Raw genomic sequence first — 230,686 nt, forward strand, 5'->3', positions numbered from 1 at the left:
CGGCGAGCTCGCTGGGGGCGGAGCCGGATGTGTCGCCTGGGGTGTGGGCGCTGCTGGCGCAGAATGGGGCTGCGGGTGCTACGGGACCGGCGGGTGTTGCGGCGAATGTGAGTGTGGGGACGGTGACGACGGGGGCTGCGGGGTCGTCGGCTTCGGTGACCAACAGCGGGACGGCGGGGGCGGCAGTGTTGAATTTTGTGATTCCGCAGGGCGCGGCTGGGGCGAGTGGGACGGGCGGTGGTGGCGGCGGGGGAGGGGGGACGAGTGGGATTCCGTTTGCTTCGATGTATCACGGGGTGTCGTTCAATGCGGAGTTCTATTCGGTGAATAGTTCGACGGGAGCCGCGACGGAGACGCAGCCGGTGCTGACGTGGGTGCCTGCGGGATGCACGGCGACGACGCTGAGCGTGTTTTCGGACCAGTCGAATACGGTGAAGGTGGCGCTGCGGCAGGGAACTCCGGGGAGTATGGCGGATACGACGCTGAGCTGCTCGGTGGCTAGCGGGACGTCGTGTACGGTGACGGGGAGTGTGACGGTGCCGGCGGGAAACTTTGTGGACTTCGATGTGACGGGGTCGAGCGGAACGGTGGCGGGCGTGTGGACTGTGCTTGGGTGCAACTGAGGCGCTCAATGGCTGCGGAGTCGCTACACTGTTAAACAGACCGCAGACACTCTGGAGCAGGGACGACGATGATCGACGTATTCAGTAAGGCGCAATCGGCGGCAAGCTTTATTCGCGGCAAGAGTTCGGTTCAGCCTGCGGTGGGAATTATTCTCGGGTCGGGGCTGGGGAACTTTGCCACGCATGTGGAGGGTGCGGTGCGGATTCCGTACGGCGATATTCCGCACTTTCCGCAGTCGACTGTGGTGGGGCACTCGGGTCACCTGGTGCTGGGTCATATTGGTGGGGTGGCGGTTGCGGTGATGCAGGGGCGCGTCCATGCGTATGAGGGCTACGATATGAACCAGGTGACGTTTCCTACGCGTGTTCTCGGGCTGCTGGGCTGCCGGACGCTGGTGGTGACGAATGCTGCGGGAGGTATACGCAGCTCGCTGGCGCAGGGTTCGATTGTGGCGATCTCGGATCACATCAACTTGACTGGGACTAACGCTGCGCTTGGTCCGAACGAGCCTCGCTTTAGCGTGGTCGCAGGTGGGGGGCAGCGGTTCTTCGATATGTCGGACGCTTACTCGCTTCGTCTGCGGACGCTGGCGATAGAGGAGGCGGTGCGGCAGGAGTTTCTGCTTACCGAGGGTGTCTATCTTGCGGTGCTCGGGCCGAGCTTTGAGACACCTGCGGAGATTCGCGCCTTCCGGACGCTGGGCGCTGATCTGGTGGGCATGTCGACCGTGCATGAGGTCATCGTTGCACGGCATATGGGGCTTGAGGTGCTGGGTCTGTCGCTGGTGACGAACATGGCTGCCGGGGTTCCGGCGTTTGGGCGGGATACGGCCGATCAGATCGATCATGAAGAGGTGATGGAGATCGGACGCAGGGTGGAAAAACAGTTCACCTGCCTGCTGACGGCGTTGGTGCCACAGATTGTCTTTCGGGGTAGTGCTGAGTCTGCGAAAGGCGCTGAGAACAAATCGTAACTGTGACTGAAACAATTCCTCAACAGCTCTCTTTGCCGCGGCGGCCCTTTATTCTGGGGATTGCCGGGTGCTCCGGTTCAGGTAAGACTACGCTGGCTCGCGAGCTTGCAGCGCAGTTTCATGCGACGCTTCTGCCGCTGGATTTTTACTATCGCGATCTCGGCCATCTGGCGGCGGCCGACCGGGCGCTTGAAAACTTCGACGATCCGGATTCGATTGAGCACACGCTGCTGGTGGAGCACGTTGCCGCGCTTGCTGAATGCCAGACGATCGAATGTCCGATCTACGACTTTGCTTCACATACTCGGGTTGTTGGCCGGACGGAGACGATGACTGCGGCTGACGTCGTTATTGTGGAAGGGATTCTTGCGCTTCACTATGAGCCGTTGCGGGCGCTCTATGACTTCAGCGTTTATGTTAATGCTCCCAATCAGATTTGTCTGAATCGGCGTATCTATCGGGATATGCGGGAGCGCGGCAGAACAGAAGAGAGTGTGCGTGCGCAGTTTGAGGCTACGGCAAGGCCGATGGCTGAGCTGTATGTGCTGCCGTCGGCGGTGCATGCTTCTGTAACCGTTGAGGGCACAGATGCTCTGGACTGGTCGGTAGAGCAGGTGCTACAGCGCCTCCGCCAGGCTGGCGTCGCTCTCCAGCGGAACGGTCGCGAGGGAGGTTCGGCTTAGTTCTTCGTACATCTGCGCGACGGTGGCGTGGGCGGTCTCGGAGAGGATGAAGCGATCTGCGCGGGCGGTGGTCTCTTCGCCGAAGTGAATGCTGGCGTGAAGTTTGCTCAGTCCGAGAAGGCGGAAGATGTGAGGGGTGAACTGGGCATCGCCCCACCAGCAGACGTCGTTTGCTACAGTGGCTTCGCGGTTGGTGAAACAGTCGGGCAGGGTGTATTGGAGTGCGGCGACTCTGAGCGGGACTTGGTTGTTCAGGATGGAGTGGAAGAGGCCGCGGCGAAAGGGCAGGACGGATGCGCCGTCTGTTGTGGTGCCTTCGGGGAAGAAGAGGACGGGCAGGCCGCTGTGGTATGCCTCCGCCATGGCTGCATTTACGGCTGGATGGGTCTTTGGGCCGCCGCCGCGCTCCACGTAGACGGTTCCGGCTTGCGCGGTGAGCCAGCCGAGGATAGGCCAGCTTCGGACTTCTGTTTTGGCGATCATGACAAATGGTTGAATGGAGCTGTAGAGCAGGATGTCGAGATAGCTTAGGTGGTTGGAGACGACGGCGCCGGCTGTGGGGATGCGGCCTTCGACGTTGCAGACGAAGCCGAGTGCTTTGACGATGCGCCTGCACCAGCCGTGAATCCAGATTGCGCCCTCTGCGCCGACACGTGGACGACGGATCTTGCAATCTACTGCGGCTGCGAGCAACAGTGCGACGAACAGCGTGCTGCGCAGAATCGACCGCACAAAAGACCAGGCCGCGTTCACGCTTACGATCCCTCGAGAAATCTCTTTGCCATGCGAGGGTGCAGAGCTTGGAGATCGAGCAGGGTGAGGAAGTCGATGGTTCTAAAGTCGCGGTCAATCGCGGGCTGGCTGCAGATCTTCGCGCCGATGGTGAGGTAGGCGCGCAGTAGTTTTGGAGCGCGAACCTCCGGCATTTTCTGTGTTGGGGCTGGCAGTACGAAGGCCGGGGTTGCTATGGTCAGCAGCGCGTCTTCTACCATGCAGTTGCGAAGGGATTCGTAGACGGCGTGGCCTTCGTCGATGTCCTGCGAGGTGAGCGAGCAGCATCCCATCATGTAGCGGCCGCCGTTGACCAGCGCATAGCGGGCGATGCCGCGCCATAGCAGATGCAGGACCTCGGGGGAGCGGTGTTCGCGATGGATGCAGGCGCGGCCGAGTTCGACGATCTGGCTGCGCATGGCTTCGTAGGGGGCGAAGCAGAACTCCTGCTCGCTGTAGTAGCCGAAGTAGCTTGCGGCGACATCGCCCATCTGCATGCGGTAGGTGCCGACGATTGCGCCAGTGGCTCGATCTTCCACGATGAGGTGGTCGCAGACGTCGTCGAAGTGGTCCTTGTCGAAGCCGTCTACATAGGCTGACTCCAGACCTTCGTTCATCTCGAGGTTGAAGACGATGAAGCGCAACCGATAGGCCAGGGCGCGTTCACTCTCGGTCAATGCAAGGCGTGCCACGTAGTTTCCAGCTTCCAGTCGAATATCTTTCTTCGACGGTAACTGCGGTGAAAGCGCTCGATTGGGCAGAAGTGCGACAGACGGCGACTCGCTTGCTGTGAGCATCGACTCTCCTTGCAGCGCTCTAAGTTTCGAGCGTTGGTCAGTTGCTTTCGATGTCAGTCTGCGTGGTCTTCTGTTACTGGGTGTTCACGTTACGTGAACATTTGTTGAACAAAAAAAGGTGCACCAATGTGTTTACCCTACCCTTGCGGCTACGCGGTGGCCGAGAGCTTCTACTTCGGCGTGGGCCTCGGTTGCAGCTTGTTTCCTGTGAAGCACATCGCTGGAGAAGACGATGGGACGCTCGGCGAATCTAACTTCGGCGCGAACTCCGCGCAGGCCGAGGAATGTGAAGATGTGGCTGAGCATGTTGCGGTCGCCCCAGTAGCAGACGTCGTCCGAGACGGTCTTTCCGGCATTTTCTTTTGGGTCCATCGTGTAGTGCAGGTAGGCTGCGGTCACGGTTGCGCCACCTTCCATGACCTGACCCAGAAGGCCGCTGTGGAATTTTAGAAGGCCGGTTCCGTTGCTGGTTGTTCCTTCGGGAAAGAAGACTACGGGCAGGCCTGCGTTTAGAGCTTCCTGCATACCTTTTCGTGCTTTCAGCGCTGAGCCGCCGTGCCCGCGCGCGACGTATACGGTGCCCGACATGGTTGTCATCCAGCCCACGACGGGCCAGGAGCGAATCTCTTCTTTCGAAACAAAGACGCAGGGATGGAGGGCGGCGTAAACGACGATATCGAGGTAGCTGAGGTGGTTTGAGATGAGAGCTCCGCGCTCCGGATAGGTTCCTTCTACGGTGATCTGGATGCCCATGCCTCGCAGGGCGCGCGCGCAGAATCGATGGAGCCAATCGGCTCGCTGCTCGCGTGTGGCCGGTCTGGTTATGGCCAGCTCTGTGCCGGCGACGATAAACATTCCTACCAGTTGAATGCTGCGTCCCACCGCCCGAAAAAAGTTCACCAGATTGAAACCTCGTCTATCTTTCGCATGATTGCGCCGCACAGTCCTTCGATGCGCAGTCTATCCTGTTCTCTGTGCAGCCGAGCGAATCAAATCCAGACGCCATTCTTCCGGGTGCCCATGGTGTCCACCACAACTGGCTCTATCGCCGGGTCGCACTTCCTGTTCTGGCGCTTCTGCGGATGGGGGCTTCGCCGGAGAAGCTGGCGTGGAGTATCGCCGTGGGGCTGCTTATTGGGATCAATCCTATTCTCGGGAGTACGACGGTTCTGTGCCTTGCGGTCGCGTTCGTGCTGAGGCTCAATATTGCGGCGTCGCAGCTTGGGAATCATGTGGTGTATCCGCTGGAGATTATTCTGGTCATCCCGTTTATACGCGTGGCCAGCCGGGTCTTTCACACGGCGCCGATGCCGCTCTCGGCGCAGCAACTGCTTCGTGCTGCACGCGAGAGTCCTGTTGCGCTGACACGCCAACTGTGGCTGTGGGAGTGGCACGCTTTTCTGCTGTGGGCCATCGTCGCCGTGGTGGCTGTTCCGGTGATTGCGCTGGGACTGACGCCGTTCCTCCGCAGGCTGCTCAAGCGGGTGGAACGGCATCAGTATCCGGTGCTGTCTTCGACGACGCAGCCGCTGAAGTAGAGTTGGCTAGTCTGCCCACTTCGATGGCGGAAGCGGTTCGGCGCTCTTGATCCATGCGGTGTAGATCATGTCGCGTAGCTCGGTCGCTCCGGCGGCGAGACGCTCATCGACGAATGCCTTGCCGTCCGGCGTTCCGGTACCGGCGAAGGCTCCGGTCTTCTCCAGTTGGTAGGTCTTTTCGACCAGCGAGTTGGAGTGGCGAAGGTAGGCCATATAGTCGGTGAATATGTCGCCAAGGATGGTTGGCCGGGGAGCGATGAGTGGCGCCACATCGGACGGCTTCACATTTGCTGATACGAAGGTCGACTCGAATTGAGCGTGGATCTTGTGCTCCGTCGTGTATCCGTTGGGGTTGGGGCCGGTCCATCCGTTGTACTGGATGGTGGTGTGCAGAGGCTGCGATCCGTCAGCGACATAGTGGCCTAGCCACCCGGCGAGAAAGACGATCTCGCACTCGGAGGGCTTGGTGTCTTTGTGGTCTTCTTTTAGCTTTCGGTAGTCGCGCATTGCGCTCTTCAGGCGCTGCCAGACCTCGACGGTGACGTAGGGCTGGAGTCCAACTTTTTCCGGTGTGAGCGCGAGGTCGGGGTGGGACTTTTGCGCGAAGGCGAGGGCGCGCACGTAGTCGTATCGCTTTCTGGGGAGTTCGCCTATGAGATCGGCGTACTCCATGTCGATGAAGTGCTCCGGTGAGCCTGCGGCTCCGAGTTCCGGCTCAAGGGGGGACTTCCACCGATCCGGCTCGGGGCCGTAGTATTCCAGGGCATCCAAGGCCTCGTGCGACCGCAGAAACTCCGGCACATCGGCGGGCAGGGCAGCGCCGGCGAGGCGGTTGATCATCGCGTGTCCGTCTCTACCCCAGGCCGCGCCCTGCTGAACCAGCATCACCGGCAGGAGAGTCACCGCTGCCGCAATTCGTACCGCACCCATCCATCTGTTCGTGCTCTTTAGGCTCTTCGTGCTCATCATGCAAAAGTATAACGTTCAGGTGATTGTCATACGGTTACAAGCGAGCCTTGTACGGCGACGCTTCCGAAGACTCTGCGATAGCGTGCGATCTCTTCTAATGGGCCGGTTGCTTTGCGGGCGTTGTCCGATAGCTTCACGGCTGGGCGACCCTCGACGGTCATCAGCTTGCATACGAGGCTGATCGGTTCGAGGCTGGTCTCGCCGCGCGGATGGCAGCCACGAAAGTCATTGGTCAACAGGGTTCCCCAGCCTGCGCTGAAGCGGATGCGTCCGTGGAAGTATTCGTGCAGGCGAAGGATGTCGTCGACGTCGAGGCCGTCGGAGGCGATAAGGCGCTTCTTTGCGGCGTCGCGGCCTCTGGACTGAAGCCACGCGATGTACTCGTCTCCGGCTACGAAGGGGTCTTTGCTGTCGCAGCGCTGCCCGGTCCAGTCCGCTACCCAGTCCGGTGCGCCCTGCAGAAACTGCGTGGTGCCGAATGTATCGGGGAGCATGATGAGAAGCTCTCCACCGTAGCTCTTCTGCCAGAGCTCGAGCACACGATACTGCGACTGGTGGAGGTCCTCGTCGCCGTTGGCCAGAGCGGCCATCGCCATGGGCAGCTCGTGGGCGTTGGTGCCCATGGCCTCGAGGTCGTGCTTGTAGGCGAGGGAGGTGTTTGAGGTTCCGGAGAGGCTGGCGCCGAGGGCTACGCGCATGACCTGGACGACGTACTCCTGCCAGAGGAAGCTGTGGCGGCGACGGGTTCCGAACTCGGAGATTCTGACGTCGGGAACTTCGCGGAGGCGCTCGACCTTCTCCCATAGCTTGGTCTTGGCGCGGGCGTAGAGGACATCGAGCTCCAGCTCGTTCAACGTGCTTAGCGCGGCTCGGGTCTTCATCTCGCTGACGAGCGCGAGGCCGTAGACCTCCCACATGGTCACCTCGGTCCAGAGGCCGGAGAAGCGCACGATGAGCTGTCCGTCGTGTTCGGTGACGGTGTAGTCCGAGAGGCGGAAGTCTTTCTCCAGCCACTCGAGGAAGCCGGGCTCGAAGATGCTTCGCGTGCCGTAGAAGGTATTTCCGGCCAGCCAGATGAGCTCCGACCGGCGAAAGCGCAGACCGCGGACGTGCTCCATCTGGTCGATGAGCATGGCTGCGGAGATCTGCTCGGCGAGCCTGACGGAGACGGTTCGGTTGGTGACCTCGGAGGTGACGTGGATTTTGGGGAAGTTCTTCCAGATGAACTGCAGCATGAGCAGCTTGTAGAAGTCGGTATCCAGCAGGGAGCGAACGATGGGATCGAGCTTCCAGTTATGGTTGTGCGCGCGTTCGGCAAAGTTCACGTTCACGTTGGTTACGCCTCGTGTTTTCTTCTTTTTTCTTTTATAAGGTGTTGCTGGCCTGGGGAAGCGGAGTTGCGAAGGCTCATCTTCAAGAGAGTATGACAAGTGGGTCTGGCATCGGGACATATTTTTTATGCAAAGCTCCTGTTGCCTTTGGCTTTTAGCTTTGTTTCTTCTGGATCGTTTGGGGTGAGGGAGCAGGTGGCCGTCCTCATTTCCTTGCAAAATTCATCATTCCCGCGCCATTCCAGCTCCGAACATTGATATCCTGTAAAGGATATGCCTACGAAAAAAGAACTCCTCGACCGCCCTATTCAGCACCTCGACATCAAGCAGCACAACGTCGTTCCCCTGGTCGACGCGATGGCGCAGATGGCTTACTCTGCGCGTGATACTGCCCGCGCCGCCAACATCTACGACATGATGCTTCGCGACACGGAGTGCGGCGTGATCCTGTGCCTGGCCGGATCTCTTATTTCGGCAGGTCTGCAGAAGATCTTCGTCGACCTGATCCGCAACAACATGGTGGACGCTGTGGTTTCGACCGGCGCAAACATCGTCGATCAGGACTTCTTTGAGGCGCTTGGGTTTAACCACTATGTGGCGGGCGACGAGTACAAGTATGGTGCGGGTGACGCGGATCTTCGCGAACTGATGATCGACCGCATCTACGACACGTTCATCGATGAGGAAGAGCTTCGCATCTGCGACGAGACGACGCACCAGATCACGAACTCGCTGGAGCCGCGTCCCCATAGCTCGCGTGAGTTCATCCGCGAGATGGGCGCTTACCTGAGCAAGAACGGCAAGACGCCGGCGGCTGGCGGACGCGATTCGATCGTGCTTGCGGCGTATGAAAAGAACGTGCCGATCTTCTGCCCGGCGTTCTCGGATTGCTCGGCTGGGTTCGGCCTGGTTGCGCACCAGCATGCTCGGCAGGGCAAGCCGATGGTGTCGATCGATTCCGCGAAGGACTTCTACGAGATTACGCAGCTGAAGATTGCCAACCCGACTACAGGCTTGCTGATGATCGGTGGCGGCGTTCCTAAGAACTTCGCGCAGGATATCGTTGTGGCGGCGGACATCCTTGGGGTTGAGGCGTCGATGCATAAGTATGCGATTCAGATCACGGTGGCGGACGCTCGCGATGGTGCGCTCTCCGGTTCTACTCTTAAAGAGGCGAGCAGCTGGGGGAAGGTCGATCTGACCTACGAGCAGATGGTGTACTCCGAGGCTACGCTCGCCCTCCCGCTGGTTACCGGATATGCCTTCCACAAGAAAGCGCATGCAGCGCGTACAGGAAAAAAGTGGGCCACGATTCTCGATCGGGTCGCCGTTACGGCATAGGTGCTATTTGCAGGAAAGGGCCGTCTTTCCTATGGAAAGGCGGCCTTTTTGCTGAATCAGGTCTGCTAAGTGCTTTTACTGCAATGTTGTCATCGGGGATAACCCACATAGGTGTTATTGCCGCTGCAACTTATTTTCTGTCATTCTCACGGTGATAAGAGAAATTCGGCTTAGTACCAAGTAATGGTATGGCGGACAGTTGATCCGATAGTAGTACCTGCGTCCAAGATTAAATGGGTTACCATCAGACAGACGAGAAGTTACCATAGGATTACCGGCAAATAATGCATATTCTTTCTATACTTGGTTTTCTTTCTCTGTTCACTACCTCGGCCGTTCTACTCTTCGCTTTTCTGCGCGCGCAGCGAACTACGCGAGAGCTAACGGAGCAGTTGACGCTTGCGCGCGAGCAGCATCAACAGCACACTCTCCAGCTTACACATCGTTCTGAACTCGACACCCTGAAGGACGAGTTCATCTCTACGGTCTCGCATGAGCTGCGTACACCGCTCACGAGCATTCGGGGAGCGTTGGGTCTTCTCTCCTCGGGCATCATCGGCGATGTGGACGCGAAGGCGCTTAACTTGCTGCGCATCGCTGTTACGAACACGGATCGCCTGATTCGCCTTATCAATGACATTCTCGACCTGGAGCGTATGGAGTCCGGCCGGGCTCCGCTGCAGATCCGCCGCTGCTCTCTGCGCGATCTTGCCCAGCAGGCGATTGAGACGATGACGCCGATGGCTGATGCGAATACGGTTCATCTTGCGCTTGAAGCTTCTACTGTGGCGCAGGCGGCCTATCCGGAGTCTCTTTTCTTTGACGGTGACGCCGACCGCATGCTGCAGGTGCTTACCAATCTCATCTCGAATGCGGTCAAGTTTTCGCCGGTTGCTTCGACGGTTCGCATTCACACGGAGGCGACCTCCGACTCTATTTTGCTTAAGGTTGTCGACGAGGGGCGCGGGATTCCGTCGGACAAGCTCGACAGCATCTTCGACCGCTTCCAACAGGTGGAACCGTCGGATGCGCGACAGAAGGGTGGCACCGGGCTTGGGCTGGCGATCTGCCGCAGCATCGTGCAGCAACACAGCGGATCGATCTGGGCGCAGCGCAATCTTGGACCTGGCACCACGATCTACGTCATGCTTCCACGCACGACGCGTTCGACCGACGTCTCGCTTCCGACTACGCTTCCTCCGCGCGGCGAAGGGGCGATCATGGTCTGCGATGACGATGCCGGGATTCGCACGGTAGTGAGCGAGCACCTGACACGTCAGGGATACACGGTCATCGAGGCCAACTCCGGCGAACAGGCTCTCATACTTGCCTCGGAGCACCAGGTTGAGGCGATCCTGCTGGACCTGTATATGCCGGGACTGAGCGGATGGGAGACGTTGCAGCGGCTTCGGAACAATCCGGTTACGGCGAATATTCCTGTGGTTGTGCTTAGCGTGCTCTCTTCCACGCTGCGCCCGCAGCTTACCGGCGATGCGCAGGGGTGGGTGCAGAAGCCGTTCAATGAAAATCTGCTCTTTGCCGAACTGGGCCGCGTGCTGCATCACGGCGATGGACCGGCTTACGTTCTGCTTGTCGAGGACGACGAAGATCTGGCCGCGGTATTGACCGCCAGCTTCCAGGATGCGGCGGTGCACATCGACCATGCCTCGAGCCGTCAGCAGGCGATCCGGCAGTGCATTACGCGGCCTCCCGATCTGCTGATCCTCGATCTCACGCTTCCCGATGGCGATGGATTCTCGCTGGTTGAGTGGCTTCGCCAGCAGCCTACGCTGCGCACCCTGCCATTGGTTGTCTACTCTGGGCGAGAGATCTCGGAGAGCGAGATGGCCAAGCTTCGTCTTGGGCCGACCGAGTTCCTAACCAAGGCGAAGGTGCAGCCGCAGGAGGTCGAGGAGCTGGTTCTCTCGATGGTCCAACGGATCCGGAGCAAGTTTTCGGACCTCGCCACGGCTGGCCCTACCGCCTGAACCTGGTTATCTCTTTTGAAACAAAGCTAACAGGCAAATTTTCCCTTCTTCTCATCGCGTGAGAGAATAGCTTCGCTTATGCGATCTGTTCTTATCATCGACGACGAAGACGATATTCGCGAGGTTGCTGCTCTTTCTCTGGAGGCGACGGCGGGTTGGAAGATCCTCACTGCTAGCTCTGGAGCTGAGGGTATGACGGTTGCGGCAGCTGAGCAGCCTGACGCGATCCTGATGGACGTGATGATGCCTGGAGTCGATGGCCCCACCACCTTTCGCAGTATGCAACAGATGCCGGAGATCGCTCATATTCCTGTGTTGCTGCTGACTGCCAAGGTGCAGGGGGTCGACCAGCGCCGATTTGCGGGACTCGGCCTGGCGGGAATACTCTTCAAACCATTTGATCCACTGACACTCTCCCAGCAGATCGCGGACGTCCTGGGCTGGAAGGATTAGCCCTGTCGCGTTCGATACCCCGGGTCGCGCAGACGCAGTTAGACTACATTTTCATGCAGCGCACGCTTCCCGCGTTTTAGATCATCGCAAGAGGTTCCGCTGGGAGTTTTGTGCCGATGAACAAAGCCGACAACGCTAAAAACGCTAAGATCGATGACCTGCTCGTCAAACTCTGGCGAAAGAATCTTCCTACGCTGCATGAGCGCCTCGATCTTCTCGATCGGGCTGCGGGTGAAGCGGCGTCTGGCAGGCTGGACGAGGCTAAGCGGGAGGAGGCGAGGGATATTGCGCATAAGCTCTCGGGCTCTCTGGGGATGTTTGGCTACGAGCAGGGGACGCAGATTGCCAGGGAGATCGAGCAGATCCTCAAGGATGCTGACCGTGTGGGGCTTGGTCGTTTCTCCAGCCTTACGGTTGCACTTCGCCGAGCCCTGGCCTCAGCCCTGTAGATAGATGGTTCAGTCCGAGGATCTGATTCGGAGGGCTGTTACTGCTTATTTGATGAGCATGGAGACGATGCTGGCGGACATGAGGTTGGCCATGGTTCCGGCGAGCATAGCGCGGAGGCCCAGCTGGGCGAGGTCGTTGCGGCGGTTGGGGACGAGGGCTCCGATGCCGCCGATCTGCATACCGATGGAGCCGACGTTTGCGAATCCGCAGAGAGCAAATGTGGCGATGGAGAAGGTGCTGGCCGGGAGCTGATTTTTGATGGCGCCTAGCTGGGTGAAGGCGACGAACTCGTTAATCATGGTGCGGGTGCCGAGGAGATTGCCGATGGTGCGGGCGTCGTGCCAGGGGATGCCGATAAGCCAAGCGACAGGGGCTCCGATGACGCCGAGGATGGCGTTGAGGGAGTGGGGGAAGGGGATGTGGCCGTGTGCCCAGACGAAGTTGGAGATGCCGAGCATGATGGCGTTGGCGAGGCCGACGAGGGCGACGAAGCTGATGAGCATGATGGCGACGTTGAAGGCGAGCTGACCGCCGTCGATGGTGCCGCGGGCGATAGCGGCGACGAAGTTTTCGTTCTTGTGCTCCTCGTTGGGCGGCATGTGGACGGTGCCGGCGGTGGCGGGAACTTCGGTCTCGGGGACGAGCATCTTTGCGATGAGGATGGTGCCGGGTGCGGTCATGATGACGGCGGAGAGCAGGTCTTGCGCGTTGATGCCGAAGCTGATGTAGGCGGCCATAATGCCGCCGGAGACGTGGGCCATGCCGGAGGTCATGATGACCATGAGCTCGGAGCGGGTGGCTCCGGCGAGGAAGGGGCGGATGGTGAGGGGGGCTTCGGTCTGGCCCATGAAGATGCTGGCGGCGACGTTGGTGGACTCGGCCCCGCTGGTGCCCATGGTGCGCTGCATGATCCAGGCGACGATGCGGATGATGTGCTGCATGAGACCGATGTGATACATGATGGCGAAGAAGGCGCTGACGAAGATGATGGTGGGGAGGACGGCGAAGGCGAGGACGGCGAGGGGGCTGCCGGGGGTGCCGAGGGGGCCGAAGACGAGCGAGGAGCCGTCGACGGAGTGGCCGAGGAGCGAGGTGATGACCGAGGAGATGCTGTGGAGGATGCGCTGGCCGGCGTTCCACTTGATAACGAGAAAGGCGAAGAGGATCTGGAGCCCGAGGCCCCAAAGAACGGTGCGCCAGCGGATGGCGCGGCGGTCGGTGGAGAAGGCGTAGGCGAGGCCGAGAAAGGTGATGAGTCCGAGAAGACCGGTGAAACGTGCCAAAGACTTTCTCCTGCTGATGGGTGCGATGTGAAGGCTTGGGTTTGAGTGTAATGGTTGGAGCTGAAGGAGCCTAGGCTTGCTTCCGTCTGTGACGTCGAGTGAGTTGAGTTTGAGAGGTCGGAGTTGGATTTATTCGCTTGCAAATTGCAAGTTAGATTGATATTGTGGCGTGCGTGACGGAGAAGACGAAGTTGGTGAGGCGATCACTTTGTCCGGTAAGCATCTCGCTGGAGGTGTTCGGGGATCGCTGGTCGCTGCTGATCGTACGCGATTTGATGGTGCGGGGATATCGACGGTTCAAGGAGTTTCAGGAGTCGGGCGAGGGCATTGCCACGAATATTCTCTCCGACCGGCTGCAGAGGCTGGAGGCGAGCGGAATTATCACGGCGGAGGCGGAGGAGACGGACGGGCGGAGGGTCAACTACAGGTTGACGGAGAAGGGAATCGACCTTGCGCCGGTGTTGCTGGAACTGCTGCTGTGGGGAGCGCGGAACGAGAAGACGGCTGCTCCGTGCGCTGTGATGGAGAATATGGCGAAGAATCGGGATGAGGTGCTGGCGGAGGTGAGGCGGCGATGGAGGGATCGCGATCCGACGCCGGTGCTGCCGAAGTTTGAAAGCGACGGTCGTATGGAGACGAAGAGGAGAGCGGGCTAGGTTTGTTCGGGAGAGAGATGGAATAAAAAAGAGGGAGGAACTGTATATGAGTCGAGTTCGAGTGCTGGTTGGAACGCGGAAGGGCGCGTTTGTACTGACGTCGGATGGGAAGAGGGACGCGTGGGAGGTGAGTGAGCCTCACTTTGCGGGTTGGGAGATTTACCACATTAAGGGGTCGCCGGTGGACCCCGATCGGGTGTATGCGTCGCAGTCGAGTGGGTGGTTTGGGCAGGTCATTCCGCGGTCGAACGATGGTGGGAAGACGTGGGAGACGGCGGGAAACAAGTTTCTGTATGACGGCGTGCCGGGGACGCACCAGTGGTATGACGGCACAGCGCATCCGTGGGAGTTCAAACGGGTGTGGCATCTGGAGCCTTCGCTGACGGATGTGGATGAGGTGTATGCGGGAGTGGAGGATGCAGCTCTGTTCCGATCCAGTGATGGGGGGCAGAGTTGGACTGAGCTTTCAGGACTGCGAGGGCATGGTTCGGGACCGCACTGGCAGCCGGGCGCGGGCGGGATGTGTCTGCATACGATCCTGCTCGATCCGAGCGATCCGGAGAGGATGTTTATCGCGATCTCGGCGGCGGGTGCGTTTCGAACCGATGACGGCGGAAAGACGTGGCGGCCTATCAACAAGGGGCTGAGATCGGAGTTTATTCCGGATCCTGCGGCGGAGGTGGGACACTGCGTGCATCACATCGCGATGCATCCTTCGCGGCCAGGCGTTCTGTTTATGCAGAAGCACTGGGACGTGATGCGGAGCGACGATGCGGGAGATTCATGGCGGGAGGTGAGCGGGAATCTTCCGACGGACTTCGGCTTCGCGATCGACGTGCATGCGCATGAGCCGGAGACTATCTTCGTGGTGCCGATCAAGAGCGACTCGGAGCACTTTCCGCTGGATGGGCAGTTGAGGGTGTATCGCAGTAAGACCGGCGGCAACGAGTGGGAGCCGTTGACCAAGGGGTTGCCACAGCGGAACTGCTATGTGAATGTGCTGCGCGATGCCATGGCGGTGGATTCGCTGGATGCGTGCGGAGTTTATTTTGGCACGACGGGTGGGCAGGTGTATGTGTCGGCGGATGCGGGTGAGAGCTGGAAGGCGATAGTGCAAGACCTGCCGGGCGTCCTGTCGGTGGAGGTGCAGACGCTGCCATGATTCGTGTGGAGTTGCCGGCGCACCTGCGTACGCTTGCGTGCGTGAGTGGAGAGGTGAAGGTTGAGGTTGGCGAGCAGGCTACTGTGCGGGCTGTTCTTGATGCACTCGAGGTTGATTTTCCTATGCTGTGTGGAACGATCCGCGATCATGTTACGAAGCAGCGTAGGCCGTTTTTGAGATTCTTTGCGTGTGGGAGTGATGTATCGCATGAGTCCATGGATGCTTTGCTGCCGGAGGCGGTGGTGAGGGGCGAGGAGCCTCTGCTGGTGATCGGAGCTGTGGCGGGCGGGTAGCCGGTATACGTCGCTAGTGGGCTCGGCGCTGACTATCAGCAAGTGCTGACGGACGCGGCTATGGATCGCGGTACTCGCGGCGCTTGAGTTCGCGGATCGCCTGCTCGTGGCCCTGCAGGGCGGCCTGACGAGTCCAGTGGCGGGATTGGGTGTAGTCGTGCTCGACGCCCTGGCCGATGGCGTAGAGGTGGCCGAGATGAAACTGGGCGTCGGCGTTGCCGTGCTCGGCGGCCTTGCGATACCACGCGGCGGCTTGCGTGTAGTCGAGCGGGACGCCCTGGCCGGTGTAGTAGAGGTCGGCGAGCTTCTGCTGGGCTTCGGGGAAGTCCTGGGCGGCGGCGAGGCGATACCAGTAGGCAGCTTCGGCGTTGCTTTGCGGAATTCCTTCTCCTTTGCGATACATGAGGCCGAGGTTGTACTGCGCCCAGGGTAGGTTACTGTAGGCGGCTCGCTGGCACCATGCGAAGGCTTCAGGAAAGTTGTTTGCCGCGTAGAAGCGGAAGCTGAGATTAGCCTGCGCGTAGGCGTGGCCCTGCTCGGCGGCTTTGCGCTCCCAGTGGGTGGCCTGGGTGTCGTCCTGCGGCAGGCCCTGGCCAGCGTCGTACATGGTGCTGAGGAGGTACTGCGACTCGGCGTGGCCTTGCTCGGCGGCGAGTTGGAAGTTGGCTGCGGCTGCGGAGAAATTGCTGGCGTTGTAGTCGGTGACGGCTTGCCGGTAGTGGGGGTTCGAGGCTGCGTTGGCGGCGTCTCGGCGGCCGCGGGCGATGATGCTGGAGCGCGTGGAGGAGTGGAGAGACAGCGCGCTGCAGGTTGGGATGTGCTGGAGGCCTTGTTTGGCCAGCTTATCTTCCATGGGCACCGATCTGACGGTCGATGAGCTCGAAGCGGCGCTTGGCATCGGCGATCTGCTCGCGGAGGCCGGTGGCGAGTTCGGTGAGGAGGTCGCGATGTTCACGGGCGGCGGCTTCGGCGTCGAGGTGCAGTTGCGCGATGTCGCCGTCGAGCAGCGTGTGCCGCTCGGCGTCGAGGGTGGCGATGTCGCGCTCGGCGTGCTGGATCTGGCGCGTGATACGGAGAAGTTCGGCGGCGGCGCCTTCGCCGGCGATGGAGGCGTTGATCTCGTGGTGATCGTCGAGGAGGCGCTGCAAGGTCTCGGTGTCGCCGCAGCTGTAGGCGTGATTGGCGCGGGCCATCAGGAGGGTGAAGTGCTTCTGTTCGGCGTCGTCGCGCGCGAAATCGGGGTGAATGCGCTTGGCGACCTCGCGGAAGAGGGTTTTGAGGCTGGGGGGTGGATCGAACTCTTCGGCTTCGTGGGCCTCGCCAAATGCGGCGTCGTGGGTCTCCTGCGCACGCTGGCGGGTCTCTTCGGCTCGGCGGCGGGCGGAGTCGGAGTCGTAGAGATCGACTTCGCGCTCGGCGATGCGGGCTTCGAGAGCGTCGAGCTCGGCGTAGAGGATGCCAACCTGGCGTAGGTAACGGCCTTCGAAGGTCTTGAGCTGGGCGCGGATCTGGGCGAGTTCCGATTCGCGCTCGGCGAGTATGGTGCGGACGGCGGCAAGTTGCTCACGCTTGTCGAGCAGAGCGGCGTCGTCCGGGGTTTGCTGGAGGATGATTTCGGCTGGCATGTGCTTTCCGTGTAGCAAGTTCTAGTTTATCGGAGCGGAGTTTCGCTTCCCGCAGGTAGTGCGGCTCTTGCGCGAAATCAACCTCCGTGGGCACTTCTTATAGCCGCCTCGAAGAGTGCACACCTGGAATCTGGAGTCGCGACTTCTCATCTGTCCGGTCATTCATCCCTGGACGACTCAGTAACTGATACTCTTAATTAGCCACCGCGGAAAGCCTTACGTCTCAATGCAGCGCGACCCTAAGTTCCTAGCACGTATCTTCAGAGCCTTCCGCTATCGCGACTTTCGCTTGATGTGGACCGGAGCCTGCGTCTCCACCATTGGTACTTTTGTCCAGCAGTTTGCGCAAAGCTGGCTCGTATACGACCTTACCAAGGACGCCTTCTACCTCGGCCTCGACCTCTTCCTCGGCCAGCTTCCCATCATGATGTTCTCGCTCTTCGGTGGAGTCTTCGCCGATCGCTTGGATCGCCGCAAGATGCTGCTTGCCTCGCAGTACATCCAGATGGTCTGCGCTTTCTTACTCGCGCTGCTCTTCGTAACACATACTGTCAAGGTCTGGCATATCCTCGGCCTCTCGTTCTTCGTTGGAGTCGGCCAGTCCTTTGGCGGCCCCGCCTACTCTGCTCTTCTACCGACACTGGTGGACGCTGAAGATCTCTCGAACGCTATTGCGATGAACTCCATTCAGTTCAACCTCGCGCGCATCATCGGCCCTACCATTGGCGGCCTGGCCTACACCACGCTCGGCGCTACGTGGTGCTTCACTCTTAACGGCATATCCTATATCGCCGTCATTATCTCGCTCTTCATGATTCATGTGAAGTTCGTTCCCGCGAAGTCCACCGAGTCTGTTCTTCACAGCATGAAGGAAGGCATCCAGTTCATACGATGTCGCGACGGCATGAGCGCCCTCGTCATCCTCGCCTTCTGCACCACCCTCTTCGGCTTCTCCATCAACAGCTTCCTTCCCGTGTTCGTTCGCACCATCTTCCACAAAGGCCCGGAGACCTATACCCTTCTGCTTGTCTGCTCGGGTGCAGGATCGATCGTCGGAGCGCTCTCTGTAGCTGCCGTCGAGAAGATGAAGGGACAGGGCCGCCTGACACTCATGATTCTCGTCCTATTGGGTTTCATCATCTCGGCCTTTGCGCTCTCCCACTGGCTCCCTCTCTCTTGCATGCTGATGTTCATGGCTGGCGCAGCCATCATGGCTTCAGCCTCGTTCATGCTCTCGCTCGCCCAACTCATCTCTACCGATGCCATGCGCGGTCGGGTCATGAGCGTCTATAACCTTGCCTTTCGCGCAGGAATTCCCTTGGGCGCACTCGTGATCGGCAAGATGATTCCTATCTTCGGCGTCTCAAAGGTTCTGACAGCAGCAGGCCTGTCCCTGGTGGCGATCTCGCTCTATTTTCTTTTGGTCAAACAGGATGCCACTTTCCGTCCTGCGCCTGAGAAGGCATAGCCTCAGAGAGTTGTCAGGCTATCGGGAACCGTCTTCTGGAGCTTTCGCACGCGTAAGAGATAGACCTTCCCCGAATGACAACCATCCACCAGGTTGGCTAGAGTTCGGCATACAGGCGACGGCTGGGAACATTCTCAGCCGTCGCCTTGTAACCTCATAACTTCATGCTGCGCATTACACGATTTTTGTAAGTGAAAGCCTCACCCTTTGACTTCGAGTACGACCTCAAGCTCTACCGGCATTCCGAGCGGCAGGCTCGCGACGCCAAGTACTATGCGAACTGGAAGCTTGTCGGCTCCAAATACATCGCGAAGCAGCTCCGACGCAGCATCTGCTACTTTCGGATGTGCGCGGAAATCTCCTTCCGTCGCAAGGTAAACCGCCAGCTTCACCACCTTGGTCACCTTGTCGAGGGACCCCAGGTGTTTTCTTACGGTGGAGAGCACGTTGAGCGTTGCGATATGAGCGGCCTCGCGGCCCTGTTCGACATCGAACTCCTTCCCCAGCCGGCCCACGAACTTTGGTTCGTGTCCGACCGCGGGAAGCATGCCGCTGAGGTATAGCAGGTTGCCTGTCTGGACGCTTTCTACATAAGCACCGAATGGAGTGGGCGCGGGTGTGAGATCGATGCCGAGTTCCAGCAGCCGGTGCTCCGCGCCTCCCGGCTGTGAAGCCCGTTGGCTTACCATTTGCCGGAGTGCGCACCGCCGTCCACGTGCAGCACCTCCCCCGTGATGTTGCGAGCTTCTGTCAGATAGACGACTGCGTCCACAATGTCCTCCACGCTCGAAATCGTGCCCATCGGCGAGAGGGTCTTGAGGAAGTCCTTTGGATTAGTAGCGTGCATCGGTGTATCGACGACGCCAGGCGCGACGGCGTTGAAACGGATGTGCTCCTTCGCGTATTCGCTTGCCAGACTGCGCGTAATTGCCTCAATACCGCCCTTGGTGATCATCGGGACCGAAGCCGTGATGCCCGCGATCGGATTCACTACCATCGAAGTCGTAATGCTCACCACGCTGCCTCCAGACTTCTGCGCAAGCATCTGCTTCACCGCACCCTGCGTTACGTAGAGGAAGCCTTCGAGGTTGACCGAAGAAAGTGCCTTGAAGTCTTCAGCGGTGTACTCCGTGAATGGCTTCGTGAAGAAGATGCCGGCGTTATTCACCAGCCCGTCGATCGAGCCGAACTTCGTGATAGCAGTCTCGACAATTTTAGTGGCCACCGCACTCTCGCCGATATTGCCGTCCACGAGCGCGAGTTTGTCCGACGCTTTGAACGCTTCGGACTTGCTGATGTTGCGCGAGTTCGCGACCACGTTATATCCGCGATCGAGAAAGGATTGCACTATGCCTGCGCCGATACCTTGCGAAGCACCCGTTACGATGATTGTTTTCTGTTTGCTTACCATTTCCAGCCTCCTTGGCTGCGACGGACATGCCGTCGTACACAGAAGAGATGTTGGCATTAATGATAGTGATTCGTAGTAAATTTCTATCGTGTGATAGGTATGAAGTATCGCTAAGTAAATTTCATTACCTGGCGAATCGTAGGCAACTCCTCATTCAGCAACTCTAAAAACGATTTCAGGGCGACCGATGGCTCTTTTTTTTGCCATGCTGCGACAAAGTCGATCCGAACCTTATCAGGCCGTAGACGAAAGAAGGAGATATTGTCCGCGCGCAAATTGCTGGCCGTGGCTGTAACGATGGCAACTCCTTCACCTGCCTCAACCGTAGCGAGCACCGAGTTCATATTGTTCAGCTCATGACGCAAACGCGGGGAGAACCCGTTGTCGTTGCATACGCGGACAATGGTGTCGAAGACCTCAGGCGAACTCGTACGCTGAAAGACAACGAAACGCTCACCCGCGAGATCGGCGATACGAACGCGCTTTGTTGTCACCTTGCGACTCTTGGGAAGAGCGACTACTAATGGCTCGCGAAAAAGCAGGCAGGACTGATACAACGGACTCCGGTCTGCGGAGGGCGGACGCGTGAAACCAATATCAATCTCTCCGCGATCGAACGCAGCATCCTGCCCGTAAGGCACATCTTCGAGGAGACGCAGCGCGACCCCCGGATAGCGAGCCTTATATTTTCGCAGAAGGCCCGGAAGAAACGGAGAGCTGGAAAATCCCATAAAGCCGATACCGAGTCTGCCGATCTCTCCCTTGGCCGCCCGCTGCGCAGTTGCAATGGATCTTGCCGCCTGTGCCAGAGTCTTGATCGCTTCCTCGTAGAATGCCTCGCCTTCGGGTGTGAGCCGCGCGGCTCTGCCTTCGCGTGAGAAGAGCTTGATGCCCAATTCGCTTTCCAGGTCCGAGACCGCCTGACTAATGGAAGGCTGAGCGATGTATAGATGTCGCGAAGCCTCCCGATACCCTTTCCACTGCACCACTGCAGCGAAATACCGGAGATGCCGCAGTTCCATCTGATAGTCACTCCCTATCGATCGATTAGAACATACGACCACTACTTATATGAATAAAGTCGAATCCTATTAGTGTACGAGAGGAAGGCGGATGACTATCAACACTAACAATCAAATGACACTTTGGAGAGCGACGGCCTATCTAAAAACAGCAATGCAAAGCGTAGTTCGACTCGCAATTCTGCTGACCTTGCCAATGACACTACCGGCACAACGAAAGGATCAAGCCATGCCGCAGAATCCCGTGTACTGCCGCACCGTCAAGGTAGATGGTCTGAACATCTTCTACCGTGAAGCTGGCACCAAAGATGCGCCAGTGATTCTTCTTCTTCACGGGCTCCCCTCTTCGTCGCGAATGTTCGAACCGCTCTTCGCACGCCTGGGTGAGCGATACCATCTCATCGCACCGGATTATCCTGGCTTCGGCCACAGCGACTGGCCGGATCCGGCGCAGTACAGCTATATCTTCGACCATATTGCGACGACCATGACGCACTTCACCGAAGCGCTTGGAGTCACGAAGTACACGCTGTACATGCAGGACTATGGCGGCCCGGTCGGATTCCGCATGGTGCTGTCACATCCCGAACGCGTTCAGTCCCTTATCGTGCAGGATGCAGTCGCACACAACGAAGGGCTGGGAGCGAAGTGGGCAACACGGCGCGCGTTCTGGGCTGATCGCCCCGCGCATGAGGAAGCTTTGCGCGAGAATCTGCTGGCACTTGCGGCTACGAAGACTCGTCACGTAGGCGACGACCCAAACACTGAGCTCTACGATCCTGATCTCTGGACAGATGAGTTCAACTTCCTCAACTCTCCGGGCCAGGCGCAGATACAAAGCGATCTCTTCTATGACTACCGCACCAATGTGGACGCCTATCCAACATGGCAAGCATGGATGCAGAAGAATCAGCCAAGGCTTCTCGTGATCTGGGGCAAGCACGATCTGTCCTTCGATCTTGGCGAGCCAGAGCGCTACCGCAAGGATGTGCCGAAGGCTGAAGTGCATGTCCTAGATGCTGGACACTTCGCGTTGGATACGAAAGCGGACGAGATTGCAGAACTCGTGAACAAGTTTATGCAGGGACAGAGATAGTCCTTGTAGCCGATCAAACCGCAGAACAGCCCGAGAAAGACTTCCTCGGACAATAAGGAGACGCTATAAGCAAGAACATTGAAGGGAAGTTGTTGTCATGACTGTGCAAGCAGTGGTCTCGGTGACCCGCAAGGACAATATGCGCGTTGCGATTCTATCCCCGGGTTCGATCGACATGAGCTGAAGCTTCGCAGAGCGCCAAGGAGTTTTACCTGATCGCTATTCCGGCCGATTTCATCGCACGAGCGATTGCATACGCGATGGAGAAAGCGAATGAATGTTGAGATTGAAGAGATCGTGGCGCGACCAGCCGTCCAGGATTTCTAACGCTGAGAAAGTAGTCGGCCCGGATGCATTGGTTCATTGACGCCTGTCCGAAGTGAAGACAGATGAGCAGCATCGCCAATGAGGCGATGTTACTTATCTACCTCTGATCAGAATGTAAAGATACCTTGAATCAATTGAAGTGGTGGAGGCGGTGGGAGTCGAACCCACGTCCGAAAAAACTTCCAACAGAGAGCATTCATGCTTTTTCACGTTCATCTTTGTCTCGTCATCGACGCTTAGAACGGACGAAGACGCGGCGACGACCAGTCTGATCGATCTCATCATTGCCGTCCAGACGGAACAGCTTTGACCAGCCTACTGTGCGACGATCGGTACAGGCCCGTAGGCGAAGCTTGAGCGATCGGCTACTTATTTAATTAAGCAGCAAGAGCGAACTGAGGTTCGGCACTTATAGTTTTGTGAGCGATTACGGGTGTCCACACCCCGGCATGCCTCTCTGCCACAAGCAATCCCGTCGAAGCCGTGACGCCCCCATCTGGAGCTGGCACCAACATTGCATTGGGCGCTGCAAAGAACTGAATCGATTATAACTCTTCTCGAATTCTTGAAGATCGGATACTCACGCAAAGGCCAGGATGACAGCGCCAATGGTGATCAGTGACGCTCCGCCGATCTTTAGAGGAGTCAGGTGCTCTCCTAAAAATAACCAGGCGCCCAGAATCACAAGAACGACGCTCAGTTTATCGACCGGCGCGACGCTAGAAGCAGGTCCCATCTGAAGAGCCCGAAAGTAGCAAAGCCACGAAAGTCCTGTGCAGATGCCTGATAGCACCAGGAAAAGCCAGCTCCGTCGACCAATCTGGGAGAGTGCGTGATGCTTTTCGAAGCCAATCGCGATTGCCCACGTGAATACTAGGATTACTGTCGTCCGAATGGCCGTGGCAAGATTCGAGTCAATACCCGTGACTCCAACCTTGGCCAAAAGCGCAGTTGCCGCCGCAAATATAGCAGAGAGAATTGCCCAGAAGAGCCAGGTCATAGTTCCTAGGATACGCCGCTCCAAGCTTCCTGTTGTGGGCTGGCAAACGCAGCCTTGCGGATTGGAGTGTGGCTCAGACTGAATCGAAAGAAGCTATAGTGTCGCCTTCTCGAGATCGACATCTTGCCAATCGCCGTGTTCGATGGCTGCGCGGATCTGTGCTGGCGTCTTCCCCTTCTTCGTCTGTTCGTACGCGAAGATCGCTTCCTTCATGCACGTGGAGCAGGTTGCGCCATGAGTTCCCTCAAAGCAGCTATGAAGACTGTTGTGTCGCATCAGGCGGTCACAGTGGCAGTAGCAGGGCTGCTGGTGGAGAACTGACGGGAGCGCCGCTGCCATCTTATAGGCGACAACCTGGTATGGATGGGTGAAGTAGATCCCGGTCAGTTGATCGCCGCTAAGCACCGGAGGCAGAGGTTTTATCGGAGCTTTCGCGTTGTAGGCCGGTATATCCTCCGAGGGGTTGGTCCACTGTGCGGAGGCCACCATTGTTACGAGCCCTAATGCGATGCATCCAATCAGTCGCTTCATGGTCCTTATGATAAATCCTGCCAACAGGCTGCAGGCCTGAAGAGGGTACATAAATGAGGTTTTTGTCTGAGGGCGGAGATGCGCTGCACCGGACAAAAAAAAGGCGGCACGAACGATGATTTGTCCGTGCCGGGAGGCCAGTGACGCAACTTATATCAGCCGATGCCGGTATTGCGGCTGAAAAACTTTACGGGCGAAGACTCACGCTGCCGATGAATGAAATATACCACAATGTGGATGCGAAAAAGAGAAAATATGTCCAATCATAGAAACTAGACATTTGAGGAGCTTGGATGCGGTGCTTTTTTATTTGCAAAAGCGTTTATTATCAATAGATTGTAGAGATATTCCGCATTTTGAGGCGGTGGAAAAATAAATATTGAATTCAGTTTTCTAAATTGCTGCTTGTTCTAAATATCAGAATCCGGCGTCCAGAAACCCTTAAACAGGAGCTATTTGAACCCCTGATTGATCTGGGCGGCCATGGCAGCATCTCGCTTTGTGATCCCACCGGCGTCGTGCGACTCTAATCCGAGGAGAACGTGGTTGTACCTGATGTCGATGTCAGGGTGGTGTCCGGCGGCCTCTGCCATCTCTGCAATTCGATTCACAAATGCCATTGCCTGAACGAAATCCTTGAATGTCCACTCCCGGACGAGCTTGCCATCCTGCAGTCTCCACTCCGGGAGTGTCGGTAGAAGCTCCTTGAGTTCGGTGTCGTTCAACTTTGTCTTCACGTCAATTACCTCGCGTCTGCGATCCTAGTTGGGCTGTCCTCTCCGCGCAACCTGTTCGGCGGCTCGGCGTACTCCTTCAGACGGCGGAGGGTCAGCAAGGATGCTGTTGGGGGTAGCTTTTCGGACTCGGCGCGAAGGTTGGACCATGTCTCCTCGGGCATGGCGGAGAAGACCTCGACGATCCGGGGGTCGAACTGCCTTCCTGCGCAGCGTACGATCTCTGCCACTGCGGCGGCGAAGCTCGTTCCTCTGCGGTAGGGGCGGTCGGAGGTGATCGCGTCCAGGGTGTCGGCGATGGCGAAGATGCGGGCTCCAAGCGGGATCTCTTCGCCTTGCAGGCCTCTTGGGTAACCATTGCCGTCGAACTGCTCCTGGTGGCTGTAGACGATCTCGGCGGCCTCGCGGAGGAAGGGAATCTTGCTGACCATCTCGTAGCCGCGCTGGCAATGTTCCCGCATGATCGCCATCTCCTCTGTGTCTAATCTGCCTGGTTTGAGGAGGATGTTGTCCGGCGTGGCGATCTTGCCGATGTCGTGGAGGAAGGCTCCGCGAGCGATGACGCGAAGCTCTTCGTCCTCCAGACCCATGGCCTGGGCGAGGACGATGGTGTAGGCGGTGACGCGTCTGGAGTGGCCTTCAGTCTCTTCATCGCGTAGGTCGAGGGCTGCGCCCATGGCTTCGAGCGTGATGTCGTAGCTGCGTTCGAGGTCCTGCATGGTGGAGCGTAGACGCCCGGTTCTGGCGGAGACGATGGCTTCGAGGTTGTGGCGGTAGATGGTGTTTTGTTTGCGGAGGCGTCCGTGTTCGAGGGCACGCATGACGATGCTTTGCAGCTCGGAGTACACGAATGGCTTGAGGAGGTAGTCGATTGCGCCGCGGCGGAAGGCATTGGTGACGACGTGGATGTCGTTAATTGCGGAGAAGATGACGACAGGCATGCCGGGGTGGTCGAGGCAGATCTGATCGAGTAGCGTGAGGCCGTCGGTGCCGGGCATCATGACGTCGGAGAGGATGAGGTCGTAGTCGGGATCTTGCTGGAGCTGGGTGATGGCGTCTTCTGCGCTGGCGACGATGGTTGCGGTGTAGCCGCTGCGTTCGAGCATGGCTGCTACGACGGTTCGTACGGTCTCTTCGTCGTCGACGACGAGGATGCGTTCCTTTTGCCCGCGTTGGTGTGGGCTGGGTTCGTGTGGCATGGGTTTCGCCGTCTCTGGTGACTCTATCGGCGGTTTGGAGGATTGGGTGAGGGTTCGGCGGGGGGAGTTTTTTGCGAAAAAAGTTGGGCGTGGTGGAGGGTGAGGAATTGGTGAGTTTGTGGGTGTTTTTGGAGGGTGTTTTGGAAAAGTGGGAGTTTTGGGATGGTTTTTTGCTGGTGAGTTGTGGTGGTTAGCGTGGTGGATGTGGTTGGCTGCGGGTTGGTTTTGGGGAGGCGAAAAGTACGCCATGGATTTTGGGTTTATTTTTCGAGGTCGCTTTTTAAGCGGGGAGATATCGCGGTGGAGCTTGTTCAGGAGGAAAGGAGTACAGGCAACGGCAAAAGCGACGGCAATATTTAGTCGCTTCGGCTTCGCCTTTCGTTCCGGCATTCGGCAGAGTGGATGCCGCTTTGCGGCGGGGGGAGACGCGAGGCTGAAGCCTCGCTGTACCTAGCTGCAAGGCAAAAGCAAAGGCAAAAGCAGATCCCTACGGGATGACAACCAAAAGGGCAAACAACAGCAGCGGCAACAACAGCAACAGCGGCAACAACAGCAGATCTCTACGGGATGACAAAACACTGTGGGAGGGATTGCCGCGCAAACGTCAAAAACACTTCACTAAACGTTGAGAATAGTACGCGAGCGTTGAAGGTTGAATTGATTCGCCCAGGTTCAGCTCAGATGGTTATGGGCGGAGGAACCTGGATTTCAACGTCATTGAGGTCGCGATCTCCGACGGTTATCTCTACGGATGCAAACTGCTTGATTCTCCGCGTGCGACCGTCTGGTTGGCGTGAGGCCATCTCGCAGACGACAAGTCTGTGGCGGCCTGGCTGCGCGTGACCTTCAAAGGTGCCATCGGCATTCACCTTAGCTCCTGCGCTGCCGAAGTCGTCTAACATTCCCACGAGCCGAGTGAAAAAGACATAGCTGGTGGTTAAGTCTTCAGGCAGAGCGCCGGTTAATCTTCCTCTAACGATTCGCCAGATTGGGCGGGGAATGCGTACTTCGAGGTTGTTCAGGGTTTGCGCGGTCTGGAGATCGAAGGGGTGAGCGCAGTTTATGTGCGGGGCATTGGGATAGAGAAAATCGAAGGTTCGTTGTTGCATCTCCCGGGGAGTTGCTCGAGAGGGGGCGCTGGCTGAAGGTCTTTGCAGGATGCCGGCAAAACGCAGGAAGTAGCGGCCAGCATGAAGCGGCGGGGAGGAGAAGTTTCCGTCCTGAGCTACGTCGTGGTCGCCGGAGTCGCTGATAAAGCCTGATCTTTCTCTTCGGGTGCCTTCGCGCATTAAAGTCATATGGCTGCGGTGTGGAGGACGTCCCTCTTCGTCAAGGATCAGTCCTTTGATGAAGGCGCCGGGTGTTACAGCGATCTCCAGGTTCTCGATCGTCTGTCCCTCGGCCAAGATGAGATTGCGATAGAGAGGGGCATAACGTTTGTCGTAGACGCCCAGGTTGTACTCACCCGTTGGCAGGGAGATGAAGGCGAAGCGTCCGCTGTCGTCTGTTTGGGTGAGGCTCTCTCCGAGTACTCCATGGCGGGTCAGGCCGAGTTCTGAAGATGGGACGATTTCGCGTGTGATGGTATCTATCAGGTCGCCGCTGATCTTTCCATTCCTTAGGCCATCCATCGCGCCATTCATCACGAGTCTCCGATCTGATTCGGTCGATTTAGATTGAGAGCCTCGGTTGAGCTTTGATTATCGGCTCTGGTTGGTGGGTTCGGTTTCGTTGGAGGTGGGTTTGTTTTGGGTGGCGGACTTTCGGGCGGCGACCCAGCCGGGTTTGGTGGTTTGGCGTGCGCGGCCGAGTGCGAGGGCGCCTTCGGGGACGTCTTCGGTGATGCTGCTGCCGGCGGCGATGTATGCTCCGGCACCGATGGTGACGGGGGCGACGAGGGTGGAGTCGGAGCCGATGAAGGCACCGTCGCCGATGGTGGTGAGGTGCTTGTGGACGCCGTCGTAGTTGCAGGTGATGGCTCCGGCGCCGATGTTGACGCCTGCGCCGATGATGGTGTCGCCGAGATAGTTGAGGTGGTTGGCCTTGGAACCTTTGCCGAGGGTGGCTTTTTTGGTCTCGACGAAGTTGCCGACGTGCGCGCCTTCGCCGATGTTGCTCTCGGGACGCAGGTGAGCGTAGGGGCCGAGGATGGCGTTGCCGGCGACGGTGGAGCTGTCGAGGATGCAGCCGTTGCGGACGAGGACGTTGTCGCCGAGGTGTGAGTTCTGGATGACGGAGTAGGAGCGGATGCGGGAGTCGGAACCGATGGTGGTGGCGCCGAGGAGCTGGACGTAGGGCTCGATGACGGTGTCGGGGCCGATGGAGACTTCGGCGTCGATGACGCAGGTTTCGGGGCGGAAGATGGTGACGCCCTGGGCCATGAGGCGGTGGGCGGTGGCGAGGCGCATGGCAGCGTCGAGGTGCATCATCTCGGCGATGGTGTTGGCTCCGAGGACTTCGTCTACGGAGTCGGCTTTGACTGCGACGACGCGGCGGCCGTCGGCTACGAGCATGGCGGCGACGTCGGTGAGGTAGAACTCGCAGTGGGCGTTGTTGGTGGTGAGGGCGTCGAGTTTGGCGAAGAGGGCGGCGGTGTCGAAGCAGTAGATGCCGGAGTTGATCTCGGGTGCGCTGAGCTGGTCGGGGCTGAGAGATTTTTGTTCGACGATGGCGGTGACTTCGGGCTGGCCTTCGGCCTTGCGAATGACGCGGCCGTAGCCGGTGGGGTTGGGCGGGACGGCGGTGAGGATGGTCATGGCGGCGTGTTCGCGGAGGTGGGTGTCGCGAAGGGAGGCGATGGTCTCGGGGCGGATGAGGGGGACGTCGCCGGAGAGGACGATGAGGTGGGCGGGGAGGGTGGTGCCGGAGAGCTCGAAGAAGGCTTTGAGCATCTGGATGGCGTGGCCGGTGCCGCGCTGCTCGGGCTGGGGGACGAACTGGACGCCGGTGGAGGCTACGGCGGCGCGTACGCGGTCGGCTTCGTGGCCGATGATGCAGAAGATGTGGTCCGCGGGGACGGCGGTGCGGGCGGCGGCGATGACGTGGAGCAGGAGGGCGCGTCCGCCGATCTCGTGGAGGACTTTGGGGCGTTTGCTTTTGAGCCGGGTGCCTTTGCCTGCGGCCATGATGGCGATGGCGAGTTGGTTAGAGTCCATAGATCCATATCGTCTCATGGGTGGTTTTGGATCGGTAGGGTAGGGTGCAAGAGTGTGCGAGTTTTCATCTTCGATCGGGGCTGCGGCTTCGCTTGGTGGGTTTGGCTGAGGGTGTGTCGTGGGCATGCGTGTCGGCGCCTCGGAGGATGAGGTCGAGGCCTTCTTTGAAGCGGCGGTCGAAGTGGTCGAAGAGGATGGGGCCGCTTTGGCTGTGGATAGGGAACTTCTTTGGGTCGAAGAGGGCTTGGCGTTTTTTGAGATCGTACTTTGGCTCACGCTCTCCGGGTTTTGGATAGACGGCTTGTTCTTCGGTGGTGAAGCTGATGGTGTAGCTGTAGACGGTGCTGAGAAGAACGACGGTCTCGCGGATGGTGAAGCCTTCTTCGCGGAGATGGGCTCCGATGGTTTCGGTGATCTCTATGAAAAGGGCGTTGGTCAGGCGAGTTCCTGCGACCATGCGCGCGCCGTCTCGATAGGAGAGGAGGATCTTTCGCAGACCATGGCCGAAGGTCGCGGCCCAGATGCGCCAGGGCGAGGACTTTCGGGTGGGCATGAGGGAGGCGGGATCGATGGTGAGGAGGGTGGTGGCCATCTCGTCGATCAGCTCTTCTTTGCTCTTGAAGTGCCAGTAGAGGGTGGGTGCCTGGATCTTCAGTTCGGTGGCGAGCCGTCGGAGGGTGAGTTGCTCTAGTCCAACGTCGTCGAGGAGCGCGAGGGCTGCGAGGACGACCTTCTGGCGATCCACTTTCATGTGTCCAGCATAGCAACTTGCAAATCAAAATCTAACATTGTTAGATTTATTTAAGAAGTGACAGGAGGTAGGCGATGAAGGCAGCGATGGTGAGTGGAGCGAATCAGACACCGGTGTATGGCGACTTTAGAGAGCCTGTCGTTGAAGCGGGACAAGAATTGATTACCGTGCGTGCTTCGGCGCTCACGCATGCGACGCGGGGCTGGCGTCGGGATCGCACTATAGCGCTTCGGGTGCGTTTCCTATGATTGTCGGGATGGATGGCGTGGGCACAACCGAGAGTGGGCGGCGTGTGTTTTTTGTGATGTCTCAGGCTCCGTTTGGCGGTATGGCGGAGAAGACGGTGGTCGCGGCGCAGAGGTGTGTTCCTCTGCCGGATGAGGTGGATGATGTGACGGCGGCGGCGATTGCGAATCCGGGATTGTCATCGGTGGCGGCTCTGAAGTTGCGGGCGGGATTCAAGGCGGGGGAGACGGTCTTTGTAAATGGAGCGACAGGGACTGCGGGCAAGCTTGCGGTGCAGATGGCGCGGTTTATGGGGGCGAAGAAGGTGATTGCGACGGGGCGCGATGCGGCGGTGCTTCGGCAGGTTGCGGGCTTTGGGGCTGACGTCACGATTGATCTGACGGGTGAGCCGAAGGAGTTGGAGGAGGCGGTGGCGGAGCAGTTCAGGGGAGATGGCGTCGATGTGGTGCTCGACTATCTGTATGGGGAGAGGGCTGAGATGCTGCTTACGACGATTGCAAAGAACTACAAGAGTCCTAAGCCGCTTCGGTATGTGGTGATCGGCGGTGGGAGTGGTCAGGAGATTACGTTGCCGTCGGCTGTGCTGCGGGCTGTGCCGGTGATGTTGATGGGGAGTGGTTTGGGTAGCGTGCCGTTCAGGGATCTCGTTGGTGCGGTGAATGATGTGATGCAGGCGGTTGTTCCTGCAAAGTTGCAGATCGAGACGAGGGTTGTTCCGCTTGCCGATGTTGAGAAGACTTGGAACGCAGACGTTGGTAAAGCGCGGGTGGTCTTCGTCGTTCGGTGATGGCGAAGGCAGACGTACGCGTTGGGAGTTTTTCTAGTTCATGTTTCTGGATGCTGGTTATCAGGCTTCTGGTTCGTGGAGCCATTGCAGGGGGCGCGGGCGGAAGTTGAGGGTCTTCCTGGCTTTTTCGTTGGAGGCTCCGCGAAGTTTTGTGGAGTAGTACACGGCGTCCGGGCCTGCGACCATGCGGGCCATGACTTCGGGGACAGTTGATGGCGGTGGGGCGCCTACCCATTTGGCGAATGGGGGTAGCCAGCGGCTGACGGGTGAGGGGTCGTCGTCCACGATGTTGTAGATGCCGGGTTCGGCGGTGAGTGCGGCGACGGTGGCGATGGCGGCGTCTTCGATGTGGACGAACGACCATACTCCCTGGGCCTGACCGACGAGCGGGAACTGCTTTTTGCGAACCTGGTCGGCGGCGCCGCCTTCCGGGTGATACCAGGTGTTTGGGCCGTAGAAGAAGCCGTAGCGAAGGGAGACGCCTTCCATGGGGTTGGAGTTGAGGATTCTGGCTTCCAGGTCGGCGTAGGTTTGTGCGCTTGCGGCGACGCCTGGGGTGGCGTCGGTTGCGAGACCTACGGATTCGTCTGCGAGGCCTTCGCCAGGGTGGAGGAAGAAGCCGCTGGATTGCTGGATGTAGCGACGGACTCCGCAGGCCTGGGCGGCGCGGTGGAGGTTGCCGCCTCCTTCTAGGCGAAGTTTGCGGTCGCCGGGGGCGTACTTGGGGAGATCTGCCGGGTGTTTTGGAAGGGCGGTAAGTTCGTCGATGATGATCTCGGGCTCCGATCGGCGGAGGGCCTGTTCTACCGCGGAGGCGTCGAATGCGTCGGCGATCTGGGCGGCTGCGCCCTGGTCGGTAAGTCTGCGGGCTCCTGCTTCGGACTGGGTCATGCCGGTGACGGTGTGGCCGTGGCGGATTAGTTCGGCGATCAGAGGCTGGCCGATCGCTCCGCTTGCTCCTGCGACAAAGATCTTCATGGGTTTGCTCCTGATTGCGGCGTTGCTGAGGTGACGCGGGTTGCTGTTCCTTTTATCTTGCGGTGCTTCTTCGATCTACGCGACGGATGTTCGAATCATCGACTGAACGATGTCGAGACTTATTGTCGGCGTTTGCAGGTGTCAATGCCAAGAGGCAAGCTGAGTCCTGACAACGATACGAGAGTTTACGTTGTCAGAACCCAGCTTTGAGTTTTGTTTGCTTTATTCGGTGGGCTTGCCGGGAGGGGGCGGGATGGTGATGTCAACGTTGGTGACCTTGCCGAGGCCGTCGAGTTTCGGTGTGATCTCGGACTCGTTGCCGACGATGACGGTGGCGAGTTTGCTGGTGTCGATGTACTTGTTGGCTACGCGGGAGACGTCGGCGGAGGTGACTTTTTCGATGCCGGACTTATACTTCTCGAGTGTGTCGGCGGGGTAGCCGTAGAAGGCGAGGGTGACCTGCTCGTTGAGGGTCTTGTCGGGCGAGTCGTAGTGGAAGATGAAGGAGTTGAGGACTTGGTCTTTGGCTTTGCTGAGTTCGGCGGGGGTGGGAGGCTCGGTTTTGAGGCGGTCGATTTCGGCGAGCAGGGCCTGGGTGGCGGCGACGGTGGTGGCGCTCTTGGTGGCGGCCTGGACGTAGAAGATGCCGGGGTGGTCGTAGGAGGCGCTGAAGCTGCCGCCGACCTCGTAGGCGAGGCCGAGTTTGGTGCGGACGTTCTGAACGACGCGGGAGCCGAAGCCGCCGGAGAAGATCTCGTTCATGACGGAGAGGGCGTAGTAGTCGGGGTTGCTGCGTTCGGTGCCAAGGCCGACGATGAGGACGTTGGACTGATCGACGTCGGACTTTTCGACGAAGTTGACGCCGGGTTTGGGATTGGTGAATGTAACTTTTTCGGATACAAACTTTTTGCCGGCGGGAAGAGACTCGAAGGCGGCGCGGAGTTTGCGCTCCATGTCGGCGGCGTTGAAGTCGCCGGAGATGGAGACGATGAGGTTGGCAGGGACGACGGTGCGGTCGTGCCATGCTTTGAGATCGTCGAGGGTGACGGAGGCGATGGTGGCGTATTCGGACTGGCGCGCGTAGGGGTTGTGGGGGCCGTAGGCGATCTGGATGGCCTCGCGGATGGAGATGGCGGAGGCGTCGTCGTTGCGGCGGGAGATGCTGGTGTAGCTCTGCTCTTTGGCCAGCGTGAGCTTGTCGGCTTTGAAGGTGGGATGGAGGAGGAGGTCGACGGCGGAGGCGAAGACGGTGTCGAAGTCGCCTTTGAGGCTGGACCAGGTGAGGGTGGTGGAGGCGATGCCGCCGCCGGTTTCGATGGAAGCGGCTTTGGCTTCGAGGACGTCGTCGAGCTTGTCGCCGTCGATGGTGGCGGTGCCGCTGGTGCGCCAGGTTTCGCCGTAGAGGGAGACGAGGCCGACCTTGTTGTCGGGGACGTCGCGGCTGCCGCCTCGGATGAGGATGCTGCCGTTGATGAAGGGAAGCTCGTGGTCTTCCTGGAGGAAGATGATGAGGCCGTTGGGAAGTTCGACGCGGCGCGGCTGCGCGGGTTTGAAGGCGTTGAGCGGTGGGATGGGGATCTTGGTCCACGGCTGCGCGGCGGTGGTGGCTGGCGCGGTGGTCTGCGCGGGGAGTTGGATAGAGGTGAAGAGGATGGGCAGGGCAACGATTGCTACTGCTGTGAGCGATGCGCGATGGAGTCTGGAGCCTGTGATCGAACGGATGGAGGAGAGAGTCTTCATTTCGCACCTCCGGCGCTCTGCTTGGTCTGTGGGGCGGTCATGTTTGCGGCGGAGGCCTTTCGCTGTGGCGGAACGAAGTCGATCTGGGCGCTGGTGCGGTTGCTGTCGGTGAAGATCTTGTTGGCGACGCGGCGGACGTCGGCTTTGTTGACGGAGTCGATCTTGTCGAGCTGGCGGAAGAGTTCGCGCCAGTCGCCGAAGCGGGTTTGATACTCGGCTAGCTGGTGGGCTAGACCTTCATTGTCGCCGAGTCCGCGCAGGAGGTCGGCGCGGGCGCGGGTCTTGAAGCGTTCGAGCTCGGCGTCGGAGATGTCTTCGTTCTTCAGGCGGTCGAGCTCCTTATGGATGGCGGTGCGCATCTCGGCGGGGGTGTGGCCGGGCAGGGGGACGGCGTAGACGGCGAAGAGGCCGGGATATTTTTCGCCGGGAAATCCGCTGAAGCCCTGAGCCTCGGCGGCGATGGACTGGTCGCGGACGAGGGAGCGATAGAGGCGGGCGGTGCGGCCGTTGGAGAAGATGTCGGTGATGGCGTCGTAGACGGAGTCGTCGGGGTCGCGGTAGTCGGGGCGGTGGTAGCCCTCGATGTAGAAGGGCTGGGTGGCTTCGCGGATGATGACGGACTTTTCGGCGACTTGTGGGGGCTCGACGGTGGTCATCGGCTCAGGCCTGGGGCCGCCGGGGATAGGAGAGAAGTAGTGCTCGAGGACGGGCATTGCGTCGGCGGCTTTGACGTCGCCTACGACGGCGATGACGATGTTTGCGGGGACGTAGTATTTTTCGTGGAAGGCGCTGGCCTCGGTGGCGGAGACCTGGCTGATCTCGCTCTCCCAGCCTACGCCGGGGCGTCGGTAGGGGTGGGAGACGTAGGCGGTGGCGAGGAATTGCTCGATCATGCGGCCGGTGGGGGACGAGTCGACACGCATGCGGCGCTCTTCCTGGACGACGTTGCGCTCCTTGTAGAACTCGCGCTCGACGGGCTGGCCGATGCGCTGGCTCTCGAGGTAGGCCCAGAGTTCGAGGCGGTTGGAGGGCATGCTCCAGAAGTACTGGGTGGAGTCTTCTTCGGTGGAGGCGTTGACGCCGACGGCTCCGTTCTCTTCGGCGATCTCGGAGAACTGGTTGGGGATGACGTACTTCTGCGCCGCGGCTTGAGCGTCTTCGAAGTCCTTGTGGAGTTCGGCGAGTTTGGCTGTGCTTTGGCCGACGCGCTTGCGGTACTCGGCGTCGTAGGCGGCGTAGGTGGACTCGACTTTGGCGAGGGCTACTTTTTCGGCGGCGTAGTCGGTGGTGCCGATCTCGGTGGAGCCTTTGAAGGCCATGTGCTCGAACATGTGGGCGAGGCCGCTGGCGCCCTGGGGATCGTCGGCTGAGCCGGCGTCGACGAGGGTGTAGAAGCTGAAGACGGGAGCTTCGGGCCGTTCGCAGACGATCAGGGTGAGGCCGTTGGGAAGGACTTTGATGGTGGTGCGTTTCTCAAAGCTTGCAAGATCCTGCGCGTTCGCTATCCAGCTCAACGCCATCGCGCATAGTGCGACGGCGGCCACTCGACTTTTTACTCGAACCAAAGCTTTCCTCCATAATCTCTGCCAGAGATTCCAACTATACCGAAACCCGGGGGTGGCCACTATTTGCTGCGGCCGAACAGAGTGCTGACTATATGACGTATGCCTCTGGCGATTGGTGAGAACCAGTTCTCAATTTCAGCTTTAATAGTTCCGACGACGGCGTCGAGAAACTGCTGTTGCGTCCAGGCGTTTCGCGCCTCGCCGGGTCCGCGCCGGGTACAGTGTGCGGCGGCCTGGGTCCAGGCTCCGGTTTGGACGGCGGCGACGAGGTGGGGGAATCCTTTGAAGAGGCCGGCGGGGCCGAGGTTGTAGATCATGTCGAGGAGGGCGAGTTTGACGGCGTCGGGGAACTGGTCGTAGTGGGGGAACTCGGTGCGCAGGTCGGCCTCGAAGTTTGTGAGGACTGCGGTTAGTTTGTCGTCGATGGTCTGCTGGGCGAGTTCGAGTGAGGCGGGGGATTTGTAGAAGGCGGAGGCGTGGCCGGGAGGAAGTGCGTCCACGCGGGCGAACTCGGCGGCGATCTCCTGGGGTGTGGCTGCGCGTATGCCTACGAGGAAGGGAAGGGCTGCGGCGGCGCTTGCGTCCGGGAGCATGAGGCCGACGCCTACGGTGATCTTGCCTGCCGTGTCGCGATACATCCACGGGACACAGCCTTCAAACTGCTTTAGCTTGGTGAGCGATTGCTCTAGATAGTTCGCCACGATAGCGTCAGCCTAGCATGGCTGGTGGCGGTCTCAAATACCGCTTGTGGTGTGTAATGGTGAACTACTTGAGGCTGTAGTCGTCGAGGCCGGGAGATAATTCAAAGTATCTACAAATGTAGAGTTCAGGTGTTATAAAGTTTCGTCATCAAAAATGCCAGGTAGCCGTCAGTCCACTTGCGAACTGTAGATTGCCATAACAAAGCGCACGTAGAGAAGTATTTCATTCATTCACAGACGCATCATTTTTAGCCTAACGGAAGCTCATTCATGCCTACCAGTTCCTCGTCACGGTTCACATTCACCCGGCGCCAGAGTGCTTCGAACAAGACGCCGCGCATGATCAATCGGAATCTTGTGTTCAACCTGATCCGAACGCGGCAGCCGCTCTCGCGTGCCGATCTTGCGAGGGTGTCGGGGCTGCAGCGGAGCACGGTCTCGCTGATTGTTGAGGACCTGATCAAGGACAGGTGGATTCTGGAGGGCTCGACGGGGAGGCTGCCGCGTGGACGGAGGCCGACGTTTCTTGAACTGAACCACCAGCGGGCTGTGATTGCGTTGGATATTCATCCGTCACAGACTACGGTGGCGGTAACGGATCTTGGCGGCAAGATCGTTGCGCAAAACGTGGTGCAGCTGCCGGTGGATGAGAATAAGGCGATTCAGGCGATCGTCGCGGCGATTAATAAGATGATCGCGGCGCATAGTGATAAGTCGTTCGATGGTATTGGGATCAGTCTTCCGGGTCGTGCGGATCCGAGGCTGGAGAAGTTGATCTTCGCTCCGAATCTGAACTGGCCGGCGGCGAGTATCAAGTCGCGGATTCAGAAGGCCACGGGACTGCGGGTGGAGATGGACAATGTGGCGAATGCGTGCGCGTTGTCCGAGGTGTGGTTTGGCGACAGCGATGGGCTGCACGATCTGGTGGTGGTGAACGTTTCTGAGGGGATTGGGACGGGGATCTTCGCGAATGGACAGCTGCTGCGTGGCTCGAATGGTATGGCGGGGGAGTTTGGACATGTGCAGATGGATACCGGAGGGCCGCTGTGTGGATGCGGCAGCCGAGGCTGCTGGGAGACGGTGGGGTCGAACCGGGCGGGGCTTCGCTACTACGAGGAGATCAGCGGGGGGGCGGCTCCGTCGAGCTTTGCGGCGCTGGTGAAGATGGCGCAGGCGGACGATGCGAGTGCGGTGAAGGCGGTGGATAAGATGTCGTCGTTTCTGGGGCGTGGACTGCGGATGATTGCGTCGGCACTGGCGCCTAGCGAGATTGTGATCGTCGGCGATATTACGACGGCGTGGTACATGTTCGGGCCTGTGGTTGAGGGGGAGCTGAGGCAGAATGCGCTCTCGAAGGAGCCGAGGCTGAGGCCGTCGTTTGAAGGCAATACGGCGCGGCTGCGGAGCGCAGTGGCGCTGGTGATGAACGGCAGCCTGGTCTGAGAGAGTACGGTCTGGATTCCAACTAAAGCTACTTTGGTCGGTGGCGTTCGCTTTTCTAAGTGAGGCGAGTGACCTCGAGCGGTGCTGTGTCCGGGGCTTCGTGTTCAGGTATGGATGTGAAGGTGATCGTCTATTAAATCAATTGCTTGGAGAATTGACGGAGAGTTGACTTGACCAAATGAATGGTCATTCAGTATGCTTCGCTTCGTTCGGGTATATTGCCCGCCGGAGCCTGCATCATGCCGCCCATCACCACCGTTTCCACGTCGATTCACAAGAGACAGATCAATAAGGTCGCCGTTCTTGGAGCGGGAACCATGGGCTCGCGGATCGCCGCACACATCGCAAATGCCGGGCTGCCGGTGGTACTTTTGGACATTGTTCCGCCGGGTACAAGCGCCGATGCGCCGAAGCAGGAGCGCAACAAATTTTTGCTGTCCGCAATGGATGGATTGAAGAAGTCGAAGCCTGCGGCGTTTTATACGCCAGAGAGTGCGCGACTGATTACGATCGGCAACTTCGACGATGATCTTGCGCTGATCGCTGATTGCGACTGGATCATCGAAGTGGTCGCGGAGAACCTTGATATCAAGCGTGCGCTGCTGGAGAAGGTGCAGCAGCATCGCCGTCCGGACTCGATTATTACGAGCAACACCAGCGGTCTTCCGATTCACAGGATCGTGGAAGGCATGCCGATGGAGCTGCGACGTCGCTGGTTTGGCACACACTTCTTCAATCCGCCACGGTACATGCGGCTGCTGGAGGTGATTGCTACGCCGGACTCCGATGTGGCCGATATGGCTGCGGTGGAGCACTTCTGCGATGTGCGTCTGGGTAAGGCGATTGTGCATGCGCATGACACGCCGAATTTTATTGCGAACCGCATCGGCACGTTTTCGATGGGGAATGCGATCCGGCTGATGCAGGAGCAGGGGCTGACGATTGAAGAGGTGGATACGCTGACGGGCTCTCCGCTGGGCTGGCCGAAGACGGGGACGTTTCGGCTGGGAGATATGGTGGGGGTCGATGTGCTCGCGCATGTGGCGATGAACTTTGCAGCGCAGGCGGCGAAGATCAACGACGAGCGGGCGGAGGTGACGCTGGCTCCGTTCATCGGCAAGATGCTGGAGAAGAAGTGGCTGGGCGACAAGACGGGCCAGGGGTTCTACAAGAAGGAGGGCAAGGACGCGGAGGGTCGCGATCTGCGCCACGTTCTAGACTGGCAGACGCTGGATTACAAGCAGAGCATGCGTCCTAAATTCCCGGCGATTGAGATGGCGAAGAATGTGGAGTCGACGGCGGTACGCATTCCTCAGCTTCTCCATGCCGATGCCAGTAAGGATAAGGCTGCGGGGTTCTACTGGCCTCTGCTGACGGAGCTCTTTACCTACAGTGCGAATCGCTTGCCCGAGATTGCGGACAATATTGTTGAGATCGATCAGGCGATGAAGACCGGTTTCAACTGGGAGCTTGGGCCGTTCGAGATGTTCGATGCTGCGGGCGTTCGTGCGACGACGGAGAAGGTTCGTGCGGGTGGGGGTTCAGTCTCGGCAAATGTGGAGAAGCTTCTGGCTTATGCGGATGCGCATGGCGAGGCCAATCCTAGCTGGTATAAGGATGATGCTTCGGTGCCGTCGGGGCGCCTCTTCTTCGATCCGGTGACGAGCACGTACAAGTCGGTGGTTACGGCGGAGGGAGTGACATCGCTTGCGGTCATCAAGAAGGCGAAGGGTGTGGTGAAGAAAAATCCTGGTGCTTCGGTGGTCGATTTAGGCGACGGCGTGGCGGCGATTGAGCTTCACTCCAAGATGAATGCGCTGGGAGACGATATCGTCCGATTGATTACGCAGACGCTGAAGCCTTCGAGCGATACGGTCGGTAACTTTGAGGCGTTTGTCATCACTGGCGACTCTGCGAACTTCTCGGTCGGCGCAAATTTGATGCAGCTTCTGCTCGGTATCCAGGAGGAGGAGTGGGACGAGGTGGAGATGGCTGTTCGCGCGTTCCAGAATATGACGCAGGCGATCAAGTTTTGTCCGCGTCCGGTGGTGGTTGCGCCGTATGGCATGTGTCTTGGCGGAGGTGTCGAGATCTCGCTTCATGCTGCTGCGCGGCAGCCTCATGCAGAGTTGTATATGGGATTGGTGGAGGCTGGCGTTGGACTGATTCCGGGCGGGGGCGGTTGCAAGGAGATGACCATTCGGAGCGTTGAGGCGGGATCGAGTATTCGTCCGGACGCGCGCGGCGAGGGAGTGGAGATCTTTGAGGCGTTGAAGAAGAACTTCGAGACGATTGCGATGGCGAAGGTTTCGACCTCTGCTGCGGAGGCTCGTTCGATGGGATTTTTTAGAGCGTCGGACACCGTCACGATGAACCGTGAACGTCTTTTGATCGATGCGAAGTTGAAGGCGCGAGCCATCGCGGATGCTGGATATAGCGCGCCTGTACCGCGCATGGATATTGCTGCTCCGGGAGAGAATGCGCTGGCGACGTTGAAGCTGGCTGTGTGGACGATGCGCGAGGGGCAGTACATCTCCGAGCACGACGCCAAGATTGCGAACTGGGTGGCGTATGCGCTCTGCGGGGGGAAGGTGACACCGGGTACGGCGGTTACGGAACAGTATCTGCTTGATCTCGAACGTGAGGCGTTCTTGAGCCTATGCGGAGAGAAGAAGACGCAGGAACGAATCGCCTTCACGTTAAAGACAGGGAAGCCGTTGAGGAATTAGTGACTGGCATTTCGTCTGGTCTTACTGCATGTGTCTAACCGTTACGTCTTCGGGCGAAGAGCCTGGAGTTAGATTTGAGGAGTTAGTTATGAGAGAAGTCATCATCGCATCTGCTGTACGTACTGCCGTAGGAAAGGCGCCACGCGGCACACTTCGGACAACCCGGCCGGACGATCTTGCTGCCTTTGCGATCAACGGTGCGCTGGATCGTGTTCCGCAGCTTGATAAGTCTGAGATTGAGGATGTGATCCTTGGCTGCGCCATGCCCGAAGCTGAGCAAGGAATGAACGTCGCGCGGGTTGCGAGCTTTCGCGCGGGTCTTCCGATCACGACTGCCGGGATGACTATCAATCGCTACTGCGCATCGGGTCTGCAGTCGATTGCACTGGCTGCGGATCGTATTCGGAGCGGCGGGGCGGATGTCATCGTTGCAGGCGGGACCGAAAGCATGTCCTATGTTCCCTTTGGCGGTAACAAGATCTCAGTCAATCCGTGGCTGGTGGATAACTATCCGGGATCGTACATGTCCATGGGGTTGACTGCAGAACGAGTTGCGAGCCACTACGGCATTACGCGGGAACAGATGGATCAGTTTTCGTATGAGAGCCATCAGAAGGCGCTCGCCGCGATTGCCTCAAACAAGTTTGAAGATGAGATTGTTCCGATTACCGTTACAAGCTCTACACCGAATGGAAAAGGTAAGACGAAGTCGGTCGATACGACGTTTAAACAGGATGAAGGACCCCGCGCAGATACCTCATTAGAGGCTTTGGCGAAACTTAAGCCTGTCTTTCATGCGAAGGGAACGGTGACGGCGGGAAATTCGAGTCAGACCTCGGATGGAGCGGCTGCGGCTGTGGTGATGTCGGCAGAGAGGGCTGCACAACTTGGTATCAAGCCGATGGCGAAGTTCGTTGCGTTTGCTTACGCTGGCTGCGATCCAGAAGAGATGGGCATCGGACCGATTCATGCTATCCCGAAGGTGCTCAAGATGGCTGGCCTGTCGTTGGAGGATATCGATTTGTTTGAGCTGAACGAGGCGTTTGCAGCGCAGTCGCTTGCGGTGTTGAAGGTGCTTGGCATCGACGGGGCGAAGGTAAATGTGAATGGTGGAGCTATCGCTTTGGGGCATCCGCTTGGGTGCACCGGCGCTAAGCTGACGGCGACTCTTCTGCGTGAGATGCCTCGACGGAATGCTAAGTACGGCATTGTGACGATGTGCGTTGGTGGTGGCATGGGCGCTGCGGGGATCTATGAGGCTCTGTAATACGGTGGAGCAGCTACACGTTATGAATTTAGCTTCGAGAATGTTGAGGTAGACCAATGGCAACGATGACGACACCAGTCACAGACACGAGAAGAATCTCCGGCGGAGGTTTCCTGATCGAAGAGATTACGCCGTCGGACTGTTTTTTTCCGGAAGACTTTACCGATGAGCAAAAGCAAATTGCAGAGATAACAGCGAACTTCGCCATCAAGGAGATCATGCCTGCCTCGGATCAGATCGAGGCAAAGGACTTTTCCGTGACTCGTCGACTGCTGAAAGAAGCTGCAGATCTTGGCCTCACGGCGATAGACATCCCGGAGGAGTACGGTGGCCTCGAGATGGATAAGGTGACCTCGGCGTTGGTTGCGGAGAATATCTCGAAGCAGGCGAGCTTCTCGGTTGCGTTTTCGGCACATGTGGGAATCGGGACGCTTCCGTTGGTTTGGTATGGCACCGATGCGCAGAAGAGGAAGTATCTGCCGAAGATTGCATCAGGTGAGATCGTGTCGGCGTATGCATTGTCGGAGTCTACGAGCGGCTCGGATGCTGTGAATGCGCGGACGCGGGCGGTGTTGTCCACCGATGGAAAGACCTATACGTTAAACGGCGAAAAGATGTGGATCTCGAACGCGGGGTTTGCGGATCTTTTTACTGTCTTCGCGAAGTGCGCTATTCCGGATGGGCCGGATGCGGGTAAAGAGAAGCTGACGGCATTTCTGATCGAGCGTGGAACGCCCGGTTTCACGAACGGCAAAGAGGAGCACAAGCTTGGTATTCGCGGAAGCTCGACCTGTCCGCTGATTCTGACGGATTGCGTAATCCCGGTTGAGAACCTTCTCGGCGAAGTTGGCAAGGGGCATCACATTGCGTTCAATATCCTGAACGTCGGACGTTACAAGCTTGGGAATGCTGCGATTGGTGGCGGTCGTATGGCACTCAACAATGGGATTCGCTATGCCATCGATCGCAAGGCGTTCGGCAAGTCGATCTCGGAGTTTGGGCTGATCCAGGAGAAGATCGCGAACTGTGCGACCGGCATCTTTGTTGGGGAATCGGTTTGCTATCGCACTGTGGGCTTGATCGATAAGGCGCTGGCCGGTGTCGACAAGAACGATACGAAGGAGATTCAGAAGAGGATTGAGAACTATGCTGTCGAGTGTTCCATCGTCAAAGTATGGGCGAGCGAGATGCTCGACATGGTGGTGGACGAGGTGCTGCAGATCTTCGCGGGCTATGGCTATGTTGAAGAGTATCCGGCAGAGCGCGCTTATCGCGATGCTCGTATTAACAGGATCTTCGAGGGCACTAATGAGATCAATCGGCTTATCATCACAGGCTGGCTGATGAAGTCGGCGATGAGCGGCAAGCTTGCGCTGATGCCGGCGATCAAGAAGCTGATGGAAGAGGTGATATCGGGGCCGAGCGAGAAAATTGAGCGTGAGGGTGCATTGGCGGATGAGCTCAACCTACTGGCTAACGCGAAGAAGCTGACACTGTTCGTTGCAGGGGCCGCGACGCAGAAGTACATGGCACAGATCGCCGAGGAGCAAGAGGTCATGGGAGCGATCGCCGACATGATCATCGAGGTCTTCGCTATGGAGAGCGCTATCCTGCGTGCGGAGAAGATTGCCGATGGACAGCCCGCTGTGGCGTCTGCAGTTCCTGTCGCGATGGCTCGTATCTATGCCGATAAAGCGATGTCTACTATCGAGCTTGCTGCGCGCAAGGTTATCGCGGCTGTGGCGGAGGGTGATGCGCTGCGAACGCAACTGACGATTCTGCGCAGACTGGCTAAGCATGATTCAGCCGATACGATTAGCTTGCGGCGTGTAGTGGCGCGGCACGTGATCAAAGCAGGGAAGTACAGTATGTAAGTGAAAATGTTACATAATTTGGTTGTTACAAAGTTTGCGGCTTATACTAGCAGCTTCAACTCACCGAAGACCGTTGGTATGAGCTCGGCGACCGTGGGGTGGATGTGTACGGAGCGTTGTAGCAAGGATGCCGGTTGCTTCGCATACATCGCGGTGAGAATGCAGTGGATGGCCTCGTCTCCGCCGGTGCCGAGAATCGTGGCTCCTAAGATTTGCTTCGACTCTGCATCGACCAGGACTTTCATGAAGCCCTGCGATTCACCCTTCTCGACCGCGCGTCCCACTTTGGTCATGGGGCGGGTTCCGATCAACGCGGCGCGACCGCTTTTGCGCACTTGCGCCTCTGTCATGCCGACATGGGCCAGCGGAGGGTCGATGAAGAGTGCATGTACCGGGATGCGATCGGTGACGCGTCGCGACTCTCCATCGAGCAGATTGGCAGCGACTATTTCAAAGTCGTTGTACGAGGTGTGGGTGAACACACCTCTTCCATTGCAGTCTCCGAGCGCCCAGACGCCGGGAACGCTGGTGCGCAGTTGATCATCGACTTTGATGAAGCCGCTCTCATCTATCTCTAGTCCGGCCGCTGCAATGCCGAGGTCCTGTGTGTTCGGTTGCCGTCCGATTGCAAGAAGAATATGCGAGCCGACCACCCTATTCTCTTCCTCTTCGCAGTCGAGTCCAACCGCGACATCGTTTCCTTCGCGCTCGAGATGGATGCAGGTTGCGTTGAGCCGTATGTGGACTCCTTCTGCCTCCAATATTTCGCGCACAGTTTTAGAAGAGTCTTCGTCCTCGTGCGAGACCAGCCGGTTGTTGCGCTCCACAACAGTTACTTCGCTTCCGAAGCGGCGGTACATCTGGGCAAACTCAAGTCCGACGTAGCTTCCTCCGACGACGATCAGGTGTTTAGGCAGATCTTCCAGATCCAGTATGGACGTGCTGTTGAGATAGGGAACTGTGTCTATTCCGGGCATCTTTGGGATTGATGGACGTGCCCCGACGTTGAGGAAGATGTGCTCCGCCTGCAGAAGGTCTTCTCCTATGCGAACCTCGTGCGCGGAGTCGAAGCTCGCGGTCCCGGTGAAGACCGTGCAGCGTTCCATGCCGCGCAGCCAACTCTCGATGCCGTTGCGGGATTTCATCACGATTGCATCTTTGCGGGTCTTCGCATGTTTGAGATCAACCGTGATTGGTCCCTGGATGGAGACGCCGAAGTCGCTTCCGCGCCGTGCCAGATGAGCCGCGTGCGCGCTTGCGACGAGCGCTTTGGTAGGGGTACATCCGACGTTGACGCAGGTTCCGCCGAACAGTTTGCGCTCTACAAAGGCCACGCTCCAGCCCGCCTGCGTGAGTTTTCCTGCGAGCGACGGACCGGCCTGGCCCGCTCCTATAACAATTGCGTCGAAGCTCTTCTTCATCCGAGCCTCGTCACCGCGACGATGGCGAGGACGATCGCCACTACATCTTCAATTAGGGCAGCGGGAAGATCTTTTCCGAAGGCTGCGGCCAGTTTGCCACGGACTGCTGAACCGCCGAGGGTGCCAAGAACAGCGCCAATCGCGCCCGCAAGCAGTCCGATGATGAGTGAGTTCGCCGAGAGCCCGATGGCTGCGCCTACAAAAGCGCCGCTGACGATTCTGGTAATGAACTGCGGCGGGATGGTGCGGCTTGGTGTCTTGGGAAGCTTATCGTTGATCAGTTCTCCGAGCGCGAGCACCGTAAAGATGTAGGGTGTGAAGGCGTAGCCCAGAAACGCGAGAGGTGTTCCTTCGAGCTTGAGAAGGCCCAGACGCGCTGCCCAGCTAACCACAGCGATAGGTGCCAAGGCTCGGAGGCCTGATACGACTCCAAGCAAGAATGCAATCAGAATGATCATAGAAGCTCCTATGAGACGAAAGTTCGCGACGCTGAGGTGTGCATTCGGAGTTTTGAAGCACGCGTGAATAAAACGTTGTCTGAGATGCGGCGCTTTGTATCGTCAAATTACGCCTACATATATTTGAAAGATAGCACCATCGGATGCTGCGTGACCCCCACTTTTAGGTTGGAGTCAGAATCCGGCTCATCTCAGGTCGCTTTCGTTCGGCGGGCCAACTGGTGTAGCGCCGTTTGCGCTGCGTGATAGCCGGCCATACCGTGAACTCCGCCACCTGGAGGCGTAGACGCTCCGCAGAGATAAAGACCCGGTAGAGGCGTTTGATAGAGTGACGGCGTTGGCCGAAAGAGGAGCTGGCGTGGATTCATGGCGCCAGCCGAGAGATCGCCTCCGACGAGATTGGGATTCCATCGTTCCAGCGCCGCTGGGCCGGAGACGGAACGGGCGAGAACGCAGTCGCGGAACTCCGGTGCGAAGCGCGTGATCTGCCGCTCGATCGCTTCAAGATGGTCCAGCGTGCTTCCGTTAGGCACATGGCAGTAGGCCCACGCTGTGTGTTTATCAGTCGGCGCTCGCGTTGGATCGAACAGCGACGGCTGTCCGAGAAGGACGAAGGGGCTGTCGGAGTTGAAACTGCGCTCGGATGCGGCGATCTCATCGAGCGTTCCTCCGAGGTGAACTGTGGCAGCACGTGCGCACTCGTTTGCGGTCCACGGGATCGGACAGCTGAGCGCGTAGTCGACTTTGAAGGCGCCTGCGCTGTAGCGGAAACGTTCTAGTTGGGTACTGTAGCTCTTCGGCAACTCACTACCCGCGATGCGAAGTAACTGGCGCGGTGTGATGTCCGCGAGAATCAGGTCTTCGTCACCTTGTCGCGTGGGAAGAGTCGTTACTTCGTGGCCAGTCTCGATGCGGCCTCCGAGAGATTCGAGGTGTGCGGCCAATGCGTCGGTGAGAGTCTGGGCGCCACCGCGTAAGATCGGCCAGCCCCCTGCGTGGCCGGCAGCCATCAGGACCAGAGCCACAGCAGCGGAAGTGGGAGATTCGAGCGGCTGGACCGAGTGCGCCGCCATCCCCGCGAAGAGCGCCTGTGCTCGAACGCCAACGAAGCGCGAGCGGGCAAGAGACGCGGCAGGAAGAAGCGCCGACAGTCCGAAGCGCGCAAGCAGAAGCGGATGGTGAGGGAGGTGCTGGATTGGCCCAAGGATGTCGGTGACCAACTCGTGGAAGCGGTCTGCGATGGGCTCGATCAGCGAACGATATTTGCGGCGGTCGAAGTTATCGAGATTGGCGACGGTGTCTTCGATCGAGTGTTCGAGGAGCACGGCGGTGCCGTCGTCGAGCGGATGAGCGCAGGGTGCGGAGGGCTCGATCCAGAGGATGTCGATGGGGAGCGAACGAAAGAACGGACTCGAAACTCCCAAGGGGTAGACCGAGGATCCGAGATCGTGGCGGAAGCCTGGTAGAGTTATCTCCGCGGTAGAGCAGCCGCCGCCGATCTGGACGTTACGCTCGAAGACCGTGGTAGAAAATCCGTTCGAAGCAAGCATGATGGCAGCCGCAAGGCCGTTCGGTCCAGAACCGATGATCGATGCGGATCGCACAGCAGAAGGATACCGTGGCGCAAGGATCTCCGCGCACCCGTGCGTATAGCAGCAGAGTGCACGCTATTTGAGATCTCCCTGTAGCTCCTTGAAGAGCCAGATTCTCGCCAGTGCCCAGTCGCGCTTCACTGATCGCGGGGCGATCGCCAGGATGACGGCGATCTGTTCCGTCGACAAGCCACCGAAGTATCGCAGTTCTACCACCTTGGCTTGGCGTGGGCTTACCAGAGTCAGCTTATTGAGCGCTTCATCGAGTGCAAGCATCTCGTCGGTGCGCTCCACCGAGATCGCCAGCCCATCTTCCAGCTCGACGCGCTTCAGGTCGCCTCCTCTGATCTGGGCTTTATGGGCTCTCGCATAGTCCACGAGCACTCTCCGCATCACGTTCGCAGCCATTCCGATAAAGTGCTCCCGGTTCTGCCAATCCAGATCCGCTCCAGCCAGACGCATGTAGGCTTCGTTGATCAAGGCAGTAGGCTGTAGGGTGTGGTCCTGTCGCTCCCTCCTCATATAGGAGGCTGCGAGTCGATGCAGTTCGGCGTACACCATCGGAAGCAGGCGATCCGCGGCGGAGATATCTCCACCATTGATCGCCTTCAGAAGCTGCGTCACCTCGCCGCCGTTGATGGTCATGGAAATTGGCTCAACGCTACACCAAATCGAACCTGTATTGCTATGCAAAAAATTGCCACATGAAGGATGTGCTTTTCGGGTGAGATACTTGCGGTCCTACTCCCCAGCTGCAAAGTAAGACGATTCATGTGGCACTTTATGATCATGACCTGCGCTTTAATGGGTGGAAGGAAGAGTAAGTCACGGTCGGCGGAACTTACTTACTACTGGAAATTAGTTGTTCATTGTGTAATTATTGGCGCCGAGACGAGAGAATACCTATATCTCTTTCCTGTGCAGGCATGGTCCGCGCTAATTCTCTCTTCGTCCTTCGGCCCCGGCGCGCTTATCTGCCACGTATACGCGGACGCACAGAAGATAAGCACCAATATGTTACTTCTTACTGCTTCGGATGGGATCATGGCCAGCCAGGAACAATCCGTCGAGCAACTGTTTGGCGCAGCTCTTGATCGCCGACCAGAGGACCGCCGCGCCTTCCTCGATCGCGCCTGCGCCGGAGCTCCAGAACTTCGGCAACGCGTCGAGGAACTCCTACGCGCAGACGAGCAGGCTGGAAGCTTCCTTGAGGGGCCGCATCTTCTTGCAGACCAGTCCGATTCCGAAAGCTCCACAGTAGATATCAGCGACGGCTACAGGAATCCGTATGCATTCCAACTTGTTCCAACAGGACGCTTCGAGCCAGGTCAGGTCATCGCCGAGCGTTTCCTCGTAGTTCGCTTCATCGCTCGCGGCGGAATGGGAGAGGTCTACGAGGTAGAAGACCGATTTCTTCAGGGCGTTCATATCGCTCTCAAAGTCATCCTCCCGCAGATCGCCGGGGATGCAGGATCATCTCGCCGCTTTGAGCAGGAGGTACTTCTCGCCCGCAAGGTAACCCACCCTAATCTCTGCCCCATCTACGATATCTCGCGCTGTCAGGAGCCCACGCCGTCCTTCCTCTTTCTGACGATGAAGCTACTCTTCGGCGAGACTCTTGGTGCACGCCTTCAACGGCCGCCGGCCATCCCTCGTGACGAAGTTATCTTAATCTTCCGCCAGATGATCGCTGGTCTCTCAGCCATACACGCTGCCGGTATCGTTCATCGGGATATTAAGCCGAACAATGTGATGCTCGATCACTCCGGCTCCCGTCTTTGCATTTCCATCATGGACTTTGGCCTGGCTCGCCTTTACGCATCCGAAACCACGTTGATTACGCGTGGATTCGTTGCAGGGACCCCGGGCTACATCGCGCCGGAGCTTCTGCAGGGAGGCAGCCCCTCGCAGGCTACAGATATCTTTGCTCTCGGCGTCCTCTTCCAGAAGATCCTTACCAGCAAGCATCCAAATGCAGCGGCGCATGGCTTGTCTGCGAGTCCATCCCCGGCGCTCGATGATGCCGATGCTCCTTCTGTCTTTATCCAGGCCGTCAAAGAGTTTCTATCAGAAGATCCAAAACGCCGTTGCGATGCCTTCCAAAGGATCCAATCTACCTTCGACTCTGGAGGCTTTGCCGACACGCGTATGTCAGGGGATATTTTTAGCGGCGGATACCGTCGCATTCTGACGCGCCGAAACTTCGTCATAGGCTCCGCAGTTACGGCGTGTGCGGCTGCGGGCGGCGTCGCCTGGAAGTGGGACAGCTTCAGCGATCTCGTCCATCCAATTCCTGCCAAGCGATTTGTAGCTCTTCTCAACTGGCCACAAAATTCGAGCTCACAGATTAAACCCATGCTGAATGGAGTCATTGACGCTATCGCGAGCGAACTAGCACGCGCGGAAGCATTCGATCGCAACTTATACGTCACTCCTGACATGACGAATAAAGAGGTAAGTACTCCATCCGAACTCAATGCTGTTCGCGACTCTCTAGGCGCTAATCTTGTTCTGGCAACCTCTGGGACCACTCGAGACGACAGATTCCACGTCTTTCTCCGATTATTAGATCCATCTTCCACTCGGGTTTTACGAGAGACACAGATCAGCTCTACTTTGGATGAACAGATCTCTCTCCCACAGAAGGCTGTTTACGCTGCCGAGCGTCTATTGGACATACACGATTACAAGCGGGACAGGAGAGGTTTAGGTCGGGGCACGCAATCTGCAACGGCCTTTGCTGCATTTCAGACGGCCGAGGCATTCGCAAAGCAAGAAAATAATACAGGCCTTGATGCATCTATTGAGAAATATAGAGAGGCGATTGAACTAGATCCTCACTATGCGCTTGCGCATGCACGTCTTGCTCTCGCGTTTCTGCGGTGGTACGCCATACATTTCGACCCATCCGCCATAGAACTTGCTCGAGGAAACGCCGAGACGGCAGTGAATCTCGAGCCAGATCTCGTGGATGGTCATCGAGCTCTCGGTTCAGTGCATGAAGTAACTGGTGATGAATCGGGAGCACTGCGCGAGATGGGGCGAGCACTCTCCCTTGATCCATCGAATCCGAAAACTTTGATCTACCAAGCGCAGACTTATACCACCTTGAACAGATGGGATGACGCGGAGAGAGCTTTTCGAAGGGTTCTTAGAGAACGTCCAAATTATTGGCTGGCGTATCAAGAGTTGGGAATGAATTTTTTTGCACAGGGCAAATATCCCGAGGCTCTCGATTCATTTCGTACCGCAAGCTTAGCAAATCCAAAGAACGCGTTGGCGCTAAGTAACGCCGGTACGCTCTATCTGCTCCTGGGCGGCTTCGATGAAGCGAGAGATGCTTTAAATAGAAGTCTGGCACTGGAGCCGACAGATGCCGCGTTTGCAAGTTTGGCAGCGGTGCTGAGAGCCGAAGGGAAGTATTCGGAAGCTATCCAGATGGCTCATAAAGCCGTGGATTTGAAGCCCAGCTATCCGCCGAATTGGTTAGAGTTAGGGGACTGCTATTCGTTGTCTCCTGGTCATTCTAGTGATGCGAAGAGTGCCTATTCGCGTGCTGCGCACGAGCAGGAGAAGCAGCTTGAGGTGGATGCCACGGATGGCGCGGGTTGGATGCATCTTGCGCTCTATAGGGCAAAGTCAGGAGATTCAAGCTCGGCGGGTTTGTTGGTTAAGAAGGCAGAGACGTACAAGGCTGGCGATATCGACTCGCAACTTACGAAGGCACGTGTTCTCGCGCTCCTCGGCGATCGCGATGCAGCTCTCGCTACCATTCGTCACTGTAGAAAGATGGGCGCCACAAAATCTCAGATCGAATTGACACCCGACTTGGAATTCCTTCGAAAGGACTCTCGATACAAGGAGATTGAGAGCTAACCTTTCCTCAGACCGAAGTGAACTAGTTTGAACCGATCTATGGAGCTAAATGATGAATAGAAAATTGACTATTTTAATCACTGTCTGTGTTTCTCCTTTAGCGACTGGCGGCTGTCAAGACAAGCAAGCTGTCGCACCGAAAGCAGTGGTACAAACGCCGTCGGTCGTGCAATCGGTTGCGGTAGATCCATCCTTAGGCGCGTATCACTACTTTCACACAGGAGATACTCTTCAATTCACAAAAGTGAACCCGAGTGCTGCGGACTTTTGGGTAGTCTTCGATTCCACTAACGTATGTAGCCCATCACCACTTCAGGTCACCAGCAGTGGCCCAGCGAGCTGTGTTATCTCTCCATCCGCTAAACCTGGCACCTATCACTACACGCTGTCGCCTACGCAGCCCACTTCTCCCATATCAGGTTCTGTGCCTGTAAAACCAGCGCCAGGACCAGCTCCAGCTGTTGCTCCACGGAAGTGTCCGCAATGCGAATTCATTCTGGTCCCCCCGCCTCCGCCGCCAGGTAGCGGTGCGCCGGCGCCTCAATCCTCCAGTGGCGCAAGTACGAGTCCGATGTCAGGTCTTAGTGCCTATCCAAATGCCGAACCCGTCCCTGTGACGTGCGACCCTACCACGGGGATCGCTACGGCACCCGAGATCGTTCAATATCCGAAAGACACAATCTATTGGTATCCGGTCGATGGGAGCGATCCTGGTCTTCTTACGGTGACTGTGCCTAAGAAGGTTTGTCACGACGAAAATGGTCAACCTCAGACGGTATTCAATGGTTATCAGCCATGCCGTTTGGTTGGGAAAACTCAAAGCGAAACCCCGTATCTTATCCAGACACAGAGCTGTACGAAAGCCGGTACCGGCTCCGTTGTCCCTCATCTAACCATATCGTCGCCTCTGCCGACACTGACTCCGTAGTAATGAACTCGATGGTGCATGAACTAAACTTCATGCTCCATCAATCCGCCTTAAATTTACAACGGTGAAGTTTGCTATGCGGATGAGGAACGCTAACGAAAGAGTTTCTGGCCGGCAGTGGGGGCTCGATATACTCTGGGTCAGACCAAAACATTAGTGCTGCTCCAGATAGGCCCAATCCAGTGTTGCCAGTGCGACTGCGAACAAGATTTTCACCCCACGTACTGGATCTCCACCAGGGTGCAATCATCCTGTGCCTGATTTGGCGCGTGAAACCTTGCGATCTGGTCGAGCATGGATTTCAGATCTTTGTGGTGTGCGACGGTATTCAGCCCGGCATCGCCGAACTGCATGCCGGGTACTGTCTTCGGCTTCGGTGATTCCGTCGGTCGGCAGAAGAAGACGTTCGCCCGGTCGCAATACGCAGTGAGCTGAGGTGTAGCTCGCGCCTGAGATAAGGCCGACGATGAGATTGCCCTCTTCGAGCCGCCGTATCTCATTATTCAAAATCGTAAGTGGCTGGACATGGCCGCAGTTCACGTATTCGATACGGCCGTCTGGAAAGAGCTTGAGCAGGATCATTGTGGCGTATTTGCCAACGTCGCGGGTACATAGAAATTGATTGACCAGCGATGCGATCTCCGACAGGCTCTGCCCCGCGAGCAGTTGAGCGTGAATGATTCCCTAGAGCGTAGCAGCTACAATGGCGGCTGAAACTCCCTTACCGGATACGTCGGCGATCGCAACGCATACCCCGTCATCGAGCGCCACAGCATCGTAGAAATCTCCACCGATCGCAAGACATGGAACGCTCTTCGCTTGTAGGGCCGCACAGGGAAGTCTCGGCAGAGCAATGGACATCAGGCTATTGTGAATTTTTGCCGCGATAGCAAGCTCTTCCCGCGCCTGGCGCGCCTTGGCTTCTGCTTCAGCGAGTAGCGCGTTGTGTAGTAGTGCGGAGGCCTCCGTTGCAATCGTATCGAGTAGTTGGTGATCGACCTCGGTGAGTTCTCCAAGTCTAATCTGGCTATCGAGATAGAGCAGCCCGAGCAGCTCACTCGACTCGTGCGAAGAGACCCGCTTGCGCAGTGGAATACAGTAGAGCTACGAATCCTGTTTGCCAGAACGCTCGACCATCCTGCTGCCTTCTCATCCGATAAAGTGTCGCTGATTGAAAACTTCGCCTCGCTTTCAATCGCCTTCTGCATGGCTCTGCGTGAAAGAGTGGAGTCTTCTTCCGTGATCTTTCCATCAGCACCGAGGCCTTGCGCTAGACACATCTCGCCATCTTCTCGAAGGAAGACGAAACCTCGCTCCAGGCCGGTAAGCTGTAGGGTTAGATGAAGAAATGCGCTGAGGATGTCCTCGATCGCACCGCCCTCGCTGAGTTGACGAGCTGCACGAAGAAGCCAGCTCAGCTTCTCCATCTCGCGAGCGGCAGGCCGAAGCTTTCCCGCGGGAGTTCGAAGCTCGCTGAGCGAAGAAAGCAGACTGGTGACCTGAGGTTCTAAAACGCCGCTGACTGTCTCGTCGTCCCGTTCGAGATGAAATCGTAGCTGAGGACCGTTGAGCGAGCCCATCTGTAGTGCATCCTCGATCTTCAATATGGAACGCGCGATACGAACGGAGTTGAGATAGGTGCCGTGAGTACTGTTCTGGTCGATAACGGTGTAGCTATCACCGTCTCTCACGATTAAAGCGTGCTGGCGAGAGACGCAAGGATGGCGGAGCACTACATCCTGTCCTGGCGAACGGCCAATTGATGTTGTCTCGCGATCGAGGTTGATACTGTGGAGTCCATCAACGTCGGAGTAGGTAAGCACGACGATAGCCATCGAAGGGTCCTATTCTGATGAGGTGTGTGCTGACTGGTCCAGTTGATGTTTGTATTAGCGCCATTAAATATAACGTTCCTATCTTTGGATTGCGTGCAATGCGCCAATAAAAAAGCAGTTGGCTGCAAAGAGTCGCAGCCAACTGCTTTAGTAGTTACCGGGGGGCTGTGTTGAAGGCAAGCTGGATTGAGCTAGTAGGCTGTCTGTTGACCGCCTGCAGCGTCTCTTTCTCGGAGCGACTCTTCGAGCACTCGGCACCTTCCCGGTTTCCTGCGGTCCATACTTGCCGCAGATAGTATTTATCGCCGTAGCGAGCGAAGACAAGTTTTCCGCGTTCCGGCGCTTTAGAGACGAGGGTCGGATGTATCAATGCGTATCCGTTTGCCTTAGGACTGCGTAGTTGAAGAATGGTGCCGGATGGACGCTCGATTCGATACACGCCGGCGGGCATATGCTGATCCCCGTTTTGAAAAGCGAAGGGGATAGTTACGCTGGCCACAGTTCCTTGACTCTGAGCTGCGGCAGACTGTGTTGAAATGAACGACCCCATCGTGAGGGCGCAAGCAACAAGACTGAAACTGAGCATGGAGGTAAACCGTGAGTTTTTCATGACCTGATCTCCTTGTGGAGGGCAGCGTTCATAACCGCCTTCACTGGTTAAAGCGAGAAGCGCAGTTATTGGTGACATCACAGGTGAATTATTTTTATCGTCGCAGTTATAATTCCTGTTCTCGGTCCCAGAATGATCAGTAGTTTGTAATAAGACACGATTTTGAATGTAAGGCTGTAGCGCCACATCTATGCTCAGCCATGTGTTAATGGACAAGAATGATGGATAACATGGTGCAATCCACGGAGGAACTATTCGGAGTAGTCGCGGCTCGTGCCTGAGCAGAGGTCAGTGTTTTGGATCAGAGATGCCGGGAGACGCCTGAGCTTCGGCGCTTGGTCCGGAGGATGCTTTTGCAGAACGAACTCCTCGGCAGCTTCCTCAATTCACCACGGTTTCTCTTTGATGGTGGATCGTCATCGCACTCCACGACTTCTTCAGTTGGAATCGATCTCGCAGCTAGAAGGATGCTGCCCGCTCGCTGGATTATCTAGCGACACGTCCCGATATCGATAGTGGGAAACTCGCTTACCTGGGCGTCAGCATGGGTTCAGCAGAGGGCGTCATTATTACAACCTTGCTGCAGAATTAGACTAAAGACCGCCATCTTCTTCGATGGCGGCTATTTCCTTGACCAGCCATCTCCAGCCGACGATCAGGTCGACTTTGCACCACGCATGAAGGAGCCTGTCCTCATGGTAACGGGCGCTACGACTTCACATTCTCCCTTGAGAGCGCGCAGAATTCACTCTTTGCGGCGCTAGGCACATCGGCGGAAGAGAGACACCACGTAGTGCTCGAGTCGCCTCACAACGTGACAGAGCAACGCCGGCAGCTCACCAAAGTTGTCCTCGAGTGGATGGGCGATGGTCTTTAGCCGTAAAGGTTGCACGGAAGGACTTGATATAGTCGATTTACACCCACCTTCCTTTTCATTTTTCTGTGGTCTTTCCAACGATCGTTACGATGCTGTCGTCGGATGCGCTCCACGCTGCGGCACCGGTGTGCTGTAGCTTGCCAGCGGTGTCAGACCAATGCAAGTGAGTGATCTCACTCTTCCCGGACTCGTAATCGTAGGTATTTCCGTCGTCGCTGTAGAGCGTAAAGTCGCCATCGGCGCCAGGATAGACCTTTAGGTTTGCGATCGCCTGCTTCTCATTCGTGCTCTCGATCGCGGTTCCGAGAGGGAGGATCGAACCTGCGCGTACGAAGACAGGAATCGTATCGATAGACGCGGTAACGGTCACATGCTGCCCTCCATGGAGACGCTCATTCGTCCAGAAGTTGTACCAATCGGTACCTGCTGGAAGATAGACGTCGCGGCTGGTTACACCCTGCTCGGTGACAGGCGCAATCAACAATGCCGGCCCAAACATATACTCATTGCCGATGGAAGCGGTGTTTGGATCGCTGCCAAAATCCATAAACAGGCCGCGCATGAACGGCGCTCCCGTCTCATGCGAAAAATATCCAAGTGAATAGATGTAAGGCAGTAACTGATATCGCAGGCGCAGGTACTTTTCCAGGATAGGCTCTGCCTGCTTACCATAGGACCACACTTCGTTGAAATTGCGACTGCCGTGCGCTCGCATATTGGGTTGGAACGTCGCGTACTCAAACCATCGTACATAGAGCTCTGGATAGTCATCGTAGTCGCGAACGTTATCGCGCGCATCGCTGGGATCGATCAGTGGCGGCCGTTCTGGCGTATGACTATTAGGAAGATACTGCCAGCCTCCAACATCCGTGCTCCAGTACGGCATGCCCGAGGCGACAAAGTTGATCCCCGTTGGCACCTGCCGTTTCAGCGTATCCCATGTGGGATAGATGTCGGAGGACCAGAAGATCGCCCCGTTATGCTGTACTCCGAGATAAGCATCGCGCGAAAGAATCAGAGCGCGTCTGTCTGTCAGATCACGCCGAAAGCCGTTGTATATCGCCTTCGTATGAAAGTAAGGATAGACATTAAAGAACTCCGTCCCGGGGCCAACGTGCAAATAGCTTCCGTTCGGCGGCAGGTCAGGCTCGGTCTCATCCGCCCAGAACGCATCGAAGCCTTTGCTGACGAAGTTTTCGCGTATCGCATTCCAATACCAGAGCGCAGCGTCCGGATTCGTTGTGTCGATATCGGAACCGGCACGATCGTAGGGCAGTCCGTTCGTTGGCGTGCCGTCGGCGAGATGCTCAAACCATCCGTTCTTGAGTAGCATGTCGTAGTACCGGTCTTCCGGTACATAGCGCGGCCAGACACTGATCATGCTGCGAAAGCCAAGTTTATGCAGCTCGGCGTTCATGGCGGTGGGATCTGGCCAGAACTTTGGGTCAAGGTCCATCTGCCCCATCTTGGTAAAGTGGAACCAATCCACCACCATGACGTCCGCTGGCAGATGGCGTTCACGGTAGCCACGGGCCACATCTAGAACTTCCTTCTGCGAAGCGTAGCGCTGCTTACTCTGCATATAGCCATACGCAGACTTCGGCAGCATGGGAACACTACCGGTCAACAGGCGGTATCCCTCGTAGAGTTTGTCGTAGGTATCGCCGACGATGACAAAGAACGAGACGCGCTGACCGACTTGCGAGGTCCAGCGAGTCTGCTCGTTGAACGCGAAGTCCACACGAGTCTTGGACGGATTATCCCACAGTAGCGCATAGCCTTTATTCGTAACTACAAAAGGTACACATACGCTAGGCCCCGCAGCTGCGGTGTAATCATGGGCGCATTCTACGGATCGTCCGCGAAGATCCAGAACACCCTGCTGGTTTTGACCCAGCCCATAGTAGTGCTCGTCGCTCCGAGCTGCGAACGTAGCGCCAACCTCAAAAAAAGGATTATCTTCCGGACGCCGGTCATAGAGGACATCGGCGTTACCATCCTTATGGTTGGGGACAGCCATCTCCCATCCCTGCATATTCAGAATCTGCTTGCCGGATGGAGTTTCCATCATCACGCCGACATGCGGAGTGGAACCGTTGAAGTATTTGGCTATATCCGACTCTGTGCCCGAAGAACTTCTGTGAGCGTCAGGTGAGATGCGGACGACCATCTGATCGGAGCGGAAGGTATCGCCATCCGTCGTGCTCGCCTGTGTCCATCCATTTGCGGCGGCCTTCGCGGTGATGCCAACTCCGGGAAGCTTCATAGCAGAGTCCTTATCCAGGCTCATGGTTACACGCACGATGTTGGGCGCATACGCCTCGACCACCACGGTTGCCTTGCCGCGCGTGAACACAGCCTGCTGCGCGATGGCTGTACAGCAGGTGAAAAAAATCACTGCGGACAAGACCGCTGTGCGTCCTGAAATAGTGCGGCGGTTCGAAAGATACATGCAGTGTGATCTCCGGAAGCTGGTTTTCATGGTTGTACCGAAAGTGCCTTGCGAAGGCGTATATCGGACGACGAGGTACCTGCGCGGACCTCGATTCTGTCCCGCTCTACGATGAAGCGATGAGCAGTATCGTTCCAGTACGCAAGGTTTGCGACTGGAATCTCAAATAGCAAAGTCTGCTTCTCTCCGGCGCGAAGCGACACACGACGAAATGCCTTCAACTCTTCTCTAGGACGAGATACGATCGAGTTTTCATGTGACACATAGAGTTGCACGACTTCGTCTCCATCGCGATGCCCCGTGTTTTCCACCGTCAACTGCACTTGGATAGACCCTTCCTTTTGTGCAACGACAAGGCTGCTGTATGCAAAGCTCGTATAGCTGAGGCCGAAGCCGAAGGGGTACAGGGGCTCTTCTTTAGAGTAGAGATAGGTTCGGCCATGATGCAAATCATAGTCCATCATGGGTGGAAGCTGCTCCAGAGATGCGGGCCACGTCTGCGTCAGCCGTCCCGCAGGGTTGTAGTCGCCGAAGAGCACATCGGCTAGCGCGTTGCCCTGTTCTTCACTGTTATGCGTCATCTCCAGAATTGCCGGCGCGTGTTGCTGGGTCCACGTAGTCATAAATGGAAAGTTCGTCTGTAGCACCACAATCGTCCGAGGATTCGCCGTAAGCACAGCCTTCACTAGCGACTCGTCAGACAGCGTCAGGCTCTTGCGGTCGATCGCCTCCTTCCCCTCGCTGGGTAGTGCGCATTGATTCCAGCCTGCATTACACGTGGGGTGGTTTCCGACGATGACGATTGCGACCTCTGAGCGCGCCGCCAACGCCGCCGCAGCTACTTCGTCCTTGCCTCCGTCGAAGACCACAGAAGCTCCCGCAGCCCTGCGCTGAACTCCTTCGAAGGGTGTCACTGCGGAAGGAGGTGTGCCGCTGTACCAATCCAGAGCCACCGTATTGGCCCACGGACCGATGACGGCGATCGACTTAATCTGCGCAGCATTCAGCGGTAGAGTTTCCTTTTCATCTTTGAGCAATACAATCGACTCGTCGGTCACGCGTCGCGCCAGCTTCCGCGGAGCATCGTCGTTCCATGGATCGCCATGCGCCTGATCTACGACACCGATACGAGAGTATGGCGAGTTCTCTGCGGGATCCAAAAATCCTAAATGCCACATCACGCGATAGACACCGCGCAGATTGCGATCGATGTCTGCCTCAGTAATGAGCTTCTGCTCGAGCGCACCGCGCACAGGCTGTTGATAGTCGTCGAGAAACTGGTTGATCCCAGCGTGAATCGCGGCGGCGGCAGCCTCCGGAAGAGTCGCATACGCGTGGTGAAGCTTGACCATATTCGTCAACGCCCCCGCATCAGTACAGATAATGCCGTCCAGATGCCACTCTCCCATCACCACCTCGCGCAGTACAGGATTGGCCGTCATCGGAACACCGTTCCATGCGTTATAAGAGGTCATCATCGCATCGGCGTGACCATCTTCAATAGCCATGCGAAAGGGAACGGCGTAGTACTCGTGAAAGAGCCGCGTGTCGAAGTTCGAAGACGATCCGCCACGTCCGTCCTCGTTGCTGTTGGCCAGAAAATGCTTTAGCAGCGACGCTGTCATCCAGACATGCGGATCGTCTCCCTGCAGCCCGCTGGCATACGCGGTAGATAGTGTGCCGACTAGAAACGGATCTTCTCCATAACTCTCTTCACTCCGGCCCCAGCGCGGATCGCGGCTGAGATCCGCATTAGGGGCCCGCACCACCAGGCCGCCGCGATGATACTTAGCGAAGGCGAAGCGAGTTTCGTAAGCTTCCTGGGCCGCAGCCTGCTCCAGAATCGCCGGATCCCACGTCTGCCCAAGACCGCGTGACTGGGGAAACTGCGTCGTAGGAATGACCGCTTGATTGCGCCCCTCCCAATGCCCTGGACCACCCAGAGCCAGCCCATGCAAACCCTCCACGTGATTCGTGCCTGCAATGCCCAGTCGCGGCACAGACGGGTCCGTGCTCAGCGCGTGAATCTTCTCATCCAGCGTCATTCGTGCGAGCAGATCGGTGATGCGCATCTCCGGATCGGCGCGAGTATCCTGGTAGATAGAAGTTGCTGGCTTCTCTTGCGCGCCGGCCGCATAGCCAACCGGCATGAGGCACAGCAGCAGAAGGGAAGTAGACAACCGCTTTATGCGCGGTGCACGTTTGGAACTGCTGAAGAGATGAGATTTCTGGGCCGACATCGAGCAGTTCTCCTAAGGTTAGGGAAAGATCATACAAGCACCGCCCTCTGTGGAGCGTAAAACTATGGTGAAGCTAGTCTGATGCTGTAAGAAACACTAACGCTGCAGTAACCCACTGTGTGCGCAATTCAGATCAACAACAGCGCGTAGATCCGCGAATACAGTCGAACGCAGGACGATTCACGGAATACGAATTAAAGATCACCACGTATCACCCGGAGACCTTTCAAGTGAAGAACACACGGCGGTCGAATCCGCCCGCCGTGCGCCTTGGTTAGAAGCTGTACTTCAGTGATAACTCGAACACTCTCGCGCTTCCGGACTTGCTATCCATGGTGTCCCACGTATATCCCGCAGGCAACCCGGAGGCTACATTGGGAGTGAAAGACGCGCTGTTGGCAGTTGCGTATTTGAGCGTGATGTCGTTGCTTGTGCTGAATCCCCACAACGGATGATTCAGGAAGTTGAATGCCGATGCGCGGAACTGCACCTTCTGCCGCTCGGTGATGCCAAAGCTCTTGTAGATCGTCAGGTCGGAGTTGTTGTAGGAAGGGCCGCTGAGATAAGAAAACTGCCGCATTCCCTGGCTGCCCACAACAGGCGCGCTGAAGCAGTAGAGATTCAACAGCTGCTGCGCATGCAATTTGCTTCTTGGATTACAGGCCGCAATCGGTAGTATCTCGTTTACATAGGTCCCGAAGTATGTATTTGAGGTAAGAGACTCGTTGGTCGTTGTGTTAGGAATGGTCAGACCAAGGTTTTGCGTATCCTGTGCCTGCAGATTGCCGCCGGACTGCCAGGTTGTTACACCGGAGACGGTCCAGCCATTGGCAGCGCCGCCAATCACCTTATGATCGCCATGGTAGACGTTCCCTATGTCATACGCGTAGGAAGTATTGATCACCTGCGGACGATCGATGTTGAGAACGCCGTAGTTGCCATGCACCGTGAAGGCATCGACGGTGCTATTGATAATGCCGAGAGCCTTCGACCAGGTGTAATTGAGGTTGAACGACAAGCGGCCCGCCTGTTTCAACCACGCGATCTGGAGACCGTTGTAGTTGGAGTAGCCGACGTGTTCGTTCACCGTAATGGAGTTCGAACCATAAGCGGACTGATACGGATAATAATCCTGAATCTTATAGGTGGAAGCATTGTCAGGATCGGCTGGAGCAGCTGCGCCCGTCACCCTCGCCGGCGAGGATCATCTACTCCGCGAGCGTGTCATCGGCTCAGAGGTCTTCGGCCGACGCCCTGACTATGAGCCCGGCGAAGATCCGGTGGTTCGTCTTCGCGCAGCGGAGGTCCGAAAGCGTCTCGCGCAATTCCATCAATCGGCGATCGAAGCGCCGGAGATCCACATCGACATCCCACCCGGCTGCTACCGGGCTACGTTTCGAAGAAGCGACGTCTCCCACGCGTCCCCACACGAGGCCGAACCGGCAGCTCGTGCGATGGAATCAGAGCCGCAGCCATTTACCTTCACGCCCGACCAGGGCGCCAACCCTCCCGCAGCGATCTCCCCCACTGGCTTCAGGAATCGCACCCGGTTGATAGGCGCTGCAATCGCGTTCATCCTTGTCGAGGCCGTTGTCGTCCTTGCTTAGACCTCCTCGGAGGGAGCACAGGCCTCGCGATTCCGGACGTTTTGGAGCCCGTGGACAACTAGCTCCAAACCAGTCATCATCGCCATCGGAAGCAACGCCGTCTATCGGCTCTCCGATAGCATGAACGATCAGTTTGCCAAAGACCATCATCTCGAGATGGACGGCGAAGAGTTCTTCGTGCCCCTTGCTCCGGACGCCTCTATTCGGGGCAACGATCTCGTGCCTGCCGAAAATAGCTTTGTTGCCTTGGGTGACGTCGCGGCTGTATCCAACATGGTCGCTAACCTGACCCGTCAGAAGCAAAACTTTCAGGAGCGCTTTCCCAACGACATCTCGTTTGCGGAACTCCGCAACAGTCCGTCTATTCTCGTCGGCGGCTTTAATAATCCCATGACGATGGAGCTGACCAGGAACCTGCGCTTCGTGTTGCGTGTGCGTAACGAGATCGATGATCTTCAGGACGCCAACCGTCGATGGCTGCTTCACGCCTCGGCAGACTCCCACGACACGGAAGACTACGCAATCATTACCAGGCTGATTCAGAGACCTGGCGACGCTCCAGTCCTAAGCGTCGCTGGAATGGGGCAGAACGGTACGCTGGCTGCCACGGACTTCGTCTGCGTCCTGTCGCGATCTCGGAGATGACACGCCGTCTCCCGAAAGACTGGGTAAGTCGAAATCTTCAACTCGTCCTTCACGTCAAGCTCGTAGACTTCAAGCCGGCATCGACTGAAGTGATCGCAGTGCACACCGGTAGAGAGAACAGAATCCAACCCGCACATCACTGTGAGCGTCATGGAAGAGCAACAGCTTAACGAGAGCTGAGAGTCTGGTCGGGAATAAGGCAGGAATAATCATCGGGTGGATAAAAAAACTCTGGCAGCCCATCCCTTCGTCCCTCGAAATCCCGAACGACTCTGCGCAACTCAGTGACGATCTCAGTTATTACATCCTGCCAGTCTCCTGGTGTTCTCTGTCGAAACAGCCTTGCGCTGGGGTACCAGGCAGTCCGCGTGGACTCCAGGCCCCAGCGCCAATCCGGTACGTTGGGAACCAGAATCCAGACAGGTCTTCCCATCGACCCCACGAGATGCGCCACCGCGCTGTCGATCGTAATCACCATGTCGAGCCCCGAAACAATCTCTGCCGTATCGGCGAAATCTTTGACGGCCGAGCAGTCGCCGACGAACCCAAAGCATCGGCCATCCTCTGCAATCTGTGCTGCAGCAGGGCCGGTCTGCAACGCGATGAAGTCAATCCCGTCCACCTCGGCCAGTGGATGAAAAGATGCGAGCGCCAGCGAACGAAGCCGATCTCTCTGGTGCTTTGGATTCCCGGCCCACACCAGACCTACCCTGTAGCGGTCCTGCTTTGACTTCGTTCTAATCGAAGTTCCTTCCAAAGGAACAGACAGCGGAGCGGGTATAGTCTCCGTCGTCGTGTTGAAGATGCGTGGCAGACTCATTAAAGAGATGCACCTGTCGAACGGAGGCAAGGGATCATCCTGGGCGATACACTCCACCACCCCGGGAATACGTCCCAGCAGACGACGGAGATGTGGCTGGGCCTCCAGGATCACACGCCCGCCGCGCGCCTGCACAAGTGGAAGATAGCGCACAAACTGCAGCGTATCGCCGAGTCCCTGCTCCGAATACACAAGGATCGGCCTCCCATCGAGCGGCTCGCCCTCCCAATGCTCTTGAGGATGACACCGGTAGTGCGGCTTCAGTTGATCGACCTTGCGTCCCCATTCATACTCCGGCCATCCCTCGTCATACCGTCCGTGCAGCAGTAGAGCATTGGCCAGATTGAAGTGTGCCTCCGGCCACAGAGGATCTTGCCGAACCAGTTCCTGAAGCAGCACAATGCCGTTCGCGTCGCCTTGCAGCGCCATGACTCCGCCCAGGTTGAGCAGTAGATTCCGCGACGGCTCAGTAATCTCCGTTACCGCGCGATAGCACTGTATCGCCTCTTCTAGCAGCCCCCGCCTTTCGGCCAGAGCGCCAAGGTTGTGATATGCACTATAGTGCTTCGGATTGAGAACAACGACCTTGAGAAAAATCTCACGCGCCCTCGTATCATCCCAGTTCTCTTCTCCCGTGCCTTGCTCAAGTAGCGCCGCGGCCAGATGGAAGTGTGCCTCTGCCGAGTGCGGTTGCCGGCGAAGAACCTGCTCCAGCAACGCGATGCCCTCCGGATCGCCTTGGCGCGCAAGCAGTCTTCCCAAATTACTCAGCAGATTTGAAGATGGCTCGCCTGCCTCTACGCCTTGCCGGTAGAAATGGATCGCCTCCTGCGACCGTCCCATCCCGTCATAGATCGCTCCCAGGCTATGACACGCTTCGACATGCTTCGGGTTCAGCTCAATAATCTTATGCAGAAGCTCCAACGCAGTCGTGTCGTCGCCACTCTTGATCTCTTCCTTCGACAATTGGAAGTAGTCTGCTTCGAAGTCGGCATTCAGCGTGATGGCCTGTAAATACGCTGAGATCGCACTCTGTCGCTCACCCATCTCTGACAAGACCAGTCCAAGGTTGTTACACGCATCAGCGGCGGTAAGAGGCGACAGTGCAATCGCTCGCCGGTACGCGGCAGCAGCCTCTGGCAGCCGTCTTCTCGCCTGCTCTACACCGCCAAGGTTGAAGTAAGCGTCGGCATAGCCGGGATCGATCTCGATCGCCTTCCGCAGGTTGATCTCCGCCTGGTCCAGATCGCCAGCCTCGCACCACCACTTGCCTATCATCAGGTACGCCGGAGCATACTCCGGTGCAATCTCCGCAGCTCGCAAGAAACAGACGATAGCAGCTTGCCTATCTCCCGTTGCCTCCTCCAGGCGCCCCATCGACATATGTCCTTCTACTGATCGCGGGGAGATTCGAACTGCCTGCACAAAGAAACTCCTCGCATCCTCAATCTCTCCCTCGTCCTGTAGCAGTCGTCCAAGGTTCACGCAGGCATCGGCATTTTTTTCGTCCAGCTTTAGCGCACGCTGATAGCTCTTCTTTGCGCGCCTCTGCTGTCCCAGCTTCCCCAGGACATTTCCCAGATTGTTGTGGTACGAAGAGAAGTGGGAGTTATTGGCGATTGCCCTCTCTATTAAGGTCACCGCGCCGTCAAGATCGCCAAGCTGCCCCTTGAGCACTCCCAGCAGATGAAGCGCATCAGGATAATTCGCATCCATCGCCAGAAGTTCAAGGTACTGTGCTTCAGCCTGCTCCAGATCCCCCTGTCGATGAAGCTCAAGTGCTCTTCCCAGTAGTTGCGCTAAACTCCTGTCACCGTCGACCACCATAGTCCCTAACCTCAATCCCCAAGCTTGAGAAGTACTTCCGTATCTCACCATCTATCGGCACGAAAAAGAGCAATCTCCACACCACATACAACGGTGCTTCATGAGGAGAATCTAAAGCCATCCCCACTCGAAAGCCCGGCTCATCTCAATCGCACCCCGGAGACGGCTATTAGCAATCTCTTATTCTGTGGCTCGGAGAATGGCGACTCGCATGCCTCAAGGGAAGCTCATGGAGATGAGCGCCCAACCCAGTTCGAACGACCTTCCGACCCAGGTCCTCCGTCAGTCGCAGCCCTACGTCCTCGCCTTTGTTGGAGAAAATGAGAACGGCATTCTGCGATGGTGGACCGAAAAGATTCTCGCCGGTCTCGCAGGGCACGGCCTCTCGCACCGACTGATCGATCTAAGCGATGCCCAGTGGCCCGTGAAGCTCAAGGAGTGCCTGTCGGCAAGCATGCCAGAATTCTGCTTCAGCTTCCAGGGAATGGGTATGGGGCTGCTGCTCGACACAGGGGAGAATCTATGGACGCGCAACGCGATACCTTTCCTGTCCTATCTCGGAGACAGTCCCTATCATGCGCCCTCGTTGCATGCGGCTCAGGGGCCAGGCATGTATCTCCTCTACGGTTGTGCCGACTTCCTTCAACTGTATCAGGACTTTTTCAAAGGACGCGCCTACGCCAGCACCCTGCAGTATGGCTATCCGGAGAATCCGCTCGCAGACCGAACGCCGTGGGGCCAGCGCGAGCACGATATCGTCTACGTCAAGAGTGGAGTGAATCCCAGGGCGCTCAGCCAACAGTGGGACGCATCCCCAGGCAGGATCAGGGACATCCTCTACGACTGCGCCGCGCGTGTACTCAGCGGTGCCGACGAAACCGTTCAAACGTTGTGCGCCCAGGTCTTTGCAGACCGGCAGATCCACTGGGGAGATCGTCAGGAGCTCTTCCTCTCCACCTGCAGCCTGGTGGACCGCTATGCCCGCGCCGTCCGTGCCGAACGGATGGTACTTGCGCTGATGCGGCATAAGGCCCTGATCGTAGGAGACTGGTCGCATCTCGATCAGTCGAACTCACGAGCCGTCTTCTGCGGTCCCATCGCGGCAGATCGTCTCGATGCGTTATATACCTCGACGAGAATTTCGGTGAATACACTTCCAACAGTTCGCTTTGGCATACACGAGCGCGTCATGGCTGGTCTCTTCGCCAAGGCTGCCGTCGTCTCCGAAGCCACACCCTTCTTACGACACGCGCTTCGCAAGTGCCCATCCTTCCTCGGCGTGAACATCGACCAGCAGACCTTTCACGACGAACTGGACGACACCCTGACCTCATGTCTCGCCGACCCAACCAGTGCAGAGTATGTTCAGATCTCTGCCGGGGTGGCACGCGAGATCTTCTCCTTCGATAACTTCATCCAGCAACTGCTCGACTACGTCGCCATCGAAAAGCATCGCAGGAATCTCACATGGTGGTTGTTTCCACATCAAGCTAACTAGCACCCGCCTTATGACGAACCGACCAAGGAGTCGAATATGCAAGCCGTTCCTTATCCTCAGCCTCCGATCAACACGCCGCCCAACCTCCGCACCTATACGACGAATCCACTGCAGCAGAGCGGCTGGCTCGACTTCTCTGTCATCCACGACGCCAGGGGAAACCTCAGCGTCATCGAAAACTGTCGGCACATCCCATTTGAGATTGCGCGGATCTTCTTCCTCTACGATGTCCCCGCCATGGCTGAGCGTGCGGGACACGCGCACCGCGAACTGGTTCAGGTGTTCATCCCGATGTCCGGCAGCTTCGACCTCCATCTCGATGACGGAGTAGAGGAGCGAACCGTTCACCTCTCTCGTCCTAATCGCGGCTATCTCGTCCGGCCATGGACCTGGGGCAGGCTGGACAACTTCTCCGGAAGCTCAGTCTGTCTCGTGCTTGCAAACATCCTTTACGACGAGGCGGAATATATCCGTAGCTACACCGACTTTCAGCGGTTGGCAAGACAGCGGAAGGGGCTATACGAGTGATGCAGATCCCTGCCTACGATATCCTGCGTGCCAACGCTCCCTACCGCGAGGAGCTTCTCGCTGCGACAGAGTCTGTGCTGGACTCCGGCCAACTGATCATGGGTGATCGGCTGCAGCAGTTCGAGCAGGACTTCGCTCACTACTGCGGCGTCAGCTTTTGCATCGGTGTGGGCAATGGACTCGAGGCACTCACGTTATCCTTGCTAGCTCTCGGCATAGGGCCGGGAGACGAAGTTCTCGTCCCCGCATTCACCTTCGTGGCGACATGGCTTGCGGTATCGCAGGTCGGTGCGCGCCCAGTGCCCGTGGACGTGCGGCTGGACGGTCTGATCGATCCCACCCTCCTCGTCGGTGCCATCACTCCGCGTACCCGTGCCATCCTGCCGGTGCATCTCTACGGAGCGTTGGCCGACATGGACGCAATCTTTGCAGTGGCTCAACGCTTCGAACTCGAAGTCGTAGAAGACGCAGCACAGGGCCACGGCGCCAGGCGGAACGGTAAACGTGCGGGCTCGTTCGGCTCTGCGGCGGCCTTCAGCTTTTATCCAACGAAGAATCTCGGCGCTATCGGCGATGGCGGGGCCATCTGCACCAGCGATGCGAATCTCGCATCTCGTATCCGCCGTCTTCGCAACTACGGCTCCGATCAGAAGTACAGGCACGAAATCATAGGACAGAACAGCCGGCTCGATGAACTGCAAGCCGCATATCTCTCTGTCAAACTGCCTCACCTCGAGGCCGTGAACCGCAGGCGCAGAAGCATCGCGCACCGATACAGCGCAGCACTCTCCAGCGCGCGCATTCTTGACATTGCGCTGCCGCCCCCGTGCCCATCCTCCGTATGGCACCAATTCGTAGTGCGATCCTCGAACCGTCACCACTTGAAGCAGGTACTGGCACAACATGGCGTGCATACGAACATTCACTACCCCGTGGCTCCATTCGATCAACCCTGCTTTGCCGGCCAGTACGATCGCTCAAAGTTTCCAGTAGCAGTGCAATTGGCCGAGACGGTGTTGAGCCTTCCCCTCGGCGACTATATGTCGGACGACGAGGTGCAGCACGTGATTCACTCTATGCTCGCCATCGGAGGATCGCTTGTCGCTGCATAATACAACTCTTCCAGCCTTCGAGCCCGATCTGTTCAACACCGAAGCCTACGCGAGGCTGCACGCCTCTCGGTTCTTCGGCTCAGAGGTCAGGTCAGAGTACTTTCGCGCTGGTCACAACATGCCGACCGGAGTCTTCCATGCAATGCAGGTTCTTCCTGGCCTCTTCATCAGCCCAGGCCGCGGCCCCTATGGCGGCTTCGACATCAGCAGTGAACTGGACGAAGCCGAGCTCGCCGTCTTTATCGCAAAGACCGAAGCAAGATTGCGGCAGTGCGGTGCGCATCGAGTCGAACTGGTGCTGCCACCCTTCTGCTATGCCCCACACCGCGGACCACGTACACTCGCGCTTCTGTGTCGCCTCGGCTACTGCGTCATTCGCCAGGAGCTCAACCAGGCACTCAACGTCGGAGAGAAGTGCTTCGCCGTGCAGGGCAACTACGCCAATCGAAAGCGCCTGAACAAAGCAAACCGCGCTGGCATTCTAGTCCGCAGGCTGAACGGCGAAGAGTGTCGCGAAGGTTACGAAGCCATCCACGAGAATCGCATCAAGAAAGATCGTTCCTTATCGATGTCCTGGCAAGACGTGCAGCAGATGCAGGCGGCCTTCCCCGATCGTGTCTTCCACTTCGGTGCCGAACAGCACGGTCGCATCATCGCCGCCGCGATCTGCATGGCCGTCAATCGTCGAACGTTATACGTCTTCGCCTGGGGCGAACGCGTCGGAGCAGAGTCCGTCAGCCCAGTAACCAGCATCGCCGCCCATCTCTTCGAGTTCGCCCAACGCGGCGGCTTCACCCTCCTCGACCTCGGCACCTCATCGGTAGACGGCATCGTCAACCCGGGCCTTCTTCGTTTCAAGGAGAGCCTCGGTGCGACCACATCGCTCAAGCTCTCTCTAGGCAAGGCACTTGCATGACGACAGACTACTCCCACGCATACGATCCCGATCTCGACTTCGATCGCTGGTACACCATCTTATCGGCGCGCCGAATCGCAAAAAATCTTGGCTCCAATGATCATCTGCTCGAGGTAGGCTCGGCCACCGGTTTTCTAACCCGGGAGCTCGCCGGACATAATCGTCGCTTCGTCTGTGTCGAACGCTCAACCAGCTTCGTCGAACGCGCCCGTGCGCGAGCATTGCCCGGCATATGCATCGAACACTCCACCATCGAAGCCTTCCAGTCCAGTGAGACATTCGACCACGTACTCGCCATCAACGTTCTGCACGAAGTCGAAGACCAGCGCGACATCGTGGAGCGGCTGGTGCGGTTTCTAAAGCCGCAAGGCCTGCTCCACGTCACCCTGCCAAATCCACGCTCGCTGCATCGGCTCTCAGCCCTCGGCGGTAGAATGATCGCCGACCTGTGCGAACTCAGCGCGCGCGGCCAAAGATATGAGACCCGCAAACTTCAGTACGCAGATGAGTTCATCACTCTCATGACACAACATCAACTCGTCGAGATACAACGAGAGCCTATTCTCCTCAAGCCCCTGCCCAACGCTGCGATGGAATTGCTCTCAGACGAAATCATTGAGGCCTACGACACTCTAAGCCTTTCGTTACCCGACCTCGGCGCGATGACCTACTTTTTATTCCGAAGGCTTGGAGCATAGATGGCCAACTCTCTCACCGTCATTGGCGGATCAATCGCCAGTCTTTCCATGAGCCTGCTGACGGCACGTCGTGGCATTCACGTCGACCTTTATCTGGATCCGTCCAGGATTGGCGGCAGCTTTGGAGGCATCGCGGTCGGCGATCGCCGGTTCGATCTCGGAAGCCGTTTGTTCGAGCTGCAGTATGAAGATCCGCGCTCTATGCCCATCAGCGCATTCGATACGCAGCAAGACAACCATCGTCCATTCATCGCATCCGTCGCTGGGTTTATTCGAAATATTCTGAAAGAAGACCTCATACCCGCGCCCACACCAGAGATGTGGATCAACGGCCACCGTACACGTTGTGCGTTGATGACGGTGGACATTTCCGATCTTCCATCCGCTCTCTCCGCCGCCGACCGCGCGCTGGTGCTCGAGCAATCCCGACGCATCCTTGAGACATCGCCGCACCCTGCGATCACACATCAGACACTATGTGAGGCCTCGGTAGCGCAACATGGCCAAAGGCTTCACGCTCTCCTCACAGAGGCAGTCTGCGCCAAGCAATATGCGGGATGGAGAGATGTGCCGGCATCCGAACGCCGAAAGCTCTGGGCTGCTCTCTTCCATACGCAGACGGTATTCGAAGCGTTCGCCTGTCTACCGATCACATTCCGTCCCCACCGCCCCTTCTCTACCACCGTCGAGACAGCCGCACATCCCTTCGCCTGGCGGCTCTACCAGGCCGTGCAGGCAGAATCGCAGATCACGATCATTCCAGTCGGTTCACTCACCAGCCTGTCCTTCGCCCCTCGCGGTGTGGTCAATCTTCGCTTCGGGCAAGAGATCGCAATCCAGGTACAAAGCGAGAGATGCGTACTAGGCTTGCCACCCGAATCGCTGTTTGCAGCGAGCGGAGTCGAGTATGCACCCGAGAGAATCACATCTTCCATCGTCTGGATCGATGTGGCGGAGCGCCATATTAGAAGCGTTCCCTCGACACTCATGATCTGCGATCACGACCTCCGCGTCCTTCGTATCTCGAACGCCGGCCGCACGCCGGGATGGCAAACCTTCGCCGTCGAATTCGGCAGCATGGCCCCTGACTGTCTCTCCGCAGTTGCGGCTCTTCAGCAGACAGGCCTCATCGCAGAAGGAGCCGAAGTGCGGCTGGCTCATCAGATCACCGCTCCCTCTCAGATAGCACCCACCTCGGCCAATCGAAGCATCTTCGAAACAGCTCTAACCCATCTCGTGCCGTTCCGCGGCATACTACTGGGCGGTGCACGACGCTTCGGCTTCGAAAGCCTGAACGATCAACTCGCAGACGCACTCTACTATTCAAGAGCCATCTCATGCTAACGACAGAAAAGCTGGACGACTTAGCTCGGCGCTATTATCTGGCCGACGACGTCATAGATCACCGCCTCGAAAACCGCATGCAGATCGACTCTGCCGCACGCCTGATCTCACGACTGGAACCGGGATCCTCTGTCCTCGAGCTCGGCTATGGCGACGGCCTCCTAACCAACGCGCTACGGGAGGCGGGCTTCGACGCGGACCTTCTGGAAGGCTCGCCCCTACTCTGTGCCCGAGCCGCCGCCATGCACGGCCCCGACCTCCGCATACATCACGCGCTGTTCGAGCAGTTTCGTCCCACGCGTCTCTACGATGCAGTCCTGGCATTGCATGTCCTTGAGCATGTCGATCAGCCCGTGCCTCTGTTGCAGCACATCGCGCAATGGGTTCGGCCAGGCGGAGTCGTCATGTTAGTCGTTCCAAATCGTTCCTCCATTCATCGGCGCATCGCACTACAGATGGGCCTCATCACAGCTCTCGATGAACTGTCCCCCAGAGACCACCTAGTCGGACATCAGCGCGTCTATGATCTGGCCGCACTCACCCGAGACGTGATAGCGGCAGGGCTGGATCCACAATCCAAATTCGGCTCTTTCCTGAAGGTCCTGCCAAACAGCATGATGCTCAGTTACTCGAACGACCTACTGAAGGCCATCGATGCAGTATCCGCAGAGCTACCACCGGAGTTACTCGCCAATATCGGAGTAACTGCGCGCAGACCAGAGCTATCAACAGAAAACCAATCTATTTCCATCGAAAAAACTCATGAGAAATTACAGTGAATTTGAGCCATTTTTATTATGCGGCCGGCTAGTTTAAGTATCTTGATTCGCAATCACTTACCTCGCGATAGGCTATGTGACCCCACAGTGTTCTCGCTTTTTGTTTATTTAGCTTGAATATGATATTCATGGCAATAAGACAGCCAAATGTAATTAGCAGCTACCTTCTTTGCGACAACTGCATCTGACTATATATCTGCTCGAATTAGCTTGATGAGACAGATAGGTGATTATGCGGCACCACGATTCCCCCAAAGAGCAAGATATGGATCTAGTGCGCAGCGGAGATGTTTTGACAAGCTGCCGTAACCACATAGAGTCACTCCAGAACCTCAGTTATCTGACGGTTCTCGAAGCAGACTCGCCAACCCAGGTTAGGTTGAACATCAGGATGATGGAGTGGCATATCCGCAATCTTGCGGAAGTGCTTTTATCCGCAGCTTAGGTAGATACACCTCACTCTTCTCATAACATGAGGATCATCAGGGTGCCAGGGCACCATAGCCATCGTCACCAATAGAGACTCTTGTTGTCATGCGTTGTATCTAGCGTGGAGGCTATAGCCGGTGGTCTCCACACATCTACATTGGAAGACAAAGATCATGGAAGATATGGAAGTAATCCAGCACCTCACTGCGAATCGTGATGCGTGTCTCCGGAGGTTGGAGCAGCTTAGCGGTCAGACAGATTGTCACCAGATAGAGCTACTCGAACACTGTATCGAGGATGTAAACCTTGAAATCGAAGGGATGATCGGAAGTAATAGCGAGCGAGACGAGATTCGTTTGCAGATTAAGGCACTGAGCGACGCGCTCTGTCAGGCTCTAATTGCAGAAGAAAATGAGATCCGCAGCCCACACCTTGCGAGAGCCGAAAAGTTGATGCTTGAGTTGCGTGTCTTACAAAAGCATCTTGCGGAGATTAGAGATCCTCAAAGTCCAAACGCCCGTCGAACTCATCTCGCCTACACCGCCGTGAAATAGTAGTACGTTGATTCTTATTCTGAAGAACAAAAACGAGATAACTTGCTGTCAACATACAGCGGGCAGGGAACTGGCTATCTTCGCCCTGACGATCGTGACTTGATGCATGGAGACCCATGCTGTACTATTCGGCTATGAAGAAATCCTTCCAGGCGAGAAGTTGTTGTCATGACCACATCATGACATGTGCGTGTTGCTTGTAGACTTCTTCTGCCCTATCTAGATTGCGATCTCGTCTAAATTAGGTAACCGCCTGTCAGCGTTCGCTAGGCGGTTTTTTTATGCGCGTCGAGCGGTTCCCCACACAACGAGTGCCTCTCTCTTGCTCTTTTGCAAAGAGATACGGCTGCATCAAGAAAGGTCTCATGTCGCCTTTTGCACGTTCATCCGACGTGTCGGATTTTTTCAGGAGACTACTCCGACATTGCTTCTCATTGCATTTACTGCTCTCCCTAGCTGTCACGGCAGCCCTCTTCCCCCGACCGGCAATTGGGCAATTTGTGAGCGCATCCTTGCGCGGATCGATTCAGGACCCCACGGGAGCCGCAGTCTCGGGGGCGACAGTTGAAGTCTTGAACACCTCCACCGGCGTCGCCGCAAAGACGGAGACCGATGCTGGCGGAAGGTTCGTATTTGCCTCGCTAGCCCCCGGCGGACCCTACAAGGTCTCAGTGACATCGGCCGGCTTTAGGACAGAAGATCGATCTGGAATCCACCTCGCCGTAGATCAGGTCGTCGATGTAGGCATTTCGCTACAACTTGGTGCCGCAGCGCAAAAGGTAGAGGTCAATGCTGATGCCAGCCAGTTGGAGACGGATACCGCCGCAATCGGACAGGTCATTGATAATCGCAGCGTCGACAATCTGCCGCTGAACCAGCGCAACGTGTACTCCTTAATGTTTCTTGTGCCAGGAGTTACGGGTAGTGTGACCTACCAATACAACAGCCTCAACTTTTCCGTAAACGGAGGGCGACCCGGAACCACAAACGTGCTGGTGGATGGCATTCCTGCATCGCCACCGTTGATCGTTCCCATCGGAGGTTTTGCCGTGTTCCCATCGGTGGATGCAGTGCAGGAGTTCAAGGTAGAGACAAACGCGTACTCGGCTGAATTCGGACGCAGCGGGAGTGGCATCGTCAACGTTATCTTGAAGTCCGGCACCAACCGGTTCCACGGAAGCGCGTACGACTTCGTACGCAACTCTGCATTGGATGCCAACACATACTTCGCGAACCAGAGTGGAACGCCGCTGCCTGGCTTCAAACGCAATCAGTTTGGTGGAAGCCTGAATGGACCGGTCTGGTTTCCGAAGCTCTACAACGGCAGAGATAAGACATTCTTCCTCTTCTCCTATGAAGGCCTGCGGCAGGGAACTCAAAGCGAAGTGACAACCACCGTGCCCACCGCTCTCCAGCGCACCGGAGACTTTTCGCAAACGTTCAATGCAGCGGGCGCGAAGGTCGTCATATATGACCCTTCAACGACGACATCTACTGGCTCAGGATATGTACGTCAGGCATTTGCTGGAAACAAGATAATGAAGATTGATCCTGTGGCGGCAAAGATACTGAGCTATTACCCTCTGCCGAATCAACCGGGTGCTCCTCTCACCGGCACGAACAACTACTTCGCCTCCGGTGTATCGCAGTTGAACATTGATACGATTGATAGCCGCGTCGATGAGGTCTTCAATGAGCGCAATAGGATTTTCGTAAGTTACTCGCGCCGAAATCTTTCGTCCCCGCCTGCACTGCTATTCCCCGTGGCAAACCAGGTCGCCGAAGGCGGCTCCTCTCAACCCCAGACATCCAACAGCGCGGCGATCGACTACACACGAACCGTCAGTCCAACATTTATCGTCGATATTCCCTTCGGCTTCTCGCGTACGTTCATCAACTTTGTGCCGATCAGTGCGGGCTTCAATCCATCAACACAACTAGGCTTCCCCGGTTACATCGCCTCGAACGCAGATCACTTGCTCTTTCCCGGTATCGCGCCAGCCAACTACTACACGCTCGGTGACGCGGCGCAGGGCCAAACTCGGCGCGGTGGATTTAATATCTATCTGCTCGGAATCAACAACACGAAGGTACTAGGCAAACACGTTCTGAAGTTTGGCGGAGATATACGTTTGCTCCAGGCAAACGATGTGGAGTCAGGTTCCTCAACAGGCAGCTTCACCTTCACCAATGCCATCACTCAGGGCCCCAATCCAAACGTTGCTTCTTCCACCGGCGGCAACTCCATCGCCTCTTTACTCTTGGGCGTTGGCACTGGTACCTACACCATCGACTCGAAAAACGCAGCAACCCAAAGCAGGTACTACGGAGCATATATCCAGGACGATTGGAAGGCGCTAAACCACCTGACGATCAACCTGGGTCTGCGTTATGACCTGGATATCCCGAGGACCGAGCGATACAACCGAATGGAGACGTTCGATCCCTCTGCCGCATCACCACTTGCAGGGCCAAGTGGAATAGCCGGACTGACAGGCGGCGTAGTCTTCAGCGGAGTGGGTGGCAACAGCCGCCGTCAGTATGCTCCACAGTGGGCAAACTTCGGACCGCGCTTCGGGTTCGCGTATGAACTAAACAGCAATACCGCGATACGCGGAGCCTACGGGATATATTTCGGTCCGTCGCTGCGATCTGCCGCTGCCACCATCGGAAATGAAGGCTTCAGCGCCGTGACGACCTATACGGGAAGTCCGAACGGCCTCACGCCCTCTGTCTACCTTAGCAATCCTTTTCCCACTGGAATCAATCAACCTGTCGGAAGTTCGCAGGGTCTTTCGACCGGCATAGGATCGTCCTTCGAAAATCCTCTCATCGACGATAACAAGGTTGGTTACACCGAGAACTATGACTTCGATGTGCAGCGACAACTGCCATTCAACATACTCATCGACGCTTCCTATGTCGGCAGTCATGGAGTACACCTCAATAAGTCCGGCGAATCGGATTGGAATGCGAATCAACTAACCCCGGCAGCTCTTTCGCTCGGCACCCAACTCCAGCAAAGCGTGAAGAACCCGTTCTTCGGCCTCATCACGACCGGTGCGGAGGCAAGTGCGACGATTCCCAGGAGCTACCTCGCCGCGCCATTCCCGCAATTCACAGCCGTTGACCTCTCCTATCTCACCGGTGGTTACGAGGTCTATAATTCATTTCAACTCAAGCTCATTAAGCGCCTGTCGCATGGGCTGAGCGCGCTCGTCTCCTACACCGGACAGAAGCAGATCGATGACTACTCCGGCATCCAAAACGTGGGCAACATCACAGGTGGAATCCAGAATATCTACAACCCGCTCGGGGAACGCTCAGTCTCTTCCAACAACCTTTCACGCATCCTGGTCGTCAGCGGTGTATACACCTTGCCGTTCGGCCGCGGGCAGGACTTCGGCGGCAATTGGAGCAGACCATTAGACGCATTGCTCGGTGGATGGCAGATCAACGGAATCACGACACAGCAGACAGGTTTCCCTCTATCTCCTTCGACTCAGAACACCTCGAACTCAGGAAGCAACGTTCTTAGACCGAACCTGACCGGAGTAAGCCCGGTCATAAACGGCTCTGTCCGTTCGCGTCTGAATGGATATCTAAGCAGCGCGGCATTCTCGCAACCTGCGCCCTTCACCTTTGGTGATGCACCACGAACCCTTTCAAATGTGCGCGGACCTGGTACCCACAACATCGACTTCTCTTTGTTCAAAAACTTCCATCCCGTCGAACGCGTAGCTGTGGAGTTCAGAGCCGAGGCATTCAACTTACTCAACCAGGTAGTATTCGGCACTCCCAACATGACCCTCTCTTCCGGACAGTTCGGTGTAATCACCACACAGAGCAATACTCCACGACAGATTCAACTTGCATTGAAGGCAGTCTTCTAATACGTAAAGTTTTACGCTCGCAACGTTTTCCTGAGCGACCTGCCCCAAATAGAATTCAACCGAACTCGAGGAATTGATAATGACTGATAAGCACTCTGGCAGCCTCGGCGATAAAGTCGAAAAGGGCGTACAAGGCGGAACATCGCGGAGAGATTTTCTTCAGGGCACGCTAGCGATGGCAGGAACGGCTTTGGCCTCTTCCGTCGGAGCGCCTGCCATAGCTGCCCAAACAAAACCAAAGAGGCCGAACCTGGTCTTCTTCTTCGGCGAAGGCCAACGTGCGGACGCGCTATCCATCTCCGGTAACAAAATATTGAAGACACCCAATCACGATCGAATCGGTCGCGAAGGAGTTCACTTCAAAAATGCATTTTGCACGAACGCCCTCTGCGCGCCCGCCCGCGCGACGACACTGACAGGTATGTACTCGCGCTCGACAGGAGCTTTATCAAACGAACACCTGCGCGTCCCACTGCCAGCCGACATTCCAATCTTCACCGATCTCCTGCGCGAGCAAGGCTATGAGGTGGCAATCCTTGGCAAAGTACACGTGCGCAACGGTGTCGAAGAACGCAAATGGGACTACTACTTCGGACACAACAATCCCGGCAACGACTACGCGAATCCTTTCTTCAAAGAAGGAAGAAAGGGGGAGGTTGGCCCGGAAAAGCGCTACAGCAACGTCTATCCCGACGATCTGACCGTCGACCGCGCACTCGCATGGCTCGATGAGGACAGAGGCGATAAACCCTTCTGCCTTCTCGTATGGTTCGTTGCGCCGCATGAACCCTTCTTCCGTCCCCGCCGGCATCTCGATCTATACAATGGACTTCCAATTCCCAAACCTGCAACCTTCGATGACGATCTGAAGGGCTACCCAGGCAAGCCCCCGAGCTTCGGAGCAGGCACAAACAAGATAGGAACAACCAGTACCCATGTTGCGGTCGGATCGCTGGAGGGTTTGACGAAGGACTACTACGCCGGTCTGGTCGCCGTGGACGAGAACATTGGCCGAGTATTCAGCTATCTGGAGAAGAAAAATATCCTGGACGACACGGCGATCGTACAAGGCTCCGATCACGGATACTTCCTCGGCGAGTGGAGGCTCTTCGACAAGCGTCTGATGCATGAACCATCCATTCGTGTGCCGCTGCAAATTCGATATCCAAAGCGCATTCCAGCTGGGACAGTACGAGAGGAGATGGTCCTCGACATCGATCTTGCCCCTACCTTCCTTGATCTCGCCGGCATTCCCATCCCGGCGCATATGCAGGGAAAGAGTGTCATTCCATTGGCGAAGAAGGCAGATCCGAACTTTCGCCAGGAGTGGCTCTATGAGTACTACGAGTATCCCAATCCAGAGAATGTAGCCGTGCATCGAGGTATTCGGACGGACCGCTACAAGCTCATACACTATTACAAAGACGAGCCGGAAGCCTTTGAGCTCTATGATCTGCAATCCGACCCTCAGGAGACCCAAAATCTCTACGGGCGACCAGAGCATGCAGCCCTGCAACAACATCTCCAGGAGCGCCTCGCGGTGTTACAAGCGGGAGTGCCGGAGCGCAGGGAAGCCGAAGGCGCGAAGGCGTCATGACAAGAAGCTCCCGAGATCGAAACAATTGTCGACACAAAATGAAAATGGCAGCCAGTTTGGCTGCCTTCAACTTCATTGATCCCAACAATGTCTTGGTGTAAATGGCTCCTGAGGTAGGACTCGAACCTACAACCCTTCGGTTGACAGGGGCATTTTCGGGTTTGTAGCAGCTTGCAATGCGTTGCATTTTCGTTGATTCTAATAGACTTAGAAGACTTGCGACCGCAGCGTATTGCAGTGAACCGCATAGATTCTCAATTTGAACAGCCATCAAAACAGCCACCACTACCCACCTTCGGTGTCATTATTAAGGAACAGGATGTTGAAGGTGAGGGCCCCGTGGCAAACGCATCGAGCAAGAAACCGAAGCCGATTAAAGGAGTATACGAGCATCCCGTCGATAGCGGAATTTGGTGGATCAACTACTACGTAGAAGGTCGAAGACACCGCGAAAAAGTTGGCCGCCGCTCCGATGCGGTCACGCTGTATCAGAAGCGGAAAACCGATGCCCGCATGGGAGCCAAGTCGCCCGAGATACGGCCACGACGGGCCGTCCTCTTTGAGGAAATTGCCGAAGACGCTCTCGTCTACTCCAAAGAGCATAAGGCGTCGTACCCTGGCGACCGCTCCACCATCGGAAAGTTGCTTCCCGTCTTCGGGAAGACACCGGTAACGGAAATCTCCCCACAATCGATCAAAGCCTATCTTGATACGCGGGACGACCTGACCAAGACAACGATCAACCGGTATCGCGGGACGATGTCGATGATCTTTCAGGAGGCGATCCGCAACGGAAAGGTGGAGCAAAATCCAGCTCGCCTCGTTCGCCTGCACCGCGAAGACAACGTTCGGGTACGCTTCGTCACATACGAAGAAGAGGCTTTGATTCGGCGCATCGTTCGCGAGCGATGCCCTATTCACGAGTCTGAACTCACATTGGCTCTTGAAACCGGAATGCGTCGAGGCGAGCAGTATTCTTTGGAGTGGGACCGCGTGGACTTGGAGCGTCGCCAGTTGCTCCTACTAAGGACGAAGAACGGGACGGCTCGGGTCGTGATTCTCACAGCCTCTGCGGTGAAAGCTCTTGAAGAGCTGCGGACAAGGCGCAATCCTGACTCTAAGCAGGTTTGCCTCACCCGATACGGTGAGCCGATGATTTCTCCGCGAGCGTGGTTTGAACTTGTGATGGAAGAAGCCATCAAGAAGAATCCGGCTCTGCACGATGTGACCTGGCACATTTTCCGGCACACATACATCTCTCGCTTGGTGATGGCCGGAGTTGATCTGCGGACTGTACAAGAGTTGGCGGGCCATAAAGACATCAAAATGACAACCCGGTACGCTCACCTTGCTCCCTCTCACAAACTCGCCGCTGTTGATCGACTTGCTGAGTATAGGAAGATGCAAGAATCGGGCGAAACTGCTCAAGCAGAAGTCTGATGGAGCCACGATTTGGCACCTTTGGCTGTGTTCGCACGACATTGAGGTGTTTCGGCGTGGACGATGCATTTGCCCATAGCGCGACATTGCACCGGGTTACATCAAATCAATGACTGGGTTACGGTATGAATGCACGGAATGTCGATTTGCTTTCGCTCGGCCAGACCGAGAGCTTAGTGACACAGCTCTGGGTTGCTGAGCGAAGACTAGAGTTGATCAGGCAGCGGGAATGCCATGTTAACGATAGCCTGATATTTAAAGGAGCCAATGTGGACAGTGGACGTCTAAAACTCTTGGCGTTGAACATCTCGATACTTTCGTGTCTTCAGGTTGCTGCTCCAATTCTTCTTATCGCGCAGACCGCCACGATCCACGTTCGCGTCGTCGATGGGCGCACTGGGCATTCCATATCCGGAATGAACCTGGCATTCGTGGACTACCATACCGATCAAAAAGGAGGACAGCAGGACGACCTAAACGGGAGGAAGTCCGTTACAGCCTCTGCGGATGGCGACTCGTACATTTCGAATCCCGATGCTCATGGAGTCCTCGTCTTCAACGGGATGGGTAGAAATGGATTCTGACGCCTTGCTCTAAGCAAAGGTTTTACGATAGCAACACGCGGACTTACGGAAATGACTATCTCTATCCGGTTTCTACCATCGTGAACTCGGGCTTCGTGGCCAAGAACAATTGCAGCAAAGTAAGCGCTGCGGCAAAGTCTGGAGAACTCGTTATCTTTATTCGCCCTACAACTTGGTGGGAAAGGTTTGTTTCAGGTATGAAGTCATGAAACGATCGCACTGCTAATCATTAATAATGCTGATACACGCGTTTCCCAGAAGTTGAAGCTCACTGCCGAGAGACCGACCTAGCGGGGTGACAGGAGGCATTCATGACAGACGAAAAGTCACCAGACGAGGAAATCGAACAAGCCATCAAGAAGTCGGTTGAAAAAGTCGAACAGCTTGCTCTGACCATCAGGGATACACCGTCGGCGACGATGATGTCTGGTACCGCAATCTCTTGTTAGGTATTCTCAACTCGGCCTTGCTTGACTTCCGTTATCTTCAAATTGGCAACAAGCAACACTCTCCCTATCTAGCGGCTTGGAGCTGTCGCAATTTGCTTGAGTTGAAAGTCATCACAACCTACGTGCTCGCGTCAGCAGACAATGCCAAGACTTTCAAGAATGATTTTGTCGTCGATGCGAAGGAGTTTTACGAGGCCATCAGCAAGAGACACAGGGCTACGCATCCGAAACTCATTGCGGCGTGGCAGGCTGGCATGCAGGAGTTTGAAGGCGATGAGCGGCGCGCCTTGGAGGCCGGACTGCAACGAGAGATCGAGCGTGGTCCGCAGACCCAGGAAACCGATGAGGAGACCGAAGCGTACAGGAAACTGATGGACGAATTCGGAATCAGTCCGAAGTCGAAGCCCATGCGGTCTGGCGAAATCGCTAAATTGATATCCCAGAACGAGGAATTCGACCCGATGTTCAAGGTGTGCTCCAAAATGATGCACAGAACCGCTCTATCGATTGCTGCGAGCACAACGAAGGGTTCGCTGGACGAGGTCATTCCGCTGCTGGCATCGACGGGAACAGGCGAATTCCTCGCTATCTACGACTTGATCGATCAGCACTTCCGGGCTCGCGGTGTGCAACTACCGTAACTGCGTGACTGCACCTCCGCTACGCATCCTGTCTGGCCTTTGCACTTCCATTGAGATGATGCGAATAAGAGAGTCGTTCCCAACGCGGTATTTTTGCTCCGGAAGAAAGCGACAGGTGCCTCGGCATCCGGGCCTCCGAAGATAAATCCAGGAACTCGTAGAGTTGGCCCTGCGTAGAAATGGACCGGAAAGCAGGATCTGATCCGGCAAACCTAGATTGGGCATAAAGTCTTTATCCGAAGAACACGCGGGGACAGAGCGGCAGCTACTAATTGGAGTTCCGGCCCCAACCAAGGGCAGGCGCATCGGGAGGTGAGCCTAGGCGTCAGCTCACAATCCGTTCAGGATGATCGCAACGGGCGTATTTCCGCAGTTCTGCGACGGGGATCAAAACACGTCCGCCAATTCGCCTTGTTGGCAAACGTTTCGAGGCAACAAGGTAATCCAGCCCACGCTGGCTGATGGATAGAAGCTGTGCAGCCTCTTCGCGGCTCACGAGGATTTTGTCTTCGGGTGCAACCATCACCCGCTGCGGTTGCTTTCTACGGCCTGGTTCGAAGACAAGGGCATCCGATTCCTGTGTGGACCCCGGCAATCTACCTCTGGTGAATTCAACGACATTCTTTCCTGCCATGGCCAAGTTCCCCTTTGATGTTCTGACTGCTCACTACTGACCCGGCCCGCATTCGACCGCATTCATCCGTCGCCTGGCACTTCACAGGCCCAATCCAAACCCCATACTGATTTCAGGCTCCTGATGCAGAGCCGGCACACTCTTTGCCGGTATCTTCGGAATACTCTGCTCGGGCTTATAGGCGCTCTGGTGCGAAACATCATGCCCTAATGCCTGTGGCAACTTTTCCCGGTTGTCCGTAAATATCTGCGTGTCGAATTGGCCACGCGAGATCGAGACATATGCCATGCGACTATTGAGCAGATCCTTTGCAGCAAGCTCCGTATCTACGTTGACCAAAACACACTCCGCCGTCTGGCCTTGGCTTGAATAGCTCGTGACGGCATACCCATGATCGATATGCGGATGCTGTTGCGGATTGAATTCGACTTTGCGCTCATCATCCAACCGTAACCGCATCATCCCCTCCCGCCCGATGCTCTCGACAGTCCCCAAGTCACGGTTGGCAATCTTCAGTTCCTGGCTGGGCGCGGTGAACTGGATGCGATCTCCTACGGAGAACCTCTTCTCGTCCTCTCGGTATACGGAGACTCCAACCTGGCGGCGTGGATCATAGGTGGTCTGCTCTCCGTTTCGACGCACCACCGTCAAAATGTTCATCTGACCGTTCACAGCAAGGACGCGGGAGTATTCGCCTTTCTCGATGCCGGTCTCCTTGGATGTGCGCGAGTACCGTAAGATGTCATCGGCCTGGTACTGCTGGGCCCAACTGCGGTCCGCGCCGGTCATCTCCTGGCGCGGAACAAGCGTCCGTAAGGAATGCTCTTGTTTGCTCACAAGTCCACGCGATTGCAGCTCATCATGTATGCGCTGATTGATCTCCCTGCGGGAACGATTGTCCGGCGAAACGACGAGTGTGCCGCTAGGTGACTTGGCATACTCCCGCGCAATAGCCGCAATGCGTTCCTCGTGTCCCTTTACCTGATGCACACGGCCCTGCTGGTCAAGGCTTTCGACTGCGGCTCTAACCTGGCCGCTCGCCAACTGTTCGACGACCTGCTTCAACTCTGGGTCGCGCTGCCGAACGATGTCATTCAACGTCGCCGTTCGCATCCCCGCTTCCTGCAATTGTGCGAACGGACGACCTGCTTCGACGGCCTCATGCTGGCGACTATCTCCCACCAAGAGCACCCGATCATTCCGATGAAGACGTTCGATGAATTCGTGCATCTGGCGCGTGGAGGCAAGCGAGGACTCATCGAGTACATACAGGCGCTTCTCTCCAGTCTCGGGCTGCGTCCCTTTCGCAAGGTGACGCTGGAGAGTTGAGGTCTCCATGCCCGCCTCAGCCAACTTGTGTGCCGCGCGAGATGTCGGCGCGAATCCTTCGACCTTGTACCCCTGCGCTTCGGCGCCTTTACGGACGACGGCGAGGGTCGTCGTCTTACCTGCCCCGGCGACACCATCCAAGCCCACGATCTTCTCGCGACTCAGGAATATTTCATCGACCGCTTGGCGTTGTGAACGGTTCAATTCAGGATGGCGATCTTCTGTCCAGATTCGCAACTGCGGCGATACCAGTATTGGGTCGTCGTAGCCGCGCTGATTGCCGCGCTGCATGTGACCGACGGTCTCCCGCTCTATCCGCATCATCTCGGCAGTCGTATACAGCGGCGCTGCGCGGCCATCCGTCCGCTCAATCGCTCGGAACTCACCTTTCGCCACTCGCTGCTCGAACTCCTTTCGCACCTGGCTGTAGGAAGCGTGGCCCATGCTGCGGTCTATCGCCGCTTGCAGGATCGCACGCTCGTCCTGAACAGCAGAGCGTTCAAAGACGTGATTGCGTGAATACGTCACCGACTGTTGCGCCGTCTTTTCCGGTTGCACTTCATGGCGGGGCTCCCGTGCCATTGCAACGACACGATCTGCTTGATGGCCGAACCTCGCTGCAAGTTCACGGTGCTGCTTCAAGACTTCTTCGGGTGAATGAATCTCCTTGCTGTCGCGTGTGCGGTGAGCGGCTACTTGTGCCGCGCCCGCGCCCTCTCTTCCAATTTCCTGTAGGTGTTCTTTGATCTGCACACGACGTGGACTAGATGCTTCCAAATACTCCTGCGAAAAGCCCTTGATCTCAGGCTGCCCATGCTTGCCGCGTTCAATCTCGTAGCCAAGGCCCTGCAACTTCATTGCAAGCTCGGATCGGTATACGGTTGTCGCATACTGTTGCGACTGGAAGAGACTGCGCTCTTGCAATGCGCGCGTCTGTCCATTGTCTCGCTCAGTCACATTGAAGACGACTGCGTGAGTATGAAGCTGCGGCGCAGCATAGCCGTCTATAGGACGAGCAGTGTCATGCTCAAAGGTAGCAGCGATAAACTTGCCCGTCGTCTCTGGTGCATGAACATTGCCAATACGAGCCTGTGTGTACCGCTCCAACTCTTGCAACGCGACGCGAACACTTTCACGATGCGCCTCACGTAAACGATCATCGCCACCCACAAGGGCTGTTAGCGAGACAGACTTGGGTGCGGAAAACGTTGCATCCCATCCTGCACGGTGTTCTGAACTGGTGATTTGCTTGCCGTACTGATTCTCGTAGGTTCTGGCGGGCTGATGCTTAACGAGCTGCACATCGTTCGCTGGATGCCGACCTTCGCTCAAGCAAGCAAACTCCTCAGCGCCTACATTGCCACCTAAGCCCCACTCCTTCGCGAGACTCCCTTGCCACTCGCTATGCCCTTGCTGATCGCGGCTCCAGTAGTTCTGTCGTTCAGACGTGAACTCGCGCGCGTGATACGTCCTTGCTTGTCCAGCAGACAGCGATTTAGAGATCGTCAACATATCTTGGCCCGCGAGACAGCAGATAGTTACTGTCTTGATCCACATCGTAGCCGAGATTTGTGGATAAGTGGGTTGTTATTGCCGAAATAGTTTCGGCTCATGATGGACGAAACACCTATGGATATTGGTTATTCCTGTCTTAAGCAAGTCTATTAGCGGGTTAGTTGACACGAGATCTGAGTGGTACTTACTCGACCAATGCAAGAGTTATAGTTGGCACAATGGAGGCTCGATATGCTGCTTGAAAGTAGTCTCAAACAACACTTTCCTTGTAAGTTCTAATTGGTGTATTCCATGCTCACGACGCGGACATTCAGCCCCTCAAATAGCTCTCCTCAAGTAGCCCTTTGAGGCGAGTTGAAGAGAGATTAACGTGAAGGCTTTCCACGCGGCTTAGAGTTGAGCGAAGAGATGCAGGTTGCTACGCGATTCGATCTGGAATGTACAGAGACATCGGAAGTCTCTTCGTCAATCGATCCATTTCGATTCATCCCACGGTTCTGATTGCGAATGCGGAGCATCAGATGCAGACAATCCGGGGAAGATAGTACGTCGCTGAGACTTTGGTTTTGGGGAGTGCGAAGGGGGTGGAGTAGCGAGTTGCCGTGCAGTAGAAACCTCGCCGCGAACTTGAGTCGATGCAGGTCGATCACTCCCACGAAGCGTTTCTGGATTTGGTAACTTCTTAAGACCGAATCTGCGACTGATTGCAGGCCCAAAACTCGGCCACTCAAGCTCGGTCTTCTGCTTACAAGTCCAGTGGGCAATTCGCAACCGAATTCGAGCAACAATCCCATCTCGATTCTCGGTCCAATCCCTTCCATAATTCGATGACCATTCGGGCTTCGTAACCGCGCGTCGAAGCTGTCTCCATTCGTACCCGATGTCCCCTCTCATCACGAACCCCAAATAGGCGACGAGCAGCCAGGCAGCGACGGCATAGAGGAGCGGTTCATTGACGAGTCGGCGGAAACTTTCGCCGTCATAAAAATCTTCACGCAGGAGCTTTTCGACCTCGGTGGAATCGACGCTTTCCACTCCGGTTCTTTCTATGCCCGTCCATCCTTGTCCAAAAGCAAAAGACGAGAGTTCCAAAGGGAGTTCACTCTCGCTTCCCTCGGTGACATCGGGGGCGAACAGCCACTGTCTCTTACGCCCGGCAGCCGTCTCCATAAGCCATCGGATTTGAGTCTTGGCATCAGGCTCATTTGCGTGTTCGGAACTGTCCCAATATGCGATCAGATAATACCGTTGTAGTGGCGGAACTTCCCACCGCAACCAAGCCCAGAAGCCGAGTAATGGGAGGCATGGAAGGAGTGCCAGGATCAGCGCGATCCGCCAGGGAAATGCAAACCGAATGCGGGAGACTTTCATTACGGCTTGTCCGTGGCTTTGGGACTGTTCCGGCGACGCCTCTGCGCCATGTAATCCTGCGCCCTTTGCTCCTTAATGGAGTCCGAATAGGCAGACATCTTGCGTAAGTCATCGGTTGTCAGTGGACCTTCTGATGCTCTCGCAAACAGATTCAGCATGAGCGAGCGCATCCCCATAATCTCCGCCAGCAAGATCGGATCGGTCTGCCCCTCTGCACCAGCACTCGCAAGGGCGTGCGCAAGCGCCGCCTCGCGTAGCCATTCCGCCACCTTCTTACCGGCGTCGGCGGCTGCTGCCTCAACCTCACCGAACTCCGCGTCGGTAAGGCGCGTGGCAATGGATCTGGCACGGGACGTCTCGTTTATCGGGACCGGAGATGCCGACGGCGTAGCAGTTTCTCGCGGCTTGTCGTTACCGGAGGCCATTCGATTTGCCACCTAGAACGGGTAGTCCCTTGATACGCTTGGATGCTTCCACGGCGTTACCGGTTTCTGCTAACCGTCGCCGCTTATACGAATGTTGTCGACCGTCACCTACGTTTACAGCCGGAAACGCAAAAACTCAAGTAATTGAAAGCAAACACGTTATCAATCGTGAACTTTGGGTAGCTTTGCAGTTCCCTATTGGGGATGACGTGTCAGCTTATACCCGCTGCGAAGCAGCGTGATCTTATGCTGTTGGACGTTACGGGCATGCCCAACGACGGATCGGGCTACAAAGCGGGCGGGTCCGGCACAGCAAATGTGCAATTACTGGACGATACGGGCGCGGGTGCAACTCGTCGGGTGGAGCGAAAAGGCGCTCTGGAACCACGCAAGAGCACAGCACGCGGACGTGAAGAATATGCGGGAGCTTCCCTTGCACGCCGTTTTGTAGAATTGACGAGGGGAAGCGTGCGCATATTCTTACAACGCTCCGTAGATCGCTTCCAATCATGACAACTTTGCTCGTAGGATACGATTCCGCGTGGACCCCATCCAATTCTGGCGCACTTGTCGGGGTGCTCCACCTCGATTGTGGCAAGTTTCACGAACTTGGTTTACCCCAAATCGTGAACTACCAAGAGGCTGAACAGGTCATTCTCAAGTGGCAAACCGAGCATCTACTCGTGGCAACGATCATATCGCTCGATCAACCAACCATCGTAAAGACTGCTGCGGGTCAGCGGCCTGTCGAGAACATCGTTGGATCGCCGGTCGGGCTCCGGTACGGTGGGATGCAGCCAGCCAACACCTGCAGAAATGAGATGTTCGGCGCGCATGCCCCCGTATGGAAGTTTCTGACACGGTTTGGTGGAGCAGCAGATCCACTGAAGCCAATCACAGGAACTTGTGTGTTCGAGACATACCCGGCATTAACAATGATTGCGCTCGACTGGATGTTGCCGGATTCACGAGCCACGGGTCGCCTACCGAAATACAACCCCCCAGCGGAAAAGGAAATTTATTATCTCGGATTGGCGACACGTTTGCGAGTCGGCGTCGAACGTATTCCGTGACTGGGGACTCATCGACATCGTTCGGTGGATCAACCAAGCCGCCCGAAATACTTCTCCGCGCAAGCGTGATCAGGACTGCCTGGATGCTTGCCTGTGTCTGCTCGTGGCCCTTTATTTGGGAGCGCAAGGACTGTCTAATTGTAGGAGACTACGAAACCGGTTATATAGTCGTCCCATATGGTGCCGGCCTTCATGCCGAACTTCATAGAAGATGCGAGCAGACAGACCGAGTCCCGTCAAAATGGGTACGAGCTTTTAAAGCAGAATAGGCATCGAGGGCCCATCGGGTGGGCAAAAATGATCGCTTCTGCCACGCAGGAGTGACGCCCAGGGCGGGAAGACGGGCGTGCAGAAGGGGAAAGATGCAGGAAGGGGGAACGTCTTCCTGCCGCGCCACCGGCGAGCGAGGGCCGGGGCGGGATGAGGGTGGATACAGTCTAGCTGGAACCGCTCTCCGGCCGAATTCGCGTTAACAGGGAAAAATACAGGGAGTTTTGGGGCTTTGTGGTGAGGCTAATTGAACGCGCAGCGGCTGTATTGGCTTGAGTGACAGGGGCTTACTCGTTACCACGCATTAGCAGTAGTACAAATAACAGGGAATTAATTCATAGGTATCAGGGAATCAAATGTAGCGAGCTGGGAAGGTTGAGCGGTTCTCTGATACTGAAGCCAGCACCACCCTATTCTTCGTCATGGGACACCAACGGCCGCGTTACTGTCGAAACCCGCTAATTTGTGAGTCGCTTACCGAGCGTTCTTCGAGTCCGTCGGAAGGCATGTTCTCGGACAAGAGGCACCAGTGTTCTTGCGCGAAGCCTAATAGGCATCGAATGGTCGATGAGTGCGTTGGCGATTTGCACTAGAGATTTGGCACTCATCGACACGATGGAGGCGACTCGTAGTTGCTGAGAACGCCTATGGAAATCACAGTATTGGTAATAAGGAGCCAGCTTCTATCGCTGCAATTCCCCACAAGCGTCGGAAAACCTCCTTTTTCACGAACGAACAGAGTGCTAGGCTGGAGCGATGCAGGGAACGGGCGCGGACCACCCTCAAATTTCGTTAGCCTATCTGCCACCGACGACACGGCAGACGTGGATAGCACTCGCCGGGGCAGGGGTTTTGCTCCTCGGATTGGCAGTTCTGAGTCCCTTCGCGGCTAGACCGCTGCCCAAGGTTAATGGCTTCATTACAGCCTTCGATGCGGTTATCTCTGTCACCGACCTCATTACCGCTAGCCTTCTTTTGGCGCATTTCTCGATCACTCGTTCGAAAGCTCTTCAGGCGCTGGCATGCGGATACCTCTTTTCAGCGGCGATTGTCGTCGTACACGGTCTGACCTTTCCGGGCGTCATTTCGCCGACAGGAAATCTCGGCGGAAGTCTTCACACCAATTTCAGAATTTATCTGTTGTGGCATCTTGGTCTTCCCATGGCCTTGTTTGCCTATCTATGGCTCAGGGATAAAGGACACACGAAGGCAGGCGCGCCTACCCAAACAGAGATCGTTGCTACCGTTGGAGTCGTGGGATTATTGGCTCTGGTTAGTTGCATCACGTGGCTGGCCTTACTGCCGCCAATAGATCCGGTCGAAGGGAGGTGGCTCACTGCGATCATCATATTCATATGCGCTGCTGCGCTTTCCCTGTTGTGGGTCTTCAGGCGCTCGGCACTTGATCAATGGCTCATGGTTGTTATGCTCGCCATGGTCGTCGAACTGGTGATCACGGCGCTGATCGGCGGTCGCGGGCCGACCGGCGCCTCTCTTGGCTTTTACACTGGCCGCCTGTTTTCCGTCGTCACCTCAACAGTCGTTTTGATCGCTCTACTCGCAGAAACATCCAGACTATACGCCGGCGTTGCACGCGCCAATATGCTGGCAGGCCTCGTCAAGGCGTCTCGGGCTTTGTCCAGCGAGATCGCGTTGTCTACGCTAATTGAGCAGCTGATGAAGATCTCCATCGAAAACTCCGGCGCGGATCGCGGCCTTTTGATACTCCGGATAGGCGATGAATACATCGGACAGGCCGAGGCGCGAGTGACGGGCGATCAGGTTAAGGTCGTACTGCGCCAGGAGCCGCTCAGCAACATTGCATGTCCCGAATCCCTCGTCCGCCATGTCATCCGCACACAAGAACGCGTCATTCTCGACGATGCATCCCAACCCAACCTGTTCTCCGGCGATGACCATCTGCGCGATCGGAAATCGAAATCAATTCTCTGCCTTCCGCTGATTAAGCAGCGCGAATTGACCGGGATACTACTGCTCGAAAATGCGCTGTCTTCACACGTGTTTCTACCGTCTCGTATCGCGGTCTTGGAACTACTGGTGGAACAAGCAGCAATCTCGTTGGAGAATGCCGCCCGCTATACCGATCTGCAACTCCAGGTTGGGCTGCTGCAGCATCTGCCTATATCCACCTGGACGCTTAAGCCTGATGGGACACCGGATTTTGCGAATCAAGTCTGGCTTGAATTCTCTGGTCAGAGCCTTGACTTCGTCCAGTCGCATCCCGAGGCCTGGATGACCGCGGTCCACCCTGAAGATCGTGAGATGGCAGCCAGGAGCTTTTGGGAGGGCGTGCATTTGGGACAGGGTTTCGCGTTCGAAACCAGGTCTCTCCGCGCTCAGGATAGAACCTATCGCTGGCACTTCCAGCAAGCCGTAGTCTTGCGCGATGCAGAAGGAAAAGTCGTCAAATTCGTCGGTATGACGACCGATATCGACGACCAGAAGCGTACCAAAGAGGCCCTACGCCAGGCGCAGGACGATCTTGCACATATTAATCGGGTCACAACGATGGGAGAGTTAGCGGCATCACTTGCTCATGAAATCAGTCAACCGATTAGTGGCGCAATAACCAACGCCAAAGTTTGTCTGCGAAAACTCAGGAACGGCCAACCCGATCTAGATGAGGTGCTCGCGGCTGTCACCAGAATTGTAAGAGATACACAACGGGCTGCCGACATCGTTGACAGGATCCGCTCACAATTCGAAAAGGGGGTTATGGATCGAGAGGTTATTGATGTAAACGAGATCAATCGAGAAACTATCGCCCTCCTGCGCGACGAGGCCGTCCGACACAACATATCGGTCCGGACGGAACTGGCCGACGGTCTTCCTTCGATCGTCGGCGACCGCGTGCAGTTGCAGCAGGTAGTGATGAATCTGATAGTCAACAGCATCGACGCGATGAAGGATATCGATGGGGTGCGAGTGATGGTCATTAAGTCGCAGCGAACTGAAGACGAGCAGATCCTCGTTTCGGTCAGTGATACCGGCATAGGGCTTCCGCCGCAGTTCTTGGAACAGATCTTCAATCCGTTCTTTACGACGAAAGCTCATGGCACCGGCATGGGGCTTCGCATCAGCCGGTCAATCATTGAGTCTCATGGCGGGCGCTTGTGGGCGGTCGGTTCTGCAGGGCAGGGCGCGACCTTTCATTTCCATCTGCCCACCAGTTCTTCGGGTATCGATTCAAGGGTGTTCGCGACTGATTAGCAACGCCGAATTCTCTTTTTTTATTGATCAGTCCACAGAAGTTCCCTGGAAGTAGCCTTGCCTTGCCATTTGGATCGCGATAAAGCTCACAAAACAACGGAAAGAAAACGATTCACCTCAGCAGGCCGACTCGGAGTACGGCGCTCTTTGTAGATCTTGCAAAATCGAATTTTCGGCGACGACCGTTCTCAGCTATCGCCAACAGGGCAATGCGCGCATTGATTCCTGGGCCGAGAGCCTTGTGGTTTCCAGATCGATCGCGAATAGTCCGGCGCTATCTGGTTCGGGCTAATCCAAACGCCAGTTCGTCGTTCACATACGGGTTTCAGGGCCCCCAGTAGCCCCAGTAGCCCCGTTGCCCCGAACCGTGGGCCGTTGTCTCTCCTGATTCGTGCTGGTACTCCGTACTCTCTGATGGCTGCTTCGCAGATCGGTATCGAAGTATCAACATGGAATGAACTGATACCTAAGTATTATCGACATCGACACTATTCCTAGTGCATCGTATTGTCATTGTGCATTCGGAGTCTGCCTCGTTTGACATCCAGAGCGTCGCGAGGAAACACATGAACAATAAACGCTCACTCGTATCAGTGGTCGATGACGACGAATCTATACGAGAGTCGTTACCTGAGTTGCTGAGAGAATTTGGCTTTACCGCCCAGACCTTCTCGTCGGCAGAAGAGTTTTTTGAGTCCGACTGTGTCGATCAAACAGATTGCCTTATCCTGGATATTGCTATGCCCGGCATGTCCGGACCCGAGCTTTTCGGACAATTGACAATTTGCCAAAAAGAGATTCCGATCATCTTTATCACCGGTCAAATAGACGAGGCGATCCGTTCTCGAATGCTCAAACTGGGAGCTGTGGAATGCTTGTTTAAACCCTTCAGCGACTTGGATCTGCAGAAAGCCGTTAATGAAGCACTTCGGTCCAACTGATTAATGCAAGACGGGGTTCGATCCATTCTCAGCGTATCTATGATGCACATGTAAATGAGCCATCAATCGAGGTCAACCCTATGACATACCCCACGCCAATAGTGTTTGTTGTCGATGACGATATCTCTGTGCGTGAGTCGCTGGAGTCGCTAATCCGTTGCGAGGGTTGGGAGCCGGAGACATTCGCCTCTGCACGGGAGTTTCTTGCTCGCCCACGCACTCTGGTTCCGTGCTGTCTAATACTTGATGTTGGTCTTCCCGATCTTAACGGTCTCGACTTGCAGAAGTGCATCGCTTCTGACCGGAGAGACATGCCGATCATATTCATCACGGGCCACGGAGACGTGCCCATGACGGTCAAGGCCATGAAAGCAGGAGCTATCGAGTTTTTGATAAAGCCGTTCGGTGACGAAGCACTACTGAGCGCAATCCGGCAATCTATCGAGCGCAGCCAAGTTATGCTTCGTCGTGAAGCGGAAACGGGGACGCTTCGACATTGCTACACCTCGCTTTCGCCCCGCGAAAGAGAAGTCCTCGTACTGGTTGTTGCGGGACTTTCTAATAAGCAGGTCGGCGCAGAATTGGGTATCAGCGAGATCACCGTTAAGGCTCACCGAGGTAGAGTGATGCAAAAGATGGAAGCCGATTCACTCCCCGACCTGGTAAAGATAGCGACAAGACTCCGATTGACGCCTGCTTATAGAGCCTGACACCTCGCTAAGATTGATCGCCGCTCGTCCATCGCCTGACTCGGCCTTACACCGCTGAGCCGTCGCCGCACCAACTGCACTTGTGCGACCGTCGATTGGCGAAATCAGGCCGAGTCACTCATTGAACCTTCCCTCAGCCACCCGCATCAATCGGTCCCGTCACACCTGGCGTCGTTCTCTCTAGTTCGCACGGCATTCGACTAAGAAATCAAATGCCGACGATTCATATGGGTAATCGGACGCCCTTTATAAATTCCTTGACTTAGATACAAAATGAAGTCACTCGACAAACGTTCGTCTTGCTCGATTCATCAAGACCTACGAAGTCCTCTTTTCTGTTCTGTCGTAAATCTGTCGTGAATACGTCGTATCGCATCGACGACCAGTGCTGGTTCGTCGTGCTGAATCATGTGATTGCTATTCTGTGCCACGATTAGAACGCTGTCGGTTGAAAGCGAAGCAAGCTGCTTCTGTCCTTCACTCCAATTTTGCTCTAAAACGGCAAATGGCCCTGGAAACGGCAATCCGTGCGTTATTACGATGAGCGGCAATGATCCCAGGCTCCCGACTCCTTCCGAGACCCTCATTTCTGATGGGACCCGATCCAAAGATGCTAACTCGTCGCACAACGCTGCGTACTCCGAAGGCTTCTTGAGCCAGAATCCGAACTGATCTAGGGAAACCCAAACGCTCAAAAAGCGTAGCAACCCAAATTGAGCGGCCACTCCGACGAGTCGATTTAGCATTCTCGCTTTTGAATAAGAGGAAAGAACATCTTCCCGAAAGACTGAGGATGTCTCCGGCGTATCTACGAGTACAAGGCCCGCCACCTCGCTGGGATATTCTCGAAGATAGTGACGAACGATGAGCCCACCATATGAGTGTGCGACGAAGATATATGGCGCTTCAACTTCACCGTTCAAGACCGACGAGGAATTGTTACAGCTGGCTGCTGTTCAGGAGAAACGTTATAAGAAGGTGGTAAGGGATTTAACGAACACAGAATGAATCGGCAGCCGTGCTCTGGAGTTGTTGCCTCCGCCAAAAAGATAGACACGTTCCCGTTAATCTCCACCTTACCGGACCGAAGAGAGAAAAGGATGCAGGATCATTTGTAGTTGACCGATGTCAACGTCGGCAACGGATTTTCCGGAGCGACGTGCGACAACTGCAGTGTCGCCGGCAGCGGATCGAGAGCGGGATGTGCCGTGTATGCGAAAGGCGATCGAGGTAATTGAAAATCGTCACCAGACCGTTGTGCAGTCTATACACGAAAGTCTTGCGAGGACTCGATCAGTCTCCGTTCGCGCCCAACGGGAGGCCTGCGGAGCTTCTCCAAGATAGTCGATGCGTTTGATATAACCAGGCGCTGACCCTTGTATTTGTTGCAAGGAAGAGTCGGTTAGTATCAGTCTCCGAATCTTGTTTCTAAGAGAGCTATCTCGTAGTAGACCGCGCACTATCGCCCGAGAAGTTGATGTTTCACGGAGATCAGAAATTGATGAGCCATCGAGACTGCCGTTGCACCATCTCCCGCTGCTGCAGCACACCTTTTCGTAGAGTTATGGCGGACGTCTCCTGCAGCAAACAGCCCTGGAATGCTTGATTCCATGAAGAGTGGTGCTCGACCATCTGTCCACATCTCCGCTGACAGGCTCGACCGGTCGAGATCCGGGCCCGTGAGAATGTAGCCCGCCGGGTCGCAATGCAGCACCCCAGGCTTTGCCCAGTCGAGGCGAGGCTTGCCTCCAATACAAACGAAGACGCTATGCGTCTCGATGGATGCAGTGTTGCCAGCTTCATCGCGATACGTAATTCTCTCCAGCGCATCATCCCCTTCGAGCTTAGTTAACGTGGTCCTCGTCAGCACCGTAATCGACGTGGTGTTTTCAATGCGCTCCAGCAGGTACGTCGAAAGCGTGTTCTTCAGGCACTCCCCTCGGACAAGCATCGTCACCCGCGTCTGCCGCGCGAAGTTCAACGCAGCCTGCCCAGCAGAGTTCCCACCGCCCACAATCACTACATGCCCCTTGCAGATATCAGCTTCGCTCGAGCCGGCACCGTAGTAGAGACCGCGATTCAAAAAATAATCCTCTCGTTCAAGCCCAAGTCGTGAGTACTCGATGCCAGTGGCACAGATCGTGGCCTTCGAAGCGATCTGCTCGCCACTGGCGAACCAGCTATACTGCCAGCCATCCTGATGCTCTCCTGCCACTCCCTCGAGGCCTACGATGATCTCCGCTCCCAGTTTCATTGCCTGTAGACGTGCCCTGCTTGCGAGCTCCCATCCGCTGATCCCATCCGGAAACCCCATGTAGTTCTCAATCTTCGAGGTGCTGCCCGCCTGCCCACCGACGGCGATCTTCTCGACAACTATCGTTCGTAGCCCTTCAGACGCCCCATAGAGAGCGGCACTCAAACCTGCCGGGCCCGCACCGAAGATCGCCAGATCGTAGCACTCGTACTTCGGCCCTTTGAACCACTCCAGAGCCATCGCCAGTTCGCGCAGACTAGGACAATAGAGTTTCGTATTCTGGCTAAGAACGCAGACAGGAAGTCGCGGATCTGTGACTCCTGAAATTCCGGCAAGCTTCCGGGCCTCCTCATCCGTATTTAATTCAACCCAGTCATACTCACAGCAGTTACGCGTCAAAAAGTCACGTATCTTGTAACCCGCAGCCGAATTCGCGCGCCCATAGATGACGATCCGGCCGTTCAACATCTTTTCTTCTCCCTGCAACCTGGATCATTCATATCGTTACTCCTTCGACTCCTCTTTGATCCAGGAGCAAGACTAAGCATCGGGAGAACTTCATGGCGCTCTGTCTTCATTGCTCCGATTACAGACGACTCGATTACGCCATAAGCGCGATGATTAATCTATTGGACGAACGTATCGATTGATACCAAGGTGCATGTTTGACACGTTAGGCGACGACTCCGGCGCGCACACGTCATCTCTGCCTCTCTGCACCGAAGAGTCGGGCATGGAACCGTAGTTGCGGAGTGATTGAGGCACGAAACGTTACCAATCTCAGCATTCGGACGGTGATTTAGCATACTCAGCGTATATATGGAGGCAAAGTGATCCGCACTGTCCTAGCTGGCATCCCAACGCCCGTTTGATCCATATTCGCTACTGGCCGAACGATCGCGAGTCGCACTGTGCGGTGACAGTGGGGGCAACAACGCTCAGTGTGCAAGAAATCCGCATTGCGGAGGCTATGAGGGAAAGTCCTCAAACACTCTGGACACGCAACCGCGATAGTCACGATACCGTCTTCATCGACCGGCACACCAGGTATCCAGATTGGTGCTGCGACACGTAAGGAACGGCGCGTAGCGTCATCCTTGATCGCATATAGTATCTCGGCAAATCCATTTCCTTCACTTGAGCCTTTGGCATAAAAGGCGTCGGCTGCAATCCCTGAAGGAACAGCCACTCCTGAATAAGCTCCGCTCATCGCAATGACGGCAATCGAAGGAAATCGCCGACGCACAATCGATAGGAGTTCAAATCCGGACATACGAGGCATATTGAGGTCCGATATGAGAACATCCGGAACTTGCTCTCTTATCGATGTGAGTGCTGCGAACCCATCTGCGGCTGTCCGAACGGTATAACCCCCCTCATAGAGCATCGCCGAGACCACGCTGACGATTAGCGGGTCATCGTCGGCCACTAGAATATCGCTCATTCCGTTTTCCACTCTTTCCTCCCAACATCGCTCCGCGCCGTATCGCCTACTGCGGCTGGCAATAACACCATTCGTGGCACAAACCCGGTACAGTTGCGCGCGTTTATCAATCCCTTCCAGTAGAACGTCCATTTCGTAGTGATCTCACCAGAAGTTTGTGAGACCAACAATTGGACGAAAGTATCGTTCAATACCTTCGTGTCGACTCGGAGGTATGCGAAGAATGAAAGAGGCTGAGATGAGACCTTAGCGATATTTTTTTGACGTGGTGGGTGGTGAGCTTTTTGCGTTTTTGCAGGGGGTTTTGCGGATTTGCGTGTTTTTGGCGTGGTAATTCGCTGGTGAAGTTGTGGTAATTCGCATGGTAGACGTGGTGAGTTAGCAGCGTGTTTTCTGGTGGCTAAAAATACGCCAAGGATTAGAACTTTATTTTTCGACGAGAACCATTTCTTTCTGAAAACCAATACCAAAGCACAATGGCCGCAGCATTCCAGCCTGGTCTATCTTTAGACACGCCAATCATGACGGAGCAAAAGCGTAGGCATAGTCGAGTGATTGAAGAATTGGCCAGAAAGCCGGGGGGGCGAGCGAGCCGTTCGGCGACGACTGTTTCTGGGGTCCCTTGCAAAGTCGAGAAATGGGGGCTACTGCGAGGGGAGGAAAAGTGGTTTTGCGAAGGCTTGCAGTCGGTGTTCGGAAGAAGAGTTCAAGGATCCTACGTCCACTGTTATTGTTTGCGGTTTTCCTTCTTTCTTCTGCGGGTTGGATGGCTGCGCTCGATCCGTCTCACCGAATCTCGCAGTATGGGCACAGTGCGTGGAGAATCCAGGACGGATATTTCTCCGGCCAGCCCTGGTCTATTACACAGACAACAGATGGGTACCTCTGGGTAGGAACGGCAGCAGGGGTGCTTCGATTCGATGGCGTCCAGTTCGTTCCGTGGAGTTCGCTGGCTGGAGAACCGTTGCCGTCCGACGATGTCCGTGTTGTGTTTGGCGCCAAGGACGGAAGCCTCTGGATCGGAACGGCGTCTGGGTTGGTCCACTGGGTGAACCAGCGTTCGATCAGATATCTGAATGAAGAGCTCATAAACGCCGTCTTACAAGACGAGAAGGGGCAAATCTGGGTCGGGAGACACATACCCGGTGGAGGCCCGCAGCACGCACTTTGCCGCATTGTCGATACAGACGTCCGTTGTTTCGGAGAGGAAGAAGGAGTGCCCCTGACGAATGGGGACACTCTCGCGGAGGATACTTCGGGCGATCTTTGGGCAGGAAGCGATACGGCACTCCTCCGATGGCGGCCGGGATCATCCAAAGTGTATCGACCTGCGGCGTTGAGATCCAATCAGGGGATTCAAGGCGTGGAGGCCTTGACAGCCGCAGCCGATGGCTCTGTCTGGGTCGGAATAGAGGTGCCCGGGCATGAAGGTGGATTGCAGCACATGGTAGCCGGCGTTTTGAGGCCGTTTGTCATCCCAAAACTAAACGGCGAGACACTGGATGTCGATGACCTTTTGATCGATCGCCAGGGAAATCTCTGGGTCGGGACAGAGAGTCAGGGCGTCTATCGAATTCACGGTACTGACGTCGATCATTTTGGAAGTGCGGACGGCCTGTCCAGCGATCACGTAAGCCGCTTCTTTGAGGATCGAGAGGGTAACTTGTGGGTCTCTACCGCGAAGGGCATCGATATGTTCCGCGACCTCCGCGTGATCAGCGTCTCCAGGCGCGAAGGGCTTACCGAAGATGCAGTCGAGTCAGTTCTGGCTGCGCGGGACGGTACCGTCTGGATCGGATCGAACCGACTGCAGGCTCTTCGCCCGGATGGCGTGGTGACTGAGCCTGAAAAAGGCTTGCCGGGATATCAAATTACTTCCCTCCTTGAAGATCACACCGGCCGTTTGTGGGTGGGATCGGATAATTCGCTGTGGGTCTATGAGGGTGGGAAGTTCACCTCGATCAAGAGACAGGACGGCAGAGCGTTCGGGATGGTCATGGGGATGAAGGAAGACTCTGACCACAATGTCTGGGTCGAGTCTCGCGGGCCGCCCGCGACGCTGATCTGCATTCAGGATCTGAAGGTTCGTGAGGAGTTCCCGGCACCGCCGATGCCGATAGCACGCAAGGTTGCGCTCGACCCGCAGAGCGGGATCTGGCTGGGCCTGATGAGTGGTGACCTGGCGCGCTTTCGATCGGGCAAGACGGAGATATTTACCTTTGCCGACCATCCGAATACACGAGTCAAGGCGCTTTTTGCGGCGCCTGACGGATCGATACTGGGAGGGACCGAGTTCGGAGTGGTGGGATGGAAGAACGGGCGGCAACAGATTCTTAGTGTCCGTAATGGCCTGCCTTGCAACGATATCAACGGACTTATTTCGGACGATCAAGATGACCTGTGGCTTTACACGGGATGCGGCCTGATCGAGATTTCAAAGGATGAAGTGAAGCGGTGGTGGGACGAGCCTGAAGGAAAGCTGAAGATGAGAGTCTTCGATGTGCTGGACGGCGTGCAGGCGGGGATAGGCCACTTCAATACGAGTGCAAAGACGCCTGACGGCCGATTGTGGTTTGCCAGCGGTAGTGTGTTACAGACGGTCGATCCGGCACATATGGCCGGGAACACTGTGCCGCCACCGGTGCATATCGACGGCATCGTTGCGGATCGGAAGAGCTACTCGCCGCAGGAAGGGCTTAGGCTGCCTGCCTTTACCCGCGATCTTGAGATCGACTACACAGCGCTTAGCTTTACTGCGCCAAAGAAGGTGCTGTTTCGTTATCTACTTGAGGGACATGACAAAGACTGGCAGGAACCGGGAACGCGGCGCCAGGCTTTTTACAACGATCTGCGTCCAGGCCATTACCGCTTCCGTGTGATCGCGTGCAATAACGACGGAGTGTGGAACGAGACCGGGGCGTCTCTGAGTTTCTCGATCGCTCCGGCGTATTACCAGACGATGTGGTTCCGGGTTTTGTGCGGGGCAGCGTTTCTTCTTTTGCTGTGGGCTTTGTACCAGCTCCGCCTGCAGCAACTACGGCATCAAATTACGATCGGGCTGGAGGCGCGGGTCAATGAGCGAACGCGGGTCGCTCGAGAGTTGCACGACACCTTGCTTCAAAGTTTTCAGGGAGCGGTTTTCCAAATTCAGGCGGCTCGCAACATGCTGCTACGAAGAGCGGACAATGCGATGGCAGTACTGGATGAGGCAATCCATGCAGCTGAAGGGGGCATCAGCGAGGGGCGTGTAGCGATTCAGGATCTGCGCCCGGACCCGGTGGGGCAGCGCAGCCTTCCGGAGTTGCTGGAGGCCACCGGGCATGAGCTGGCGGGAGAGCATGAACTCGACGGGAACTCCCCGGAGTTCCGAGTAATTGTCGAAGGGAAGGAACAAAACCTGTCATTGACGATTCAGGAGGAGGTCTACAAGATCTCCCGCGAGGCAATTCGAAATGCGTTTCAGCATGCCGCTGCCAGCCATATCGAGGTGGAGATCCGTTACGATGAAGATCGGTTTCGACTACGTATCCGAGATGATGGCAAGGGAATCGACCCGAAGATCCTGAAGGCCGGGGGGCAAGCCGGACATTGGGGTTTACAGGGCATGCGTGAGCGCGCTCAGCGGATCGGTTCACGCATGGAGTTTTGGGGCGAGATGGGTGCGGGCACGGAGCTGGAACTGACTGTCCCCGCGATGATGGCGTACGAGAATCGTCCGAACCGACGTCGATTTCGTTTATTCCATTAGAGTAGGTAACGATGAGCAACGTTCCTGGCATGATCCGAATTCTCGCGGTGGACGATCACCCTCTTCTTCGCAAGGGCATTGCGGCCGTGGTGAATGCGGAGCCTGACCTGAAGTTGGTCGCGGAGGCCTCCAACGGCGAAGAGGCCATCGAGAAGTTTCGCGCTCATCGTCCAGATGTGACCCTGATGGATCTCCAGATGCCTGGCCTCAACGGAATTGAGGCGATGAACCGTATTCTGAGTGAGTTCCCTGACGCACGGATCATTGTTCTGACGACTTATAACGGCGACGCTCAGGTGCTGCGCGCCCTCCGCGCGGGAGCCCGGGCTTACATCTTAAAAGGGCATGATCGAGAGCTGCTCGAAACGATTCATTTGGTAATGGAGGGGCGAAAGAGGATACCTCCTGAGGTCGCCGCCGAGCTGGCTGAACACGCCACGGATGACGAGTTGAGCGATCGCGAGATCGAGGTTTTGAAGCTGATTGCAGCGGGGAATTCCAACAAGCGGATCGCCGACCTACTTTCAATCGCTGAGGCGACGGTCAAGAGCCGTGTCACGAATATTCTTTCCAAGCTCTATGCCAGCGATCGAGCGCACGCTGTCACGATTGGCCTCAAGCGCGGAATTATTGAACTCTAATCACCCAAAAGTAGGAACTTCGTTCCGACCTTCGGTCGTTCCCCGGCGTTGCAAAGAGCGATATCCTCCCTATTGGGGATAACGTGCAACGACTATTTACAACCTTCGCGAACGGGTGGCCAGGTTTCGGCATCTTTATTCAACGACTGGTTACAGGAGTCGTCCTGGTACTCCATGGAGTTGTGGCGCTTAATCATGCTTCTGAGGCTGGGCTACTTATCCCGCAAGTTGCCGGAGCTGTGCTGGGATTACTGATCATGCTGGGTTTGTGGACACCCTTGACTGGCGCGCTGATAGTAGTCATCGAAGTGTGGATTGCCTTGGCTGGCGGCGGCAGTGGGTTGTCGTTGATATTGGCGGTCCTCGGTGGGACGTTGGCGATGATTGGACCGGGCGCGTGGTCGATCGATGCCCGACTATTCGGAAGAAAGCACATCGCACCTTAGAAATGCTGTCTCCCACACCTTCTTTCCACAAAAAGTCGGACCATCGGTAGGACTATAGAACGAAAAAGAACCACTCGGATGCGGGTTCCTAGTAAACCTGCGTTGCTCCATAGTAGTTCCTGTAATCGAGCTTTTCCCCGCTGAGTAATTTCGATCAGAAAGTTCGAATTACAAAATCCCCGAACAATACCTTCAATGCAAATCGCGGGGACATTGAGGAGGCCGATATGGATTTAGTTCTGACGGGATCTCGCTTGGAAGATGGGACGAGCTCACCTACCGACCATCGACTAGTTTCTACAGAAGCATTAAGGGTCACATCGGTCATTTACGTCGTCGAGCCGGACGAAGCCGAGCGCGAATCATTGAAGCAACTAATAGAATGCAAAGGTTGGCATCCGGAGACCTTTGCGTCGGCCGAAGAGTTTCTCGCGCATCCTCTCGAAGTCGTTCCCAGTTGCTTGCTTCTGGACGTGTCTCTTCCAGGTTTAAGTGGACTCGAACTGCAAAAACGTGTCGCGATAGACCATCCTGATATTGCAATCATCTTTCTCAGCGCCAAAGGCGACATACCCATTGCTGTAGAAGCCATTAAGGCAGGAGCCGTCGAATTCCTCACCAAGCCTTTCCTACCCAGGAGACTTTTGAGTGCTTTCCGAGAAGCCCTCGATCGGAGTCGCAAAATTCTTACTAGAGAGGCGGAGAAGCGAGCACTCCGGAAATGCTATGCCTCGCTCTCATGCCGACAACAGCAGGTCATGGCGTTGGTCTCTTCCGGACTATTGAACAAGCAAGTCGGTGTGGAACTCGGTATCAGCGAAATCACGGTCAAAGCGCACCGTGGCCAAGTGATGCAGAAGATGCAGGCCAACTCTTTCACAGACCTGATAAAGATGGCCACCAAGCTTGGAGTCTCCAAGAGGAAAGAACTTCATGGGCTTCGCCATGATGTTTCTGCCACTGATCTTACTGGCGTACTTCTCGACTCTTACCGCGCTGGCATACCATAGGCAGCTTGTCCGCACTCAGGAAAAGCAGGAAGTACTCCGGCAATCCACCCACTAATAAGAGGAGTTTGTCTCAAAATTCCAAAAACACCAGGCTCGATCTCAACAAGCGTCTTGATAGGAACGAGCGCGGATATGAGGAAGACTTACGCAACAATTGTCATCGGGCCATAGCTGATTCCACAAAGACAGCCCGAAGTGTTTGGCACGAGCTAGCCATTCCGTCAAAGTCAACGTTTTCGGTTAGTTCGCATTTCTGGTCAGTGCATCAGGGCGTCCAGATGGGAGGTTTTAGGTCTAAGTGTCCAAAAACCTCGTTTTTAATTACCGAGAACCTGTGTAGTGGCAAGTACGTCTTTGGATTTTAGAGACAAAACCCTCCTCATTCGAGGCGGTCTGTTGGCAACTGCCTAATCTCCTTTAACGCGGAAGGCTTCTAATACGCTAGCGCGATACGGGTCGAGAAGTACGTCGGTAAGATCAGTAGCAGCTATTTTACTGGGGACCCGAGGAAGCTCATTCATTTTGGAGAGTCCAAGCTTGGCGGCCATCTTGATCAGATCTGCGAAAGAGTTTGCATGCATCTTCTGCATCACTTGGCCTCGATGCGCCTTTACCGTGATCTCGCTGATGCCGAGTTCTCCGCCGACCTGCTTGTTTATGAGCCCAAAAGACACCAACGCCATGACCTGCCGTTCGCGCATTGAGAGAGAGGCGTAACTCCTTTGAAGGGCTTGTCTCTGCGCCCCTTTCGCAACAACAACACGACTTCGCTCGAAAGCCTTTCTGACAGCGCTCAGAAGCTCGTTGTTTAGGAAAGGCTTCGTGAAGAATTCAACAGCTCCCGCCTTCATGGCTTCTACAGCAGTGGGTATGTGGCCTTTGCCGCTGAGAAAGATGATCGCAACGTGAGGGTGTTCTACCGCTGTAAGCTTCTGCAGTTCGAGACCGCTTAAGCCCGGAAGATACTCGTCCAGCAACAAGCAACTGGGCACAGTTTCAGACGGATGGGCGAGGAACTCTTCAGCTGATCCAAAAGCCTTCGGATGCCACCCTTCGCATCGTACTAATCGCTCGAGTGATTCGCGCTCGGCCTCGTCCGGGGCAACGATGTAAACGACCGGTGCGAGCCTTGATGTCCCTGTAAACCCTAGTCGGTGATCAATTGGCGAACTCGTTCCATTTTCCAACCGAGTTCTGCTCACAATAAAATCCATATCGGCCTCCTTAATGGTGAGATCTAGGCTAACGGGTTTCTCCCACCAACACCGTGTGCCAGCTCTTGACGAAATTTACTCGGGGTGACTCCTACTACTCTCCGAAATACTTTTGTAAAGTGTTCTTGTCTTCTAAAGCCAATAAGCCTGCTAACTTCCGCAATACTCAGCGCATTATCGTTTAGGTGAATCTTGGCGCGCTCGATTCTCACTCGCAGAACATACTGGTGCGGACTGAGTCCTGTCGTCTTCGTAAATAATGACGCAAAATGATGCGGCGTCAATTCGGCGATCTTTGCCATGTCCGCCAAACTGATGTTTCCACTGGCGTTCTCGTGGATGTATTCGATGATCCTGTCCCAGACTTCCTTAGTAATATGAGGCTCCCCTCGTTGACTTCTCTGCGGAATGAGGATGTCGACACAGTAACGCGAAAAGATTGGTCAAATGTTCCGGCGTTGGTCAATTCTTCCGATTTAATCGGTCAAAAAAACCGGCAGGCCCGAAATATCGGTATCCTCTTCCTACGATCTTCCGTGTGCCGAGGTACGACCAATGGCCAACTCCGGGGTTCTTCCTGTCGATGCAGTCGAGGTGATGAAGGGCAGCTGCACCTTGTGCCCTTTCCCAACCCGCTCGTCAATTACAAGCAAGGGTGCTGGTTGGAAAGGGATCGCCCTGGAGTCGTTCAGCGACATCCCAGGTGTGGCCATCCCAGATCATGATCACCCAACCCACTTCGTCAATCTACTTACAAAAGGTGAAATCAAGGCGCAGTGGACCACAGAGGGGAGGAGTCACAGTGCAACGAACAGTCCCGGCACAATCTATCTCTTGCCGGCAGGCACTCGCGACAGGCTTACCTGGTCAGGTCCGACAACGCGGATCGTTCTGGTCATGGAGCCGGGGTTCCTTTCACGCTCACTTGAGAACACGGCTCACCTCGATGAGATCGACCTGACGACGCACTGGAATCTTCGTGATCGCCATATCCAGTCCTTGATGCTCGCTATGCATGCCGATCTTGAAGATGGCTCGCCCGCGGGTCCCCTCTATGGGGAGTCTCTCGGATTGACACTTGGCCACTATCTCATTCGGCGCTATTCGACGCGAAGTAGAACCAACAACCTTCAACTAACCGGCGGAATGCCTACAGCTCGTCTCAACCGAGTCCTTGATTTCATCAACCAGAACTATGCTCAGGAGGTGCGGCTATGGGAGCTTGCCGAATTAGCAGGTATGAGTCCACATTACTTCTGCGAGTTGTTCAAGGCGAGTACGGGATTGACTGCCTATCAATATGTGTTGCAGTGCCGAATTGAACGTGCGAAGAGGTATCTTCGCGATCCACAACTCAGCATCGGTGATGCCGGCGCTGCGGCTGGCTTCTCGGACGCAAGTCATTTCACAAAAGTCTTTCGCCGGAAGGTTGGAGTTACACCCATGAAGTATCGTAGTCAGGCTGAATGACCCTGCACGCTCTCGCGGGGGGAGCGTTGCCTGACTTGCGACGACGGTCTCAAAACTTTGGCAGTCGGGTCGTATCCCATCCGCCACCAACAGCTTTGACGAGAAGTACGGTCGCATCCATTCGCCGGCGCTGAAGATCAATGTCATTGCGCTGATTCATTAGAAGTATGGTTTGCGCGGTGATGACCTGAAGATAGTTGTCGACACCGCCCTGATACCGATTCGTAAAGAGCTGTAGGGATTCGGAGGCGGATTCTGTGCCCTCCTGCTGTTGTTGCGCTTCGTGCTCCAAGATGCGCAGTGCGGCAAGATTGTCTTCCACCTCCTGGAACGCGGTGAGGGTTGTTTGCCGATACGCGGCCACTGTGCCGTCGTAGTTTGCTGCTGCTGTTTCAGAGACAGAGCGACGACGCCCGCCATCAAAGATCGTTTCCGACATCTGGGGCCCGACGGCCCAGAGACGACTTGACCAGTTGAACAAATTGGCAATCGTGTTTCCTTCAAATCCGGCTGCCGCGTTCAGAGTCAAAGACGGAAAATATGCAGCGCGAGCAATGCCGATCTGCTCATTCGCTTCTGCTACCCGACGCTCTGTGGCGGCAATGTCGGGCCTGCGCTCAAGCAGGCTGGTAGGTAGCCCGACCGGAATAATAGCAAGCTTTAGAGGAGTTTGCGGCGCGAAGGAGATACTGAACGTGGCTGGAGGTTTTCCGATCAAGCTCGCGATGGCATGCTCATACTGCGTCCGTGCGACGGTAACGTCGGTATCTGCGACCTGCGCTCCATCCAGTTGAGTTTGCGCCTGAGCAACATCAGATTTTGGCGCGGCGCCATTGGTGAAGCGATCCTGCGTGAGCTTCAGAGCGTTCGCATACGCCTTGACTGTATCGTCCAGAAGCTTTTTCTGAGCATCTGCGCTGCGTAGTTCGAAGTAGTCTACGGCAAGTTCAGCGTGCAGGCTCAGGTTAGCGGTCTGAAGGTCGGCGGCGCTGGCCTGCGCCTCTTCGCGAGATGCGTTCACAGCATGGCGAATCCTGCCCCACAGGTCTACTTCGTACGAGAGATCGAATGGCAACGTGTAGTTGCCGGTGCCGTTGTTCGCGAACTGTTGTGGAAAGTAGGGAGCGTTCGCAGAGGTTCGTTCATTGACGACGCTTGGCGAGGTCGAGATGGTAGGAAACTCCGCAGCACGGTTGAAGCGGATCATGGAACGCGCTTGCCGGAAATGAGCCTCCGACACCTTAAGGTTCTGGTTATTGACGGTCAATTCGTCTTCCAGTGCGTTGAGTTGCTCGTCGTTAAAGATCTCCCACCACTTGCCGCGAAGGGTCTGATCACCTGGCTGTGCCGGCTTCCAGCCATCAACCTCCTTGAAAGATTCGGGTGGCTGCTCCTTAAATGCTGGAGTAGAGGCGACGATTGGTCTGACATACTTCGGGCCGACCAGGCATCCGGCGAGAAACAGACTGAACGAACATGCACAAGCAAAGACTTGACGCTTCATTTCGAACCTCCTGCCTGCGGTGCGCTGACCTGAACCCGCGTGCCGCTGATCAGTGAGTCCGATGGATTCACAATGATGTGATCAGTAGGCTTGAGGCCGATGACCACTTCGACGGTCGATCCGAAATCGCGTCCGATTTTGATGGGAACTAACTCCGCGCGCTCATCACGAACGACACCGACTCGCAGACCCTCTGACCGAAAGAGCAAGGTGTTGGCTGGAATCGTAAGCGATTGGGTGGAGTTGTTTACAGCGTGAGGGCGGGTGAGATGCACAAAGACGTAGGCTCCCGTCTTGATGCGATCCTGCGGATTGTTCACATCTACTTCGACATTCAGCGTGCGGGAGGCAGAATCAATCGAATCGGAGTTGCGAACGATTGTTCCTTCGAAGGTCTCGCCGGGGAATTCATCGAGAGTGAGAGTTGCTTTGGCTCCAGTCTGTGCAGCCGGGGAATCGACTTCCGGCACAGCGACATAAACGCGCAGCCTGTTGATCGATGCCATATGGAACAGTTCCTGGGGTACGCCGCCGGCTCCAGCGTTGATCAGTGCGCCGATGTCCGTGTTTCGTGCAGTGATGACGCCAGAAAAGGGAGCATAGACTTTCTCAAAAGACTGCAACTGCTCCAGCCGATGGACGTTGGCAGTCATGGAATCGACCGATGCCTGCCGCGCACTGAGATCTTGGATCGCCTGGTCTGTCTCCTGCTTGGAGACAGAGTTTGTCTTGAGAAGATCTTGCCAGCGCGTCGAAGTGATTTCGGCTAGACGTTCATTCGCCTGAGCATTCTTGAGGTCGGCTCGGGCTTGCTCCAACTGTTGATCGATCTCAGGAGTGTCGATCTCCGCAAGCAACTGCCCGCGGTTGACCTTGGCACCGATATCTACATGCCACTGTTTGAGGTAGCCATTGGTGCGAGCGTAGATAGGTGTCTCGTTGAACGCCTGCGTATTACCGGGCAATACGATCTCCTGAGCTGCTGTGCCTGTCACAGGGACAACAACATTTACGGTTGGTATTGCGGCTCGCTCCGTACTGGTGCCAAGAGTTGTCTCTGCATTGGCGCGTTCGCGGATACCGGTGTAGATGAGAATTGCGAGGATTATGACCGCAAGTGTCAGGCCCGACAGGAGCCAGCGGGAAGATGATTTTGGTGGTGCGGGTGAAGGTTGTTCCGAAACAGCTGAGGGAGTTTCAGATGGTTTGTTCTCAATGTTGCTCATGGGACGTCTCCATTTTCTCGAGGCGGGACTATGCCTGCGAAAGTTCGTTGTCCGGATTGATGGTGGGCTGCTTATCCGCAGATTTCATTCCGTTGTGCAGAAGCGCAAAAACGGACGGAACAAATATCAGAGTCGCCACCGTGGCGCAGAGTAGCCCCCCGATGACCGCACGGCCCAGGGGAGCATTTTGTTCGCCACCATCGCCAACGCCGAGGGCCATGGGAATCATGCCAATGATCATGGCGAGTGCCGTCATGATGACAGGACGAAAGCGAGTGGTTCCAGATTCGATAGCGGCGGCAGTCGGATTGCCATGAAGGAGAAGCCTCTCTTTGGCGAAGGCTACGACAAGGATGCTGTTGGCGGTCGCAACGCCCATGCACATGATGGCTCCCATAAGAGCGGGAACGCTAAGTGTCGTGTGCGTGATGAAGAGGAAGAGAACGATCCCAGCCAGCGCTGCCGGAAGCGCAGTGATGATGATGAATGGGTCTAGCCAGGATTGGAAGTTGACCACGATGAGCATGTATACGAGGATGATGGCAAAGCCAAGGCCACCGATCAGGCCGATGTAGGACGTGCGCATGGTGCCGTACTGACCGCGAAGAGTTACGAAGCTTCCGCGTGGAAGGGACTTACGATTTTCATCCACAATGTGCGTTGCCTCGCGTCCCACTGCGCCGAGATCGCGGCCCTGCACTGAAGCGTAGATATCAACGACGCGACGGATGTTGTAGTGATTGATCGAGGCGAGCTCATTGGTGCGCTGAATCGTCGCCACATCAGCGAGGATGGCTGGCTTCTTCTGGTTTGGACCACTAATGGGAATATTGCGGAGATCATCTGCCGACTGAAGGTCGTATTGAGGAGTCTGCGTAACGAGACTGTAGGAGACGCCATTCTTTGGATTGAGATAAAACATGGGCGTGACCTGGAAGCTGCCGCTGGTAGAGATCAACATGCTGTCGGCGATGTCACGTTCGGTGAAGCCTCCCTGCGCGGCCCTCGTGCGATCGACCGCGATGTGTAACTTGGGATAGTCACCCTGCTGCTGAATTCGCAGATCCGTGATGCCACGAACATGGCTTAGCTCGGCCATCATCTTGTCGGCAATGCGGCTGTTGTTGTCGATGTCAGGACCATCAATCTTGATATCGATCGGTGCAGGCAAACCAAAGTTCAGGGTCTGGGTCATGATGTCGGCAGGCAGGAAGTAAAAGGTCACACCGGGAAATTGGCGAGGTAGCTTCTCGCGCAACGTGCGCACGTAGTCCCCGGTCGGGTGATGCTTTTCGTTGAGAGAGACCAGCACATCTGCATCGGCAGCTCCGGTGAGACCTGAGTTGTTATAGATGTAGTTGATGTTGCTGAACGGCAGGCCAATGTTGTCGAGGATATTATTGACTTCACTCGACGGGATGGTCTGCCGGATGCCGTTTTCAACTTGATCCGCCAGGCGCGCCGTCTCCTCGATTCGAGTTCCTGTCTTGGCGCGTACATGCAGGATGAACTGGCCGCTGTCGGTAGCAGGAAAGAAATCCTGGCCAAGAAATGGGATGAGCAAAAAGACACAAACGCAAGCGATCAGAAAGCCGGGGATAAAGACCTTTCGGATCGAAACTAGTTGCTCTAGCAAAGAAGAATACGCAAGACGCACCTTTTCGAAGAGCCGTTCGAATGCTTGCTGAAACCGCACGAGTGGATTACGCGTCTGCTTGTTGTCGTGACTCTTAATTTTCAGCAGGTACATCGCCAGAGTTGGCACCAAGGTGCGGGACAGGAGGTACGACGCGATCATGGCAAAGATGACTGCTTCGGCAAGAGGTACGAAGAGGAACTTTGCGACCCCGCTTAGGAAGAACATAGGCAGGAAGACGATGCAGATGCACAGGGTCGACACCAGAGCAGGAACGGCAATCTGCGCAGCTCCTTCGAGGATGCCTTCATGCAGTGCAGCGCCCTCTTCAAGATGACGCTCGATGTTTTCGATGGTGACGGTGGCGTCATCGACGAGAATACCGACGGCAAGCGCCAAGCCGCCGAGGGTCATGATGTTAATCGTCTGGTGCAGGAAACTCAGGGTCATCACCGAAGTCAGGATGGAGAGCGGAATTGAAATGGCGATGATGAGAGTGCTGCGCCAACTTCCAAGAAAAAGAAGAATCATCAGCCCTGTGAGTGCGGCTGCGATGATGGCTTCTCGAACAACGCCGTTGATGGAGTTCTGAACGAAGACGGATTGATCCGAGAGGGGCTGAATTCTGAGCGCTGGCGGAAGAGTCTGAGCAACACGAGGCAGAAGTTTGCGGATACCTTTGACTACATCAATCGTTGAGGCGTCCCCAGCTTTCAGAACTGTTACGAGCACGCCGCGGCTGCTGTCCTGACGGACGATGTTTGTTTGCGGCGCAAAGCCGTCGCTGACCGTCGCAACATCCCGCATATAGATGGTGGAACTACCAATTGTTTTGATGGGTAGATCGTTCAGTTCCTGGACGGTCTTCGTATCGACATTCATGTCAACGTCGTATTCAAAATTACCCATCTTGGCCGTTCCGCCAGGCCGGATCAGGTTTTCGTTGCCGAGTGCGGCCAACACATCATTTGGCGAAAGTCCCTTGGACTGCAGCAAACCCTGATTGAGATTGACCATGACCTGCCGCGTTCTTCCACCAAAAGGAAACGGAACAGCCGCACCCGGCACCGTGACCAGCTGAGTACGCAGGAAGTTCAGAGCAATATCGTTGAGCTGCGATTCCGTGAGATTCTTTCCAGAGACGCCAAGTTGAAGAATGGGAACCGTGGAAGCGCTGTAATTGAGAACGAGCGGAGGAAGGGCGCTCGGTGGCAGTTGGCGCAGAATGTACTGGGAAATAGCGGTAACCTGTGCATTCGCCCGATCGACGCTGGCACTCGGTTGCAGATAGAGTTTGACAATCGCTGTTCCGTTGATCGTCGTGGACTCAATATGCTCGATGTTGTCTACCGTCGTAGTGAGCACACGCTCGTAGACGGTAGTGATACGGCCTTCCGTTTCTTCCGGGCTCAGGCCGGTGAAGGTCCAGGCGACAGCAACGACTGGAATGTTGATGTTTGGGAAGATATCGGTCGGCGTCCCCAAGATCACAACCGGACTCAAAATGAGAATGAGCAGCGCCAGCACGATAAAAGTATAGGGACGGCTCAGAGCAACTTTGACGATCCACATTCCAGTACCCTCGAATCTTTCTACATGTGCGTACAGAGCTTCCGCGGTTCACCTCAATCGAGCTTCGATGAGATCCGACTTCCCTCTATTGGCGGCTCGAAATTCGAGCTCGATTGAATCCGCGTTCGATGAGGAGCGCCAATCCAATGAATTGCGGAAGCCACCAGTGCGAGCGCTAAACCAAAGACGGCAATGCCAGTCCAGCCGAAGCGTGTCATCAGCCAGCCGCTGATGATCACGCCAATGGCGCCGCCGGAGAACGTTGCGGTCATATAGAGGCTGTTGATGCGGCCCTGCGCCTTCGGATCGACTGCGAAGGCGCGAGTCTGATTGGACACTAGACCCGATTGCACCCCGATATCGAGTACGACGACACCGATCACAAGCAAAGTAAGCGACGACTCCGCGCCGAAGAGAAGTACGTAGGCAAGCGTGACGAAGCCAATACTTGCTGCAATGACGGTCCGGGGCCCGAGCCGATCGGAGGCGCGTCCGCTGAGTGAAGCGGCAAGCGCACCGGCCGCTCCGATGAGGCCGAAACCGCCCGCCCAGGCGCTGCTAAGGTGCCGTGGTCCGTTCGCCAGGAGCGCCGCCAGATTGACCCAAAAGGCGTTGAAGCAGGCCCACAACAGCGCCTGGACGATCATCGATTCACGAATCGGACGATTGTCCCGAGCCAGCGGCCAGAGCGATGCGAGCAGGCGCCCATAAGAAAGGTCTGTAGTCGGCGAACCCCGGGGGAGTAGCGAAGCGGCCGCGATCCAGACCGGGATCATAAACAACGCTGCCAGCCCATAGACCGCACGCCAGCCGCAGGCCGCTCCAACCACGCCGCTGATCGTACGGCCAACTAGGATCCCAACCATAATGCCGCTGACAACCGTCCCAACATTTCGCCCGCGCTCGCTGGGCAGCGACATAACGGCTGCGAACGGTACGAGCTGCTGGGGCACGCAGCTGACGACGCCAAGACCATAGGAGGCAGCGATCAGTAGCCAGATCCCGGGCGCGATTGCCGCTGCTATGGCAAAGCCGAAGGCGAGGGCAATCTGAGCGAGTACAAGCTTGCGTCGGTCGAAACGATCACCCAGCGGCAACAGAAGCGCTAGCCCACTCGCGAAGCCGAGCAGAGCAGCGCCGGCGACGAGATCGACAGTCGCTAGGTTGACCCGGAGCCCCGAAGCTATCAACGGTAGGATCGGCTGGGTGCAGTAGATATTGGTGATCACCGCGCCGGCGACGATCGCCATCATGATGATTTTGCCGCGGGAAGCTACTGCGGGTGTGTCTGGACCAGCGGTTATGATGCGAGGGTTGGTCACGGCACTCTCCTATTTGCGGCATGCAGGCATTCCACGAATCATGACAAAGTTTTTTGCCAGGTTGATGACGCTTGACAAATGCATTCACGCAGTCGCAGCGATGTAGTCGTTCTCCGTGCGCGCCATAGGGAGAATTCCACTATCCGGCGTCCTTCGATGTTACTTCTCTTAAGTCTCCTGTGGACAAATCGAAGACAAATCCACGAATCACTACGTCTGAAGGAATCCACGGGTGAGACCTGAGTTTAAGTACCTGCTTCTGTGTTGTTAAATTAACGTCGGAATAGAAATGGAATCTATCCGGGGATACTGCCCACACGCCGCACTGTGTGTGTAGATGTTTCTCGAACTCTTCTTCCGTGAACATTTCCATTCCGCAGCCCGTGTGTCCGACGAGCATGATCTCCCGCACACCAAGAACGTGGATCGAGAACATGAGAGACCGCACAACATCCTCCGTCGCTGCCGTTCCGACGTTCCGAATCACATCCGCGTCGGCAGGCTTAATGTCGAACCATTCGAGCAGTTCATTCAGCCGTGGATCCATACATGTAAGGATTGCAATTTTCGGAGCTGGCTTGTTTGCCAGTGAAGGGTCATGGTGCTCTGCACTTTTGCGATTTGCGACGATCGCGTGTTCGATCAAGCTCATTGGGATTCTCCTAGATCGCTTTGCAAGTCCGGGATTGGTTGCGACAGCGTTTCTCGATTAAGCCGGAGGCGTAAGTCGAAATCAATTGGACGATGGTATTGGTAATACTTTGGTGTATGCACGTACGAGTGGCGGCTAACACCTAGGTATTTGCGACACCATCGTCTAATGGATTCGCTTTCGTGCTTCTGGCTTAATCGCGGGAATGGAATGCATCCCGGCTCGATGCAAATGAGAACCAACTGCTAGGAGACCCGTTATGACCGCAGATGAGGCAGTGAAGCACCCTAACGCATTGTTACCGCCTACCCGGCGCGCTTTTCTTCGAACCTTAGCAGCCGCTGGTGCTTCTGGAAGTTTTCTGCTCGGTTCTGCCAGCTTCGCTGAAGCCGATCTTGGCACCAGTCTCCACTCAGAGCAGGCAGCTAAGGCCGTGGGCGATTCGATCCGTCCCTTTCACGTCAGCGTCCCAGAAGATCAACTCGGGGATCTTCGTCGACGGATTTCGGCTACCCGTTGGCCAGATAAGGAGACAGTCTCGGATAAATCGCAAGGTGTGCAACTGGCAACGATGTGCGAACTCGCACACTATTGGCAGGAGTATGACTGGCGCAAGGTCGAAGCGAGACTAAACGCGTTGCCGCAGTTCATAACGAACATCGACGGCGTCGACATTTACTTTATTCATGTTCGCTCGAAGAATCCGAATGTGCTTCCGATGATTATCACGCACGGATGGCCGGGGTCGGTGATCGAACATCTGAAAATCATTGATCCACTGACGAATCCGACCGCGCTTGATGGAAAGGCAGAAGACTCATTCGATGTCGTGATTCCATCGATACCTGGCTACGGGTTTTCGGGGAAGCCCACCACAACCGGCTGGGATCCTATACGCATCGCACGCGCCTGGATCGAACTGATGAAGCGCCTCGGATATACGCGGTACGTCGCGCAAGGCGGCGACTGGGGAAATGCAGCTACGGAGCAGATGGCTCTGCTTGCACCACCAGGGCTACTTGGCATCAACACCAACATGCCCGCCACCGTGCCTGACGACATTGCCAAGGCGCTCCAATCCGGCGGCACACCACCGACGAGCCTCTCCACGGAGGAGAGGCGGGCCTATGAACAGCTCGATTCTTTCTATAAGCGCGGTCTTGGATACGCCCAGGAGATGAGCAATCGCCCGCAGACGCTGTACGCACTAGAAGATTCACCTATCGGGCTGGCGGCATGGATCCTCGACCACGACTCAGCTAGTGAGGCACTCATCGTACGCGTCTTTAGAGGTGAGTCCGAGGGTCTTACGCGAGACGACATCCTCGAGAACATCACTCTCTACTGGTTGACGAAGACGGCGGTCTCCTCAGCTCGCCTGTATTGGGAAAATAAGCTCATCTTCTTCGCCCCGAAGCATGTCGCTATTCCGGTTGCTGTCAGCGTCTTTCCGGATGAGATCTACGCCGCTCCGAGGAGTTGGACAGAGAAAGCGTATCCGAAACTCATCCATTACAACCGGCTCCCGAAGGGTGGACACTTCGCAGCATGGGAACAGCCAGAGTTTTTCTCGGAAGAGATGCGCGCTTCTTTCAGTACGTTGCGTTAACGTTTGTCCTTCAACATTGCATGACGGTATGCCGAGTAAATACGAAGGTATCGAACAATACCTTCGTCCAATTGTTGGTTCCTCCTATCTCTGGTGAGATCGCTTTGTAAACCAAGCTTCACTCGCAAGGAACAAAGAACGCAAGCGGAGACAAACCAGATTAGGTACTTCAACTACAGACCGAAGGAGATTTTATGCAGAACAAAGAAACCGTACTTGTTACAGGAGCCTCGCAGGGGATCGGAGCAGCCACAGTGCGACTGTTCCTGGAACGCGGCTATCGAGTTGTCGCAACGTCACGCAGCGCTACGAAGGCCGGCTTCGAGCCATCGGCTGACCTCGCAATCGTCGATGGAGACATCGGCAAGGAAGAGACAGCTAAGAACGTCGCCCAGACAGCGATAGAAAGATTTGGCTCGATCAACCATGTCGTTAATAACGCTGGAATTTTCTCGGTTAAGCCTTTCACCGACTACACCGCTGACGAATTCCAAAGTTTCGTCTCCACCAATCTCGTGGGATTTATCTTCATTACCCAGCTCGCGGTGAAGCAGATGCTGGTGCAGGGTACCGGCGGTAGCATCACGACCATCAGCTCGTCCTTGGTGGACAACCCTATTGCAGGCGTTACCGCTTCGGTTCCGATGATCACCAAAGGTGGACTTGAGGCCATCACTCGCAGTCTTTCTAGTGAATATGCAAAACAAGAAATTCGCTTTAACGCTGTGGCGCCGGGTATCGTCGATACCCCCCTCCACACCAATACTCCGAGGGACTTCATGGCGAGTCTTTCGCCCATGGGCACAATCTCCGACGCAAAGGATATTGCTGAGGCCGTTGTTTTTCTGACGAAAGCTCGCCACGTAACCGGGGAGGTACTGCACGTCGACGGCGGTGCACACGTGGGCCGATGGTAGCGGATAGAGGTTCGCAGTCGCATAGTGCTGATCGACGACTGAAGGACCTTGGCATACAGCTCCCAGCCGCACCGACACCATTTGGCACTTACGTCGAGACAGTGCAGACGGGCAATCTGCTCTTTTTTAGCGGAATGCTTCCGGTTATTGACCATAAACCGAAGCATGTTGGCCGGCTCGGGAAGGAGCTCGATCTCGACGCCGGACGAGATGCAGCCTATGTAGCGGCTTTGGGTGTTCTGGCCGCAGCGAAAGAGCACTTGGGCTCACTCGATCGAGTGACTCGCGTGCTCCGTCTTGGAGTGTTCCTTGCAACTTTCGGGGATTTCTACGATCAACCCAAGGTAGCGGACGCTGCTTCGGATTTGTTTCGAGATGTCTTTGGCCTCGAAAGAACTTCGGTCCGGCTTGTGATAGGGGTCGCCAGCCTTCCCCTCGGAGTGCCAGTAGAACTCGATGTGATCTTCGAAGTTGATGCATAGCAATGAAGGTAGAAGTCACTAACCCTGATCACCTGCGGAGAGCAGCAGTGCAAAACGAATCCACCAGTCCGTCTACACCGTGGAACAAGACTCGCGTCTCTTCCATCTTGGGCATTGACTACCCGATAATTCAAGGCCCTCTGGGTGGTCTTTCGACGCAGAGATTGACAGCAACGGTCTCGAATTTTGGCGGCTTGGGCTCTTTTGGAGCGCATGGTTTAGCCGCTTCTGCAATCAAGGACGTCATTGCTGAGATTCGTGAACTTACAGTCAAACCTTTCGCAATGAACTTATGGGTCTCGACAGAAGATGAAGGAGCACGCACCTCTGGCAGGAAGGAGTTTGCACGAAGTCTCAAACACTTGGCTGGACATATAGAAGCACTGGGCGCAGCTCTGCCGGATCACAAGTCTTATACTCCAGTCCGTTTTGAAGATCAGGTGCGTGTTTTGCTCGATGCAAAGATTCCCGCCTTTAGTTTCGTCATGGGAGTACCGCCGCAGGAGATTCTGAACGAATGTCGGGCCCACGGAATCATTACCATTGGAACCGCGACGACCGTAGCCGAGGCCATAGTTCTTGGTCAGGCGGGAGTCAATGTGATTGTCGCTTCCGGCTTTGAAGCGGGCGGCCACCGCGGCTCTTTTCTGATGCCCGCTGAGGATTCGCTTATCGGAACATTTTCGCTCACGCCTCAGGTTGTGGATGCAATTTCGGTGCCGGTAGTCGCTGCAGGAGGTATCGCTGATGCACGCGGCATTATCGCGGCTTTTGCCCTTGGCGCTGAGGGCGTACAGATCGGCACGGCTTTCTTGGCAACCGAAGATGCCGGTGCAAGTGTCAACCATCGCAACGCGCTTCTCAGTCCGACAGCTCAACGAACTTCATTGACCAAAGGCTTTACTGGACGACTTGCTCGCGGAGTACACAATCAGCTGATCGAGGAACTCAATCGCCCAGGTGTAGAGATTCTTCCGTACCCGCTGCAGCGGCAGCTCGTCAAAAATCTTGCTGTCCCCGCGGAGAAGGCTGGCAGAACGGAGCTTCTCCAACTTTGGGCAGGACAGAGTGCAAGCCTGAGCAGACAGAGTGATGCGAAAACTCTACTGGAGATATTGGTGTCCGAGATTTCCGCTGTTGCCGATCCCGTTGTTGATTGTAATCGTGAACAACGTGCAAAAAGATAACGTTAAACTAGAAGTACCTCGATTGAGGTTTGGAGGAAGCTATGACGCTTTCGAGTGAATACCGCACTCCGATGGTAGTCCCTTCGCCATTGGGCAACGACATAAGTAGAGCCTTTGACAACGCTACCCGGCTGAGTCATGATCACTTGGTCGTCGCCGCGCAATCAGGCTGCGGGGCGTCGTTCAAGGAACTCTGGGATCTCTACTCACGGCGAATCTACAGAACTACTTTAAGCATTACTAAGAACGCGCAAGATGCCGAAGACGCACTCCAGGATTCCTTTCTTCGTGCATTTATAGCTCTGGAGAGCTTTCAGGGCCGGGCCAGCTTCTCGACCTGGTTGACGCGCATTGCAATTAATTCGGCATTGGGCATCCTACGCAAGCGCCGCTGTAGGCCAGAAACCTCACTCGACTCAACTTATCAACAAGAGGAGGAGAGTGCTATTGAGGAACTCAGAGACTGGGCTCCGAACCCTGAACAAATCTTCGAACAACAGCAGTCACAGGCGAAGCTGATGCAGGCGATACACAAACTCCCTGCAGGCCTAAGGGAGGCCGTTCAAATGCACATTGCGGGAGACTGTTCGGCGAGGGAAGTTGCCTATCAGCTAAACATCTCTGAGGCTGCCGCCAAGTCGAGGCTTTACCGGGCAACTACAAGGTTAGGTTTGCTGATCAATACTGGCTGCCGGTCGAGGGTCAAGACTAACCTTCACTAGTTAGGCAAAAAGAGATGCTGCGATCGCGACTCTCTAGCGTAACCACGAGCCTAAAGGGTTAAACCAGTAAATCCTGTCTCGCGATCAATTCACGCGACCTCCAAGTGCGACCAGTTGGTGCCGTGGAAGTAACCTGCATTTTTCTGTGAGGAATGCGAGCGAAGTTAGACCATAACTTCTCACTGATCTCGTGACGCAAATAAATGATCGACGAATCCGAGTACCTTGGAATTATCATGTAGACAATGGTTATAGGGGAGAGGCGTAAGTCTGTTCGAGGACGTCCGTCATGGAAGTGTTTTAACGTCGCAAGATCTCATCAAACGGCTATTAGTGCCGCATGGTTAGCAGATAATTACGTCAGTGCAACACTGAGTGTCCCTGCAACAAAGTACGATCTAGTTCAATTTGCATGTGCTTCAGCACTAAGGTCTGTCCCAGTGGTTGCCTTACCTGAGGATCTCAAGGCGTTTCCCTTGCTTCGCGGACGATCTCTGCTCGCTCCAGTCGGAAACTTGTTGGATCAAGCCATTATTGATCATGACGGCATTGATTGGTGGGTCACCGTCGCCGATAGTTAAGGGGATAGAACAGCCGCGCGAAAGAGCGAGATCTCAATGGAAGTCATGCGATCTCAGATTAACGTCTGCCGTTTTGCATCATTCGCAATCGTGGCTGGTGAATAAAATCCCATCGGCTGGTTATTGAAGAGAGCACAGGTATAAGCTGCTGCGTAATGATATCGGGTGTAGGCGCTCGAATACGCAATGGAGGCAAAGCTGTGGGCGTGCGATTCGGGGAACATAAATTCTTTCACAGTCGAGAGAACCCGCATCACTTCTTCCTGCGTCGACGCGTCAAATCCGTTAGCGGCCATGCCTTCGTGTAGTCGGGCTTTTAGTCCGGCTATGATCGACTCAGATCGTTTGCCACCCATCGCCTTACGTAGCTCCTCGGCTTCTCCACCTGACAGATTTGCGGCGACCATACCAATCTTCATCACCTGCTCCTGGAACAACGGCACACCAAGTGTTCGTTCCAGAAATGGCTTGAAGGACGAATGGAGATAGGTAATGGGTTCTCGCCCAAGCCTGTGTGCGATATAGAGATTGACGAACTTTCCTGTCACAGGTCCAGGGCGGATAATGGCAACTTGCATCGACAGATCGGCGAAGCATTTCGGCTTCGTACGCGGCAGAGCAGACATTTGGGCACGGCTTTCGATCTGAAACAGCCCCGCGGTATCGGCCTGCCCGATAGTCGCGTAGAGTGCGAGCGGTGCTGTCGATAAGTTCTTCAACGAACGGAATGTCGCTTGGGGAGATCGTTCGAACAGAAGTGGAGAGTTCCCATACGTCAGACGCTCTTGCCCTGCTGACTATATCTCCCAAAAGTCTCGGCGCACGTGAAGCCGGAAATCGGTTGACGGTTTGAGGCTGCCGGAAGTTCAGCCGCGTACAGAACGTAACCCGCTCTATCGAGCGTTCCAGACTGAAATCACAACTCCATATTCGATCAACCTCGGAATTGTCGGGTTCCTCCAGGTGCAGAGCCAACACACCGTCGCCACGGCTGAAGTCGACTCGGAACCGATCACGCGCAAAGCTGTGATTTGCTTCCTCAGATGTAATCTGAGTTTCGTACGGTGACCCAAGCAACTAGCTGCGCTTCTGCTTCATTGAAATCGTCCAAAAACAGGTTGACGCGAATGACCGTAGTGACCCGCTGCACCGGCAGGGCCATCAGTTGTTCCTGAAACGTGGGACTCATGGCATCTCCGAGAGTGAACCATTTCGACAACTAAGGTGAAGGTGAAACTGTACACAGCCACGATATAACGGAACAGCCATCAAAACAGCCACTCAGCCAAAACGAAGAAAGCCACCTCTCGGGTGGCTCCTGCAAGCTGCTGATTATGTTTACTTTATGGCTCCTGAGGTAGGACTCGAACCTACAACCCTTCGGTTAACAGCCGAATGCTCTGCCATTGAGCTACTCAGGAATATCTTGGATCCACCAGTGCAGATGTCGCCTTCATTGTTATAACAAATAAGGATAGGGCGGTCAAAGGGCAAAAACGAAGCGATCGTCCAAACCACAACACACAGTCGTGAACAAGTGTCTGCGTTGTCGAGCGAACAACGCCTAGAAAGGAAACTGACCTGGATTTAGGGGTAGAGAAGAACCGCAATATTGTAAGCCGTAAACGGACTCTTCCGATCCACCGAGCAAGCCCCTACTACTGCCTGGTGGTACTTACCCGAAGCCAGCCGTGTCTTCAACTGGTTCGGAATCTGGTCCAGGCTCGAAGCCGTATAGCGCATGATGTACCAGGGCTGTCGCGATCCTGCATAGCCTTTGCTCATCGCGCACGTCTGCCGCGCCTCATCGGTCGTCTGCGAAACGCGCAGGCCCGAGCGGCCAATCACATCCGCAATCGTGCTCTCCTGCTTATCCAGCGAGAGCGTCTCCACGGTGCTCGCAAAGTCTTCAACCGCATACAGCTGATCGCCCCGCACCACCACCGCAATCGCAATCGAATCGACATTTGGATCCAGCAGATTCGCGCGATGGCCCGGCGAGTGCATCCACAGATCGTGAATGATCACCGAGTTCGGAGCCTCGCCAACGTTTTCCGAGATCAGGCTGAAATGGACACCCGCCTCGGCGCCGCGGTCCGCCAGCTCAGGCTCTCCATCGAACTGATGCGAGATGGTCTCATGCTCAGCCATCTCCCTCGCATGCGAGGCAGAGGCCTCCATCAGCATCGGATCGAAGCGCAGCGGAGAAAGCCCCTCATGCACGCGCTCTTCATTCGCAGCCGCAAACAGATACTGTTCCGCAACCGTTAGATTCACCTCAGGCTGCCCTACACTCTGACTGCGAAGATCGCTCGCAGCAGCGGACACTGCAAATGCAGCGATCAAGGCAATCGAAGGAATACCGAGCGAGAGGTGCCGAAGTCGCAGCTGCATGAACCCGATTCTAGGTTTGCAGCAGGGCACAAGGGCATACCACTTTAGCGTCAGCACAGGAGTTCACCTCCTTCCTCTATCGGAGGAGCAGGTGAAGACTTTAGATGCCGAATCAACAGAAATAGAGATCTATACAGATCTCAGAACACGATCGCGCAGAGAACTTCAACCTACAAATCAGGAAGCTAGTGCGAACTCCAAGTCTTATCCGAAGAGTTGCAGAGCCTCTCCAGCGTGCAGTCCACGCATCTCGGCTTCCGCGCAATGCAGATCTGCCGTCCATGATGAATCAGCTCATGCGAAAACGCGATCCACCGGTCCTGCGGAAGTATCTTCATCAGATCCCGCTCCACCTTCTCTGGCGCCGTCTCTTTGGTCAACTCCAGCCTCCGCGACAGCCGCATCACATGCGTGTCCACCACCACGCCCACCGCAATCCCATACCACGACCCCAGCACCACATTCCCCGTCTTCCGAGCCACCCCCGGCAGCCGCAGAATCTCCTCCATCGTCTGCGGAACCTTCCCCCCAAACTCCTCCGTCACCAACCGCGCCGCGCCCTGAATCGACTTCGCCTTATTCCGAAAAAATCCCGTTGTCCGAATCAACTCCTCAAGCTCCGGCAGGGAAGCGCTCGCCATCGCCTTCGGATTCGGAAACGCCTTGAACAGCGCTGGCGTCACCAGGTTCACTCGTATATCCGTACACTGCGCGCTCAGAATCGTAGCCACCGTCAGCTCCCACGCATTCTTATGCGTCAAAGCACAGACCACCCCCGGATACGTCTTCCGCAGCGCATCCAGAATCGCCGCCACCCGCGCTGGATCAAGCGGCTTCTGTGTCTTGCCCGCACGCTTCTTCGCCGCAACCGGCTCACTCGCAGCAATCGCCCGAGCCTTCGCCCCAACTACCGCCTTTGCCTTCGCGCCTTTAGCCGAACTCCCAGTCCGAACCACCGTCGTCTTCGCCATCCGCTACCCCAGCCGGTTCAGCATCTCCGCCGGCGTCACCCGCACGCAGCTGAAGATCGGTGTGTCCTGCAGCGTAAACATGCTGATCTCCGTCTCCCGAAGCTGCTGCACCAGGTCCAGAAAGTCCTCCGGAAAGTTAGTCTCGAACGCCACCACAAACTCCTGGTCGTCGATCCCGAACGAGTACGTAGTATTCAGCTTCACCCGCGGATACATCAGCCCAATCCGGATATGCTCATCCATCAGCCGCTTCCGCTCTGGCGCCGGGAGCAGATACCACGGCCTCGTCTTCCAGAACGGATAGATGAAGATGTACTTCTGTCCACCCGGACGAATCGCCCCGCGTCCCTCGCCTTCACTCTCATCCGGCCGGTCAATCTGATACTGCGACCGCTTCGTCATCGCCAGAAAGTTATGCGGCGAGTTCAAATACCCACCTAGCGGCGTCCGCATCAACTCGCTCCGCATCTGGTTCAACTCGTCTACCCCATACCCGATCGACCACACGCACATATCCACATCGCCGCGCGTCCCAATCGTCGAATACGTCAGCGACACAAACTCACCCGGCTTATTCCACTTCGTCAACACCTCGACGAACGCCGCCCTGTGCGCCGCCTTCTCCTCTTCCGGCAGCCTGCGCCACTCCGGCATCACCTTATAGAAACTGAAGCAGACAATCTGCCTCTTTACCGCAGGCTTCGACGGATCATGCGGCTGCGCACCATAGCTGCTAGCCGGACGCCCCGTCGAAGCCGTCCCCGCTGCCGCAACTGGCGCCTCCAAAACCCCTGTCGCCGCCTTCAACTCCGAACCATCATGCTTCAACGCAATATTCTCTGCCATGCCCCGATTGTCTCGCGAACAGCCCCGCCATGCAAAGGGGCCTGCCATCCCCTCAAGCATTGCTGTGAGTTAGCCGCCGGACATCGTCCATCACCGGCATCGCCGCCAGCAACAGCAGCACCGCCGACAGCGGCACCGTAAAAAAGAATCCCAGGTGCCGAAAGCCCACCGCTCCAGTCACTCCGCCCACAAAGAAAAGCCCCACCAGCGAGGTCAGCAGCCGCAGCGCCGTCAGCTCGCTTGCAATCGTCTCTCGCTCAGCCCTCGACGCAATCCGTCCCATCGCAATCCCGATATCGGTCACCATCCCCGTCAGGTGTGTCGTACGAATCACCGACTTCGAGATCTTCGTAATCATCGCGTTCTGCAGCCCCATCGTGAAACACAGTAGCATCACCGTTCCCAGCACGCGTCCCCCGGCAAACTCCTCGCCCGTAAGCCCGAACACCAACAGCAGAGCCGCCTCGACGATCAACGGCAGCGCATATTCACTCTCCAGCTCCCGAGCACGCGCCCACCGGATCAGCAGCGTCGTCACGAACGCCCCACACAGAAACGAGAGCACCGCCGCCAGACCATGCATCACCAGCGGCAGACTCCACACCGCAAGCCCGTCCGCCATCGCCGACACAATGCCCGACATATGAGACGTATACTGCCTCACCGCTAGAAATCCCCCGGCATTCGCAGACCCGGCAACAAAGGCCAGATATCTGGCCAGGTGGCGATTAGCCGAATCCGTCCGTTTGCTTCCCGTCAGCCTGCGCAGATAGTGCAGCGGCATACCTCATGCTAAACCACCCTCCCGCCCCATCCGCAATCCACCCTCCTGAGTCACGCGCATTCACCGTCTCCTTAATCTCGACCCGCTATACTGCACCTGCATGTCAGAAAAAATCATCGCCCTCCTCGTCGGAGCTATCGCTGCCGGCGGCTACGCCAGCGTCATTCTCCTCATGGCCATCCAGTCCGCCTGCATTCCTATCCCATCCGAGGTCATCATGCCTCTCGCCGGATGGGCACTCGCGCACACGCAGCTCGACCTTATCCTCCTCGCGACCGTCGCATCCCTCGCCTCCAACCTCGGCTCCATCCCCGCCTACTGGGTCGGCGCGCGCGGCGGACGTCCCATGGTCGAGCGCTACGGCAGCTACCTCCTGCTCAGCCGCCACGACCTCGACCGCGTCGACAGTTTCTTCGCCCGCTTCGGCTCCATCGCCGTCCTCATCGGACGCATGCTCCCCATCGTCCGCACCTTCATCGCCTTCCCCGCCGGCGTAGCCAAGATGAACCAGCTTCGCTTCCACATCTACACCTTCATCGGCTCCTGGCCCTGGTGCTACGCCCTCGCCTACATCGGCATGAAGCTAGGCGCCCAGTGGAACACCAACCCCGAGTTCAAAGCAGTCTTCCACCGCTTCCACCTCGCCGTAGAAGCAGTCCTCCTCGGCGGCATCATCTGGTTCGTCGTCTCCCACTGGAAGAACCGCATCCGCACCGAGCCAGCCTGACATCTGGCGTGAGCCTCTCTTGCAATCATGCCTCGTCACAAAAAATCTGAGCTCAACATCACGCAGGCCAATCGGCTTGCGTGATGTTGAGCCAGTCCCTACTTGTCCTGCATCACCTGTCCGCGAATCTCCCCACCCGCATTCGCAGCCGTATGGATGTTGAAGTACCACTTCCCAGCCAGCAGATCCTTCTCCTGCTCCGGAGTCAGCGTCGCCGTCCCATCAATAGGACTCACAATCGGACTAGTCTTGACCGCAACCTGCGGTCCGGCGTTCGCTCCAGGAGCGGCAGGACCGTGAAAGTGAGCCGCCACGGCTGCTCCCGTCAGCCCATCGAATGTCACGTGATACGTAAGTTCGTTCGTCGCGGTATCCAGCGTCGCCGTCAGAACTCCTGTTCCGCTGCTGTTCTTTGGAGGAACCTCAGACGCAGCATTCAGTGTCGCCTTCAACGCAATGGTGGCTGCCTGCGCAGCGATCGATGCAAACGCAAGGGCGGACGCGATGACCGCTCCCCGAAAACGGCGATTCATGTTCATTATGTGTTTCTCCTTTTGAATTGTTCAGAAGCTTATTGTCTATTTGATGCTGGAACCCAACTCACAGCCAATCCTTTAGTCGCCAGCGAACTGCCGGCAACCTCTTTGCTGGATTGATACAGCCGACATTTGCCCCCATCCTCCACCGTGAGCGATACTAAAGAGTCCGCATCACACGGAAAAATCGCACCATAGAAGGGTACTGCCAGAATGTCTACACCCCCAGCCGCTACGCAAGACGCGGCCAGCATTAAGCCCGCAACAGGAAAACTCGGCGTCATGATTCCCGGCATGGGAGCTGTCGCCACCACCCTCATCGCAGGCGTAGAAGCCATCCGTCGCGGCTTCGCCAAACCCATCGGTTCCACCACCCAGATGGGCACCATCCGCCTCGGCAAACGCACCGACGCCCGCAGCCCCCTCATCAAAGACTTCGCCCCCATCGCCGATCTCAACGATCTCGTCTTCACCGGTTGGGACATCTTCGGCGGCAACCTCTACGACGCCGCCAAGACCGCCCAGGTCCTCGACCGCGACCAGCTCGAACAGATGCGTCCCTTCCTCGAGTCCATCGAGCCCATGCCCGCCGTCTTCGACCAGCACTACGTCAAGCGCCTCACCGGCACCAAGATCAAGACCGGCAAGAACAAGTGCGACCTCGCCAACCAGATCCGCAACGACATCGCCGAGTTCAAAACCAAGACCGACCGTCAGATCATGATCTGGTGCGGCTCCACCGAGATCTATCTCGAGCAGACCGCCGTCCACGAGACCCTCGAAGCCTTCGAAAAAGGCCTCGTCGACAACGACCCCAACATCTCCCCCTCCATGCTCTACGCCTGGGCCGCCCTCAAAGAAGGCATCCCCTTCGCCAACGGCGCACCCAACCTCACCGTCGACATCCCCGCCCTGCAGGAGCTCTCTAAAAAGATGAACGCTCCCATCTGCGGCAAGGACTTCAAGACCGGCCAGACCTTCATCAAGACCGTTCTCGCGCCCGCCTTCAAGGTCCGCAACCTCGGCGTCGCCGGCTGGTACTCCACCAACATCCTTGGCAACCGCGACGGCGAAGTCCTCGACGATCCCGACTCCTTCAAGACCAAGGAAGTCTCGAAGCTCGGCGTCCTAGAGCACATCTTCCAGCCCGAACTCCACCCCGACCTCTACAAGGATCTCTACCACAAAGTCCGCATCAACTATTACCCGCCGCGTGGTGATAACAAAGAGGGTTGGGATAACATCGACATCTTCGGTTGGCTCGGCTACCCGATGCAGCTCAAGGTAGACTTTCTCTGCCGCGACTCCATCCTCGCCGCCCCGCTTGCCCTCGACCTCATCCTCTTCATGGACCTCGCAGCCCGCACCCCAAGCCTCCGCGGTCTCGGCATCCAGGAGTGGCTCAGCTTCTACTTCAAGGACCCAGACTCCGCGCCCGGCGTCTATCCCGAGCACGACCTCTTCATCCAGAACATGAAGCTCAAAAATACCCTCCGCCACATCATGGGCGAAGGCCTCATCACCCACCTCGGCCTCGACTACTACGGCGACTAACCCGTCATCGAACCAACCCGGCGGCTGCGACCCGTCACAACTCGCAGCCGCCAGCTTTCATCAACCTACAGCCCCAGAAACTTGAACGGCTTCGCAGCCTTGAAGTCATTCGCCGCATTGCCGGAATATATGTTTTTCTGATCTTTCCCCAGATCAAGCTTCATCACCTTCCCGGTCTCCGCCGAAAAATCCACATCCTTGAAGTTGACCCAAAAAGTATTCGGCGTCAGCGCCGACTCGAAGAAGTAAATCATCCTCTTCTGGTCAGCGACTGTCCTCCATCGCGTCGAAGAAATATTCGGTTGATCCGGAGTCGTGATCCCATACGGCACGGAAACATTCCGAATCACGCTGAACACACTCGCCACCGTAATATCCGGACTATCCTCCTTGGGAATCGCATTGATATAGAACGAGGCCCGCGCAAACCGGTCCGCCGCGCGATTCGTACCCGGCAGAACCACCGTCCCTCCAATCTCTTTCCAGTAATCATCGAGCGCAAGCTGCTTATCGAACGCCGGAGAGTTCGTCATGACCTGGTACTTGCGGTCATGATGGATCACCTGCTTCCCCTCGATGTACTCAACAATCGCACTATCGCCCGTCGCATCCGACATCGCCAGATGCAGAGTCGCCAGCCTATCCTCACCCGGCACATTCGCCGTAATCATCGTAAAAGGCTCTCTCTCGAGCGTATCGACAGCTTCCTGCACCGTTGCAAAGTTGTCGAGAACATACTGCGCCCAGACGGAGATCGCAAGCCCAGGCTTGGTCGAAGCCGGAGCAGGATACTTCGACTCCACCAGCTACAAAACATTCGCAACCAGGCCCTTTTCGTTCATTCCATCCGTAGTCGAAACATCGTAGCCGGTCGCAATCACACTGCCGTACTTCGACGTCCACGTCAGCGAACTTGCACCCGTCTCTCCACTCCGACTCATCCCCCGCGGAAAGATCCAGAGATTCGTCCCGACATCGACCTTCCAATCCATGGAGCGAGCAGTAATCACGTTCCCATCGGCGCCAAGATAGACGGCCCGCGTACAAGCCTCTCCCAACGGCGGCATCACAACCAGAGAGCAAACGAACGTACGCAGAAACAGAGAAACGCAGTGTGACTTCCCTAAGCTCAACATAATCTCCATCTCCCAAAGGACTGCAGATTTTTGAAGCCCCGAAATTTTCGTCAAGTCTACACCGAGGTTATCAACTCACCGCGGCGTAAGATACGATTCTTACGAATGCCTCCCTCACCAAACTCCGCACAAGCTATAACCCTCCGCACCTTCACCCTCCTCCACACGCTCCGTCAAGACTGGGGCGGCTCCCTCATCCTCGCCTGCGGCCTCAACCTTCAAGGTTCAGCCCTCGCACTCGCCTCCAACATCGCCGGCGCCGTCTGCCTCTCCATCGAAGACAATCCCGCCACCCTCAAAGACGCCATCCGTTCCGGCTCCTGCGACTTCATCGTCAACACCCTCGACGAAGCCCTCCGCGCCATCAAGAACGAGATCCGCAAACATCTCCCCCTGTCCGCCGGTCTCCAGGGCAGCCCCACCACCATCCTTCAGGAGATCATCGAACGAGGCGTAAGCCCGCAACTCTTCGCCGATCTAACCCGCAACCCCACCCACGCCGCCGCCATCGCCGTCCTCCAATCCCAGGGCACCCTCATCGCGGATCTAGCAGATCTCGAAAGCCACGAACCCACCAGCTCCGCACCCACCCCCAACGCCCTCAACGCCGAAGCCCACCTCACCGCCATCCTGCATCAACAGAACTGGCATCTCGGCACCTTCACCTTCCCCACACCCGCCGCCCAGCGCGCCTTCGACACCCACGCCCTGTCCCTGCTTCCCGCCGGAGACCATCTCCGCCGCCGATGGCTCAACGCAGCCCCCCGAATCCTCCAGCGCGAGCGCCCCATCCAGCGCCTCCTCTGGCTCACCCCGCAGGAACAGCAGTCCCTCGTCTGACCCACCGGCTAAAGATCCTGCTGTATCTCCCTCTTAGCCGTGCGAATCTCTGCCAGAGCCGCCTCCCCACAACGATGAAGAGTTTCGAGTTCGACCACTTCACCGCGCGTCTTCCGCGTAGCAACCGTTAGGAAACATTGCGGACAAATAGAGTCGTAGGTCCCGTCCGTATTCTGCCGAAGCGGAAAGCCATTCGCTGATCGTTCCATAGCATCCACTGATTTCATATGTAAGGTATACCGGCACAGGAAACCCAACAAGTTACTGCCCAGACGACTGACCATACGCCGATGCCCGTTTGGAAACTGTCTGATAGCGAACATAACCTTGTATCTCCGAGGACCAGATGCGTGACCATATGCTCGACTACAACAAGCGCGCCCAGGCCCACGCCCGCAACAAGACCGTCCTCCCTACCCTTCAAGCCACCGGTTCATCAAGTATCCTGAATCTGACCAAGCAAAACCGGACTACCCTGAACCTAACCACACGCAACCGGACCATCCAGAACCAGACCACAAACGAGGAGTCTCCCGCACATGGCAAAACTTACGATCGGCTTCGGCATCCTGCTCATCCTGCTCGGCGTCTTCGGCTTCGTCGCCACCGGCAGCGCCCATCCCACCGCGCTCATCCCCGGCATCATTGGCCTCTTCTTCATCCTCTTCGGAGTCATGGCCAACTCCGAGAATCCCAAAAAACGCATGCTCTGGATGCACATCTCCGTCACCGTGGCCCTGCTCGTCTTCCTCGGCACCATCCCCGCGGACATCGACACCATCCGTCTCTCGCGTGGAGCCTTCTTCGCGCACCCCGCCGCCGTCGAGGAGAAGGGCGCACTCTCGCTCCTCTGCCTCATCTACGTCCTCTTCTGCGTCCGCTCCTTCATCTCCGCCCGTCGCGCCCGCCTCGCCGTCTAGCCGGGCAACGTAGCCGGGCAACAGGGAACTGCCCTCATACTGCATCGCGCCTCTGCCCGGCTTCATCTAAGTTGTTAGCCGTCTCTAGTGGGTTTGGCTATATCGTTGCTGCTCGGACAACCGAAACGAGACCTGATACCGTACGCGTCAATCAGTCTCAATGTCACGCCACATTCAACCACCGGCGTAAACTTGGTGTATCTATGGCATCTTCCTTTGGTCCATCAAGCTTTGGCGGCGGTATGAAGTCCGTAGACCGGCCCACCCGCGGCACCAACAAAGCCACCGCAGCCGACCTGACCGCCTCTCGACCCAAACCCAGTCTCAAGAAGGTAATGCCCGAGGTCTGGAACCTGGTCAAGCCGCGCCGTTGGCTCATCGCGGGTAGCTTTCTGTTGATGGTCATCAACCGTCTCTGTAGCTTCGCCCTTCCCATCTCCTCCCGCTACCTCATCAATAACGTAATGTACAAACAGCAACTGTCTCTGCGTCCCACCTCAGTTCGCTACCTGCTCAACAACTTGATGTATAGCCACCAGAGCCACCTGCTGCCATACATCATCGGCACAGTGGCTGCAGCCACTTTCCTTCAGGGCATCACCTCCTACTCGCTTACACAACTGCTCTCCACCGCAGGCCAGCGCCTTATCACCGAACTCCGCCGCAGGGTCCAAGAGCACATCGGCCGTCTTCCCGTCGCCTTCTACGACGAAAATCGCACCGGCACACTCGTCGCCCGCATCATGACCGACGTCGAAGGCGTGCGTAATCTCGTCGGCACAGGCTTGATTGAGTTCGTCGGCGGTATCCTTACCGCCATCTTCGCCTTCTGCATCCTCATCCGTATCAGCACACGGATGACTTTGCTCACATTCTGCATCCTTCTGGTCTTCGGTCTTATCCTGCAGAAGGCATTCAAGACCATTCGGCCAATCTTCCGCGAACGCGCCAAAATCAACGCTGAGGTCACAGGCCGCCTCACCGAATCGCTCGGCGGCGTCCGCGTAGTCAAGGGGTATCACGCTGAGCAGAGCGAGGCTAACGTCTTCGCCTCCGGCGTTGAACGCCTCCTAAATAACGTCATCAGCTCCATCACCGCCCAATCGCTCATGACGCTCTCTTCCACCATGGTTCTAGGAGTCGTCGGAAGCCTTGTCATGTATGTGGGAGCCATGGAGATCTCAGCCCACCGCCTGGATGTCGGCGGCTACGTCGAATACACCATGCTCCTCGCCTTCATGGTGGCGCCCATCGTCCAGCTCGTCAACATTGGTACCCAGCTAACCGAAGCCCTCGCCGGACTCGATCGCACCACCGAGATCCTCAACGAGCAGGAGGAAGATAGTGAACCCAGTCGCACTGTCCCCCTCGCCGCGATCCACGGCGACGTAGCCTTCCAGGACGTCACCTTCGCCTATGAACCCGGCAAACCCGTCCTCCACGGCATCAGCTTCGACTCCAAGCCCGGCACGGTCACCGCCCTCGTAGGCTCCTCCGGCTCCGGCAAATCCACCATCATCTCCCTTATCTGCGCCTTCCACACCGCCACCAGCGGCCAGGTCCTGATCGACGGCACCGACCTCGCCACCATCCGCCTCTCCAGCTTCCGCGAGCAGCTCGGCGTCGTCCTCCAGGAGACCTTCCTCTTCGATGGCACCATCCGCGACAACATCCTCTTCAGCCGCCCCAACGCCACCGACGAGCAGCTCATGAACGCCTGCCACATCGCCCGCGTCGACGAGTTTGCCGAGCGCTTCCCGGAGAAGTACGAGACCATCGTCGGCGAACGCGGCGTCAAGCTCTCCGGCGGTCAGCGTCAGCGTCTCTCCATCGCCCGCGCCATCCTCGCCGACCCGCGCATCCTCATCCTCGATGAGGCCACCAGCTCCCTCGACTCCGAGTCCGAGGCCATGATCCAGAACGGCCTCAACTTCCTCATGCAGGGCCGCACCACCTTCGTCATCGCCCACCGCCTCTCCACCATCCGCCGCGCCGACCAGATCCTCGTCGTCGAGCAGGGCAGGATCGTCGAGCGTGGCACCCACGAGTCCCTCTACCAGCTCCAGGGCCGCTACTACGATCTCTACACCCGCCAGCACGGCCTCGAAACCAATCTCTTCCTGGCTCCCGGCGAAGGCGACAAGATCGAAGAGACCGAGATCACAAAGGTATAGCTCCCGACCAACGGCCACCCGAAGGAGTACACCCACCACGAAGTGGTCGCCCCACACGCAGTGGGGCCGTCCGGCAGGACAAGTCTATTCAAGATAATGAGCAGTTAATAAACGGAGAATAAATGGCACTTACCGAAGCAGCGATGAACGTGCAAGAGCAGTTCGGCCAGATCGACATCTACGTCTTCGACCAGATCCTGCGCGGCAACATCGCCCCCGGCATGCGCGTCCTTGACGCCGGCTGCGGCTACGGACGCAACCTCGTCCATCTGCTCCGTGAAGGATGCGAGGTCCACGCGATCGATGCAAGCGCCGAAGGCGTAAGGCACGTCCGAGCCCTAGCAGCAGAACTCGCGCCAAACCTCAGCGCCGAAAACTTTCGCGTAGGTCTCATCGAGAAGATGGACTTCGCCGACAACTTCGCCGACGTTGTCCTATGCAACTCGGTCCTCCACTTCGCCCGCGACGACGCGCACTTCCTCGCGATGGTCTCCGAGCTCTGGCGCGTCCTGAAACCCGGCGGACTCTTCTTCTGCCGCCTCGGCTCGCGCATCGGAATGGACTTCGAGCGTCTTCGCGGAAACATCTTCCGCATCAACGACGGCTCCGAGTGGCTTCTCGTCGACGAATCCATCCTGATGAAGATGACCCACGACATGAACGCCGTCATGGTCGATCCGCTCAAGACCACCATCGTGCAGGACTACCGCTGCATGACCACTTGGGTCCTGCGCAAACGCTAACGAAAAGCGCCAACGGCGCGTCAGCCTCAATGGCAGATCGCGCCGTTCCCGTTCTACCCTTCCACACCCAACTCCCGCAGCAGAAACGCATAGTCAAACGCGATCTCCTTCAGGTAGTCATAGCGCCCGCTCGCGCCTCCATGTCCCGCATCCATGTTGACGTGCAGCAACAGCGGCGCATCGTTGGTCTTCAACGTACGTAGCTTTGCCACATACTTCGCCGGTTCCCAATACATCACCTGCGAGTCGTTCAAGCTGGTCTTCACCAGCATCGCAGGATACTCCGCAGCCTTCAGGTTGTCGTACGGAGAGTAAGACCGCATATACGCAAACGCCTCCGCCTCATTCGGATTCCCCCATTCCTCATACTCCGCGACCGTCAACGGCAGGGAAGCGTCCAGCATGGTATTCATCACATCCACGAACGGCACATGCGACAGCACCACGCGGAACAGATCCGGACGCTCGTTCACCACCGCGCCCATCAGCAGTCCACCCGCGCTCCCGCCCTCAATCGCTACGCGATCCTTCGCCCCATATCCCTTCGCCACCAACTGCTCCGCTGCCGCGATGAAGTCCGTGAACGTATTCCGCTTCACCATCATCTTGCCGGCGTCATGCCATTGGTCGCCCATCTCTCCGCCACCGCGAATGTGCGCATACGCAATCACCACACCCCGATCCAGCAGCGACAACCGCGACGCACTGAACCCGATCGGCAGCGGATACCCATACGAACCATACCCATACAGATACAGCGGACTGCTCGAGTCACGCCCAAAGCCATCGCGCCGATACACCACAGAAACCGGCACCCGAACCCCATCCACCGCCTCCACCCACACCCGCTCCGAAGCATACCGCGCCGACTCAAACCCTCCCGGCACCTCCTGCTGCTTCAACAGCGTCGATGCGCCAGACTTCGCCTCATACTCATACACCGATGCCGGAGAGACGAGCGACTGGTAGCTATATCGAAACGCATCCGTCTCGAACTCCGGATTCGCATGAGCCCCTGCCGAGTACACCGGCTCAGGAAACTCAATCTCCTTCGACTCCCCAAGCCTTCCGCCCTCTCCAAACTGCGTCACCGTCAACGTCGGCAACCCAAGCCTCCGACGCGCACTCACGCAGAACTCCGCGAACACCTCGAAGTCCTCAAGCGGAGCCTCCTTATCCTCCGGAATCAGCTCCGTCCAAGCCTCCCGGCCGCCGCCATCGACCGGAACCGTCACCACCCTGAAGTTCTTCCCCGTATCGTTCGTGCGAATGTAAAACAGTCCATCGCGATGGTCGACGTGGTACTCCTGCTCATCCACTCGCGGCGCAATCACCAGGAACATACCGCCGGGAGTCTCTGCAGAGAGATAACTGCACTCGTTCGTCGTGTGGCTGCCCGCCTCCATCAGCAGGTACTTGCCATCCCGCGTCTTGCCTACGCCGATGTTGAAGCGCTCATCCTTCTCTTCCCAGATCTCCGCATCTTCCGCCGCCGCATCGCCCAGCCGATGACGAAATAGGTGGTCGTGCCGCTTTGTCACCTCATCCTCAGTCGTGTAAAAAAGCGTTTTCGAATCCGCAGCCCACGCCATCGACCCGACCCTCTCAGCAGTATCGGCGAGATCCTTCCCCGTCTTCAGATCCCGAACATGCATCGTGTACTGCCTAAAACCCGTATTGTCGGTCGAGTAAGCCAGCAGAAATCCATCCGGGCTCACCGTCATTCCGCCCACCGCCATAAACGGCTGACCCTCCGCAAGCTGGTTCACATCCAGCAGAATCTCCTCCGGCTGCGACTCATCGAACCTCGCCCCGGTAGCCAGCCTGCGGCAGTGAATCGGATACTGACTCCCCTCCACCGTCCGCACATAGTAGAACCAGCCACGGTTGCGATAGGGAACTGACTCATCCGTCTCCTTGATGTGCGACAGCATCTCTGCATACAGCTTCGCCTGCAGCTCCTTCGTCGGCTCCATCGCCGAATCCGTATAAGCGTTCTCCGCCTCCAGATACGAGATCACCTCCGCCGAGGTCTTATCCCTCATCCAGCGGTAGTCATCTTCCAGAACATGCCCATGCAGCGTAGTCGGTGTCGATTCCTTGCGCGCACTCGGCGGCGTAATCAGATTCTGCGTCATCAATCGAAGCTCTCCAACCCACAGGATACAACCTGCGCCGTGCTCCTAAAAGCAACCCCCAACCATCTTTCAACACCAAATAACTGTAACGAAGACGGCCACGGACGTTAAGCAGACCGTCAAGGAGCAACACCCATGACTTCCAGCCTGATCATCAATCCCAGACGCCTCTACGCCGTACTCCTAAGCACCGCCATCCTCTCCTCCCCCGTCCTCCTCATCGCGCAGCCAGACCTGATGTCCATCCCCGTCTCGCAGACTCAAGCCAATCCACCCCAACAGCAACCCGCCTCCAGCACCGCCATGCAGGACTCCGGCCAGAACGCCGGCGAAGTCGGACAGGTGATGGCCGACAAGATCTTCCTCCGCAAGGCAGCCGAAGGCGGCCTGGCCGAGGTCAAGCTCAGCCAACTAGCCGTAGACAAAGCCGGCAGCGACGACGTAAAAGCCTTTGCACAAAAGATGATCGACGACCACATTAAACTCAACGCCAACCTGGCAGGCATAGCCGACTCCATGGGCGTCAAGCTGTCTCAATCACTCGACAAAGAGCATCAGGCCGACTACGACAAACTCAGCACCCTCTCCGGCAGCGACTTTGACACCCAGTACCTTACCCTCATGGTCAAGGCCCACCACAAAGACCTTCACATGTTCCGCATCGAGGCCGCCGACGCTGCGGACCCAACCCTGCGCGATGCCGTCATCAGTGCCGAGAAGACCATCCACGATCACACCGTCATGGTCGACAAGCTCGCCCGCGACAAAGGCGTCCCGATACCCGCCCGTCCCAATCACCCCACTCCGCCTCCCGCATCCTGACGCCGTTCACGAGATAAATCCGCACAACCGCGCGCCAATCCGCGAAATTAACGCAATCGGCAACATGCAATCCGTTGCGCCAAATTGCAGGGCGTAAAATGAGCATCGATGAAGCACCTCTCGCGTTGGCTGATCCTCGTCCTTATGCTGTGCGCGCCGTCAGCCCTCCTGACGGCCGAATCGGTCGCCACGCTTCCGGCCCCCACCGGCTACGTCAACGACTTCGCCGGAGTTCTCTCACCCTCCACCAAATACGATCTTGAAAACCTCTGCACCCAGGTAGACCGCCAGGCCCACGCCCAGATCGCCGTCGTCACCGTCAAGACCATCGACAACGACGAGTCCGTCGAGGAGTTCACCACCGCCCTCGAAGACAAATGGAAGGTCGGAGCCAAGGGAACCGACCGCGGCGTCATCCTGCTCTTCGTCATGACCCCCAGGCGTGGCCGTATCGAGGTCGGCTACGGCCTCGAAGGCATCCTCAACGACGCCAAGGTAGGCGACATCGGCCGTTCCATGGTCCCCGCAGCCCAGCAGGGCGACTACAACACCGCCATCCCCCTCGGCGTCCGCCAGATCGCCCAGATCATCGCCACCGACGCCGGCGTCACCCTGAACCTCGGTCCGCCCGTCCACCAGTATCGCCGCCAGCAGGTTCCCGTACAGCTCAGCCTCACTCAGATCATCTTGGGCGGCGGCGCCATCCTCCTCATCCTCTTCTTCCTGGTCAAAACTGGTAATACCGGCCTCATCTTCTTCCTCCTCGGAAACCTGATGGGCGGCGGAGGTGGAGGCTTCGGCGGAGGACGAGGACGCGATGACGACCGTGGCGGAGGCGGCTTCGGAGGCTTCGGCGGAGGCAGCTCCGGAGGCGGTGGAGCAAGCGGAGATTTTTGAGGAGATTCCAGAGATAGAACGATTTTGCCGCAAAGAAGGGCTTGGGATTTCGGGCCGGGGTGATACAGTACACCCGGATGAACCAGCCGAGGAAAGCATCGAAATGACACGAAGGGGAATCGAAAAAATATGAAATCGTTATGGGTTGTACTTGGCGTCGTGGGTCTTCTCATCGTCGTGCTGCTCTTCGTTGGAGGCAGCTACATCGGTGCGAAGAACACCCTGGTGCAGAAGAATGAGGCCGTCAATCAGGCCTTCTCGCAGGTCAACGTGGTGCAGCAGCGCCGCCTCGACCTTATCCCCAACCTCGTAGCCTCCGTCAAGGGGTACGTTGCTGAAGAGTCCACCGTCCTCACCAACATCGCCAACGCCCGTGCCGGCGTCCTTGCCGCAGGCAGCGATCACGCCAGCAGCATCAACGCCAACTCCAAGCTCGACGTAGCCCTCGGGCCGTTCTTCCGCCTTCAGGAGCAGTACCCCGACCTCAAGAGCAACCAGCAGTTCATTCGCTTGACGGACGAGCTCGCCGGGACGGAAAATCGTATCGCCGTAGAGCGTCAGCGCTACAACAAGACGCTCGAAGACTATAACGTCTACGTCCGCCAATTTCCCAACAGCATCTGGGCCAACATGGCAGGCTTCCACTACAGGGACGAGTACTTCAAGGGCAATCCAGAGAACGGTACGGCGCCGAAGGTCGACTTCTCGAAGTAACGGAAGCGAACTGACTTGGCCCAATAAAAAGGCCGTCGCATCAAGCGACGGCCTTTTTATTGTGTTTCACGTTCTAACGAACTGAAGTTTACTTGGTGAAAGAAGAGATCGCGGTAGCCTCATCGTCCTTCACATCGAAGACGGTGTAGAGCTTGGTGATCTGCAGCAGGTCGTGAACCTTCTTGGTCAGGTTCAGCAGCTTCAGCTCGCCGCCTGAGTTCTTTACCGTGGTAAAGGCGCTGACCAGCTCCCCGATCCCCGAACTGTCGATGTAACTGATGTCGCCCAGATTGAGCAGAATCTTGTTGGAACCCTTTGCCAGCACATCACGCACGGCATCGCGGATCGTGACGCTGCCTTCGCCGAGGGTGATGCGACCGCTGAGGTCCAGAATGGTAACGCCGTCTACCTGGCGAGTCTTTACTTTCATGCTCATGACTAGTTTTCTCCTTAGGTCCCCGGCTGCGCGGGTGTTCGATGCTTGATCAATGTCAGTTCTGTGCCTGGATGTAGCTGCCGAAAGTTTACCTCATCCATGAAGGCTTTGATGAGAAAGATGCCACGGCCGGAGCCGCGAAGGATATTTTCCGGCGCCAGAGGATCCGGAAGCGTATCAGGATCGAGCCCAGGGCCCTGATCCGCGATCCGGATAATCAAAGAGTCCGTCGTCGTCTCGAACGATGCCGTCACGTGTTTATTCGTGTCGTACGAGTTTCCGTGCAAAACCGCGTTCACGGCAGCCTCGCGCACCGCCATGGCAATGTGAGGAACCGTGTCTTCATCGAACCCCGCACGTGCGGCGAAGTCCTCTGCGATCTGCTCAACCTTATTGACGCTGTCGAGAGACGAGTCCAATGTGTAGCTGACGCGCATAGTCGTTGAGTCGGCCAAAGCTGTCCTTGCGATACCTGAGTGCCAGTCGTCAACGGCAGACAACAGCGATGATGGCAGTGTGCTTGTGGATCTCCGGAAAGTCAAGATGAACCCGAATCTGCCTCTCCGGAGATCCCCGTTTTTGTCCCCTCCAGGATCGCCCGGAAGCCAATAAAACCTCCGCGCTGGCTGCACCTCGGTCCACCAAAGCTGGGCTAACATGCGGTTAGGACGATACGAAAATAAGAAGATAAACACATAAGCGGATAAGAAGATAAAGTCTGAAGGAACACCTTCACCTGCCATGAGCAAGCACCCCAACTCGCGCACCACCGCCTCCGCCCTCATGGGTACGACCATCGTCGACGCCCAGGGTGCCCCCTTCGGCCACGTCCGCGAGGTCGCCGTCGCCCCCTCCATCGACTCCGCCCACATCCACGGCCTGCTCCTCCGCCGCGTCGCCTCCCGCCGCAGCGACACCCCCTCCCTCGTCCTCATCTCCGACCTCCACTTCAACCACGCCGGTGCCATGCAGCTCCTCGACACCGCCCAGCCCTCCACCCTTCCCGACGACGACAGCTTCCTCCTCCTCGAACGCGACCTCCTCGACCAGCAGATCATCGACGTCCACGGACACAAAGTCGTTCGCGTCAATGACGTCGATCTCGTCTGGGAGAACGGCCCCGAAGATGACCCCACGCTCTCCCTGCGCATAGCCGAGGTCGAAGTCGGCCTTCGCGGAGCCGTCCGCCGCCTCCTCAAAGGCTTTCCCGCCGCCACCGTCGATCGCATCGCCTGCCGCTTCGGCGCCAGCATCATCCCCTGGGACTTCGTCGACCTCATCGACCGCGACCCCTCACGCCGCGTCCGCCTCAAGGTCGAGCAGGATCGCCTCTCGAAGATGCACCCCTCCGACATCGCCGACATCCTCGAAGAGCTCGCCCCCGCCGAGCGCCACGCCCTCTTCCTCTCCCTCGACGAAGAGGTCGCCGCCGAGGCCCTCGAGGAAGTCCGTCCAAAGATGCAGCAGGCCCTCATCGAGTCCCTCGACTCCGAACAGATCGCCGGCATCGTCGAAGAGATGGACCCAGGCGCCGCCGCCGACCTCCTCTCCGAGCTCACCGACGAGCGATCCGAGGCCATCCTCGAAGAGATGGACCCCGAGGAGCGTCAGGAGGTCGAAGATCTTCTCGAGTTCTCCGGTGACTCCGCCGCCGGGCGCATGACCACCGACTACATCGCCCTCCAATCCGATGCAGACCTCGAACAGGCCATCGCCGCGCTCCGCGAGTTCGAGGGCGACATCGAGATCATCACCGACATCTACCTGCTCGACGACGAAGAGAAGATCGTCGCGCTCATCCCTCTCGTTCAACTCCTGCTCGCCGCGCCCGGCACACCGCTATCCAGCCTGCCGCACAGTCACATCGTCACCTGCAACGTCGACGCCAACGGCCGCAAGGTAGCCGAGCTCTTCGACAAGTACAACCTGCGTTCACTCCCCGTCGTCGATCACGCAAGACGTCTTACCGGAGTCATCCACGCCGAACAAGTCATAGCCCTCCTAAGAGCAAAGCACTAAAAATCCCAACCCGACCAACGGGAGGACCCGCAAAAATCGCGTCACCCCAACAAGGTATAAAAGTCACGAAGTGACCTCGCGCCGAGCAGGCGGCCCGTCCGGCAGGACAAAAGCATTTAAGCAGGCCCCAACCAAGTGATTCACGACCTCCTCACCGACACACCCGCACTCACCGCCCACGCCGACGTCTGCATCGTAGGCGCCGGAGCCGCTGGCATCTCCTTGGCCGTAGAGTTCGCCCGCAAAGGAAAGACCGTCCTCCTCCTCGAGGGCGGCGGCGACCACCGCGAAGACTCCTCCCAGTCCCTCTACGACAGCGAGATCGTCGGCCTTACCCATCGCGGCATCCACACCGGCCGCATCCGCGTCAAAGGCGGCACCACCGTCCGTTGGGGCGGCCAGATCCTCGAGCTCGATGCCTTCGACTTCACCCCTCGCCCCGGCGTCCCCAGTAGCGGCTGGCCCTTCCCAAAGTCCGAGCTCACGCCCTACTACGAGCGAGCCCTTACCCTCGAAGGCCTAGCCAACGTAGAACGCAGCGACGCCGCCGTCTGGCGCAGCCTCCATCTCCCCTTCACCCAGTTCGAAGGCCTCGAAGCCTACGTCTCCCGCTGGTGCCCCGAACCCAACTTCGCCCGCCTCCACCATCAGACCCTCGCCACCCACCCCAACATCCACCTCTGGCTCCACGCCAGCGCCGTAGAACTCCTCACCGAAGGCGACCGCACCACCGGCCTCCGCTGCCGCACCCTCACCGGCATCGAGACCACCTTCCACGCCCCCAACTTCATCTTCTGTCTCGGCGGCATCGAGTCCGCCCGCTTCTTCCTCCAGCCCCGCCCCGGTGGCCACCCCTGGAACCGCTCCAGACTCCTCGGCCAACACTTCCAAGACCACATCGACTGCAACGCCGCCACCATCGAACCTCTCAACCAGCAGATCTTCCACGACACCTTCGATCCAATCTTCATCCGAAACTTCAAATATCTCCCCAAACTCCGTCTTTTTCCGCAACTTCAAGTCGAGCACAAAACCCTCAACATAGGCTCCACCATGTCCTTCGAGGACACCGGAAAGGCCCGCTATCAGGCCAAACTCACCATCCGCAATCTCATGCGCGCCCGCTTCGGAGAGGTCACCCGCGACAACCTCCGCCACACCGCCAGACATATCCCCCTCCTCTTCCAACAACTCTGGCGCTACAAGATGGGCCACCGCGGCTTCGCCCCCTCCGACGTCCGCATCTTCCTCCGCGTCCACTGCGAACAGGAACCCACCTCCCGAAGCTCCATCACCCTCACCAACGACCGCGACCCCCTCGGCCTCCAGCGCATTCGCTTCGACTGGAAGATCTCCGAGAAGGAACTGAACACCATCCGCCAGTACACCCTCATCGCCCAGAGATCGCTCGTAAGCATCGCCCGCATCATCCCCGACCCCGACCTCATCGCTGGCAACCCCGCCTTCCTCACCCGCTGCGACGACAGCAACCACCACATGGGTGTCATGCGCATGTCCCCCTCATCCGAAACCGGCGTCGTCGACACCAATCTCCGCCTCCACGGCACCGCCAACACCTACATCTGCAGCGCCGCCGTCTTCCCCAGCTCCGGCTTCTCCAACCCAACCCACACCGTCCTCGCCCTCGCTGCCCGCCTCTGTGACCACCTCACCTGATTCCAACCAACGGGAGGACCACCCGAAGGGGTATAAAAGTCACGAAGTGACCTCCCGCCGAGCAGGCGGCCCGTCCGGCAGGACACGAACACACGCAGCTAAACTCAAAAGCAACCATGCAAACCCTCCCCCTGGCCGACACCACGCGCCGCACCACCCGCCTCGGCTTCGGCTGTTCCAGCATCATGGGCGCCATAGGCCGCCGCGACTCCCTCCGCCTCCTCGAAGCCGCCTACGACGCCGGCATCCGCCACTTCGACGTCGCCCCCGCCTACGGCTACGGCGAAGCCGAGAGCTGCCTCTGCGACCTCATCCATCGCCACCCCGCCGACATCACCGTCACCTCCAAATACGGCATCCCCCTCGCAAAAAGATCCCCCCTCATCCGCCTCGGCCGCCACGTCACCCGCCCTCTCATCCAGCTCCTCCCCGGCATCAAGCAACGCCTCGCCCAGGCCGCCAACACCGCCACCCACAACCCCGACCGCCCCACCTTCACCGTCGCCCAGGCCAAAGCCTCCCTCGAACGCAGCCTCACCGCCCTCCGCATCCAACACATCGACCTCTGGCTCCTCCACGAGGCCACCGCCGTCGACCTCACCGACGACAGCCTCCTCCACTTCCTCAACCAGCAGGTCAAGCAGGGAACCATAGGCTCCTTTGGCATCGGCAGCGACTCCTCGAAAATCCCAGCCCTCCTCGCCGAACGTCCCGCCTACTGCCGCACCCTCCAGTACGACTGGTCCGTCCTCTCCCCAGCCATCACGCCCACCAACTCCTTCCGCATCCACCACCGCGCCCTCACCACCCGCTTCCGCACCTTCCACGCCGCATTCCTCCAGCAAAAAGACCGCACGAATCGCTGGTCCAAGGCCACAAACATCGACCTGACCATCCCCGACAACCTCGCCGCCCTCATGCTCAAGGCCGCCCTCGTCATGAACCCTGCCAGCATCATCCTCTTCTCCTCAAAGAGTCCCCTGCACATCCACGAAAACGTCCGCATCGCCGAAGACCGCACCCTCGAAGCCCCAGCCATCGCCCTCTACCAGCTCATTCAGGCCGAACGAGACCAGCTCACATCGGAATAACCACTCGCCCCACCCATCACCTGCAAAAAACAATAAACAAGCTCATAGTCCAATCGGTTAACCTCACCATGCCCACAAATGGTTTAGCCTGAAACCAGGACGATCTCATCGTTCTCCAGCCCAGCACAGAAGGAAGCGGAAAAATGAACCCCTGGCGGACCTGGAGAACTCGCCTGATCCTGTTCTTTGCCGTCCTCGGCCCCGGCTTCATCACGGCCAACGTCGACAACGACGCCGGCGGCATCCTCACCTACTCCTCTGCGGGCGCCCAGTTCGGTTACACCCTACTCTGGACGATGATCCCCATCACCATCGCCCTCATCGTCGTGCAGGAGATGTGCGCCCGCATGGGCGTCGTCACCGGCAAAGGCCTCAGCGACCTCATCCGCGAAGAGTTCGGCCTGCGCATCACCTTCGTCATCATGCTTCTGCTCATCGCCGTTAACTTCACCAACGTCGTCACCGAGTTCTCCGGCATCGCCGGCAGCATGCAGCTCTTCCACGTCAGCAAGTACGCCAGCGTCCCCGTCTGCGCCTTCATCGTCTGGATCCTCGTCGTCAAAGGCGACTACAAGAGCGTCGAAAAAGTCTTCCTCATCGCCAGCGTCTTCTACATCGCCTACATCATCACCGGCGTCCTCAGCGGCCCGGACTGGCACCTCGCCCTCGTCGAGACCGTCAAGCTCCCGCCCCGCGCCATGTGGAGCAACAAGAGCTACGTCTACATGACCGTCGCCGTCATCGGCACCACCATCACCCCCTGGATGCAGTTCTACCTGCAGTCCTCCATCGTCGAGAAGGGAACCAGCGTCCGCCAGTACAAAGCCTCCCGCCTCGACGTCATCATCGGCTCCATCTTCACCGACGTTGTCGCCTGGTTCATCGTCGTCGCCTGCGCCGCCACCCTATACACCCACGGCATCCGAAATATCAGCGAAGCCTCCGACGCTGCCGGCGCCATGAAGCCCCTCGCCGGTCAATACGCCTTCATCCTCTTCGCCGCCGGCCTCTTCAACGCCTCACTCTTCGCCGCCTCGATTCTCCCCCTCTCCACCGCCTACACCGTCTGCGAGGGCCTCGGCGTCGAGAGCGGCCTGGACAAGAGCTTCGGCGAAGCCAAGTTCTTCTACTGGCTCTATAGCCTGCTCCTCTTCGCTGGCGCCGCCGTCGTCCTCATCCCCAACTTCCCGCTGGTAAAGTTCAGCATCCTCTCGCAGGTGCTCAACGGCATTCTTCTCCCCGTAGTCCTCATCTTCATGCTGAAGCTCATCAACAAGCACGAGCTGATGGGCAAGTACACCAACACCCGCTGGCTCAACGCCATCGCATGGATCACCGCCATCATCGTCATAGCCCTATCCCTCATCCTCGTCTGGAACACCCTCCACGGCGGTTGAAGATAGGGAAAGATAGAAAAGATAGGCCCTGCCAGACGAGCCGCCTGCTCGGCGAGAGGTCACTTCGTGACGCGTATACCGGTCACGCAGCCATCATCAGAAAAGGTCCTCCCGCTGGTCGGAATCATCCACCGCCGAGCAACGCGAGGCCCAAGCCATCCACTCACCCTGACAAGGTATAAAAGTCACGAAGTGACCTCCCCACGAGTAGTGGGCCCGTCCGGCAGGACAGAATTTTCGTAATCTTTTAAAGCAGTTTCCCCTCAGAAAGATCCCGAATCAGCCCCAGGTCCGCCGCCAGAAAGTCATACCCTGGCAGCTCCCCCAGCGGAGCCCACCGCATGTCATTAAATATCCGATTCTCCAGCGTCCCCTCGAACTCCCGCACCACAAAGAACTGCAGATCGATCGCCCCGCCATTCCTGTACTTATGCCGCACCCGAGCCACCTGCCGCCCGATCACCGCCGTAATCCCCAGCTCCTCGTTCAGCTCCCGCACCAGAGCATCCTCAGAGCCCTCACCCTCTTCGATCTTGCCCCCTGGAAACTCCCACTTCAGGCTCATCGGCTGGTCCGGCTTCCGCTGGCAGATGAGCACCTCCACCCCCGCCGCGCCATCCCCCGCCTCGCCCCGCAAAATCAGAGCCGCGACCACCAGCCGCAAAGGCTTTTGGACGACAGGTTCAGCGCGTTCCCCGAGCTTGCGAATAGCTTCTCTCACTTGTCTCTATAGCGTTAGACGACGCCAACCCTACAAAAGGCTCTGTCAGCCCCGCTTACGCCGGTCGAACAGAGTCCGGATAGTAGACTGGCCAGCTCTCCTGCGAGCTTCTCTCCAACAGCCCCGCCGTCGGATTCACCGGAAACGCCCGCCGCGCAATCGCCAGCATCGCCGCATCATGCACCGAGTTCCCAAAGACCGCATCCGGCGCCGTCACCCCCACCCGCGCCAGCGACCTCACCTTGCCCTCGTCCGTCGGCACATCCTCAATCACGTCCGAGACCACCCCATCCTTCACCGTCACCCGCGCCGCCAGCACCCGCTCCGCAGGAATCCCAAACCCACGCACACCCTCTTCGATCACCCAGTTATTCGTCGAACTCACCGCCCAGATCTCAACGCCTCTGCCGTGAAGCTCATCCACCAGCTGCTTCATCTCCGGAAAGATGTTCTGTCGGACTCGGCTCTCAAAGAAGACCTTCGCCGCCCGCCGCATCTCGTTCTCGCGCAGCCTCTGGTACATCTGCACCATCTCCCCGCAGATCGCCGCCTCCGACACCGTGCCACGCAGGTATGCGCGGTAGCGCTCGTCTATCCAGTCCGTAGCCTCCCGCGAGACCAGCCCCGTCTCGATCGTCCACTTCATAAACGACGAGCCCGCATCGCCCGACCACAACGTCCCGTCGCAGTCGAACACCGCGACGGATGGCGAGAGAGAATAGACCGCCTCATGGAACTCTGACGTACTCAAACGATTGACCGAAACCAGATGGCTCACGAACTGTACTCTACTTTTCTGCGCTTCAGGCGCGCATGAATTTGCATTGAAGATTGATGTCCATCTTACTACCCCACCAAAACCGATCTTCTCCACAACCCTCTCATCGCATCTCCCATCCGCATCCAAACCCGCTGGAGGAAAAACATGAGTGACTTCAAACAGCTCTCCGGCAAAGAGGGAATCGACAAGATAGGCTTCCTGATCGCAGACCACAACATCGTTATGCTCGTTACCGCAGCCAGCGACGGCACCTTCGACAGCCGCCCCATGGCCGTCCACGTCAAAGACTTCGACGGCACCGTCTGGTTCCTCACCCCGCACGCATCCGAAAAGATCAACGAGATCCAGGACGACTCCCACGTCACCCTCATCTTCTCCGACCCATCCAACGCCAAGTACGTCTCCGCCAAAGGCCGCGCCCACATTAGCAGGGACCGCGCCAAAATCCACGAGCTTTGGAACTCCATGTACAAAGCCTGGTTCCCACAAGGAGAAGACGACCCCAATATTGCCGTCCTCCGCATAGACATCGCCGAGGCCGACTACTGGGAGGCTTCCTCCAGCCGCATCGTTCGCGGCGTCAAATACCTCGCAGCAGCCGCAACCGGCGGCAAGGTAGACGTAGGCGAAGCTGGCAAAGTCGTCCTGACCTAACCATCTGGCCTGCCAAGCCTGAATCGTCTCTCATCGCTGCGGAGCGACGGCCTTCTACTAAGGAAGGCCGTCATTCTGAGCGTAGCGAAGAACCCCTGTATTGTGTCTTTGCCATTGGACTTGCTGTTGTTCTTGTTCTACTGCGAACCTGCGTTAAATCGGAGGCAGGCCGTTCACCACGCTCACCCCAGGCGGCGGAACAAACCCGAAGTCTGTATCCTTCACCGGCACATTCTCCACCATGCCGGAGAACGCAAACTCCGTCACCGCTCCATCCACCTCTTCCAGCTTCATCCGGTCAATCGCGCCCGCCGTCGTCACCCACAGCGACAGCAGCTTCACTCTCTGCTCAATCCCCTTCGGCACTCCGGTAATACGAAACCCCGTCCCATCCGGCGTCACCGCAAGGCCATCCAGCTCCTTCTTCAACTGAGTATGCCCAAGCAGAAATCGCAGAGGCGACCGCAGATCGTCCAGCTCCTTCGCTGGCACCCGTGTAGCCTGCGTGTCCCCCGGCGTATAAAACCACGCAAACTTCCCATCCAGTACAAACACCTTGCCCACCGGAGCCGCATAGCTCCACCGCATCCGCCCCGGCTTCTTCAGCAGCAGCGTGCCCTCTTCCGCACGCTGCATCCCCATCCCCGAGTAGTTCTCCGTATAGCGCGCCCGCAGCGAAGTCAGATGGTTATAGTGCTCGTCCACCCTGCGAACCAGCGCATCTCCATCCGCACCCAAACTCTTTGCCGGCTCCTGCGACACCAGCTGCCCAGCGAACAAGCCGCAGCCCACAGCACCCAGCAAAAGCGTTCGAGCCAGCCTCACTGAATCGGCTGCGTGCAGTTGTTTCCACCCGCCGGATCAAACCGAATCGTATTGTTCTCATCCGAGCAATATCCGCGATCGCCCGACCGCCCAATCGACTGTGGCACGGCAGTAATCTCGTACCCCGTATACATGTCCTGATTGTTCACCGTCACCTTCGTGCAGTTCGTAATCGCGAACGTATACCCTGCCTTCTGCCCGCTCGAAAGCGAGTTATCCAGCAGCTGAGCGGACTGTGCCGAGGGCGCACCCGATTTCGGATCACCGCCCAGCGCCGCCAGCGAGCACGAAAAGCCGTTCGCCGGATACGCCGAGTTGTACTGCAACTGCGCCTGTCCGATCGTCCGCACCGACTGCACCGCCGACGTCTCATTCGCCTGTTTCCGCAGCTTCAGCATCTGCGGCACCGCCAGCGACATCAGGATCAGCATCACCGACATCACGATCAGCAGTTCGATCAGCGTAAATCCCTCGTCGTCCCGTTGCTTCTTCAGCTCAGCGCGCATCCGGCCCAATCCGTTCATCGTCGTCATCATTCCTCGGCAGTTCAAAGTCTTCTTACACATCGAACAAAACTCTATCAGGAGTCTGTTCTAGCACGCTAAATCTTCGCGCTCGACCTTCATCGTCCCAAGATTTCCCAGCAGCGTCAACGCCATCGTCTCCGGCTGGAAAAGCTCCTGTGCCAACACCTGCACATCCTCCGAGCTCACCGCGTCCACCTCTTCGATAATCTCGTCCACGCCAAAGAAGCGCCCAAAGTACATCTGCTGCCGAGCCAGGTTCGACATCCGGCTCCCCGAACTCTCCAGCCCGATCACCATATTGCTCTTCAACTGGTCCTTGGCCCGCTTTAACTCCACCTCGCTGACCTTCTCTTCCTTCAGACGTCGCAGCTCCAGCAACGTAAGCTCCAGCACCTGCAGCGTCTTGTCCACCGACGTCCCCGCGTACACGCACAGCGACCCCGTATCCCGGAACGGATTCATCTCCGAGTAGATCGAGTACGCCAGCCCCCGGTCCTCGCGGATCGTCTGGAACAGCCTCGAACTCATCCCACCGCCCAGCATCGTGTTCAGCAGATACACCCCGTACCGCCGCGCATCGTTCACCCGCGGCGCAGGCACGCCCAGGCAGAACTGCACCTGCTCCAGCGACTTCTTCCGCTTCAGCGTAATGTGCGGCGTAGCCTTCGGAGCCGCTACCTTCTCCGCTACCCCATCCCCACTCGCCGCCAGCGAGCTGAACTCCCGCTCCACCTTGGCCACAAACTCGTCGTGCTGCAGATTGCCCGCCGCCGAAAACACCATATTCCGCGGCGTAAACTGCCCCGCATAAAAATCAAACAGCTTCTGCTGATCGAAGCTCGAAACCGTCTTCACCGTCCCCAGGATCGGCCGTCCCAGCGCATCGCCCTTCCAGAAGTTCTGCGTCCACGTCTCATGCACCAGATAGTCGGGATTATCCTCGTCCATCTTGATCTCTTCCAGAATCACACCCTGCTCACGCGCCACATCCTCCGGCGTAAACGTCGGATGCAGCACCAGGTCCGCCAGCACATCCAATGCCGGAGTCACATTCTCATCCAGCACCTTGATGTTGAAGCACACCGTCTCTTTCCCGGTAAACGCGTCCAGATTGCCGCCGATCGTATCCACCTCGCGTGCAATCTGCTGCGCCGACCGCGATGTCGTCCCCTTGAACACCATATGTTCGACAAAGTGCGAGATCCCATTCAGCTCCGGCTTCTCATCCCGAGACCCCGACCCAACCCACGCCCCCATCGACACGCTCCGCACATGCGGCATGCTCTCAGTCAGCACCATCAGACCGTTCGCCAGAACCGTCTTCCGGATATTTCGGGGGGCATTCTTCGTTACAGCGATATCTTCAATCAACGTTGCGGACATGCGACTCCTTGAACTTCCATTCTTTCACAGCAACAACCGCCGCCCCCTGCTGCACCATCGGAGTAGACTCTCTAACAGATGCTCCCGCGACAGGTAACGCTTCGCGACCGACATCTCATTCAAATCCTCATTCCGCATAAGCCAAACCGTATGAACGAAATATCCATAAAAGATAATCCAAAAGTTGATGGAAGGCCCCTCTTCGGCCAATCCCTCGTCGAGCTGACAATCCTCCTCGATCACCTGAACCAGCCCCCTTACCGCGCCCGCCAGCTCCACGAAGCCCTCTACGCCCAGCGCCTCACCTCCATCGACGACATCACCACCCTCCCCGCCACCCTCCGCGAAGCCCTCAAATCCCAAAACCACACCATCGGCCTCCCCGAGATCGTCCAGACCGCCCGCTCCATCGACGGCACCGAGCGCTACCTCATCCGCATGGCCGACGGCGAGACCGTCGAGACCGTCTGGATGCCCGGCGGCGACGGCGGCGAGCGCGGAGACGGCACCCAGGCAGCCGAAGAAGAAGAACACCCCACCCACGATGACGACGACTACAAGCGCGCTACCATCTGCATCTCCAGCCAGGTAGGCTGCGCCGTCAACTGCCAATTCTGCCTCACCGCCAAACTCGGCATCCGCCGCAATCTCACCCCCGGAGAGATCGCCGGCCAGGTCGCCGCCGTCCTCAACCGCCACAACGTCGAAGTCGGCCGCGACCGCATCAACCTCGTCTTCATGGGCATGGGCGAACCCTTCCTCAACTACCCCTCCTTCATGGACGCCGTCCGCCTCCTCACCACCGCCATGCGCATCCCCGACTCCCGCATGACCGTCAGCACCTCCGGCATCCTCCCCGGCATCCTCGACTTCGCCAAAGAGACCCTCCGCCCCAAGCTCGCCGTCAGCCTCAACGCCTCCAACGACGTCGTCCGCGAGTCCATCATGCCCATCACCCGCAAATGGAACATCGCCGCCCTTCTGGAAGCCATCGCCACGGTCCCTCTACGACCCCGCGAACGCGTCACCTTCGAGTACGTGATGCTAGGAGGCATCAACGACCAGCGCGAGCACGCTGACGAGCTCATAGCCCTTCTCAAGAACCGCCAGGCCAAGATCAACCTCATCGTCTGGAACTCCGGCCCCGACATGCCCTTCCATGAGCCCACCCCAGCTGACGTCTCCGCCTTCCAAAGCCGTCTCCGCAACGCCGGCATCCCCGCCTTCATCCGGAGGCCCCGAGGCCGCGACATCTACGCCGCCTGCGGCCAGCTCAAACGCACCCTCGAAACCCCCACCCCCACCCTGATCACCCTGCCCCCCACCCCCTCCTCGTTGTAGCTGTTGTCGCTGCCCTTGCAGTTGTAATTGCCGTTGCTGTTGTCGTTTGCCCTTTTGTTTGTCATCCCCGTAGGGGATCTGCGTTTGCCGCTGCCGTTGCCTGTCCTCTTGTTTGTCATCCCGTAGGAATCTGCTGTTGCCGTTGTCGTTCCGTCACCACCCCTCGCCACCGCCAATCCCCACCAGAATTAACCCACCGATCATCCCCCCGTAACAACACCCAGATATCCTTCCATTCCTCCGCTCCCCACAGAAAATTCCCCACAAGTAACACATTTTAAACAAGTTAGGCACTTCCGTTCCAAGCCCTCCGCAACTTCCCGCAACATCCCCCAGTGGAAAAAATACCCACTCGCAGAAACGACAGGACTTGAGGGAATCCTCAGTTTGGTCACCCATCTGCAATACACCAGTTGCACCACCTATCCCAACACCCGGAGTACCAATGAAGCTGACACGTATTGCTCGTCTACTTACTCTCGCCTCTGTCGTTGCTGCACCTCTCGCTCTTCATGCCAGCGAGATCGTCTATTCGGACTCTTTCACCGCCACCGGAACCTTGGGAAACACCAGCTTCACCGACGCTCTGGTCACCATCACCGGTGAGGCAAATCCCGCCAATGCAATCAGCGAGGGAAGCGGATTCTTTGCTCTCAGCCTGCCCGTCACATTCACCATCGGTGGCGAAGCAGGATCGTTTACCGAATCGATGCAGCTCTTTCTGAGCCAGAAGGGCGGCACCGCAGGAACCGGCGAGATCGGCTTCAGCAGCTCCAACTTCGCCTTGATCTTCACGGAGAACCCTGCCTTTGGAAGCAGCTACCAGCTCAGCCAGTTGATCGCACCCACCACCGGCACATCCGCCTTCAACAGCTACGCGAACACCTTCGCCACTTACTCAACGTCGGACGGCAGCCTCGCGCTGGACAGCGTAAGCAACTCCACCTTCTCGGCCAACTCGCCAGTTCCCGAGCCGTCCACCTTCGTCATGCTCGGCACCGGCCTCCTTGGCGCTGCCGGAGCGCTCCGCCGCAAACTGGCCCGCGTATAAACTACGCGTGTCAAGCCCCAAACTACCCCATCCACTGTTGAATCAGCGACATCCAGGTGGCGTAGGAGTTGCCCTCCAACCGCTATACTGGAGATAGACAAAAAGAAAAGCCCCGGGCATAAACCGGGGCTCTTCTTTTGTTCAGAGTTATTTGTCGAAGTCCAAGCTTAAAGTATCTGCAATCAAGACTTTGACACAAAAGTACAGGGAGGGTGGATACCTAAACCGGAACCGCCACAGCTCGTTCCAGCCCAAGCGCCACCAGCCGCTCCGCCACCAGGTCATAGTCATGCCGTAGCACATCGCCCTCATGCACGAAGTCCCCGGTCACCGGCTCCACCCCCAGCGCCCGTACCCGGTCTAGGTCTGCCATAATCGGCTCCTGACCCTCCCGCGCGTACTGCTCCAGCCGAGCAGGCGAGATCGATCCGGTATTGATCAGGGCATAGTCGAAGATCGGCGTTCTGGCACCAGCCGCATGCTGCATGATCTTCTCGATGTGCTGTGAAGCCGTCAGCCCAAGGGACTCGTTCGCCTGCGTCATCAGGTTGCAGATAAAAACCTTGGTCGCCTTGGACGTCGCCAGCGCCTCTGGAATGCCGCGCACCAGCAGGTTGGTGATCAGCGACGTATAAAGCGATCCTGGCCCCAACGTGATCAGGTCCGCGTTCGCAATCGCCTCTAGCGTCTCGGGCAGGGGATCGGCCGTCGCCGGCTCCAGCCGCAGCTCCACGATGCTGTGCCTGCTCGCCGTGATGTTGGTCTCGCCCCGCACCAGCGAACCGTCATCCATATCCGCGGCCAGGGTCACATTCGTATTCGTCGCAGGAAAGATCTTGCCCCGCGTCGCCAGGATCTGCGACGACATCTGGACCGCCTGGGCAAAGTCCCCGGTGATATGCGACAGCGCCGCGACAAAGAGATTGCCGAAGCTGTGGCCCTCCAGGTCGCCGTGCTCGAACCGGTACTGGAAGAGCTTCGACAGCAGATGCTCATCCTCGGAGAGCGCCACCATGCAGTTCCGGATGTCCCCCGGAGGCAGCATCTTGAAGTCCTCGCGCAGCCGCCCCGACGATCCGCCGTCATCGGTCACCGTCACCACCGCCGAGAGCTGCCGGATGATGCAGCGCGGCGCAGGACAAGGAGCAGCCGGAGCACCAACCCCAGGCCCGGACGCAGCAGCGCCCTCGAGCCGGATGCCCCTCCGCCGCTCCGGCGTCACGACGTACCGCTTCAACCCCCGCAGCAGCGTGGACAACCCCGTGCCGCCCCCGATAGCGACCACGCGCAGCTCTTTTTCTTTGGTCGCGGTCACATTCGAAGACATGCGCAGATCCCCTCTCCAGGCCTGTCCAAAGCGGCCAGGCTGGATCTCGATGCGGAGCTAAGCCTCTGGATAGAGCAGCTCCGTGAACCTGGGATCGTCCGCCATGTCCTGGAAGTCCGAGTCCGCCCGAGCCTGGATACGGTTGCGTGGATTCTGCCGGATCGCCTCGGTCAGGTGCTCCAGACACGTGTGTGAGTCGCCCGTCATGCTCGCCAGCACCGCCAGACCGTACAAGGCGTAGTCCGCCTTGTCGTTGGTTGCGAGGATCAGCTTGAAGTGCTCGCGTGCATCCTCGTAGTGGCCGTCGTTCAGCAGCGAGACCGCGTAGTCGAAGTGTTCTTCGGTGTTGGCAAACGAGTTCTTGCTCTTCACCATCTGTGTCGAGCAGGCGGTGCTGTACATTCGTACCCGCTCGCTCATGTCGCCCGCGCCCGCCGCCAGTATCTTGTCGAAGGCCGCCTGAGCCTTGTCGTACTTGCCTTCCTGCATCAACCGCAGGGCCCCTTCGTACTGGGCGATGATCTGCGCGCGGGCACTATCCGCGGTTACGGGGACTGTTCCAGCCAATGTTCGTGGAGCGCGCTTCGGTACAGCAGTATCTACGATCTTTGTCTGAGCCATGGTCAATCCTGTCGCCTAGCTATTGCTGAGCTCTCTCATTCTAACGGGAGCTGATGATTGTTTGTTCACGTGTCGGTTTTATACGCAGACCTGGGCGGAAGGTCAACTCCCAGTCATCTCTCCGGTCACCTCCCCGGTCGGGTCCCAGTCATCTTCGGGAGCCTCGACCATACACTGCCGGGTTCAGCTCAGGATCGTTATACATCTTCATCTGCCGGTACAGTTTGAACCGCCGCGCTCCATCCAGCACCTCCGCCCACAGAGCATCGAGGCACCCCGCAAGATCACCACGCTGCTCCTCCAGCAATGCCAGCCGCCCAGCGTTCCGCAGCCGGTGTTCCTCGGTGGCGCTTACCCGGTGCGCCTCCTCCCGCGTATGAAATATCTTCAACGCAAGAATCGACAGCCGATCGATCATCAATCCCGGAGTCTCCGAGTGAAGCGGAGCTGACTCATTCTGTTCCAGCCTATCCATAAGCCACAGATCCATCTTCTCCACCAGATCATTGCGCCTCTGGTTCAGGCGATCGATAGCATGCTTCACACGTACGATCTCCGCATCGGCGACATCGGGTACGCGAGCCTTATCTTCCTCATGCCAGAGCTCGAAGTTGGCTCTGTGCTGCGCCGTCGCAAGCGCCATCAACCCATCGGCGCTGCCCTCCAGCTCCAGGTCACTCTCCGTCTCATGCAGCAACTGCGTCATCTCATCCTGCATCCGTATTATCAAGCGAGCATCCAGCATAATCACCTAACAGCAACACAGAAGACTCTATCAGTCGCAATCCCCCGCACCCAGCCTGTTGGAAGGCTGCTGCGAGTCCAAATCACTCGGGGTCATCTTCCGCAACAATGGCGTAGTCCTCCTCTGCCAGGACCCCTTCAATCTTTGAGAGCCATCCGCGCGAACGGCTTACCGGCTGCACTCTCCACCTCGCCGGTATGCTCCCCGACTCAAGCTCGCAGATCAGAGAGATCCGTGGTTCCTCTGCCGGAAGCGTCGCAAGTTGAGACGATGGAATATCCCTGCGATAAATCTCGTTACGATCCTCGTCGTAGACACCCACATACCAGAACTCTGGATCATCCAGAGCTTCAGGCGGCAATATCGCGCGGTTGATTGTTATCCGCACGAGCCAAGTGAAAATCTGCCCCGCCCAATCCGGAGCGATCTCTGGGTTAGGCGGCTCTTCGGAGCGCAGCGTGTAATCCTGTACCTTTCGAAGCTTGAACGAAAGCCCCGCATACTCTTCATAGTCACCAATCGTACGCGCAGACCCCAGACCATAGCGGTCCATCAACCCTCCAGCAAGGAGCCGCATTACCCTGTTTTTACTCTGTGAGTCAATCTCATGCCACTCACGCTTGGTATTGTTCGCCTTGGTGTGGTCATCCCAGTGTTTGATGGCAGTCGGTCGTCCATAGTCATGCCAGACAATCGTCTCAAAAGGGTGAAACAGATCATACCCACTTGTGAAGGCGCGAAGCGTCATCGCCGTCTCTTCGCCAAGAAAGTACAGATCCGGGTCATAGCCCAACTCTTCTGCAATACTTCCTGGAGCAAATAGGAAACCCGCCGACAAAAAGCGCGCCCTACGTGGAAGATTTAGCATCTGGCCGCCTGGAATGGCCATTGGCTTCATAAAGGGAATTCCATCATCGGTGAAACCCTGAAATGCCATCTGCAACGGACTATCTACAAGAATCTCGTTTCCTCCCGGGGTAAATGGCGCCGCATAGGTACTCAAAACCGGCTTCAGACTTCCAGTTTGTTCCGCCTCTTTAATCAACTTTGCATCCCACTCACTTGCGAAGCGGCAGTGTGAGTCAATCTGCAGAAACCAACTCTCGCCCTGCCATAAATTCATCACCTCAGAACGCGCCCAGCAGGCTCCCTTACTCTCACGCCAGTCAACCGCGAGAATCCTGAAGCAATCGTTCGAAACAAACGGCAATGTATCTTCACCCGGGCTGTGCTGCCAGCAGATACCGAATCGAAGCCGTTCAGGGTGTCGAGCTTTGCCAATACAATCCTCGATCGTAGGAACAAGCTGCGGATCGCGATACGCTGCAATCGATACGAATATCAAATTATTCCCATCGTTCAAGACTGGCGCCTCGCTCAAGTCAGGCTAACAGTTCAGTTCATACTGTCAATTTGAAGTTGGACCAGACCTCATTCATCGAGTTCCTTCCAACACACTTGTCCTGCTGCATCGAACCCGGCAGACTAGAGCCTGACCATGGCAATCTCTGAAAAGCGGGTTTTGATCTACAGATTAGGCAGTCTAGGCGATACTCTGATTGCACTTCCGGCACTGCATCTGGTCGCACGCGCCTTCCCGAACGCCGATCGTCGCCTGCTGACCAACTTTCCAGTAAACGTCAAAGCGCCGCCGGCCGCCGCGATCCTCGAAGGCAGCGGTCTTGTAAATGGATATCTCCGTTATGCCGCCGGTACACGCAGCCCGCGCGAGCTTGTCGCTCTCTGGTGGCAACTCGTCCGTTGGCGTCCAGAGGTACTTATCTATATGGGGCCTGCTCGCGGAGTTGAATCCGCCAAGCGAGACGCCAGATTCTTCCATCTCTGCGGAATCAAACGGATCATCGGCGCCCCGATCACGGAAGATATGCAACAGTACCGATGGTCAGAATCCGAGCAGGTACTCGAACCCGAAGGAGCACGCCTTGCCCGGAATCTCGCCGAGTTAGGTGACGCACGCCTCGACGCCGCTGAGAGCTGGGATCTCCACCTCACCGCAGCCGAACGGGCGCGTGCCAAAGAGGTTCTCACCGCAGCCGCACACCAGCCTGTCATAGCCGCTAGCGTCGGCACCAAAATGCAGTCGAAGGATTGGGGTCGCGACAACTGGCGCACACTACTCTCTCGACTCGCGACCTTATATCCCGGATACACGCTGGCGCTATGCGGAGCTCTTGAAGAGAGCGAGGCCAGCGAATTTGCCGCTGATGGCTGGCGCGAACATTCAAGTGCTCCAGTGATCAACCTCTGTGGCCTCTTAACGCCGCGCGAGAGCGCAGCGGTGTTTGCTCGGTCACGCATCTTCATCGGACACGACAGCGGTCCCATGCACCTCGCCGCAGCCGTTCAGACGATCTGTGTCGCCATCTTCTCCGCCCGCAATAAGCCCCGCACTTGGTTTCCTTACGGCAAGCAGCATCGCGTCATCTATCACCAAACCGACTGCTGGGGCTGTGGTTTGGAGACCTGCATCATCGAACGCAAGAAGTGTCTTACCTCCGTTACCGTCGAAGAGGTCATCACAGAGGTTCGTGCCATCCTCCATTAGAGTGCCAAGAACTTAGCGAGAGCGCGAGTCTACCCGAAGATGCGATGATGAAGAAGTAATTCATGGAGACAGTCTCGTACATGCTGCCCGAATCACATTCGATCCTGAACCTGCTGGAAGGCGGCTTCAGTCAACTCAAGGTGCTGGTCATAGGCGACCTCATGCTCGATCGCTATATTCACGGCGAAGTCGAGCGTATCTCTCCCGAGGCCCCGGTCCCGGTCATACGCCATGCCCAGCGTTACGAGCGAGCCGGAGGCGCAGCCAACGTCGCAATGAACCTCGCCGGCCTTGGCTGCCAGGCCTTTCTCGCCGGCTTCTGGGGAGGCGACTCGGAACAAGCCGAACTCGCAGCTATCCTGGATCGTGCCGGCATCGATACGGTTGGCGTAGTGACAACGTCACTGCCTACCATCTCGAAGACGCGCATCGTAGGCCGTATGCAGCAACTCCTCCGGCTCGATATCGAAAGCCGCGATACGCCGCCAGCCACAGAAGTCCAACGTCTTCAGGAGCGGGCTACCGAACTGATTGCAAAAGTACACGCAGTCATTCTCTCCGACTATGCGAAGGGTGCTCTATCGAATACACTCTGCGAGATAGTTATCCGCGCTGCACGCCTCGCAGGTATACCCATTCTCGCCGACCCCAAGACACCCGACTTCAGCAAATACAATGGCGTCACCACCGTTTGCCCCAACCTCGGTGAACTCGCCGCTGCCACCGGCATCCCCGCTCATCGCACCGAAGAACTCCTTGCTGCCGGTCAGGCTCTGGTTGTGGAACACGACTTTAAATTCCTTACCGTGACCATGAGCGAGAAGGGAATCACCGTCCTTCGCCCGCCCTCGCCAGACAGCTCTGGCACCTACCATTCGCCAGCACGCGCTCGTGAGGTCTTCGACGTCTCCGGCGCAGGCGACACTGTCATTGCAACCCTCGCCGCTTGTCTGGCCAGCGGACTTCAGATCGAAACTGCGGCCGAAGTCGCAAATCTGGCTGCTGGCATCGTCGTCAGTAAGGCCGGTACCGTACCTATCGCCGCCCATGAACTTGTAGCCGCCTTGACACCAAGTTCCGGCCTCACTGCCAGCGAAAAGATCCTCGATCTCGAACGCGTCAAGCTTCGGGTCGCGGAGTGGCGCGCCTCCGGCGAGACCATCGTCTTCACCAACGGCTGCTTCGATCTGCTTCATGTCGGCCACATCACGCTCCTCGAAGACTGCCGCCGCTTCGGATCGAAACTCGTTCTCGGTCTCAATGCAGATGCCTCTGTCTGTCGGCTAAAAGGCCCAACTCGCCCCATTGTGAATCAGGGCGAGCGCGCACGTGTGATGGCCGCGCTTGCCGCTGTCGACGCAGTGGTTCTCTTCGAAGAAGACACCCCGCTCGAACTCATCCGCGCCCTCAAGCCAAACGTGCTTGTCAAAGGCGGAGATTACACCGTCGAGACGGTTGTCGGTCACGAAGATGTGATCGCTGCTGGCGGGCGCGTAGAGATCGTACCTACGGTCGAGGGTTTCTCCACCACCAATCTCGTGAAAAAACTCACTGCGACCACACACAACGAGGAGATGCTCAAGTGATTATCGTCACCGGAGGAGCGGGTTTCATCGGCAGCAATCTCATCCAGCAACTCAACCTCGCGGGCGAGCGTGACATTCTTCTGGTCGACAATTTCGCGCCTGCACCCAATCTTACGGGCCCGAAGTTCCTGAACCTCGCCGGCGCCGAATATGCCGACTACATGGACAAGCGCGAGTTCCGTGCCGCGTTGAAGGCGGGCTACTTCGAAAACACAAGGATCCGTGCCATCCTCCATCAAGGCGCATGCTCCAACACGCTCGAAGATGACGGACGCTACATGATGGACAACAACTTTACCTACTCCAAGGAGTTGCTGCACTTCGCGCTCGACCGCAAGATTCCCTTGGTCTACGCATCCACTGCAGCCGTCTACGGAGCCAGTACCAGCTTCGCTGAAGCTCCCACGAACGAGCGTCCTCTCAACATCTACGGCTACTCCAAGCTGGTATTCGACAACTACGTCCGGCGCCTCATTCCGGAGATGAAAAGCACCGTCGTTGGCCTCCGCTACTTCAACGTATACGGCCCCCGCGAACAGCACAAAGGCCGTATGGCCAGCGTGATTCATCACTTCACGCGTCAGCTCAAAGACACCGGTACCATCCGCATGTTCGAGGGCTCCGGTGGCTACGGCAACGGCGAGCAGCGTCGCGATTTCGTCTTCGTCAAAGACCTGGCCCGCATCAATATGTTCTTTGCCTACCTTTTGCCCGAAGGTCCGAAGAAGCAGGTCCACGCCATTGTTAATGCAGGAACCGGCGAGGCCCGTACCTTCAAGTCCGTGGCCGAAGCTCTGATGCGCGTTCACGGTCCCGGCAATATCGACTACATTCCATTTCCAGGGGACTTGAAAAACCGTTATCAGCACTACACTCAAGCCGATATTACTGGTCTCCGCGCTGCCGGATACACTGCACCCTTCACTTCTCTCGAAGATGGTGTTCAACAAACTTTCGCCGAAGAGCCTGCCCTATAAATCAATATCTCCCTTCTCCATACGCTGTCGTCTCAAGATAATGTCGAACTGTTGAACCAAGAACTGTTGAACTAAAGATCGAATTGTCCCTACATCCGACAGGAGCCTCGCGTGGCCGATCATCAACAGAAACTTCAGCAGCAAAAGCCGACCATCCTTTGTATCAGCACCTATGAAAAGGGACAGCCCTTTCTCCAGGAAGCCGCACGCCTTGGCGTCAACGTCGTTTTACTCACCGTCGACAAGCACAAATATGGCGACTGGCCCCGCGAATCTCTCACCACACTGCTCACTATGCCGGAAAACCTCACCCCGGTGCAGGTTCTCAACACCGTCACCTATTTCGCTCGCGAGACCAAAATTGACCGCATCGTCGCCTTGGATGAGTTCGATCTCGAAGTGGCCGCACTGCTCCGCGAACACATGCGCCTCCCCGGCATGGGCGAGTCGCTTACCCGGCACTTCCGCGACAAACTCGCCATGCGTGTCCGCGCACGTCAGAGCGGTGTTCTCGTGCCAGACTTCACCCCCGTCTTCTTCTACGACGACCTTCACAGCTTCATGCAAAACACTCCCGGCCCATGGCTGTTGAAACCACGCACCAACGCCTCTGCCATCGGCATCCGCATGATCGAATCACCCGACCAGCTCTGGCCTATCCTCGATCAACTCGGCGACCTTCAATCGCACTACGTCATGGAGCGCTTTCTCCCTGGAGAGATCTTCCACGTCGAGGGCATCACTTGGAATCGCGAGATCCTCTTCGGCGCCCCATACAAATACGGCAAACCACCCATGCAGACCATGCATCACGGAGGCGTCTTCAGCACGCGCGCGCTCAGCAGGGAATCGACCGATGCTCAAAACCTCGACGTCATCCACAGGCAGGTGATCGAATCACTCGGTCTCATCTCCGGCGTTACTCACACAGAGTTCATCAAAGCTCACGCCGACGGCAGATTCTACTTTCTTGAAACCGCAGCGCGAGTAGGTGGCGCTCACATCGCCGACGTCGTCGAGTTCGCCTCCGGCATCAACCCCTGGGTCGAGTGGGCGCGAATCGAGGTCGCTACACTGCTCCATACCGCTTACGCTCTTCCTCCAGTCCAACCCAACTACGCAGGCAGCGTTATCTGTCTCGCTCGCCAGGAGCGTCCCGACACCAGCCGCTACGATGCTCCCGAAGTCGTACTCCGCCTCCACCATCACCATCACGCAGGCCTCATCGTCCGCTCGATGTCAGCTGAGCGGATCGAAGCCCTCGTAGGACAGTACAGCGACGGATTCCTCGAAGAGTTCTGCGCCGTCGAACCCGTACCAGACAAGCCTAGCGCTTAGAGATGCCTTCAATGCAGACATGGACACTTAACCGTTTCCGGAGAGAACACAGATGAGTCTGAAGCCTTTACGTCTGGTATATGGATTGCAACCGTGCGAAGGCAAGGATAGGGTAAATCACTTGCTGCATTTGATTGAAAGCAGGCGTTCTTCCCGTTTCTCGAGACAATTCTTATGCGGTTGCAACTTTACCGTTGGAGATGGTATTTATATGGACCATGTCAAAAAGCCTTTTTACAGATGACAATCTGCGGCCCCGGTCCCTTAATCGACGTAACTTCCTGAAAGTCGCTGGATCGGCTGCGATTCTCCCTTCTGTTCTTCCTGCCTTCTCGCAAAGCTCCGGGACATCCGCCAACAACCGTATTAATCTTGGTGTCATCGGAATGGGGTGGCAGGGACCGGGCAATACGCAGTCCTTCTTGGCATCGGATGACTGCCATGTGGTCGCGGCATGTGACATTGATGCGAATCATCTAGAGACCGCGGTCAAGCTGGTTAACGACTCTTATGGGACGACGGACTGCAAGGGCTACCACGACTATCGCGAGTTGCTTGCTCGCGAGGACATCGATGCAGTCATGATTGCCGTGCCCGATCATTGGCATGAGATCGTCGCGACCGAAGCCGCTCGCCGCAAGAAAGATATATATGCTGAGAAACCCCTCGCGCACACCATAGCCGAACAACAGTCGATTGTTCGCGCAGTCGAACAGAACCAGATTATCTGGCAGATGGGCTCGTGGCAGCGGTCCGTTCCGACCTTTCACAAGGCAGCTGAGATCGTTCGGAATGGATTGATCGGCACGGTGACTCACGTGGAGGTTGGTCTGCCGGGCGGAAATTCAGATTTCGATGGTGTTCAAAAAGAGGCGCTGGCCAAACTAGCCGTACAAGGGGTAAATGTCGCTGATCTAGAGCAGGTTGTGAGCGGCACGAAGACCTGGGATATGCTGGTCTCCGCTCCTCCGCCGGAGTTGGATTACGAGACATGGATTGGCCCATCTAAGATGGAGCCTTACATCCGGGCGCGTTCCCATAAATCCTGGCGTTGGAATTACAACACCGGAGGCGGGCAGCTTATGGACTGGATCGGCCATCACTGCGATATCGCGCATTGGGGCCTGGATTTCGACTACTCAGGCCCATCGGAGGTTGAAGGTGGTGGTGAACTGCCGCCGGCTAACGCGGTCTGGAACTCTGCGCCAAAATACCGCTTTGAATTGAAGTATCCGCAAGGCGTGACAATGATCATCGCTGGTGGCTACTCCGACATAAAATCGGGCGTGAAATGGATTGGCACCGAAGGCTGGGTGTGGGTCGATCGTTCCGGATTTGACGCGTCGAATCCCAGTTGGAAGCAAGGCAAATACCTGCCTCGAGAGCTGCGGAAGGTGAAACTTTACACTTCATCCAATCACCAACAGAATTTTCTGGATTGCATAAAAACCCGTCAATCAACCGTTACGCCTGTCCAAGTCGGACACCACTCGGCGATTCCTGGACATCTTTGCACGATCGCGATGCATACCGGAAGAAAGATTCACTGGGATGTGAAAGAAGAAAAGATCATTGGAGATCCCGAAGCCAGCAAACTGATGACCCGTGAGTACCGCGGTCCATGGAGGATGAGCTGAACGCTTGTTAGCCACTGGCAGCTTCCCGTGGTCGTGACCGGCGGAAGCGTAAACTTTAAAACTTGCAGTTAGCCTTGGCATCGTCCGGGGGGATATGACTGATTCAACTGAACGAAAGCTGGTTCTAAACCGCAAAGACAATTGGGATTTCACCTTTGCCTTTCTGGCTCTGCGTCTTTGGCTCGGTGTGCGTGCGCTGTTTGTTGGCATCGAGAAGTTTGGTGCCTATCGTTCCGTCGCGCAGCCACTTATCGATCCTTCCACCGGTCAACCGGATGCCAGCGGAGTGATGGTCAATGTGAACGTCAAGTCGTATGCCTTGGCCAACTATGCAGGCCTGCCTACCGCGCTCAAAGACAAGTTTGCCCATGAGCCTTTCTTGCCGAAGTTCGCATTGGTAGCCTTCGATCGTATGTTGGGTCCGGCATTCATTCTGACCGGAATCATGCTCCTGATTGGCCTGGGCACTCGCCTATCGCTGCTTGCTCAGGCATTGCTCTTTATCGCGCTGACCATCGGCTTGGTGCTGATCGATCAGTCAGACGGTGCGGCTTATCTGGGTATTCATATTGGCTTGGTTGCAGGAGCTTTGCTGCTCGCCGAACACAACAGATTTACGGTATTGAAAAGATGGTGAAGCCTCTCCTGAATCGTCGCGAATTCATTAGTGCAACAACGGCCACAGGCGCCACTTTATTGTTGAACGCCTGCAAGTCCGATCCCAGCCCCAAAATAGCGTCGGCCGGTAAGTCTTCGCTGAATACCATCAATATCGCCCTCATTGGTTATGGAGAGGAGGGCAAGGTCTTACTGGAATCCATCCTGAATATTGAGGGTGTCAGGCTTGTGGCGCTCTGCGATATCTGGGATTACCACCTCCAGGAGGGTGCGCGTTATCTAAGTAAAGTCAATAATGAAGTCCGCACCTACGAGAATTATGAAGATCTGCTGGCCAAGGAAAAGGACCTGCAGGCAGTCGTGATTGCTACGCCCGACTTCTGCCATGCGCCGATGACCAATGCATGCCTCAAAGCCGGACTTCATGTGTATTGCGAAAAAATGATGAGCAACACCATTGACGGAGCGCGCTCCATGGTGAAGACCATGCACGAAACTGGAAAGCTGTTGCAGATCGGTCATCAGCGACGCAGCAACCCGCGTTACCTTTTCACCAAGAACCGCCTGCTGGAAGAGGCCAAGTTCTGCGGCCGCTTGACGGCAGCGCAATCGCAATGGAATCGAGCGGTCAAGGAAGACTTCGGATGGCCTAAGAAATATGAACTGCCTGCTAGTACGCTCACTAAATACGGCTATAAAGATATGCACCAGTTCCGCAATTGGCGCTGGTACAAGGGACTCGGCGGTGGCCCGTTATCCGATCTTGGCGCACACCAAATAGACATTTTAAATTGGTGGCTGGGCACGCCGAAGTCCGTTATCGGCAGCGGCGGGCTAGATTATTACAAGAACCACGACTGGTATGACAACGCCATGATCATTTACGAGTATCCGCTGGAGCAGGGCGTGGCTCGCGCGTTCTATCAAGTGCAGACGACCACAAGTGCTGGCGGCGGTTACTATGAGATGTTCATGGGTGACGAAGGCACCATCAAGATGTCTGAAGACCCATCTATCTGCTCGATTTATCGTGAGGCTCGTGCCACTCAGGTTTCTTGGGACGATCTACTTCAGAAGGGCTACGTCCGTGCTAAGACGGCCAGCGCAGATGACGCCGCGAAGGTGGATGTGCGCGAAACCGCTCAACTGGCGGAGTACGAGATTCCGGTGTTTTTCAATAAGCCGCCGCATCAGCCGCACCTGGAGAATTTCTTCAATACTATCCGCGGCACGGCAAAATTGAACTGTCCTGGCGATGAAGCGTTCAGCAGCGAATATTCGATTCACAAAGCGAATGAAGCCGTTGCCACCCAAACCCGAATTGCCATCACCCCCGAAGAAGTGAGAGCTTGAGACGATGATGAGAATATTTTCTACGAAATTTTTCGTTCTCGCTACATTGCTTGTGTCCGCCGCGGCGCTTGCTCAGAACCAAGTCGTTCTAAAAACACAATTACCGCCGCCCCTGTTCGTTGGAACTCCGGTGCCCCTGCACGTACCCAATCTTGAGCCCCCGACAGCTGGCAAGCGCCCTGATTTTTACGTTCCGGCCGGTACGATCAATCTTGCAAAAAACAAAAAGGTCACGTCGAGCGACAACAATCCTGTTGTTGGCACGCTCGATATGGTCACTGATGGAGATAAGGACGGCAATGAAGGCTCGTGGGTCGAGCTTGGGCCGGGCAAACAATGGATGCAGATTGACCTGTCAAAGAAAGCCACGATCTACGCGGTTCTTGTATGGCATTTTCACTCCCAGGCGCGCGTGTACCGAGATGTTGCGGTGCAGGTCTCCGATGATCCCACGTTCAAATCAGGCGTGACTACCGTGTTCAACAGCGATTCTTCCAATGAGCTTGGTCTTGGTGCAGGCAAGAACCTGAGTTACATCGAGACGTATCAGGGGAAACTAATCGACACCAAGGGCGTGCAGGGACGCTACATTCGTTTGTACAGCAACGGCAATACGTCCAATAAATTGAATCACTACATCGAAGTTGAAGTGTGGGGCAAACCTGCTGCCTGAAGCTCAGATCAGTAGGCATCCGCAGGCCATTGCAGATGAGCGATGCTAAGAGTTTCGGAGTTCATGCACCGCAAAATCCGTAGTCCAAGGGTCGTCCAGATTTACAAAGGAGCGGTGACTTAGGACGATCCTGAAAGGAATGCCATCTCTGAAAACACTTGAGTTTGGTGTATCGATCCCATGAGCTCCGATCAGCCCCAGCTCGTTCTCTACAATCGAAACTCATCGCCCGGAATGGAGAGCTCCTTCCTTCCCCCGAAGTGGCTTCGCTGGGCAACTTTTCTTCTTCTCGCACTTTTCGGTCTACTCTTCCGTCTGCCGCAGCTGGGTGCGCGACCAATGCACACAGATGAAGCTGTCAACGCGTACATAGTAGGACAATTACTGAGCGGTAAAGCATTCATTTACGACCCGCTGGACCGACACGGACCCCTATTGGCTGCAGTTGCGCTGCCGCTAGCCAGACTGCAGGGTGCAAAGGCGTTTTCTGATCTCACCGAATCGGAACTGCGCATGACAACAGTTCTGGCAGGAAGTCTCACGATTTTGCTCTTCGGTGCGGCGGTCGAAATGTTTGGCTTTCTACCGTGCTTAATCGCCGCGCTGCTGTTCGCTGTTGCCCCTCTGCCGGTCTACTACGACCGATATTTCATTCACGAGTCGCTATTTGTCGCCGCCACCTTTGGATTGATTCTGACCGGTTGGCGTGCAAGCAAAAAACCTTCCGCTGGGCAGGCAGCGCTGACTGCAGCCTGCGCTGCGTTGATGCTTGCAAACAAGGAGACCGCTCTTCTTCACTTCTTAGCGCTGGCTGTCGCGGCAATCGTCTTCTGGCGCTGGAACCTGGGCGGAACGAGTCTTAGTAGCCTATGGCGGCCAAAGTTGATATTGACTGCGGCTGCCGCTTTCCTTCTTTTGAGCGTAATGCTGTTCACTTGGTTCGGCAGTAACTCGAAAGCCCTGGCCGCATTGTTGCAAGCAATACCTAACTTTTTGGTGCGTGCGGGCGGCGAGGGCCATCAAAAGCCTTCCTGGTATTACGTTCAGCTTCTTGCTGGCGGGTGGTTGGGCGGAGTAATTTTGACCCTGGCCTGCATCGGTTTCTTCCAGATCATGAGAAGACGTGATCGTTCGGCCTATGGCCTTCTGGCGCTCTATGCCGTCTTCCTAGGCGCTCTCTACAGCTTGATTCCATACAAGACGCCGTGGCTGGCCCTGAATCTCTGGCTGCCAATCACCTTGTTTGCCGGTCTGGCGATTGAATCGCTCTGGCGCATACTGGCGGCGTATCCTGTTCCTCCTATAGTCCTTCGTACTTGGTGCATTCTCGTAGGAGCTTTGGTTGCTATGTTGATAGCCCACGATACGCGGCAGCTCGTATTTCTCCATCCTGCCGATGAAACCAATCCGTATGCCTATGCTCACACCTCGGAAAATTTGCTGGGATTGCCTGCAGAGATTGAAAGGCTGGCACGTCAGAATGCAGTTACAGTACCGCGGATCGCCGTCATAGCCTCAGATCCTTGGCCGCTGCCTTGGTATCTGCGGCACTTCCCCGAAGTCGGGTTCTGGCAGCCGGGTCAGCAACCGGGAGACGTAGATTTTTACATCACTTCCACCGAAGCTGCGGACCAATACGGAGATCAATTGCGGAGTTTTCACCCGGAGTTTTTCGGAGTCCGGCCAAATGTTCTGATCGTTTTGTGGTCGCACTCGCCGAACTGAAACCCATGGCTAACATTCATCAGTTTAACCATCGCGCAATGGCGACACACTTCGAGGTGCGCATCGCCGATGAGGAAAGAACGTATGCCGCGCAAGCCGCACAGGCCGCGCTCGATTTACTGGATAAGCTGGAATCTTATTTAAGCCGCTTCCGTGGCAGCAGCGATATAGCGCAGATCGCTCAACTCGCGCCGGGCCAAAAGTTGCGCTTGAGCGAGCCGGCGTTCGCATGCCTCGAAATCGCTAAAAGAATGGAATTGGCAACACTCGGCGCATTTTCCGCCACAGCCTCCGCATTGCAAACACAATCTTGTTTACCGTCGTGGAACTTACTCCCGGAGGAGCTTTCTATTCAGTGCGAGAGGGGACGGGTGCAGTTCGATCTAGGCGCCATCGGCAAGGGGTTTGCGCTCGATCGCATGGCGGAGTTGCTACGAAGCTGGGATTGCCCCTCGTTCCTGCTGGTTGCGGGTGGCAGCAGCATTCTGTCGGGAAATCCTCCGAAGGAATCCGCTGGCTGGTCCTGCGGGCTGGGAGACGACAATACGCCGCAGCGACTACTTCTGGCGCATACTTCGTTGAGCGGCTCGGGACTGGCGGTGAAGGGTAGTCATATCCTTGATCCGCGCACCGGTCGGCTAGCCTTGCGGCAAAATCGAGCCTGGGCCCTCACCGATACCGCGGCTGAATCGGACGCGCTATCGACGGCGTGCATGGTTTTGAATGAGCCGGAGCTGGAACAAATCCTTGCGCACAACCCCTCCTGGCTGATTTTTCTCGAGCCTGATGGAATCGATCGACCGATGGGAAGCCGTGTGTTACCGCGCAAGCCTGAGGAGGTTTGAGCAGGAACGCGAAAGTGTCGCTGGGCTTCTTTTCAGCAACCTTGACCTCAATACTGCAACCTTAGTCGTTAACCATACCGGCGGCATTCAACGGCGCCACGCCGATTGCAGCCATCAGTGACTTCTTCGCTGGGGAGCCTTTCAGTTATCAAAGGCAAGGATTGACTCGCCGAGGTCCAGCAGGCGTACGCGAACTTGCAGAACAATGTTGCGAGTATCACAACTCCGCCAGGCGCGGCTCCGCGCGTAACGACAGGCCCATTACCCGCATGGGCATGCGAGCCAGAGGACCGCCGCTAAGGCCTAGACGAATACTGCTCTACTGTCGCACCGACAGTAGAGCAAGCGAGGCCTTCATTCAGTAGCGAGATCAACAGTTCTGCGGCCATTGATGTATGGCTTACGCGATATGTTCGCGTCAGGCTATGCAGAACTGAACCAAGTGAGATATAGGCGAGACACTGAGCTGTGGCGATCACAGCATTAGCTTGGTCCAGAAGTTCTTGGAAACGTTTAGCAAAAATGTCGCCCATAGACGGACGATACCGTGACGAATGCCGGGGCAATAGCAGCGGTCATGCATAGCAAACTGCCAGATTTCGGAAAGATACCGTCTCTACTGGTGCCCGACAAGATCTTCCGCTCAGGTATTCACCTGCTCATGCTGATGGAGGAACTTGCGGAGGCAAGCAGCAGACCCGGTATTGCCATCAGCACTAGTGACAAAGAGATATCAAGGAGAACGACCAATGAGATCTCTCGACGAAAGCCTGGCCAGTGAGGTAGTTTCTTCGGCGAAGTAGAAGAAAAAGTGAAAGATTCACTCTTCGAACTAATTTGTCAATCGTGGTTGACGATTGCAAGTATATGATTTTTAGGTAATTTATGGTGAGAGCGCTGGGGCTCGAACCCAGGACCAACGCCTTAAAAGGGCGATGCTCTACCAACTGAGCTACGCTCTCAGACCACACTACCAAGTTAGCACATTCGGCATAGGGAATTTCGTCGTCAGGCTTCGACTCCACAGCCTATTTAGCACACATAAGCCAAGCCCTGATACACGGCGGCCTTTTCATCCGTGCATCCCTTCGCGAACATTTTGCAGCGCAATGCAAGATCAACACCGATGTGTCTAAATCTCCCATGCTGCTTGCAGGCGTAACACGCGTAGTGATCGCTCCGTCACACTTAAGTCGCATATCGATTCATTGACTTGAACAGACTCCCACAGTAGCCTCATGCTATTGCATGACAACAGGTTAAACTCACTTCTTTGAGCCGGCGGTATCGGTGGATTCAAAGAAAAAAGTTGTCCCAGGACTCACCGCACAGTACGTACAGGACTCGCAATCATGGATTCTCGCAACGCCGACAGGTTCGATGAACACGCAGCAGTAGAGACCCCGGAAGATGTCGCAGTGCTCTACTCTTGGGCGAATCTTCACGGAGCGAAATATCGCGACTTCTCCGCCTCGCGACGGGAGTATCGCGCACAACTGAGGCACCGCGCCGCAGAGCAGGTACGCGAACAGGCGCTTCTCGCTCAGGCCGAGGCCGAGACCGCAGCCGAAGCTGCAGATGCCGCCGCCCGCCAGGCAGTCGCCGCCGCCCGCACCTCACGAGCCGCAGACTCCGGCTTCGATGCCGATCGTTCTCTTCTCGTGGCCGAAGAGGCCGCCCGTACCGCCGCTGCGGAGCGTGTCGAAGCCGCTCGTCGGGCCGAAGCTGCTGCCATCGCCGAAGCCGCCGCACGTCGCGAAGAACGAGAGATCGCCGAAGCCCACGCCTCCGCCCAGCGACAGGCTGCACGTTACGCCGACTCCGAGATGCGCCGCAGAGCCGCCGATCATCAAACCTCTACGTCGGCCGCATATGAGCTTCAAGGCCAGACCTCCAAAGAAATTCCCGGAGAGATGTCCGACCCCTACACCGCCGGCTCCAGCCTCCACGCCACACCTCCAGGCGTACCGGCCAGACGTGCCAGCGATATCAAACCCGCCCATCCGCTTCCCAACGCTGCATCCCCAGCAGTTTCTGAGCAGCGTACACCCGCGCCGCTCCAACCACCCACATCTCATCCTAGGCCGCGCCGTCCACAAGGCTATCGTCCCGACGAAGCCTCCGGAGTTCGCCAGATCTACCGCGGGCCAGACCTCGACCTTCCTCTGGTCGAGTACACTTCATCTGACCCACTTAAAAACTCTCCTCCACCTCCAGGCCGTTCTGTGTCCGCACCTGCTCCAACCCAGGAAATGACGCCAACTCCCGATCAGCCCTTGCACTCCCCACGTCAGTCTTCGAGCTCCAGCGAAGGCAAAACCCCGCTCACCGGGCAGCGCCGCACCGATCCTCAACCACAGCCGACGGTTCGGCCTCCGCAGGCCACATCAGCACCGGCTCCCGTCCATGGCGCCTCCGAACCATGGTCGCCCGTGTCGGTTGACCGGCCACGCTTCGCCGCCGATCCCACGCAGACAACCCAGCGCGATGCTACTGCCCCATCATCGGTCTCCGTCGCGCCCAGACCGGTGTCTCCTTTCTCCCAGGCTCTCGTTCCATCCGACTCCACCCGCGGTCGTCGCGCTCAGGACGACTTCGACTATCAGCAGTCCCAAGTCCAATCCCAGACCCAACAGTCCCAGAGCGTATCCGACTCGCCCCGACGCTCCCTGACAGAACTCGCGCACGAATCTCTTCAGCGCTCTGGCCTTACCTCCGACCCCGCCGGTCCTGCCTGGCTCTACGCACCCCCGGCGCCACAGCTCCCGCAACGTCCTCTAGCCTCCGCGGCACCTCAAGCCCAATCCTCGGTCGCCGATACCTTGCAGCACTCCCGTGAGCGCGTCGCCGCTCGCTGGTTTGCCCTCAAAGGCGTCTTCGAGCAGCCCGGTCAGGATCAACCCGAGGCCGCCCCCATTCGCCAGAAGGAGACCCGTACCCCGGTGCTCGCTGTCTTCTCCCTCGCCGGCGGTGTCGGCAAAACCAGCTTGGTCGCAACCGTGGGCCGCGCACTCTCTTCCATGGGCGAAAAAGTTCTACTCACGGACACTACCTCGCACGGCCTCCTGCCTTTTTACTTCGGTGCCAGCGAACTCCGTCAAGGCAGCGTACGCACCTTCTCTCCTCCCAGCGGAAGCACCGACGCGCCGATCTACCTCGTCAGCTACGCTGTAGAACAGCAGAATCATGACGACGCAGCGCAGGAGCTTCTCGCTGAAGAGATCCTCAACAACAGCCGCGGCACGCACCGCATCCTGCTCGATCTCACCGTCAACTCCAGCTGGATCATCCGCCGCCTCTCGCGCATGAACCCGACCATCCTCGTCCCCGTCGCCCCCGATATGAACTCCGTCATCAGCCTGCAGATGGTCGAGAAGTTCTTCAGCGGCGTCAACGACGGAGACGGCCGCCCCCTTCAGCCCTTCTACGTCCTCAACCAGTTCGACACCTCGCTTCCCTTGCACCTCGATATCCGCGAGGTCATGCGCCGCCAGCTCGGCGACCGGCTCCTGCCCTTCGTCATCCGCCGGGCGCCTGCCGTCAGCGAAGCTCTCGCCGAAGGCATGACCGTCGTAGACTACGCACCCGATGCACCCGTGGCCGAGGACTATCTCAACCTCGCCACTTGGCTCCGCACCGTCGCTGCGCCTGCCACCGCCGGCTTCCGCAACGTGCGCTGGAGCGAGCGATGAATGCGTCACCTCTCTTCAGGCAGTTTGAGGCCGGTGACAATCTCTTCTTCAAAGTTCTCCGCTCCCTCATTCTTGTCTGCGGCGTCTTCCTGCTCGGATTCACCGGCATCCTGGAACTGACCTGGCCCCAGCAGATCGTGCTCGGCATCCTCACCGTCGCTCTCGTCATCTGGCTCGACCGAAGTTCAAGCTCCTACGTCGTCACCCTCACGCTCATCCTTGCCTCCATGTTCTCCACCTTCCGCTACGGCTTCTGGAGACTATCCACTACCGTCAAATTCTTCTTCGATCCCGGCTCAGTCTGGAGCTCGCTCGACGCCTTCTTTATCTGGCTCCTTGTCTTCGCCGAGACCTACGCCTTCATCATCCTCTTCCTCGGCTATCTGCAGACGCTATGGCCTCTGCGTCGCACCCCGGTTCCTTTGCCCGACGATCCCGGTAAGTGGCCCTCGGTCGATCTCCTCATCCCCACCTACAACGAGCCCCTGAGCGTCGTGAAGTACACCGCTCTGGCTGCCATGAATATCGACTGGCCCACCGACAAGCTCAACGTCTACATCCTCGACGACGGCAAGCGAGAAGAGTTCCGCCAGTTCGCCGAAGAAGCCGGCATCGGCTACATGACGCGCGACGACAACAAACACGCGAAGGCAGGCAACATCAATCGCGCCCTGTCCCGTCTGGACTCGCCCTTCGTCGCCATCTTCGACTGCGACCACGTCCCGACCCGCAGCTTTATGCAGGTCACCCTCGGCTGGTTCCTGCGTGACAGTAAGCTCGGCATGCTTCAGACGCCGCATCACTTTTACTCGCCCGATCCCTTTGAGCGAAATCTAGGCCAGTTCAAGATGATCCCGAACGAAGGCGAACTCTTCTACGGCATCGTCCAGGACGGTAACGACTTCTGGAACGCCACCTTCTTCTGCGGCTCCTGCGCGGTCCTCCGTCGCACCGCGCTCGACGAGATCGGCGGCATCGCCGTCGAAACCGTGACCGAAGACGCCCACACTTCGCTGCGCATGCAGATGAACGGCTGGAACACCGCCTACATCAATATCCCGCAGGCCGCAGGCCTCGCCACTGAGCGTCTCAGCGGACACGTCAAGCAGCGTATTCGCTGGGCCCGCGGCATGATCCAGATCATGCGCACCGACAACCCGCTCTTCGCCAAAGGTCTGTCCGCAGCGCAGAGGCTCTGTTACTTCAACGCGATGACGCACTTTCTCTACGCGCTTCCTCGCCTCATCTTTCTTACTGCCCCACTCATCTATCTCATCTTCGGCCACGTCAACGTCCCCGGATACTGGGCCGCCATTCTCGCCTACGCCGCGCCTCACCTTGTACTCTCGAACATCGCCAACTCGCGCATCCAGGGCCAGCACCGCCACTCGTTCTGGAACGAGATCTACGAGACTGTTCTCGCCCCCTACATCTTTCTCCCCACCATGCTCGCCCTGGTCAACCCCAAGTTCGGCAGCTTCGACGTAACCGCAAAGGGCGGCGTCGTCAATCGAAGATTCTTCGACAAACGCATCGCGCAACCGTTCATGTTCATGATCGCCATCAACGTGGTCGGCATGCTCTGCGCCATCCCAAGGTTCTTCCAATTTCCCGGCTCAGACCTCATCTGGCCCTTGAACGTACTCGCTGGCATGTACGACGGCAACCACTACGGCACTATCGTTATGAATCTCATCTGGGTCTGCTTTAACCTCGTCATCCTTGGCGTCGCCACCTCGGTCGCATGGGAGAGCAGGCAGCGCCGCCAGACCGTACGCGTCGCCATGTCGATTCCCGCCGATGTCCTTCTGCCCAGCGGAGCTATCATTCACGGCGTCACCACCGACGTATCCAGCGGAGGCCTCATGATCCGCATGGAGCGCGAGTTCACCGCCAGCATCGGCGACTCCGTCAGACTCACTCTCCCCGTCCTCGACGGCAACGCCACGCTTCCCGCCACGCTGGTAGGCGTCAGTGGCAACGTCCTCCGCGCACAGTTCGACCCACTTAATCTGCAGGAGGAGGAGGCGCTCACCATGGTCCTCTACTCCCGCGCAGACACCTGGCTTGGCTGGGGCGAAAACCGCGAGCCGGACAAGCCCCTCACCAGTCTCCTACGCATCTTCCAGCTTGCGTTTCATGGATTTAAACAATCGGCACGAGGTTTGATGAAGTCGAAGAAGTCCGCACCCAAGGCCAAGCTTGCCACCAGCATCATTGCACCCCTTCTTTTTATGGCCGTGTGTCTCTGCACCCAGACACTCTCAGCCCAACTCTCCCACCCCCACCCCCAGCGCAGCCAGGCCGGCACGCCATTCGGCACTCTACCAGCCACGTTGCCCACATCGGTGCAGTCCGCCGACGGCGCCTCCACCTCCGCAGCCCCCGGTACCTTCGACAAGGTTCTCGCCCTCTCCGACATCGGCGTGCCCGACACCATCGTCATGCGTGGCACCGACGCCTACGACACCGTTCGCTTCTCCCTGCCTGAGAACCAGATCGTCAAGAGTGCAAGGATGCACCTTCGCTATCACTTCTCGCCCGGCCTCATCCCCTCTCTCAGCCACATCAAGGTCAGCCTCAACGGCACCCTCTTCGCCACCCTTCCTGTCACCTCGCCAGCCAGCGCCGTCGCACCGCATTCCAGCGGGGCGGCGTCAAACACCGTCAGCAACGAGAACAACGCTCTGCTTGAAACAACGGTCGATCTCCCAGCCGACATGCTCGTCCACAACAACGAACTCACCTTCGAGTTCATCGGCCACTACACCCTCAAGTGCGAAGACCCCTCCCACTCGACCCTCTGGAGCCACGTCGACAGTAACTCCACCCTCGAGCTCGCAGGAACCCTCATACCCCTGCACGACGACCTCAAGATCCTTCCCGCTCCTTTCTACGACTCCGCCGTCGATCTTCGCCCCGTCATTCCCATCGTCTTCCTCACCCAGCCCTCGCCCAAGGCTCTCCAGGCCGCCGGCATCGTCGCCTCCTGGTTCGGCATGATGGCAGACTCCCGCCCCGTCCGCTTTCCCGTCTCCGTCGGCGTCGTTCCCCCCGGCAACGCAATCATCATCGGCGAAAACAGCGCAACCCTCCCCGCCTCGCTTCAGATAAACACAAGCTCAGGCCCTACCATCGCCATGCGCAGCAATCCGAACGACCCGTACTCCAAGGTCCTCGTCCTCACCGGCGATACCTCGGACGACGTGCTCAACGCCGCCATAGCCCTCACCCTCCAGCGCGACCTACTCGAAGGCAGTCAAGTACGCATCCCCAACCTCAAGATGCCCGCGCCCCGCGAACCCGACGACGCACCCCGCTGGCTCAGCACCGAAAAGATCACCCGCATCGGCGACATCGCCCAGACCACCGGCCTGCAGACCGACGGCTCCAATCCCATCGCGATCTACATGCGCCTGCCGCCCGATCTCTACTACGGCGCCCAGCAGAACCTCGGATTCCACCTCGGCTACCGCTATAACGGCATTCCCATCTCCAACGAGAGCAGCCTTCAGGTCTACCTCAACGACTCCTACGTCAGCTCCACTCCACTGCCGCACATTCAGAAGGCCTCCGCCCAGCTCGACACCATCGTTCCCATGCCGGTCTCCGACATGCGTCCCTTCTCAAACTCCATGCTTCTGCGCTTCATCTTCCTTCTCGCCAAAAAAGGAGAGTGCCAGGACACCGCGCCCTACAACATGCAAGGCTCCATCCTTAAAGACTCTTACCTAGACATCCAGGGCATTCCCCACTGGGCGACGCTTCCAAATCTCGAAATCTTCGCCAACGCCGGCTATCCCTTCACCCGCAAGGCTGACCTTTCCGACACCGCCGTCATCCTGCCCGACACTCCCACCCCCGACGAGATCGAGGTCTTCCTAACCCTCATGGGACACTTTGGCGCTCAGACCGGCTATCCCGTCCTCAACGTCTCCGTCACCAACTCAGACGGCATGAAGACCGACCACCGCAAGGACTATCTAGTCCTCGGCACGGTCGACGATCAACCCGCCATAGGTCATCTCAATCCATCACTCCCCGTCGGCGTCGACGGCAGCGGCCTGCACATCCAGGACACGCAGGGCTTCTTCGCCCAGCTCCAGCACGCCTGGTGGAAGGTCCACAGCTCCGACCGCGTACAGTCCGGTCAGCTCGAGACCGCAGGCGGCCTGCCCGACGTACTCATCGAAGGCATCGAGTGGCCCAGCGGGTCCAACCGTTCTGTCGTCGTCGTCGCCCTGCGCGACCACAACGTCGTCCCCAACTTCCTCTCCGTCTTCCTCAAAACCTCGCAGTCCTCCGACGTCTCCCAATCGGTCAGCGTCCTCCACGGCTCCCGTTTCGTCTCCTACCGCATCGGCAACGACGACTACCGCGTAGGCTCGCTCTCCTGGTGGATTCAGCTCAACATGCTCTTCTCTCAATACCAGTGGTTGATGGTCATCTCCACCCTCACCTTCTGCTTCCTCATGGCCATCATCATCCGCTCCATCCTTCGGCAAAAAGCACGCGCCCGCCTCCAGGGGAATGAATAGACCCACATGGACCCTCTGCATCAGGCCGGCCTCTCACAGCCTGCGCCCAGCGTCTCCTCCACGCTCCGGCGCCGGCTTCTTCTCGGCCTGATCCTGTTCGTCCTCGCCTCCTCTTCAGCCCACGCCCAGCAGCACTGGCCCCTATGGGAGAGCTACGCGCAGTACACCATCGACCAGCAGGGAAGAGTCATCGACCACTCTGCCCAGGACCATACCACCAGCGAAGGTCAGGCCTACGGCATGTTCTTCGCCCTCGTCGCCAACGACCGCGCTCGCTTCGACAAGATCCTCAGCTGGACCGAAGTCAACCTCGCCTCCAACGACCTCACCCTCCACCTGCCCTCTTGGAACTGGGGCAAAGGCCCGGAAGGGAACTGGCGCGTCCTTGATCCCAACCCAGCCTCCGACGCCGATCTCTGGATGGCTTACGATCTTTGCGAAGCCGGCCGTCTCTGGCAGGTCCCACGGTTTCAAAAGCTGGGCACCCTCATGGCCATGCGCATCGCCCAGCAGGAGGTGTCCTACGTACCCGGCCTCGGCACCACGCTGCTCTCCGGCACCGTCGGCTTTCATCCCGACGACAAAACCTGGCTGCTCAATCCCAGCTACCTTCCGCCGTTCCTCCTCGTCTACTTCGCCTCAGCTATCCCCACCGGTCCCTGGCGCTCCATCCTCGACTCACTCCACCCCATGCTCGCCCAGGGCTCAGGCGCGGGCTTCGCCATGGACTGGATCACCGCCGGAACCGATATCCTCCCATCCATCTCTCCGTCTCAACTTGCCTCCGGCAATCGCGAGAAATCACCCATCGGAAGCTACGACGCCATCCGCGTCTATCTATGGCTGGGAATCTCCGACCCCGCCACCCCAGGCCTCAAATCGCTCCTGCCCCTCGTCACAGGGATGTCCACCTACCTCAAAACCCACGTCACCCCACCCGAACAGGTCGACAGCTCCGGGCGCATCCTCAACCCCAACGGCCCTCCCGGCTTCTCCGCCGCGGTCATCCCCTACCTCCGCGCCCTCGGCATGAAATCCGAAGAGAAGGTCCAGTCCAACCGTCTCGCCGCAACCAAATCCTCTGCGTCCGGCCTCTACGGACAGAACGCCGCATACTACGACCAGAACCTTGCTCTCTTCTTCGACGGCTGGTCCGAACAGCGATTCCGCTTCACCCGCGAAGGCACCCTCAAGGTGAAGTGGCGCTGACCCTTCCTTCGCTATCCAACAGATTCCACACTAGTAACAAACCAGTAAATACCAAATAAAACGGTACAAAACCAAGAAAAAGCGGTAAGCTTCGGAAGGACGGTCGAAGTGTCTAATAAGGTCTCTACCGTTGGGTTCGAGCGTTGCCATGGCCAAGTTATGAGGAATGTTTCGCCAACCCGGTTCGTTGCGGCTGCGCTCCTCTTCGGCGCACTCGCGTTCATCCCATCCACCCCATCTCTTCACGCCCAGACTCCCGAGGCCGCGACCCAGTCCCTGCTCGACAAGGCCCACGCCCTCGAACTCCGCGGCCGCATGGACATGGCCTCCCAGACCTGGCAGCAGGTTCTCCTCGCCGATCCCAATAACACCGAGGCGCTCTCCGGCCTCGCCCGCGCCGCCAAGCTCTCCGGCAACTCCGCCCTCGCTGGAACCTATCTCGACCGCCTCCGCGCCATCAACCCCAACGACCCCAGCATCGGCCGCGTCGAGTCCATGGGATCGCAGTCCGACCAGACCGCGCAGCTCCAGCAGGCCGGCAAGTACGCCGCATCCGGTCAGTACGCTCAGGCGATGACCATCTACCGCAAGGTCTTCGGCTCCAACCCGCCCCAGGGCGACTGGGCGCTTGCCTACTACGAGACCGAATCCGCGACCGAAGACGGACGCCCCCACGCCATCGCCGGTGTGCGCGCACTCATCGAAAAGCATCCCGAAGACTCGCGCTACCAGATCGCCCTCGGCCGCATCCTCACCTACGACCCCAAGACCCGCGCCGAAGGCCGCCGATATCTCGAGCGCCACCCCGACGATCCTCACGCCGTCGAAGCCCTGCGCCAGTCCCTCGTCTGGGACTCAGCCAATCCAGCCTCCGCAGCAGACATCCGCGCCTACCTCGCCAAGCACAACGACCCTCAGCTTAGCCAGGCCCTGCGCAGCCAACCCAAGCCCAGCGCCATCCGCGCACCTCAGACCCCTGAAGAAGTCGCCCAGGACGAAGCCAGCCGCGCACACGGCTCTCAGGAGCTGACCGCCTACAACGCACTCAACGCGAAGAATCTCCCCGAAGCTGAGCTGCGCTTCAAAGCCATCCTTGCTAACGACCCGCAGGACGCCCGCGCCCTCGCCGGCATGGGCTACGTCCGCATGCAGCAGTCCAACTTCGGCGGAGCCATCAGTTTCCTCGAACAGGCAAAACAAAGCGGAGCACGCGACGCCGGCCTCGACACCGCCCTCGAAAACGCCCGTTTCTACTCCCTGATGAGCCAGGGCTCCACCGCCCTCACAGAAAGCGATCTCACCACCGCCGAGCAGCAGTACCGCGCCGCCCTAACCCTGCGCCCGACCAGTGCAGAGGCTCTCGAAGGCCTCGGCGGAACCCTCCTCAAAGCCCAGCAGCCCGAGCCCGCCATCGAGATCTACGAGCGCTACGTCAAGCTCAAGCCATCCTCTCCCGCAGCCTGGCGTGGCCTCTTCATGGCGCAGTACAGCGCAGGCAACGCACCCCAGGCTCTCCTCACCGAACGCCGCATCCCCACCGCCGTCCACACCCAACTGATGCGCGATCCCGAGTTCCTGCGTTCGCTCGCCTCGGCTTACTCTGCCGTCGGCCGCGACGCCGATGCCCAGCGTGTCCTCCACAGCGCCCTGGAACTCCCATTCCCAACCGGAGCGCATGGCCTCCAGGTCGAAACCCAGCTCCAGTACGCAGCGCTCCTCCAGCAAGCCAACCGCCTGCCCCAGGCCGCGGCGCTATTTAAGCAGGTCCTCGCCGCCGACCTCTCCAACGTCGCCGCATGGCAAGGCCTCGTCCGCGTCGAGCACATCATGAAGGAAGACCCACAGGCCCTTCAAACCCTCCAGGCCATGCCTCCCTCCACCTACGAGACGGCCATGCACGACCCCGGCTTCCAGACCACCGTCGCCTCCGTCTATCAGAGCCAGAACAAGCTCGACATCGCACAGGACATCCTCGAAAAGTCCGTCGCCCAGCAGACCGCAGTCGGCCAGAAGCCCTCGAACGCCGTCCTCCTCGAACTCGCCGGCATCTACCTCTCGCGCAACGACGCCCAGCACGCCTTCCCCATCTACACCGCCATCCTCTCCGAGAACAGCGACCGCCCCGACGCATGGAAGGGTCTGCTCTCTGTCCTCCACAGCTCCGGCCGCGACCAGGAAGCCCTAGCCCAGATCCAGCAGATCCCCACCCCAGTTCGCCAGCAGCTTGAAAACGACGTCGACTACCTCCAGACCGTAGGCGCCATCTACAACACTCTCGGTCAGCCCCGCGAGGCGATGATCTTCATCAACCGCGTCCAGCAGCACTACGCCGCCCAGCGCACCGCCGCTCCCGCCGACGTCGATATCCAGGACGCATGGCTTCTCTTCAACGGAGGCAACGACGCCGGTCTCTATCGTCAGCTTATGCAGCTCGGTACCCGTCAGGATCTCTCCGACGAGCAGCGCCGCACCGTCCAGACCATCTGGACCAACTGGGCCGTACGCCGCGCCAACCAGGCCGCCGCCAACGGCAATATCAAACGTTCACTCGCCATCCTCAACGCCGCCGCCCACTCCTTCCCCGACAACCCCGGCGTCCTCCGCGCCCTCGCCGCCGGATACGCCCGCGCCGGCCTTCCCAAACAGGCCGTCCTCATCTTCAAGTCGCAGGACATGACCGCCGCGACCGCCTCCGACTACAAGTCAGCCGTAGGGGCCGCCCTCGCCGCTGGCGACACCAGGAACGCCGAGACCTGGCTCCGCTACGGACTAGACGAGTATCCGAAGGACGCCGACATGCTCACCCTAGGCGCCAAGTTCGAGCAGGCCCGAGGCAACAACACCCGCGCCGCCGACTACTATCGTGCCTCCCTCGCCGCCATGCCGCCCGCCGACCCAGGCGCAGAGCTAGCCGCCGAACTCAGTCAGCCCCAGCCCGTCACGCGCCTCCCAACCGCCGCTCAGCCCCAGGATCTAGCCACCCTTCTCGGATCTCCCGACACCGCCGCCGCAGATGCCATCCAGCCCACGGCCCCCGCTCAACCCTACCTACCCAGCTACAGCAACCTCTACGGCCAGGCCCCGGTCCAGATCCAGAACAACACCAACGTCGTTCCCTCGTACATGGCCAACCCGGCCTCCAACGCCTCTCGTCCATCTCGTCCCGCGACCCTTGGCAACTACAGGCCCGAAGCCTCAAACCAGGAACCCGCCACCACCGGCAGCTACGAACCCACCACCGCCTACAACACCCCCACACCCGGCAATCGCCCTCCATCGGACTACCAGCGCGACCAGATCCTCCGCCTCACCGAGCAGGCGCAGTCCCAGTCTCAAACCCAGCCCCAGACCCAGTCCGCCTCCGTCCCCCTCACCACAGAGCCTCGCCAGGACGTCTACGGCCCCTACGTTCCTTACGTCCCCCCCGCCAACCCCACCTACGGATACGCCCCATCGCCCGTTCCGATCCAGCTCGGCGACAGTATCCCCCGCATCGCCCCACCCCAGCGTGAGGTCACCGACGTCCTGCCCACGGCTCGCTACATGCCAAACGCCCAAGTCGCACGCAACGGCACCTCCCACCCGGACTTCTCCGGCGCACGCCAGCCAAACGGTCGCGTCCTCGAAGGCCAGAGTCACCCTCCCACCGACGACTACAGCAGCACCCTCTCTACCCAGAACGCACAGTACACCAGCCAGTCACAGGCCCAATCCCAGACCCCGCCTCCAGCAGACGGCTACGGCCAGCAGTATCCCCAGCCCGGAACCACCTCGCAGCCCGCCCACCATCGCGGCTCCCAGTCCTCCTCGTCGCAATCCGCAGCGGCACCCCTTCCCGCACTCAACTATCCCGGCGTGGCCCAGCCTCTCAGCGACTCAGGCTATCCCGCACTCGGCTCCCCCGCACCCCAGGGCCTCCCGCCAACTGACGCCGACCTCGTAGCCAAGAGCGTCCCACCCCTACGCGGCTCCTACAATCCCGACTCACCCGTCGTTCCCGGCCAACCGCTCACCCAACGCCAGCAGGCCGAGCAAGACCTCGCCGCCCTCGAAGCCTCCTATAGCGGATGGGTCGGCGGCACCGGCATCGGTCGCTACCGCAGTGGAACCTCCGGCTTCGACCGTCTCAGCGATCTCGAAGCTCCCTTCGAAGCATCCGGCGTCCTTGGCAAATCCGTCCGCGCCACCGTCGTCGCCAAACCCGTCTTCCTCAACTCCGGCGTCGTCAACACCGCCTCCTTTCAAAGCTCCACCGGCATCATCCCCATCCTCGGCACCCTGCCCGGCAACGCCCTCGCTACTCCCGCGCAGCAGTTCGCCAGCGGCATAGGCGGAGAACTCCAGCTCGCCACCACCAACTTCGCCGTCGCCGCTGGCTATACCCCATATGAGTTTCTCGTCGCCAACATCACCGCACGCGCCCAATGGCGTCCCGCAGGCGGACACTTCACCTTCTTTGGAGAGCGCGACTCCGTCAAAGACACCCAGCTCTCCTACGCCGGTCTGCGCGATCCCGGCTCCATCTCCGCCGTCTCCGCGGGAAATATCTGGGGCGGCGTAGTCTCTTCCGGCGGCGGCCTGCGCTTCGACGTCGGCAACGCGAAGTCCGGCCTCTACATCTCCGCCGACGGAGCCGATCTCACCGGCTTCCACGTCCTCGAAAACCGCAAGTTCGAAGGCATCATGGGCGCCTACTTCCAGGTCAAGAACTGGCCCGGATACGGCAGCCTCAACATCGGCGCCGACTTCTTCGGCATGCACTACGATCACAACGAGCGTGGCATGACCTACGGCCAGGGCGGCTACTTCAGCCCCAACGTCTACTTCCTCACCGGAGTCCCCGTCAGCTTCACCGGCTACTACAAGACCGACTTCCACTACACCATCTCCGGAAGCATCGGCGTCCAGTCCTTCCAGGAAGATCAGGCGCCGTACTATCCCCTCGATATTCCCCTGCAGACCGGCTCCGGCAACGCCCAGACCCCCGTCAACAGCAACACCGGCCTCAACTACGCCTTCAGCTCCGAGGGCGCCTACCGCGTCGCTGACCACTGGTATCTCGGCGGCTTCCTCTCCGCCAACAACACCAACAACTACGACACCGTCTCCGGCGGTTTCTTCGTCCGATACCTCTTCAGACCCCAGGCTCCCACCGAAAGCTATCCCACCGGCCTCTTTCCCACCAGCGGCTTCCGTCCCCTGCGCGTCCCATAGCTTCGACGCTCGCGCGGTACTTCATCGAAGATCTATTCCTCAGCCGGTGTAGATCCAGCGTCTGAAATATCTTGATATACCTCTTCACCCAACGTATAACTCTGGGACAAGCACACCCCCAATCTCAACCTCTTTGAAGGTCCTGTGTAACGAGGTGTGTCAAAGGCGACATGACACGTCCAATTCAGCAAGCAGAGCAACAACGCAAACCTCTCACTGCACTTCTTTCCGCCCTGGCGCTTCTTCTCCCACTCTGCTCAGCAACCGCTTCCGCGTCCAAACCCGATGCCATACCCGACTGGGTCCGCACCGCCGCGCAACAGAAGCTGCCCGCATATCCTCCCGAGACCAACGCCGTCGTCCTGCTTGAAGACACCACCTACAGCGTGGCACCCGACGGCAGTGCCACCGAACACTTCCGCTCCGTCGTCAAGATCCTTCGACCCCAGGGCAGGGGAGAGGGCGTCATCGGCGTCCCCTTCGACAAGGACACCAAAATCCTCTCCATGCACTCTGGAGCATCGGCCGACGGCCACGAGTATGCCGTCAAGGACAACGAGATGATCGAGGCAGGCTATCCAAACGAGGGTAGCCTCTTCATGGATCTCAAGATCCGTGAGGCCAACGCCCCCGCTCGCGATCCCGGCGGCATCGTCGCCTACGAGTACGAGCAGCGCACCCATCCCTACCTCACCGAAAAAACCTGGTTCTTCCAAAGCGGTCTGCCCCGCCTCAGCCAGAGCTTCACCCGGCTTCACCTACGGCACCGTCTGGGCTCACAGGTCAATGCCAAACCCGACTTCCCGAATGAAAGAGAGAGACTCCCATCTACTTCAACTATCCCCACTACAACCAGGACGCCACCCGCATCACATTCCCCGCCACGATGAGGATCGAATCCCTTCCCGATAGAGCGGAGATGCCCAAGCTCGCTGTCTACGCCATGAAGACGGAATCCACTCCAACCAGCTTCACCATTCGTCGCGACTATCTTCTCTGAGAGGTCATCTTCATGAAGGAGGAGTACCCACAACTCCGTGCTCTACTCCAAGATAGAGACCAAGGATCAGGAGAGCGTCGTCCTCACCAACGCACCCGCCCCGGAGAAACCGGCAGGGAACTAGCCCCACGATCTAGCTACTCGCCGTCTGCCTCGACCATCAAGGCAGGCGGCAAACCTTCACCGCAGCATTCTCATAAGCACACGCAAACCTCGTAGCTGCCTCTCGCTCCAGCACCACCCAACCCACCCCCAGCGGCCTCAGTCCCGCAACCCGCTGCGCATCCCCCTCCGTACTCAAACCCGTCTGCACCACCTCGCCCCGCATCCACTCTCCCGCAAGCTCCGGCTTATTCGACACCACCCCGCCATCCTTCGAGTAGTCCGGCACCTCACTCCGCTCCGCAATCGCCCGAAACCCCTGCGCATCCTCACCCGGCCGCGTAATGTAGTGCGCATCCAGCGCGAACAGCGCATCCTTCGGCGTATTCCCCCTGATCCACACAAACGCCCGCTCCCACTCATTTCCTCCACCGCCAGCTAAAACCGCACCCGGCAGCTCCAAATGCTTCGAATCAGGAAACGTCATCCGCTCTGCCGAAACCATCACTCCCCCCAGCACAGAGAACGCCGCCGCCCAACGCCAAACGCGCCGCTGCAACACCCTCTCTCCCAGCGCCGCTCCCAGCGCCAGCGTCATCACCACATACACCAGCTGAAAGATACGCAAAGGCTGCAGTCGCGCCACCAGATGCGTCATCATCCCCGCCCTTGCAAACAACAGCGCCACCGCCGTAGCCGTCACACCCGCCGCCAGCGCCATCCGAGCCAGACCCACCCGAGCCTCATCTCCCGCCTGCTTCCGCCGCACCGCAATCCCCGCCAGTATCAGCATCGGAGCCACCAGCCCCCCCAACTCATACCAGTGCCACTGGCTTAAAAACCAGTACTCCCGCGTAAGCATCACTTGCCGATAGATCCCACTCTCCACCGGAGCCTCCAGCACCAGCCCACCCGCCACCGCCAACGCAGTCGCCGCCAGCCCAGCCGTCCCCCACCACCGCACCGTCCGGCTCGGCGACATCACCGTCCTCAGCAGCAGAACCGACCCCAACGCATACCCACCCATCAGCGGATGCATCACCCCCGCACCCACCAGCGCAAAACAGCACAGCGCCAGCCCCTGCCACCGCCGCGCATCGTCCCTGTCCAACAGCAAAAAATCCAGCGCACCCACCAGCGCCAGCAACGCACACGGCGTAGACAAACTCCGCGCCGTCACATACGGATCCATCAGCATCAACGAAGTCCCCGCAATCGGCAGCGTCATCCACGCAGCCAGCAGCGCCACCGCCCCACACCTCGCCTCGCGCGAACCGAAGCACCGCTTCGCCAGCATCCACGCCGCAAACAGCATCGCCCAGAAGCTCGCCACATGCACCAGCAGTAGCACCATCTCCACGCTCAGGTGTGACACCCACACCATCCTCGCCATCAACGGCGCGAACATCGAGTACCGCAGATGCCCCATCACAAACTCCGGCCCACGCGGATACAGCGACGGATCCACCAGCCGCTTGATCTCCGGCATATACACCCCGCCGTCCTCGGCATAAGGATGATAGCCATGCACCAGCACCGCGCAGAACGTCAGCGCCGTCACCAGCCCAACCGCGAAGCCGCGCTCCCGCCTGTACTCTTCTCCTCGCAGCCGATCTGAAATTCGCCCCGAAATCCGTTCCGAAGAGACGGGTGATGCTAACGAAGTGGCCAAATACCTATTGCTCCCGCCGCGAGGTCGTCGCCGTTACCTATCATTCATCCGCAAGGATTCTCATCAAAACCCGAGCATCCCGTAGAGGACTGCAATCGGCCAATCCATCAAGCCGACCACCTGCCCAACATATACATAGACTGCCACGACGCCGATCGGTTTACAAAACCCTGTGCATCCCCGGAAAAAGCAGAACCAGACAAACGCAAAAATAAAATAAGTAATCTCTCATCTTCAACCGCAAGAGATGGTCCCACACATGCCCTTACCAGTTGCTGTCAGCAGCCTCCGCTGTCAAGAATCAAGCAGTAGGGAGCAAAAGAAAGGATCAGCCCGGTCTATGCATATCCATGCCGCACCCATGAGCAGTCAGGCCATGTCCCTCGCCCCCACGCAGGCCACCCAGCAGACCATCGAGGCGCGACGAGCAGCCGCGGAGGTACGCCGCAAACTCACCAACCTAGCAGCCACCGACGGCGAAGAGACGCCCTACCGTGTCGAAGCCCGCGGAGAATCCGACCCCAACCGCAGGCAGCAGAACCCCCAGCACGACGAAGAAGCCTTCCGAAGCATCTTCGTCTCCATCTCCGCCTAACCCGCGGCACTCACACAGCCGAAGCAATCCATCATTCAACTAGCACGCAGACGATACAATCGAACCTGCATGCTCCATCTTCTATTCCAATCATCTGCATCCGACCTAACCCCCCGCCTCGCGTATAAATGCGCAGACCCCCGCTATCCGCACGGTCTCCCCGCATGACGGCCACCGCGACCTCCACCAACAGCCGCAATCTGTTGAAGACCATCCCCGGCCTTCTCATCAGCGCCTTCTTTCTCTGGTACACCTTCCGCGGCATCTCCTTCGCCCAGATCCTCGCCCTCCGCCTCGTCCATCCCGCATGGCTCCTCGGCGTCTTCGGCTTCACCGCTGCCGGCTACACCCTCCGCTGCGTCCGCTGGACCCGCATGATGAAGCCCGTCGGCGCTCGCTTCAGCACCTGCGCTCGCGTCCTCATGACCTCGCTCGCCGCCAATAACATCCTCCCCCTCCGCATCGGCGACGTCATGCGCATCTTCACCTACGCGGGCGATCTCGGCACCTCGCCCTCCATCATCCTCAGCACCGTCATCCTCGAAAAGTTCCTCGACATCTTCGTTCTCGTCCTCATGTTCGTCACCACCGTGGGCAGCATCGCCACGCCGCATCTGCGCCTCATCGCGAACGTCTCTCTCGCCATCTCCACCATCGGCCTTCTGGTCCTGCTCGTCGGCGCCCGCGCCCTTCAGTCTCCGGTGCAGCGCCTCTTCGCCCGTCTCCCGGCAAACCCCACCCTCGCCAAGATCGAGCATTGGATCACCCTCGCCCTCGACGCCACCGGCCGCCTCGGCATCAGCGGTTCGCTTCTTCTGCTCCTGCAATCGGCCGTCATCTGGGCCTGCGAAGGCATGATCTTCGTCTCCGCCATCCACCTCGTCGGAGTACCGGTCGACCGCATCGGTCCATGGCTCGCCGTCTCCTTCGCCAACCTCTCCTACCTCATCCCCAGCTCGCCCGGAGCCATCGGCCCCTTCGAGCTGGCCGTCAAAACCTCCCTCGTCAACCACGGCGCCGTCATCTCGCAGGCCGCCGTCTTCGGCCTCGCCATCCACGCCTGGATGCTCATCTCCGTCACTGGCGCAGGTGGGCTTATCTTCCTCATCCACCGCATTCGCATCCACAACCACAAGCCTCTGCTCGCAGAGATCGAAGACCTGCCAGCAGAAATGCCATAAAGATTCTGTCCTGCCGGACGGGCCGCTTGCTCAGCGGGAGGTCACTTCGTGACGCGTATACCTGTCACGCAGACATCATGAGCAAAGGTCCTCCCGATGGTAGGAATAATCATCTTCCTGCCGACCATCGGGAGGCCCAACCGAAGGGGTATACAAGTCACGAAGTGACCTCCCGCCGAGCAGGCGGCCCGTCCGGCAGGACATGATCCTCCAACAGAAGTAAACTAAACCCATCCTCCGAACGCGGTGAACCCTCAGCATGTATCGCACAATCCAGCAATCCCTGTTGGCCCGCATCCAGGCCATCCTCCTCGCCAAGTACGACATCACCCTCGCCTACCTCGCAGTCGAGCAGCCGCCAACCATCGCCCTCGGCGAACTCGCCCTCCCCGTCGCCTTCGAGCTAGCCAAGCGCCTCCGCAAAGCCCCCCGCGCCATCGCCACCGAACTAGCCGCTGAACTATCCAGCCAGCTCCCGGAAGGCGTCGCAAGTGTAGAAGTCGCCGGAGCCGGCTACCTCAACATCCGTCTCGACCGAGCCTCCACCGTCCGCCGCATCGCCTCCGACCAGCACGCCGACATCGGCGGCCCCGGCTTCCGCCTCGTCGAGCACACCAGCATCAACCCCAACAAAGCCGCCCACATCGGCCACCTCCGCAACGCCATCCTCGGCGACACCTTCCAGCGTCTCCTCCGTCCCGACGCCTACAAGCGCGGCTACGACGTCGGCGTACAAAACTACATCGACAACACCGGCGTCCAGGTAGCCGATGTCGTCGTAGGTCTCGTCCACCTCGAAGCCAAGACCCTCCCCAGCACCCGCCAGCTCCTCACCGAGCTCCTCGAGACCAACCAGCGCATCGACTTCTACTGCTGGGACCTCTACGCCCGCGTCTCCCAGTGGTACACCGCCGACCCAGACCAGGTCGCCGCACGCAAACAGATTCGCCTCGACACTCTCCACGCCCTCGAGACCGGCAACAACGATACCGCAGCCATAGCCGACCTCGTCTCCACCGCCGTCCTCCGCCGTCATCTCGAGACCATGCAGCGCATCAACATCGAGTACGACTTCCTCCCCCGCGAGAGCGAGATCCTCACACTCCACTTCTGGGACGCCGCCCGCGCCCTCATGCTCGAAAAAGGCGTCCTCTACCTCGAGACCGCAGGCAAGAACAAAGGTTGTTACGTCATGCGTCGCGCCGGCACCGCCGAAGAGATCGCAGTCGAAGACTCCAGCCTCCCCGACGAGGACGCCAAGGTCATCGTCCGCTCCAACGGCACCGTCACCTACGTCGGCAAAGACATCGCTTACCACCTCTGGAAGTTCGGCCTCCTCCCCGGCAAAGACTTCGGCTACGAAAAGTTCTACGAGTACCCTGACCACGCCTGCTGGATCTCCACCACCCACGGCGAAACCCCACATCCCACCTTCGGCAAAGCCGACGCCATCTACAACGTCATCGACTCCCGTCAGAACGACCCGCAGAACAATGTCATCGCCGCCCTCCGCGGCATGGGCTACACCGAAGCCGCCGACCACTACACCCACTTCTCCTACGAGATGGTCGCCCTAACCCCGCGTTGCGCCGTCGAACTCGGCTACACAATCAGCGACGAAGACCAGAAAAAGTCCTTCATCGAAGTCAGCGGACGCAAAGGCTTCGGCGTCAAAGCCGACGACCTACTCGACCGCCTCATCCTCGCCGCCAAAGCCGAAGTCGACACCCGCCATCCCGAGATCGAGCCCGACGAACGCCTCACCATCGCCACCCAGATCGCAGTCGGCGCCCTTCGCTACTTCATGCTCCGCTTCACCCGCAACACCGTCATCGCCTTCGACTTCAAAGACGCCCTTAGCTTCGAAGGCGAGACCGGACCCTACGTCCAATATGCCATCGTCCGCGCCGCCAACATCTTCCGCAAAGCCAACACCACCGAAGTCGAATCCCTCTCCGCCATCGCCACGCTGGACATCGAGAGTATCCTCAACACCGAAGACGGCACCAGCCTCTGGGAGACCTGGCTCCTCGCCTCAAAACTAACGCTCCTCATCGAGCAGTGCATCGCCACAGCCGAGCCCGCCCACCTCGCCAAGTACGCCTTCCAGCTCGCCCAGCAGTTCAACAACTTCTACCACCGCCACCACATCCTCAACGAGACCGATCCCACCCGCAAAACCCTCTTCCTTGCCACCGCCGCCATCGCCCAGCGCCAGATGACCCGCGCCCTCGGCTACCTCGGCATCGAAGCCCCACCCGTTATGTAACTACCTCAAGCACAAATAAAAGATGCCTCCGCAAGGAGGCATCTTCACGCACCAAAACTCATAACCAATCTAAGCCGAATAGCTCCGCACCCACTGCAGAATCGTCCTTACCGCCACCCCGCTCGGCCCATTCGCAATCCACGGCTTGCTATCGTCGTTCCACGCACACCCGGCGATATCCAGATGCACCCACGGCGTCTCCCCCACAAACTCCTTCAGGAACATCGCCGCCGAGATCGCCCCACCATACCTGTTCTTTCCCGTATTCATCATGTCCGCAATCTGACTCTTGATCTGATCCTTATAGTCATCAGAGCAGGGAAGCCGCCAGAACTTCTCCCCCGAAATCTTCGCCGCAACCACAAAGCTCTCCCACGCCGCCTCATCGTTCGAGAACAGTCCCACATTCAAGATCCCTAGCGCCACCACGCAGGCTCCCGTCAGCGTAGCCGCATCGATCAGGTGCGTACATCCCAGCGTCTTCGCATAGTGCAACCCATCCGCCAACACCAGCCGTCCCTCCGCATCCGTATTCACCACTTCGATGGTCTTACCCGACATCGCCGTCACCACATCGCCCGGCTTGAACGCCTTCCCATCCGGCATATTCTCCGCCGAACACACCACCCCAATCACCTTCACCTTCGGCTTCAACTGCGCCACCGCCCGCATCGCGCCGATCATCGCCCCCGCGCCCGCCATGTCGTACTTCATCTTCTCCATGCCGTCCGCCGGCTTAATCGAGATCCCGCCCGTATCGAACGTAATCCCTTTCCCCACCAGCCCAATCACCGGAGCACCCTCCACCGCGACCTCACCCTTCGCCAGCGTGGGCTCATACGTCATCACAATCAGCGCCGGAGGCTCAGCCGATCCCTGTGCCACCGCGGCAAACGCCCCCATCTTCAACTCCGCCAGCTTCTCCGTCGAATACACCTCGCACGTCAGCCCAACCTCCGCGCACATCGCAGCCGTCCGCCGTCCCAGCTCCGTCGGCGTCAGCACATTGCCCGGCTCATTCACAAGCGCACGCGTAAAGTTCTGCGCCCTCGCCAGAATCAGTCCCTCTTCAAACCCCAGCTGAATCTCCGCCCGCGCCGACTTCTCCTCTTCCTTCGCCAGCACCGCAAGCGTGCGCACCGACCGATCCTTACGATCGCTCCGGTACGTATCCCAGTCCAGCTCCGCCAACTCCGCTCCCTCCACCACCGCGCGCGCCAGCAGCGTACAAGGCAGCGTCTCCAGATGCTCATCGGACAGCGCATGGTCCTCAGGAAATAGAATCGCCATATCCCGCATACCCAGTGGCTTGGCCGAACGCACCGCCGTTCCCGCCCCCCTGCGCACCTCATCAACCGAAAGACTCTTCGCCTTGCCCAGCCCCACCACCAGCAGCCGCTCCGCCTTCAGCCCACTCGGCGCATGCAGCAGCACCGTCTCCCCCAGCGTCCCCTTGAACTCACCCGACGCCAGCACCTTCGCCGCCGCATTCGTTATCGCGTCCGAGGTCGCCAGCAGCGCCAGCAGCGGCTCCGCATCTTTGCCCGAGGCAATATCCACAGCGAAGACGGCAAGCATCTGCGTCTGAAACCCATCCGCATCCTGAAAGAGAAGCTTCGTATCCATGCCCTATCGTATCGCGCCCAGCCACCCATCACGACATCGATCTGACTCCCCCAAAAGTTGGAGTTACCCTCGTTGGCTCCGTGCCACCGCAGCCTTGGCCTCGTTGTCGGCCTCGCGTTTCCGTTCGGTCGCGCGTTTGTCATACTCCTGTTTGCCCTTGGCCAGCGCAAGCTCACATTTAACACGCCCGTTACGAAAATAAAGACGTGTCGGGATCAACGTATACCCCTTCTGCTTCGTCATACCCTCGAGCTTCCGCACCTCGCTCTTGTGCAGGAGCAACTTACGCGTACGCAGAGAGTCATGATTCATAGCATTTCCATGGGAGAACGGGCCAATGTGCGCATTCAGCAGAAAGCACTCGCCGTCCTTCAACAGGCCGTAGGCGTCCTTGAGGTTCGCCTTACCCTCGCGGATCGACTTCACCTCGGTCCCGCGCAGCGCCACCCCCGCCTCCACCTTGTCCGAGAGAAAGTAGTTGAAGCTCGCCGATCGGTTGAACGCAGCGTCTCGCTTGCCCGCCGCCACCGGATCGCGGTCCTTCTCCTTCACCACCGCCTTAACCTGGTGAGCAACCGTCGGATTGGAGAGCGAACGAGGCATCGAATCTCTAAGTTTAACACGTCTGCAACTTCATCTCACCCACCGTCAGGCTGCGCGTCTAACCATCAACCTCACCGCTCAACCGTTATCGCGAAGCCCAGGCAAATCATCGCTCAACCCTATTCCGCAACCCTGCTCCAAAGATAAAGTCGAGATCGCACCGAATGGTATACTCACCCGAGCGCAACAGCCCGGCAGCCACGGCCCACAAAGGCAGCGTCCTCGCCGAAGTCCACCTTCGGCCGGACGTGTACTCCGGCAGACGCCACACTCTTCACGGTGTAAAGGACGCAAACGGAAGCAGCATGGCTCGCGGGCAAAACACAATCACCAAACTCTCGAAATTCGTTCTACGGGCGCTTCCTCTCCTGGTTCTGTTCGGCCTCGCTCTCTCAGGCTCCGCGCGCGCACACGCTCAGTCCGCCGCCAAGTGGGACAAGCGCGGCCAGGCCGCCGAAGCCCGCGAAAACTACGACGAAGCCTACGAAGACTACCGTCAGGCCGTCGCGAAGAAGCCAGACGACCTCCGCTTCAAGACCCACCTCGGCCACATGCGCTACCTCTCCTCTGTCTCGCACGTCGACCGTGGCCGTGTGCTCAAGCAGAGCGGTGACCTCAACGGCGCACTCGCCCAGTTCACCCGCGCCTTGGAGATCGATCCCGGCAATCAGGCCGCCCAGCAGGAGATCAATCAGATCCCCCAGGCACCCCCGCCGGGAGCCGAGGTCCCACCCGTTACCGAACAGATGTCCCAGCAGGCCGAGATCCTTAAAACCATCGGCTCCATCTCCGGCCCCGTCCAGCTCAAGCCCGTCTCCAACGACCCCATCACCCTCCACGCCGTCGAGGACGTCAAGAACATCTATCAAGCCATCGGGAAAGCCGCCGGCCTCAACGTCCTCTTCGACCCCGACTACACCTCCAAGCGCATCCCCATCGACCTCACCAATGTCAACCTCACCGACGCCCTCCGCATCGTAGGCACCATCGCCGGCACCTTCTACAAGCCCGTCACCTCCAACACCATCTTCGTCGCCCAGAACACCCGCACCAAACGCACCGACCTCGACGAGCAGGCCGTCCAGACCTTCTACCTCACCAACTCCGCCGCCCAGAACGATGCCAACGAAGTCGTCGTCGCCATTCGCAACCTGCTCGATCCCAGCGTCAAGATCTATCTCGTCCCCAGCCAGAACGCCATCGTCATGCGCGCCACGCCCGACCAGCTCCTCCTCGCAGAGAAGCTCATGAACGATCTCGATCGCGCCCGCCCCGAAGTCGTCGTCGATGTCGCAGTTCTCGAGGTGAGCCGCGACGTCGAACACAATCTCGGCATCACCCTCCCCACCTCCATCGGCCTCACCCCTCAGGCCAACCCGAATACCACGACCAACAGCAGCACGCCCGCCGCAGGCAGCGGTACCACCACCCCCAACAACTTCACCCTCAACTCCCTCGCCCACCTCAACGCCAACAACTTCGGCGTCACCCTCGGCGGCGGCACCCTTAACGCCCTGCTCTCGGACAGCGACACCCGCGTCCTGCAGAACCCCAGCATCCGCGCCACCGACGGCCAGCGCGCCACCATCAAGATCGGTCAGAAGATCCCCGTCGCCACCGGATCCTACAACGCCGGCGTCTCCACCGGCGTCTCCAGCATCGGCGTGCAGACCCAATTCACCTACCTCGACGTCGGCGTCAACATCGACATAACCCCGACCGTCCACTACGACCACGAGATCACCCTCAAGATGAAGATCGAGGTCTCCTCCGAGGGCAACATCGTCATGATCAGCGGTGTGGCGGAGCCGCAGATCAACCAGAATATCAGCGAACAGACCATCCAGCTCAAAGACGGCGAGCCCAGCCTTCTCTCCGGCCTCATCACCCGCTCCGACAGCATGGTCATCTCCGGCACCCCCGGCCTCGGGGAGATTCCGTTCTTCAAATACTTCTTTTCCTCTCGCGACAAGATCATTATGAAGAATGAGATCGTCTTCCTCATCATTCCCCACATCGTCCGCGAGTCGGTCCTCAGCCGCATCAACACCCGGCCCATCGACACCGGCACCGGCCAGTCCATCGAGCTCCGCCGCGACGCATCCGTCGACACCGCCGCTCTCAGCGCCCCGGCCTACGCCAAGCTGCATCCCTCCAGCACTACCAGCGCCGCCAACGCCGCCTCCGCCATGGCCCAGCAGCTAAGCCAGCAGGCCCAGCCCGCTATGCCCCCAGGCTACGGCCAATCCGCAGCGGCAACACCGGCAACCGCAGCCCCAGCCGGTCCACCCGTCAACTTCTCCGTCATCCCTGCCAGCTCCAACCAGACCGTCGGCAGCACCTTCCAGGCCGCCGTCAGCCTCGGCAACGGGCACGACATCTCCTCTGTCCCCCTGCAGGTCAAGTTCAACCCCGCCGTCCTCCAGCTCGTCAACGTAGATAGCGGCGACTTCCTTGGCCACGACGGCCAGCCCATCTCTATCGTCCACCGCGACGACGGCAACGGCCTCATTGCCATCGCCGCAGAGCGTCCGCCCAACTCCGCCGGAGTCAGCGGGCAGGGAACCGTCTGCGTCCTCACCTTCAAGGCCATCGCCCAAGGAGACTCCGACCTCGCCCTCGTCAAAGTCGGCGCGATCAACAGCGCCAAGGCCAATCTTCCGGCCGTCGGTTCGCAGGCCGTGGTACATGTCAAGTGATCTTCCGCACCAATCCGCACCCCCACGCCGATAGTCCGGCTGGTCCGGCAACTTACCGGGATACCCCACGTCCAGACCTTCGGACGTGGGCTGTTACACAAAACACCACCACCCCCGAGTCCGGCCTAACCCTAGTAGAACTCATCATCTGCGTCACCCTCGTCGCTATTCTCGCCTCCGCCGCCATCCCCCTCGCCCGCTTCCAGGTCAAACGCGAAAAAGAGCGCGAACTCCGCGCCGCCCTCTGGCAGATGCGCACCGCCATCGACAACTACAAAGACGCCGCCGACAAGGGAGCCTTCCAGATCAAGCTCGACAGCCTCGGCTACCCGCCCGACCTCGAAACCCTCGTCAACGGCGTCGATATCCAGGACAAAAAGGTCAAGTTCCTCCGCAAGATCCCCACCGACCCCATGACCAAGGGCACCGACTGGGCCCTGCGCTCCAACCAGGACGACGCCGACTCCGACTCCTTCGGCGGACAGAATGTCTTCGACGTCCACACCAAGAGTCAGGACACCGCACTCGACGGGACAAAATACTCCACATGGTAGCCCCCACCCCAATCCGTCGCCGCAAGCCTTCGAGCAGCAACCAACAGACCGCGCCCGGCACCCTCAGCCCCGCCGCCGGCTTCACCCTGCTTGAGCTCATGATCGTCATGGTCATCATCGGCATCCTCGCCGCCATCGCCATCCCCGGCTACACCAACATCATCCGCGGCGGCCGCGAAGCCGTCCTCAAGGCCGACCTCCACACCCTCCGCGCCGCCATCGACGCCTACACCGTCGACAAGCAAAAAGCCCCCCAGTCCCTCGACGACCTCGTCACCGCCGGCTACATCAAGTCCATGCCCGTCGACCCCTTCACCCGCCGCACCGACACCTGGATCCCCGTCCAGGAAGACACCCTCATGAGCCTCGACCAGACCGAATCCGGCATCGACGACGTCCACAGCGGAGCCCAGCAGACCGCCTCCGACGGCACCTCCTACTCCACCTGGTAGCGGTATCGCCTCTCACCCGGTCGCTCCGCGCAGGCCCAATCCTTAGCGGAAGATATCTCCGGCGACTAACCGCGTATACCCGTCACAAAGTGATCTCGCCACCGCTTACAAAAAGGCGCATACTATAGTCGAACATTCGCGAGCTGCGCCCGGTCGGCAGGGAAGCGGCCCTCAGGAGATCCCACCATGCGTTCCCTTACGCACCTAGCCATAGCCTCCTCCCTCGCACTCTCCGTAGCCGCGTACGCCCAAACTCCGTCTCCATCCCAGCAGTCCCCGCAGACCCCATCCTCCACACCCGCGCAAACCCCGTCCCAGTCTCCAAGCTCCCAAGACCCAACCACCACCACCGTCACCAACGGAGACGTCCCCGCCAAAAAGCCGATCCCCGGCCATCCCACCGCCACGCCTAAAGAGAGCAAAGACGCCGCCAAAGAGGTCAAAGCCGAAAATAAGACCGACACCCTCCCATCCCCCGGCGAAGCCCTCGACCCCCACATCAAAGCTGGCAGCGAAGACGACGTCAACGCCGTAGGCACACGCAACATCGGCGGCCGCGGCATGGGCAACTGGTACTCCACCGACTGGGAGATCCGCAACGGCAAGTCCTACTCCATGGAGATCGAGAAGTCCGCCCATCTCGTCACCGACCCCGTCATCGTCGAGTACGTCAACCGCGTCGGCCAGAACATCGTCAAGAACTCCGACTGCAAGGTCCCCTTCACCATCAAGGTCATCGACTCCGACGAGATCAACGCCATGGCCCTTCCCGGCGGCTTCTTCTACGTCAACTCCGGCCTCATCCTCGCCGCCGACGAAGAGGCCGAACTCGCCGGCGTCATGGCCCACGAGACCGCCCACGTCTGCGCCCACCACGCCGCACGCCAGATGACCAAGATGAACTACGCCCAGATCGGCTCCATCCCCCTCATCATCTTCACCCAGGGCAGCTGGACCGGATACGGCATCTACGAGGCCACCCAGCTCGCCATCCCCATGACCTTCCTCAAGTTCTCCCGCATGGACGAGGCCGAGGCCGACTGGCTAGGCGTCCAGTACATGTACAAGGCTGGCTACGATCCCCAGGCCTTCATCCAGTTTTTCGAAAAGATCGACGCCCTCGAGAAGCACAAGCCCGGCACTCTCTCTAAAGTCTTCGCCGACCACCCCCAGACCCCCGACCGCATCATGCACTCCGAGGAAGAGATCGCCACCATCCTCCCTGCGCGGGTCGACTACATGGTCACCACCTCCGAGTTTGACGACGTCAAAGCTCGCCTCGCCCGCCTCGAGAATAAGCGCAAGCTCAACGACGGCAAGGGAGGCAACAAGCCCACCCTCCGCCGGACCAGCGCAAGCAACGGCAACAACGATCCCAACAACACCAACAATCCAGCCGACACCACCGACGACCGCCCAACCCTGAGCCGCCGCAACTAATCACCAAAATTCAAGACGCAAAAAGAAATGGCCGCGATGAGCATCCTCATCGCGGCCATCTCCATTAACTATCAGCTCTGATTATTCGCATTATCCCCGCCCGTCACATCGTAGCTCGCCCCAGTCACCATCGCCGCTCCATCCGACGCCAGAAACACCGCCGCCGGCGCCAGATCCTCCGGCTTCAACCAACCCACCTTCAGCGGCACATGCGGAGCACGCGTCTCATAAGCCTGCTGCTCCGTCGGGTTCTTCGGCGGATTGTCATTCGCCGTCACCTCTCCAATCAGCGCGCTCCATCTCTCCTCGTTATGCGTCAGCGGAGTATCCACCAACCCTGGAACCAGCGCATTCACCGTAATCTTGTACTTGCCCAACTCCAGCGCGGCCGACTTCATCAGCCCCAAAATCCCCCACTTCGAAGCCGAGTACGACGACATGTTCTTCGACCCATGCTTGCCCTGCATCGACGACAGCACAATAATCCGCCCACCCTTTCCTTGTGCAATCATCTTCGGCGCAAACGCCCGAATCGTATTCGCCGTCCCAATCAAGTTGTTCTCGATCACCCCGTTGAACTCCCAGTCCTCCATCTCCACCAGCGGCTTGAAGTGCTGCGTCGCCGCATTCGCCACCACGATATCGATATGTCCAAACTGCTGCTCTGCCTTATCCGCCGTAGCCCGCAGAAAAGCGATATCCCGCACATCCCCCACCACCTGCATGCACTTGCGCCCGTTCTGCTGCACCAGCCTCGCCGTCTCCTCCAAATCATCTCTGGTCGTCACCGCATAGCTCTGCTCCTTCAGAATCTTCGCGCAGATATCGATCGCCACAATATCCGCTCCATTCGCCGCCATATCCACCGCGATCGAACGCCCAATCCCGCGCGCCGCTCCTGTAATCACCGCCACCTTCCTAGCCAGCAACCCACTCCCAAACGGCTTTCCCGCCCACGTCTGACTCACCGCCAGCGGATCACCTCCCGTCTGCTCACCTCCAGACTGCTGTCCTCCAGCCTGTTGCGCAAACGCCTGGCCCGTCATCGCCATCCCACCCAGAATCGCCCCACCCGACGCCAATAGATCCCGCCTTGTCACCGTCGACTCCGGCCGCACTACACTCTCATCCATATTCCTCGTCATCTCGAGTTCCTTTTAGAAGTCAGATAAAACCATCTACAAATCACTAATAACTCTCCCTTAGGATGTGACCCCAACCACCGGGTATGCCCGTCCTTCCGCAACTCGTTTTGCTCCTGCTTCAACGCCTCCCGCCGCACATCGACGCCACCCACTCAAAGCCCCACCCCGCACCCAAACCCTGAAAACCTCACAAAACCGCTAAAATAGAGAGATGAGCAGCTCCACCGTGACCACCCCCAGCTACACCACCGGCTACACCGACGACCACGCCAAGTCCGGCCTCGACGCCACCTTCCCCGCCATCGAGACCTGGCCCAATCAGTTCAAGGCCTACGAGATCCTCATCGACGATCCCGAGTTCACCTCCGTCTGCCCCAAGACCAGCCTCCCCGACTTCGGCCGCCTCACCATCCGCTACATGCCCCGCGAAAAATGCATGGAGTTGAAGTCCCTCAAGGAGTACCTCTTCACCTACCGCAACCTCGGCATCTTCCAGGAAAACATCGTCAACCAGGTCCTCGACGACGTCGTCAAAGCCACCGACCCCATCTGGGCCGTCATCGTCGGCGACTTCCGCCCCCGCGGCGGAATCTCCACCGTCGTTACCGCCACCTACCCCCGCACCGAAGACAAACCCCGCTAGCCGTGCCAAGAGAGATTCCGAAGACCTCGCTCTTGAGATAGCCCGGACTTTGGCTTCCGATTCCACAAAGCTTTTGCTCTTGAGATAGCCCAAGGCTTTAGCCTTGGGTCTCTCAGTTCTGGAGAGATCGGGGCTTTAGCCCCTGTGATATGCCTTTTCGTCCCTGTCTGCAAACCCGAGCAGGACAATCAATCAAATCACAACGACCCACCGCAAAATAATGCAATATAAGCGCAGCTCATCAACCACACAAAAATATCCACGAAAGAAATGCTTCCCATACATCTCCACAGCAAAGGCCGGCGTACTCACTACGCACCACCAGAAAGCCTAGCTCCACAGGAGAAATATGAAGAAGCCTGCCCTGTTCCTCTGCGGCCTCGCCTCGGCGATGTTGCTCTCTACTCCCATGTTTGCCGACACCATGTACGACTTCAGCTTCACCGGAAACAGCAGCGTCTCCGGAGATCCGAGAACCCCCTTCTCCGGCTCCGGCGTATTCGATGTAACCGCGACGAAGACCGCTGGAGAGTTCAAGATCGTCAGCGTCACCGGCACCACCGACGGCGAGAACATCTCCAGGCTGCTCTCCTCCGGCTCCTTCGGCTTCAACGACAACCTGCTCTTCGTCACCAACGGTGTCGCCTCGCTCGACAACAGCGGCGTCTCCTACCAGCTCGCCAACGGCGTGGATGCCAACATCTTCCTCGGCGTGCCCGACCAGTATCAGCAATCTCTCTTCGGATTTCCCGGCACCCTGGTCAGCGAAGATCAGACTGCGAACGTAACCATCTCCCTGCCAGCCCCCGCCGTACCCGAGCCAAGCACCATCACCCTGCTCGGAACCGGTGTCCTTGGACTCGCCGGAATGATACGCCGCAAACTAGCGGTCTAACTCACAAGCTCCAAAACAAGGCCGCCCCCACAGGCGGCCTTCACTCCGTCAATCCACAAAAATAAATCCCAAAAACCTGTCGTACTTTCACCCTTCAAAATAATGACCGCGAACCCACCGCATCCACCACACGAATCACCACAACTCACCAGCAAGCCACCACAGAAAAACACCACAAAACGCAAAATACCCCAATAAAACCACCCTTCCACCACGCCCACAAAAAAACCGCAAAACACACCTGCTATCCTTCCCACCAGATGACCTCCAACCCGGCGAGCCAGACGAAATCCGTGACCAAACCCTCCCGCACCCCCTCAGTCGCCGGAGCCACCACCGCCCTCGTCCTTCTCACCGCTCTCAACTTCGTCAACTACATCGACCGCTACATCCTCCCCGGCGTGCAGGAGCAGGTCAAAGGCGAGTTCCACATCACCGACGCCCAGATAGGCTCATTAACCCTCTGGTTCATGCTCGCCTACATGCTCACCTCGCCCATCACCGGCTGGCTCGGCGATCGCTTCCCCCGCAAGCCCATGATCGTCGCCGCCGCCCTCTTCTGGAGCGCGATCAACTTCCTCACCGCCACCGTCCACTCCTACGACTCACTCAACATCCGCCACGCCGCACTAGGCGTAGGCGAAGCCAGCTTCGGCATCTTCGCCCCCTCGCTCCTCGCCGACTTCTACGAGCCCGAGCAGCGCAACCGCGTCCTCACCATCTTCAACGTAGCCATCCCCGTAGGCGCCGCCCTCGGCTACTTAGTCGGCGGAACCGTAGGCGAACACTACGGCTGGCGCATGTCCTTCGTCGTCTCCGCCGTCCCCGGAGTCATCATCGCGCTCCTCATCGCCTTCTTCATGAAGGAGCCCGCACGCGGAGCCAGCCAACACGAAAAAGCCAAGCTGGAGAAGGGAACTGTCCTCTCGCTTCTCAAGAACAAAGCCTACCTCTCATCCATCCTCGGATACGCAGCCGTCACCTTCTCTCTCGGTGGCATCTCCTGGTGGATGCCCTCGTTCCTCCAGCGCATCGACGGCCGCACCCAATCCTCCGCCGCCTACATCATGGGAGCCATCACCGTAGTCGCCGGCCTCGGCGGCACTATCACCGGCGGCGCCATCGCACAAAGATGGTCCCGCACCAACTCCAAAGCCCTCTATCTCGTCCCCGCCATTAGCGCCGCGCTCGCCGTTCCACCCGCTCTCCTCTGCTTCTTCGGCCCCCACTCCCTCACGCTCTACGGCCTCGGCGCCGCTATCTTCCTCATCTTTCTCGGCACCGGCCCCGTCAACGCCGCCACCCTCAACGCCGTCCGCCCAGAGGTCCGCGCCACCGCCATGGCCGGCCAGCTCTTCATCATCCACGCCCTCGGCGACGCCATCTCCCCCCGCATCATCGGCACCGTAAGCGACCATTCCAACCTCAACATTGGACTCGGCTCCACCCTCATCACCATGCTCCTCGCTGCTGTCATCTTCTTCATCGGCTCCCGCTACGCCCCTCCACTGCAAACTGAGTAGCCAATAACCGCCTAGCGAGTCAAACTACTATGTAGACGAAAGGAGATATGCCATGAACACCACCACCTTCCCCGGAGAATCCACCGCATACCGAGCCGCCCGCAACCAGCTCCTTCAGGACGAGATCGTCCTGCGCCGTGCCATGGAAGCCGTCGCCGTCTCTCGCCGCAGCCTGCCCCCCGGCGGCATCATCCCCGAAGACTACCTCTTCGATGGCCTCGATTCCGACGCAAAGCCCGCCAAAATCAAGCTCTCCGAACTCTTTGCCCCAGGCCAGAACTCTCTCGTCATCTACAACTTCATGTTCCCGCGCTGGAGCAAAGACTCCCGTCCAGGCCCAGTCAAAGGCGCCACCGCACAGATGAAGCTTGAAGACTCCCCCTGTCCCTCCTGCACAGCCTTCCTCGGTACCCTCGACCGCACCGCCGAGCACTTCGCCTCCTCCGGCCTCAACTTCGTCGTCATCGCCAAAGCCCCAATAGAACGCATCTCCACCTACGCGAGCGAACGCGGCTGGAAGAATCTCCGCTTACTCTCCTCCTCTGGCAACAACTTCAAACGCGACTACCTCGCCGAATCCGCTGAGGGCGATCAACTGCCTCTCATGACCGTCTTCCATCGCGACGGCGACCAGATCCGCCACTTCTGGACCTCCGAGCTGATGTTCGCTCCCACGGACCCTGGCCAGGATCCACGCCACAACGGCACCCTCGACATGCTCTGGAACCTCTTCGACCTGACCCCCGAAGGTCGCCCAGCAACCTGGCACGAACAGATCGACTACGATTGTTGCTGCGATCCAGCGCATTGACCGGCAATAATTCAGCGCCCTTCCATCATCGAGCCAGCACCAGAACCACACTGAGACCCTGAAGTACCCGCATTGCCCCACTCTCTCCAACTCGTCTTTACAACGACAGCCTGGCTCATAGCGTTCGCTTGGCTTTGGAAGGTTATCGCCGCGGCGCGAGGCCTTCCCCAGATCCCGAACCTGCTTCTCCCACAAAACAATCTCACGCCGCCCGACAATCCTTCCATCACCGTCGTCGTCCCCGCCCGTAACGAGGCGGAACATATCGCCGCGGCCCTCCACTCGCTCCTGGCGCAGGACTACCCCAACCTCCAGATCATCGCCATCGACGATCGCAGCACCGACCATACCGGCGCGATCATCGACTCTCTCGCCTCCCAACACTCCGAAAGACTTCGAGCGATCCACATCACCGAACTTCCATCCGGCTGGCTGGGAAAAACTCACGCCATGGCCCTCGCCGCCAGCCAATCCGTCACCGACTACATCCTCTTCACCGACGCCGACGTGCTCTTTCACCCCAGCGCCATCCGCCTGTCTTTAGCCAACGCCGTCTCCACTCGCGCCGACCATCTCGTCATCATGCCTACCACCATCATCAGGCGCTGGGACGAGGCCGCCATTCTTGGCTTCTTCCAGATTGTCGGTCTCTGGAGCGTCCGTCTTTGGCGCATCTCCGACCCCAAATCAAAACGCGACGCCCTCGGCATAGGAGCCTTCAACCTTCTGCGCCGTTCGGCCTATCTTGAGATCGGCGGCTTTGAGGCCCTGCGCATGGAGATCGTCGAAGACCTTGGCATCGGCCGCCGTGTCAAACGAGCTGGCCTCGCCCAGCGCGTGGCCTTCGGTAGTGGCCTTGTCAGCGTCCACTGGGCGTCCGGCACACGCGGCCTGGTCAACGTGATGACGAAGAACATCTTCTCGGCATTCCGCTTCTATGTCTCCCTGCTTCTGATCGCTTGCCTATGGCTCTTGCTCTTTTGCGTCGCTCCCGCCATTGGACTCTTCTGGTCTCCCACCCGCATCCCAAGCCTTATCGCTCTTGTGTCAGTCGCCTATGCCTATCGGCTGCTGGGTCGCCACTCCAACATCTCTACCTGGAACGTCCTTGCACTCCCTTTCAGTGCATTGGTCTTCCTCTTCATCCTTCTTCGCTCCATGTTCATCACACTCAAACAGGGAGGAGTCATCTGGCGCGGCACCTTCTATTCCCTCGCCGAACTGCGCAAAAACGCAGCCCCACTCATCTAGCACGACCTCTGGATAGCACCTCTGATCTCTGTAATAACCGAAACAGCGAAGAGTCAGCCTTTAGGCCAGAAAGCGCTGGCTGCCTTAAGCCACTCCTGTGCGATCAACGCATGACCGGCATACGTCGGGTGAACACCGTCCCAACTCCAATGGTCCGCTGGCGTCCCCACACATGCTTGATCAAAAGTATCCTGTAACCTGACAACCGGCAGATGAAACTTTATGCCAAGTCGATGAACGACAACCTGCCGCTTCTTAATCTCGATCATCTCAGACCCGTAGCTCTCTTTGTGTCTACCGACCGGCAGCAGGAACGGCTCCCCAAGAATGATCTTGATCCCCGGTAGCGTCTCGATGGTCTTCGCTACAAGCGCGTCGTAGGTAGACTCGTACTGTTCGACGCTCTCGCTCTTATCTCCGGTCATCAACGTATCGTTTACGCCAATGAGGATGCTGAGCACGTTCGGCTTCAGATCCAGAACATCGGTCTGCCATCGTGCAGCAAGATTGACGATCTGCTCACTTCCGATACCGCGATTCAGAAACGTCAGGTTTCGATCCGGATACTCCAAACCTACTTGCGCGGCAAGAATATAGGCGTAATCCTGCCCCATGATGTGGTTGTGTAATCGCTGCCCGTGCGTTGCCGTCCGCCGTCCGTAATCGAGTCACCCTGGAAGACGATGACATCGTTCGTATGGAAAAACGGAAGCGCTTGCTGAGCCCACGACGAACAGCATAAGCAAAGCAGTGCAATGCAAAATTCCGATCGGATCTTCATTCACAGGACTCGAGACTGGGGAAATCAAGATGATATTGCCGCAAGTATCTCACCCTAAAAAGTTCTTGGATCAAGTCAAGGCTCTTCAGGACGAGGAGGATTCATTTCAGGCTCGTTTCGATGTTTGCAGTGAAATTACTTTCTTTTACGTAGTACATTCTTGGATCGTCTTGAAATAGCTGCGCGCCCTGATCCAATCGTGGATTCCCCGATGATCAACTCAGCCTGTAGCGTTATCGTGACTGGATCTGGACTCATCTTGCCGGTTAGACGACTGATCAATAGTTCACCGGCTTTGACTCCAAGATCATAGGCCGGTTGAATAACAGAGGTAATGAGGGGCCGCAGCATGCGACCGCCGGGGATCTCGTCGAAGACGGCTAGAGCAATCTGTTCAGGGCAATGAATCGCCAGTTCGTTGAGTCCTTGGAGGGCTCCAAGTCCCATGGTTCCGTTGGCAACAAAGAGGGCCGTAGGACGAGGATGATTCAGAAGAAGGTCTTTGGTCATCTTATAGCCGCTGTCGAAACGGAAATCGCCCTCTCGTACAAGATTCCGATCAATCTTGATATTGGCCTCGTCCAGGGCCATCTCGTATCCTTTGTAGCGGTCGCGCGCGGTCTGAAGCCATGACGATCCATTGATGATGGCGATCTTTCTATGTCCGAGGTCAACCAGATGGCGCACGCACATCGCCGATCCCCTGACGTTATCCACGACGACGGAATCAATGTTTAGACCATGCGGAGTGCGGTCGAGGCATACGACAGGAATTCCCATATCAATTGCCTGGACGATATGGGCGATGTCGTTCGCTGGATTTGGGGCGACGACGGCGAGCATACCGTCGACTCTATGGGTGCGCAATAAGGAGAAGATCTGGCGTTCACGTTCGATATCGTCGTCTGTATTGAAGATAGTGAGCATGTAGCCGTGCCGAACAATAACGCTTTCGGCCCCGCGCAGCACAAGAGGAAAGAAGGGATTCGTAATATTCGAAATGACAATACCGATGACACTGGAACGACGAGATTTCAGGCTCCGGGCATGATTGTTTGGGTGATAGTTGAGGTCGCGCATCGCTTGCTCGACGCGCCGCTGCAGCAAGCCACTGACCGCATTGCTGTTGTTGAGAACGTTGGAGACGGTGCCAACCGAGACCTTAGCGCGGCGGGCAACTTCTTGAATCGTGGCGTTACGCTTGTGAATGTTAGTCTCCTGCGCTGACGACATAGATTGGTGGGGCAGCTAAAAAGTAAGAACTACCGCAACTGCAAAAGGAGAGATTCAATGGATTCAGTCTAAATTGATAGAAGTTATAGCACGTATAACAAGGGATTCGAATACGCTCTCAAAACTGTGGTGATTTTCCTGGCGTTAAATGCCATGTGCAGCAGACTTCTGTCTTTTCCTGCGTTCCCCAAAATGAGGACTTGACAGCAATCGTTTGGGAAAGCATAGAATGGCGCGGGATTGAATCAGTTCAAAATAGTTTTGCGGGACTAATCCTATCAATGAGAGATCTGGGTTGAGGAGGAGCTTGTATGTATGCGCAATTGAGGCAGAAAGAGTTTTCTTGCCCGGCAAGGACGGTCGAATGTTCGTCGTAAATAATTCGGCGGATGCATTTTTATTTTGCGCGTTGACCATGATGGGCTGGGGATCCTGGGCAAATACACAGAAGCTGGCTGGAAAAGAACGCTGGCCCTTCGCTTTGTACTACTGGGATTATGCATTTGGCGTCGCTCTGCTGGGTCTGGTCTTCTGTTTCACGCTGGGCAGCTTCGGCTCGGCTGGAAGCAGCGCGCTTACAAATCTTCATACAGCCTCGACGGGTTCAATGTTGCGAGCGCTTGCCAGCGGTGCGTTGTTCAACCTCTCCAATATCCTGTTAGTGATCGCAATCGACGCTGCAGGAATCTCGCTTGCCTTTCCCGTGGGAGTGGGTCTCGCGCTGGTAATTGGTACAGTAGCCAGCTACTATCACGCTCCCAAGGGCAACCCTACGCTGTTGGGTGTAGGCGTTGTGCTGATTATCTTTGCGATGATCATGTCGGCTGTAGCAACGCGGCAGGTACAGAAGCATCGTTTGGCAAACACTAGCCGGGGTTTGCTATTTGCGTGTGCGGCTGGTTGTCTCATGGGGTTCTTCTATCCACAACTTGCATCGTCTATTTCGCCGAACTTCAACACCGAGCCCATCCAAATTGGATATCTGACGCCATATACAGCGCTGCTACTATTTGGTATCGGTTTGCTTGCAAGCAACCTCGTGATCAACACCGTGTTTATGCGTTTTCAAGGATCGACCTTCCGAGAGTATCGAGATGCGAAGTTCAAATTGCATTGGCTCGGCTTGCTTGGAGGTGCAATTTGGATGATCGCATTGTGTTTGAATGTCATCGCATCCGGTGTAGCAGGGCCTGCGGTCTCCTATGCGTTGGGACAGGGAGCGACGTTGGTGGCCGCCCTGTGGGGTGTGTTTGTCTGGCGAGAGTTTCACGGAGCCTCCACAAGCACAAGAGCCGTTGTAGCACTAATGCTGATAGGTTATACGGCAGGACTCATCTCGATCGGCGCTGCAATTTTGTAATGAGCATGGCGGTACTTAACTTTGCTTTAGCTTGATGATTCTTGGTAACTATTCAGATCCTTAATTGACGTTAGCTTGATTTTTTTGCTGCGAGAGACTCCTGCCTATATCTCTCCAGTTCGAACCTCTTCGGCATAGAGGGGGCCGTGCCGTGGCGAGTCACCGAGATTCCAGCCACGACGCAACCGAAGCTCGTAGCCTCCTCAAGGGTCTTTCCTTCCGACAATCCCACGGCAAGGCCTCCGTTGAAAGCATCGCCCGCTCCGGTTGTGTCGATCACTGGACCTGCGTTGAATGCTGCGACGTACTTGGTCAGCGTTGGTGTCTTGATTAGAGCGCCGCGCGCACCTAGGGTTAGAATAACGTTGCGAACTCCTCGAGCGAGTAGCTGCTCAGCCGCCTTTTCCGCATCGTCCAAAGACTCGACAGAGCAGCCCGTAAGCGTTGCGGCTTCGCTTTCGTTCGGCGTCAGATAGTCGCATAGTGCGAGCGTGGCGTCGTCGAGGGCGCAGGCCGGAGCGGGGTTAAGGATTGTGGGAACACCAAGCTCGCGCGCGGTCCTCAAGCCGTGCACAACGATCGGCACAGGCAGTTCGAGCTGCGTCATGAAGACCGCAGAGCCGCGGATACATTCACGAGCCAGATCTATCTCTTGTGGAGTGAGAGCGTTCGCGGCTCCTGGGGTGATGACGATTGCGTTCTCACCGGAAGACTCGTCGATGATGATTGCGGCTGCGCCGGTCGTATCGTTGTTAGACGAGATAAGAAACTGCGTATCGACACCTTCGATCTCGTAGGTCTTTCGAGCGATCTCGGAGAAGTTATCGGCACCCACCTTGCTGATGAAGTAAACCTTCGCGCCCAGACGTGCGGCCGCAACCGATTGATTAGATCCTTTGCCCCCAGGCCCGAGACGAAACTCAGATCCCAAAACAGTCTCACCCCATACTGGTAGGCGTTTTACACGAAAGGCAAGGTCAACGGCAAAAACTCCCATGATGGCAATGGGTTTATTATTCATGTCGCTCTCCAAGGCAGTTGTACATCGACGGATTACAAGAGCTTATAGATCCAATCCATTCATTATCAGGTATTCATTTTACTGGTTTGGCTGAGTCCTCATTTGAGGATTGGTTGCTCCTGGAGCCGATGAGGACATTAGTTGTACAAAGAATTTTTTGAACTTCGGCCAGTCTACGTCTATCTGCACGTGAGCCTTTTGTAGATCGAGTGCAGGCTTGTCATCATCTGACCAAACGATTGTGTCGCCGTAGCTGATGCCCTTATCTAGACTGACATCGATATAGACAAAACGTTCTCTTGTGATCAGCCCAGGATCGAGCCATGCGGCAGCGGCCAGCTCATCCCATAAATAATCGCCGGGTTTTCGCGTATAACGCGCGATGTACTGAGCTGCTGGAGTATTAGCCGTTTTTAGTTGTTCGAGCATCTCCTTTGTAAGATGCGTTTCGATAGAGACATCGACCGGAGTAGCTGTGATTTTCGGCCAATGTGCGTGGAAGACGATGCTCGACGCTTCGGGATCGAACCATAGATTGAATTCGTGGCGCGGGCTGTCGACATACTCCTTATCCTCAGTGTGGGGATTGAGGCTGCCTCCCATGATGACGAGCTCCTCGGCTAGCTCGGCAAAGTGCGGGTCGAGGCTAATAGCTTGAGCTATATTCGTCATCGGTCCGGCAGCATAGATGGTTACTTTGTGAGGATATTTGTGCACCATTCGGATTAGAAAATGCGCTGCATCTTCATTGGCCACCTTAGTTGTAGGGTCTCCTTCAGCGAGCTTAGGAATCTCATAAGCACCATGCTTTGGACGAAAACTACTCCACGCTCCCTGGTAAATGACCTTGCCGTAGACCTGCTCCCAGGCATGAGTCCATTCCTGTGTCCTTACGAGTGGGGTAACTGCTCCTGCCATAACAGGAATGTCGGTACGGCCCATTAGCTCCAGTAGGCGCAGAGTATGGGCAACTTCTTCATCCCGCCACCCATCGCCAGTCAGTACAGTGATTCCGAGCACATTAACGTGAGCGGCTTGCAAGAAGACAAGCATCGAGTTCATGTCTGTACCTGCAGGCCCTACTGCATCCTGATCGATGATGACGTAGCGGGTATCTTGGGCGAAGGAAGAGCGAGAATACATCGCACCAGATAAAATAAGTAGGAGCGATACAAACCAAAGATGATTCTTCCGCGTCTGTTTCAAAATTATCCTCCTGAAATTACCCGTTGTTTATGCGTTGCTGGTGATGCGTTCGATTAGTAGATGAAAGAACTCGTCCGGCCTGACATCTACAGCCACCTTAGTGTTGGGTGTAAATGTCCCTTCTGATTTGGTAGAACTCGGACCGATATTCTCCAGCGCTGCAGCGTAGTTGATAGGATCGCGTTTCCATCCGACGCTCTCTCCCGCGGTAATGGTACCAGTCGTTTCGATCTTTACCTGGTAGTCCTCGAATGTGAGAATATTGGGTCGTATGAGAGCGCTTACCGCTAAAGGATCGTGTAATGTCGGGCCACCATTTTGCCCGTGCTTCTTATAAGTAGCCATAATCGCGCGGGCAATGCGGGCTGCCGCTTGGCTTGGTTTATTCTTTCCAGCCTCTAACTGCCGAATATAAGATTCGGTCAACTCAACCTTACGGGTGACGTCGAGACCGACCATAGTAATAGGGATTCCAGAGTTGAAAACGATGCTTGCTGCTTCGGGATCAACGTAGAAGTTGAACTCTGCAGCGGGCGTCACATTTCCACCGGATAAGGAACCGCCCATAAGAACAATGCCTTTCACAGCTTTGGAGAGAGTAGGATCTGCTCGAAGCGCAAGTGCTATGTTCGTGAGTGGTCCAAGACCTATCAGTGTAACTTCACCCGGACTTTGATTAGCGATTCTGCAGATCAAATCTGCCGCGTGTTCTTTTACTGGAGTGATCTTTGGCTCAGGCAATTCCACACCTCCTAGGCCATTTTCGCCATGTGCGGATGCCGCCGTTACCTGTCGCCGGATAAGTGGAGCTGCGGCGCCGCCTGCAACAGGGATATCTGCCCTATCGCAGATCTCGACCAAACGTAACGCATTAGGCAAAGTGATTCCAAGCGGCAAATTTCCAGCAACTGCTGTGACAGCTTCTACTTTTAACTCAGGCGACTGCAGTGCAAGCATCAAGGCGAAGGCGTCGTCGACACCAGGATCCGTATCAATGATGACCCTAGTTGCTTTTGTCACGCCTAAAGAGTTTGAACCTGCGGTTTGCACGAATAGGGTTGGTTTAGCAATAGCGGACTGTCCTTCGATCATCGCGATGATCGCAGAGCCTGTTGCCGTCTTCAAAAATACTCTTCGATCGGACTTCCACCGACACACATCAAGCTTCATACCTTCTTGTCCCTTCCCTGACACAAGCTAATAGTTAGAACACAAACTTCAGAGCGAATTGAATCAGACGTGGATTGTTCACAACCTGTGTGATCTGTCCGAATCCTGGAGAGTCGGTAGTTGTACCTGGATTTGCGAACTGGGGATGGTTGAAGACATTGAATACCTCTGTTCGAAAGACGAGCTGCGTGCTTTCGGGTAGGTCAAATGCCTTGAACAGCGATCCGTCGAAGTTAACGAAGTCCGGTCCATAGAGTGGCGTACGGTAAGCGTCGCCAAGTACTCCGGGGGCTGGGTCGACAAAGCAGGAGGTGTTGAAGAACTCAGCTAGCGACTGATGAGCTGGCCCGGTACTGCAAATTTGGTCTGGACGGTTTCCGATAGAGGTGCCGGAGTTATTGACGCCCGCGGACAGGCCGAGAGGAAAACCGGAAGTAACGTGAGCAATCATATTCAATTGCCAGTTTCCTACTAGCTGTTGAACCGGACCACTTACGTTCGATACAAAACTCTTTCCACGTCCGAAAGGTAACTGATAAAGGATGCTGGCAGACATATTGTGTGTCTGATCTGTCACGTTGAGCCCTTTGTCGGTATATCCCCTGGGATTAAGTGGATAGAAGTTCGGAGCGGGATTCAGAGGGTAGTAGGGAATACCGATCAAAGAGCCAAGGTCATCGTAGAGTCCGTTGTCGAACCCTTTGCTATAGGTGTAAGAGAGAAGTAGATAGAGGCCATTCGCGTAGGACCGCTCCGCTTTAATCTGCAGAGAGTCGTACCTCGAGAGTCCACGATCGAGGAATCCGGTGATAGCGTTCAACTGTGGATAAGGCCTAAGATTGGCTGGATCGATCTGAAGGCTGGGAGTAGCTGTGTTCAGTGGAAAGCCGGAGGTCTGAAGATGAGTCCCACGAGAACCTGCGTAACCAATAGTCAAAACTGCGCCGGTGGGCAACTCCCGCTGAATGTTAAGATTGAACTGCTGAATCATTCCAGGATGAAAGCTAGTGTTCTGACTGTATACGTTACCCGAAAGGTTAGTGACATCAGGTGGTGTCGGAACTGGAAATCCCTGCGAGAGGGTAGTGACTGGATTGATGTCATCGGCCTGAAACGCAAACGTTCCGTAGAAGGGCGGATTCAGATCCAGACCCTGTGCGCCCAGATTCCAGCCAGCGTCGTGAAGAATTGCATAGCCAGCACGAATAGCATTCTTGCTGGAGAATGGACTGAAGTTCACTCCGATTCTCGGCTCGAAGCCTGAGTAATATTGTTGAATACCTGCAGACTTCGATGAGTTCACGCCCGCGATCAGCATCTGGCCCGTTGGAAAGTCGAAATTCGAGAGTCTGTTCTGCGACTCGACGACTGGCGTTGTGTAGTTCCAGGCTATACCGAGCTGAACTGTAAGATTTGATTTTAACTTCCAGCTATCTTGAATATACGGACGAAACTCTTTCCATCTTCTGCCTGACACATCACCCGAAAATGAGACATCGTGTTCGCCGCTTCCCGGTATACCAAGTAGAAAGCTGGCAATAGGATTGCCGCTGGCAGCGTTAAAGGCTCCATTGGCGAATCCTGCCGTAAAGAAGTTATCGAACCCCATCTCACCCATCGGAAAGGCGTTTCCCATCTCGTTGAGCTGCATAAAGCGGGTTCCAATGCCGATTGAAAAAGAGTGTGCACCGCGTACCCACTCTAAGTCGTCGCTGTACTGATAGACATTTGTTCCGTCTTGGATTGGAGAGAAGCCTCGATCTCCCAGCCCCCAATATCCTTCGTTGAACTGGGTATTGAGGAGGCCGCTGCTCAAGTAAGTTCCAAGGTTTGCGTTAGGAATACCTAACTGAGTGCTCCAATCGGTCCCATCTCCGAAGGAGGTGATGTGATCGAAGATCCGGTTATAGCCAACCGTAATTTGGTTAATCACGTTGCTGGAAAATATGTGCGTCTCGGAGATGGCCAGATTCCTCCCGCGATCCGCCAGTGTCTGGTTACTGGCATAACCGCCAGGTTGTGCGCCAAATCCGGGTAACCCCGATGGCAGATAGACCGTAGCCTGATCTCTACTGAAGCGTACAAACGCACGGTCCTTCGCGGAAAATACGTTGTCGACTCGCACATCGAAATCGTTATCGTTGTATGTTTCATTGGGAACGTCCACATAATTTGCCGACAGGACACCAGTAACGTTCGGAAGAGGGAAATAGTTCAGCATCTTTTGTGCGATCGGATTGATCCTAGGCTGAGGAATTGTATTTCCCTGGAATTGAGTACGACTTGCGAATCCCGTAACCGGATCGATGGTCGTAGTATTTGGATCATAGATCGGAACCTCAGGAAACCCGGGGAAGGATTCAGCGAAGTTTCCCTGGCGCTCGAGCAGTGTAGGCACTTGGGTCAGCGAAGGAATTCCTTGAATGCTTCTGGTTCCTTGATAGTCAAAGAAGAAAAAGGTTTTATCCTTTCTGATTGGACCGCCGACAGAACCACCAAACTGATTGCGAATGTACTCCGGATTGACTGGAGAAAAATAGCTGGTTGCATTCAGATCGGTATTGCGAAGAAAGTCAAAGAGCGTTCCATGAAAGCGGTTTGTGCCGGACTTCGATGTGAGTAGAACGGTCGGACCCGCACGCGTTCCGTACTGCACCGAGTAGTTATACGTTAGTACGTTGAACTCCTGAAGTGCATCAATGGAAGGTACGATTGCGATGCCACCGGACGTCAACTCGTTATTGTCGACTCCGTCGTAGAGCCAGTCGGTGCGATTCTCACGGGAGCCTCCCACTGACAGAGAGAACGAACCTCGAATTGAGGTCTCGCTTCCGCCGCCGCCCGCAAAAAAATCATTAGGCTGATTGCCCGCAGAGGTTCCAGGTGCAAGTGTCGCCAACTCTACAAAGTTTCTCCCATTCAGTGGCATGTCGGAGACCTGCTGAGAGTGAACAACCTGGCTCAAAGAAGAATCCGTGGTCTCGACCGCAACCGAACTTGCCTCGACTGAAATCGTAGAGTTTACAGATCCCGGTTGCATCGTGAAGTTGACTTCGGGCGTCGCTTGGTTCTCAAGAAGGATGCCGTTTTTGATGGTGTTCTGGAAGCTCGTCGCGGTCACTTGGATCTTGTAGTTACCGATTGGCAGCAAATTGGCTACGAAGCGCCCGTCGTTGTTGGTCGTGACAACGCGGGATTCATTTGTATTGACGTTTATGATGGTGACCGAAGCTCCAGCAATGACCGACCCCGCTGGATCAGCAACCGTTCCTGTAATGGATCCCGTGGCTTGGGCTTTCGCCAAGTTGGGAAGGAGGATAGAACATACGAAGATCACAGAGAGGACCAAATATCTGAGTTTCAAGTTCGGCTCCATAAAGTCGGATCTTTTGAAACGATTCAAAATTTGATGAGAGAGGCTATACGCCCAGCAAAATATCTCTGTCAATGTTTTTTTTGGTACGTCAATATTTCGGAGAATTCATACATCTAGTCGTAAAATCGGCGACTATCAGGCGAAGGGTATGCACCAGAAGAGATCGAGCTATCCACGATCGGCGCACCTTTGAACTCCTCGCGAAACTCAAGCCGAAAACCGCATAGCATCGTTCGCCTGAGGCGGCAGGTTTACTTGAGCTAACTCAAGCTTGCAGTTCGAATCAAATGTTAGCTATCAAGCTGTTGAGCAACTGAAGATACGTTACCTCGCTGCCACAAGTTGGTGCTGGAGAACCGTCCGAGTGCTGTGGTCTTCCGGAGGCCGCGACCTGAAACTTCACCGGCCGACGCGACTCAACTGAAAATTTTCATGGAGCAAAACCGAAAGAAGCTCACGTGTTTCATACCAGTTCAACAGTCTCCCTTGGAGAGCCGGAGGATCTGGCGACGCCGAAGACATGAAGCGGGCATAGTTTTTCTATCTTGTGTTTAAATCATGGAAGTAAACAGAGAACAAAGGGTCGGCCTAACTAATCTGCGATGAAAATGACAACAATCTCGTGCTCGGCGGCACACGTTTGTATGGCAAAGAATGCTCGTTGTTGGCTATATTTCTTCACGAAAAGGATGCTCTCGATGGGCTCTTTGCAGTAGAGAAGGAGGGCGTTATTCCCAGAACGCACATTGCTAAAAAAATAACCAATTCATTTTCCTTGGCTCATATCACACGCAATGAGGCGAAGCGTGAAGCCATCTCAATTTTCTACGTGAAACAAACTTCCAATTGAACAGCCCAAAAATCCCCCCACATTAAAATGGAGGAACTGTGGGTTCTTCTGGAAGTTATTGAGAGTAATGGTGGACGCGGCAGGGATCGAACCTGCGACCAGTCGATTAAGAGTCGAATGCTCTACCAGCTGAGCTACGCGTCCGTTTGGTTTTCTCCTGGAGAAGGAGGTCGATGAGAGCCTATGCAAGCGATAAAGCAAACTCCGGCTGCAATCACTCGACTGGTTAAGAATAACACAGCTTGCAGCGCAAACAGAGCCCTGCAAGCTGTGGTTTACCCAACAAAATCGACGTTAGCGCGGAACGGAATGATGCCGCGATCGAAACCCATCTCCAGCAGCTTGCGAATGGCCACTTTGCCGTCCTCGCCGTAGTTCAGCGTCCGCTCGTTCACGTACATGCCGACGAACCGGTTAGCCAGCGTCGGATCGAGATCGCGCGCAAACTGCATCGCATACGCAAGCGCCTCCTCGCGATGATCAAGCGCATGCTGAATGCTGTCGCGCAGCGCATTCGTCGTCGTCAGCAGCGTCTCCGCGCCGAGCGAGCGGCGAATGGCGTTCCCACCCAGCGGCAACGGAAGCCCCGTCTGCTCGCGCCACCACTGTCCCAGGTCGAGCAGCTTGATCAGCCCGTCGTTCGCATACGTAAGCTGTCCTTCGTGAATGATCAGGCCAGCGTCATACTCCCCTGACACCACCGCAGGAATAATCTTGTCGAACGGAACCACTGCAGTCTCAATCTCCGGCGCGAACAGCTTCAGCGTCAGGTAAGCCGTCGTCAGTGTGCCGGGAACCGCAACGCGAACCTTCTTCACCTCGTCCAGTGTCAGCTTGCGGCTCGACACAATCATCGGCCCGTAGCCCTCGCCGACGCTGCCACCGCAGGCCATCAGCGTGTACTTCTCCTGCAGGTAAGGATAGGCGTGAAACGAAATCGCAGTCACATCGTAGAACGCTTCGTTGATCGCGCGATGGTTCAGCGTCTCGATATCGGTAAGGGTGTGGGTAAACTTGAAGCCTGGAACCCGGACCTTGTTCGTGGCCAGCCCGTAAAACATAAAGGCGTCATCGGAGTCCGGGCTGTGGGCGATGCTGATCTCTTGAATGGCAGTGCTTGAGGCAGTCATGATGCTTTGATCCTTGAAATCTTGATGATGGTGAAAGAGTGCGGTGAAGGGAAGTAGACGCGCAGACCGATAACTAATGTCCAGCGCCGAAGTTTGAGAAAAAATCTGTCACAGAACGCTGCGAGAGACCGGGGGATGAAGGAAGAGCACATTGCATGCGACAAGGTCCTTTCGCTAGAGACGCTTCGGTGAGGTTGCACGATCACGGGAGTTAGCCCGAAGACGTGGAGTCTGGTATGGGTCCGTCAGGTCGCCCAGGTCCTTGTTGAAGTAAGCCCAGTCGAGCCGCTCCCCATCGCGCCGATGTGCGGGCTGTGGCGACTTGCGCTGTCCTTGCACCGGCTCAGAGAGCGTCTGATCATAAGCCTTATGCGCCTCAGGGTCAGGCCGCAGCGTAACGATCTCAGGAGGTTGATTCCAGCTCTTACCGGCCATAATCTCTTTGATCGTCTGGGCAGGGACGCTGCGCGCTCTACGCACAACCGTCTCCGAAACTGATCTCCCCTTCGCCGCCGCAAAGAGATGATCGGCAAACTCACGCTCCCGCTGCGGCGAACTGACGCTCCGGCCGATGCGGATATGCCTCGCGATAGCAACTCCTGCCATCAGCAGCACAAAAAGCGACAGCACCGAGATGGCGAAGAGTGTATGCATGTTCCATAAGAAGAATACCAAGGTGTAAGCGCTTCGTGCAGCTTATTCAGCCAATCTCGCCATCCTTCAGTGCAAGAACCAGCGACCTCGCACCCCAGGAACACGATCGCGTCTCTGCATCATTCAGCCAAAGATTATAGGTATGAATCAGGTACGCCCTTGCAGGAAGGGCGTTTTCCACTTGACCGCCGCTGTGATGAAAGCTGTACTAAAAAAGATATGGCTCGTCCGGACAACGCGCGCACAGCGGTGAAGCAGACCAACGCCGTCGTGCGAGGGTACGAGCGCCTTCGCCGAAACTGGCGAAAGCTTGCCACCGGAGCCGCCGCAACACTCGCCGTTGCCATGGGCTATCACGTCATCTTCGGACAGAACGGGCTGACCGCCTACGAGCAGAAGAGACAGGACACCTACAGTCTCGACCAGCAGCTCCACAGCCTGCAGCGCGAGAACGACCTGCTCAAGGGACACGTAGACCGGCTGCAGAGCGATCCGAACGCCATTGAACATCAGGCCCGCGAGGAGCTCCACTACACCCGCCCCGGCGAGGTCATCTACACCCTCCCTGCGCCTCCCGCCGCTCAAAACACCGATAACCACACCCCCTCTTCAAACCAGTAGCCCCCGGCTGCGATCCCGATAATTTTCCGTGCCATCGCCCATCGCTTGCTTTGTCAGCTCGAACTGGCAGCAATAACGTCGCTGGGATACGCTGCTGAAGGAAGGTGCTCCGCATGAACTTTGAAATCGAAAAGACGAAGACCCGCGAGATCTACAACCTTCTCATCGGCCTCGTAGCCCCCAGGCCGATCGCGCTGGTGACGAGCATGAACGAAGAGGGCCGACTCAACGCCGCTCCCTTCAGCTCCTACAACTACCTCTGCACCGACCCGCCGATCATCGGCATGGGCGTCATGGATCGTCCCACCGGCGGCTTCGTGCCCAAAGATACCGCAAGAAATATCCGGCGCACCGGCGAGTTCGTCGTCAACGTCGTAACCGAAGACATCGCCACCCAGATGAACATCTGCGCAACCGACTTTCCCGCCGAGGTCGACGAACTCGAGATGGCCGGCCTCACCACCACCCCATCGCAGATCGTCAAAGTGCCGCGCATCGCCCAGGCCCACGCTGCGCTCGAGTGCAAAGAGTACACCACCATGGAGATCGGAAGATCGCGCATCATCCTCGGAAGAGTGGTCGCCATCTACATCGAAGACCAGTTTCTCGATCCGTCCGGTCCCTACGTTCTCTCCGAAGAGTTGCATGCGCTCGGCAGGATGAACGGACTCGGATCGTACGTCAAAACCCGCGACGCCTTCCTCACCATGCCCAGAATCTCCTACGAAGAGTGGAAGAAGGGCAAACGGTAGGGAACTAGGAGAGATACTCCCTCAGCCACGGGTCGGTCGTGTGAACAAGCTCCTGCGTGCTACCGTCGAAGACGACTTTACCCTCATTCAACACCAGAAATTTAGTCGTGTCGTTGATCCCATCATTGGGGATCGGCTCTACCTTACCCGTCTCCGTATTGAACCGGCTGCGCGCCAGCAGATACGCGTCCTGCAGACGATGCGTAATCACCAGCGAAGTCGTATTCGTCACATCGCGCTGCTTCACCACCAGGTCCACGATCGTCGTAGACGTAATAGGATCAAGGCCGCCGGTAGGCGAGTCATAGAGAATCAGGTCCGGCTTGGCGATAATAGCCCGCGCAATCGAGACTCGCCGCCGCATTCCTCCCGAAAGCTCCGGAGGAAACTTCGCAATCGTATGTTCAAGCTCCACGAACTGCAGCGCCTCCACCACCCGTTGGTGAGCCTCCTCCTCCGGCACGCGATCCTCATGAAGCCGATACGCAACGTTGTCTTCCACCGAAAGCGAGTCGAACAGCGCCGACTCCTGGAACACCATCCCGATGCGCGCCCGCAGCATGAAGAGATCCTTCTCTTTCATGCGAGTCACATCCTCGCCGAAGACCCGAATCGTGCCCGTGTCAGGCCGCATCAGCCCATTCACCAGCTTCATCAGCACCGACTTCCCACCACCCGCCGGCCCAAGAATAATCCGTGTCTCGCCCCGCTGCACCGTAAACGAGATATCCTGCAGCACCGGCTTCACATCGAAGGTAATCGACACACCCTCGACCACCACCACCGGCTCCGAAGAACCGGCATCACCCTGCTTCTGTTGCGTGTCCGCGGAAACGATGTCCTCAGGCATAGACTGGCTCACCTGCCGAAGATGCCGATCATCGCCCTTGTCACCAGCAGGTCGACGATGATGATAAACACCGAGGAGACGACGACGGCCTGGGTCGTCGACTTGCCGACACCCTGGGTTCCGCCCTTCGTATTCATGCCGAAGTAGCAGCCCACCGTCGCAATAATGAATCCGGAAAACAGCGGCTTGGTCAGCCCCTGCACCACGTCGCCATACTGTAGCGCACGGTACGAGTTATGAAAGTAAGTCGAGCCGTTCAACCCGAGCAACGCCACGCTCACCAGCGCTCCACCCGCGATTCCGAACGTATCCGACAAAATCGTAAGAAAGAACAGCATGAATACCGTCGCATACAGCCGTGGCGTAACCAGCTTCCTCACCGGGTCCGTTCCCAGGGCACGCATCGCGTCGATCTGCTCGGTCACCTTCATCGACCCGATCTCCGACGCCATCCCCGAAGCATTACGCCCCGAGACCATCAGGCCCGTCAGCACCGGGCCAAGCTCCTTCACCATCGACAGCGCCACCAGGTTTCCCGTCAGGCTCACCGATCCGAACGCTTGAAGCGAGGTCGCCGACTGCAACGCCAGCACGCACCCCGTGAAGAACCCCGTCAGCACCACGATCGGCATCGATCCCACTCCGATCGAGTCCATCTGCGTATACACATCCGCCCAGTACCGCGGCCGCGAAAACAGGTTCGTTATCGCCCGCCACGACAGGGTCGAATAGCCCTGGATGGACGCAACGGTCTGCTTGGCAAAGTTCTCTGGAGAGGCGAAGGGCATCTTGTTATGTGGCTCAGAGTATCAGATGCAAAGATCAGACTGAAGATTGCATGTTATTGCTGCGATTACGATAGCCGTCAAAGATGCATCACCCGGCGCAGAATGAGAAGATAGAGAGAATGATAGCTGAGATGACGGCCGCGGTCTTATACGGCAAAGAAGATCTTCGACTCGAGCGCGTAAAAATCCCCCAGGCTGGCCCCGGAGAGCTCATTCTCCGCGTCGGCGCCGCCCTTACCTGCGGAACCGACCTCAAAGTCTACCGCCGTGGCTACCACGCCCTGATGCTCACCCCACCCATCCCCTTCGGCCACGAGCTCGCCGGCGTCGTCACCGAGACCGGCCCCGGCGTCACCACCTTCCAGCCCGGAGACCGTGTCGTCGCCCTCAACTCCGCCCCCTGCGACGTCTGCTTCTTCTGCAAACACAACCAGCAAAACCTCTGCGCAGATCTCCTCTTCAACAACGGAGCCTACGCCGAGTACATCCGCATCCCCGCCCGCATCGTCGCCAAAAACACCCTCCTCATCCCCGCCCACGTCCCCTTCGAACACGCCGCCCTCACCGAACCCCTCGCCTGCGTCGTCCGCGGCCTCGAAGAGAGCGGCGCCCAGCCCGGCGACACCATGGTCGTCATCGGCGCCGGTCCCATCGGCCTCATGTTCATGCACGTAGCCGAGATCGCCGGCGTCCACGTCATCGCCGTCGTCAAGCGCGAAGACCAGATCGCCGCCGCCACCCTCTTCGGAGCCCGCAGCGTCGTCCACATCGGCTCTGTCGACGACCCCATCGCCGCCGTCCGCGCCCTCACCCCCGAAGGCCGCGGCGCCGACGTCGTCATCGAAGCCGTCGCCATCCCCACCACCTGGGAGTGGGCCGTCGAGATCGTCCGCAAAGGCGGCGTCGTCAACTTCTTCGGCGGCCCTCCCAGCGGCACCCAGGTCCAGCTCGACACCAACCGCATCCACTACGGCGACATCACTCTCAAAGCCAGCTTCCACCACACCCCCGCCACCTGCCGAACCGCATTCGACCTCGTCACCAGCGGACGCTTCAAGTGCGCCGACTACATCACCGGCAGCGCCACCCTCCAGGACGTACCCACACTCTTCGCCTCCATGATGAACCGCAACCGAAACGGCACCTCCCGCGACATCAAGACCGCCGTATTTCCCAATCCCACCGCATCCAGCGAGGACACCAAGTGAGCGAAGCTCTCGCCTCCCGTTTCGCCCTCATCGGCGCACCGCCCGACTACCTCACCCCCCTCGAGCGCCCCACCCTCGCCGAAGCCCAGATCTGGTGCCGCACCCTCACCACCACCCACTACGAAAACTTTCACGTCGCCACCTTCTTCCTGCCCAAAAAAGCCCGTCCCCACTTCGAGAGCATCTACGCCTACTGCCGCGTCTCCGACGACCTCGGCGACGAGGTAGCCGACCCCGCCACCGCCACCCGCCTCCTCGACACCTGGGGCGAGATGCTCGACGAGTGCTACGACCACCCCGAGCGCTCCATGCACCCCGTCTTCGTCGCCCTTCACGAGACCATCCGCGAGTTCGATCTCCCCCGCCATCTCTTCTCAGACCTCCTCCACGCCTTCCGCATGGACCAGTACAAGACCGTCTACAACACCTGGGATGAGCTGATGCTCTACTCGCACTACTCCGCCAACCCCGTCGGCCGCCTCGTTCTCCTGGTCTGTGGATACCGCGAAGAGTCCATCGCCCTCCTCTCCGACAAGGTCTGCACCGCGCTCCAGCTCGCGAACTTCTGGCAGGATGTCGTCGAAGATGCGGAGCGCGGCCGACGCTACATCCCGGCCGAGTCCATGCTCCGCTTCGGCGTCGAAGACGGCCAGATCGAAGGCCGCGTCTTCACCCCGGAGTTCCGCGCCATGATCGAAGATCTCGTCCTGCGCACCCGCGCCATGCTCCTCGAAGGCGGAGAGATCAGCAAACACGTCGATAAAGAACTCGCCGTCACCCTCAACCTCTTCCGCAAGGGCGGCGAAGCCATCCTCAACGGCATCGCAAGACAAAACTACGACGTCCTCCGCGGCAGGCCCGTCGTAACCAAAGCAAGAAAACTCGGTCTATTAGTGGAGGCGCTTGCAGGTAAACTGCGTGCGAGTCTAACCACGTGACGATCGACCAGGCCTACGCCATCTGCCGCGCCATCGCAAAGCAGCAGGCAAAGAACTTCTACTACTCCTTCCGCGTGCTGCCCCGGCACAAGAGCGACGCCATGTGCGCCGTCTACGCCTTTATGCGCCGCGCCGACGACATCTCCGACGACGAGACCATGCCCGTCGCCCAGCGCCGCCAGGTCATGACCCAGTGGCTCAGCGCATGGCGCGAAGCCCGCAGAACCGGCCTCTCCGACGACCCCACCTTCCTCGCCCTCAACGACACACAAAGACGCTTCGCCATTCCCGACCAGCTTCTCGAAGACCTCGTTCGCGGCACCACCATGGACCTCGAAGAGCGTCTCGCCGACGTCACACCCGTCACCGACGCAGCCACCGGCCAGACCCTCCAGATCTACGAGGACTTCGACGGCCTCTATCGCTACTGCTACCTCGTCGCCTCCGTCGTCGGTCTCGTCTGCATCCGCATCTTCGGCTACACCGACCCCAACGCAGAGCTTCTGGCCGAAAAGACCGGCGTAGCCTTCCAGCTCACCAACATCCTCCGCGACGTCAGCGAAGACGCCGAGCGCGGACGCATCTACCTCCCGCTCACCGACCTTCTCTCCAGCCAACTCACCGTAGACCAACTCCTTCAGACAGTCCGCAAACAAACACCCCCCGAGACCGCAAAAAAAGTACTGGTCCTCGAAGCCAACCGCGCACTGGAGTTCTACCGCGCCGCCCAGCAGCTCCTTCCCCTCATCGACCGCGACAGCCGCGCCGCCCTCTGGGTTCTCGTCACCATCTATCGCGGCCTGCTGGAGCGCATCATCGCCGAAGACTACGACGTCTTCCACCAGCGCGTCAGCGTCCCCACCGCGAAGAAGCTCGCAATCATGGGGCAGGGAATGGCGATGGCCCTGCGCAACCGGATCACCTCGTGAGCTCCTCCGCACAAAACGATGTAGTCATCGTCGGAGCAGGCGTCGCCGGCCTCGCCGCAGCGGTCGCACTCGCGGGCGCAGGCGCACAGGTCACCCTGCTCGAACGAAGACCCTACATCGGCGGTCGCGCCTACTCCTACGACCACCCCGCACTCGGCGAGACCATCGACTCCCAGCACGTCGTCCTCGGATGCTGCACCAACATCCTCGAACTAGCCGCGCAGGCAGGCATGGCCCACACCATCCGCTGGTACGACGAGATGACCTTCCTCGAATCCGGACGGCCCCGCACCATCCTGCGCCCCGGCTCCTTGCCCGCGCCCGGCCACCAGACCCTCAGCTTTCTCCGCGCCCCCATGCTCACCCTGCGCGACAAGGCAGGCATCGCCCAGGGCCTCATGCACTTCCTCCGCGGATACCCCTCCGACGACTCCGAGAGCTTCGCCTCCTGGCTCAAGCGCACCGGCCAGACCAAACGCGCCATCCTTCACTTCTGGGAGCCGGTCGTCGTCGGCGCCCTCAACGACACCTTCGAGCGCTGCTCCGTCAAATACGCTGGCAAGGTCTTCCACGAGGTCTTCCTGCGCTCCCCCGAAGCCGGACGCCTTGGCATCCCCGCCGCGCCGCTCACCGAGTTCTTCTCCCCCGTCGCCGACCTCGCTGAGCGCTTAGGTGTTCAGGTTAAACTCAAGACCGGAATCGACCGCATCGAACAGACCCCCGAAGGAACCTGGAAGATTCAGGCAGGAGACGAAACACTCTTCACCCGCAACGTCATCCTCGCAACCGACTTCAAGCAGACCCGCGCGCTCGTCTCCTCCCTCGACACTCAGGTTCCAAGCCCGTGGCAGACCGACGAAGGCTTCAACCAGTTCGTCGCCGCCCCCATCACCACCATCCACCTCTGGTTCGACCGCGACGTCACCGAACTCGACCATGCCGTCCTCCTCGACACCCGCATCCAGTGGATGTTCGCCAAGTCGCGCATCCGCCAGTGGCCCAAGGAGCGCGGCAGCTACCTCGAACTCGTCATCAGCGCCTCATGGCCCGAACTCCAGATGTCCCGCGACGAGATACTCTCCTCCGCACTCCGGGAAGCAGAGCTATTCTTCCCAGCCATCCGTCAGGCAAAGCTCCTCAAGAGCGGCGTCCTCAAGGAAGCCCGCGCCACCTTCTCCGTGACCCCAGGCCTTGATCAGTTCCGCCCAACCCAGACCACCCAGTGGCCCGGCCTCTTCCTCGCCGGAGACTGGACCGCGACTGATTGGCCCTCCACCATGGAAGGCGCCGTCCGCAGCGGAAGACTCGCCGCAGGCGCTGTCCTCGGCACCCCCACCCGCTTCATGGCCTCCGAAACCCCACCTCGCGGCCTCATGCACTGGCTCAGCGTCAGCCAAAAATAAATTTAGAAAACCTGTCGTATTTTTCCGGTCTCAAAATACGACCGCGAAACCACCACATCCACCACGCTAACTACCACAACTCACCAGCAAGAAACCACGTCCAGCCACCACGTTTTCGCAAAAACCCCAGCAAAAACACCCATCCACCACGCGAAATAAATCTGCAAATTCCAGCGTAAAAACTAACCCTACTTCGACAACAGAATCACCCCGGCGCAGACAAACAAAGCCGCGATCCACCGCCGCCGGTCCACATTCTCATGCAGAAAAATCTTCGCCGCTGCCGCGTTCCCAATAAACGTCAGCGAAGCACTCGCAGGCGCCGCCAGCGAAACATCCACCTTGCTCAACGTGAACAAAAGAGAGAAGAAACTCAACGCCATCGCCAGCACGCCCAGCAGAAACATCCGGCTGCTCGTAACCGCCTTGATAGCGCCAAACAGCCCGGATCGAGCGCGAATCTCATCCAGATCCCCAATCCGCCGCATCGCCCCAGCAGTCAACACATCACCCGCCACAGCCGTCACCGCAACCGCTACAATTGTCGTCCAAGTCTCCACTGGCCCCGCATACGTCATTGCGTCTCACCCACAGGCTGAGGATGCTCCGTAAGTGCAGGCCCATTGGCCACAAAACCCACCCCACACACAATCATCACGATGCCAAGCCACCGATACGTCGACACATGCTCATGCAGCCAAACCCTTGAAAGCAAAGCCACAATCACATAGCTAAACGCAGTAGACGGAAGCACAAAAGTAAGATCAGCCCAACTCAGCGCAGTAAGATAGCTGCCAAAAAATCCTATTAAAAGCACAACTCCCCCCATAACCCAGGGGTTCTTGAGCGCAGTCAGAAGAAGGCCAAGGTCATGCACAGAGACCGGGCCGACCTGCGACATCCCATGCGAGAGCAGCACGTCACCGAACGACGCAGTAAGCACAACGACAAGCAAAATGAGATAACGCTGAGGCGTGAGAGTGTGCTTCATCAGAGAGAAAAAACCTCTTGCGTAAGATGCCTGAAACACAGGCCTGACGAGCCTAAGGCCGTTGCATGGTCACAATAACGCATCTCTTAAGTCTAACGCAGTCATGAGCATCCTTAACCCGAAACGTCCGTGCGTTGTGTCACCTTAAGGACAGAACGATCTATCGTACGTTGCTTCCACGCGGTCCGATTAGCAGCGGGTCAAGGAAGAGAAACAAAGGCTAGGAGCAAGAAAAGGGCGAACCAATATTCAATTGATTCGCCCTTAGTGAAGACTGAAAAATCCCTGCTAAGCGTTCATACTGACGGATTCCTGCGCCTTAGCAGCGTTGGCTTCCTTGACCGCCCGTACAGCCTTGTTACGCTGGGAGCGAAGTGTCATGAACGACTTTGCTTCCGTGTAGAGCCGAGGCACATCGCGGTTCACGATGGCCTGCCAGACAACGCGGAACGCGGCCTTGGGGCGGAAATAATACTCATCGTAGAACTTGTGCACCATCTCCATGACGTACTCGACCGGAAGGCCTGGATATTCAATGTGAGCCATCTGGTGGCCGCCATCGTCGTTCATGGCCTCGTTGGTGATGAAGCCGTTCTCCTTGGCGTAATCGAAGAACTCAGTGCCCGGGAAGGCGTGAGCGATCGATACCTGGATGGTCTCGCAGTCCAGCTGCTTGGCAAACTCGATGGTGTTACGGATTGACTCGCGAGTCTCGCCGGGAAGGCCGAGAATGAAGTCGCCGTGAATGACGAGACCAAGCTTGTGGCAGTCGCGGGTGAAGTCGAGCGCACGCTGCACAGTGGCGCCCTTCTTGATGTTCTTGAGAATCTGAGGATCCCCCGACTCGTAACCGACAATCAGCAGTCGGCAGCCCGCTTCTTTCATGGCCTTCAAGGTATCGAAGTCCGTGGTGACGCGCGAGGTGCAAGACCAGGTAAGGCCGAGCGGCTTCAGCTTCTCGCAAAGCTCAATGGTGCGAACCTTCTGGATGTTGAAGGTATCGTCATCGAAGAAGAACTCCTTGACGTGCGGAAAGAGTTCTTTTGCCTGCTTCATCTCAGCCGCGACATCGTCGGTAGAACGCTTGCGCCACGCATGGCCGGAAAGGGTCTGGGGCCATAGGCAGAAGGTGCACTGCGCCGGGCAGCCGCGTGTCGAGTAGAGCGAGACGTACGGATGCAGCAGAAAGGGGACGTTGTACTTCGTGACGTCGAGGTCGCGATGATAGATCTCGGTCGCCCACGGCATCTCGTCGAGTTCCTCAGGGGTGACCTGCGGACGATCAGGATTGTGCAGGATCTTGCCTGAGGCGTCCTTGTAGCTGATGCTCAGAATCTCGTTGAGCGGCTTGCCGTTCGCATACTCCACCACGGAAAAGTCGAACTCACGGCGGCAGACGAAGTCGATAGCCGCACACTCATTGAGTGCCTTATCAGGTGATGTAGTTACCGGGGGACCGACGAAGGCAATCTTGATCGCGGGGTAGGTCTCTTTGATGACCTCGGCCATTCTCTGGTCGCCGTCCCAACCCATGGTGCTGGTAAACACCACAAGAAACTCGTAGTCCTTGAGGATTCCGACGACCTCTTGCCACTTGATATGGTGTGGCGGAGCATCGAGAAGACGTGAGCCTTCCAGCATTCCCGCCGGATAGGTCAGCCACACAGGATACCAGTAGGACTCGATCTCACGGGTCGCGGGCCAACGGGAGCTGGCACCACCATCAAACTTTTCAAAAGAGGGCGGGTTCAGAAACAGGGTCTTAAGGGGCATAATAATTCTTCGATTTTACCATTTCGCCAAGAGGTTGAGGAGTAATTCTGATGTGCCGAGCGTGGTTCAGCTCGATGCGGCAAAGTCGCAATCGATTCATTTCAAAAAACATATAGCTTCCTTACAAGTCAGGGCTTCACGGTAAGGGAGGGATCGGTGTGTGCTGCAGCTGCGATCCACGCGTCAAGTTCCCCTGTTTGACGCATGAGGTTGATCCTCGTCTGATCAAGCTGAAAATCAGCATCGAGAACGGCCAGATACTTCTCCCGCTCCGCGATACGCGAAAGCTGTTCGTCCTTAGGGGTCATCTGTACGCCAGAGAGGTTTCCACTTCCGGACTTAAGCTGAACGAGGAGTATGTCGAGGTTCTGTTGAGCGAGCTGCTGATCGAGCGTCGCAACCTCAGCCCGTGCGGAAAGCTCAGCGGCGGTATGCAGGACACGCTGCCGGCCGTCGAAGAACTGATCGCGAGCGACGTCCGCCTCATGCTCTGCGTGCGAGGCATCGGCTGCTGCCTCACGGGCTTTGGCCGCGTGCTGAACATCGTAAAGGGGGATGGTGATCTGCACCCCCACTGCGGCATTGTTCTGCTGGAAGTGGAGATAGTACTCCTGGTAGTTGTTGAACGTAGCGAAGCGGTTGTACTGGCCGGAGAATAGAATCTGTGGGCGCCAGAGATAGCGGGACTCTGCGAATGCGGTCTCACGTTTTGCGTGGGCGGCGGCATAAGAAGAGAGGATCGCCGGACTGAGTGGAAGCTCGGAGGCCTCCTGTGTGGGCGGTGCATTGAACGCCGGAATGCTGTCAGCGGAGGTTCCAAGGCCTTGGGGCGGCAGGCCGATGAGCCGGGCAAGATGGGTCTGGTCAGAAGCCGTATCATCCTCAGCGCGGAGAAGGGCGAGTCGAGTCTGCGCGGCGGAGAGTCTAGCCTGGGTGAGGCCGATGGGGGTGTCCTGGCCGGCGTCGAGACGTTCCTGAACGATGGTAACGAGATGGTCGGCGAAGGTCTGTTGTTCGCTAAGTGCGGCGTGGCGTTGGAGGTCGTGGTTGAGAGCAAGGTAGGTGAGGGCGGTATCCTCAGCTACTCCCTGACGAGCGTCTTTGAGGGCGAGAACAGAGGCATCGAAGGCAGCGTGGGCGGAGCGGAGGTAGTCACGTTGTGCGTAGCTGAAGACGAGCGACTGTGAGGTTATGTTGAAGAGCGATGGGGTGCCGAGGGGAAATCCATAGGGCGTAGGTCCGACGCCGATACCGAAGACGACGTTTGGGACGTAAGCATCGCGAAGCTGCTGGATGACAGCGGTTGCCTTATCGACTTCAGCCTGGGCACTGAGGACCTTCGGGTTGCTCTTCTCAGCCAGATCAATCGCCGTCGCAAACGAGATCTGCGCGAGAGCAGACGATACGGCAGCAGCAAGTACTGAACATGCGAAGAGGATGCGGAGAAGGCGGATCATACGTCCTGAGAAGTCCCTTTGGTTCGACTACAGATCATGGTATCGCCTTTTAGTCCGGATGTTTGACTACGACCCCTGCATTGCTCTGCGTGCAGGTGCATAGTCTGGTGCAAGACTGGCAGCGGCGGCGTATTCATGGTGGGCTCCAGCCGTGTCGCCGCGCTGCGCAAGGAGATCGCCGAGTTGAAGATGCACCTTGAATGCGGGTGCACCGTCGGACTTTGCGGAAGAAGTGAGGTACTGCCGCAAAAGTTCTTCCGCGAGTTCGGGTGAACTGTGAGCCGCAGTCAAAATGCTGGCTGCGTCGACAAGCGCTGTGCCCTTGCTGTGGTCGGCATCGACCCCCGATTGCAGCATGGCCAGCATTCGGTCAAGCTGATGGTTTCGCTGGTAGAACTGCCCGAGATCGATGTAAGCCTCTGGCGTGTGTCCAGCGGCAACAGCAGCTTTGAATTCGGCCTCGGCTGCTGTCGTGTCTTTTTTCTTTTCGGCGATCAGGCCTAGAAGACGGTAGGCCTGAGAAGGGAAGTGAGGCTGCATGCGAGCCGCAAGGGCTTGCGCTTTATCGAGTCCGCCACCCACGATCGAAGGCGCAGCAACGTAGTATTCGCCGAGATCACTCATGGCTTGTACATTTTCGGGGTCAAGCTCAACAGCGCGTTCAAAGCTGAGGTGAACGTTCTTAGCCAGTCCCAGGGCAGCCAACATGTTGGCACTGGAGGCTTTGAGGCCATAGGCGCGGCCAAGCCACATCTCGCTCTCGCTGCTGCTTGGGTCTTTGGAGACAGCGAGCTGGCACTCGTGGATGGCTGGATCGGCCATCTCCTGCGCATAGTAGATTCTGCACAAAAGCTGGTGGGCGACAGAATCGTCGGGCTGTTCGCTGATGAGTTGATTGAGCTGGACTGCGGCTTCGTGGACGCGGCCCTGTTGGAGAAGGGCGTTCGCATGATTGTCATCAGCCAGCAGAAAGCGACAGCAAAGCAGCAGAAGAAGAAGAAGAAGAAGAAATAAGGACGCGGTGCGAACGCGAAAAGCGATGGTCGTTGCCATAACTACTCGGCTATTTTGACCGGGAGCCCATTGGAGAGCTCGCGGTTGTTGATAGCGTTCAGAGCGACCGTATCCTTTTCAGTAAGGCCACTGGTAATCTCCACGCGCGTCAAATTCACCACGCCAACCTGTACCGGTGTGCGGACGAGCTTTCCATTGACGACTCGAAAGACGAACTCGCCGCTATCGGTATGCAGGGCCTCGCGCGGAACGCTGAGGACGTTGAAGCGCTGAGAGGTGGTGACAGTGACTATGACGTTTGTGTTGGGCAGAAGGTCGCCCTTAGCGTCGTCCACGGTAATGATGCACTCTCCGACGTTGCGTGTGCCATATGTGATGACTGTGGTCGGGGCCCGGCTGATATGCCCGTGCCAAGTCTGCGTGGGCTTGGCGTCCCAAGTGATTTTGACAGACTGACCAGCTGCAAGTTTTCCAATCTCCGGTTCGTCAAAGTATGCCCGAATCTGAATCTTATTCAGGTCCGCCATGTCGAGCAGGTTCTCTCCTGCTGGCACGAAGTCATACGTGGAGACTGGGATGGAGTAGACGGTTCCGGCAAACGGAGCACGAATATTATTGCCTGCGTAGCTATTTTGTCCGGCAGCTACTGCAGCACGCGCTTCGGCTATCTGGGCCTGGACGCGCTCCTTGTCTGCGGAGCTGTAGCGCTGGCTAGTCCGGGCCTGCAGACTTTGAAGAGCGGCGTTGGTTGTCTGAACGCGTTGCTCCGCGGCCGCGACCTCGCTGGCGGAGGCTGCGCCCTTCTGTTGCAAAAGCTGCAATGCAGTAAGGTCTTTGGCAGCTTGCTGTTGCTGGATCTGCGTACGGTTTATATCCGAGGTGAGAGTGAGATTCTCTTCCTGCGATCCGCCATGATCAATGTCGTGAAGCGTTGCTTCAGCGGTGCGGAGTGTCGTTGTGGCTGTGGCAAGACGCGATACAGCATCAGCGTCGTCCATCTTGAGCAGGAGTTCGCCCTTCCGGACCTTCTGGCCGACCTCAACATAGACCTTCGCGACTATGCCAGGCGCGGGGGCGTAGGCCGGAAACTCCTCGATCGGCTCAACCTTGCCGTTGGTGGAGACCGAACTCAACAGGTTTTGATGGTTGACCGGAGCCACGCGGACCTCAATAGCTTCTCGTGCGGAGGTGCGGTATATAACGAAGGCTGCAACAATAACCGCGAGGAAGATGCTCCACAGCAGTACAGGATTAAAGCGTCTTGTCTCGGTAGTTGGCATCAGTTCGAAGCTTCAGTATATAAGACGCGGAGTAAACTCCAAACGGACCAGAAAGTTTGGTTTACGAAGTAGTTATCAGATTTTTTGAAATGATTGCGCGGGCTGAACGGCGACAAGTTCAAGTTCGAGGCCGGGAAACTGCGGATTGGTCTTGGCCTTCAGACGGTACGCGACGTCGATCAGCGAGTCTTGATCGAGTGCCATCTCGGCGCAGCGGGCAGGCCAGTCGATAGTGCGACTCCACCCCAGGGCGCTGAACCGTTCAGGACTGCCTACCTTCTCAAGCTGAAGACAGATGTGCTTTTCCTTGATGAAACGGACTGGAGTAGTGAGGGTGACGCCGCGGGTAATGAAGGTCGGTTCACGATTGGACATCCCGAAGGGCTCGCAGCGCATAAGCCAGTCAAAGAACTCCTGCGTGATATCGGAGAGAAGCAGTTCGGCATCGCACTCCAGCGGAGGCGCGAGCATGGGGCCGGTCAACATGGCGACGCCGTAGCGGTGCATGCGTTCGCGGAGGATTGCCACTCGATCCGATGGCAGCGAGAATCCGACGGCGTGAGCGTGGCCACCAAAGCGCGTGAAGAGCGGCATGTCCGGTTCGCCAGTGCTGGCTTCGATATGGACTGCGGTTAAGGCATTCAGGAGGTGGAAGCCCGCGATGGAGCGGCCGGAGCCATGAGCATGTCCGTCTTCATGGGTGAGGACGAGCGCAGGGCGTCCCGTGCGATCGACGATGCGGGACGCAAGAATGCCGAGGACACCTCGGTGCCAGGCAGGGTCGTCCAAGATGATGCACTGCACGAAGGATTCGCCGAGCGAGGTGCGCATGGCTTCGAGCTGACCTTCGATGGCCTCAAGTGCGGATGCCTCTGTGGCGCGGCGTTCATCGTTAAGGCGGTTGAGCTTTTGGGCCAAGAGCGCTGCATGGGCGATGTCTTTGGTGAGGAAGAGTTCAACGACATCGCTGGCAATGTCCATGCGGCCGGCAGCATTGATGCGGGGTGCAAGCCGGAAACCCACCTCTCCAGCTGTAGGAGCACGGTTGATGGGAAGCTGCGCGATCTCCATGAGCGCGCGCAGGCCGGGCTGGACGGGATTGCGGAGCTCGCGTAGTCCGAGTGCAGCGATGACCCGATTCTCTCCTTCGAGTGGGACCGAGTCCGCGATGGTCGCGATGGCGACGAGCTTCAGGAAGGAGGGAATGACTCCGCGTTTTAGCCGATTTCGTTGGCTGTCTGGATCGGGCGCGCTCTCCGCAGCGGCGAGCAGGATGGCATGGGCGAGTTTGAAGGCTACCCCGGCCCCGCAGAGACTCTTGTTAGGGTAGGGGCAGTTTGGCTGTGCCGGATTAAGGACGGCGACTGCTTCAGGGATGCCAATATCGTCGGGGAGATGGTGATCCGTGACAATGAGGTCCAAGCCGAGAGCCTTTGCCTCTTCCGCGGCGGCAAAGGCGCGGATGCCAGTGTCGACGCTGATGACGAGGCGGACGCCCGAGGCTGCGGCTAATCCCAGGACGCCCGTCTGCATGCCGTAACCCTCGCGGATACGGTGAGGGACGTGGTAGGTAACGCGAGCTGGGTTGTCTTTAGGCGCAATACGCTCGATGGCGGTCTTGAGAAGAACGGTTGCGGTGGTGCCGTCAACGTCGTAGTCACCGTAGATGAGGATAGGCTCACTGCGTTGCACCGCTTGTTGAATGCGAGCTACCGCGATGTCCATACCAAGCATGAGCATGGGGTCGTGGAGGTCTTCGATGTCAGGATTGAAGAAGGCGCGAGCAGCTGCGGTCTCCCGGATACCACGGGCGACGAGGAGGCTAGCGATGGCGGCGGGGCAGCCGAGTTCAGCTACGAGAGACGCTTCTGCTTCTGCGTCAGGCGGTGACACGATCCATGGCTGGCGCCCAGTTTGGGCTGAGGACATTGCCTGGATCTACTCTTCGCTGTCGCGGTCATCTACGACGATGCCGCCGAGATCAGTCACGGTCTCCATGAGGCTTTGGAAGCTGTCGTACCACTCCGTTGCGACCTCGAAGATGAACATGACGCCCTGGTGGGCGAATCCTAGCTGGAGATAGCCGACTTTGCCGACGTGGTTGACGAGATACTCGGCGTCGTCGATGTCTTCGCTGTTGTCGTCGGGGAAGGACTGTTCGCGGAGCTGGTCGAGGAGGATGGCGATGTCGGCCTTCTCGAGGACGACTTCGCTCATGGTGACGAAGGGAGCGCCTGCGGCCTTGGCGTGTTCGACGAAGTCCTTCCATCCGTCCGCGTTCTCTTCTTCGAAGATGACGGTTGGGACCTCTTCGGTAACGTAGGCGTTGAGGCGGCGCATGCCGTGGCCGGCGATAAACGCGACCATGTCGTCTTTGAGCGAGATAAGATTGTCAGGTTGCATCGATTGCCTATTGTCTCAGAAAAGGCCTGTGCGTCGCACGGCGAATGCACGAAGGAGAACACCTGTTTTGGCAAAGTTTAAGCATCACATCTTTATCTGCACAAATGAGCGCGACGAGAGCGCCTCGCGTCCGAGCTGCGGCAACGAGGGTAGCAAGAAATTGAAGGGAGAGTTCAAAGACGCGATTAAGGAGGCCGGCTTAAAGGGGCAAATTCGTGCGAATGAGTTGGGGTGCCTGGATCAGTGCGAGCATGGGCCGGTAGTGGTGGTGTATCCGGATGCGGTCTGGTATGGGTTTGTTCATGCGAAGGATGTGGGTGAGATTGTGACGGAGCACCTGCTGCATGGACGTCCGGTGGAGCGTCTGCGGCTGGCGGATAGTTGTCTGAATACTGAGAGTTGCCCGCATAAGCCGAGGGCTAAGGGCAAGTGATTTGGGCGAAACGCGGGCAAACATCGACATGGTATATTCGAAGGAAAGTCAATGATTTTTTCTAAAGATTACGTAGGATATCTGGCGCGCCAGA

Annotated in this window: 191 protein-coding genes, 3 tRNA genes, 1 other RNA gene and 3 pseudogenes (1 of these 198 only partly in view); 102 read left to right on the plus strand and 96 right to left on the minus strand. The window is 57.5% G+C overall.

The window, feature by feature from the left end:
- The 3 genes and pseudogenes from GSQ82_RS19685 to udk all read left to right on the plus strand — a co-directional run.
- A pseudogene (locus GSQ82_RS19685) lies at positions 1–623 on the plus strand (hypothetical protein); the annotation flags it as partial.
- A 68-nt stretch (positions 624–691) separates the two neighbouring features.
- Positions 692–1,597 (plus strand): purine-nucleoside phosphorylase, encoded by a 906-nt coding sequence (locus tag GSQ82_RS19690; RefSeq protein ID WP_158793992.1) that lies wholly within the window; start codon positions 692–694, stop codon positions 1,595–1,597.
- Between the two features lie 2 nt (positions 1,598–1,599).
- Positions 1,600–2,280 (plus strand): uridine kinase, encoded by a 681-nt coding sequence (gene udk, locus GSQ82_RS19695; protein WP_254061790.1) that lies wholly within the window; start codon positions 1,600–1,602, stop codon positions 2,278–2,280.
- Here the strand turns inward: udk and GSQ82_RS19700 are convergent.
- The 3 genes from GSQ82_RS19700 to GSQ82_RS19710 all read right to left on the minus strand — a co-directional run bounded on the left by GSQ82_RS19700 (position 2,215) and on the right by GSQ82_RS19710 (position 4,748).
- Complete coding sequence (locus GSQ82_RS19700; RefSeq protein ID WP_158793993.1) at positions 2,215–3,033, minus strand: 1-acyl-sn-glycerol-3-phosphate acyltransferase; 819 nt, start codon at positions 3,031–3,033, stop codon at positions 2,215–2,217. The genes udk and GSQ82_RS19700 overlap by 66 nt on opposite strands.
- Before the next feature lie 2 nt (positions 3,034–3,035).
- A complete protein-coding gene (locus tag GSQ82_RS19705; protein ID WP_158793994.1) occupies positions 3,036–3,848 on the minus strand; it encodes a GNAT family N-acetyltransferase in 813 nt (270 codons plus the stop codon).
- A gap of 132 nt (positions 3,849–3,980) precedes the next feature.
- Positions 3,981–4,748, minus strand: coding sequence for a 1-acyl-sn-glycerol-3-phosphate acyltransferase (locus GSQ82_RS19710; protein ID WP_158793995.1), 768 nt, complete (start codon positions 4,746–4,748; stop codon positions 3,981–3,983).
- A gap of 74 nt (positions 4,749–4,822) precedes the next feature.
- Here GSQ82_RS19710 and GSQ82_RS19715 point away from each other — a divergent pair, with 74 nt between their 5' ends.
- Positions 4,823–5,386, plus strand: a complete 564-nt coding sequence (locus tag GSQ82_RS19715; protein ID WP_254061791.1) for a DUF2062 domain-containing protein — start codon at positions 4,823–4,825, stop codon at positions 5,384–5,386.
- A gap of 6 nt (positions 5,387–5,392) precedes the next feature.
- On the opposite strand, the gene GSQ82_RS19720 is transcribed toward GSQ82_RS19715, so the two are convergent.
- Both GSQ82_RS19720 and pncB read right to left on the minus strand, forming a co-directional pair.
- Positions 5,393–6,316, minus strand: coding sequence for a S1/P1 nuclease (locus GSQ82_RS19720; protein ID WP_158793996.1), 924 nt, complete (start codon positions 6,314–6,316; stop codon positions 5,393–5,395).
- A 65-nt stretch (positions 6,317–6,381) separates the two neighbouring features.
- Positions 6,382–7,686 carry a nicotinate phosphoribosyltransferase gene (pncB, locus tag GSQ82_RS19725; protein ID WP_158793997.1) on the minus strand — a complete coding sequence of 435 codons (1,305 nt, stop codon included), beginning with the start codon at positions 7,684–7,686 and terminating at the stop codon, positions 6,382–6,384.
- 273 nt (positions 7,687–7,959) lie between these two features.
- Between pncB and GSQ82_RS19730 the strand changes: the two genes are divergently transcribed.
- The 4 genes from GSQ82_RS19730 (at position 7,960) to GSQ82_RS19745 (ending at position 11,917) form a co-directional block, all read left to right on the plus strand.
- Positions 7,960–9,027: a deoxyhypusine synthase gene (locus tag GSQ82_RS19730; protein ID WP_158793998.1), complete on the plus strand. Its 1,068-nt coding sequence runs from the start codon at positions 7,960–7,962 to the stop codon at positions 9,025–9,027.
- 284 nt (positions 9,028–9,311) lie between these two features.
- Entirely contained in the window at positions 9,312–11,015 is a 1,704-nt protein-coding gene (locus GSQ82_RS19735) for a response regulator (RefSeq protein WP_158793999.1), read from the plus strand.
- Between the two features lie 78 nt (positions 11,016–11,093).
- On the plus strand, positions 11,094–11,468 hold the full coding sequence (locus GSQ82_RS19740) for a response regulator (RefSeq protein ID WP_158794000.1): 375 nt from the start codon (positions 11,094–11,096) through the stop codon (positions 11,466–11,468).
- Positions 11,469–11,584: 116 nt separating this feature from the next.
- Positions 11,585–11,917: an Hpt domain-containing protein gene (locus GSQ82_RS19745; protein ID WP_158794001.1), complete on the plus strand. Its 333-nt coding sequence runs from the start codon at positions 11,585–11,587 to the stop codon at positions 11,915–11,917.
- A gap of 45 nt (positions 11,918–11,962) precedes the next feature.
- Here the strand turns inward: GSQ82_RS19745 and GSQ82_RS19750 are convergent, their stop codons facing one another.
- The gene (locus GSQ82_RS19750) at positions 11,963–13,201 is read right to left on the minus strand and encodes a NupC/NupG family nucleoside CNT transporter (protein WP_158794002.1); all 1,239 of its coding nucleotides are present in this window, start codon (positions 13,199–13,201) and stop codon (positions 11,963–11,965) included.
- 194 nt (positions 13,202–13,395) lie between these two features.
- Between GSQ82_RS19750 and GSQ82_RS19755 the strand changes: the two genes are divergently transcribed.
- The 3 genes from GSQ82_RS19755 to GSQ82_RS19765 are packed head-to-tail and all read left to right on the plus strand — an operon-like array spanning position 13,396 to position 15,312.
- Positions 13,396–13,857: a helix-turn-helix domain-containing protein gene (locus tag GSQ82_RS19755; protein ID WP_254061792.1), complete on the plus strand. Its 462-nt coding sequence runs from the start codon at positions 13,396–13,398 to the stop codon at positions 13,855–13,857.
- A 46-nt stretch (positions 13,858–13,903) separates the two neighbouring features.
- Positions 13,904–15,019: an exo-alpha-sialidase gene (locus tag GSQ82_RS19760; RefSeq protein WP_158794004.1), complete on the plus strand. Its 1,116-nt coding sequence runs from the start codon at positions 13,904–13,906 to the stop codon at positions 15,017–15,019.
- A complete protein-coding gene (locus GSQ82_RS19765) occupies positions 15,016–15,312 on the plus strand; it encodes a MoaD/ThiS family protein (protein ID WP_158794005.1) in 297 nt (98 codons plus the stop codon). Before GSQ82_RS19760 ends, GSQ82_RS19765 begins: the two co-directional genes overlap by 4 nt.
- 58 nt (positions 15,313–15,370) lie before the next feature.
- Here the strand turns inward: GSQ82_RS19765 and GSQ82_RS19770 are convergent, their stop codons facing one another.
- On the minus strand, positions 15,371–16,165 hold the full coding sequence (locus tag GSQ82_RS19770) for a tetratricopeptide repeat protein (RefSeq protein ID WP_158794006.1): 795 nt from the start codon (positions 16,163–16,165) through the stop codon (positions 15,371–15,373).
- On the minus strand, positions 16,155–16,937 hold the full coding sequence (locus GSQ82_RS19775; protein WP_158794007.1) for a hypothetical protein: 783 nt from the start codon (positions 16,935–16,937) through the stop codon (positions 16,155–16,157). Before GSQ82_RS19775 ends, GSQ82_RS19770 begins: the two co-directional genes overlap by 11 nt.
- A 226-nt stretch (positions 16,938–17,163) precedes the next feature.
- Here GSQ82_RS19775 and GSQ82_RS19780 point away from each other — a divergent pair, with 226 nt between their 5' ends.
- Positions 17,164–18,405: an MFS transporter gene (locus GSQ82_RS19780; RefSeq protein ID WP_158794008.1), complete on the plus strand. Its 1,242-nt coding sequence runs from the start codon at positions 17,164–17,166 to the stop codon at positions 18,403–18,405.
- A gap of 200 nt (positions 18,406–18,605) precedes the next feature.
- Here the strand turns inward: GSQ82_RS19780 and GSQ82_RS19785 are convergent, their stop codons facing one another.
- The 3 genes from GSQ82_RS19785 to GSQ82_RS19795 all read right to left on the minus strand — a co-directional run bounded on the left by GSQ82_RS19785 (position 18,606) and on the right by GSQ82_RS19795 (position 20,838).
- The gene (locus GSQ82_RS19785) at positions 18,606–19,094 is read right to left on the minus strand and encodes a RidA family protein (protein ID WP_158794009.1); all 489 of its coding nucleotides are present in this window, start codon (positions 19,092–19,094) and stop codon (positions 18,606–18,608) included.
- On the minus strand, positions 19,088–19,816 hold the full coding sequence (locus GSQ82_RS19790; protein ID WP_158794010.1) for an SDR family NAD(P)-dependent oxidoreductase: 729 nt from the start codon (positions 19,814–19,816) through the stop codon (positions 19,088–19,090). Before GSQ82_RS19790 ends, GSQ82_RS19785 begins: the two co-directional genes overlap by 7 nt.
- A gap of 110 nt (positions 19,817–19,926) precedes the next feature.
- Positions 19,927–20,838 (minus strand): LysR family transcriptional regulator, encoded by a 912-nt coding sequence (locus GSQ82_RS19795; protein ID WP_158794011.1) that lies wholly within the window; start codon positions 20,836–20,838, stop codon positions 19,927–19,929.
- 229 nt (positions 20,839–21,067) lie between these two features.
- Between GSQ82_RS19795 and GSQ82_RS19800 the strand changes: the two genes are divergently transcribed.
- Positions 21,068–21,934: an alpha/beta fold hydrolase gene (locus GSQ82_RS19800; protein ID WP_254061793.1), complete on the plus strand. Its 867-nt coding sequence runs from the start codon at positions 21,068–21,070 to the stop codon at positions 21,932–21,934.
- 467 nt (positions 21,935–22,401) lie between these two features.
- On the opposite strand, the gene ssrA is transcribed toward GSQ82_RS19800, so the two are convergent.
- The 8 genes from ssrA to GSQ82_RS19840 all read right to left on the minus strand — a co-directional run bounded on the left by ssrA (position 22,402) and on the right by GSQ82_RS19840 (position 29,631).
- Positions 22,402–22,755: a transfer-messenger RNA gene (gene ssrA, locus GSQ82_RS19805) on the minus strand.
- Positions 22,756–22,841: 86 nt separating this feature from the next.
- Positions 22,842–23,261: an EamA family transporter gene (locus GSQ82_RS19810; RefSeq protein ID WP_158794012.1), complete on the minus strand. Its 420-nt coding sequence runs from the start codon at positions 23,259–23,261 to the stop codon at positions 22,842–22,844.
- A gap of 93 nt (positions 23,262–23,354) precedes the next feature.
- Positions 23,355–23,792, minus strand: a complete 438-nt coding sequence (locus tag GSQ82_RS19815; protein ID WP_254061794.1) for a CYCXC family (seleno)protein — start codon at positions 23,790–23,792, stop codon at positions 23,355–23,357.
- A 452-nt stretch (positions 23,793–24,244) separates the two neighbouring features.
- On the minus strand, positions 24,245–24,529 hold the full coding sequence (locus tag GSQ82_RS19820) for a 4a-hydroxytetrahydrobiopterin dehydratase (RefSeq protein WP_158794013.1): 285 nt from the start codon (positions 24,527–24,529) through the stop codon (positions 24,245–24,247).
- Positions 24,530–24,534: 5 nt separating this feature from the next.
- Entirely contained in the window at positions 24,535–25,725 is a 1,191-nt protein-coding gene (locus GSQ82_RS19825; protein ID WP_158794014.1) for an HD domain-containing phosphohydrolase, read from the minus strand.
- 677 nt (positions 25,726–26,402) lie between these two features.
- Complete coding sequence (locus GSQ82_RS19830) at positions 26,403–27,368, minus strand: carboxypeptidase-like regulatory domain-containing protein (protein WP_158794015.1); 966 nt, start codon at positions 27,366–27,368, stop codon at positions 26,403–26,405.
- 57 nt (positions 27,369–27,425) lie between these two features.
- The gene (glmU, locus tag GSQ82_RS19835; protein WP_158794016.1) at positions 27,426–28,880 is read right to left on the minus strand and encodes a bifunctional UDP-N-acetylglucosamine diphosphorylase/glucosamine-1-phosphate N-acetyltransferase GlmU; all 1,455 of its coding nucleotides are present in this window, start codon (positions 28,878–28,880) and stop codon (positions 27,426–27,428) included.
- Positions 28,881–28,944: 64 nt separating this feature from the next.
- Complete coding sequence (locus GSQ82_RS19840; RefSeq protein WP_158794017.1) at positions 28,945–29,631, minus strand: TetR/AcrR family transcriptional regulator C-terminal domain-containing protein; 687 nt, start codon at positions 29,629–29,631, stop codon at positions 28,945–28,947.
- A 74-nt stretch (positions 29,632–29,705) separates the two neighbouring features.
- On the opposite strand from GSQ82_RS19840, the gene GSQ82_RS24775 reads away from it, so the two are divergent.
- Together GSQ82_RS24775 and GSQ82_RS19845 are read left to right on the plus strand one after the other, a co-directional pair.
- On the plus strand, positions 29,706–29,879 hold the full coding sequence (locus tag GSQ82_RS24775; RefSeq protein WP_216847131.1) for a hypothetical protein: 174 nt from the start codon (positions 29,706–29,708) through the stop codon (positions 29,877–29,879).
- Complete coding sequence (locus tag GSQ82_RS19845; protein WP_216847132.1) at positions 29,876–30,664, plus strand: zinc-binding dehydrogenase; 789 nt, start codon at positions 29,876–29,878, stop codon at positions 30,662–30,664. The genes GSQ82_RS24775 and GSQ82_RS19845 overlap by 4 nt, the downstream gene beginning before the upstream one ends.
- Positions 30,665–30,724: 60 nt before the next feature.
- Here GSQ82_RS19845 and GSQ82_RS19850 read toward each other — a convergent pair whose 3' ends face one another.
- The 4 genes from GSQ82_RS19850 to GSQ82_RS19865 all read right to left on the minus strand — a co-directional run bounded on the left by GSQ82_RS19850 (position 30,725) and on the right by GSQ82_RS19865 (position 35,648).
- Positions 30,725–31,642: an NAD(P)-dependent oxidoreductase gene (locus GSQ82_RS19850; protein ID WP_158794018.1), complete on the minus strand. Its 918-nt coding sequence runs from the start codon at positions 31,640–31,642 to the stop codon at positions 30,725–30,727.
- A 222-nt stretch (positions 31,643–31,864) separates the two neighbouring features.
- A complete protein-coding gene (locus GSQ82_RS19855; RefSeq protein WP_158794019.1) occupies positions 31,865–33,382 on the minus strand; it encodes a pitrilysin family protein in 1,518 nt (505 codons plus the stop codon).
- A complete protein-coding gene (locus tag GSQ82_RS19860; RefSeq protein WP_254061795.1) occupies positions 33,379–34,947 on the minus strand; it encodes a pitrilysin family protein in 1,569 nt (522 codons plus the stop codon). The genes GSQ82_RS19855 and GSQ82_RS19860 overlap by 4 nt, the downstream gene beginning before the upstream one ends.
- A 59-nt stretch (positions 34,948–35,006) precedes the next feature.
- Entirely contained in the window at positions 35,007–35,648 is a 642-nt protein-coding gene (locus GSQ82_RS19865; protein ID WP_158794020.1) for a hypothetical protein, read from the minus strand.
- Positions 35,649–35,918: 270 nt separating this feature from the next.
- Between GSQ82_RS19865 and GSQ82_RS19870 the strand changes: the two genes are divergently transcribed.
- From GSQ82_RS19870 to GSQ82_RS19885, 4 genes are all read left to right on the plus strand, one after another.
- Positions 35,919–37,091, plus strand: a complete 1,173-nt coding sequence (locus GSQ82_RS19870) for an ROK family transcriptional regulator (RefSeq protein WP_158794021.1) — start codon at positions 35,919–35,921, stop codon at positions 37,089–37,091.
- A 239-nt stretch (positions 37,092–37,330) separates the two neighbouring features.
- Positions 37,331–39,820: a 3-hydroxyacyl-CoA dehydrogenase NAD-binding domain-containing protein gene (locus GSQ82_RS19875; RefSeq protein ID WP_158794022.1), complete on the plus strand. Its 2,490-nt coding sequence runs from the start codon at positions 37,331–37,333 to the stop codon at positions 39,818–39,820.
- An 88-nt stretch (positions 39,821–39,908) separates the two neighbouring features.
- Positions 39,909–41,087: an acetyl-CoA C-acyltransferase gene (locus GSQ82_RS19880; RefSeq protein WP_158794023.1), complete on the plus strand. Its 1,179-nt coding sequence runs from the start codon at positions 39,909–39,911 to the stop codon at positions 41,085–41,087.
- A 56-nt stretch (positions 41,088–41,143) separates the two neighbouring features.
- Positions 41,144–42,961 (plus strand): acyl-CoA dehydrogenase family protein, encoded by a 1,818-nt coding sequence (locus GSQ82_RS19885; RefSeq protein WP_158794024.1) that lies wholly within the window; start codon positions 41,144–41,146, stop codon positions 42,959–42,961.
- A gap of 41 nt (positions 42,962–43,002) precedes the next feature.
- Here the strand turns inward: GSQ82_RS19885 and GSQ82_RS19890 are convergent, their stop codons facing one another.
- The 6 genes from GSQ82_RS19890 to GSQ82_RS25205 all read right to left on the minus strand — a co-directional run bounded on the left by GSQ82_RS19890 (position 43,003) and on the right by GSQ82_RS25205 (position 47,860).
- A complete protein-coding gene (locus tag GSQ82_RS19890) occupies positions 43,003–44,382 on the minus strand; it encodes an FAD-containing oxidoreductase (RefSeq protein WP_158794025.1) in 1,380 nt (459 codons plus the stop codon).
- Positions 44,379–44,840, minus strand: a complete 462-nt coding sequence (locus GSQ82_RS19895) for a DUF4126 family protein (RefSeq protein WP_158794026.1) — start codon at positions 44,838–44,840, stop codon at positions 44,379–44,381. Before GSQ82_RS19895 ends, GSQ82_RS19890 begins: the two co-directional genes overlap by 4 nt.
- 191 nt (positions 44,841–45,031) lie before the next feature.
- Positions 45,032–46,444, minus strand: coding sequence for an NAD(P)/FAD-dependent oxidoreductase (locus GSQ82_RS19900; RefSeq protein WP_216847133.1), 1,413 nt, complete (start codon positions 46,442–46,444; stop codon positions 45,032–45,034).
- A 63-nt stretch (positions 46,445–46,507) separates the two neighbouring features.
- Entirely contained in the window at positions 46,508–47,077 is a 570-nt protein-coding gene (locus GSQ82_RS19905) for a sigma-70 family RNA polymerase sigma factor (RefSeq protein ID WP_158794027.1), read from the minus strand.
- Between the two features lie 372 nt (positions 47,078–47,449).
- Positions 47,450–47,593 (minus strand): hypothetical protein, encoded by a 144-nt coding sequence (locus GSQ82_RS25200; protein WP_254061824.1) that lies wholly within the window; start codon positions 47,591–47,593, stop codon positions 47,450–47,452.
- 15 nt (positions 47,594–47,608) lie between these two features.
- On the minus strand, positions 47,609–47,860 hold the full coding sequence (locus tag GSQ82_RS25205) for a hypothetical protein (RefSeq protein ID WP_254061825.1): 252 nt from the start codon (positions 47,858–47,860) through the stop codon (positions 47,609–47,611).
- Between GSQ82_RS25205 and GSQ82_RS19910 the strand changes: the two genes are divergently transcribed.
- On the plus strand, positions 47,813–50,308 hold the full coding sequence (locus tag GSQ82_RS19910) for a serine/threonine-protein kinase (RefSeq protein WP_254061816.1): 2,496 nt from the start codon (positions 47,813–47,815) through the stop codon (positions 50,306–50,308). The two genes, GSQ82_RS25205 and GSQ82_RS19910, sit on opposite strands and share 48 nt — an antisense overlap.
- A 1,174-nt stretch (positions 50,309–51,482) precedes the next feature.
- On the opposite strand, the gene GSQ82_RS25210 is transcribed toward GSQ82_RS19910, so the two are convergent.
- The 6 genes from GSQ82_RS25210 to GSQ82_RS19935 form a co-directional block, all read right to left on the minus strand.
- A complete protein-coding gene (locus GSQ82_RS25210) occupies positions 51,483–51,917 on the minus strand; it encodes a PP2C family protein-serine/threonine phosphatase (protein WP_371417249.1) in 435 nt (144 codons plus the stop codon).
- Positions 51,918–52,096: 179 nt separating this feature from the next.
- Positions 52,097–53,071: an FHA domain-containing protein gene (locus GSQ82_RS25215; protein WP_254061796.1), complete on the minus strand. Its 975-nt coding sequence runs from the start codon at positions 53,069–53,071 to the stop codon at positions 52,097–52,099.
- Between the two features lie 154 nt (positions 53,072–53,225).
- Entirely contained in the window at positions 53,226–53,867 is a 642-nt protein-coding gene (locus GSQ82_RS19920; RefSeq protein ID WP_254061797.1) for a hypothetical protein, read from the minus strand.
- A gap of 746 nt (positions 53,868–54,613) precedes the next feature.
- Positions 54,614–57,010, minus strand: coding sequence for a glycoside hydrolase family 31 protein (locus GSQ82_RS19925; RefSeq protein WP_158794030.1), 2,397 nt, complete (start codon positions 57,008–57,010; stop codon positions 54,614–54,616).
- A gap of 26 nt (positions 57,011–57,036) precedes the next feature.
- A complete protein-coding gene (locus GSQ82_RS19930; protein WP_158794031.1) occupies positions 57,037–59,250 on the minus strand; it encodes a glycoside hydrolase family 3 C-terminal domain-containing protein in 2,214 nt (737 codons plus the stop codon).
- A 274-nt stretch (positions 59,251–59,524) separates the two neighbouring features.
- Positions 59,525–60,439, minus strand: a complete 915-nt coding sequence (locus GSQ82_RS19935; protein ID WP_216847135.1) for a hypothetical protein — start codon at positions 60,437–60,439, stop codon at positions 59,525–59,527.
- Here GSQ82_RS19935 and GSQ82_RS19940 point away from each other — a divergent pair.
- Positions 60,405–60,857, plus strand: a complete 453-nt coding sequence (locus GSQ82_RS19940) for a hypothetical protein (RefSeq protein WP_158794032.1) — start codon at positions 60,405–60,407, stop codon at positions 60,855–60,857. The genes GSQ82_RS19935 and GSQ82_RS19940 overlap by 35 nt on opposite strands.
- A 120-nt stretch (positions 60,858–60,977) precedes the next feature.
- Positions 60,978–61,502, plus strand: a complete 525-nt coding sequence (locus tag GSQ82_RS19945) for a hypothetical protein (RefSeq protein ID WP_158794033.1) — start codon at positions 60,978–60,980, stop codon at positions 61,500–61,502.
- A gap of 166 nt (positions 61,503–61,668) precedes the next feature.
- Here the strand turns inward: GSQ82_RS19945 and GSQ82_RS19950 are convergent, their stop codons facing one another.
- Positions 61,669–64,149: a tetratricopeptide repeat protein gene (locus GSQ82_RS19950; RefSeq protein ID WP_158794034.1), complete on the minus strand. Its 2,481-nt coding sequence runs from the start codon at positions 64,147–64,149 to the stop codon at positions 61,669–61,671.
- Positions 64,150–64,360: 211 nt separating this feature from the next.
- Between GSQ82_RS19950 and GSQ82_RS19955 the strand changes: the two genes are divergently transcribed.
- The 14 genes from GSQ82_RS19955 (at position 64,361) to GSQ82_RS20020 (ending at position 80,611) form a co-directional block, all read left to right on the plus strand.
- Entirely contained in the window at positions 64,361–65,647 is a 1,287-nt protein-coding gene (locus GSQ82_RS19955) for a hypothetical protein (protein ID WP_158794035.1), read from the plus strand.
- Positions 65,648–65,683: 36 nt separating this feature from the next.
- Complete coding sequence (locus tag GSQ82_RS19960) at positions 65,684–66,175, plus strand: FdtA/QdtA family cupin domain-containing protein (protein WP_158794036.1); 492 nt, start codon at positions 65,684–65,686, stop codon at positions 66,173–66,175.
- Positions 66,175–67,287 (plus strand): DegT/DnrJ/EryC1/StrS aminotransferase family protein, encoded by a 1,113-nt coding sequence (locus GSQ82_RS19965; protein WP_158794037.1) that lies wholly within the window; start codon positions 66,175–66,177, stop codon positions 67,285–67,287. Before GSQ82_RS19960 ends, GSQ82_RS19965 begins: the two co-directional genes overlap by 1 nt.
- Positions 67,274–68,203 (plus strand): hypothetical protein, encoded by a 930-nt coding sequence (locus GSQ82_RS19970; protein WP_158794038.1) that lies wholly within the window; start codon positions 67,274–67,276, stop codon positions 68,201–68,203. The genes GSQ82_RS19965 and GSQ82_RS19970 overlap by 14 nt, the downstream gene beginning before the upstream one ends.
- On the plus strand, positions 68,200–68,901 hold the full coding sequence (locus tag GSQ82_RS19975; protein ID WP_158794039.1) for a bifunctional 2-polyprenyl-6-hydroxyphenol methylase/3-demethylubiquinol 3-O-methyltransferase UbiG: 702 nt from the start codon (positions 68,200–68,202) through the stop codon (positions 68,899–68,901). The genes GSQ82_RS19970 and GSQ82_RS19975 overlap by 4 nt, the downstream gene beginning before the upstream one ends.
- The gene (locus GSQ82_RS19980; protein ID WP_158794040.1) at positions 68,902–70,245 is read left to right on the plus strand and encodes an FAD/NAD(P)-binding protein; all 1,344 of its coding nucleotides are present in this window, start codon (positions 68,902–68,904) and stop codon (positions 70,243–70,245) included.
- On the plus strand, positions 70,239–71,024 hold the full coding sequence (locus GSQ82_RS19985; RefSeq protein WP_158794041.1) for a bifunctional 2-polyprenyl-6-hydroxyphenol methylase/3-demethylubiquinol 3-O-methyltransferase UbiG: 786 nt from the start codon (positions 70,239–70,241) through the stop codon (positions 71,022–71,024). The genes GSQ82_RS19980 and GSQ82_RS19985 overlap by 7 nt, the downstream gene beginning before the upstream one ends.
- A 602-nt stretch (positions 71,025–71,626) precedes the next feature.
- The gene (locus GSQ82_RS19990) at positions 71,627–72,007 is read left to right on the plus strand and encodes a hypothetical protein (protein WP_158794042.1); all 381 of its coding nucleotides are present in this window, start codon (positions 71,627–71,629) and stop codon (positions 72,005–72,007) included.
- Positions 72,008–72,519: 512 nt separating this feature from the next.
- Positions 72,520–75,900: a TonB-dependent receptor gene (locus GSQ82_RS19995; protein WP_158794043.1), complete on the plus strand. Its 3,381-nt coding sequence runs from the start codon at positions 72,520–72,522 to the stop codon at positions 75,898–75,900.
- A 79-nt stretch (positions 75,901–75,979) separates the two neighbouring features.
- Positions 75,980–77,497 carry a sulfatase gene (locus GSQ82_RS20000; RefSeq protein ID WP_158794044.1) on the plus strand — a complete coding sequence of 506 codons (1,518 nt, stop codon included), beginning with the start codon at positions 75,980–75,982 and terminating at the stop codon, positions 77,495–77,497.
- 192 nt (positions 77,498–77,689) lie between these two features.
- Positions 77,690–78,937 carry a site-specific integrase gene (locus GSQ82_RS20005; protein WP_216847136.1) on the plus strand — a complete coding sequence of 416 codons (1,248 nt, stop codon included), beginning with the start codon at positions 77,690–77,692 and terminating at the stop codon, positions 78,935–78,937.
- Between the two features lie 269 nt (positions 78,938–79,206).
- The gene (locus tag GSQ82_RS20010) at positions 79,207–79,521 is read left to right on the plus strand and encodes a hypothetical protein (RefSeq protein ID WP_158794046.1); all 315 of its coding nucleotides are present in this window, start codon (positions 79,207–79,209) and stop codon (positions 79,519–79,521) included.
- 311 nt (positions 79,522–79,832) lie between these two features.
- Entirely contained in the window at positions 79,833–79,970 is a 138-nt protein-coding gene (locus GSQ82_RS20015; RefSeq protein ID WP_158794047.1) for a hypothetical protein, read from the plus strand.
- 92 nt (positions 79,971–80,062) lie between these two features.
- Positions 80,063–80,611, plus strand: coding sequence for a hypothetical protein (locus tag GSQ82_RS20020; RefSeq protein WP_158794048.1), 549 nt, complete (start codon positions 80,063–80,065; stop codon positions 80,609–80,611).
- A gap of 325 nt (positions 80,612–80,936) precedes the next feature.
- On the opposite strand, the gene GSQ82_RS24780 is transcribed toward GSQ82_RS20020, so the two are convergent.
- The 4 genes from GSQ82_RS24780 to GSQ82_RS20040 form a co-directional block, all read right to left on the minus strand.
- The gene (locus GSQ82_RS24780; protein ID WP_216847137.1) at positions 80,937–81,245 is read right to left on the minus strand and encodes a helix-turn-helix domain-containing protein; all 309 of its coding nucleotides are present in this window, start codon (positions 81,243–81,245) and stop codon (positions 80,937–80,939) included.
- A gap of 81 nt (positions 81,246–81,326) precedes the next feature.
- Entirely contained in the window at positions 81,327–84,131 is a 2,805-nt protein-coding gene (gene mobF, locus GSQ82_RS20030; RefSeq protein WP_371417243.1) for a MobF family relaxase, read from the minus strand.
- Between the two features lie 423 nt (positions 84,132–84,554).
- Complete coding sequence (locus GSQ82_RS20035) at positions 84,555–85,460, minus strand: hypothetical protein (RefSeq protein WP_158794050.1); 906 nt, start codon at positions 85,458–85,460, stop codon at positions 84,555–84,557.
- Positions 85,460–85,885 (minus strand): hypothetical protein, encoded by a 426-nt coding sequence (locus GSQ82_RS20040; RefSeq protein WP_158794051.1) that lies wholly within the window; start codon positions 85,883–85,885, stop codon positions 85,460–85,462. Before GSQ82_RS20040 ends, GSQ82_RS20035 begins: the two co-directional genes overlap by 1 nt.
- 509 nt (positions 85,886–86,394) lie before the next feature.
- Between GSQ82_RS20040 and GSQ82_RS20045 the strand changes: the two genes are divergently transcribed.
- The 4 genes from GSQ82_RS20045 to GSQ82_RS20060 all read left to right on the plus strand — a co-directional run bounded on the left by GSQ82_RS20045 (position 86,395) and on the right by GSQ82_RS20060 (position 92,110).
- Positions 86,395–86,958 (plus strand): hypothetical protein, encoded by a 564-nt coding sequence (locus tag GSQ82_RS20045; RefSeq protein ID WP_158794052.1) that lies wholly within the window; start codon positions 86,395–86,397, stop codon positions 86,956–86,958.
- A gap of 1,026 nt (positions 86,959–87,984) precedes the next feature.
- Complete coding sequence (locus tag GSQ82_RS20050) at positions 87,985–90,459, plus strand: ATP-binding protein (protein WP_158794053.1); 2,475 nt, start codon at positions 87,985–87,987, stop codon at positions 90,457–90,459.
- Between the two features lie 566 nt (positions 90,460–91,025).
- Positions 91,026–91,400, plus strand: a complete 375-nt coding sequence (locus GSQ82_RS20055) for a response regulator transcription factor (protein ID WP_158794054.1) — start codon at positions 91,026–91,028, stop codon at positions 91,398–91,400.
- A gap of 80 nt (positions 91,401–91,480) precedes the next feature.
- On the plus strand, positions 91,481–92,110 hold the full coding sequence (locus GSQ82_RS20060; protein WP_158794055.1) for a response regulator transcription factor: 630 nt from the start codon (positions 91,481–91,483) through the stop codon (positions 92,108–92,110).
- A gap of 311 nt (positions 92,111–92,421) precedes the next feature.
- Here the strand turns inward: GSQ82_RS20060 and GSQ82_RS25825 are convergent, their stop codons facing one another.
- The 3 genes from GSQ82_RS25825 to GSQ82_RS25830 form a co-directional block, all read right to left on the minus strand.
- Positions 92,422–93,033 (minus strand): alpha/beta fold hydrolase, encoded by a 612-nt coding sequence (locus GSQ82_RS25825; protein WP_158794056.1) that lies wholly within the window; start codon positions 93,031–93,033, stop codon positions 92,422–92,424.
- A 536-nt stretch (positions 93,034–93,569) separates the two neighbouring features.
- Positions 93,570–94,832 (minus strand): NAD(P)/FAD-dependent oxidoreductase, encoded by a 1,263-nt coding sequence (locus tag GSQ82_RS20070; protein ID WP_158794057.1) that lies wholly within the window; start codon positions 94,830–94,832, stop codon positions 93,570–93,572.
- A 340-nt stretch (positions 94,833–95,172) separates the two neighbouring features.
- Positions 95,173–95,940 carry a response regulator gene (locus tag GSQ82_RS25830; protein ID WP_371417244.1) on the minus strand — a complete coding sequence of 256 codons (768 nt, stop codon included), beginning with the start codon at positions 95,938–95,940 and terminating at the stop codon, positions 95,173–95,175.
- A gap of 634 nt (positions 95,941–96,574) precedes the next feature.
- On the opposite strand from GSQ82_RS25830, the gene GSQ82_RS20080 reads away from it, so the two are divergent.
- From GSQ82_RS20080 to GSQ82_RS20095, 4 genes are all read left to right on the plus strand, one after another.
- A complete protein-coding gene (locus tag GSQ82_RS20080; RefSeq protein ID WP_158794059.1) occupies positions 96,575–99,556 on the plus strand; it encodes a sensor histidine kinase in 2,982 nt (993 codons plus the stop codon).
- 29 nt (positions 99,557–99,585) lie between these two features.
- On the plus strand, positions 99,586–100,197 hold the full coding sequence (locus tag GSQ82_RS20085; protein WP_254061798.1) for a response regulator transcription factor: 612 nt from the start codon (positions 99,586–99,588) through the stop codon (positions 100,195–100,197).
- An 83-nt stretch (positions 100,198–100,280) separates the two neighbouring features.
- Entirely contained in the window at positions 100,281–100,643 is a 363-nt protein-coding gene (locus GSQ82_RS20090) for a hypothetical protein (RefSeq protein ID WP_158794061.1), read from the plus strand.
- Positions 100,644–100,870: 227 nt separating this feature from the next.
- On the plus strand, positions 100,871–101,653 hold the full coding sequence (locus tag GSQ82_RS20095; RefSeq protein WP_158794062.1) for a response regulator transcription factor: 783 nt from the start codon (positions 100,871–100,873) through the stop codon (positions 101,651–101,653).
- A 407-nt stretch (positions 101,654–102,060) separates the two neighbouring features.
- Here GSQ82_RS20095 and GSQ82_RS20100 read toward each other — a convergent pair whose 3' ends face one another.
- Both GSQ82_RS20100 and GSQ82_RS25835 read right to left on the minus strand, forming a co-directional pair.
- Positions 102,061–102,867 carry a response regulator transcription factor gene (locus tag GSQ82_RS20100; protein WP_158794063.1) on the minus strand — a complete coding sequence of 269 codons (807 nt, stop codon included), beginning with the start codon at positions 102,865–102,867 and terminating at the stop codon, positions 102,061–102,063.
- Between the two features lie 23 nt (positions 102,868–102,890).
- On the minus strand, positions 102,891–103,307 hold the full coding sequence (locus GSQ82_RS25835; RefSeq protein ID WP_371417250.1) for a helix-turn-helix domain-containing protein: 417 nt from the start codon (positions 103,305–103,307) through the stop codon (positions 102,891–102,893).
- A gap of 115 nt (positions 103,308–103,422) precedes the next feature.
- Here GSQ82_RS25835 and GSQ82_RS20110 point away from each other — a divergent pair, with 115 nt between their 5' ends.
- Positions 103,423–104,337 carry an AraC family transcriptional regulator gene (locus tag GSQ82_RS20110; RefSeq protein ID WP_158794065.1) on the plus strand — a complete coding sequence of 305 codons (915 nt, stop codon included), beginning with the start codon at positions 103,423–103,425 and terminating at the stop codon, positions 104,335–104,337.
- Between the two features lie 49 nt (positions 104,338–104,386).
- On the opposite strand, the gene GSQ82_RS20115 is transcribed toward GSQ82_RS20110, so the two are convergent.
- From GSQ82_RS20115 to GSQ82_RS20135, 5 genes are all read right to left on the minus strand, one after another.
- Positions 104,387–105,841, minus strand: a complete 1,455-nt coding sequence (locus tag GSQ82_RS20115) for an efflux transporter outer membrane subunit (protein WP_158794066.1) — start codon at positions 105,839–105,841, stop codon at positions 104,387–104,389.
- Entirely contained in the window at positions 105,838–107,067 is a 1,230-nt protein-coding gene (locus GSQ82_RS20120) for an efflux RND transporter periplasmic adaptor subunit (RefSeq protein WP_158794067.1), read from the minus strand. The genes GSQ82_RS20115 and GSQ82_RS20120 overlap by 4 nt, the downstream gene beginning before the upstream one ends.
- 28 nt (positions 107,068–107,095) lie before the next feature.
- Entirely contained in the window at positions 107,096–110,275 is a 3,180-nt protein-coding gene (locus GSQ82_RS20125) for an efflux RND transporter permease subunit (RefSeq protein ID WP_158794068.1), read from the minus strand.
- A gap of 53 nt (positions 110,276–110,328) precedes the next feature.
- The gene (locus GSQ82_RS20130; RefSeq protein ID WP_216847139.1) at positions 110,329–111,597 is read right to left on the minus strand and encodes an MFS transporter; all 1,269 of its coding nucleotides are present in this window, start codon (positions 111,595–111,597) and stop codon (positions 110,329–110,331) included.
- A 139-nt stretch (positions 111,598–111,736) separates the two neighbouring features.
- Positions 111,737–112,249: a carbonic anhydrase gene (locus GSQ82_RS20135; RefSeq protein ID WP_158794069.1), complete on the minus strand. Its 513-nt coding sequence runs from the start codon at positions 112,247–112,249 to the stop codon at positions 111,737–111,739.
- 259 nt (positions 112,250–112,508) lie between these two features.
- On the opposite strand from GSQ82_RS20135, the gene GSQ82_RS20140 reads away from it, so the two are divergent.
- The 5 genes from GSQ82_RS20140 to GSQ82_RS20160 all read left to right on the plus strand — a co-directional run bounded on the left by GSQ82_RS20140 (position 112,509) and on the right by GSQ82_RS20160 (position 117,166).
- Positions 112,509–113,858: an epoxide hydrolase family protein gene (locus tag GSQ82_RS20140; RefSeq protein ID WP_158794070.1), complete on the plus strand. Its 1,350-nt coding sequence runs from the start codon at positions 112,509–112,511 to the stop codon at positions 113,856–113,858.
- 194 nt (positions 113,859–114,052) lie between these two features.
- Positions 114,053–114,775, plus strand: coding sequence for an SDR family NAD(P)-dependent oxidoreductase (locus tag GSQ82_RS20145; protein ID WP_158794071.1), 723 nt, complete (start codon positions 114,053–114,055; stop codon positions 114,773–114,775).
- Entirely contained in the window at positions 114,769–115,257 is a 489-nt protein-coding gene (locus GSQ82_RS20150; protein WP_158794072.1) for a RidA family protein, read from the plus strand. Before GSQ82_RS20145 ends, GSQ82_RS20150 begins: the two co-directional genes overlap by 7 nt.
- Positions 115,258–115,259: 2 nt before the next feature.
- Entirely contained in the window at positions 115,260–116,444 is a 1,185-nt protein-coding gene (locus GSQ82_RS20155) for a nitronate monooxygenase family protein (RefSeq protein WP_158794073.1), read from the plus strand.
- Between the two features lie 41 nt (positions 116,445–116,485).
- Positions 116,486–117,166, plus strand: a complete 681-nt coding sequence (locus GSQ82_RS20160; protein WP_158794074.1) for an RNA polymerase sigma factor — start codon at positions 116,486–116,488, stop codon at positions 117,164–117,166.
- A 634-nt stretch (positions 117,167–117,800) separates the two neighbouring features.
- Here GSQ82_RS20160 and GSQ82_RS20165 read toward each other — a convergent pair.
- The 7 genes and pseudogenes from GSQ82_RS20165 to GSQ82_RS20195 all read right to left on the minus strand — a co-directional run.
- The gene (locus GSQ82_RS20165) at positions 117,801–118,466 is read right to left on the minus strand and encodes a hypothetical protein (protein WP_158794075.1); all 666 of its coding nucleotides are present in this window, start codon (positions 118,464–118,466) and stop codon (positions 117,801–117,803) included.
- Between the two features lie 320 nt (positions 118,467–118,786).
- Positions 118,787–118,936 (minus strand): hypothetical protein, encoded by a 150-nt coding sequence (locus GSQ82_RS20170; protein ID WP_158794076.1) that lies wholly within the window; start codon positions 118,934–118,936, stop codon positions 118,787–118,789.
- 157 nt (positions 118,937–119,093) lie between these two features.
- Positions 119,094–119,168 (minus strand) — tRNA-Asn (locus GSQ82_RS20175).
- A 166-nt stretch (positions 119,169–119,334) separates the two neighbouring features.
- Positions 119,335–120,141 (minus strand): CAP domain-containing protein, encoded by an 807-nt coding sequence (locus GSQ82_RS20180; RefSeq protein WP_158794077.1) that lies wholly within the window; start codon positions 120,139–120,141, stop codon positions 119,335–119,337.
- A 185-nt stretch (positions 120,142–120,326) separates the two neighbouring features.
- Positions 120,327–121,112, minus strand: coding sequence for an endonuclease III (gene nth / locus GSQ82_RS20185; protein ID WP_158794078.1), 786 nt, complete (start codon positions 121,110–121,112; stop codon positions 120,327–120,329).
- Positions 121,113–121,115: 3 nt separating this feature from the next.
- A complete protein-coding gene (locus tag GSQ82_RS20190; RefSeq protein ID WP_254061799.1) occupies positions 121,116–121,958 on the minus strand; it encodes a chlorite dismutase family protein in 843 nt (280 codons plus the stop codon).
- Positions 121,959–122,034: 76 nt separating this feature from the next.
- A pseudogene (locus tag GSQ82_RS20195) lies at positions 122,035–122,742 on the minus strand (YoaK family protein); the annotation flags it as partial.
- Between the two features lie 100 nt (positions 122,743–122,842).
- Here GSQ82_RS20195 and GSQ82_RS20200 point away from each other — a divergent pair.
- A complete protein-coding gene (locus GSQ82_RS20200) occupies positions 122,843–123,469 on the plus strand; it encodes a DedA family protein (RefSeq protein WP_158794080.1) in 627 nt (208 codons plus the stop codon).
- Positions 123,470–123,567: 98 nt separating this feature from the next.
- On the opposite strand, the gene GSQ82_RS20205 is transcribed toward GSQ82_RS20200, so the two are convergent.
- Positions 123,568–124,002 (minus strand): CHRD domain-containing protein, encoded by a 435-nt coding sequence (locus GSQ82_RS20205; protein WP_158794081.1) that lies wholly within the window; start codon positions 124,000–124,002, stop codon positions 123,568–123,570.
- 216 nt (positions 124,003–124,218) lie between these two features.
- Here GSQ82_RS20205 and GSQ82_RS20210 point away from each other — a divergent pair, with 216 nt between their 5' ends.
- A complete protein-coding gene (locus GSQ82_RS20210; protein ID WP_158794082.1) occupies positions 124,219–125,559 on the plus strand; it encodes an inositol-3-phosphate synthase in 1,341 nt (446 codons plus the stop codon).
- A 65-nt stretch (positions 125,560–125,624) separates the two neighbouring features.
- On the opposite strand, the pseudogene GSQ82_RS20215 reads toward GSQ82_RS20210, so the two are convergent.
- A pseudogene (locus tag GSQ82_RS20215) lies at positions 125,625–126,704 on the minus strand (linear amide C-N hydrolase).
- A 96-nt stretch (positions 126,705–126,800) separates the two neighbouring features.
- Here GSQ82_RS20215 and GSQ82_RS25405 point away from each other — a divergent pair.
- The 4 genes from GSQ82_RS25405 to GSQ82_RS20235 all read left to right on the plus strand — a co-directional run bounded on the left by GSQ82_RS25405 (position 126,801) and on the right by GSQ82_RS20235 (position 131,372).
- Positions 126,801–127,535, plus strand: coding sequence for a hypothetical protein (locus GSQ82_RS25405; RefSeq protein WP_158794083.1), 735 nt, complete (start codon positions 126,801–126,803; stop codon positions 127,533–127,535).
- A gap of 539 nt (positions 127,536–128,074) precedes the next feature.
- Positions 128,075–128,455, plus strand: coding sequence for a hypothetical protein (locus GSQ82_RS20225; protein WP_158794084.1), 381 nt, complete (start codon positions 128,075–128,077; stop codon positions 128,453–128,455).
- 203 nt (positions 128,456–128,658) lie between these two features.
- Complete coding sequence (locus tag GSQ82_RS20230; protein ID WP_158794085.1) at positions 128,659–130,629, plus strand: ABC transporter ATP-binding protein; 1,971 nt, start codon at positions 128,659–128,661, stop codon at positions 130,627–130,629.
- A gap of 122 nt (positions 130,630–130,751) precedes the next feature.
- A complete protein-coding gene (locus GSQ82_RS20235) occupies positions 130,752–131,372 on the plus strand; it encodes a class I SAM-dependent methyltransferase (RefSeq protein WP_254061800.1) in 621 nt (206 codons plus the stop codon).
- Positions 131,373–131,425: 53 nt separating this feature from the next.
- Here the strand turns inward: GSQ82_RS20235 and GSQ82_RS20240 are convergent, their stop codons facing one another.
- Positions 131,426–133,510 carry a S9 family peptidase gene (locus GSQ82_RS20240; protein WP_158794086.1) on the minus strand — a complete coding sequence of 695 codons (2,085 nt, stop codon included), beginning with the start codon at positions 133,508–133,510 and terminating at the stop codon, positions 131,426–131,428.
- 135 nt (positions 133,511–133,645) lie between these two features.
- Between GSQ82_RS20240 and GSQ82_RS20245 the strand changes: the two genes are divergently transcribed.
- The 3 genes from GSQ82_RS20245 to GSQ82_RS20255 all read left to right on the plus strand — a co-directional run bounded on the left by GSQ82_RS20245 (position 133,646) and on the right by GSQ82_RS20255 (position 135,943).
- Complete coding sequence (locus GSQ82_RS20245) at positions 133,646–134,332, plus strand: DUF4142 domain-containing protein (RefSeq protein ID WP_158794087.1); 687 nt, start codon at positions 133,646–133,648, stop codon at positions 134,330–134,332.
- A gap of 108 nt (positions 134,333–134,440) precedes the next feature.
- Positions 134,441–135,229: a YgcG family protein gene (locus tag GSQ82_RS20250; protein WP_158794088.1), complete on the plus strand. Its 789-nt coding sequence runs from the start codon at positions 134,441–134,443 to the stop codon at positions 135,227–135,229.
- Positions 135,230–135,358: 129 nt separating this feature from the next.
- Positions 135,359–135,943 (plus strand): LemA family protein, encoded by a 585-nt coding sequence (locus GSQ82_RS20255; RefSeq protein WP_158794089.1) that lies wholly within the window; start codon positions 135,359–135,361, stop codon positions 135,941–135,943.
- Between the two features lie 88 nt (positions 135,944–136,031).
- Here GSQ82_RS20255 and GSQ82_RS20260 read toward each other — a convergent pair whose 3' ends face one another.
- Together GSQ82_RS20260 and GSQ82_RS20265 are read right to left on the minus strand one after the other, a co-directional pair.
- Positions 136,032–136,379: an STAS domain-containing protein gene (locus GSQ82_RS20260; protein WP_158794090.1), complete on the minus strand. Its 348-nt coding sequence runs from the start codon at positions 136,377–136,379 to the stop codon at positions 136,032–136,034.
- A 14-nt stretch (positions 136,380–136,393) separates the two neighbouring features.
- Entirely contained in the window at positions 136,394–136,834 is a 441-nt protein-coding gene (locus GSQ82_RS20265) for an ATP-binding protein (RefSeq protein ID WP_371417245.1), read from the minus strand.
- 286 nt (positions 136,835–137,120) lie between these two features.
- On the opposite strand from GSQ82_RS20265, the gene GSQ82_RS20270 reads away from it, so the two are divergent.
- From GSQ82_RS20270 to GSQ82_RS20285, 4 genes are all read left to right on the plus strand, one after another.
- The gene (locus GSQ82_RS20270; RefSeq protein WP_158794091.1) at positions 137,121–138,398 is read left to right on the plus strand and encodes a magnesium transporter MgtE N-terminal domain-containing protein; all 1,278 of its coding nucleotides are present in this window, start codon (positions 137,121–137,123) and stop codon (positions 138,396–138,398) included.
- A gap of 135 nt (positions 138,399–138,533) precedes the next feature.
- Positions 138,534–140,075, plus strand: a complete 1,542-nt coding sequence (locus GSQ82_RS20275; protein WP_158794092.1) for a GMC family oxidoreductase — start codon at positions 138,534–138,536, stop codon at positions 140,073–140,075.
- A 116-nt stretch (positions 140,076–140,191) separates the two neighbouring features.
- Entirely contained in the window at positions 140,192–141,166 is a 975-nt protein-coding gene (locus tag GSQ82_RS20280; RefSeq protein WP_158794093.1) for an aldo/keto reductase, read from the plus strand.
- 143 nt (positions 141,167–141,309) lie between these two features.
- Positions 141,310–142,563 (plus strand): Nramp family divalent metal transporter, encoded by a 1,254-nt coding sequence (locus GSQ82_RS20285; protein WP_158794094.1) that lies wholly within the window; start codon positions 141,310–141,312, stop codon positions 142,561–142,563.
- A gap of 247 nt (positions 142,564–142,810) precedes the next feature.
- On the opposite strand, the gene GSQ82_RS20290 is transcribed toward GSQ82_RS20285, so the two are convergent.
- Positions 142,811–143,284 (minus strand): (deoxy)nucleoside triphosphate pyrophosphohydrolase, encoded by a 474-nt coding sequence (locus GSQ82_RS20290; RefSeq protein ID WP_158794095.1) that lies wholly within the window; start codon positions 143,282–143,284, stop codon positions 142,811–142,813.
- 55 nt (positions 143,285–143,339) lie between these two features.
- Complete coding sequence (locus GSQ82_RS20295; RefSeq protein WP_158794096.1) at positions 143,340–144,062, minus strand: HAD family phosphatase; 723 nt, start codon at positions 144,060–144,062, stop codon at positions 143,340–143,342.
- Between the two features lie 147 nt (positions 144,063–144,209).
- On the opposite strand from GSQ82_RS20295, the gene GSQ82_RS20300 reads away from it, so the two are divergent.
- Positions 144,210–144,719 carry a pyridoxamine 5'-phosphate oxidase family protein gene (locus tag GSQ82_RS20300; protein ID WP_158794097.1) on the plus strand — a complete coding sequence of 170 codons (510 nt, stop codon included), beginning with the start codon at positions 144,210–144,212 and terminating at the stop codon, positions 144,717–144,719.
- Positions 144,720–144,872: 153 nt separating this feature from the next.
- Here the strand turns inward: GSQ82_RS20300 and GSQ82_RS20305 are convergent, their stop codons facing one another.
- Genes GSQ82_RS20305 through GSQ82_RS20315 form a run of 3 tightly spaced genes read right to left on the minus strand, consistent with a single transcriptional unit; the run spans position 144,873 to position 147,454 of the window.
- On the minus strand, positions 144,873–145,544 hold the full coding sequence (locus GSQ82_RS20305) for an outer membrane lipoprotein carrier protein LolA (RefSeq protein WP_254061801.1): 672 nt from the start codon (positions 145,542–145,544) through the stop codon (positions 144,873–144,875).
- Positions 145,541–146,110 carry a type IV pilin protein gene (locus tag GSQ82_RS20310; protein WP_254061802.1) on the minus strand — a complete coding sequence of 190 codons (570 nt, stop codon included), beginning with the start codon at positions 146,108–146,110 and terminating at the stop codon, positions 145,541–145,543. The genes GSQ82_RS20305 and GSQ82_RS20310 overlap by 4 nt, the downstream gene beginning before the upstream one ends.
- A 27-nt stretch (positions 146,111–146,137) precedes the next feature.
- Positions 146,138–147,454: a pitrilysin family protein gene (locus GSQ82_RS20315; RefSeq protein WP_158794099.1), complete on the minus strand. Its 1,317-nt coding sequence runs from the start codon at positions 147,452–147,454 to the stop codon at positions 146,138–146,140.
- Positions 147,455–147,604: 150 nt separating this feature from the next.
- On the opposite strand from GSQ82_RS20315, the gene rlmN reads away from it, so the two are divergent.
- Positions 147,605–148,795 (plus strand): 23S rRNA (adenine(2503)-C(2))-methyltransferase RlmN, encoded by a 1,191-nt coding sequence (gene rlmN, locus GSQ82_RS20320; protein ID WP_158794100.1) that lies wholly within the window; start codon positions 147,605–147,607, stop codon positions 148,793–148,795.
- Between the two features lie 445 nt (positions 148,796–149,240).
- Positions 149,241–149,846: a PEP-CTERM sorting domain-containing protein gene (locus GSQ82_RS25225; protein WP_254061803.1), complete on the plus strand. Its 606-nt coding sequence runs from the start codon at positions 149,241–149,243 to the stop codon at positions 149,844–149,846.
- A 220-nt stretch (positions 149,847–150,066) separates the two neighbouring features.
- Here GSQ82_RS25225 and yvcK read toward each other — a convergent pair whose 3' ends face one another.
- The 4 genes from yvcK to GSQ82_RS20345 form a co-directional block, all read right to left on the minus strand.
- A complete protein-coding gene (gene yvcK / locus GSQ82_RS20330) occupies positions 150,067–151,173 on the minus strand; it encodes a uridine diphosphate-N-acetylglucosamine-binding protein YvcK (RefSeq protein WP_158794101.1) in 1,107 nt (368 codons plus the stop codon).
- A 57-nt stretch (positions 151,174–151,230) separates the two neighbouring features.
- Positions 151,231–151,794 carry a lipopolysaccharide assembly protein LapB gene (locus GSQ82_RS20335; RefSeq protein ID WP_158794102.1) on the minus strand — a complete coding sequence of 188 codons (564 nt, stop codon included), beginning with the start codon at positions 151,792–151,794 and terminating at the stop codon, positions 151,231–151,233.
- A gap of 148 nt (positions 151,795–151,942) precedes the next feature.
- Complete coding sequence (locus tag GSQ82_RS20340) at positions 151,943–152,500, minus strand: DUF4254 domain-containing protein (protein WP_254061804.1); 558 nt, start codon at positions 152,498–152,500, stop codon at positions 151,943–151,945.
- A 121-nt stretch (positions 152,501–152,621) separates the two neighbouring features.
- On the minus strand, positions 152,622–153,920 hold the full coding sequence (locus tag GSQ82_RS20345) for a GlcNAc-transferase family protein (RefSeq protein WP_371417246.1): 1,299 nt from the start codon (positions 153,918–153,920) through the stop codon (positions 152,622–152,624).
- A 117-nt stretch (positions 153,921–154,037) separates the two neighbouring features.
- Between GSQ82_RS20345 and GSQ82_RS20350 the strand changes: the two genes are divergently transcribed.
- The 10 genes from GSQ82_RS20350 (at position 154,038) to GSQ82_RS20395 (ending at position 165,857) form a co-directional block, all read left to right on the plus strand.
- Entirely contained in the window at positions 154,038–155,105 is a 1,068-nt protein-coding gene (locus GSQ82_RS20350; RefSeq protein ID WP_158794105.1) for a glycosyltransferase family 9 protein, read from the plus strand.
- An 80-nt stretch (positions 155,106–155,185) separates the two neighbouring features.
- Complete coding sequence (gene hldE / locus GSQ82_RS20355; RefSeq protein ID WP_158794247.1) at positions 155,186–156,691, plus strand: bifunctional D-glycero-beta-D-manno-heptose-7-phosphate kinase/D-glycero-beta-D-manno-heptose 1-phosphate adenylyltransferase HldE; 1,506 nt, start codon at positions 155,186–155,188, stop codon at positions 156,689–156,691.
- Entirely contained in the window at positions 156,688–157,668 is a 981-nt protein-coding gene (gene rfaD / locus GSQ82_RS20360) for an ADP-glyceromanno-heptose 6-epimerase (RefSeq protein ID WP_158794106.1), read from the plus strand. The genes hldE and rfaD overlap by 4 nt, the downstream gene beginning before the upstream one ends.
- A 111-nt stretch (positions 157,669–157,779) precedes the next feature.
- Positions 157,780–159,006 (plus strand): ATPase, encoded by a 1,227-nt coding sequence (locus GSQ82_RS20365; protein ID WP_158794107.1) that lies wholly within the window; start codon positions 157,780–157,782, stop codon positions 159,004–159,006.
- Positions 159,007–159,140: 134 nt separating this feature from the next.
- Positions 159,141–160,643: a Gfo/Idh/MocA family protein gene (locus GSQ82_RS20370; protein WP_254061805.1), complete on the plus strand. Its 1,503-nt coding sequence runs from the start codon at positions 159,141–159,143 to the stop codon at positions 160,641–160,643.
- A 94-nt stretch (positions 160,644–160,737) separates the two neighbouring features.
- On the plus strand, positions 160,738–161,280 hold the full coding sequence (locus tag GSQ82_RS20375; protein WP_158794109.1) for a hypothetical protein: 543 nt from the start codon (positions 160,738–160,740) through the stop codon (positions 161,278–161,280).
- Complete coding sequence (locus GSQ82_RS20380) at positions 161,274–162,614, plus strand: Gfo/Idh/MocA family protein (protein ID WP_158794110.1); 1,341 nt, start codon at positions 161,274–161,276, stop codon at positions 162,612–162,614. Before GSQ82_RS20375 ends, GSQ82_RS20380 begins: the two co-directional genes overlap by 7 nt.
- A gap of 4 nt (positions 162,615–162,618) precedes the next feature.
- On the plus strand, positions 162,619–163,287 hold the full coding sequence (locus GSQ82_RS20385; protein ID WP_216847142.1) for a discoidin domain-containing protein: 669 nt from the start codon (positions 162,619–162,621) through the stop codon (positions 163,285–163,287).
- Positions 163,288–163,521: 234 nt separating this feature from the next.
- The gene (locus tag GSQ82_RS20390) at positions 163,522–165,012 is read left to right on the plus strand and encodes a flippase activity-associated protein Agl23 (protein ID WP_254061818.1); all 1,491 of its coding nucleotides are present in this window, start codon (positions 163,522–163,524) and stop codon (positions 165,010–165,012) included.
- A 5-nt stretch (positions 165,013–165,017) separates the two neighbouring features.
- Positions 165,018–165,857, plus strand: coding sequence for an FAD:protein FMN transferase (locus GSQ82_RS20395; protein WP_158794112.1), 840 nt, complete (start codon positions 165,018–165,020; stop codon positions 165,855–165,857).
- Between the two features lie 886 nt (positions 165,858–166,743).
- Here the strand turns inward: GSQ82_RS20395 and GSQ82_RS20400 are convergent.
- Positions 166,744–166,819 (minus strand) — tRNA-Lys (locus GSQ82_RS20400).
- 390 nt (positions 166,820–167,209) lie between these two features.
- Here GSQ82_RS20400 and GSQ82_RS20405 point away from each other — a divergent pair.
- The 5 genes from GSQ82_RS20405 (at position 167,210) to GSQ82_RS20425 (ending at position 181,400) form a co-directional block, all read left to right on the plus strand.
- Positions 167,210–169,549 (plus strand): cellulose synthase operon protein YhjQ/BcsQ, encoded by a 2,340-nt coding sequence (locus GSQ82_RS20405; RefSeq protein ID WP_158794113.1) that lies wholly within the window; start codon positions 167,210–167,212, stop codon positions 169,547–169,549.
- Positions 169,546–174,087, plus strand: a complete 4,542-nt coding sequence (bcsA, locus tag GSQ82_RS20410; RefSeq protein WP_158794114.1) for a UDP-forming cellulose synthase catalytic subunit — start codon at positions 169,546–169,548, stop codon at positions 174,085–174,087. The genes GSQ82_RS20405 and bcsA overlap by 4 nt, the downstream gene beginning before the upstream one ends.
- A 6-nt stretch (positions 174,088–174,093) precedes the next feature.
- Positions 174,094–175,296, plus strand: a complete 1,203-nt coding sequence (gene bcsZ, locus GSQ82_RS20415) for a cellulose synthase complex periplasmic endoglucanase BcsZ (protein WP_158794115.1) — start codon at positions 174,094–174,096, stop codon at positions 175,294–175,296.
- 159 nt (positions 175,297–175,455) lie between these two features.
- Positions 175,456–180,510: a cellulose biosynthesis protein BcsC gene (locus GSQ82_RS20420; RefSeq protein WP_158794116.1), complete on the plus strand. Its 5,055-nt coding sequence runs from the start codon at positions 175,456–175,458 to the stop codon at positions 180,508–180,510.
- Positions 180,511–180,680: 170 nt separating this feature from the next.
- Entirely contained in the window at positions 180,681–181,400 is a 720-nt protein-coding gene (locus GSQ82_RS20425; RefSeq protein ID WP_254061806.1) for a DUF3857 domain-containing protein, read from the plus strand.
- A gap of 270 nt (positions 181,401–181,670) precedes the next feature.
- On the opposite strand, the gene GSQ82_RS20430 is transcribed toward GSQ82_RS20425, so the two are convergent.
- Positions 181,671–183,284: a DUF6798 domain-containing protein gene (locus GSQ82_RS20430; protein ID WP_158794117.1), complete on the minus strand. Its 1,614-nt coding sequence runs from the start codon at positions 183,282–183,284 to the stop codon at positions 181,671–181,673.
- Positions 183,285–183,624: 340 nt separating this feature from the next.
- Here GSQ82_RS20430 and GSQ82_RS20435 point away from each other — a divergent pair, with 340 nt between their 5' ends.
- The 3 genes from GSQ82_RS20435 (at position 183,625) to GSQ82_RS20445 (ending at position 187,329) form a co-directional block, all read left to right on the plus strand.
- Positions 183,625–183,879 carry a hypothetical protein gene (locus GSQ82_RS20435; protein ID WP_158794118.1) on the plus strand — a complete coding sequence of 85 codons (255 nt, stop codon included), beginning with the start codon at positions 183,625–183,627 and terminating at the stop codon, positions 183,877–183,879.
- 164 nt (positions 183,880–184,043) lie between these two features.
- Complete coding sequence (locus GSQ82_RS20440; protein WP_158794119.1) at positions 184,044–185,060, plus strand: lysylphosphatidylglycerol synthase transmembrane domain-containing protein; 1,017 nt, start codon at positions 184,044–184,046, stop codon at positions 185,058–185,060.
- Between the two features lie 259 nt (positions 185,061–185,319).
- A complete protein-coding gene (locus tag GSQ82_RS20445) occupies positions 185,320–187,329 on the plus strand; it encodes an arginine--tRNA ligase (protein ID WP_158794120.1) in 2,010 nt (669 codons plus the stop codon).
- 69 nt (positions 187,330–187,398) lie between these two features.
- Here GSQ82_RS20445 and GSQ82_RS20450 read toward each other — a convergent pair whose 3' ends face one another.
- On the minus strand, positions 187,399–188,955 hold the full coding sequence (locus GSQ82_RS20450) for a leucyl aminopeptidase (RefSeq protein ID WP_158794121.1): 1,557 nt from the start codon (positions 188,953–188,955) through the stop codon (positions 187,399–187,401).
- A gap of 63 nt (positions 188,956–189,018) precedes the next feature.
- Positions 189,019–189,558 (minus strand): SsrA-binding protein SmpB, encoded by a 540-nt coding sequence (gene smpB / locus GSQ82_RS20455; protein ID WP_158794122.1) that lies wholly within the window; start codon positions 189,556–189,558, stop codon positions 189,019–189,021.
- A 164-nt stretch (positions 189,559–189,722) separates the two neighbouring features.
- On the opposite strand from smpB, the gene GSQ82_RS20460 reads away from it, so the two are divergent.
- From GSQ82_RS20460 to GSQ82_RS20475, 4 genes are all read left to right on the plus strand, one after another.
- Positions 189,723–192,257, plus strand: a complete 2,535-nt coding sequence (locus GSQ82_RS20460) for a cohesin domain-containing protein (RefSeq protein WP_158794123.1) — start codon at positions 189,723–189,725, stop codon at positions 192,255–192,257.
- Entirely contained in the window at positions 192,254–192,811 is a 558-nt protein-coding gene (locus GSQ82_RS20465) for a type II secretion system protein (protein ID WP_256370106.1), read from the plus strand. Before GSQ82_RS20460 ends, GSQ82_RS20465 begins: the two co-directional genes overlap by 4 nt.
- The gene (locus tag GSQ82_RS20470; RefSeq protein ID WP_158794124.1) at positions 192,805–193,263 is read left to right on the plus strand and encodes a type II secretion system protein; all 459 of its coding nucleotides are present in this window, start codon (positions 192,805–192,807) and stop codon (positions 193,261–193,263) included. Before GSQ82_RS20465 ends, GSQ82_RS20470 begins: the two co-directional genes overlap by 7 nt.
- A gap of 186 nt (positions 193,264–193,449) precedes the next feature.
- Positions 193,450–194,703 (plus strand): M48 family metalloprotease, encoded by a 1,254-nt coding sequence (locus GSQ82_RS20475; RefSeq protein ID WP_158794125.1) that lies wholly within the window; start codon positions 193,450–193,452, stop codon positions 194,701–194,703.
- Between the two features lie 71 nt (positions 194,704–194,774).
- On the opposite strand, the gene GSQ82_RS20480 is transcribed toward GSQ82_RS20475, so the two are convergent.
- Positions 194,775–195,848: an SDR family NAD(P)-dependent oxidoreductase gene (locus GSQ82_RS20480; RefSeq protein WP_216847143.1), complete on the minus strand. Its 1,074-nt coding sequence runs from the start codon at positions 195,846–195,848 to the stop codon at positions 194,775–194,777.
- 211 nt (positions 195,849–196,059) lie between these two features.
- Between GSQ82_RS20480 and queF the strand changes: the two genes are divergently transcribed.
- Entirely contained in the window at positions 196,060–196,491 is a 432-nt protein-coding gene (gene queF, locus GSQ82_RS20485; protein WP_158794126.1) for a preQ(1) synthase, read from the plus strand.
- Positions 196,492–196,840: 349 nt separating this feature from the next.
- Complete coding sequence (locus GSQ82_RS20490; RefSeq protein WP_158794127.1) at positions 196,841–197,386, plus strand: PEP-CTERM sorting domain-containing protein; 546 nt, start codon at positions 196,841–196,843, stop codon at positions 197,384–197,386.
- On the opposite strand, the gene GSQ82_RS20495 is transcribed toward GSQ82_RS20490, so the two are convergent.
- The gene (locus tag GSQ82_RS20495; protein ID WP_158794128.1) at positions 197,383–197,643 is read right to left on the minus strand and encodes a hypothetical protein; all 261 of its coding nucleotides are present in this window, start codon (positions 197,641–197,643) and stop codon (positions 197,383–197,385) included. The genes GSQ82_RS20490 and GSQ82_RS20495 overlap by 4 nt on opposite strands.
- 3 nt (positions 197,644–197,646) lie before the next feature.
- On the opposite strand from GSQ82_RS20495, the gene GSQ82_RS20500 reads away from it, so the two are divergent.
- From GSQ82_RS20500 to GSQ82_RS20510, 3 genes are all read left to right on the plus strand, one after another.
- A complete protein-coding gene (locus GSQ82_RS20500; protein WP_158794129.1) occupies positions 197,647–198,909 on the plus strand; it encodes an MFS transporter in 1,263 nt (420 codons plus the stop codon).
- 52 nt (positions 198,910–198,961) lie between these two features.
- Complete coding sequence (locus tag GSQ82_RS20505) at positions 198,962–199,720, plus strand: DUF899 family protein (protein WP_158794130.1); 759 nt, start codon at positions 198,962–198,964, stop codon at positions 199,718–199,720.
- Positions 199,721–199,792: 72 nt separating this feature from the next.
- On the plus strand, positions 199,793–200,971 hold the full coding sequence (locus GSQ82_RS20510; protein WP_158794131.1) for a glycosyltransferase: 1,179 nt from the start codon (positions 199,793–199,795) through the stop codon (positions 200,969–200,971).
- A gap of 53 nt (positions 200,972–201,024) precedes the next feature.
- Here the strand turns inward: GSQ82_RS20510 and GSQ82_RS20515 are convergent, their stop codons facing one another.
- Positions 201,025–201,585 carry an SGNH/GDSL hydrolase family protein gene (locus GSQ82_RS20515; protein WP_158794132.1) on the minus strand — a complete coding sequence of 187 codons (561 nt, stop codon included), beginning with the start codon at positions 201,583–201,585 and terminating at the stop codon, positions 201,025–201,027.
- Between the two features lie 302 nt (positions 201,586–201,887).
- Positions 201,888–202,985, minus strand: a complete 1,098-nt coding sequence (locus GSQ82_RS20520) for a LacI family DNA-binding transcriptional regulator (RefSeq protein ID WP_158794133.1) — start codon at positions 202,983–202,985, stop codon at positions 201,888–201,890.
- Between the two features lie 364 nt (positions 202,986–203,349).
- Here GSQ82_RS20520 and GSQ82_RS20525 point away from each other — a divergent pair, with 364 nt between their 5' ends.
- On the plus strand, positions 203,350–204,345 hold the full coding sequence (locus tag GSQ82_RS20525) for a GRP family sugar transporter (protein ID WP_158794134.1): 996 nt from the start codon (positions 203,350–203,352) through the stop codon (positions 204,343–204,345).
- A 70-nt stretch (positions 204,346–204,415) separates the two neighbouring features.
- Here GSQ82_RS20525 and rbsK read toward each other — a convergent pair whose 3' ends face one another.
- The 7 genes from rbsK to GSQ82_RS20560 all read right to left on the minus strand — a co-directional run bounded on the left by rbsK (position 204,416) and on the right by GSQ82_RS20560 (position 213,752).
- Complete coding sequence (gene rbsK, locus GSQ82_RS20530) at positions 204,416–205,366, minus strand: ribokinase (RefSeq protein WP_158794135.1); 951 nt, start codon at positions 205,364–205,366, stop codon at positions 204,416–204,418.
- 78 nt (positions 205,367–205,444) lie between these two features.
- Entirely contained in the window at positions 205,445–206,572 is a 1,128-nt protein-coding gene (locus GSQ82_RS20535) for a nucleoside hydrolase (RefSeq protein ID WP_254061807.1), read from the minus strand.
- A 27-nt stretch (positions 206,573–206,599) separates the two neighbouring features.
- Complete coding sequence (locus GSQ82_RS20540) at positions 206,600–207,742, minus strand: nucleoside hydrolase (protein WP_158794136.1); 1,143 nt, start codon at positions 207,740–207,742, stop codon at positions 206,600–206,602.
- Between the two features lie 34 nt (positions 207,743–207,776).
- Positions 207,777–211,106, minus strand: a complete 3,330-nt coding sequence (locus GSQ82_RS20545; RefSeq protein WP_158794137.1) for a carboxypeptidase-like regulatory domain-containing protein — start codon at positions 211,104–211,106, stop codon at positions 207,777–207,779.
- Positions 211,107–212,036: 930 nt separating this feature from the next.
- Positions 212,037–212,112, minus strand: a tRNA-Lys gene (locus tag GSQ82_RS20550).
- A gap of 131 nt (positions 212,113–212,243) precedes the next feature.
- Entirely contained in the window at positions 212,244–213,098 is an 855-nt protein-coding gene (locus tag GSQ82_RS20555) for an MqnA/MqnD/SBP family protein (RefSeq protein ID WP_158794138.1), read from the minus strand.
- A 174-nt stretch (positions 213,099–213,272) separates the two neighbouring features.
- A complete protein-coding gene (locus tag GSQ82_RS20560; protein ID WP_158794139.1) occupies positions 213,273–213,752 on the minus strand; it encodes a hypothetical protein in 480 nt (159 codons plus the stop codon).
- A 219-nt stretch (positions 213,753–213,971) separates the two neighbouring features.
- On the opposite strand from GSQ82_RS20560, the gene GSQ82_RS20565 reads away from it, so the two are divergent.
- Together GSQ82_RS20565 and GSQ82_RS20570 are read left to right on the plus strand one after the other, a co-directional pair.
- Complete coding sequence (locus tag GSQ82_RS20565; protein WP_158794140.1) at positions 213,972–214,373, plus strand: septum formation initiator family protein; 402 nt, start codon at positions 213,972–213,974, stop codon at positions 214,371–214,373.
- A 113-nt stretch (positions 214,374–214,486) separates the two neighbouring features.
- The gene (locus GSQ82_RS20570; RefSeq protein ID WP_158794141.1) at positions 214,487–215,125 is read left to right on the plus strand and encodes a flavin reductase family protein; all 639 of its coding nucleotides are present in this window, start codon (positions 214,487–214,489) and stop codon (positions 215,123–215,125) included.
- Positions 215,126–215,129: 4 nt separating this feature from the next.
- Here GSQ82_RS20570 and GSQ82_RS20575 read toward each other — a convergent pair whose 3' ends face one another.
- A complete protein-coding gene (locus GSQ82_RS20575; protein WP_158794142.1) occupies positions 215,130–215,975 on the minus strand; it encodes an ABC transporter ATP-binding protein in 846 nt (281 codons plus the stop codon).
- An 8-nt stretch (positions 215,976–215,983) separates the two neighbouring features.
- Complete coding sequence (locus GSQ82_RS20580) at positions 215,984–216,763, minus strand: ABC transporter permease (RefSeq protein ID WP_158794143.1); 780 nt, start codon at positions 216,761–216,763, stop codon at positions 215,984–215,986.
- 131 nt (positions 216,764–216,894) lie between these two features.
- Here GSQ82_RS20580 and GSQ82_RS20585 point away from each other — a divergent pair, with 131 nt between their 5' ends.
- From GSQ82_RS20585 to hpnE, 4 genes are read left to right on the plus strand one after another with little or no spacing between them, the layout of a single operon-like run.
- Positions 216,895–217,971 carry a zinc-binding dehydrogenase gene (locus tag GSQ82_RS20585; RefSeq protein WP_158794144.1) on the plus strand — a complete coding sequence of 359 codons (1,077 nt, stop codon included), beginning with the start codon at positions 216,895–216,897 and terminating at the stop codon, positions 217,969–217,971.
- Positions 217,968–218,909 (plus strand): squalene synthase HpnC, encoded by a 942-nt coding sequence (hpnC, locus tag GSQ82_RS20590; protein WP_158794145.1) that lies wholly within the window; start codon positions 217,968–217,970, stop codon positions 218,907–218,909. The genes GSQ82_RS20585 and hpnC overlap by 4 nt, the downstream gene beginning before the upstream one ends.
- On the plus strand, positions 218,906–219,838 hold the full coding sequence (locus GSQ82_RS20595) for a phytoene/squalene synthase family protein (protein ID WP_158794146.1): 933 nt from the start codon (positions 218,906–218,908) through the stop codon (positions 219,836–219,838). The genes hpnC and GSQ82_RS20595 overlap by 4 nt, the downstream gene beginning before the upstream one ends.
- Complete coding sequence (hpnE, locus tag GSQ82_RS20600) at positions 219,835–221,241, plus strand: hydroxysqualene dehydroxylase HpnE (protein WP_158794147.1); 1,407 nt, start codon at positions 219,835–219,837, stop codon at positions 221,239–221,241. Before GSQ82_RS20595 ends, hpnE begins: the two co-directional genes overlap by 4 nt.
- Before the next feature lie 188 nt (positions 221,242–221,429).
- Here the strand turns inward: hpnE and GSQ82_RS20605 are convergent, their stop codons facing one another.
- From GSQ82_RS20605 to GSQ82_RS20640, 8 genes are all read right to left on the minus strand, one after another.
- Positions 221,430–221,819, minus strand: coding sequence for an EamA family transporter (locus GSQ82_RS20605; protein WP_158794148.1), 390 nt, complete (start codon positions 221,817–221,819; stop codon positions 221,430–221,432).
- A complete protein-coding gene (locus GSQ82_RS20610) occupies positions 221,816–222,232 on the minus strand; it encodes an EamA family transporter (RefSeq protein ID WP_158794149.1) in 417 nt (138 codons plus the stop codon). Before GSQ82_RS20610 ends, GSQ82_RS20605 begins: the two co-directional genes overlap by 4 nt.
- 288 nt (positions 222,233–222,520) lie before the next feature.
- Positions 222,521–224,005, minus strand: a complete 1,485-nt coding sequence (gene hpnJ, locus GSQ82_RS20615) for a hopanoid biosynthesis associated radical SAM protein HpnJ (RefSeq protein WP_158794150.1) — start codon at positions 224,003–224,005, stop codon at positions 222,521–222,523.
- A gap of 128 nt (positions 224,006–224,133) precedes the next feature.
- Positions 224,134–225,462, minus strand: a complete 1,329-nt coding sequence (locus GSQ82_RS20620; RefSeq protein WP_158794151.1) for a TolC family protein — start codon at positions 225,460–225,462, stop codon at positions 224,134–224,136.
- 66 nt (positions 225,463–225,528) lie between these two features.
- Positions 225,529–226,515, minus strand: a complete 987-nt coding sequence (locus GSQ82_RS20625) for a lipopolysaccharide assembly protein LapB (protein WP_158794152.1) — start codon at positions 226,513–226,515, stop codon at positions 225,529–225,531.
- 2 nt (positions 226,516–226,517) lie between these two features.
- The gene (locus GSQ82_RS20630) at positions 226,518–227,756 is read right to left on the minus strand and encodes an efflux RND transporter periplasmic adaptor subunit (protein ID WP_254061808.1); all 1,239 of its coding nucleotides are present in this window, start codon (positions 227,754–227,756) and stop codon (positions 226,518–226,520) included.
- A gap of 75 nt (positions 227,757–227,831) precedes the next feature.
- The gene (gene recJ, locus GSQ82_RS20635) at positions 227,832–229,685 is read right to left on the minus strand and encodes a single-stranded-DNA-specific exonuclease RecJ (protein ID WP_158794153.1); all 1,854 of its coding nucleotides are present in this window, start codon (positions 229,683–229,685) and stop codon (positions 227,832–227,834) included.
- 9 nt (positions 229,686–229,694) lie between these two features.
- Complete coding sequence (locus GSQ82_RS20640) at positions 229,695–230,159, minus strand: hypothetical protein (RefSeq protein ID WP_158794154.1); 465 nt, start codon at positions 230,157–230,159, stop codon at positions 229,695–229,697.
- Positions 230,160–230,226: 67 nt separating this feature from the next.
- Between GSQ82_RS20640 and GSQ82_RS20645 the strand changes: the two genes are divergently transcribed.
- Both GSQ82_RS20645 and GSQ82_RS20650 read left to right on the plus strand, forming a co-directional pair.
- Positions 230,227–230,592 carry a ferredoxin gene (locus tag GSQ82_RS20645; protein WP_158794155.1) on the plus strand — a complete coding sequence of 122 codons (366 nt, stop codon included), beginning with the start codon at positions 230,227–230,229 and terminating at the stop codon, positions 230,590–230,592.
- A 51-nt stretch (positions 230,593–230,643) separates the two neighbouring features.
- A protein-coding gene (locus GSQ82_RS20650) for a DUF507 family protein (protein ID WP_158794156.1) crosses the window boundary here: on the plus strand, positions 230,644–230,686 show its 5' end (the start). 236 nt of this gene lie beyond the right edge of the window; the window shows 43 of its 279 coding nt (coding positions 1–43); it begins with the start codon at positions 230,644–230,646; its stop codon lies beyond the right edge, outside the window.

Source organism: Granulicella sp. L60, from assembly GCF_009765825.1.
In the GTDB taxonomy this organism is placed as follows: Bacteria; Acidobacteriota; Terriglobia; order Terriglobales; family Acidobacteriaceae; genus Edaphobacter.

What these genes read in the sequence shown, in the direction of transcription:
- GSQ82_RS19690 (WP_158793992.1), top strand. Translation starts at nt 692, where the DNA reads ATGATCGACGTATTCAGTAAGGCGCAATCGGCGGCAAGCTTTATTCGC.
- GSQ82_RS19705 (WP_158793994.1), bottom strand. Translation starts at nt 3,848, where the DNA reads ATGCTCACAGCAAGCGAGTCGCCGTCTGTCGCACTTCTGCCCAATCGA.
- GSQ82_RS19720 (WP_158793996.1), bottom strand. Translation starts at nt 6,316, where the DNA reads ATGGGTGCGGTACGAATTGCGGCAGCGGTGACTCTCCTGCCGGTGATG.
- GSQ82_RS19730 (WP_158793998.1), top strand. Translation starts at nt 7,960, where the DNA reads ATGCCTACGAAAAAAGAACTCCTCGACCGCCCTATTCAGCACCTCGAC.
- GSQ82_RS19735 (WP_158793999.1), top strand. Translation starts at nt 9,312, where the DNA reads ATGCATATTCTTTCTATACTTGGTTTTCTTTCTCTGTTCACTACCTCG.
- GSQ82_RS19740 (WP_158794000.1), top strand. Translation starts at nt 11,094, where the DNA reads ATGCGATCTGTTCTTATCATCGACGACGAAGACGATATTCGCGAGGTT.
- GSQ82_RS19745 (WP_158794001.1), top strand. Translation starts at nt 11,585, where the DNA reads ATGAACAAAGCCGACAACGCTAAAAACGCTAAGATCGATGACCTGCTC.
- GSQ82_RS19760 (WP_158794004.1), top strand. Translation starts at nt 13,904, where the DNA reads ATGAGTCGAGTTCGAGTGCTGGTTGGAACGCGGAAGGGCGCGTTTGTA.
- GSQ82_RS19765 (WP_158794005.1), top strand. Translation starts at nt 15,016, where the DNA reads ATGATTCGTGTGGAGTTGCCGGCGCACCTGCGTACGCTTGCGTGCGTG.
- GSQ82_RS19770 (WP_158794006.1), bottom strand. Translation starts at nt 16,165, where the DNA reads ATGGAAGATAAGCTGGCCAAACAAGGCCTCCAGCACATCCCAACCTGC.
- GSQ82_RS19775 (WP_158794007.1), bottom strand. Translation starts at nt 16,937, where the DNA reads ATGCCAGCCGAAATCATCCTCCAGCAAACCCCGGACGACGCCGCTCTG.
- GSQ82_RS19780 (WP_158794008.1), top strand. Translation starts at nt 17,164, where the DNA reads ATGCAGCGCGACCCTAAGTTCCTAGCACGTATCTTCAGAGCCTTCCGC.
- GSQ82_RS19785 (WP_158794009.1), bottom strand. Translation starts at nt 19,094, where the DNA reads ATGGTAAGCCAACGGGCTTCACAGCCGGGAGGCGCGGAGCACCGGCTG.
- GSQ82_RS19790 (WP_158794010.1), bottom strand. Translation starts at nt 19,816, where the DNA reads ATGGTAAGCAAACAGAAAACAATCATCGTAACGGGTGCTTCGCAAGGT.
- GSQ82_RS19795 (WP_158794011.1), bottom strand. Translation starts at nt 20,838, where the DNA reads ATGGAACTGCGGCATCTCCGGTATTTCGCTGCAGTGGTGCAGTGGAAA.
- GSQ82_RS19800 (WP_254061793.1), top strand. Translation starts at nt 21,068, where the DNA reads ATGCCGCAGAATCCCGTGTACTGCCGCACCGTCAAGGTAGATGGTCTG.
- GSQ82_RS19810 (WP_158794012.1), bottom strand. Translation starts at nt 23,261, where the DNA reads ATGACCTGGCTCTTCTGGGCAATTCTCTCTGCTATATTTGCGGCGGCA.
- GSQ82_RS19815 (WP_254061794.1), bottom strand. Translation starts at nt 23,792, where the DNA reads ATGAAGCGACTGATTGGATGCATCGCATTAGGGCTCGTAACAATGGTG.
- GSQ82_RS19825 (WP_158794014.1), bottom strand. Translation starts at nt 25,725, where the DNA reads ATGCCACACGAACCCAGCCCACACCAACGCGGGCAAAAGGAACGCATC.
- GSQ82_RS19830 (WP_158794015.1), bottom strand. Translation starts at nt 27,368, where the DNA reads ATGAATGGCGCGATGGATGGCCTAAGGAATGGAAAGATCAGCGGCGAC.
- glmU (WP_158794016.1), bottom strand. Translation starts at nt 28,880, where the DNA reads ATGGACTCTAACCAACTCGCCATCGCCATCATGGCCGCAGGCAAAGGC.
- GSQ82_RS19840 (WP_158794017.1), bottom strand. Translation starts at nt 29,631, where the DNA reads ATGAAAGTGGATCGCCAGAAGGTCGTCCTCGCAGCCCTCGCGCTCCTC.
- GSQ82_RS24775 (WP_216847131.1), top strand. Translation starts at nt 29,706, where the DNA reads ATGAAGGCAGCGATGGTGAGTGGAGCGAATCAGACACCGGTGTATGGC.
- GSQ82_RS19845 (WP_216847132.1), top strand. Translation starts at nt 29,876, where the DNA reads ATGATTGTCGGGATGGATGGCGTGGGCACAACCGAGAGTGGGCGGCGT.
- GSQ82_RS19850 (WP_158794018.1), bottom strand. Translation starts at nt 31,642, where the DNA reads ATGAAGATCTTTGTCGCAGGAGCAAGCGGAGCGATCGGCCAGCCTCTG.
- GSQ82_RS19855 (WP_158794019.1), bottom strand. Translation starts at nt 33,382, where the DNA reads ATGAAGACTCTCTCCTCCATCCGTTCGATCACAGGCTCCAGACTCCAT.
- GSQ82_RS19870 (WP_158794021.1), top strand. Translation starts at nt 35,919, where the DNA reads ATGCCTACCAGTTCCTCGTCACGGTTCACATTCACCCGGCGCCAGAGT.
- GSQ82_RS19875 (WP_158794022.1), top strand. Translation starts at nt 37,331, where the DNA reads ATGCCGCCCATCACCACCGTTTCCACGTCGATTCACAAGAGACAGATC.
- GSQ82_RS19880 (WP_158794023.1), top strand. Translation starts at nt 39,909, where the DNA reads ATGAGAGAAGTCATCATCGCATCTGCTGTACGTACTGCCGTAGGAAAG.
- GSQ82_RS19885 (WP_158794024.1), top strand. Translation starts at nt 41,144, where the DNA reads ATGGCAACGATGACGACACCAGTCACAGACACGAGAAGAATCTCCGGC.
- GSQ82_RS19890 (WP_158794025.1), bottom strand. Translation starts at nt 44,382, where the DNA reads ATGAAGAAGAGCTTCGACGCAATTGTTATAGGAGCGGGCCAGGCCGGT.
- GSQ82_RS19895 (WP_158794026.1), bottom strand. Translation starts at nt 44,840, where the DNA reads ATGATCATTCTGATTGCATTCTTGCTTGGAGTCGTATCAGGCCTCCGA.
- GSQ82_RS19905 (WP_158794027.1), bottom strand. Translation starts at nt 47,077, where the DNA reads ATGACCATCAACGGCGGCGAGGTGACGCAGCTTCTGAAGGCGATCAAT.
- GSQ82_RS19910 (WP_254061816.1), top strand. Translation starts at nt 47,813, where the DNA reads ATGGGAGAGGTCTACGAGGTAGAAGACCGATTTCTTCAGGGCGTTCAT.
- GSQ82_RS25205 (WP_254061825.1), bottom strand. Translation starts at nt 47,860, where the DNA reads ATGAACGCCCTGAAGAAATCGGTCTTCTACCTCGTAGACCTCTCCCAT.
- GSQ82_RS25215 (WP_254061796.1), bottom strand. Translation starts at nt 53,071, where the DNA reads ATGGCTATCGTCGTGCTTACCTACTCCGACGTTGATGGACTCCACAGT.
- GSQ82_RS19925 (WP_158794030.1), bottom strand. Translation starts at nt 57,010, where the DNA reads ATGTATCTTTCGAACCGCCGCACTATTTCAGGACGCACAGCGGTCTTG.
- GSQ82_RS19930 (WP_158794031.1), bottom strand. Translation starts at nt 59,250, where the DNA reads ATGTCGGCCCAGAAATCTCATCTCTTCAGCAGTTCCAAACGTGCACCG.
- GSQ82_RS19945 (WP_158794033.1), top strand. Translation starts at nt 60,978, where the DNA reads ATGAACGATCAGTTTGCCAAAGACCATCATCTCGAGATGGACGGCGAA.
- GSQ82_RS19950 (WP_158794034.1), bottom strand. Translation starts at nt 64,149, where the DNA reads ATGGTGGTCGACGGTGACAGGAGTTTAGCGCAACTACTGGGAAGAGCA.
- GSQ82_RS19955 (WP_158794035.1), top strand. Translation starts at nt 64,361, where the DNA reads ATGCCTCAAGGGAAGCTCATGGAGATGAGCGCCCAACCCAGTTCGAAC.
- GSQ82_RS19960 (WP_158794036.1), top strand. Translation starts at nt 65,684, where the DNA reads ATGCAAGCCGTTCCTTATCCTCAGCCTCCGATCAACACGCCGCCCAAC.
- GSQ82_RS19965 (WP_158794037.1), top strand. Translation starts at nt 66,175, where the DNA reads ATGCAGATCCCTGCCTACGATATCCTGCGTGCCAACGCTCCCTACCGC.
- GSQ82_RS19975 (WP_158794039.1), top strand. Translation starts at nt 68,200, where the DNA reads ATGACGACAGACTACTCCCACGCATACGATCCCGATCTCGACTTCGAT.
- GSQ82_RS19980 (WP_158794040.1), top strand. Translation starts at nt 68,902, where the DNA reads ATGGCCAACTCTCTCACCGTCATTGGCGGATCAATCGCCAGTCTTTCC.
- GSQ82_RS19985 (WP_158794041.1), top strand. Translation starts at nt 70,239, where the DNA reads ATGCTAACGACAGAAAAGCTGGACGACTTAGCTCGGCGCTATTATCTG.
- GSQ82_RS19990 (WP_158794042.1), top strand. Translation starts at nt 71,627, where the DNA reads ATGGAAGATATGGAAGTAATCCAGCACCTCACTGCGAATCGTGATGCG.
- GSQ82_RS20000 (WP_158794044.1), top strand. Translation starts at nt 75,980, where the DNA reads ATGACTGATAAGCACTCTGGCAGCCTCGGCGATAAAGTCGAAAAGGGC.
- GSQ82_RS20015 (WP_158794047.1), top strand. Translation starts at nt 79,833, where the DNA reads ATGACAGACGAAAAGTCACCAGACGAGGAAATCGAACAAGCCATCAAG.
- GSQ82_RS24780 (WP_216847137.1), bottom strand. Translation starts at nt 81,245, where the DNA reads ATGGCAGGAAAGAATGTCGTTGAATTCACCAGAGGTAGATTGCCGGGG.
- mobF (WP_371417243.1), bottom strand. Translation starts at nt 84,131, where the DNA reads ATGTGGATCAAGACAGTAACTATCTGCTGTCTCGCGGGCCAAGATATG.
- GSQ82_RS20035 (WP_158794050.1), bottom strand. Translation starts at nt 85,460, where the DNA reads ATGAAAGTCTCCCGCATTCGGTTTGCATTTCCCTGGCGGATCGCGCTG.
- GSQ82_RS20040 (WP_158794051.1), bottom strand. Translation starts at nt 85,885, where the DNA reads ATGGCCTCCGGTAACGACAAGCCGCGAGAAACTGCTACGCCGTCGGCA.
- GSQ82_RS20045 (WP_158794052.1), top strand. Translation starts at nt 86,395, where the DNA reads ATGACAACTTTGCTCGTAGGATACGATTCCGCGTGGACCCCATCCAAT.
- GSQ82_RS20050 (WP_158794053.1), top strand. Translation starts at nt 87,985, where the DNA reads ATGCAGGGAACGGGCGCGGACCACCCTCAAATTTCGTTAGCCTATCTG.
- GSQ82_RS20055 (WP_158794054.1), top strand. Translation starts at nt 91,026, where the DNA reads ATGAACAATAAACGCTCACTCGTATCAGTGGTCGATGACGACGAATCT.
- GSQ82_RS20060 (WP_158794055.1), top strand. Translation starts at nt 91,481, where the DNA reads ATGACATACCCCACGCCAATAGTGTTTGTTGTCGATGACGATATCTCT.
- GSQ82_RS20070 (WP_158794057.1), bottom strand. Translation starts at nt 94,832, where the DNA reads ATGTTGAACGGCCGGATCGTCATCTATGGGCGCGCGAATTCGGCTGCG.
- GSQ82_RS25830 (WP_371417244.1), bottom strand. Translation starts at nt 95,940, where the DNA reads ATGGACGTTCTACTGGAAGGGATTGATAAACGCGCGCAACTGTACCGG.
- GSQ82_RS20080 (WP_158794059.1), top strand. Translation starts at nt 96,575, where the DNA reads ATGGCTGCGCTCGATCCGTCTCACCGAATCTCGCAGTATGGGCACAGT.
- GSQ82_RS20085 (WP_254061798.1), top strand. Translation starts at nt 99,586, where the DNA reads ATGATCCGAATTCTCGCGGTGGACGATCACCCTCTTCTTCGCAAGGGC.
- GSQ82_RS20095 (WP_158794062.1), top strand. Translation starts at nt 100,871, where the DNA reads ATGGATTTAGTTCTGACGGGATCTCGCTTGGAAGATGGGACGAGCTCA.
- GSQ82_RS20100 (WP_158794063.1), bottom strand. Translation starts at nt 102,867, where the DNA reads ATGGATTTTATTGTGAGCAGAACTCGGTTGGAAAATGGAACGAGTTCG.
- GSQ82_RS20110 (WP_158794065.1), top strand. Translation starts at nt 103,423, where the DNA reads ATGGCCAACTCCGGGGTTCTTCCTGTCGATGCAGTCGAGGTGATGAAG.
- GSQ82_RS20115 (WP_158794066.1), bottom strand. Translation starts at nt 105,841, where the DNA reads ATGAAGCGTCAAGTCTTTGCTTGTGCATGTTCGTTCAGTCTGTTTCTC.
- GSQ82_RS20120 (WP_158794067.1), bottom strand. Translation starts at nt 107,067, where the DNA reads ATGAGCAACATTGAGAACAAACCATCTGAAACTCCCTCAGCTGTTTCG.
- GSQ82_RS20125 (WP_158794068.1), bottom strand. Translation starts at nt 110,275, where the DNA reads ATGTGGATCGTCAAAGTTGCTCTGAGCCGTCCCTATACTTTTATCGTG.
- GSQ82_RS20135 (WP_158794069.1), bottom strand. Translation starts at nt 112,249, where the DNA reads ATGAGCTTGATCGAACACGCGATCGTCGCAAATCGCAAAAGTGCAGAG.
- GSQ82_RS20140 (WP_158794070.1), top strand. Translation starts at nt 112,509, where the DNA reads ATGACCGCAGATGAGGCAGTGAAGCACCCTAACGCATTGTTACCGCCT.
- GSQ82_RS20145 (WP_158794071.1), top strand. Translation starts at nt 114,053, where the DNA reads ATGCAGAACAAAGAAACCGTACTTGTTACAGGAGCCTCGCAGGGGATC.
- GSQ82_RS20150 (WP_158794072.1), top strand. Translation starts at nt 114,769, where the DNA reads ATGGTAGCGGATAGAGGTTCGCAGTCGCATAGTGCTGATCGACGACTG.
- GSQ82_RS20155 (WP_158794073.1), top strand. Translation starts at nt 115,260, where the DNA reads ATGAAGGTAGAAGTCACTAACCCTGATCACCTGCGGAGAGCAGCAGTG.
- GSQ82_RS20160 (WP_158794074.1), top strand. Translation starts at nt 116,486, where the DNA reads ATGACGCTTTCGAGTGAATACCGCACTCCGATGGTAGTCCCTTCGCCA.
- GSQ82_RS20170 (WP_158794076.1), bottom strand. Translation starts at nt 118,936, where the DNA reads ATGAGTCCCACGTTTCAGGAACAACTGATGGCCCTGCCGGTGCAGCGG.
- GSQ82_RS20180 (WP_158794077.1), bottom strand. Translation starts at nt 120,141, where the DNA reads ATGCAGCTGCGACTTCGGCACCTCTCGCTCGGTATTCCTTCGATTGCC.
- nth (WP_158794078.1), bottom strand. Translation starts at nt 121,112, where the DNA reads ATGGCGAAGACGACGGTGGTTCGGACTGGGAGTTCGGCTAAAGGCGCG.
- GSQ82_RS20190 (WP_254061799.1), bottom strand. Translation starts at nt 121,958, where the DNA reads ATGGCAGAGAATATTGCGTTGAAGCATGATGGTTCGGAGTTGAAGGCG.
- GSQ82_RS20200 (WP_158794080.1), top strand. Translation starts at nt 122,843, where the DNA reads ATGTCAGAAAAAATCATCGCCCTCCTCGTCGGAGCTATCGCTGCCGGC.
- GSQ82_RS20205 (WP_158794081.1), bottom strand. Translation starts at nt 124,002, where the DNA reads ATGAATCGCCGTTTTCGGGGAGCGGTCATCGCGTCCGCCCTTGCGTTT.
- GSQ82_RS20210 (WP_158794082.1), top strand. Translation starts at nt 124,219, where the DNA reads ATGTCTACACCCCCAGCCGCTACGCAAGACGCGGCCAGCATTAAGCCC.
- GSQ82_RS25405 (WP_158794083.1), top strand. Translation starts at nt 126,801, where the DNA reads ATGCCTCCCTCACCAAACTCCGCACAAGCTATAACCCTCCGCACCTTC.
- GSQ82_RS20225 (WP_158794084.1), top strand. Translation starts at nt 128,075, where the DNA reads ATGGCAAAACTTACGATCGGCTTCGGCATCCTGCTCATCCTGCTCGGC.
- GSQ82_RS20230 (WP_158794085.1), top strand. Translation starts at nt 128,659, where the DNA reads ATGGCATCTTCCTTTGGTCCATCAAGCTTTGGCGGCGGTATGAAGTCC.
- GSQ82_RS20235 (WP_254061800.1), top strand. Translation starts at nt 130,752, where the DNA reads ATGGCACTTACCGAAGCAGCGATGAACGTGCAAGAGCAGTTCGGCCAG.
- GSQ82_RS20240 (WP_158794086.1), bottom strand. Translation starts at nt 133,510, where the DNA reads ATGACGCAGAATCTGATTACGCCGCCGAGTGCGCGCAAGGAATCGACA.
- GSQ82_RS20245 (WP_158794087.1), top strand. Translation starts at nt 133,646, where the DNA reads ATGACTTCCAGCCTGATCATCAATCCCAGACGCCTCTACGCCGTACTC.
- GSQ82_RS20250 (WP_158794088.1), top strand. Translation starts at nt 134,441, where the DNA reads ATGAAGCACCTCTCGCGTTGGCTGATCCTCGTCCTTATGCTGTGCGCG.
- GSQ82_RS20255 (WP_158794089.1), top strand. Translation starts at nt 135,359, where the DNA reads ATGAAATCGTTATGGGTTGTACTTGGCGTCGTGGGTCTTCTCATCGTC.
- GSQ82_RS20260 (WP_158794090.1), bottom strand. Translation starts at nt 136,379, where the DNA reads ATGAGCATGAAAGTAAAGACTCGCCAGGTAGACGGCGTTACCATTCTG.
- GSQ82_RS20270 (WP_158794091.1), top strand. Translation starts at nt 137,121, where the DNA reads ATGAGCAAGCACCCCAACTCGCGCACCACCGCCTCCGCCCTCATGGGT.
- GSQ82_RS20280 (WP_158794093.1), top strand. Translation starts at nt 140,192, where the DNA reads ATGCAAACCCTCCCCCTGGCCGACACCACGCGCCGCACCACCCGCCTC.
- GSQ82_RS20285 (WP_158794094.1), top strand. Translation starts at nt 141,310, where the DNA reads ATGAACCCCTGGCGGACCTGGAGAACTCGCCTGATCCTGTTCTTTGCC.
- GSQ82_RS20300 (WP_158794097.1), top strand. Translation starts at nt 144,210, where the DNA reads ATGAGTGACTTCAAACAGCTCTCCGGCAAAGAGGGAATCGACAAGATA.
- GSQ82_RS20310 (WP_254061802.1), bottom strand. Translation starts at nt 146,110, where the DNA reads ATGTGTAAGAAGACTTTGAACTGCCGAGGAATGATGACGACGATGAAC.
- GSQ82_RS20315 (WP_158794099.1), bottom strand. Translation starts at nt 147,454, where the DNA reads ATGTCCGCAACGTTGATTGAAGATATCGCTGTAACGAAGAATGCCCCC.
- rlmN (WP_158794100.1), top strand. Translation starts at nt 147,605, where the DNA reads ATGAACGAAATATCCATAAAAGATAATCCAAAAGTTGATGGAAGGCCC.
- GSQ82_RS25225 (WP_254061803.1), top strand. Translation starts at nt 149,241, where the DNA reads ATGAAGCTGACACGTATTGCTCGTCTACTTACTCTCGCCTCTGTCGTT.
- yvcK (WP_158794101.1), bottom strand. Translation starts at nt 151,173, where the DNA reads ATGTCTTCGAATGTGACCGCGACCAAAGAAAAAGAGCTGCGCGTGGTC.
- GSQ82_RS20335 (WP_158794102.1), bottom strand. Translation starts at nt 151,794, where the DNA reads ATGGCTCAGACAAAGATCGTAGATACTGCTGTACCGAAGCGCGCTCCA.
- GSQ82_RS20340 (WP_254061804.1), bottom strand. Translation starts at nt 152,500, where the DNA reads ATGACGCAGTTGCTGCATGAGACGGAGAGTGACCTGGAGCTGGAGGGC.
- GSQ82_RS20350 (WP_158794105.1), top strand. Translation starts at nt 154,038, where the DNA reads ATGGCAATCTCTGAAAAGCGGGTTTTGATCTACAGATTAGGCAGTCTA.
- hldE (WP_158794247.1), top strand. Translation starts at nt 155,186, where the DNA reads ATGCTGCCCGAATCACATTCGATCCTGAACCTGCTGGAAGGCGGCTTC.
- GSQ82_RS20375 (WP_158794109.1), top strand. Translation starts at nt 160,738, where the DNA reads ATGACTGATTCAACTGAACGAAAGCTGGTTCTAAACCGCAAAGACAAT.
- GSQ82_RS20380 (WP_158794110.1), top strand. Translation starts at nt 161,274, where the DNA reads ATGGTGAAGCCTCTCCTGAATCGTCGCGAATTCATTAGTGCAACAACG.
- GSQ82_RS20385 (WP_216847142.1), top strand. Translation starts at nt 162,619, where the DNA reads ATGATGAGAATATTTTCTACGAAATTTTTCGTTCTCGCTACATTGCTT.
- GSQ82_RS20390 (WP_254061818.1), top strand. Translation starts at nt 163,522, where the DNA reads ATGGAGAGCTCCTTCCTTCCCCCGAAGTGGCTTCGCTGGGCAACTTTT.
- GSQ82_RS20395 (WP_158794112.1), top strand. Translation starts at nt 165,018, where the DNA reads ATGGCTAACATTCATCAGTTTAACCATCGCGCAATGGCGACACACTTC.
- GSQ82_RS20405 (WP_158794113.1), top strand. Translation starts at nt 167,210, where the DNA reads ATGGATTCTCGCAACGCCGACAGGTTCGATGAACACGCAGCAGTAGAG.
- bcsA (WP_158794114.1), top strand. Translation starts at nt 169,546, where the DNA reads ATGAATGCGTCACCTCTCTTCAGGCAGTTTGAGGCCGGTGACAATCTC.
- bcsZ (WP_158794115.1), top strand. Translation starts at nt 174,094, where the DNA reads ATGGACCCTCTGCATCAGGCCGGCCTCTCACAGCCTGCGCCCAGCGTC.
- GSQ82_RS20420 (WP_158794116.1), top strand. Translation starts at nt 175,456, where the DNA reads ATGAGGAATGTTTCGCCAACCCGGTTCGTTGCGGCTGCGCTCCTCTTC.
- GSQ82_RS20425 (WP_254061806.1), top strand. Translation starts at nt 180,681, where the DNA reads ATGACACGTCCAATTCAGCAAGCAGAGCAACAACGCAAACCTCTCACT.
- GSQ82_RS20435 (WP_158794118.1), top strand. Translation starts at nt 183,625, where the DNA reads ATGCATATCCATGCCGCACCCATGAGCAGTCAGGCCATGTCCCTCGCC.
- GSQ82_RS20440 (WP_158794119.1), top strand. Translation starts at nt 184,044, where the DNA reads ATGACGGCCACCGCGACCTCCACCAACAGCCGCAATCTGTTGAAGACC.
- GSQ82_RS20445 (WP_158794120.1), top strand. Translation starts at nt 185,320, where the DNA reads ATGTATCGCACAATCCAGCAATCCCTGTTGGCCCGCATCCAGGCCATC.
- GSQ82_RS20450 (WP_158794121.1), bottom strand. Translation starts at nt 188,955, where the DNA reads ATGGATACGAAGCTTCTCTTTCAGGATGCGGATGGGTTTCAGACGCAG.
- smpB (WP_158794122.1), bottom strand. Translation starts at nt 189,558, where the DNA reads ATGCCTCGTTCGCTCTCCAATCCGACGGTTGCTCACCAGGTTAAGGCG.
- GSQ82_RS20460 (WP_158794123.1), top strand. Translation starts at nt 189,723, where the DNA reads ATGGTATACTCACCCGAGCGCAACAGCCCGGCAGCCACGGCCCACAAA.
- GSQ82_RS20470 (WP_158794124.1), top strand. Translation starts at nt 192,805, where the DNA reads ATGGTAGCCCCCACCCCAATCCGTCGCCGCAAGCCTTCGAGCAGCAAC.
- GSQ82_RS20475 (WP_158794125.1), top strand. Translation starts at nt 193,450, where the DNA reads ATGCGTTCCCTTACGCACCTAGCCATAGCCTCCTCCCTCGCACTCTCC.
- GSQ82_RS20480 (WP_216847143.1), bottom strand. Translation starts at nt 195,848, where the DNA reads ATGACGAGGAATATGGATGAGAGTGTAGTGCGGCCGGAGTCGACGGTG.
- queF (WP_158794126.1), top strand. Translation starts at nt 196,060, where the DNA reads ATGAGCAGCTCCACCGTGACCACCCCCAGCTACACCACCGGCTACACC.
- GSQ82_RS20490 (WP_158794127.1), top strand. Translation starts at nt 196,841, where the DNA reads ATGAAGAAGCCTGCCCTGTTCCTCTGCGGCCTCGCCTCGGCGATGTTG.
- GSQ82_RS20500 (WP_158794129.1), top strand. Translation starts at nt 197,647, where the DNA reads ATGACCTCCAACCCGGCGAGCCAGACGAAATCCGTGACCAAACCCTCC.
- GSQ82_RS20505 (WP_158794130.1), top strand. Translation starts at nt 198,962, where the DNA reads ATGAACACCACCACCTTCCCCGGAGAATCCACCGCATACCGAGCCGCC.
- GSQ82_RS20515 (WP_158794132.1), bottom strand. Translation starts at nt 201,585, where the DNA reads ATGGGGCAGGATTACGCCTATATTCTTGCCGCGCAAGTAGGTTTGGAG.
- GSQ82_RS20520 (WP_158794133.1), bottom strand. Translation starts at nt 202,985, where the DNA reads ATGTCGTCAGCGCAGGAGACTAACATTCACAAGCGTAACGCCACGATT.
- GSQ82_RS20525 (WP_158794134.1), top strand. Translation starts at nt 203,350, where the DNA reads ATGTTCGTCGTAAATAATTCGGCGGATGCATTTTTATTTTGCGCGTTG.
- rbsK (WP_158794135.1), bottom strand. Translation starts at nt 205,366, where the DNA reads ATGAATAATAAACCCATTGCCATCATGGGAGTTTTTGCCGTTGACCTT.
- GSQ82_RS20540 (WP_158794136.1), bottom strand. Translation starts at nt 207,742, where the DNA reads ATGAAGCTTGATGTGTGTCGGTGGAAGTCCGATCGAAGAGTATTTTTG.
- GSQ82_RS20555 (WP_158794138.1), bottom strand. Translation starts at nt 213,098, where the DNA reads ATGACTGCCTCAAGCACTGCCATTCAAGAGATCAGCATCGCCCACAGC.
- GSQ82_RS20560 (WP_158794139.1), bottom strand. Translation starts at nt 213,752, where the DNA reads ATGCATACACTCTTCGCCATCTCGGTGCTGTCGCTTTTTGTGCTGCTG.
- GSQ82_RS20565 (WP_158794140.1), top strand. Translation starts at nt 213,972, where the DNA reads ATGGCTCGTCCGGACAACGCGCGCACAGCGGTGAAGCAGACCAACGCC.
- GSQ82_RS20570 (WP_158794141.1), top strand. Translation starts at nt 214,487, where the DNA reads ATGAACTTTGAAATCGAAAAGACGAAGACCCGCGAGATCTACAACCTT.
- GSQ82_RS20575 (WP_158794142.1), bottom strand. Translation starts at nt 215,975, where the DNA reads ATGCCTGAGGACATCGTTTCCGCGGACACGCAACAGAAGCAGGGTGAT.
- GSQ82_RS20580 (WP_158794143.1), bottom strand. Translation starts at nt 216,763, where the DNA reads ATGCCCTTCGCCTCTCCAGAGAACTTTGCCAAGCAGACCGTTGCGTCC.
- GSQ82_RS20585 (WP_158794144.1), top strand. Translation starts at nt 216,895, where the DNA reads ATGACGGCCGCGGTCTTATACGGCAAAGAAGATCTTCGACTCGAGCGC.
- GSQ82_RS20605 (WP_158794148.1), bottom strand. Translation starts at nt 221,819, where the DNA reads ATGACGTATGCGGGGCCAGTGGAGACTTGGACGACAATTGTAGCGGTT.
- GSQ82_RS20610 (WP_158794149.1), bottom strand. Translation starts at nt 222,232, where the DNA reads ATGAAGCACACTCTCACGCCTCAGCGTTATCTCATTTTGCTTGTCGTT.
- hpnJ (WP_158794150.1), bottom strand. Translation starts at nt 224,005, where the DNA reads ATGCCCCTTAAGACCCTGTTTCTGAACCCGCCCTCTTTTGAAAAGTTT.
- GSQ82_RS20620 (WP_158794151.1), bottom strand. Translation starts at nt 225,462, where the DNA reads ATGATCCGCCTTCTCCGCATCCTCTTCGCATGTTCAGTACTTGCTGCT.
- GSQ82_RS20625 (WP_158794152.1), bottom strand. Translation starts at nt 226,515, where the DNA reads ATGGCAACGACCATCGCTTTTCGCGTTCGCACCGCGTCCTTATTTCTT.
- GSQ82_RS20630 (WP_254061808.1), bottom strand. Translation starts at nt 227,756, where the DNA reads ATGCCAACTACCGAGACAAGACGCTTTAATCCTGTACTGCTGTGGAGC.
- recJ (WP_158794153.1), bottom strand. Translation starts at nt 229,685, where the DNA reads ATGTCCTCAGCCCAAACTGGGCGCCAGCCATGGATCGTGTCACCGCCT.
- GSQ82_RS20640 (WP_158794154.1), bottom strand. Translation starts at nt 230,159, where the DNA reads ATGCAACCTGACAATCTTATCTCGCTCAAAGACGACATGGTCGCGTTT.